Source organism: Lacrimispora sinapis (genome assembly GCF_043633585.1).
Classification (GTDB): domain Bacteria; phylum Bacillota; class Clostridia; order Lachnospirales; family Lachnospiraceae; genus Lacrimispora; species Lacrimispora sinapis.
Map to the genome: position 1 here is coordinate 921315 of NZ_CP141832.1, position 230686 is coordinate 1152000.

202 protein-coding genes and 2 pseudogenes (2 of these 204 only partly in view) are annotated in these 230686 nt (G+C 44.4%); 166 read left to right on the forward strand and 38 right to left on the reverse strand.

What is annotated here, in order from left to right:
- A protein-coding gene (ftsH, locus tag VIG27_RS04270) for an ATP-dependent zinc metalloprotease FtsH (protein WP_394525531.1) crosses the window boundary here: on the forward strand, window positions 1–247 show its 3' end. Its footprint begins 1616 nt before the window's first position; the window shows 247 of its 1863 coding nt (coding positions 1617–1863); its start codon lies beyond the left edge, outside the window; its stop codon occupies window positions 245–247.
- A gap of 106 nt (window positions 248–353) precedes the next feature.
- Here the strand turns inward: ftsH (VIG27_RS04270) and VIG27_RS04275 are convergent, their stop codons facing one another.
- Both VIG27_RS04275 and VIG27_RS04280 read right to left on the reverse strand, forming a co-directional pair.
- Window positions 354–1262 (reverse strand): radical SAM protein, encoded by a 909-nt coding sequence (locus VIG27_RS04275; protein WP_394525534.1) that lies wholly within the window; start codon window positions 1260–1262, stop codon window positions 354–356.
- A gap of 1 nt (window position 1263) precedes the next feature.
- Window positions 1264–2142, reverse strand: coding sequence for a helix-turn-helix domain-containing protein (locus tag VIG27_RS04280; protein WP_394525536.1), 879 nt, complete (start codon window positions 2140–2142; stop codon window positions 1264–1266).
- A gap of 154 nt (window positions 2143–2296) precedes the next feature.
- Here VIG27_RS04280 and uxuA point away from each other — a divergent pair, with 154 nt between their 5' ends.
- The 3 genes from uxuA (at window position 2297) to VIG27_RS04295 (ending at window position 6546) form a co-directional block, all read left to right on the forward strand.
- Complete coding sequence (gene uxuA, locus VIG27_RS04285) at window positions 2297–3352, forward strand: mannonate dehydratase (protein ID WP_394525538.1); 1056 nt, start codon at window positions 2297–2299, stop codon at window positions 3350–3352.
- A gap of 16 nt (window positions 3353–3368) precedes the next feature.
- Entirely contained in the window at window positions 3369–4217 is an 849-nt protein-coding gene (locus tag VIG27_RS04290) for an SDR family oxidoreductase (RefSeq protein ID WP_394525541.1), read from the forward strand.
- 271 nt (window positions 4218–4488) lie between these two features.
- Window positions 4489–6546 (forward strand): methyl-accepting chemotaxis protein, encoded by a 2058-nt coding sequence (locus VIG27_RS04295; RefSeq protein ID WP_394525543.1) that lies wholly within the window; start codon window positions 4489–4491, stop codon window positions 6544–6546.
- 85 nt (window positions 6547–6631) lie between these two features.
- Here the strand turns inward: VIG27_RS04295 and VIG27_RS04300 are convergent, their stop codons facing one another.
- A complete protein-coding gene (locus VIG27_RS04300; protein ID WP_394525546.1) occupies window positions 6632–6844 on the reverse strand; it encodes a hypothetical protein in 213 nt (70 codons plus the stop codon).
- 187 nt (window positions 6845–7031) lie between these two features.
- On the opposite strand from VIG27_RS04300, the gene VIG27_RS04305 reads away from it, so the two are divergent.
- From VIG27_RS04305 to VIG27_RS04340, 8 genes are all read left to right on the forward strand, one after another.
- Entirely contained in the window at window positions 7032–7589 is a 558-nt protein-coding gene (locus VIG27_RS04305) for a LytR/AlgR family response regulator transcription factor (protein ID WP_394525550.1), read from the forward strand.
- Window positions 7590–7952: 363 nt separating this feature from the next.
- On the forward strand, window positions 7953–8669 hold the full coding sequence (locus VIG27_RS04310; RefSeq protein WP_394525552.1) for a transglycosylase domain-containing protein: 717 nt from the start codon (window positions 7953–7955) through the stop codon (window positions 8667–8669).
- 106 nt (window positions 8670–8775) lie between these two features.
- Window positions 8776–8988: a hypothetical protein gene (locus tag VIG27_RS04315; RefSeq protein ID WP_394525554.1), complete on the forward strand. Its 213-nt coding sequence runs from the start codon at window positions 8776–8778 to the stop codon at window positions 8986–8988.
- Window positions 8989–9102: 114 nt separating this feature from the next.
- A complete protein-coding gene (gene larB, locus VIG27_RS04320) occupies window positions 9103–9855 on the forward strand; it encodes a nickel pincer cofactor biosynthesis protein LarB (protein WP_394525558.1) in 753 nt (250 codons plus the stop codon).
- A complete protein-coding gene (gene larC / locus VIG27_RS04325) occupies window positions 9848–11086 on the forward strand; it encodes a nickel pincer cofactor biosynthesis protein LarC (protein WP_394525562.1) in 1239 nt (412 codons plus the stop codon). Before larB ends, larC begins: the two co-directional genes overlap by 8 nt.
- Window positions 11083–11559 carry a hypothetical protein gene (locus tag VIG27_RS04330; protein WP_394525564.1) on the forward strand — a complete coding sequence of 159 codons (477 nt, stop codon included), beginning with the start codon at window positions 11083–11085 and terminating at the stop codon, window positions 11557–11559. Before larC ends, VIG27_RS04330 begins: the two co-directional genes overlap by 4 nt.
- Window positions 11560–12043: 484 nt before the next feature.
- The gene (locus VIG27_RS04335; RefSeq protein ID WP_394525566.1) at window positions 12044–14038 is read left to right on the forward strand and encodes a BglG family transcription antiterminator; all 1995 of its coding nucleotides are present in this window, start codon (window positions 12044–12046) and stop codon (window positions 14036–14038) included.
- Window positions 14039–14129: 91 nt separating this feature from the next.
- A complete protein-coding gene (locus VIG27_RS04340; protein ID WP_394525568.1) occupies window positions 14130–14333 on the forward strand; it encodes a hypothetical protein in 204 nt (67 codons plus the stop codon).
- A gap of 65 nt (window positions 14334–14398) precedes the next feature.
- On the opposite strand, the gene VIG27_RS04345 is transcribed toward VIG27_RS04340, so the two are convergent.
- Window positions 14399–15328, reverse strand: coding sequence for a LysR family transcriptional regulator (locus tag VIG27_RS04345; RefSeq protein ID WP_394525571.1), 930 nt, complete (start codon window positions 15326–15328; stop codon window positions 14399–14401).
- A 191-nt stretch (window positions 15329–15519) separates the two neighbouring features.
- On the opposite strand from VIG27_RS04345, the gene VIG27_RS04350 reads away from it, so the two are divergent.
- The 9 genes from VIG27_RS04350 to VIG27_RS04390 all read left to right on the forward strand — a co-directional run bounded on the left by VIG27_RS04350 (window position 15520) and on the right by VIG27_RS04390 (window position 27076).
- On the forward strand, window positions 15520–16353 hold the full coding sequence (locus VIG27_RS04350; RefSeq protein WP_394525574.1) for an ABC transporter permease: 834 nt from the start codon (window positions 15520–15522) through the stop codon (window positions 16351–16353).
- Window positions 16346–17128: an ABC transporter permease gene (locus VIG27_RS04355; protein WP_394525605.1), complete on the forward strand. Its 783-nt coding sequence runs from the start codon at window positions 16346–16348 to the stop codon at window positions 17126–17128. Before VIG27_RS04350 ends, VIG27_RS04355 begins: the two co-directional genes overlap by 8 nt.
- Window positions 17129–17138: 10 nt before the next feature.
- Entirely contained in the window at window positions 17139–18173 is a 1035-nt protein-coding gene (locus VIG27_RS04360; protein ID WP_394525612.1) for an ABC transporter ATP-binding protein, read from the forward strand.
- 48 nt (window positions 18174–18221) lie between these two features.
- On the forward strand, window positions 18222–19277 hold the full coding sequence (locus VIG27_RS04365) for an ABC transporter substrate-binding protein (RefSeq protein ID WP_394525626.1): 1056 nt from the start codon (window positions 18222–18224) through the stop codon (window positions 19275–19277).
- Between the two features lie 13 nt (window positions 19278–19290).
- A complete protein-coding gene (locus tag VIG27_RS04370; RefSeq protein WP_394525634.1) occupies window positions 19291–20991 on the forward strand; it encodes an adenine deaminase C-terminal domain-containing protein in 1701 nt (566 codons plus the stop codon).
- Between the two features lie 18 nt (window positions 20992–21009).
- Window positions 21010–22332, forward strand: coding sequence for an amidohydrolase (locus VIG27_RS04375; RefSeq protein ID WP_394525636.1), 1323 nt, complete (start codon window positions 21010–21012; stop codon window positions 22330–22332).
- A gap of 252 nt (window positions 22333–22584) precedes the next feature.
- Window positions 22585–22851 carry a 30S ribosomal protein S15 gene (gene rpsO, locus VIG27_RS04380; RefSeq protein ID WP_394525640.1) on the forward strand — a complete coding sequence of 89 codons (267 nt, stop codon included), beginning with the start codon at window positions 22585–22587 and terminating at the stop codon, window positions 22849–22851.
- Window positions 22852–23210: 359 nt separating this feature from the next.
- Window positions 23211–25340 carry a polyribonucleotide nucleotidyltransferase gene (locus tag VIG27_RS04385; RefSeq protein WP_394525642.1) on the forward strand — a complete coding sequence of 710 codons (2130 nt, stop codon included), beginning with the start codon at window positions 23211–23213 and terminating at the stop codon, window positions 25338–25340.
- 92 nt (window positions 25341–25432) lie between these two features.
- Window positions 25433–27076: an amidohydrolase gene (locus tag VIG27_RS04390; protein WP_394525644.1), complete on the forward strand. Its 1644-nt coding sequence runs from the start codon at window positions 25433–25435 to the stop codon at window positions 27074–27076.
- Here the strand turns inward: VIG27_RS04390 and VIG27_RS04395 are convergent.
- Both VIG27_RS04395 and VIG27_RS04400 read right to left on the reverse strand, forming a co-directional pair.
- Window positions 27046–27804 carry a hypothetical protein gene (locus tag VIG27_RS04395; RefSeq protein WP_394525652.1) on the reverse strand — a complete coding sequence of 253 codons (759 nt, stop codon included), beginning with the start codon at window positions 27802–27804 and terminating at the stop codon, window positions 27046–27048. The two genes, VIG27_RS04390 and VIG27_RS04395, sit on opposite strands and share 31 nt — an antisense overlap.
- Window positions 27725–29128: an AAA family ATPase gene (locus VIG27_RS04400; protein ID WP_394525659.1), complete on the reverse strand. Its 1404-nt coding sequence runs from the start codon at window positions 29126–29128 to the stop codon at window positions 27725–27727. The genes VIG27_RS04395 and VIG27_RS04400 overlap by 80 nt, the downstream gene beginning before the upstream one ends.
- Before the next feature lie 504 nt (window positions 29129–29632).
- Here VIG27_RS04400 and VIG27_RS04405 point away from each other — a divergent pair.
- Together VIG27_RS04405 and abc-f are read left to right on the forward strand one after the other, a co-directional pair.
- On the forward strand, window positions 29633–32233 hold the full coding sequence (locus VIG27_RS04405) for a cation-translocating P-type ATPase (protein WP_394527398.1): 2601 nt from the start codon (window positions 29633–29635) through the stop codon (window positions 32231–32233).
- 129 nt (window positions 32234–32362) lie between these two features.
- Entirely contained in the window at window positions 32363–34264 is a 1902-nt protein-coding gene (abc-f, locus tag VIG27_RS04410; protein WP_394525673.1) for a ribosomal protection-like ABC-F family protein, read from the forward strand.
- A 102-nt stretch (window positions 34265–34366) separates the two neighbouring features.
- Here abc-f and VIG27_RS04415 read toward each other — a convergent pair whose 3' ends face one another.
- From VIG27_RS04415 to VIG27_RS04425, 3 genes are all read right to left on the reverse strand, one after another.
- On the reverse strand, window positions 34367–36160 hold the full coding sequence (locus tag VIG27_RS04415; protein ID WP_394525675.1) for a methyl-accepting chemotaxis protein: 1794 nt from the start codon (window positions 36158–36160) through the stop codon (window positions 34367–34369).
- A 426-nt stretch (window positions 36161–36586) separates the two neighbouring features.
- A complete protein-coding gene (locus VIG27_RS04420) occupies window positions 36587–37165 on the reverse strand; it encodes a class I SAM-dependent methyltransferase (RefSeq protein ID WP_394525678.1) in 579 nt (192 codons plus the stop codon).
- A gap of 15 nt (window positions 37166–37180) precedes the next feature.
- Window positions 37181–38989, reverse strand: coding sequence for an aminotransferase class I/II-fold pyridoxal phosphate-dependent enzyme (locus VIG27_RS04425; RefSeq protein WP_394525679.1), 1809 nt, complete (start codon window positions 38987–38989; stop codon window positions 37181–37183).
- Window positions 38990–39150: 161 nt separating this feature from the next.
- Here VIG27_RS04425 and VIG27_RS04430 point away from each other — a divergent pair, with 161 nt between their 5' ends.
- The 10 genes from VIG27_RS04430 (at window position 39151) to VIG27_RS04475 (ending at window position 48340) form a co-directional block, all read left to right on the forward strand.
- The gene (locus tag VIG27_RS04430) at window positions 39151–39558 is read left to right on the forward strand and encodes a Fur family transcriptional regulator (RefSeq protein ID WP_394525680.1); all 408 of its coding nucleotides are present in this window, start codon (window positions 39151–39153) and stop codon (window positions 39556–39558) included.
- 26 nt (window positions 39559–39584) lie between these two features.
- Window positions 39585–39896: an AraC family transcriptional regulator gene (locus VIG27_RS04435; RefSeq protein WP_394525681.1), complete on the forward strand. Its 312-nt coding sequence runs from the start codon at window positions 39585–39587 to the stop codon at window positions 39894–39896.
- A gap of 82 nt (window positions 39897–39978) precedes the next feature.
- Window positions 39979–40926 carry a metal ABC transporter substrate-binding protein gene (locus VIG27_RS04440; protein ID WP_394525682.1) on the forward strand — a complete coding sequence of 316 codons (948 nt, stop codon included), beginning with the start codon at window positions 39979–39981 and terminating at the stop codon, window positions 40924–40926.
- A gap of 21 nt (window positions 40927–40947) precedes the next feature.
- Window positions 40948–41655 carry a metal ABC transporter ATP-binding protein gene (locus VIG27_RS04445; protein WP_394525683.1) on the forward strand — a complete coding sequence of 236 codons (708 nt, stop codon included), beginning with the start codon at window positions 40948–40950 and terminating at the stop codon, window positions 41653–41655.
- Window positions 41642–42448, forward strand: a complete 807-nt coding sequence (locus tag VIG27_RS04450) for a metal ABC transporter permease (RefSeq protein WP_394525684.1) — start codon at window positions 41642–41644, stop codon at window positions 42446–42448. Before VIG27_RS04445 ends, VIG27_RS04450 begins: the two co-directional genes overlap by 14 nt.
- Window positions 42449–42470: 22 nt before the next feature.
- The gene (locus tag VIG27_RS04455; protein ID WP_394525685.1) at window positions 42471–43415 is read left to right on the forward strand and encodes a CobW family GTP-binding protein; all 945 of its coding nucleotides are present in this window, start codon (window positions 42471–42473) and stop codon (window positions 43413–43415) included.
- 1 nt (window position 43416) lies between these two features.
- Window positions 43417–44982, forward strand: coding sequence for a permease (locus VIG27_RS04460; RefSeq protein ID WP_394525686.1), 1566 nt, complete (start codon window positions 43417–43419; stop codon window positions 44980–44982).
- Complete coding sequence (locus tag VIG27_RS04465) at window positions 44979–45833, forward strand: TIGR03943 family putative permease subunit (RefSeq protein WP_394525687.1); 855 nt, start codon at window positions 44979–44981, stop codon at window positions 45831–45833. Before VIG27_RS04460 ends, VIG27_RS04465 begins: the two co-directional genes overlap by 4 nt.
- Window positions 45834–45861: 28 nt before the next feature.
- Window positions 45862–46962, forward strand: coding sequence for a CobW family GTP-binding protein (locus tag VIG27_RS04470; RefSeq protein WP_394525688.1), 1101 nt, complete (start codon window positions 45862–45864; stop codon window positions 46960–46962).
- A gap of 166 nt (window positions 46963–47128) precedes the next feature.
- Complete coding sequence (locus VIG27_RS04475; protein ID WP_394525689.1) at window positions 47129–48340, forward strand: glycoside hydrolase family 18 protein; 1212 nt, start codon at window positions 47129–47131, stop codon at window positions 48338–48340.
- 63 nt (window positions 48341–48403) lie between these two features.
- Here the strand turns inward: VIG27_RS04475 and VIG27_RS04480 are convergent, their stop codons facing one another.
- On the reverse strand, window positions 48404–49351 hold the full coding sequence (locus VIG27_RS04480) for a helix-turn-helix domain-containing protein (RefSeq protein ID WP_394525690.1): 948 nt from the start codon (window positions 49349–49351) through the stop codon (window positions 48404–48406).
- A gap of 235 nt (window positions 49352–49586) precedes the next feature.
- Between VIG27_RS04480 and srtB the strand changes: the two genes are divergently transcribed.
- The 4 genes from srtB (at window position 49587) to VIG27_RS04500 (ending at window position 57543) form a co-directional block, all read left to right on the forward strand.
- Window positions 49587–50354 carry a class B sortase gene (srtB, locus tag VIG27_RS04485; RefSeq protein ID WP_394525691.1) on the forward strand — a complete coding sequence of 256 codons (768 nt, stop codon included), beginning with the start codon at window positions 49587–49589 and terminating at the stop codon, window positions 50352–50354.
- Between the two features lie 34 nt (window positions 50355–50388).
- Window positions 50389–55731, forward strand: coding sequence for a SpaA isopeptide-forming pilin-related protein (locus VIG27_RS04490; protein WP_394525692.1), 5343 nt, complete (start codon window positions 50389–50391; stop codon window positions 55729–55731).
- A 341-nt stretch (window positions 55732–56072) separates the two neighbouring features.
- Window positions 56073–56534, forward strand: a complete 462-nt coding sequence (locus tag VIG27_RS04495) for a MarR family winged helix-turn-helix transcriptional regulator (protein ID WP_394525693.1) — start codon at window positions 56073–56075, stop codon at window positions 56532–56534.
- The gene (locus VIG27_RS04500) at window positions 56527–57543 is read left to right on the forward strand and encodes a pirin family protein (RefSeq protein WP_394525694.1); all 1017 of its coding nucleotides are present in this window, start codon (window positions 56527–56529) and stop codon (window positions 57541–57543) included. The genes VIG27_RS04495 and VIG27_RS04500 overlap by 8 nt, the downstream gene beginning before the upstream one ends.
- A gap of 97 nt (window positions 57544–57640) precedes the next feature.
- Here VIG27_RS04500 and VIG27_RS04505 read toward each other — a convergent pair whose 3' ends face one another.
- Both VIG27_RS04505 and VIG27_RS04510 read right to left on the reverse strand, forming a co-directional pair.
- Window positions 57641–58438 (reverse strand): ABC transporter permease, encoded by a 798-nt coding sequence (locus tag VIG27_RS04505; RefSeq protein WP_394525695.1) that lies wholly within the window; start codon window positions 58436–58438, stop codon window positions 57641–57643.
- Complete coding sequence (locus VIG27_RS04510; protein WP_394525696.1) at window positions 58431–59198, reverse strand: ABC transporter ATP-binding protein; 768 nt, start codon at window positions 59196–59198, stop codon at window positions 58431–58433. Before VIG27_RS04510 ends, VIG27_RS04505 begins: the two co-directional genes overlap by 8 nt.
- Window positions 59199–59575: 377 nt before the next feature.
- On the opposite strand from VIG27_RS04510, the gene rimP reads away from it, so the two are divergent.
- The 10 genes and pseudogenes from rimP (at window position 59576) to VIG27_RS04560 (ending at window position 69373) form a co-directional block, all read left to right on the forward strand.
- Window positions 59576–60043: a ribosome maturation factor RimP gene (gene rimP, locus VIG27_RS04515; RefSeq protein WP_394525697.1), complete on the forward strand. Its 468-nt coding sequence runs from the start codon at window positions 59576–59578 to the stop codon at window positions 60041–60043.
- A gap of 29 nt (window positions 60044–60072) precedes the next feature.
- Window positions 60073–61266 (forward strand): transcription termination factor NusA, encoded by a 1194-nt coding sequence (nusA, locus tag VIG27_RS04520; RefSeq protein WP_394525698.1) that lies wholly within the window; start codon window positions 60073–60075, stop codon window positions 61264–61266.
- 23 nt (window positions 61267–61289) lie between these two features.
- Window positions 61290–61559, forward strand: coding sequence for an RNase P modulator RnpM (gene rnpM, locus VIG27_RS04525; RefSeq protein ID WP_394525699.1), 270 nt, complete (start codon window positions 61290–61292; stop codon window positions 61557–61559).
- Window positions 61552–61884: pseudogene (locus tag VIG27_RS04530) on the forward strand (L7Ae/L30e/S12e/Gadd45 family ribosomal protein); the annotation flags it as partial. The gene rnpM and the pseudogene VIG27_RS04530, both read left to right, overlap by 8 nt.
- Window positions 61885–61936: 52 nt before the next feature.
- Window positions 61937–64990 carry a translation initiation factor IF-2 gene (infB, locus tag VIG27_RS04535; protein WP_394525700.1) on the forward strand — a complete coding sequence of 1018 codons (3054 nt, stop codon included), beginning with the start codon at window positions 61937–61939 and terminating at the stop codon, window positions 64988–64990.
- Window positions 64991–65076: 86 nt separating this feature from the next.
- A complete protein-coding gene (gene rbfA, locus VIG27_RS04540) occupies window positions 65077–65439 on the forward strand; it encodes a 30S ribosome-binding factor RbfA (RefSeq protein WP_394527401.1) in 363 nt (120 codons plus the stop codon).
- 12 nt (window positions 65440–65451) lie between these two features.
- On the forward strand, window positions 65452–66402 hold the full coding sequence (locus VIG27_RS04545) for a DHH family phosphoesterase (protein ID WP_394525701.1): 951 nt from the start codon (window positions 65452–65454) through the stop codon (window positions 66400–66402).
- 12 nt (window positions 66403–66414) lie between these two features.
- The gene (gene truB / locus VIG27_RS04550; RefSeq protein ID WP_394525702.1) at window positions 66415–67332 is read left to right on the forward strand and encodes a tRNA pseudouridine(55) synthase TruB; all 918 of its coding nucleotides are present in this window, start codon (window positions 66415–66417) and stop codon (window positions 67330–67332) included.
- Window positions 67320–68258 (forward strand): bifunctional riboflavin kinase/FAD synthetase, encoded by a 939-nt coding sequence (locus VIG27_RS04555; protein WP_394525703.1) that lies wholly within the window; start codon window positions 67320–67322, stop codon window positions 68256–68258. Before truB ends, VIG27_RS04555 begins: the two co-directional genes overlap by 13 nt.
- Before the next feature lie 71 nt (window positions 68259–68329).
- Complete coding sequence (locus tag VIG27_RS04560) at window positions 68330–69373, forward strand: NlpC/P60 family protein (RefSeq protein WP_394525704.1); 1044 nt, start codon at window positions 68330–68332, stop codon at window positions 69371–69373.
- 127 nt (window positions 69374–69500) lie between these two features.
- Here the strand turns inward: VIG27_RS04560 and VIG27_RS04565 are convergent, their stop codons facing one another.
- The 7 genes from VIG27_RS04565 to VIG27_RS04595 all read right to left on the reverse strand — a co-directional run bounded on the left by VIG27_RS04565 (window position 69501) and on the right by VIG27_RS04595 (window position 78665).
- A complete protein-coding gene (locus tag VIG27_RS04565; RefSeq protein WP_394525705.1) occupies window positions 69501–71561 on the reverse strand; it encodes a M6 family metalloprotease domain-containing protein in 2061 nt (686 codons plus the stop codon).
- Window positions 71562–71995: 434 nt separating this feature from the next.
- Entirely contained in the window at window positions 71996–72706 is a 711-nt protein-coding gene (locus VIG27_RS04570) for an ABC transporter ATP-binding protein (protein WP_394525706.1), read from the reverse strand.
- On the reverse strand, window positions 72693–73559 hold the full coding sequence (locus VIG27_RS04575; protein ID WP_394525707.1) for an ABC transporter ATP-binding protein: 867 nt from the start codon (window positions 73557–73559) through the stop codon (window positions 72693–72695). Before VIG27_RS04575 ends, VIG27_RS04570 begins: the two co-directional genes overlap by 14 nt.
- Window positions 73559–74659: a branched-chain amino acid ABC transporter permease gene (locus tag VIG27_RS04580; RefSeq protein ID WP_394525708.1), complete on the reverse strand. Its 1101-nt coding sequence runs from the start codon at window positions 74657–74659 to the stop codon at window positions 73559–73561. The genes VIG27_RS04575 and VIG27_RS04580 overlap by 1 nt, the downstream gene beginning before the upstream one ends.
- Before the next feature lie 10 nt (window positions 74660–74669).
- Window positions 74670–75551 (reverse strand): branched-chain amino acid ABC transporter permease, encoded by an 882-nt coding sequence (locus VIG27_RS04585; protein ID WP_394525709.1) that lies wholly within the window; start codon window positions 75549–75551, stop codon window positions 74670–74672.
- Window positions 75552–75673: 122 nt separating this feature from the next.
- Window positions 75674–76855 carry an ABC transporter substrate-binding protein gene (locus tag VIG27_RS04590; protein ID WP_394525710.1) on the reverse strand — a complete coding sequence of 394 codons (1182 nt, stop codon included), beginning with the start codon at window positions 76853–76855 and terminating at the stop codon, window positions 75674–75676.
- A gap of 208 nt (window positions 76856–77063) precedes the next feature.
- Window positions 77064–78665, reverse strand: a complete 1602-nt coding sequence (locus tag VIG27_RS04595; protein WP_394525711.1) for a CTP synthase — start codon at window positions 78663–78665, stop codon at window positions 77064–77066.
- Between the two features lie 373 nt (window positions 78666–79038).
- On the opposite strand from VIG27_RS04595, the gene VIG27_RS04600 reads away from it, so the two are divergent.
- From VIG27_RS04600 to guaA, 13 genes are all read left to right on the forward strand, one after another.
- Window positions 79039–81525 carry a right-handed parallel beta-helix repeat-containing protein gene (locus VIG27_RS04600; RefSeq protein ID WP_394525712.1) on the forward strand — a complete coding sequence of 829 codons (2487 nt, stop codon included), beginning with the start codon at window positions 79039–79041 and terminating at the stop codon, window positions 81523–81525.
- Window positions 81455–82372: a hypothetical protein gene (locus tag VIG27_RS04605; protein WP_394525713.1), complete on the forward strand. Its 918-nt coding sequence runs from the start codon at window positions 81455–81457 to the stop codon at window positions 82370–82372. The genes VIG27_RS04600 and VIG27_RS04605 overlap by 71 nt, the downstream gene beginning before the upstream one ends.
- 359 nt (window positions 82373–82731) lie before the next feature.
- On the forward strand, window positions 82732–83991 hold the full coding sequence (locus VIG27_RS04610; RefSeq protein WP_394525714.1) for a BMP family ABC transporter substrate-binding protein: 1260 nt from the start codon (window positions 82732–82734) through the stop codon (window positions 83989–83991).
- Between the two features lie 87 nt (window positions 83992–84078).
- Entirely contained in the window at window positions 84079–85602 is a 1524-nt protein-coding gene (locus VIG27_RS04615) for an ABC transporter ATP-binding protein (RefSeq protein WP_394525715.1), read from the forward strand.
- A gap of 2 nt (window positions 85603–85604) precedes the next feature.
- Complete coding sequence (locus VIG27_RS04620; RefSeq protein ID WP_394525716.1) at window positions 85605–86705, forward strand: ABC transporter permease; 1101 nt, start codon at window positions 85605–85607, stop codon at window positions 86703–86705.
- 16 nt (window positions 86706–86721) lie between these two features.
- Complete coding sequence (locus VIG27_RS04625; protein WP_394525717.1) at window positions 86722–87702, forward strand: ABC transporter permease; 981 nt, start codon at window positions 86722–86724, stop codon at window positions 87700–87702.
- A 139-nt stretch (window positions 87703–87841) separates the two neighbouring features.
- Window positions 87842–89812: an ATP-dependent zinc metalloprotease FtsH gene (ftsH, locus tag VIG27_RS04630; RefSeq protein ID WP_394525718.1), complete on the forward strand. Its 1971-nt coding sequence runs from the start codon at window positions 87842–87844 to the stop codon at window positions 89810–89812.
- 201 nt (window positions 89813–90013) lie between these two features.
- Complete coding sequence (locus VIG27_RS04635) at window positions 90014–92137, forward strand: methyl-accepting chemotaxis protein (RefSeq protein ID WP_394525719.1); 2124 nt, start codon at window positions 90014–90016, stop codon at window positions 92135–92137.
- Window positions 92138–92358: 221 nt separating this feature from the next.
- A complete protein-coding gene (locus tag VIG27_RS04640; RefSeq protein ID WP_394525720.1) occupies window positions 92359–93720 on the forward strand; it encodes a Wadjet anti-phage system protein JetA family protein in 1362 nt (453 codons plus the stop codon).
- Complete coding sequence (locus tag VIG27_RS04645; protein ID WP_394525721.1) at window positions 93717–94367, forward strand: DUF4194 domain-containing protein; 651 nt, start codon at window positions 93717–93719, stop codon at window positions 94365–94367. Before VIG27_RS04640 ends, VIG27_RS04645 begins: the two co-directional genes overlap by 4 nt.
- Window positions 94348–97713, forward strand: coding sequence for an ATP-binding protein (locus tag VIG27_RS04650; protein WP_394525722.1), 3366 nt, complete (start codon window positions 94348–94350; stop codon window positions 97711–97713). Before VIG27_RS04645 ends, VIG27_RS04650 begins: the two co-directional genes overlap by 20 nt.
- A 309-nt stretch (window positions 97714–98022) precedes the next feature.
- Window positions 98023–100848 (forward strand): excinuclease ABC subunit UvrA, encoded by a 2826-nt coding sequence (gene uvrA, locus VIG27_RS04655; protein ID WP_394525723.1) that lies wholly within the window; start codon window positions 98023–98025, stop codon window positions 100846–100848.
- 486 nt (window positions 100849–101334) lie between these two features.
- A complete protein-coding gene (gene guaA, locus VIG27_RS04660) occupies window positions 101335–102876 on the forward strand; it encodes a glutamine-hydrolyzing GMP synthase (protein ID WP_394525724.1) in 1542 nt (513 codons plus the stop codon).
- A 76-nt stretch (window positions 102877–102952) separates the two neighbouring features.
- Here the strand turns inward: guaA and VIG27_RS04665 are convergent, their stop codons facing one another.
- Window positions 102953–104023 carry a tyrosine-type recombinase/integrase gene (locus VIG27_RS04665; protein WP_394525725.1) on the reverse strand — a complete coding sequence of 357 codons (1071 nt, stop codon included), beginning with the start codon at window positions 104021–104023 and terminating at the stop codon, window positions 102953–102955.
- Window positions 104024–104103: 80 nt separating this feature from the next.
- Entirely contained in the window at window positions 104104–104562 is a 459-nt protein-coding gene (locus tag VIG27_RS04670) for a helix-turn-helix domain-containing protein (protein ID WP_394525726.1), read from the reverse strand.
- 143 nt (window positions 104563–104705) lie between these two features.
- Between VIG27_RS04670 and VIG27_RS04675 the strand changes: the two genes are divergently transcribed.
- The 24 genes from VIG27_RS04675 (at window position 104706) to VIG27_RS04790 (ending at window position 122661) form a co-directional block, all read left to right on the forward strand.
- On the forward strand, window positions 104706–104897 hold the full coding sequence (locus tag VIG27_RS04675) for a helix-turn-helix domain-containing protein (protein WP_394525727.1): 192 nt from the start codon (window positions 104706–104708) through the stop codon (window positions 104895–104897).
- Window positions 104898–104918: 21 nt separating this feature from the next.
- Window positions 104919–105095 carry a hypothetical protein gene (locus VIG27_RS04680; RefSeq protein ID WP_394525728.1) on the forward strand — a complete coding sequence of 59 codons (177 nt, stop codon included), beginning with the start codon at window positions 104919–104921 and terminating at the stop codon, window positions 105093–105095.
- Entirely contained in the window at window positions 105092–105292 is a 201-nt protein-coding gene (locus VIG27_RS04685; RefSeq protein WP_394525729.1) for a LysR family transcriptional regulator, read from the forward strand. Before VIG27_RS04680 ends, VIG27_RS04685 begins: the two co-directional genes overlap by 4 nt.
- Complete coding sequence (locus VIG27_RS04690) at window positions 105279–105476, forward strand: hypothetical protein (RefSeq protein WP_394525730.1); 198 nt, start codon at window positions 105279–105281, stop codon at window positions 105474–105476. The genes VIG27_RS04685 and VIG27_RS04690 overlap by 14 nt, the downstream gene beginning before the upstream one ends.
- Complete coding sequence (locus VIG27_RS04695) at window positions 105473–106255, forward strand: helix-turn-helix domain-containing protein (protein WP_394525731.1); 783 nt, start codon at window positions 105473–105475, stop codon at window positions 106253–106255. Before VIG27_RS04690 ends, VIG27_RS04695 begins: the two co-directional genes overlap by 4 nt.
- Window positions 106218–106988: an ATP-binding protein gene (locus VIG27_RS04700; RefSeq protein WP_394525732.1), complete on the forward strand. Its 771-nt coding sequence runs from the start codon at window positions 106218–106220 to the stop codon at window positions 106986–106988. Before VIG27_RS04695 ends, VIG27_RS04700 begins: the two co-directional genes overlap by 38 nt.
- 116 nt (window positions 106989–107104) lie before the next feature.
- Window positions 107105–107452 carry a hypothetical protein gene (locus tag VIG27_RS04705; protein ID WP_394525733.1) on the forward strand — a complete coding sequence of 116 codons (348 nt, stop codon included), beginning with the start codon at window positions 107105–107107 and terminating at the stop codon, window positions 107450–107452.
- A gap of 191 nt (window positions 107453–107643) precedes the next feature.
- Window positions 107644–107787, forward strand: a complete 144-nt coding sequence (locus VIG27_RS04710; RefSeq protein WP_394525734.1) for a hypothetical protein — start codon at window positions 107644–107646, stop codon at window positions 107785–107787.
- An 85-nt stretch (window positions 107788–107872) separates the two neighbouring features.
- Window positions 107873–108751 (forward strand): hypothetical protein, encoded by an 879-nt coding sequence (locus VIG27_RS04715; RefSeq protein WP_394525735.1) that lies wholly within the window; start codon window positions 107873–107875, stop codon window positions 108749–108751.
- 279 nt (window positions 108752–109030) lie between these two features.
- Window positions 109031–110995 carry a tail fiber domain-containing protein gene (locus tag VIG27_RS04720; RefSeq protein WP_394525736.1) on the forward strand — a complete coding sequence of 655 codons (1965 nt, stop codon included), beginning with the start codon at window positions 109031–109033 and terminating at the stop codon, window positions 110993–110995.
- Between the two features lie 42 nt (window positions 110996–111037).
- Window positions 111038–111241, forward strand: a complete 204-nt coding sequence (locus VIG27_RS04725) for a hypothetical protein (RefSeq protein WP_394525737.1) — start codon at window positions 111038–111040, stop codon at window positions 111239–111241.
- Window positions 111238–111885 (forward strand): hypothetical protein, encoded by a 648-nt coding sequence (locus VIG27_RS04730; RefSeq protein ID WP_394525738.1) that lies wholly within the window; start codon window positions 111238–111240, stop codon window positions 111883–111885. The genes VIG27_RS04725 and VIG27_RS04730 overlap by 4 nt, the downstream gene beginning before the upstream one ends.
- 19 nt (window positions 111886–111904) lie before the next feature.
- A complete protein-coding gene (locus tag VIG27_RS04735; protein ID WP_394525739.1) occupies window positions 111905–112465 on the forward strand; it encodes a hypothetical protein in 561 nt (186 codons plus the stop codon).
- A 4-nt stretch (window positions 112466–112469) separates the two neighbouring features.
- On the forward strand, window positions 112470–112670 hold the full coding sequence (locus VIG27_RS04740; RefSeq protein WP_394525740.1) for a hypothetical protein: 201 nt from the start codon (window positions 112470–112472) through the stop codon (window positions 112668–112670).
- A 64-nt stretch (window positions 112671–112734) separates the two neighbouring features.
- Window positions 112735–112953, forward strand: a complete 219-nt coding sequence (locus VIG27_RS04745; RefSeq protein ID WP_394525741.1) for a hypothetical protein — start codon at window positions 112735–112737, stop codon at window positions 112951–112953.
- A gap of 11 nt (window positions 112954–112964) precedes the next feature.
- On the forward strand, window positions 112965–113174 hold the full coding sequence (locus VIG27_RS04750; protein WP_394525742.1) for a hypothetical protein: 210 nt from the start codon (window positions 112965–112967) through the stop codon (window positions 113172–113174).
- 102 nt (window positions 113175–113276) lie between these two features.
- Window positions 113277–114245, forward strand: a complete 969-nt coding sequence (locus VIG27_RS04755; protein WP_394525743.1) for a sigma-70 family RNA polymerase sigma factor — start codon at window positions 113277–113279, stop codon at window positions 114243–114245.
- Window positions 114246–114678: 433 nt separating this feature from the next.
- Window positions 114679–115377, forward strand: a complete 699-nt coding sequence (locus tag VIG27_RS04760; RefSeq protein ID WP_394525744.1) for a hypothetical protein — start codon at window positions 114679–114681, stop codon at window positions 115375–115377.
- A gap of 398 nt (window positions 115378–115775) precedes the next feature.
- Window positions 115776–115871 (forward strand): putative holin-like toxin, encoded by a 96-nt coding sequence (locus VIG27_RS04765; protein WP_394525745.1) that lies wholly within the window; start codon window positions 115776–115778, stop codon window positions 115869–115871.
- 219 nt (window positions 115872–116090) lie between these two features.
- Window positions 116091–116579 carry a UPF0236 family transposase-like protein gene (locus VIG27_RS04770; RefSeq protein WP_394525746.1) on the forward strand — a complete coding sequence of 163 codons (489 nt, stop codon included), beginning with the start codon at window positions 116091–116093 and terminating at the stop codon, window positions 116577–116579.
- A gap of 737 nt (window positions 116580–117316) precedes the next feature.
- A complete protein-coding gene (locus VIG27_RS04775; protein ID WP_394525747.1) occupies window positions 117317–118153 on the forward strand; it encodes a methyl-accepting chemotaxis protein in 837 nt (278 codons plus the stop codon).
- Window positions 118154–118338: 185 nt separating this feature from the next.
- A complete protein-coding gene (locus tag VIG27_RS04780) occupies window positions 118339–119286 on the forward strand; it encodes an L-lactate dehydrogenase (RefSeq protein WP_394525748.1) in 948 nt (315 codons plus the stop codon).
- A 274-nt stretch (window positions 119287–119560) separates the two neighbouring features.
- A complete protein-coding gene (locus VIG27_RS04785) occupies window positions 119561–120592 on the forward strand; it encodes a tocopherol cyclase family protein (protein ID WP_394525749.1) in 1032 nt (343 codons plus the stop codon).
- A 392-nt stretch (window positions 120593–120984) separates the two neighbouring features.
- Window positions 120985–122661 carry a methyl-accepting chemotaxis protein gene (locus tag VIG27_RS04790; protein ID WP_394525750.1) on the forward strand — a complete coding sequence of 559 codons (1677 nt, stop codon included), beginning with the start codon at window positions 120985–120987 and terminating at the stop codon, window positions 122659–122661.
- 363 nt (window positions 122662–123024) lie between these two features.
- Here VIG27_RS04790 and VIG27_RS04795 read toward each other — a convergent pair whose 3' ends face one another.
- On the reverse strand, window positions 123025–123942 hold the full coding sequence (locus VIG27_RS04795) for an AraC family transcriptional regulator (RefSeq protein ID WP_394525751.1): 918 nt from the start codon (window positions 123940–123942) through the stop codon (window positions 123025–123027).
- 113 nt (window positions 123943–124055) lie between these two features.
- Here VIG27_RS04795 and VIG27_RS04800 point away from each other — a divergent pair, with 113 nt between their 5' ends.
- A complete protein-coding gene (locus tag VIG27_RS04800) occupies window positions 124056–125243 on the forward strand; it encodes an MFS transporter (RefSeq protein ID WP_394525752.1) in 1188 nt (395 codons plus the stop codon).
- A gap of 41 nt (window positions 125244–125284) precedes the next feature.
- Here the strand turns inward: VIG27_RS04800 and VIG27_RS04805 are convergent, their stop codons facing one another.
- The gene (locus VIG27_RS04805) at window positions 125285–126295 is read right to left on the reverse strand and encodes a hypothetical protein (protein ID WP_394525753.1); all 1011 of its coding nucleotides are present in this window, start codon (window positions 126293–126295) and stop codon (window positions 125285–125287) included.
- Window positions 126296–126425: 130 nt separating this feature from the next.
- A complete protein-coding gene (locus tag VIG27_RS04810; RefSeq protein WP_394525754.1) occupies window positions 126426–126653 on the reverse strand; it encodes a hypothetical protein in 228 nt (75 codons plus the stop codon).
- A gap of 297 nt (window positions 126654–126950) precedes the next feature.
- Between VIG27_RS04810 and VIG27_RS04815 the strand changes: the two are divergent.
- From VIG27_RS04815 to VIG27_RS04845, 7 genes and pseudogenes are all read left to right on the forward strand, one after another.
- A pseudogene (locus tag VIG27_RS04815) lies at window positions 126951–128186 on the forward strand (endonuclease Q family protein); the annotation flags it as partial.
- Window positions 128187–128269: 83 nt separating this feature from the next.
- Window positions 128270–128896 (forward strand): endonuclease III, encoded by a 627-nt coding sequence (gene nth, locus VIG27_RS04820; protein WP_394525755.1) that lies wholly within the window; start codon window positions 128270–128272, stop codon window positions 128894–128896.
- Between the two features lie 58 nt (window positions 128897–128954).
- Window positions 128955–129428 carry an LURP-one-related/scramblase family protein gene (locus VIG27_RS04825; RefSeq protein WP_394525756.1) on the forward strand — a complete coding sequence of 158 codons (474 nt, stop codon included), beginning with the start codon at window positions 128955–128957 and terminating at the stop codon, window positions 129426–129428.
- Between the two features lie 260 nt (window positions 129429–129688).
- Complete coding sequence (gene sugE, locus VIG27_RS04830) at window positions 129689–130006, forward strand: quaternary ammonium compound efflux SMR transporter SugE (protein ID WP_394525757.1); 318 nt, start codon at window positions 129689–129691, stop codon at window positions 130004–130006.
- Between the two features lie 810 nt (window positions 130007–130816).
- Entirely contained in the window at window positions 130817–131218 is a 402-nt protein-coding gene (locus VIG27_RS04835; RefSeq protein WP_394525758.1) for a ty transcription activator TEC1, read from the forward strand.
- Between the two features lie 13 nt (window positions 131219–131231).
- A complete protein-coding gene (locus VIG27_RS04840; RefSeq protein WP_394525759.1) occupies window positions 131232–132263 on the forward strand; it encodes an NUDIX domain-containing protein in 1032 nt (343 codons plus the stop codon).
- A 313-nt stretch (window positions 132264–132576) separates the two neighbouring features.
- Window positions 132577–134520, forward strand: coding sequence for an endonuclease MutS2 (locus VIG27_RS04845; protein ID WP_394525760.1), 1944 nt, complete (start codon window positions 132577–132579; stop codon window positions 134518–134520).
- A gap of 35 nt (window positions 134521–134555) precedes the next feature.
- Here VIG27_RS04845 and VIG27_RS04850 read toward each other — a convergent pair whose 3' ends face one another.
- Window positions 134556–135197 carry a ferritin-like domain-containing protein gene (locus tag VIG27_RS04850; RefSeq protein ID WP_394525761.1) on the reverse strand — a complete coding sequence of 214 codons (642 nt, stop codon included), beginning with the start codon at window positions 135195–135197 and terminating at the stop codon, window positions 134556–134558.
- Window positions 135198–135250: 53 nt separating this feature from the next.
- Here VIG27_RS04850 and VIG27_RS04855 point away from each other — a divergent pair, with 53 nt between their 5' ends.
- From VIG27_RS04855 to VIG27_RS04890, 8 genes are all read left to right on the forward strand, one after another.
- Window positions 135251–135397, forward strand: coding sequence for a hypothetical protein (locus VIG27_RS04855; protein ID WP_394525762.1), 147 nt, complete (start codon window positions 135251–135253; stop codon window positions 135395–135397).
- Complete coding sequence (locus VIG27_RS04860; protein ID WP_394525763.1) at window positions 135376–135975, forward strand: NUDIX hydrolase; 600 nt, start codon at window positions 135376–135378, stop codon at window positions 135973–135975. The genes VIG27_RS04855 and VIG27_RS04860 overlap by 22 nt, the downstream gene beginning before the upstream one ends.
- Before the next feature lie 91 nt (window positions 135976–136066).
- Window positions 136067–136402 carry a cyclic-di-AMP receptor gene (locus tag VIG27_RS04865; RefSeq protein WP_394525764.1) on the forward strand — a complete coding sequence of 112 codons (336 nt, stop codon included), beginning with the start codon at window positions 136067–136069 and terminating at the stop codon, window positions 136400–136402.
- A 54-nt stretch (window positions 136403–136456) separates the two neighbouring features.
- A complete protein-coding gene (locus tag VIG27_RS04870) occupies window positions 136457–137632 on the forward strand; it encodes a phosphopentomutase (protein ID WP_394525765.1) in 1176 nt (391 codons plus the stop codon).
- A 14-nt stretch (window positions 137633–137646) separates the two neighbouring features.
- Window positions 137647–138075, forward strand: coding sequence for a cytidine deaminase (locus VIG27_RS04875; protein ID WP_394525766.1), 429 nt, complete (start codon window positions 137647–137649; stop codon window positions 138073–138075).
- A 23-nt stretch (window positions 138076–138098) separates the two neighbouring features.
- Window positions 138099–139424: a pyrimidine-nucleoside phosphorylase gene (locus tag VIG27_RS04880; RefSeq protein WP_394525767.1), complete on the forward strand. Its 1326-nt coding sequence runs from the start codon at window positions 138099–138101 to the stop codon at window positions 139422–139424.
- Between the two features lie 19 nt (window positions 139425–139443).
- Complete coding sequence (gene deoC / locus VIG27_RS04885; protein ID WP_394525768.1) at window positions 139444–140097, forward strand: deoxyribose-phosphate aldolase; 654 nt, start codon at window positions 139444–139446, stop codon at window positions 140095–140097.
- Window positions 140098–140332: 235 nt separating this feature from the next.
- A complete protein-coding gene (locus VIG27_RS04890; protein WP_394525769.1) occupies window positions 140333–140845 on the forward strand; it encodes a CarD family transcriptional regulator in 513 nt (170 codons plus the stop codon).
- A 51-nt stretch (window positions 140846–140896) separates the two neighbouring features.
- Here VIG27_RS04890 and VIG27_RS04895 read toward each other — a convergent pair whose 3' ends face one another.
- Window positions 140897–142375 carry a DUF1846 domain-containing protein gene (locus VIG27_RS04895; protein ID WP_394525770.1) on the reverse strand — a complete coding sequence of 493 codons (1479 nt, stop codon included), beginning with the start codon at window positions 142373–142375 and terminating at the stop codon, window positions 140897–140899.
- A gap of 181 nt (window positions 142376–142556) precedes the next feature.
- Here VIG27_RS04895 and VIG27_RS04900 point away from each other — a divergent pair, with 181 nt between their 5' ends.
- From VIG27_RS04900 to pfkA, 13 genes are all read left to right on the forward strand, one after another.
- Complete coding sequence (locus tag VIG27_RS04900) at window positions 142557–143429, forward strand: methionyl aminopeptidase (protein WP_394525771.1); 873 nt, start codon at window positions 142557–142559, stop codon at window positions 143427–143429.
- Entirely contained in the window at window positions 143429–143986 is a 558-nt protein-coding gene (locus VIG27_RS04905) for a DNA-3-methyladenine glycosylase I (RefSeq protein ID WP_394525772.1), read from the forward strand. The genes VIG27_RS04900 and VIG27_RS04905 overlap by 1 nt, the downstream gene beginning before the upstream one ends.
- 30 nt (window positions 143987–144016) lie before the next feature.
- Entirely contained in the window at window positions 144017–144778 is a 762-nt protein-coding gene (locus tag VIG27_RS04910) for a GNAT family N-acetyltransferase (protein WP_394527404.1), read from the forward strand.
- 119 nt (window positions 144779–144897) lie between these two features.
- A complete protein-coding gene (locus VIG27_RS04915; RefSeq protein ID WP_394525773.1) occupies window positions 144898–146334 on the forward strand; it encodes a putative glycoside hydrolase in 1437 nt (478 codons plus the stop codon).
- Window positions 146335–146349: 15 nt separating this feature from the next.
- Complete coding sequence (locus VIG27_RS04920; RefSeq protein WP_394525774.1) at window positions 146350–146862, forward strand: DUF1653 domain-containing protein; 513 nt, start codon at window positions 146350–146352, stop codon at window positions 146860–146862.
- A 54-nt stretch (window positions 146863–146916) separates the two neighbouring features.
- A complete protein-coding gene (uvrC, locus tag VIG27_RS04925) occupies window positions 146917–148785 on the forward strand; it encodes an excinuclease ABC subunit UvrC (protein WP_394525775.1) in 1869 nt (622 codons plus the stop codon).
- Between the two features lie 72 nt (window positions 148786–148857).
- Complete coding sequence (gene hprK / locus VIG27_RS04930) at window positions 148858–149790, forward strand: HPr(Ser) kinase/phosphatase (protein WP_394525776.1); 933 nt, start codon at window positions 148858–148860, stop codon at window positions 149788–149790.
- Between the two features lie 8 nt (window positions 149791–149798).
- Window positions 149799–150710 (forward strand): UDP-N-acetylmuramate dehydrogenase, encoded by a 912-nt coding sequence (gene murB, locus VIG27_RS04935; protein WP_394525777.1) that lies wholly within the window; start codon window positions 149799–149801, stop codon window positions 150708–150710.
- A 19-nt stretch (window positions 150711–150729) separates the two neighbouring features.
- Window positions 150730–151611, forward strand: coding sequence for an RNase adapter RapZ (rapZ, locus tag VIG27_RS04940; protein ID WP_394525778.1), 882 nt, complete (start codon window positions 150730–150732; stop codon window positions 151609–151611).
- Between the two features lie 2 nt (window positions 151612–151613).
- Window positions 151614–152582, forward strand: coding sequence for a DNA-binding protein WhiA (gene whiA / locus VIG27_RS04945; RefSeq protein WP_394525779.1), 969 nt, complete (start codon window positions 151614–151616; stop codon window positions 152580–152582).
- A gap of 29 nt (window positions 152583–152611) precedes the next feature.
- The gene (locus VIG27_RS04950) at window positions 152612–152869 is read left to right on the forward strand and encodes an HPr family phosphocarrier protein (RefSeq protein WP_394525780.1); all 258 of its coding nucleotides are present in this window, start codon (window positions 152612–152614) and stop codon (window positions 152867–152869) included.
- Window positions 152870–153026: 157 nt separating this feature from the next.
- A complete protein-coding gene (locus VIG27_RS04955; protein ID WP_394525781.1) occupies window positions 153027–156509 on the forward strand; it encodes a DNA polymerase III subunit alpha in 3483 nt (1160 codons plus the stop codon).
- A 63-nt stretch (window positions 156510–156572) separates the two neighbouring features.
- The gene (pfkA, locus tag VIG27_RS04960; RefSeq protein ID WP_394525782.1) at window positions 156573–157547 is read left to right on the forward strand and encodes a 6-phosphofructokinase; all 975 of its coding nucleotides are present in this window, start codon (window positions 156573–156575) and stop codon (window positions 157545–157547) included.
- A 37-nt stretch (window positions 157548–157584) separates the two neighbouring features.
- On the opposite strand, the gene VIG27_RS04965 is transcribed toward pfkA, so the two are convergent.
- Window positions 157585–158421: an alpha/beta hydrolase gene (locus VIG27_RS04965; protein WP_394525783.1), complete on the reverse strand. Its 837-nt coding sequence runs from the start codon at window positions 158419–158421 to the stop codon at window positions 157585–157587.
- Between the two features lie 637 nt (window positions 158422–159058).
- Here VIG27_RS04965 and VIG27_RS04970 point away from each other — a divergent pair.
- The gene (locus tag VIG27_RS04970) at window positions 159059–159187 is read left to right on the forward strand and encodes a hypothetical protein (RefSeq protein ID WP_394525784.1); all 129 of its coding nucleotides are present in this window, start codon (window positions 159059–159061) and stop codon (window positions 159185–159187) included.
- 24 nt (window positions 159188–159211) lie between these two features.
- Entirely contained in the window at window positions 159212–160348 is a 1137-nt protein-coding gene (locus tag VIG27_RS04975) for a glycoside hydrolase family 88/105 protein (protein WP_394525785.1), read from the forward strand.
- Between the two features lie 58 nt (window positions 160349–160406).
- Here the strand turns inward: VIG27_RS04975 and VIG27_RS04980 are convergent, their stop codons facing one another.
- A complete protein-coding gene (locus VIG27_RS04980; protein WP_394525786.1) occupies window positions 160407–161273 on the reverse strand; it encodes a helix-turn-helix domain-containing protein in 867 nt (288 codons plus the stop codon).
- Between the two features lie 229 nt (window positions 161274–161502).
- On the opposite strand from VIG27_RS04980, the gene VIG27_RS04985 reads away from it, so the two are divergent.
- From VIG27_RS04985 to VIG27_RS05010, 6 genes are all read left to right on the forward strand, one after another.
- Window positions 161503–162879, forward strand: coding sequence for an ABC transporter substrate-binding protein (locus VIG27_RS04985; protein WP_394525787.1), 1377 nt, complete (start codon window positions 161503–161505; stop codon window positions 162877–162879).
- Window positions 162880–162969: 90 nt separating this feature from the next.
- Window positions 162970–163638, forward strand: coding sequence for a hypothetical protein (locus tag VIG27_RS04990; RefSeq protein ID WP_394525788.1), 669 nt, complete (start codon window positions 162970–162972; stop codon window positions 163636–163638).
- 5 nt (window positions 163639–163643) lie between these two features.
- Window positions 163644–164543 carry a carbohydrate ABC transporter permease gene (locus VIG27_RS04995; protein WP_394525789.1) on the forward strand — a complete coding sequence of 300 codons (900 nt, stop codon included), beginning with the start codon at window positions 163644–163646 and terminating at the stop codon, window positions 164541–164543.
- A gap of 5 nt (window positions 164544–164548) precedes the next feature.
- On the forward strand, window positions 164549–165400 hold the full coding sequence (locus tag VIG27_RS05000; protein ID WP_394525790.1) for a carbohydrate ABC transporter permease: 852 nt from the start codon (window positions 164549–164551) through the stop codon (window positions 165398–165400).
- A gap of 75 nt (window positions 165401–165475) precedes the next feature.
- Complete coding sequence (locus VIG27_RS05005) at window positions 165476–167029, forward strand: glycoside hydrolase family 28 protein (protein WP_394525791.1); 1554 nt, start codon at window positions 165476–165478, stop codon at window positions 167027–167029.
- A 14-nt stretch (window positions 167030–167043) separates the two neighbouring features.
- Entirely contained in the window at window positions 167044–167874 is an 831-nt protein-coding gene (locus VIG27_RS05010) for a sugar phosphate isomerase/epimerase family protein (RefSeq protein WP_394527406.1), read from the forward strand.
- Window positions 167875–168049: 175 nt separating this feature from the next.
- Here VIG27_RS05010 and VIG27_RS05015 read toward each other — a convergent pair whose 3' ends face one another.
- Window positions 168050–169540, reverse strand: a complete 1491-nt coding sequence (locus tag VIG27_RS05015; protein WP_394525792.1) for a tagaturonate reductase — start codon at window positions 169538–169540, stop codon at window positions 168050–168052.
- 33 nt (window positions 169541–169573) lie between these two features.
- On the reverse strand, window positions 169574–171055 hold the full coding sequence (locus VIG27_RS05020) for a UxaA family hydrolase (protein WP_394525793.1): 1482 nt from the start codon (window positions 171053–171055) through the stop codon (window positions 169574–169576).
- A gap of 310 nt (window positions 171056–171365) precedes the next feature.
- Here VIG27_RS05020 and VIG27_RS05025 point away from each other — a divergent pair, with 310 nt between their 5' ends.
- The 6 genes from VIG27_RS05025 to VIG27_RS05050 all read left to right on the forward strand — a co-directional run bounded on the left by VIG27_RS05025 (window position 171366) and on the right by VIG27_RS05050 (window position 178392).
- Window positions 171366–172373 (forward strand): LacI family DNA-binding transcriptional regulator, encoded by a 1008-nt coding sequence (locus tag VIG27_RS05025; protein WP_394525794.1) that lies wholly within the window; start codon window positions 171366–171368, stop codon window positions 172371–172373.
- 98 nt (window positions 172374–172471) lie between these two features.
- Window positions 172472–172828 carry a DUF6145 family protein gene (locus tag VIG27_RS05030; RefSeq protein WP_394525795.1) on the forward strand — a complete coding sequence of 119 codons (357 nt, stop codon included), beginning with the start codon at window positions 172472–172474 and terminating at the stop codon, window positions 172826–172828.
- The gene (gene dusB, locus VIG27_RS05035) at window positions 172825–173793 is read left to right on the forward strand and encodes a tRNA dihydrouridine synthase DusB (protein ID WP_394525796.1); all 969 of its coding nucleotides are present in this window, start codon (window positions 172825–172827) and stop codon (window positions 173791–173793) included. Before VIG27_RS05030 ends, dusB begins: the two co-directional genes overlap by 4 nt.
- Window positions 173794–173892: 99 nt before the next feature.
- A complete protein-coding gene (greA, locus tag VIG27_RS05040; protein WP_394525797.1) occupies window positions 173893–174375 on the forward strand; it encodes a transcription elongation factor GreA in 483 nt (160 codons plus the stop codon).
- Window positions 174376–174491: 116 nt separating this feature from the next.
- The gene (gene lysS / locus VIG27_RS05045) at window positions 174492–175991 is read left to right on the forward strand and encodes a lysine--tRNA ligase (protein ID WP_394525798.1); all 1500 of its coding nucleotides are present in this window, start codon (window positions 174492–174494) and stop codon (window positions 175989–175991) included.
- A 631-nt stretch (window positions 175992–176622) separates the two neighbouring features.
- Entirely contained in the window at window positions 176623–178392 is a 1770-nt protein-coding gene (locus tag VIG27_RS05050) for a methyl-accepting chemotaxis protein (protein ID WP_394525799.1), read from the forward strand.
- Between the two features lie 624 nt (window positions 178393–179016).
- Here VIG27_RS05050 and VIG27_RS05055 read toward each other — a convergent pair.
- Complete coding sequence (locus VIG27_RS05055) at window positions 179017–179652, reverse strand: superoxide dismutase (protein ID WP_394525800.1); 636 nt, start codon at window positions 179650–179652, stop codon at window positions 179017–179019.
- Window positions 179653–180054: 402 nt separating this feature from the next.
- Here VIG27_RS05055 and VIG27_RS05060 point away from each other — a divergent pair, with 402 nt between their 5' ends.
- The 19 genes from VIG27_RS05060 (at window position 180055) to VIG27_RS05150 (ending at window position 200688) form a co-directional block, all read left to right on the forward strand.
- Window positions 180055–181083, forward strand: a complete 1029-nt coding sequence (locus VIG27_RS05060; RefSeq protein ID WP_394525801.1) for a sulfate ABC transporter substrate-binding protein — start codon at window positions 180055–180057, stop codon at window positions 181081–181083.
- A gap of 42 nt (window positions 181084–181125) precedes the next feature.
- Window positions 181126–181980: a sulfate ABC transporter permease subunit CysT gene (gene cysT, locus VIG27_RS05065; protein WP_394525802.1), complete on the forward strand. Its 855-nt coding sequence runs from the start codon at window positions 181126–181128 to the stop codon at window positions 181978–181980.
- A 9-nt stretch (window positions 181981–181989) separates the two neighbouring features.
- Window positions 181990–182847, forward strand: a complete 858-nt coding sequence (locus tag VIG27_RS05070) for a sulfate ABC transporter permease (protein ID WP_394525803.1) — start codon at window positions 181990–181992, stop codon at window positions 182845–182847.
- 23 nt (window positions 182848–182870) lie between these two features.
- Complete coding sequence (locus tag VIG27_RS05075) at window positions 182871–183935, forward strand: ABC transporter ATP-binding protein (RefSeq protein WP_394525804.1); 1065 nt, start codon at window positions 182871–182873, stop codon at window positions 183933–183935.
- A gap of 32 nt (window positions 183936–183967) precedes the next feature.
- Window positions 183968–185653, forward strand: a complete 1686-nt coding sequence (locus VIG27_RS05080; protein ID WP_394525805.1) for an adenylyl-sulfate reductase subunit alpha — start codon at window positions 183968–183970, stop codon at window positions 185651–185653.
- The gene (locus tag VIG27_RS05085; RefSeq protein WP_394525806.1) at window positions 185637–185948 is read left to right on the forward strand and encodes an indolepyruvate ferredoxin oxidoreductase subunit alpha; all 312 of its coding nucleotides are present in this window, start codon (window positions 185637–185639) and stop codon (window positions 185946–185948) included. Before VIG27_RS05080 ends, VIG27_RS05085 begins: the two co-directional genes overlap by 17 nt.
- Window positions 185949–185959: 11 nt before the next feature.
- Window positions 185960–186862 carry a sulfate adenylyltransferase subunit CysD gene (gene cysD / locus VIG27_RS05090; RefSeq protein ID WP_394527409.1) on the forward strand — a complete coding sequence of 301 codons (903 nt, stop codon included), beginning with the start codon at window positions 185960–185962 and terminating at the stop codon, window positions 186860–186862.
- Entirely contained in the window at window positions 186862–188553 is a 1692-nt protein-coding gene (locus VIG27_RS05095) for a sulfate adenylyltransferase subunit 1 (RefSeq protein ID WP_394525807.1), read from the forward strand. The genes cysD and VIG27_RS05095 overlap by 1 nt, the downstream gene beginning before the upstream one ends.
- A 294-nt stretch (window positions 188554–188847) precedes the next feature.
- A complete protein-coding gene (locus tag VIG27_RS05100; protein ID WP_394525808.1) occupies window positions 188848–190233 on the forward strand; it encodes an efflux RND transporter periplasmic adaptor subunit in 1386 nt (461 codons plus the stop codon).
- Window positions 190234–190246: 13 nt separating this feature from the next.
- A complete protein-coding gene (locus VIG27_RS05105) occupies window positions 190247–191041 on the forward strand; it encodes an ABC transporter ATP-binding protein (RefSeq protein ID WP_394525809.1) in 795 nt (264 codons plus the stop codon).
- Window positions 191031–192239 (forward strand): ABC transporter permease, encoded by a 1209-nt coding sequence (locus VIG27_RS05110; RefSeq protein WP_394525810.1) that lies wholly within the window; start codon window positions 191031–191033, stop codon window positions 192237–192239. The genes VIG27_RS05105 and VIG27_RS05110 overlap by 11 nt, the downstream gene beginning before the upstream one ends.
- A 14-nt stretch (window positions 192240–192253) precedes the next feature.
- A complete protein-coding gene (locus VIG27_RS05115; protein WP_394525811.1) occupies window positions 192254–193465 on the forward strand; it encodes an ABC transporter permease in 1212 nt (403 codons plus the stop codon).
- A 213-nt stretch (window positions 193466–193678) separates the two neighbouring features.
- On the forward strand, window positions 193679–194107 hold the full coding sequence (locus VIG27_RS05120; protein ID WP_394525812.1) for a hypothetical protein: 429 nt from the start codon (window positions 193679–193681) through the stop codon (window positions 194105–194107).
- Window positions 194104–195051, forward strand: a complete 948-nt coding sequence (locus tag VIG27_RS05125) for an ABC transporter permease (RefSeq protein ID WP_394525813.1) — start codon at window positions 194104–194106, stop codon at window positions 195049–195051. Before VIG27_RS05120 ends, VIG27_RS05125 begins: the two co-directional genes overlap by 4 nt.
- A gap of 27 nt (window positions 195052–195078) precedes the next feature.
- Complete coding sequence (cdaA, locus tag VIG27_RS05130) at window positions 195079–195951, forward strand: diadenylate cyclase CdaA (RefSeq protein ID WP_394525814.1); 873 nt, start codon at window positions 195079–195081, stop codon at window positions 195949–195951.
- Window positions 195929–197230, forward strand: coding sequence for a YbbR-like domain-containing protein (locus VIG27_RS05135; protein WP_394525815.1), 1302 nt, complete (start codon window positions 195929–195931; stop codon window positions 197228–197230). Before cdaA ends, VIG27_RS05135 begins: the two co-directional genes overlap by 23 nt.
- Window positions 197231–197286: 56 nt before the next feature.
- Complete coding sequence (locus VIG27_RS05140; protein ID WP_394527411.1) at window positions 197287–197550, forward strand: HPr family phosphocarrier protein; 264 nt, start codon at window positions 197287–197289, stop codon at window positions 197548–197550.
- 34 nt (window positions 197551–197584) lie between these two features.
- Window positions 197585–199300: a phosphoenolpyruvate--protein phosphotransferase gene (gene ptsP, locus VIG27_RS05145; protein ID WP_394525816.1), complete on the forward strand. Its 1716-nt coding sequence runs from the start codon at window positions 197585–197587 to the stop codon at window positions 199298–199300.
- Window positions 199301–199395: 95 nt separating this feature from the next.
- Window positions 199396–200688, forward strand: coding sequence for an O-antigen polymerase (locus VIG27_RS05150; RefSeq protein WP_394527413.1), 1293 nt, complete (start codon window positions 199396–199398; stop codon window positions 200686–200688).
- Between the two features lie 58 nt (window positions 200689–200746).
- Here the strand turns inward: VIG27_RS05150 and VIG27_RS05155 are convergent, their stop codons facing one another.
- A complete protein-coding gene (locus tag VIG27_RS05155; protein ID WP_394525817.1) occupies window positions 200747–201598 on the reverse strand; it encodes an AraC family transcriptional regulator in 852 nt (283 codons plus the stop codon).
- A 225-nt stretch (window positions 201599–201823) separates the two neighbouring features.
- On the opposite strand from VIG27_RS05155, the gene dapF (VIG27_RS05160) reads away from it, so the two are divergent.
- From dapF (VIG27_RS05160) to VIG27_RS05185, 6 genes are all read left to right on the forward strand, one after another.
- Entirely contained in the window at window positions 201824–202684 is an 861-nt protein-coding gene (gene dapF / locus VIG27_RS05160; RefSeq protein WP_394525818.1) for a diaminopimelate epimerase, read from the forward strand.
- Between the two features lie 253 nt (window positions 202685–202937).
- Entirely contained in the window at window positions 202938–206678 is a 3741-nt protein-coding gene (locus VIG27_RS05165) for an EAL domain-containing protein (protein ID WP_394525819.1), read from the forward strand.
- 92 nt (window positions 206679–206770) lie between these two features.
- Window positions 206771–207979 carry a pyridoxal phosphate-dependent aminotransferase gene (locus tag VIG27_RS05170; protein ID WP_394525820.1) on the forward strand — a complete coding sequence of 403 codons (1209 nt, stop codon included), beginning with the start codon at window positions 206771–206773 and terminating at the stop codon, window positions 207977–207979.
- Complete coding sequence (gene hisC / locus VIG27_RS05175; RefSeq protein WP_394525821.1) at window positions 207976–209034, forward strand: histidinol-phosphate transaminase; 1059 nt, start codon at window positions 207976–207978, stop codon at window positions 209032–209034. The genes VIG27_RS05170 and hisC overlap by 4 nt, the downstream gene beginning before the upstream one ends.
- Window positions 209035–209085: 51 nt before the next feature.
- Window positions 209086–210222 (forward strand): sporulation integral membrane protein YtvI, encoded by a 1137-nt coding sequence (gene ytvI / locus VIG27_RS05180; RefSeq protein WP_394525822.1) that lies wholly within the window; start codon window positions 209086–209088, stop codon window positions 210220–210222.
- A 28-nt stretch (window positions 210223–210250) separates the two neighbouring features.
- Window positions 210251–211195 carry a GH25 family lysozyme gene (locus tag VIG27_RS05185; RefSeq protein WP_394525823.1) on the forward strand — a complete coding sequence of 315 codons (945 nt, stop codon included), beginning with the start codon at window positions 210251–210253 and terminating at the stop codon, window positions 211193–211195.
- Window positions 211196–211382: 187 nt separating this feature from the next.
- On the opposite strand, the gene VIG27_RS05190 is transcribed toward VIG27_RS05185, so the two are convergent.
- From VIG27_RS05190 to VIG27_RS05200, 3 genes are read right to left on the reverse strand one after another with little or no spacing between them, the layout of a single operon-like run.
- Window positions 211383–212168, reverse strand: a complete 786-nt coding sequence (locus VIG27_RS05190) for an ABC transporter permease (RefSeq protein WP_394525824.1) — start codon at window positions 212166–212168, stop codon at window positions 211383–211385.
- A gap of 13 nt (window positions 212169–212181) precedes the next feature.
- On the reverse strand, window positions 212182–212985 hold the full coding sequence (locus VIG27_RS05195) for an ABC transporter permease (protein ID WP_394525825.1): 804 nt from the start codon (window positions 212983–212985) through the stop codon (window positions 212182–212184).
- Between the two features lie 10 nt (window positions 212986–212995).
- Window positions 212996–213796, reverse strand: coding sequence for an ABC transporter ATP-binding protein (locus VIG27_RS05200; protein ID WP_394525826.1), 801 nt, complete (start codon window positions 213794–213796; stop codon window positions 212996–212998).
- Between the two features lie 363 nt (window positions 213797–214159).
- On the opposite strand from VIG27_RS05200, the gene VIG27_RS05205 reads away from it, so the two are divergent.
- The 11 genes from VIG27_RS05205 (at window position 214160) to VIG27_RS05255 (ending at window position 224017) form a co-directional block, all read left to right on the forward strand.
- Window positions 214160–214543, forward strand: a complete 384-nt coding sequence (locus tag VIG27_RS05205) for an ArsR/SmtB family transcription factor (protein WP_394525827.1) — start codon at window positions 214160–214162, stop codon at window positions 214541–214543.
- 35 nt (window positions 214544–214578) lie between these two features.
- On the forward strand, window positions 214579–214803 hold the full coding sequence (locus VIG27_RS05210; RefSeq protein ID WP_394525828.1) for a cation transporter: 225 nt from the start codon (window positions 214579–214581) through the stop codon (window positions 214801–214803).
- 15 nt (window positions 214804–214818) lie between these two features.
- Window positions 214819–216699, forward strand: coding sequence for a heavy metal translocating P-type ATPase (locus VIG27_RS05215; RefSeq protein ID WP_394525829.1), 1881 nt, complete (start codon window positions 214819–214821; stop codon window positions 216697–216699).
- 143 nt (window positions 216700–216842) lie between these two features.
- The gene (glnA, locus tag VIG27_RS05220; protein WP_394525830.1) at window positions 216843–218180 is read left to right on the forward strand and encodes a type I glutamate--ammonia ligase; all 1338 of its coding nucleotides are present in this window, start codon (window positions 216843–216845) and stop codon (window positions 218178–218180) included.
- 41 nt (window positions 218181–218221) lie between these two features.
- Window positions 218222–218770, forward strand: coding sequence for an ANTAR domain-containing response regulator (locus VIG27_RS05225; protein ID WP_394525831.1), 549 nt, complete (start codon window positions 218222–218224; stop codon window positions 218768–218770).
- A gap of 17 nt (window positions 218771–218787) precedes the next feature.
- Window positions 218788–219636, forward strand: coding sequence for a diaminopimelate epimerase (gene dapF, locus VIG27_RS05230; RefSeq protein ID WP_394525832.1), 849 nt, complete (start codon window positions 218788–218790; stop codon window positions 219634–219636).
- Window positions 219620–220849, forward strand: a complete 1230-nt coding sequence (locus VIG27_RS05235; protein WP_394525833.1) for an LL-diaminopimelate aminotransferase — start codon at window positions 219620–219622, stop codon at window positions 220847–220849. Before dapF (VIG27_RS05230) ends, VIG27_RS05235 begins: the two co-directional genes overlap by 17 nt.
- Before the next feature lie 134 nt (window positions 220850–220983).
- Complete coding sequence (locus tag VIG27_RS05240) at window positions 220984–221439, forward strand: Lrp/AsnC family transcriptional regulator (RefSeq protein WP_394525834.1); 456 nt, start codon at window positions 220984–220986, stop codon at window positions 221437–221439.
- Window positions 221440–221518: 79 nt separating this feature from the next.
- Entirely contained in the window at window positions 221519–222301 is a 783-nt protein-coding gene (locus VIG27_RS05245) for an N-acetylmuramoyl-L-alanine amidase (protein ID WP_394525835.1), read from the forward strand.
- 134 nt (window positions 222302–222435) lie between these two features.
- On the forward strand, window positions 222436–223080 hold the full coding sequence (locus VIG27_RS05250) for an HAD family hydrolase (protein WP_394525836.1): 645 nt from the start codon (window positions 222436–222438) through the stop codon (window positions 223078–223080).
- 34 nt (window positions 223081–223114) lie between these two features.
- Window positions 223115–224017 carry a DUF368 domain-containing protein gene (locus VIG27_RS05255; RefSeq protein ID WP_394525837.1) on the forward strand — a complete coding sequence of 301 codons (903 nt, stop codon included), beginning with the start codon at window positions 223115–223117 and terminating at the stop codon, window positions 224015–224017.
- Window positions 224018–224139: 122 nt separating this feature from the next.
- On the opposite strand, the gene VIG27_RS05260 is transcribed toward VIG27_RS05255, so the two are convergent.
- Both VIG27_RS05260 and VIG27_RS05265 read right to left on the reverse strand, forming a co-directional pair.
- Window positions 224140–225405 (reverse strand): peptidoglycan-binding domain-containing protein, encoded by a 1266-nt coding sequence (locus VIG27_RS05260; RefSeq protein ID WP_394525838.1) that lies wholly within the window; start codon window positions 225403–225405, stop codon window positions 224140–224142.
- A gap of 104 nt (window positions 225406–225509) precedes the next feature.
- The gene (locus VIG27_RS05265; protein ID WP_394525839.1) at window positions 225510–225707 is read right to left on the reverse strand and encodes a hypothetical protein; all 198 of its coding nucleotides are present in this window, start codon (window positions 225705–225707) and stop codon (window positions 225510–225512) included.
- Window positions 225708–225966: 259 nt separating this feature from the next.
- Between VIG27_RS05265 and VIG27_RS05270 the strand changes: the two genes are divergently transcribed.
- From VIG27_RS05270 to VIG27_RS05280, 3 genes are read left to right on the forward strand one after another with little or no spacing between them, the layout of a single operon-like run.
- Window positions 225967–227046, forward strand: coding sequence for a carbamoyl phosphate synthase small subunit (locus VIG27_RS05270; protein WP_394525840.1), 1080 nt, complete (start codon window positions 225967–225969; stop codon window positions 227044–227046).
- Window positions 227039–230242: a carbamoyl-phosphate synthase large subunit gene (gene carB, locus VIG27_RS05275; RefSeq protein WP_394525841.1), complete on the forward strand. Its 3204-nt coding sequence runs from the start codon at window positions 227039–227041 to the stop codon at window positions 230240–230242. The genes VIG27_RS05270 and carB overlap by 8 nt, the downstream gene beginning before the upstream one ends.
- Before the next feature lie 14 nt (window positions 230243–230256).
- A complete protein-coding gene (locus VIG27_RS05280) occupies window positions 230257–230565 on the forward strand; it encodes a DUF3837 family protein (RefSeq protein WP_394525842.1) in 309 nt (102 codons plus the stop codon).
- Window positions 230566–230641: 76 nt separating this feature from the next.
- Here VIG27_RS05280 and VIG27_RS05285 read toward each other — a convergent pair whose 3' ends face one another.
- Window positions 230642–230686, reverse strand: the end of a protein-coding gene (locus VIG27_RS05285) for a manganese catalase family protein (RefSeq protein WP_394525843.1). It continues 576 nt past the right edge of the window; the window shows 45 of its 621 coding nt (coding positions 577–621); its start codon lies beyond the right edge, outside the window; the stop codon is at window positions 230642–230644.

A 230686-nucleotide genomic window follows, 5' to 3' on the forward strand; every position in this document is an offset into this window, starting at 1 on the left:
TATGGTGGCTTTGGAAACCGTGACCAACCAGTACCTGGGAGGTGACACATCTCTTGCCTGCGCTCCTGAGACGGCAAAGAGAATTGATGAAGAGGTCATAAGAATCGTAAGGGAACAGCACCAGAAGGCGACTCAGATTTTAAAGGACAATATGAATAAGCTCCATGAGATTGCCGAATATCTTCTGGAACGGGAAACCATTACGGGAGAAGAGTTCATGGAGATTTACAACAGAGAAGTGTTGTAAGGATCAGTAAGCTCAAACAAAGGCTGGATTTTATAATAATTATGGAATGAAAAAAAGGAATCGGAGACGAACGAATCGTCTTTGGTTCCTTTTTTCTTCAGTACCTCTATAAGATCCCTTCCAAATCAAAAGGAGGTGTATACTCCTCTTTTGCGCTGCTTTTCTCCTGCATAAATCCCTGGTCAAGTCCAAGTCTGATGGCTTCCTTTAGAACCTTTTGATACTCATAGGAAGTAATTCTCCGGTTGATTTCAGGATAATCCCTGCTGTGGAAGAAAGGGGTATACTGGCTCATAAGGCTGATATAATACATTCCTTCCGGGAGTTCCTTCTTCATCCAGTGAAGAAGATTTATGGAATCCTCCCTGGCTCCGGGAAGGACCATATGGCGTATGATAACTCCTTTTTTCATGATGGTGCCGGAAGCATCAAACTGTGGTCTGCCAGTCTGAGTCACCATTTGAAGAATGGCCTTTTTGGCAGCTTCAAAATAATTGGCTGCATTGCTGTAGCGCAGGGACAGCTCCAAACTCTGGTATTTTAAGTCCGGCAGCCAGATATCCACGTAGTCTTTTAAGGCTTTTACAAGCTCTGGGGTTTCATATCCGCCGCAGTTATAGACCACAGGAATAAAAAGCTTCCCTTTTATCAAATCCAGGGCATGCAGGATTGAAGGCAGGTACTGGGTGGCAGTCACCAGATTGAGGTTGTGTGCCCCAGATGCCTGAAGTCTCAAAAAAATTTGAGCCAGTTCCTCATCGGAGATTTCTTTTCCAAAGCCTTCCTGACTGATGGAATGGTTCTGGCAAAAACAGCATCTGAGGGTGCAGCCGGAAAAGAAGACAGTGCCGCTCCCCCGGGTGCCGCTGATGCAAGGCTCTTCCCAGTGATGAAGTGCGGCACGGGCTGCTTTTATCGTATGGGAACAGCCGCAGTACCCCACAGTCACATAACGGTTTACTCTGCAGTTTCTGGGACAGAGACTGCACGATTCATACATATGGTCAAAATTCATATCAATACCCCTCCGGCAGTTCCTTTTGTTCCCTGAATTCTCTGGGAGATAGTCCGAATTCCTTTTTAAATGCCCGGTAAAAGCTGGTATAATCCGAAAATCCATACTGGTGGTATAGCTCTGTAAATGGAATGCCGGACAGGATGCCGTTTTTGCTGGCATTCAGCCGTTTCTTTATAATATACTGGTGTATGGAGATCCCCATATTATCTTTGAACACATGGGAAAGATGATATTTACTGGAATAAAAAAAGGAAGCCAGGTGATCCAGGGACAAGTTTTCGTTTAAGTGATTGTTGATATAGTCGCATACATTTAAATAAAGCACATTTTCATAGGTCTGAGGGACCTGATGGAGCATCTCATAGGTAATGCGGTTGATGAGAAGAAGGAACGAGTGGACCAGCAGCTCGGCATTGAGCATATGAAACGGCCTCGTTCCGTGCAGCTCCTCCAAAAGCTCCAAAAGCCGTCCCTGGATGTTCTGAAACGTGATAAAGTCCGTACGGAACCGGTATTGCCTGTTTTCTTCCGCATATTGAAACGTATAAGAAAAATCTTTGGACCAGGAACACATGGATTCATAATATTCATTGCTGATCCAAAGAACGAAACGCTGATAATTTTTCCCGGAGGAATGAAAGATGGGATGGTGCTTTGCACCAGGGGGAATGAGCAAATAGTCCCCATACTGCAGAGGGTATCTGATGCCTTCCACTTCATAGGTCACATCTCCGCTTAAAAAGAAATACACTTCATAATAAGGATGGCTGTGATCCTGTATATGATCCAAATTCATATCTTTATAATAAAACACTTCAAATGCTCCGGAATTCATATACTGCCGTTCATTAAAACCGGTGGATAATTCTTTTTTCATAAAATTCCTCCTTCTGATTTTCATGCAGCAAATCCATTATAAAGCACTGCCGCAAGATTTGCAATGTGAACAACAAATTCATCCATGGTATTCCGGCGGAAAGCTGTTTATACTAAATTCATACGGAAGATTCCCACAATAAGGAGGTATTTTTATGAAACTATCATTCCGATGGTATGGAGACGACGACCAGGTAACGCTGCAGAACATCCGCCAGATCCCTGGAATGTATTCCATTGTAACCGCTGTTTATGACGTGCCGGCAGGAGAGGTGTGGAGTCGAGAGACCATCGCACATTTAAAGAAAGAGACAGAGGCAGCAGGACTTGCGTTTGAAGTCATTGAAAGCATTCCCGTCCATGAAGATATTAAATTAGGAAAGCCAGGCAGAGGCCAGCTGATCGAAAACTATTGTGAAAACATCAGGAGAGTGGCGGAAGCAGGAATCAAGTGTGTTTGCTACAACTTCATGCCTGTATTTGACTGGACAAGGACGCAGCTGGACCATGTGCTGGAGGATGGCTCCACCACCCTTGTTTACTATCAGGACCAGGTGGACCAGGTAAACCCTTTGGAGAGCGACGGAGATTTAAGCCTGCCGGGCTGGGACGCCAGCTACACAAGAGAAGAACTGAAGCAGGTGGTAAGAGAATACAATTCCATGACAGAGGAAGATCTTTGGGACAACTTACAGTATTTCCTGGAAAAGGTCATTCCTGTGGCAGCAGAATGTGATGTCAATATGGCCATCCATGCAGATGACCCATGCTGGAGCATCTTCGGTCTCCCAAGAATCATTACCTGTGAAGAAAATGTAGACCGTTTCTTAAAGCTGGTGGATGATCCCCATAACGGAATTACGCTCTGTACCGGTTCTTACGGCTGCTCCAATAAAAACGACGTGGTTCGGATGGCAGGCAAATATGCGGCCATGGGACGTATCCATTTCGTACATGCAAGAAATGTTGCGGTCCTTGACAATGACAGGGGCTTTGAAGAGCGGGCCCATTTATCAGAATCCGGTTCCCTGGATATGTTTGCGATCTTAAAGGCCCTTCATGACAATGGCTTTGACGGATATGTGCGGCCGGATCACGGACGTATGATCTGGGGAGAGACCGGCCGTGCAGGATACGGACTTTATGACCGTGCCCTTGGCGCCACCTATTTAAACGGACTTTGGGAAGCAATTGAAAAAACGAGCAAATGAGAAAGGAGACGGTCACATGGCATTGACATTTGGAACCGATTTAAGCGGCAAAGTAGCAGTGGTAACCGGAGCAGGCGGCGTTCTGTGCGGCATGTTTGCAAAAACACTAGCCCAGGCAGGTGCAAAGGTAGCAGTTCTTGATTTAAACGAGGCTGCAGCAAAGGAAGTGGCAGATTCCATTAAAACGGAAGGGTATACGGCAAAAGCCTATAAGGCTAACGTACTGGAACTGGAAAGTCTAAAGGAGGTCCACGCAAAAGTCCTGGCAGAGCTTGGCCCCTGCGATATTTTAATCAACGGAGCAGGCGGCAACAACCCTAGAGCCAATACGGACAAAGAATACTTTGAAATGGGAGATATGGAGGCAGATGTAAAATCCTTTTTCGATCTGGACCCATCCGGCGTAGAATTCGTATTTAACTTAAATTTTCTCGGAACCCTTCTGCCCAGTCAGATCTTTGCAAAAGATATGATCGGCAGGGAGGAATGCAGCATTATAAATATTTCGTCCATGAATGCTTTTACGCCGCTGACAAAGATTCCGGCTTACAGCGGAGCAAAGGCAGCCATCAGCAATTTCACCCAGTGGCTGGCAGTCCATTTTTCCAAGGTGGGTATCCGCGTCAATGCCATAGCCCCAGGTTTCTTTGTGACCCGGCAGAATGAGAAACTGCTGTTTCATGAAGACGGCACTCCGACAGAAAGAACAAAAAAGATTCTTTCTGCCACACCCATGGAACGATTCGGAAAAGCAGAGGAATTAAACGGAGCACTTTTATTCTTTTTGAATCCTCAGGCGGCAGGCTTTATTACAGGCGTAGTTCTCCCTGTCGACGGCGGATTTTCTGCTTACTCCGGAGTGTAACGGCAGATACTGGCCTTTTCGAGGAGCATTCTGTCTTTTGATATAGAATAAATAAATATATAAAAAAGATATCTTTTTCTAATTGTTTGTTGAAGAAGATATCTTTTTGTATTATTATGTCGAGTTTTGTCAATTGTGAGATGTACAAAAATAAAAATGCTAATATATGGATACATTGACAAAATATTACAAAATAGCGTATAATAATGGAAGCCATGAATATTTTGTAATGGTACAAATTTACCTAAGACAAGACAAGGAGCACAAAACTATGAAGACATCGGGGGAAAAGAAATGGATTCAAAGAATTGCTAAACAGGGGAAAGGAGAGAAAACCCCAAAAACGGGGAAAAAGGGAGCAGTATTTGGGGGAGGATTTTCATTGAAATCTTTAAAGATGAGAATGCTCGTGTTCATTATTTCCATTATTTTAACACTGGCTGTTACCAATATGATAATCAGCATTTCGGTCAGCTATAAGGGAATCACAGATGTTGTAAAAAGTGACTTAGAATCAACAGGAAAACTGGTGAACAGTCTGGTGGTACAGAATTTAAACCAGATGAAGACAAATATTGAGGCCAGTACCCAGGGCGGCAGTTTAAAATCCATTAACTCAAGGGTTGTTACGGAATATTTAAACAACCAGTGTCAGCTTTACGGTTACAAGGATCTGGAAGTGGTCAGCCAGAGCGGGGAGATTACCCGCAGTGCCAGCGGGAACCATATTGGAGACAGCTATGCGGACCGGGATTACTTCAATGAGGCAGTGAATGGAACTACAGCTGTTTCTACCACGGAATTGAATGCCGATAATGAACTGGTGATCCGAGTAGCCGCACCCTATGAACTGGGGATTTTGGTAGCCACCTATGACGGTTCCGTATTGAGTGATCTGATTAAGGATCTCCGCATCGGTGAAACAGGCAACGCATTTTTAATCGACAATACTGGTACTATGATTGCCGGCATTTATCCCGAATTGGTCAACGAACGCCAGAACTTTATTGAGATGGGGAAGACGGATAAGTCCTATCAGTCAGCGGCCCGTATGTACCAGACCATGCTTACAGGAAAAACAGGAATCGGAACCTATGATTACAAGGGAGTCAGCCGTTACTGCTATTACAGCCCGGTAACAGGCGCCGATGGCTGGGCCCTGGGAGTGGTTGCTCCCGTTGGTGAGACGACGACATCCATATACAGCGTCATAGCAGCCATGATTGTTCTGGCAATCGTATCCGTAGCAGCAGGATGCTTTCTGGCCTTCCGTTTTGCGGCACCCATCGCAGGTCCCGTTTCAGAAATTGCAAAACGAATGAAGCTATTATCGGAAGGAGATTTATCAACGGAAGTTCCTCTGATAAACAGGAAAGATGAGATCGGTATTTTGGCAGAAGAGGCTTCCAATTATGTGCAGAGCGTAAGAAATACCAATCATACCATCGTAAGAGTATTGGATAAGATCGCTTCCGGAGATTTCCGCCGTTCCGAGATTACGGATTTCAAAGGAGATTATGTGATGATCCAGCAGGCCATTTTAAGGACGGAAGAAATGCTTTCAAAAACCATGGAAACCGTAGAGACTTCTGCAGACGAAGTGGCAAAGAGCAGCGCCCAGGTATCCCAGGGAGCACAGAATCTAAGCCAGGGAGCCGTGGAGCAGGCAGCCGCCGTAGAACAGCTGTCTTCTTCCGTCAATGAGATCTCTGCCAGCCTGATGGACACGGCCAGATCCGTAGAAAGCCTGAACAAACAGGCCGGTCATGTAGGAAAAGCCATGGAAGAAGGCAATGAAAAGATGCATGAGATGATGGAATCCATGAACCAGATCAGCAGTAAATCCAAAGAGATCGAAAAGGTCAACAAGCTCATAGAGGACATTGCATTCCAGACAAACATTCTTGCCCTTAATGCGGCGGTTGAGGCAGCCCGTGCGGGAGAAGCAGGAAAAGGCTTTGCAGTGGTTGCGGACGAAGTCAGAAACCTTGCAGGAAAGAGTGCCAATGCAGCAAAGGATACTTCCAGTCTGGTGGCAGACACCATTTCGGCAGTCAGCAAAGGGACTGATATCGCAGCTTCCACAGGAGAATCCTTAAATGGGATTCTTACGGAGACAAAGAGTATGGTTGTTGCCATTCAGCAGTCTGCAGACGAACTGAAGGAGCAGAGCGAGAAGGTAAACGAAGTTACCGTAGGCATCGGACAGATCTCTTCCGTTGTACAGAGTAATTCCGCTACAGCAGAGGAAAGTGCGGCAGCGAGCGAAGAGCTTTCCGGCCAGGCAGAGAATTTAAGCAAACTGATGAGCCAGTTCCGGCTCCATTAAATACATTGATTATAAAAATCCGGGGCACCAGAATCGAATCACATTCTGGTGCCCCGGATTTTTTCAGCTCCGTTTATTTCACTCCTTATTTGGAATCGTCTTTATCGACTGTTTTTGCATTGGGGATATAAGGATAAATGTCCTGATATGCTTCCATTTCATCCTCCGTTTCCGGAGTTGCCGGAATAAGTCCGGTACAATCCATGGCAGAGCAGGATTGAATGTCAACATCGTAGTTATTGTTTGCAGTCAGTGATTCCTTATGCTCCCTGGTCTCATCTTCCTTTTTTGATTTCATATGCGATTCTCCTTTTGATGGTCATTTTTTTTCAACGGTTATTCATTTAGTGTGGGGAAAATCGCTGTAATTATTCATCTCAAAATCACATCCAAAATTTGCGTTATATGCTTTGGTTTCATTCGTTATATAAGATGCGGGGCGATAAAGTCCATGAAAAATAATGGAATGATGGAAGGAAAATGAGATGAAAATTGATTTTTTTTCAAATGAAAAACAGCTGCCTGGCTCAAAAAAAGAAAAAAACAAGAGGCTTCTTTTGGCGTTGGATTGCACCGCGTACGACATGATTGTGATTTATTCTAAGGGGGAAACCGTTTCCAGCGGGAAAGTGATCAGACAGGTAAAAAAGAGAGAAAAATGCAGTGTCATAACTCTGGTCAATGGGAAGATGAGTCACTTGAAACAAACAAAATACAGGGTGTTTTTTAACGGGCAGTCATTTATACTTGATATCCAGGATATTCATTTCCTGGAATCCTATTACCGGAAAACCAGCGTGGTGGTGGATAGTGGCAGAATAAGAATCAGGGCCAGGCTTGACGAAGAGGAGGAAAAGCTGCCTAAAGACCAGTTTGTCAGGATCAACCGTCACAATATTATAAATATGAATTATGTAAGAAATGTTAAAGGAGAGGCCATTGAGATGCAGAACGGGGAATACCTGTATGTAAATGACGGGAGAAAAAAGAAATTTGAGAAAAGATACCGGGAATTTTTGGAGTTAAATTATATGCTTTTGTAGCTTTATATCAAAAAAACGCAATAATATGGGCAATAACCGCAAAGCGGATTGCCAAATCTTAAAACTGGTGGTATTGTTGCCTTGTCAAAGGAAGTAACAAATTCATCTCTTGGTTCGGCGTTCCAATTCTGAAGTCATATCTTTTTACTCTAATCCAATTCGCACAGGCAGCGGGAATCAGCCGAATCCGCTGCCTGTATTTTATTGAGAATTCCCTATATTTGTAAGAAATGGTAAAAAAATTGTCAGAAATAATCCGAAAAATTTAGGGAAATATAAGGAATTATTCCTGATTTTAAAGAGAGTCTATGATACAATGAAGTTAGTAATATCAAACTCTAATAAAAAGGAGACAGTGAGCGGATGAAAATCAAAAGATTGTTGAGATATATATTGTTTTTATTTGTCACGGTTTGTCTTTTGACCGGATTCACTGTGGCGCATAAAGGCTATGAGCTTTACCGGCAGGCACTGCAGACGGAGAGCCTGACAAAACAGGTTAAAGCCATACGGGATAAGGAGGGCTTCACCTCTTTTGAGGATTTACCCGATGTGTATGTAAATGCAGTTATTTCTGTGGAAGACCATCGGTTTTTTAAGCATCATGGAATCGACCCGATAGCCATTGGACGTGCGGTCCTGCATGATATCCAGGCAGGCCGGTATGTGGAAGGCGGAAGCACCATAACCCAGCAGCTGGCAAAGAATCTGTATTTTGACCAGGAAAAAGAGCTTACCAGAAAAGCAGCGGAAGTTTTTATGGCGTTGGAGCTGGAGAAGCATTATACAAAAGATGAAATATTTGAATTGTATGTAAACTGTATATATTTTGGGGACGGGTATTACAGCGTCGGAGAAGCCAGTGAGGGTTATTTTAAAAAGGTACCAAGGGATATGAGTGTTTACGAAAGCACCCTCCTGGCAGGTGTTCCCAATGCACCGTCAAAATATTCACCGGCGAAAAATCTCAAGCTTGCCCAAAAGCGTCAGAAAAAGGTGATTGCAAGAATGGAAGCCTGCGGATATTTTTCGGCGGAGGAAGCAGAAACCATATCAGAACAGATTGTCGCTTCCAATTGATTTTACTTGAAGATTGATGGAATGGACGGTATAATAGAAGCAGAGCAGAGTACATTTGGGGAAGGCACTGTTTCACAGGATGTTACAGGGAAAGAGGGGAGACCGTATGGAGGATAAGAGATTATACAACAAGATCATGCTGATATCGTTTTGTTTGATTGTGGTATTGCTTTGTGCCGGTTCCTACAGCTACTTTAAAGGCAGCAAAATCACACCGGAAATAAATAGTCCGGTAAAGAATGCCAAGGTTCTTATATGGGAAGGCTTAGGGGAAAATCCGGTTGACGAAAATCCTGTTGTTACGAATCCTTTTTCATAGGAATAAGGGCAGGCAATGATTGATGAAATCAGATACCAGAAAGGTATGGGTGTTCCTACGGGATGCGTATGACTGCTTCTGGTATCTTTTTTGATATAGGAAAGGTTGGGGATTATGGACATAAGAAACATGCTGAACCTGGTTAAGAACGGAGAAATGGACATAGAGGCAGCATTAAAGCTGCTGAAAGATCTTCCTTACGAGGAACTTGGCTTTGCCAAGCTGGATCATCACAGGGGACTCCGTTCCGGTTTTGGAGAAACGGTATTCTGCCAGGGCAAGCCGGACCCCTATCTGATGGAGATCTATCAAAAGTTATATGAAAGAGATGGCGAAGTTTTTGGCACGAGGGCATCAAAGGAACAGTTTGAGCTGATTAAACCCATTGTACCGGGGGTGACCTATGATCCTATTTCCAAAATCTTAAAGGCGGAGCGTCCCGGAAAGAAAAAAAAGGGCTGGGTATCGGTTTGTACCGGCGGGACTGCTGATATTCCGGTTGCGGAAGAGGCAGCGCAGACCGCGGAGTATTTCGGCTGTTACGTGGACCGGATCTATGATGTGGGAGTCGCCGGAATTCACCGGCTTCTGGCTCAGAGGGAGCGGTTTGAAAAGGCCAACTGCATTGTTGCCGTGGCGGGAATGGAGGGGGCGCTTGGTACCGTGATCGCTGGTCTGGCAGACTGTCCGGTCATTGCGGTGCCTACCTCCGTAGGGTACGGCGCAAGCTTTCATGGGCTGTCGGCACTGCTTACTATGTTGAATTCCTGTGCCAATGGGATTACCGTGGTCAATATTGATAACGGCTACGGGGCAGGCTATTCGGCAACACAAATCAATCGACTGGCGGAGAGAGAATATGAATAAAATACTGTATTTGGAATGTAATTCAGGTATTAGCGGAGATATGACGGTAGGGGCACTTCTGGATCTGGGTGCGGACCGTGATGTGCTTTTAAAGGCTTTGGACAGCCTGGGCGTGGGCGGATATCATCTCCATTTTGGAAGAACGAAGAAATGCGGAATTGATGCTTATGATTTTCATGTCCATCTGGAAGAGGAGCATGAGGGAGCCCATGGTCATGAGCACACCCATGAGCACCTTCACCGAAATTTACATGACATCAATCAGATCATTGACCGTGTGGATTCCAATGATCGTGTAAAAACCATGGCGAAACGAATGTTTGAGATCGTTGCAGAAGCCGAGTCAAAGGCTCACGGAATTCCGGTTTCAGAAGTTCATTTTCATGAGGTAGGGGCCATTGATTCCATTGTGGATATTGTTGGAACAGCAGTCTGCATCGACAATCTGGGCCTGACGGATATTGTGGTATCTCCTTTATCGGAAGGCTTTGGAACCGTCCGCTGCCAGCATGGGATCATTCCGGTCCCCGTTCCTGCCACGGCAAACATTGCTTCAAAATATAGATTGAAGCTGCGGTTTACAGACAACCATGGGGAGATGGTAACGCCCACGGGAGCCGCCATTGCGGCAGCCCTGCGCACAAGGGAGGAATTGCCTTCCTCCTGCCGCATTTTAAACACAGGGCTGGGTGCGGGAAAGAAGAATTTTGACCATGCCAATATCCTTCGCGCCATGATTCTCGAAGAAGCGGGAACGGATGAAGAGATGTGGATTTTAGAGGCCAACATTGACGACTGCAGCGGAGAGATGCTTGGCTTTGCCATGGAATCCCTGCTGGAAGCCGGTGCGGCTGATGTATGGAATACTCCTGTTTACATGAAAAAAGGCCGTCCGGCTTACATGCTCTCTGTCCTGTGCAAAAAAGAAGAAATAAGCAGGATGGAGGACCTTTTGTTTCTTCAGACCACCACCATCGGAGTCCGCAGACATTCTGTGGAAAGAACCGTTCTCGACCGTGAGAAAAGAACCGTAAGTACAAAATGGGGAGAAGCGGAAGTGAAGGTTTGTACCTGGAAGGATCAGTTGTTTTGTTATCCGGAATACGAAAGTGTAAGGAATATCTGCAAAAAGAATGGGGCAGACTTTCAGACGGTATACGCAAAGATCAGGGAGAATGCTTTAAAATCAATGGATAAAATACCAAATCATCTTGTAGGAGAAACTGAATGAAGAATCAATGGAACGTTACGATTCAAGGAAAAGAACATGAAATATCCTTTAAACCCGGTTTCCTGCGGGGCAAAAGATACGTTGACGGTGTTGGAACCACCGTTAAAAATACCAACTGGTACATACGCCTGTTTGATGATGTTTTTGAAATAGACGGAGAGACCCTTCATCTTACGGCAGTCGGTGCCAAAATAGACTTAGTTGTGGATGGGATGTATGTAAATGCAAAAAAACCGTATACCCCATTTAAGACCGTACCGCCCTGGGTCAATATCGTATCCGCCCTTCTGCTTTTATCCGGAATGTATTTAAGCGGTCTGTTCGGTTTATTTATCGGTACGATTGCCGGGATTATAATGATTACTCAGTCCGTATCACCAAAAAGAGACAACCCTGCACCGGTATGTATTGCATGTGCGGTGTGCGGTGTGATTCTGCAAATTGCTCTTATGATCCTGTTTCTGCGCCTGTAAGTGTAACGGTTTTTGTAACCGGAAGAAATCCTATAAGCAGAGAAGATGAAATCCTGAAAGAACAACATGGGAATACATGTGAATCTTTCGGGATTTTTTTATCGTTACCAGTTTGTTTTTTGGACGTGTCCCAATATGCAAAAAACGAATCCGGCATTCCTGAAAATTGGACATCTATAGACATAATCTATGAAATAAAATCATAAATTGAGCAAACTATATAAAAAAGTAGAAAAATAATTTAATGAAATATAAAAAAATACATATTTTAAGTTGAAAGAACAAATTAATGGAATAATATTGACGGGCGAATGTTTTGAATATAACATTATTGTAGATGTAATGTACAAAAACATCCATGACCATGTTTTGGACTTGGACCTTGGAGAGGAAAACTATGCGTTTGAATTGTCAAATGGGGGTTGTTCTGGAGGCCTCAAAAAACAGTGATAGACCAATTGGTGTACACGAGGTAATGCAATATTTGGATATATCAAAAAGCGCAGCATATCTTCTTATACAAAACTGTCAGGTCTGGCTGAATGAAAAACAACTGGAAGAAAATCCTGCACAACAGCGGAGAGAAATATTTATAGGGAAAGGAGAGTTGAAGCAGAAGTTAAAAACGATTCTGTCAGAAGCAAGCTGTGAGGAGTTTGATTTTTCTCCAAGAGAAAGAAGAATCTATATCATTGTTTTGCTGATTCGGGAAAAGCATGTCCAGACTCATGAGATCATGGAACGGTTCCGTATCAGCAGAAATACCTGCATTTTGGATTTTGCCGGAGTGAATCGTATTTTAAACACCTTTCGTGTAGGGTATACGGCTGGAAATCACGGGTATGCTCTGATGGGAGAGGAATATGATATCTACCGGCTTAGTTTATGGGTGACTTCAAAGATTTTTTCTGAACTGTATCCTAAAAATTATGAGATGGCAATGTCTTTGTTTGAGTTTCCAAAAAAAGATATCGAAAAGATTTATCAGATGCTTGGCAATGCTGCCAGGCAATTTGAGCTTTTTGCAAGCAGAGAGGCCATGTATACCTTTTGCGCCTGCTGTACCCTTGTATCAGGGAGGCTCCGTTTGGGCCACTGGATATCGGAGGAAATGATCCCTGGTTATTACCAGATGAGTACCCATAACTACCGGGTCCGAAATATCCTGTTTCAGATAGGAGTGGTCGGGGCCGTTTTGGGAAAACAGGAAGCTGATGAAGGCAGGCAGGGGCTGGCCGAGTGCCTGGCCAGGATGTTTGTGTGTGTCTGTGAAGAAACAGGGGATGATCTTGCCTCCGTTCCTGTAAAGGAAGAGAATTTTGTCAATGATGCAGTTCAAATTGTGCAAAGGTTTGAAATGTACATAGGGATGCTCTTTGAGCATAAAGAGGAATTGAAAAAGAACGTGACCCTCAGCTTAAAGTGCATCCTGCTAAGAAAAAAATATGGTTTCCGGGTCTGCAATTCTTTAGCCCGGGAGGTAAAAAAACATTACATTCATATCATCAGGCTGACTCAGAAGTCAGTAGAGGGAATTCCCGGTCTTTTAGGATCATTGACAGAAGAGGATTGTGTTCTGTTAAGCATTAATTTTCTGGGGGGAATGTTAAAGACCAGACGTGTCACAGTCCACACCCCTCATATTCTTGTGGTTTATGGGGGAAATTCTGATATTAGCGTGCTGCTTCAGGGACAGATCCAAAACCTGTTACCGGGGGCGAGGGTACTTACTGCTTCGCTGTTTCAGGACCTGATCAGATTTTCGGAATATATGGATATAATCGTATCCACCATTCCCATCGAAATACAGGGAATTCCTGTGATCGTGGTAAACACCTTTTTGACCGACTATGACAAAGACCGGATAAAGAAAATGATCGAACATAAAATATCCGGGGATGAAGATCTTTTGCGGTTTTTTAAGGATTTCGCAAGGATGTCGGAAGAGTTTATCCGTTTGGAGGACAGAATCTATCTGCGTCACAAGATGGAAGAATATTTTAAAATAAACAGGGTTAAAATTAATTATGGAACAGAAAGACGTCAGGGGTTAAAGGATTTGCTGACAGAAAACAGGATCAGAATTGTGGATTCGGTCACTGACTGGCAGGAGGCCGTCCGTATGGCGGCAAAGCCTTTGGAGGAGGATCAGAGTATTGACCCGGCTTACACAGAGGCTATGATCTTATCGGTTGTAAATTTAGGGCCTTATATTGTCCTTTCTCCCGGAATTGCACTTCCTCAAGCCAGACCGGAAGCCGGGGTCCGGACCCTGTCCATGTCACTGCTGAAAGTGAAAAAAAGGGTTTATTTTACGAAAGAAAAATATGCCAATCTGTTTTTTGTACTGGCAAGTGCAGATGGCAGCAGCCATCTGGAGGCATTGAGGGAGCTGTCGGCCATTTTTTCAGGCGAAGCAGCTTATGATAGATTTATGAAAGCGGATACGGTAGAAAAACTGCACCAATTGATTTTATAACAGGCATTTGGGGAATATAAAACCTGGGAAAAAGGGGAAGATTCAGATACCGGTCTAAGGTAATAAGGAATATGAAAAATAAAGGGTAACGATGATGCAGAGGAAATTATGTAAAACAAGCCTGGAAGAGCAGATTAAGGAGATTGAACTGCGAATCAGCTTTCTCCAGGAACGCAAAAAGCAACTGATGGTTGCCAAGGAACGGGAAGACCTCCGGAGGTTTGTGGAGGCGGCAGAAAAAAATGGATTAACGCCGGCAGAACTGGCCAGGCAGCTCCTGGCCAGACAGGCGTAAGGAGAATCAGGAAACAGGCTGAGGGAAGTGGGGATCCCTCAGCTCTTTTATTTCCGGTCATAGCTTTAAAAATGGGTTTGTTTGTAGGAATCCACCAGAATATCCAGAAATGCTTTGGCATACTTAGGCAGATACCGGTTTTTTTGATAAGCCGCAATCAGCGTATTCTCAATCCGTTCCTTTCCAATGGACAGACACACGGATCCTTTTTGTTCCCGTTTCCTTAAATACTGATAATAGCTTTCCGGTGCAAATGCCGCCCCCAGTCCTTCTATGGCAAGACAGATGGACATCTGGCTGTTTCTGGTATGGAGCAGAATATTGGGGTCCATTCCATAATCCTTAAAAAGCTTCAGAGCCAATCCGCCCGTATTCTGGTCCGGATAGAGAAGGATAAAGGGCTCTTTGGAAAGCAGGCTTAAATCAATCCACGGATAGCGAAAGCCTTCCTTTTCTTCTGCAAAGGCGGCAAGAGGATTATCAGCGGATAAGACCAGTACCATCTCCTCTTTGCCGATGACCTGATATTCCAAATCCGTGGGGAACTCATGAACATTATAAATGGTAAGGTCCACGGTGTGGTCCGTCAGCGTATGCTCTGCCACAAAATTGACCTCCTCCATCATATTGACCGTGACGTGAGGATAGAGCTTATGAAATTTTAAAAGAGCAGGACCGATTAAGCTGTTTCCCAGCATGATGGGAATGGCGATGTTTAAGCGCCCATGGTTCTGGTGCATAATATCATCTAACTCAATATCCCATTCCATGCCGTACTCCACAATCTTTTCTGCATAGTGAATGTAACGTTCCCCAAGATAAGTAGGATAATAGCTGCTTCCGATCCGGTCAAACAAGCGGGTGCCAAGCTGCTGCTCCAAGTTTTTTAAATACTTGCTCAAAGACGGCTGGGAGATAAAAAGAGTCTCTGCGGCCTTGCTGATGTTCTTTTCTCTGGCAATGGCTATAATGTATCTGGCTTCTTTTAATTCCATAAGAATTGTCCCCTTTGCGATGAATGATAAATTCCAACTATAGCTTTAATGCATAGAAACTATAGATTATATGTATTTGACGTACAGTATATCATAATTTATAATAAAAGTACAGATATAAATTAATTTTACTTATAAATGATCATAAGAAAAAACAATGAATCACAGATAGAAAGCATGGAGAGGTAAAGATGAAGAAAAGTAGTGCATTTATCATGGTGGTGCCGGGACTTGTGATCCTGGCAGTTTGTCTGTTCCTTCCGCTTTTGAAGGTACTGGTGCCGTCCTTTAATACCGGTGATTATCCGTTCAGCGCTTATTTGGACTTTTTTAAGGACGGATATTATTTAAAAATCTTTTTAAGAACGGTAAAGGTAGCGGTAATTACGACGGCGGTGTGTATGGCTGCAGGGGTACCGACCTCCTATTTTATCAGCCGGTGCGGGAAAAAGTGGAGAGGAATCCTGCTTTCTGTTTCGATTTTCCCCATGATGACCAACTCCGTGATCCGGAGCTTTGCCTGGATCAATATTTTGGGCAGCAACGGAATCGTGAACAAATTTCTTATGACAGTGGGACTTGCGGATAAGCCTGTGAAGCTGTTATATACAGATTTTTCCATTATCATCGGTTCCGTATACTTATTTCTTCCGCTGATGATCGTTACGGTAGCCGGAATCATGGAAAATATCGGAGACGATATGATGGAGGCAGCCCTAAGCCTTGGTGCAGACCGCTTCAAAGCATTTATGAAGGTGGTCTTTCCCATGAGTCTGCCAGGCATTATTGTGGGCGGGATTCTGGTATTTACGGGAACTCTGACCGCTTACACCACTCCTCAGCTTTTGGGAGGAAATAAAAATATGGTCCTTGCCACCTTCATTTACCAGAGAGCCATGAGCGTGGGAGACTGGAACGGCGCCGCTGTGATTTCCTTAATCATGATCGTCGTGACTCTGGCGGTGATCAAAGGCTTTAATGCCCTGGCTGCAAGACTGGACCGAAGAGGAGGAAGCCATGCGTAAAAATAAACTGCTTACCGCGTTTGCTATACTGGTATTTGCATTTTTAATTGTACCGCTGATCATTATTACGGTAACGGCCTTTGGAGAGGGCACTGCCATCACATTCCCCATTGAATCCTTTTCTGTAAAATGGTTTGTGAATGTATTTACCTTAAAATCCTTCCGGATATCATTTTTCACCAGCCTTCAGATTGCCCTGCTCGCTACGGTGCTGGCACTTTTGGCAGGAATCCCGGCGGCTTATGCCCTGGCAAGATCGGGCATGAAAGGCAGAGGATTTTTAAAATCCGTATTTTTATCCCCCACCATTGTTCCCGGCATTGTAATTGGTTTTGTTCTTTATCAGTTTCTGGTGCTGACCTTACGGATTCCGGTATTTATAGGACTTCTGGCCGGACATTTTATGGTGACTCTGCCTTATGTGATCCGGGTGGTCGGTTCAAGTCTTGACCAGTTTGATTTTTCCGTGGAGGAAGCGGCATGGAGTCTTGGATGTACAAAATCCGGCGCATTTTTCCGGGTCGTGCTCCCAAACATCACATCGGGAATTTCTGCTGCGTTTATGCTGGCATTTATCAATTCCTTTAATAATATTCCGGTTTCCATGTTTCTTTCAGGTCCTGGGGTGTCCACATTCCCGGCGACGCTGATGAACTACATTGAATATAATTATGACCCTACCGTGTCGGCAGTTTCCGTTGTTTTGATGGCGGTAACGGTGCTTCTCATGGTAATCGTTGATAAAACACTGGGAATTGCAGCTTTGGCAAAATAGGAGGAAAACCATGGCATTTATGACATTGCAGGATATTGATGTCCGTTATGATAAAAAGAAGCAAATTTTAAAAGGTCTTGATCTGGAAGTAAACGAAGGAGAGCTGGTTTCTTTATTAGGACCAAGCGGCTGCGGAAAAACCACAACACTTCGTGTGGTTGCCGGGTTTATCGAACCGGAAAACGGAGTGTTTACCTTGGACGGAGAGGATTTAACCAAAGTACCGGTCCATAAAAGAAACTTTGGTATCGTATTTCAGAGCTACGCATTATTCCCTCATTTAAGCGTGTATGATAACGTGGCTTTCGGCCTCAAAATGAGAAAGCTTGATAAGGCAGAGATTGACAAAAAGGTGAAGAACATTCTGGAGGTATGCGGACTGACGGAATTTGCCAGCCGTTTTCCACAGCAGATGTCCGGCGGGCAGAGGCAGAGAGTGGCACTGGCCAGAGCGCTGGTCATTGAACCCAAGCTTCTTTTGCTTGATGAGCCTTTGAGCAACTTAGATGCAAAGCTGCGCATCAATATGCGTATGGAGATCAAGAGAATCCAAAAACAGCTTGGTATCACCACCTTGTTCGTCACTCATGACCAAGAGGAGTGTTTTTCCATCTCCGATAAGGTAGCGGTTATGAATCAGGGCGTGATCGAACAGTTTGATACTCCGGAAATTATTTATCACAGGCCAAAGACAGAGTTTGTTGCAAGATTCATCGGATTTGAAAACTTTCTGCCTTTAAAAAAGCAGGGAGATGTATATAAATCAGAAGCCGGAGCAGTATTTACGGTAGAGGATGCCCGTGGAGAAGAGACTGTCATGGGTACCATACGTCCGGAGGATATCCGGGTGGCAGAAACCGGACAGACAAATAATATTCTGGAAGGTACCATCGGAGTGAGAACGTTTCTTGGAAAAACCTATCAGTATGAAGTACAGACAGCAGCGGGAAAGTTCCTGGTAAACAGACCGGCAGAGGAAACCTATGAGGAAGGCTCCTCCATTTCCCTTTACCTGCCGGAGGCAAAACTGGTACTTGTTCAATAGGCAATTCGGCATACAGCCGGTCAATGATAAAAAGAGAGGAATCAAACCATGAAAAAAGTATTGGCATTATCTTTATGTGCGGCGATCGCATTAACAGGTTGCGGGAGCGCTGCTCCCAAGGGAGACAAGGAAACCACAGCAGCAGAAAAGAAACTGGTATTATCGACGTATGGTTTAAGCGAAGATGTTTCAGCAGAAGAAGTGTACAAGCCATTTGAAGACCAGTTTGGCTGCAAGATCGTGACAGAGACAGGAAGCACCAACGAACGTTATACCAAGCTTTCCGCCAACGCCGAAAGCACCATTGATGTCATTGAGCTGTCTCAGGCCATGACTGCCAAGGGGATCGAAGAAGGACTTTTTGAGCCTCTTGATTTAAGTAAAATTGAAAACAGCCAGCATTTAATCGGTGCGGCAAAGACCATGGCTGAAGCTGGCCAGGGAATCGCTTATACCATCAATAGCATTGGTATTATGTATGATGCAGAAGCAGTCGGGTTTGAGATCAAGAGCTTTGATGATCTATGGAAAGCAGAATTAGAAGGAAGCATTGCAATCCCTGATATCACAACCACCTTTGGCCCTGCTATGGTTTACATGGCAAGTGATTACAAGGGTGTTGACGTAACAAGCGACAATGGAAAAGCAGCCTTTGAGGCGCTGGAAGAATTAAAACCAAACCTGGTAAAAACCTATGCCAAATCTTCCGATTTGATCAATATGTTTACTTCCGGAGAGATCAAAGCAGCCATTGTAGGAGATTTCGGCGTTCCTACCATCAAGGAAGCAAATCCAAATCTGACCTACGTAACACCAGAAGTAACTTATGCGAACTTTAACACCATCAGCATCACCAAAAACTGCAAGGACAAAGAACTGGCTTATGCCTATATCAATTACCGCTTGAGCAAAGAACTGCAGACCAAGACCGCAAAAGCATTAAATGAAGCACCGACCAACAACCAGGTAGAGATAGAAGAATCAAATGCTGCCAGCATGACCTACGGTCCTGTGGCAGAGAATGCCAAAGTCCTGGATTATTCCTTTGTGAATCCGATTTTGAGCGACTGGATCGACCAGTGGAACCGTATCATCAACAGCTAAGGAAAGTGAAAATATGAAGGTTGACTTATTAATTCGTAATGGATGGGTCTACCGGACATACAGGCAATGTTTTGAACAGGCGGACATTGCAATCGTGGGGGAAAGGTTTTACGACATTTCCCCTGCTTCCTGTTATGAGTCCGGCTGTGTGGTGGATGCAAAAGGGAAATATATCATACCAGGACTTCTTGATATCCATATGCATATCGAAAGCTCCATGACGTATCCGTTGGAATTCTCATCAGCAGTTCTTCCCCACGGCGTGACCACTGTGGTGGCAGACCCTCATGAGATCGCAAATGTATTCGGGTTAGAAGGAATCAGACATTTTATGGAACAGGAAACGGAGCTGGATATTTTCTATGGAATCCCCTCCAGTGTTCCTTCCACAAGTCCTGAGCTTGAAACCTCCGGCGGCAGGATCGGAGAGGAAGAGATCCTGGAGCTTTTAAAGGATGACCGCATTCTTTGTCTTGGAGAAGTGATGAACGACACGGACCTGGTTTCCCCGGAGGATACTCTGATCAAGCGCATCGTAAAGCTCTGTAAAATGGAAGGCCGTAGGCTTCGGATCGAAGGCCATTGTCCGGCGCTTACCGGGGAAGAACTGGCTGCGTTTATCGGCAGCGGTGTGGATGCCGACCATACCCAGCAGACAAAAGAATCGGTTCTTGAAAAAACAGACATGGGAATGTTTTTGGAGCTTCAGAAGAAGTCTTTAACGAAAGAAGTGGTGGAAACTGTAGTTACCCATAATCTATATGAAAATGTTGCGCTTGTAACCGACGATACCATGCCGGATCATTTAACCAAGGGCCACTTAAACCAGATTCTCCGTCTCGCGGTGGAAAAGGGGATGCCGGCGGAAAAGGCAATTTACTGTGCCACGTTTACGCCTGCCCGGAGAATGGGCCTCCATGACCGGGGCATGATTGCGCCTGGCAAACTGGCAGATTTGGTCCTTTTTGATGATCTGACCGATTTTGTTCCCTATGAAGTTTATAAAAACGGAAGACTATATTCTCCTTCCCCAGAGGGAGAGAAGGCATCCTTCCCCGATCATTTTTACCAGTCAGTCAAATGCCGTCTGGCTCTGGCATCGGATTTTAACTTAAACCGGTGTGAGATAAAAGAAGGGACAGCCCTTGTAAATGTGATGCAGGTTCAGAACTTTGGAACCAGGATCTGCCATGTAAAACGGGAGATTCCGGTAAAGGGCGGTTCTCTGTGCTGGCAGGAGGCAGGGCTTTGTCTGGCTGCTGTCTTTGAACGTTACGGAAAGACGGGAGGTGTGGCTTACAGCCTTTTGGAACATGCGTTTCAACTTCCAGGTGCAGCCGCTACCACATGGAGCCATGACAGTCATAATCTGCTGGTCCTTGGAAATTCCGTAAAGGATATGGTGCTTGCCCAGAATCAGGTGGTCCATATGCAGGGAGGATATGTGACGGTCCGAAACGGAAAGGTGACTGCCGCCGCATCGCTTCCCGTGGGAGGCATTCTCTCAGATAAAAGCATTTCAGAGCTTTCCAAAGAGCTTGAAGCCGTCCGGCAGGAGATTGAAGCAATGGGATATGAAAACAGCAACGTGATCATGTCCATTTCCACCTTGACCCTTCTGGTGTCCCCGGAATTAAAGCTGAGTGATAAGGGATTGTTTGATGTGAAAACCAAAAAGAACGTCCCTCTTGTGGAAAAATATAATTGTTTGTAAGGGAAAAGGTTGATAAGTGTGAAAACTGTAATCATAAATGTAATTGTAGTAACCATGAATGAGGCCCGGGAAATCCACAATCCGGGGTTTGTAATGTTTGAAAAGGATACGATCCTGGCCACGGGGCCGATGAAGGACCTTCCGAAAGAAGAGAACGTTTCCGGGGCTCATTTCATTGATGGAAAGAACGGAATCTTAATGCCTGGAATGGTCAATCTTCATACTCATATGGGAATGATTCCATTCCGGGGCCTGGGAGATGACTGCAAGGACCGTCTCCGGGTATTCTTGCTTCCCATGGAAAATAAGGCCATGGACCAGGAAATGGTCTATTTGTCCACCCGTTACGCTGCAGGGGAAATGCTGCTCTCCGGTGTCACCTCCGTACTCGATATGTATTATTATGAAGAAGAGGCGGCAAAGGCCATGGATGAAATGGGAATGAGGGGAATTGCGGGCCAGACCGTTATGAATGAGGGAGCCTGTGATTTTTCAGATCCTTTTGACGCCATTGCATATGGGGAAAGGCTGATAAAAAAATACGCGGCCCATCCCCGTATCTCCGCCTGTGTGGCTCCCCACGGAACCAGTACCTGCTCCAAAGAAGTCCTTTTGGCGGCTTACCAGGCCGATGCCTCTTATCAGGTACCTTTTACCATCCATACAGCCGAAATGGATTATGAGATGGAATATTTCCGCAAAGATTACGGTATGACACCGGTTCAGTATCTGGATAGCATCGGAGTTTTGGGAGAAGTGACCGTGGCCGCCCACTGCATTCATATGACGGAAGAGGACTTGCTTCTATTAAAAAAGAGCGGGGCAAAAGTGGCTCACTGCATCGGCTCCAACACTAAAGCAGCCAAAGGAGTTGCCCCTGTCACAAATATGCTTGAAAAGGAAATTCCCGTAGGACTTGGAACCGATGGCCCTGCCAGCGGAAATACGTTAGATCTCCTGACCCAGATGAAGCTGTGTGCGGATTTTCATAAAAATGAAACAAAGGACAGAAGTGCATTTCCGGCTGAAATCATCGTTTCCCTTGCGACAATCCAGGGAGCAAAGGCATTGGGACTTGATGCTGTGACCGGTTCCATAGAGCCTGGAAAGCAGGCAGATATGGTGCTGGTGGAAACCGGCTCCGCCAATATGTTTCCGGTTTACGATCCCTATTCCGCCCTGGTCTACAGCGCGAATCCTTCCAACGTGGAAGCCGTGTATGTGGCAGGAGAATGTCTGGTAAAGGATAAGAGTCTGGTAAACGTGGAGCTGAATGAACTGAGAGATTCCCTGATACAGAAAATGAAAAAAACGGAATTCAGGAAATACATGGTTTTATAAACTGAAGGACGGAACGGATAAAAAAAGGGTATATTTTGGTTTATTTAAACGAAAATCTGGAAACCATTTAGAAAGCGGAAAAAAGTATCTTTTGTCACAGATTCGCCGTTTCTGCGGATAGAAATAATTGACAACCATATGTCCCTGTGGTAAACTGTACAAGTATTAATTTGCGCCAATGCCCGGTATCTCGGATACTCCAACCAGTACTTGGTATGTGGTGAGAATCATTCATAAAAGGAGGAAATCGACATGATTTCAAAGGAAAAGAAAGCAGCAATTATTGCTGAATATGGAAGAAAAGCTGGCGACACAGGTTCACCAGAAGTACAGATCGCTATTCTGACAGAAAGAATCACAGAATTAACCGATCATCTTCAGAAGAACCCAAAAGATCATCATTCCAGAAGAGGTCTTCTGATGATGGTTGGACAGAGAAGAGGTCTTCTTGACTACTTAAAGAAGACAGAGTTAGACAGCTACCGTTCTTTGATCGAGAAGTTAGGAATCAGAAAATAATAAACCATTTAGGGTGGAGAACTTCTCCACCCTATCTGTCTATTAAGAAAAGAATGTTAAAAGTAGAAGCATCCCCCGAGACCGCTGATGTGCGCGTAACAAGCAGAGCCATAAGTGAGTCATTCGGACAGGATATGCTCGCATATCCAATCCGAATGACTCACTTATGGCGAGCAACCGCGAACGAGGGACATTAGTCCCGAGTCTGCGGCTGCGCATTCTGCCAAAGGCAGAATCTGCTTGTCATCTAACGGGCCGCACCCTCACACTTTTGATCTTTCGTTACGCGTAGATCAGTAGTTTCGGCATCTTCTGCTATTTAATATAAATTTTAAGTAATATATAAAAGGAGATCCAGTATGTACAAGAGTTTTAGTATGGAACTGGCCGGCAGAACATTGACTGTTGATGTCGGCAGAGTAGCGAAGCAGGCAAACGGAGCAGCTTTCATGCACTATGGTGACACCGTAGTATTAGCGACCGCAACTGCTTCTGACAAGCCAAGGGATGGAATTGACTTCTTTCCTCTGAGTGTAGAATACGAAGAGAAACTTTACTCCGTAGGAAAGATTCCAGGCGGATTTAACAAAAGAGAGGGAAAAGCATCTGAGAATTCCATTCTGACTTCCCGTGTCATTGACCGTCCGATGAGGCCGTTGTTTCCAAAAGATTACCGTAACGACGTTACTTTAGACAATATTGTTATGTCCGTAGACCAGGACTGCAGCCCGGAGCTTACCGCTATGTTGGGGTCTGCCATTGCCACCTCAATTTCGGATATCCCATTTAACGGACCGTGTGCATCCACTCAGATCGGACTTGTTGACGGAGAATTTGTAGTCAATCCGACCCAGGCTCAGAAACAGGTTTCTGATATGGCCCTTACGGTTGCGTCCACAAGGGAAAAGGTGATCATGATCGAGGCCGGAGCCAATGAAGTACCGGAAGACAAGATGATCGAAGCCATTTTTAAAGCTCATGAAGTAAATCAGGAAATCATTAAATTCATTGATACCATCGTGGCAGAATGCGGAAAGCCAAAGCACACCTATACCAGCTGTGCAGTACCGGAAGAGTTATTTGCAGCCATTCGTGAAATCGTACCTCAGGAAGAGATGGAGGTTGCTGTATTCACCGATGAGAAGCAGGTCAGAGAAGAGAACATCCGTAAGATCACCGAGAAGCTGGAGGAAGCCTTTGCTGATAAAGAGGAATGGCTTGCCGTACTGGGAGAGGCAATTTACCAGTACCAGAAAAAGACGGTCCGCAAGATGATCTTAAAAGACCACAAGCGTCCTGACGGCCGTGCCATGAATGAGATCCGCCATCTGGCAGCAGAAATTGATCTCCTTCCAAGAGTACATGGTTCCGCCATGTTTACCCGCGGTCAGACACAGATTTTAAATATCTGTACCCTTGCGCCATTGTCTGAGAGACAGAGATTGGACGGCATTGATGATCAGGAAACTTCCAAGAGATATATGCACCACTACAATTTCCCGTCCTTCTCCGTAGGAGAGACAAGACCTTCCAGAGGTCCGGGACGCCGTGAGATCGGTCATGGAGCATTGGCAGAGAGAGCCCTGGTTCCGGTTCTTCCGTCAGAGGAAGAATTCCCATATGCGATCCGTACCGTGTCTGAGACCATGGAATCCAACGGTTCCACCTCCCAGGCCAGCATCTGTTCTTCCTCCATGTCCTTAATGGCAGCAGGTGTTCCGATAAAGGCACCGGTAGCCGGCATTTCCTGCGGTCTGATTACGGGAGATACGGATGAGGATTATATCGTTCTTACCGATATTCAGGGACTGGAAGACTTTTTCGGAGATATGGACTTTAAGGTAGGCGGTACTCATAAAGGTATTACAGCCATTCAGATGGATATTAAGATCCACGGTTTAACAAGACCGATCATTGAAGAAGCCATCCGTACCACCAGAGAAGCAAGACTTTACATTCTTGATGAGGTTATGGCAAAAGCAATCAGTGAACCTCGCAAGGAAGTTGGAAAATATGCTCCTAAGATCGACCAGATCAGCATTGATCCTCAGAAGATCGGTGATGTGGTTGGTAAGCAGGGCAAGGTCATCAACAAGATCATTGAAGAGACCGGTGTTAAAATTGATATTTCCGATGACGGCAGTGTATCTGTCTGCGGAACGGACCAGGCGATGATCGACCGCGCCATTGAGATCATTAAGAGCATCGTTACCGATCTTGAGGCTGGACAGATTATGACAGGTAAGGTTGTAAGAATCATGAATTTCGGAGCCTTCGTAGAACTGGCACCGAATAAAGATGGTATGATTCATATTTCCAAGCTGTCTGATAAGAGAGTAGCAAAAGTAGAAGATGTGGTAAACATCGGCGACGTCGTGACCGTAAAGATTATGGAAGTCGATAAGATGGGCAGAATCAATTTAAGCATGAAGCCAACCGATCTCAATCCAAAAGCAGAAGAAGCCAAAGAAGCAAAAGGAAACGAATAAATTAATCAGCTGAGACGTGTAACGGGCAGCAGACAGACCATACGGGCTCTGTCTGCTGCCCGTTTTCAATGGAACGGTTTAAGAGGAATCTTATGATGGATATTTATTATAATGCAGTGATTTATGCAAAAAAAGGCATGGAAGCCGATGCCATGGGAGTAGAAAATGGAAGAGTGGCATTCATTGGTACCTTTTCTCAAGCCAGACAGTGGGAAAGCGGCGATGGTGCTGTGTGGCATGATATGGATGGTGCATTTCTTGTTCCTGGTTTTATTGATTCCCATCTCCATCTTCTTTCATACGGCAGGGGACTAAGCTCCCCTAATTTGGCAAAGCATACCTCATCCATAAAAGCTTTGGTAGAAGCGCTTTCCGCTTATAAGAGCAGGACCCATAATTCGGAAGCCTGGATCGTGGGAAGCGGCTGGAATCAGGAATGTTTTGAGGGGGAAAAACGGCTTCCCAACCGGTACGATCTGGATCAGGTTTCAACATGTCAGCCGGTGATTGCCTACCGTTCCTGCAGACACATTGCCTGTGTCAATTCAGCAGCACTTGAGGCCGCAGGCATAACTGGGAATACGCTGAATCCCGAGGGCGGTTTTATTGATTTTGATGAGAATGGCGAACCAACCGGAATTCTGAGGGAATACGCGATCAATCTGGTCAGTGGGCTGATACCGGTTCCTGAAGCAGATGAAATAAAATATTATATGGTTCAGGCTATGAAAAAGCTGAATTCTTATGGGATCACCTCGGTTCAGACCGATGACTTTGGCGCCTTTCCAGGTGTTTCTTATGAAACGGTGATACGGGCATATGAGGAGCTGGAAGCAGAAGGTCTGCTGACGGTTAAAGTATACGAACAATGTTTATTAGAAGAAATGCAGGACTTAAAAGGGTTTATAGAAAAAGGATACCGGACGGGAAAAGGAAGTCCGTTTTTTGCCATCGGTCCGTTAAAGATCATTGCAGACGGTTCCATGGGAGCGAGAACGGCATTTTTAAGTGCCCCTTATGCCGATGATACCGTTAATCCCCATAACTGCGGGATTAATATTTACAGCCAGCAACAGCTTGATGAGAAGGTGGTGTATGCATCGGATCACGGAATGCAGGTAGCGGTCCATGCCATAGGCGATCGGGCCATGGAGATGGCAGCAGGTTCCATGGAAAAGGCACTTTGCGGAAATCGGAAAAATCCCCTTCGCCATGGGATCGTCCATTGTCAGCTGACAACCAAAGCCCTTTTGGAAACCTTTCGGAAATGGAATCTACATACTTATATCCAGTCGATTTTCCTGGATCATGACAATTATGTGGTGGAGAAGAGACTGGGAAAGGAACGGGCTGCCAGTACGTATGCCTTCAAGACCTTATTGGAACTGGGACTTGATGTTTCCAATGGTTCGGATGCCCCTGTAGAATCCCCTGATGTGCTTGGGGGAATCCAGTGTGCGGTTACAAGGACCACTCTGGACGGATCAAAGACATTTTTGCCGGAGCAGTCATTGTCTGTGGAAGAAGCCCTCCAAACCTTTACCGTGATGGGAGCCAGAGCCAGCTTTGAAGAGAATGAAAAGGGAATGCTTCTTCCCGGCATGGCGGCTGATTTCACGGTACTTTCCCAGGATATCCGGCGCTGTCCTCCCGAAACCATAAAAGATACGAAGGTATGCCAGACCTTTGTAAACGGTATCTGTGTTTACGATGGAGAGGACTCAAATAACAGATGAAAATTGCTGTGCCGGTGGAGGGAATTCACTCCCTGTGCAATAAATTTCCAGGTATCGTCATAATCGCCGGAAACTGTAAAATCACTGTCTGAAAGAAAGGCGAGGAATCCTTCCGGATCGGAGAGATAGCGGTCTGCAAAATCATCTGCAAAATCTATCTTTTCCGCATCGGTCAGATTTCCGGTCCGGTTATGGAAAACATGTTCCAGATTCCGGGAAAAATAGTACACCCGGTAGGGGAGAGTTCCTACTTTTCCTGTTTCAGAAAGCCTGCTTAAAATCTGGGATTTTCGTTGGTTGCGGTCCAGGACTCGTTGGGGAAAAGGGGCTTCTACCCGGTCGTCATAATACTGTATGTCCTTCCCTTTATGATAGATGATCCGGTCGTCAGGGATGAACACGCCATCCGTATCCACCAGATGTATGACTTTCTGTATATCACTTTTTTGAAATCCGTACCGTTTCCGCTCCATCTCAATGTGCTCATAAACGGTTTTTACCGCACTATTTACGGAGACAGACCAGTTGCTGGTCATATCGCCGTGAACGATATGAAAACGCACCTCATCATTCTGAAAGATTTTCTTTAAAATGGGGCTTAATGTGTCTTCGTCAGTGGGACCTTCTGCAATGAAAAGGATTACTTTCTTACTTTTGGAAGCCATGGAAAGCCCCCTTTCCGGCCCGGCGGAACGCCCGGCTGATCTCAACCGTATCTGTTTCTGCATAAATCTCTTCCTTTTGGCCCCCCAGGGTAATGCTTCGCAGGTATAAGTCCCTTAGATTGTTATTGCTTTTTACGTTCTGAAGACGCATGTAGCGGTTTGAAGGATTGGTGGTGGAAAAGACAATGCTTTTCTTGTGAAGCATTTCCAAGGCCCGCAGGTTATGAGAGGTAAAGATCAGCTGGCCCCTGGCCCCTTTTTCCATTACCGTAAGCAGTTCCCCAAGAAGGTATTCATAAATGCCGGAATCCAGTTCATCTATGATCAGACACATGGAGGCATGGTTATAGATACACATTAAGACATTTAGGACGGATATAAGTTTGATGATGCCTTCGGATTCGTATTTTAGTGGAATGATCACGTCGTCCCGCTTTGAAAACAGTTCGATTTTATATCCTTCGGTTCCATTTTCCCTGAGCTGCTCTCCGAAATTATGGATTCCGATGGATAGTCCGGGAATCATAGCGGTAAGGACCGCATTCATATCTATCATGATCTGGTTTACCAGCTCATATTGGTTCTTTGTAATGACAGAGGGGCCGTCCAGACGGATGGGCAGTTCCCCTTTCGCCACCTTTTCCCCTACTTCCAGCCGAAAGGCAAAGGGAAGCATGAAGTTCATGCTGATGGAGCCGGAATGAGCGTTGGTGATGACAAACAAGTTGAAGCTGGCGTATTGATGGAGTGCTTCTATAACATAGGCGTAATCCTCAGAAACATGTTCAGGGGTCGATAAAAAGATGCTTCTTCCCTCAGAACCGAACAGGAAGGAAACCAGATTTTTCTGGGCCAGTTTTTTTGCGACGTTTAAGTTGATCCGGTTTTCCTCATTGCAGCGCACCAGTTCGTCAAACCGGTATTTGGGAGTAAAGACAGGACCTTTGGAGGAAAGAGAATAATCAATCAGATTTTTTTTGCTTCCAAATTTTTCTCCGTTCCAGAGAGCTGCGGTAAGCGTTTCGTTTGAAATCTCCAGATCCCGGTCCGGTGTCTTTTGAAACTGGACCGTATAATCGGCCATGGCTGTTTTTTGGGGGGACTGGATTATGAATTTCACATGAATCCTACAGAAATCCCGGTCCTCCGTTATATAATGGCTGGTCTCCCGGGGCAGGGATTTTCCGGTTAAAAGAAACTGGATCACAGACATGGCCTCTACAACTGCCGTTTTACCCGATCCGTTCTGACCATAGATTCCAAGAATGTCGGCAGTGGAGGAACCGTAGTTTTTCTCGATGGCAGAGGGCATCTCAATGCGGCCGTATTGGGTGTTCTTAAACCCGAATAGTTCTATTTCACTGATTCGGACAGTGGTTTCGTTCATAAATTCGGTTTCCTTTCTTCTTTTAAATCTATAGTAGCATATTCCTCTTACATATCAAGAAATATTTTTGAATTTCGATACATTTTTTAACGAATGTTGATATTATAAACAGAAAAAACAAAAATATTCGGAATATATAAAAAATTTACAATCCATTTTTTCAGGAAATGCCTTAATCAAAAAGGTTCTATAACTCTTATTGACAAATGATAGTTTACCACGTATAATGTTTTTACTTAAAGAAGTACATTCAAATTAAAATTGCATAGAAGCTTCATTAAAAGGGAGTAGTTTTAATGCACTGTCAACAATCCTGGCTTTAATAGGCAGCCTGGTGGTGCATGCCAGACAATGGTTACCAGACTTTTAATGTGTTTATTCCTTATTGTTTTTAGAATAAATGCATTGGGAGTCTTTTTCTTTTCCCTTTTATGGCAATAATAATGAGAGACTTAAGTACATTTTGATGCGGCCGCCCTATGAGACGGCAGAATGGAGGAAAGTTTGAAAGACTGGTATCAAAAAAGTGGTGAAGAGGTATTGTCAGAGCTTCATACTACAAAAGAAGGATTAAGCTCAGAGCAGGCCAAAGAGCTGCTCGCCAGACTAGGAGAAAATGTTCTTTCTGAGGGCAGGAAAAAAAGTACTCTTCGGGTATTTGCCGAACAGTTTAAGGATCTCCTGGTCGTTATACTGATTGCAGCTGCTGTGATTTCCATGCTTTCCGGAAATGTAGAGAGTACGGTGGTTATTGTGGCAGTCATTCTGTTGAATGCCATTTTAGGAACGGTGCAGCATGAAAAAGCGCAGAAGTCTCTGGCAAGTTTAAAGTCCTTATCCTCTCCAACGGCAAAGGTCATCCGGGAGGGTCAGAAGCTGGAAATTGATTCCAGAAACGTGGTGCCCGGAGATATTCTTTTGCTGGAAGCCGGTGATATGGTGGTGGCAGATGGAAGGATTTTAAACAATTATTCCCTGCAGGTCAATGAAAGCTCTTTGACCGGAGAATCCACCAACGTGGACAAAGAAGACAATACATTAGAAGCGGAACTGCCTCTGGCAGACCGGACCAATATGGTCTATTCCGGCAGTCTGGTCACATACGGAAGAGCCGTTGTGGTGGTCACAGGCACCGGAATGAATACGGAGATTGGTAAAATTGCCAGCTTAATGAATGCAACAAAGGAGAAGAAGACGCCTTTGCAGGCCAGCATGGACCAGTTTTCCAGCCGTCTCGCTCTTATCATTATGATGATCTGTGCCCTTGTGTTTTTATTGAGTCTTTACCGGAGAATGCCTCTGCTGGATTCCCTCATGTTCGCGGTTGCCCTGGCAGTCGCTGCCATACCGGAAGCCCTTAGCTCCATTGTTACCATCGTTCAGGCCATGGGCACCCAGAGAATGGCAAAGGAAAATGCCATTATCAAGGAACTGAAGGCGGTAGAAAGTCTGGGCTGTGTCTCCGTTATCTGTTCCGATAAGACCGGTACATTGACCCAGAATAAGATGACCGTTCAAGACGTATACATTGACGGCAGGACAATGGCACCGGAGGAGCTTGACATCAGCAGCCAGCTTCACCGGTATTTAATCTACGATGCGGTCCTGACTAATGACTCTGCCATTGTGGAGGGAAAGGGGATCGGTGATCCTACGGAATATGCCCTTCTTGAAATGACGGGAAAAATCAACGTTAGCCATCATTATTTAAGAGATCTGATGCATCGCCTGGAGGAGCTTCCCTTTGATTCTGACCGTAAGCTGATGAGTACCAAGTATCATCTTCACGGAGTTCCCACTGTGCTCACCAAAGGTGCTGTGGATGTGCTCTTAGACCGTATGACCCATATCCGTACATCAGAAGGGATCAGGGAACTGACCGCCAAAGACCGGGAGGAGATCCTTTTACAGAACCAAAGATTTTCTGAAAACGGCCTTCGTGTTCTTGGATTTGCTTACAAGGAAGTGGATAAAAATCATGAGCTTTCCTTAAACTCTGAAAATGGATTTACCTTTCTCGGTCTGATCTCCATGGTGGACCCGCCGAGAGAAGAGTCAAAGGCTGCCGTAGCAGATGCAAAGCGTGCCGGAATCCGCACGGTCATGATTACCGGAGATCATAAGATCACAGCAACAGCCATTGCGAAGCAGATCGGTATTTTTGAAGAAGGAGACATGGCGGTTACAGGTGCGGAATTAGATGCCATGACAGATGAAGAACTGGATCAGAACATCACAAAGACCTCCGTGTATGCAAGAGTTTCACCGGAAAATAAGATTCGGATCGTAGACGCCTGGCAGAGGCGGGGCAATATTGTTTCCATGACCGGAGACGGTGTCAACGATGCTCCTGCCCTCAAGAAGGCGGACATTGGTGTGGCAATGGGAATCACCGGTACGGAAGTATCCAAGGATGCCGCCTCCATGATTCTGTCTGATGACAATTTTGCTACTATTATAAAAGCGGTGGCCAACGGCCGGAATGTTTACCGGAATATTAAGCATGCCATACAGTTTCTGTTGTCAGGCAATACCGCTGGAATTTTGTCGGTTCTCTATACTTCTTTGATGGCACTTCCGGTTCCGTTTGCACCGGTCCACTTGTTATTTATCAACCTCCTGACGGATTCTCTGCCGGCAATTGCCATCGGTATGGAACCAGCCAAACACGATCTTTTGGGAGAGAAGCCGAGAGATCCCAAAGAGGGAATCCTTACCAAAGATTTTCTTATCAAACTGCTTTTGCAGGGAGCTTTGATTGCGGCAGGTACCATGACTGCTTTCCATATCGGACTGAAAACCGGCAGTTCTGCGACGGCCAGCACCATGGCGTTTTGTACTTTGACCTTATCCCGTTTGTTCCATGGGTTTAACTGCAGAAGCAAATATTCGATTTTTAAAATCGGTTTTTCCAGCAACTGGTACAGTCTGGGAGCATTTCTTGCCGGAGTGGTCCTGCTGAGTCTGGTGATGTTTGTACCGTTCTTATCCAGACTTTTCTCTGTGACAGCATTAAACGGGAGTCAAATTGCGGTCATCTATGGTCTTGCAGTGATTCCTACCATCATAATCCAGATGGCAAAAGTGATAAAATATAAGAACTGATGAATCAATCCCAAAAGGGGCACAATGAAAATATATTGTGCCCCTTTTTCTGGATAGAGGGGAAAATAATAGCCAAAATCTGTCGGATTGTGCTACAATAAATAAATCAAGAAAACAGAGGAAGTAACTATGTTGTATCAGATAAAAGATGGGACAGTAAGCGCCGGCGGAACGTTGATTCTGTCTCATGTGGATTTTGAGATCCGCGGAAATGAAAAAATCGCAGTGGTGGGAAGCAATGGAGCAGGAAAAACCACGCTGTTAAGGCTGATAGCCGGAGAAATCGACTTAGACAGAGATGATAAGCGAAGCGGCCAGGGAATAGCCAGTGCAAGAAAATTGACGGTGGGTTATTTAAAACAGCAGGCATTTACGGAGAAAGAGCGGACGGTAGAGGAAGAACTGCTTAAATCCTGCTCCTGGGCAGAGGACGATTCCTTAGAGCGTTTTGTATATGAACGGGAATATGAGATTCTGTTTACAAGGTTCGGTTTTTCAAAGGGAGATAAGAAACGTAAGCTTTCCGAATTTTCCGGAGGGGAGCAGACAAAGATCGCTTTAATCGAACTTCTGCTGCAAAAACCGGATATCCTGCTATTGGATGAGCCGACCAATCATCTGGATGTTCACACCACTGAATGGCTGGAACAGTATTTGCAGCAATATGAAAATCCGGTGGTCATGGTGTCCCATGACCGTTTCTTTCTCGATCAGACTGTGTCTGTAGTCTATGAACTGTCTGGAAAAAAACTTACCCGGTATCCCGGCAATTACACGCATTACAGGGAAGAGAAGAAAAAAGCCATACGGCTTCAGACCAAAGCATATGAGCGCCAGCAGCAGGAAATCAACCGCTTGAATGACCTGGTGGAGCGGTTTAAGCATAAGCCAAATAAAGCGGCCTTTGCCAGAGCCAAGAAAAAAGCGGCGGAGCGGATTCAGCCGGTAGAAAAGCCTCAGCAGGATGAGGCCCATATTTTTACGGGTTCCATGGAACCGGCCATTTTGGGGAGCAAGTGGGTCTTTGAGGCAGAGCATTTAAAGATCGGTTATGACCGTCCCATTACAGAGCTATCCTTGAGAATCAAACGGGGGCAGAAGATCGGAATACTGGGTGCCAATGGAGCAGGCAAAAGTACATTTTTAAAAACCGTAGCTGGCCTGATCCCAAAGATTTCGGGAGATTATTCTTTGGGCAATCAGATTACCATAGGATATTTTGACCAGCATTCTTCGGAGCTATCGTCCGCCAAAACAGTGGCAGAGCATTTTCACGATTTATTTCCTTCCTTGACTGAAAAAGAAGTCCGCAGTATTTTAGGTTCCTATTTATTTGGAGGGAAAGAAGCCGGGAAGCGGGTCGATGTCCTGTCGGGAGGGGAAAAGGCCAGACTGGTTCTCATGGAACTTTTACAGAGCAAACCCAACTTTCTGATTCTTGACGAGCCGACCAATCATATGGATATCCGGGCCAAGGAGACTCTGGAATCCGCATTTACTGCCTATACGGGCACCATTCTCTTTGTATCCCATGACCGTTACTTTTTAAACCGGGTGGCAGAATCTATTTTGCTTTTTGAAGGAACGTCGGTGTTTTATTATCCGTTTGGCTATGAGCATTACCTGGAACGAAGCAGAAAAGCGGAGAACGGGGAGGGAATTGCAGCTCGTATCCGGGCGGAGGAACAGGCACTGATCGCAGGGATGAGAGCGGTTCCAAAAGCGGAAAGGCACCGGCTGAAGGAAATCTCCACAGAGGAGGCGTATCTGGATTGGAAGCTGGGGTTGGTTCTTGAGAAACTTCTTCCTGCAAAAAACAGAGTGGAACAGCTGACCGGTTTTATGGAGGAGCTAGAGAGGGAGTGGCTGGAATCCGAGGATTTCTGGCAGAACCGGCCGTGGACGGAAGCGGACCGCTATGAGCAGCTGCAAAAAGAACGGGACAAGGCCTGGGAAGAATGGAATCAGCGGTGCATGGAATGGTATGAGGCTGCGTATGGAGAAGAGATGAATGAAAAAAGCGTAGAATAAGGACAAATAAGCTGTCGTGATTCTACGCTTTTTATGTAATTGCTCGTTGCTTTTACCAGGTATCCTTAGTTTCTATCATACGATGGTTTTCTTGAATCCGGATTAATATTTGCCAAACGCGGAGCCTGGGTCAGAGGCATAGGCCGTACTGGAACTGGTAACAGCGTCGGAGGCGGCAGAAATGGAACCATAGCCGGAGTCAGGGATAGAGGAATTGGCTCCATCATTTCTTAATATGAACTTTTCTACCTCCTGCTTAAGGGTATGGGACTGAGCGGTAAGTTCTTCACTGGACGCAGAGCTTTCTTCTGCGGTGGCGGCATTGGTCTGGATGACTGCAGATACCTGAGACAGCCCCTGATTGATTTCTTCAATCGCTGCGACCTGACCGGAAGAAGCTTTTTCGATTTCCTGGATTGCCTGTTCAACCAGCTTGGATTTTTCAGTGACTTCTTTTAAAATCATTGCCGCTTCCGAAGCCATCTGTTCCCCATCTGAAACAGCTTCTACGGAATGACGGATCAGGCCGGCTGTTTCTTTTGCAGCTTCTGCGGATTTAATGGCAAGATTGCGGACTTCGTCAGCAACCACGGCAAAGCCTTTTCCGGCATTGCCGGCGCGGGCCGCTTCAATGGCAGCATTCAGTGCCAGAATATTTGTCTGGAATGCAATGTCTTCAATCACCTTTGTAATGTTGGAGATTTCTGAAGAAGTGGAGCTGATCTTATTCATGGAGTTGTTAAGCATTTGCACGTATTCATTGCTGGCAGAAATGCCGACGGTGCTTTCTTCTATATAGGAAGAAGCCTTACGGACGCTTTCCGCATTGTGTTCTGCCTGTTTGGCTACGACGTTGATGGAGGCATTCAGTTCTTCTACGGTTGCGGCCTGTTCGGTGGAGCCGGATGCCAGCGCCTGGGCAGCGGAGGAAACCTGTTCTGCACCGGTATTGACCTGTTCGGCGGACATGCGGATAAGAAGTAATGTGCGGTTTAAGTCACTTTCAATCTTACGGAGTGCAAGTCCAAGAACATCTGCTTCCGAACGAAGAGGAACTTCTTTTGTAAAATCACCGTTGCTGATCTCTTCTGCGATCAGCACCTGTTCCCGGATGCCCTGAAGCATTTCTGTGAAGGCTTTTGCAAGCTGCCCGGTTTCATCCTTGGAATCAATGTCCTGTAAGTCTACATTCACATGACCCAGAGCGATTTTTTTCGCTGCGGCTACTACCTGTTCAATCGGCCGGCTGATCATCTTTGAGATACGAGTGCCCAGAGAAAAGGCGCATACGATTCCTAATAAAATGATGAGGCAGAGAATTACGGTAAAGGTGGCTGCCGTTGAATCATTGCTTTGACTGGTTTTCTTAGCACTATTCATACGAAGTTCCATCAACTGATCCATATTTTCATATATTTTCTGTATTTTTTCCGGGTTTTCTTTCAGGGCGGCGACAGCTGCCTTATTATTTCCTGCTTTTGCAGCCTGGAGGGTTTTTTGCATCATTGGATCAAAATAGCCATCGAATAACTGGGTTGCTTCATCGAGCAAGACCTGGCCTCTGCCAGTTCTAAAGCTCTTGCTGTATTCCTTAGCACTTTGCAGAAATAAAGCTTTTTCTTTTTGATAATTTTCTTCCAGCTTTGATAATTCTGTTTGATTACCCGTGTTATTGGCCATTGCATTGATATCGTTTTCCAGCTTGTAAAGGCTTTTGATGGTATTGAAAAGCTGGTTGATGGGTACTGTCTGGTTTTCATATAAATAGGTATCCATTTGATTAATACGCATCATTCCGGTGATCCCCACACCGCCGATGAGCAACATAATTATCCCCATGCAAAGATATGCTATGAGAAGTTTTTTTGTAATACTGAAGTCCCTGAAATTCTTCATGCTGTCTACCTCCTGATATTGGCCTTTTTCTTATGTATAATTGCTTCGATCTAGTCTGCAAAAAAAATAATTTTGCGTGCATGTGGGATTCGCAGTTTCACTAAAACCACGCCGCAACTTTCAGACAAATTTCTACATTATGTATTATATAATATTGGTTTATTGTTTGTCAATCTAAATGAAAATAGTAATAATGATAGAATTCATATCGTTTTAAGCAGAAAAATCAAAGCATTTTTGGTGAAATTTTAACCATTTGCCGTCAAAAAAAAGGAGAATCATAACGATGCCACGCAGAGGTGAAAATATTGATAAACGAAAGGACGGGAGATGGGAGGGCTGCCAGCATAAAGCCGGCGGCCAGAGATTCTGATCGCCGGTTTTTTTCTGTGGTTTTATGAATAAAAATCTGTTTGGGAAAAATAGTTATTTAAATAAATATACCGCATTAAAACGGTCTTTCCGGTATGGATCATAAAAACCATCGCTGATTTCCCAGCCTTCAAATTCTTCCTTATTAAATAACAGGTGTTCCTCGCGATGGGAGCGCATGGGGATTTCCCCAATCAATACTCCCTTTTTGGCCACTCTTAAAAGTTCCTTTGTGGCTGCCTGCGCGTATTCTTTGTTATCAAAATATAAATAGACTCCATAGCAGATGACCTTGTCAAAGGATTGATCCTTAAAAGGCAAATTTGCAGCCTCTCCGGTAAGAACAGAATTGTGGAGGATTTCAATATGCTTTTTCACCAGAGTATGAGAGTAGTCGATTCCAACGTAGTCACAGTCCAGATATTGGGCCAGTGCTCCTGCGCCGCAGCCGACTTCTAATACTTTATCTTCCTTATGAATGTCCAGTCTTTTTATGATCTGGCGGGCCACCTCTTCCATATCCACATGGGTAGCCTCATATCCGTCATAGGCAAGTAAATCGGTGCCCTCTGCCTTGCCCTTCCGGGTCCAGATCTGTTTCCAGGTTTCCTTGGTTGTTTCCTGTGTGTTCATGTAATTGCCTCCTTATTAACGTAATATGTGTTTCAGCGCATCTGCAAGCCGTTGATTGTCTGATTCTGTGCGGACTGCAACGCGGATAAACTCTCTTCCTTCCATCCCTGGCTTATGGGATAAATCTTTTACCAGGATGTTATAACGGTTCAGCAGAAGCTCTGCGATCTGAGATGCAGAGCATCCGTCTGTGATCTCACAAAGAATAAAGTTGGCCTCTGAGGGATACAGCTTTAATTGTCTGATGGAGCACAGCTCCTCGAACATTTTTTTCCGGGTCACCTTGAATTTTTTCAATGCTTCCTTATAATCTGACTGGTATTTCTCAAAAATCTGGAGAAAGTATTCGGCCAGAGAATTGATGTTCCAGATCGGAAGCTCCTGTCTCACAAGACGGAGCACTGCCTGGTCGCTGCAGGCTAAGATGCCCAGACGCAGCCCGGGGACCCCGTAGGATTTGGAGATGCTTTTGATGAGGACCAGGTTGGGATATTCCTCAAGGGTTTCCTGGGTCATCAGGGACGGCGCTTCTTCGGCAGAAGAAAAATCAAGGAAGGATTCGTCCAGAATCAGGAATGCCTGTTTTTCCATACAGTACGAGGCAAGAGAGAGTACCTCTGACCGTTTCATATAACAGCCGGTTGGGTTTTCCGGGTTCACCAAAACCAGGGCATCCAGTTCCTGATCCTTATAAAATTCCATCAGATCCTTTGCGGTATAGGTGAAATCCGGAGTGGATACCATAAAGGGAACGGGGAATCTGGCACAGTTGCCATACTCTTCAAAGGACGGCTTTATCACTCCCACCGCATTGGAAAAGGAGCGGATGAGCGGTTTGATAAGCTCTGCGGCTCCGTTTCCGGTCAGGACATTGTCTTTGTTAAGTCCCAGGGATTTTGCCGCCAGTAAATTGTTGATGTCAAGGCCGGAGGGGTAGCTTGTGCACAGTGCTTCAAAGCTGGCTTTGATCTCCCCCATCAGCCGGCTGTTGGGAAAGTAGGGATTGACCAGATAGCAGAAATCAAGAAGACCGGGATAGCGCCAGTATCCTCCGTAACGGCTGGAAAGTCTGGTAAGCCTGCTTTGGGAATCTGTGAAAATGGATTCTGCAATATCCAAGTCCTGCTCGTCATCAATCTCATACCAAAACCAGTTTTCCAGTCTGCTGGCTTTTAAGTCATGGTCATCCAGCAGGGAAATGACTTTTAACACCTGCTCATAATATTCGTTATTCCCCAGTGCCTTGCTGTAGGCTTCCAGGAATGGCACGTAATGGGTTGCGGAAAAGTTTTGGCTGAATTTATAAATGTTCACAGTCTTATAATAGGAATGAATGTCCTCAAAGCGGAAATCTTTTCTTGTGAGAAACTTCATGATATTGTCCTGTTCATCCAAAAGGACCACGGTTCCATCCATCCAGCTTTCAAAATGAGCCACCAGTGCCAGATTGGGATAGGGATCACGGATAATCTGGGTCAGGACCTCCTGTTCAAAAATCAAGTCAGATTCCAGTAAAAGCGTATCATCCTGAAGAAGATAGTCTTTTGCCAGATAAAGAGAATAAATATTATTGGTCGTCTGGTAAACGGGATTGTCAATAAAGGTAACCGGAGTATGTAAGGACAGAGAACCGACAAAAGATTGAAGCTGTTCTCCTTCATGTCCTGTAACAAGAATGATTCTATTTAAATGATAGTGCTCCAGCTGTTTTAACATGCGCTCGATCATGGGAACTTCATTTACGGAAACCATACACTTCGGTTGATGTTCCGTTAATTTTTTCAAACGCCGTCCCATACCGGCGGCAAGGATTATCGCCTGCATAACACCCTCCTTTGTTCAAAAACAAGATTAATATTTAATTTATGAACATAATAGCAGGTTCTTCCAGGTCTGTCAATAGGAAGAGAGGAAAGAAACTTGACAATCTCAGATAGAGTGCTATAATATGAAAATGATTTTTGATTTCGAAACGAGGGAAACGCATGGGAGAAAGAGGCAGATACCGGACCAAACAGCAGGAAATCATCCTGAGCTGTTTAAAAAAACAAAAAGAAACGTTCTGTACGGTGGAACAGTTTATGCAATGGCTGCACCGTGACGGAATCCACGTTGGCCAGACTACGGTTTACCGGGCTTTGGAGCGTTTGACGGAAGATGGAGTGGTGGTAAAGATTCCATCGGTGGATGGGTCAAAGGCTCAGTTTCGGTATATTGGGGAAGAAATAAATTGGAATGTGGGAAAGCTGGTATGTTTAAAGTGCGGCAGCATGATTCCCCTGGAATGCTCCAGGCTGGATGCATTTTACGAGCACATTTATGAGGACCATGGATTTCAGCTGGACCAGCAGCATATGGTGCTTTACGGCTACTGCAGCCAGTGTCAGTCATGAAAAGAGAAGGAAAGGAGAGAAAGAGCATGAAGTATGGAAAGAATCACAGGCGTAGTTTGGCCCTGCTTCTGGCACTGTTTATAGCAGCGGCCCTTCTTTTTTCCTCCTTTTTTGTTTTTACCCATTTGAAGCACGATTGTACGGGAAAGGGATGCAGCGTCTGTACTGAAATCGGAACGTGTATCCGTACCATTCATTTGCTTTCTGATGCGATTGGGTGGGGAGCGGCGGGTATCCTTGTCTGTATTTGTGTGAAAAATCTAGGGAAACCTTATGCTGCCGGACTTTATTTATGCCCGGCTTCTTTGGTTCGTTTAAAGGTACGTTTGAATCATTGAAGACAAGGAAGAAGTGAAGACGATGGCTGCCAGGCAGGGCAGCGGATAGGACTGTAAGATAGAAAAATTCGGAGGATTTATTATGAGAAAAAATACAATAAGGACGAACCGCCTTGTGGCACTTTCTGTCCTTGTTTTCAGTGTTCTGCTTTCCGGCTGTGCAGGAAAAGAAAAAACAGCCGATAACGGAAAATTAAATGTAATGACTAGCTTTTATCCGGTCTATGATTTCACTTTAAAAATAGGCGGAGATAAAGTAAATGTTAAAAATATGGTTCCTGCAGGGACCGAGCCTCATGACTGGGAACCGGGGACCCGTGATATTTCGGCCCTGGAAGAAGCCGATGTGTTCGTATACAGCGGAGCAGGTATGGAGCATTGGACCGAGGATGTCCTCAAAAGCCTGAATAACAAAGACCTTATCTCGGTGGAAGCATCAAAGGGCATCTCCTTAAAGGAAGGTCACGGCGAAGAAGAGGAAGAAGGGGAAGAGGACCATGACCATGGCGAGTTTGATCCTCACGTATGGCTGGCCCCCCAGAATGCCAAAAAAGAGATGGAAAACATTAAGGACGCCCTGGTAAAAGCAGATCCCGGCCATCAGGATTACTATGAGTCCAATTATAAGACTTACAGCAAAAAACTGGATGAGCTGGACCAGTCCTTTCAAGAAACACTGGCTGCGGTCCCTAATAAATCCATTGTCGTTTCTCACGAAGCCTACGGATACTTATGCGCCGCTTACGGGCTTACCCAGATTGGAATCGAAGGACTGGCTCCGGACTCGGAACCGGATCCTGCAAGAATGGCGGAAGTCATTGATTTTGTCAGGGAAAACAACGTAAAGACCATATTTTTTGAGGAACTTGCAAGTCCCAAGGTGGCAGAAGCCATTGCAAAGGAAACCGGAGCCAAGACAGAGGTATTGAATCCCATTGAAGGATTGAGTGATGAAGAATTAAAAGCAGGAGAAGATTATATTTCCGTTATGGAGAAAAATCTCGCCGCATTAAAAGAAGCGCTAGAATAAACAGAGACAGGAGTAAGGATTGTGAATGCGATTGAAATAAAGGGCTTGACCTTTTCCTATGGAAATACACCGGTTTTAAAGGGAGTGGATTTTTCTGTTCCCCAGGGGCGGTTTGCCGCACTGATCGGAGCCAACGGAGCCGGAAAAAGCACATTGATCAAAATGCTTTTGGGAGAACTGCCTTTCACGGGAGAAACAGGGACCATCAAACTTATGGGCCAGGAGTTAAAGCAGTTTGGGGACTGGAGCCAGGTGGGGTATGTCCCTCAGAATGGAATGGCCAGTTATAAGGACTTTCCTGCATCGGTGGAGGAGATCGTTCAGGCCAATCTATATGCCCGGATCGGCAAATTCCGTTTTGGAGGAAAAAAGGAAAAAGAACTGGTGGACCATGCACTTTGCCAGGTAGGAATGGAGCCCTATAAGAAACGGCTCATCGGGAGGCTTTCCGGAGGGCAGCAGCAGCGGGTTCTTCTTGCCCGTGCACTGGTAAATTGTCCCAGGCTGTTGATTCTTGATGAGCCCACCTCCGGAGTGGATGAAACCAATACCCAGGAATTTTACCGCCTGATTAAGAAATTCAATCGCAGCGAAGGAATGACCGTACTCATGGTCACCCATGACAAAAGCTGTTTATCCGGACTTGCCGATGATGTATGGCAGGTGGAGGATGGCAGAATGGAACGGATATCAGAGGAAAGGGGAGAGAACTGCCATGGAAATATTTAGCTATGGATTTATGCAGCGGGCCTTTCTTGTAGGGATACTGCTTGCAATGGTGATTCCCTGCATCGGTGTCGTTATTGTACTAAAACGTCTTTCCATGATTGGAGATGCACTTTCCCATACTTCCCTGGCCGGAGTGGCCGCAGGGCTTATACTGGGAATCAATCCTGTGGCAGGTGCGGCGGTGGCCTGTGTCCTTGCAGCCTTTGGAATTGAGGCGATCCGCAGAAAACTGCCCCGTTATTCCGAGATGTCCATTGCCATTATGATGTCTGCAGGCATCGGTCTTGCCGGAGTGCTGTCCGGGTTTGTGAAAAATTCTGCAAACTTTAACAGCTTTCTTTTTGGCAGTATTGTAGCAATCAGTGATATGGAGATGTTCTTAGTCATAGGAGTTTCCTTAACGGTCCTTCTCCTGTTTCTCCTTCTATATAAAGAGCTTTTTTACATTGCATTGGATGAAAGAAGTGCAAGGCTTGCGGGAGTTCCGGTAAAAAGGGTGAACTTTATTTTCACCATTTTGACGGCTGCCACAGTATCCATTGCGGCAAGGACGGTGGGTGCCCTCATCGTGTCATCCATGATGGTGATTCCGGTGGCCTGTGCCATGCAGATCGGAAAGAATTATAAGCAGACCGTGATTTATGCGGTAAGCTTTGATGTGATATTTATGATTACAGGCTTAGTTTTGGCCTACTATTTTGGATTAAAGCCAGGCGGCACCATTGTCCTGGTGGGGGTCGTTTTCCTTCTTTTTATTTTCATGGGGAAAAAGCTGCTTGGAGTGAAGGGCTAAAAAGCAATAAGGAGTAAAGAAAATGACAGATCTTTATATTGTATCTGGTTTTCTGGGAGCAGGAAAGACCACGCTCATTCAGACAATGGCCAGGAATGTCTTTCAGAGCCAGAAAATCGTAGTCATTGAAAATGACTTCGGGGAAGCTGGAATTGACGCCAGCTGCCTGAGAAGTTGTGAGATTATGGTTACCAGCATCAATGCCGGCTGCATCTGCTGCAGTATGTCCGGTGATTTTTATAAGGCCATTGGACAGATCGTAAAGGAATATGCACCGGACGTGATTTTAGTGGAGCCTTCCGGCGTGGGAAAACTCTCAGATATTATAAAAGCCTGCTTAAGGAGAAAGGATCTTGTTTTGATCCGCCGCTGCATTACCGTGGTGGATGGCAATAGATTTGATAAATATAAGGAAAACTATGGGGATTTTTTTGTCAACCAGATCCGCTATGCTGATTTAATCCTGTTAAGCCACCAAACCGGTGATTGCGGAAAGATCGAAGAAACCATAGGGAAAATAAAGGAAATCAACCAGGAAGCAAGGATAGCGGCTGATTTTTGGGACAGCATCCCGTCTTCGGTATTTTTATTCGGAAAACGGGTAGAGGCGGTAAAGGAACTTGAAAAGGAACCGGTCCAAAGCCCTAAATTCCCCCGTATCTTAAAGGTATTTTCCTCACCGCTCGGTCTGGCCAAAGAAATATTTACTTCGGTTACCATAGAATGTCCGGAGGTTTTAACGGAAGAGCAGCTAAAAGAGAAGCTCAACAGGGTGCTTGACCATGGAGACGGGGTAATCCTTCGGGGAAAAGGGATTGTAAAGGGAATGGATGGCGGAATGATGTTTCATTACATACCGGGAATGCTTAACGTAAAATCTGTTTCCGCGGAAGGAACCCGTGTCTGCTTCATTGGAACAGGACTGAAGGAGCAGCAAATAAAATCGTTATTTCAAGGAGAACTATAATATGATTACCCCAGCATGGGTTATAACAGGTTTTCTGGATTCAGGGAAGACCACGCTGATCAACCGGCTGACGAAAGAAGAACTGAAGGAACAGGAGCTCCTGGTCATTCAGTTTGAAAACGGAGATGTGCCTTTAAAGGAATCGGAGCAGATCCGGCATTTAAGCTATACAAAAAGTCAGCTTGAAGAGACTCCGTATGAAATCAGTGAGATGATCTGCCAGGAACTTGAGGAAAATCCGGTAGATTTGGTTCTGATCGAATGGAATGGGATGGAGCATTTTCATACTCTGGAACAGATGTTTCTGCAATTTCGTGCAAAAGCGGCCATCAGCATTGAAAAGGTGATCTACACCGCAGCCGGAGAGGAACTGGACCGCAGGATCGCAGATTCCGGTGCCATATCCATGTCTCAGGTGGCGGCAAGTGACTGCGCCTATGTGCGCACAGATGGGAATGTAAAGATAAAAGGAGACAAAAGAGTGGGGCTCAGCGTAAGAGCAGATCTTCCGGTTTTTACAGACGGTCAATGGAATCGGTTTACCAGAAACCTGTTCCGCTATGACTTAAAAACGCAGTTGTGGCTTCTCTTAGTATCTGCGGCGGCGGTCCTGTTTCTGGTTGTAAAGCCCGCACTTGGGCCGCTTAGTTTTTCGCTTGATGTGTTTCTCACGGTGTTTTTGGGAGTTTTTTTGCAGGCAATCCCATTTCTGGCAATCGGCGTTCTTCTTTCTTCCGCTATACAGGTGTACATAAGTCCGGACTGGATTCAGCATAAATTTCCAAAGAAAGTGATTCCGGCGCAGCTGTTTGCTGTTTTTGTCGGATTTTGCCTGCCGGTCTGTGACTGTGCCTCCATTCCAGTGTTTAAAAGTCTGGTAAAAAAGGGGGTTCCCCTATCGGCGGCAGTTACGTTTATGCTGGTATCTCCGGTGATTAATCCGGTGGTGATTCTTTCCACCTGGTATGCCTTTAACGGCAATGTAACGATGATCGGTGCCAGATGCGGGCTTGGAATATTGTGTGCCGTGCTGACTGGAATCACCTATCTTTTGTTTCCTCCTAAGAAAGTATTTGCGGAGGGAATGCTTACCGGCAAGGCGGAGGACTGGGAGGACGATACCTTATTATCCGGGAATTCAAAACATACTTCCCGTTTTTTTCAGTTCATGCGCCATGCCCAGAATGAATTTTTCAGTGTTGGAAAATATTTGTTGACAGGTATTTTTGTATCCACCCTGTTCCAGCAGTTTCAGCCAGCCATGGTCCGGTCAGGAGCAGGAATCCCTCTCGCAGCCTCCATTTTGTTCCTGATGGCAATGGCTTTCGCCTTATCTCTGTGCTCATCCTCGGATGCAGTGGTGGCAAGAACAATGGCAGGAATCTTTCCCCAAGGTGCAATCATGGGATTTTTGGTGTTTGGTCCGATGATGGATATTAAAAATGTAGCCATGCTGCTTTACGGTTTCCGGAAAATATTTATTCTGCGGCTCATGGCAACGGTTTTTGTCATATGTTTTACTGCGGTATACCTGTTTGCAGCTTTAAACAGCGGAGGGATCAGATGATGAGATTAAGAGGGAAGGGATGGAATCTGGAGGCACTGGCGGAGTGTGTCTGCTATTTGATTTTCGGAATTTTGCTCTATCGGCTTACGGTCACAGGAACATATTTGAATTATGTAACACCCCGCATGAAGCCTTATTTGTACGGTCTGTCGGCTCTTATGTTCTTATGGGCGGCAGTCAATGGAAGGAATCTATTTTGCCCCAGGTACAAAAGCCGTCTGAAACGGTGCGTGGTTCTGGTGGTTCCCATACTGCTTCTGGCGGTTCCGCCCGCCCCGCCGGCCGCCGGTGCCATGGTAAAAAGCTTTGCCAGTGCCAATATTACCTCCCCGGGGAGTGGAGGGGATCAAAGCCAGACCGGAGAGACGAAACAGGCATCGGATGACTACGCATTTTATGGGCAGGATGAATTGGAAAAAGACCAATCCCCTTCCGTTCAGCAGCAGATATCAAGCCAGCCTCCCTCCTTTGATAGCAAAGGACTGAATGAAGAGACAAAGACAATTTCCATTGCGGATGAAGATTTCAGCACCTGGGTCAATGAACTGAACATGAACCCTGAGAAATACGAGGGGCATACAGTTACTATCAAAGGGTTTGTATTCTTAAACATGGAAGACCGCAAAGACAATGAGTTTGCCCTGGTCCGGTTGTCCATGTGGTGCTGTTCGGCTGATTTATCTCCTATGGGACTGATTACCGAATTCACAGGTAATCTGTCCTATAAGGAAAACGATTGGGTCACGGTCACCGGAAAACTGATGGTAAAAGACGGGTATCCTGTCATAGAGGCTGATAAGATAGAAGCGGCCGAAAAACCAGGGGAGGAATACGTTTACCCTTATTATTAGAGAATCTGTGGTCCGGAAAGGATAGAAGATGAAGAAAAAACCAGTTACGCTGTTGAGCGGATATTTGGGTGCAGGAAAAACCACTCTGCTCAATCACCTGTTGGAAAACCAGAAAGGCTGCCGGCTGGCTGTCATTGTCAACGATATGGGAGCAATCAATGTGGACGCCAGGCTGATCCGCAGCCAGACAGCGGCCGGTTTGGGAAGCCAGGTGCTGGAGCTGACCAACGGCTGTATCTGCTGTTCCCTTCGTGAGGATTTTATGGGTGAGATCCGGAAAATAGCGGAAAATGACCAGATCGACGGAATCGTTGTGGAGGCTTCCGGTGTCAGCAGCCCCATGAGCATTGCAGACGGATTTGAAGAGGAAGGCCATAGTTTCCCGGCATTTTTAGATGCCATTGTGGCGGTGGCCGATGCAAACCGTATATCTTCTGAATTCATGGAGGAACTGGAACAGTACCAGGAGGCCGGTGAGACAGAGGAAGAAGAGGATGTCATCAACCTTGTAATGGAACAGATCGAGTTTTGCAATATTATTATTTTAAATAAATGTGACCTTCTTACAGAGGCAGAATTAAACCGGGTGGAGCAGGTAGTTAAGACCCTCTCTCCGGAAGCGGAACTCATAAAAACCGCCAACGGCGTAGTGCCGCCGGAACGGATTTATAACCGGAGGCTTTATGATTATGACCGCCTGAGCCGTTCTTCCGCTTTATCAAGGGCATTGCTAGGCGAAAAAACGGAGGAAGAGGAAGGCGATTATGGAATCCGGTCCTTTGTGTATGAACGGAGACAGCCCTTTGACGAGACTTTGTTTCGTGATTGGATTAAACACCATTATCCCAAAGAGATCATACGGGCAAAAGGGTATCTCTGGTTTATCCAGGATAAGGATCAGGCAGTTTTATTTGAACAGGCTGGAAACAGCGTTGCCATAACTCCCATATCCCCCTGGGTGGCTTCCGGCACCAAAGAAGAGCAGGAGCAAGCCCTGGAGAGCTATCCTGAGCTTTTGGAAGACTGGGATGAAACGTGGGGAGACCGGATCAATCAGATCGTATTTATCGGAAAGTTGCTGGAGGAACAATTAATCATAGAAGCACTTGACAAATGTCTTATGAAATAGGAGATAGAAACAGCCGGAGATTTCTTTGTGATGGAGAAGTCCCCGGCTTTTTTCGGATTTCTGCAGAAACTTCCAGTGATAGGCATTTATTCCAGTTTTTGTTCGCTATTCAAGGAATACCCATCATGTTATACTTGAAAAAACCACAAAGGAGAAGGATAACAAAATGAAAAAGTATATCATGCGAACCGGGATTTTGGCTGTGTCCGCCTTTATGTTAATCATTTTCAGCTGGCAAAACAACAAAGATGCTTTTGCTGAAAATGAAGCAGGCCCTTCCTCACAGATTCCGAAAACAGAGGAAACCAGTGCGCTGAAGACTGGTAAATTAGTGGGATATTATGCCGCATGGTCGGCTTATTCCAATTTCTACCCCAGCCAGATTGATGTCTCCAAGCTGACTCATATCAATTACGCATTTGCAAATATTGACTCCGATTTGAAGCTGACCCTGGGGTATCCGGATGTAGATCCTGAAAATATCCGCAAATTAAATTCCTTAAAGGAAACCAACCCGGATTTAAAGACATTGATTTCCGTAGGCGGCTGGAACTGGTCAGGGAGGTTCTCCGATGTAGCTCTGACAGGGGAAAGCAGAAATAGATTTGCAGAGAGCTGCGTGGAGTTTATTGTGAAATACGGGTTTGATGGTGTGGATTTGGACTGGGAATATCCGGTCAGCGGCGGCTTGACGGCCAATGGAAGGCGGCCGGAGGATAAGCAGAACTTCACCTTGCTTCTTCAGAAGATCCGGGAAAAGCTGGATGCCAGAGGAATCTTGGACCAAAAACACTATCTTCTTACCATTGCCGGAGGTGCAGACCGTTCTTATGTGGACAAGGTGGAGCTGACAAAGATTGCCCCGTATCTGGATTATGCCAATCTCATGACCTATGATCTTCACGGAACCTGGGATACCCATACGGATTTACTGGCACCTCTTTATCCCAACAGTGATTCCTCTCCCCAGTATAAAACAAGTGTGGAGCAGGCAGTCAATACCTGGTTAGATGCGTCTTTCCCTGCGGAAAAACTGGTGATGGGCATTCCGTTTTACGGATACTTATATTCCTCGGTGAGTCCTTCCAACCGGGGAATGTATCAGAAATTCGGGGGTGCCAATTCCATCAGCTATGAGGATATTAAGACAAATTATTTAAATAAGTCAGGCTATACCAGATTCTTTCATTCCCAGTCCAAAGCTCCGTGGCTGTTTAACGGCACCATTTTCATCAGCTATGAGGATGGGCAATCCATTGGTTATAAATCAGAGTTTATCAAGTCTAAAAACCTTGGAGGAGCCATGGTATGGGAATTGAGCCAGGACCCGAAAGGCGAGCTGCTTTTCGCACTGTATCACGGATTGGGCAAGCAGTAGCAGAGCACTTTTGGTAAGAAGACCTGATTAAAATCAACGGGATTTGCAATTAAGATAGGAGTGCTATTCCTGCTCCTGACTGATGTAAGTCCCGTATTCTTCCAGAAATTCCTTTACCAGAGCAGCATTCATACGGCTGTCATGGAGCATTAAAAAAAACATGTCCTGAACGGAAACGTCATATACATCCAGTGGATTAAAGTTTGCCAGTGAAAAATGGATTCCTTTTGTAAAATAGAAAAAGGCATTTTCAAAATCAGATATGTGGTAATATGCAAAGGCTGTAAAAAAATATGGAATCAGGAGCCGGTCGTAAAATCCAAAATCACTCATATACCGGATCAGACTGGTGCCTTTCCGACAGGCATCTTCATAGTTTTTTATAAGATAGTAAGAGGTCAGCAGGTTAATATGGGCAGCGATATGAGTCTGATCCTGATAAATTACGGAACTTTCCGGCAGCAGGCTGGCAGCTTCCATGGTAGCCTCATGTGCTTTTGTACTGTTTCCAATCATGGTGTAGCAAATGGATAAAAGGATATACAATCTGGTTTTTGTCTTACTTTTTTCAGGGTATGAAGAGGTATTGGACAAGTACTTACTTATTTTTTCAATGCAATTCTCGTATTTTCTTTCCAGAAAAATCTGAATTGATATTTCATTCATGAATATTTGGATTTTCCAGGGATCTTTTTTAAAATCTGCCAGGTCCTTTGCCTTGGCATTAAATTCTTTCAATGTAATATAATCACCCTTTTGCCGGCATAAATTAAACTTGCTTATGAATTGACAGACAGAAATTGGATCTTTGCAGTCCAGATAACGATAATATATAAATAAATCCTCATGAAGCTTCTCCCCAAACAGATAAAGGATATGTGAGGAGGGGCTTCGTTTTCCTGTTTCAATCAGATAAAGGTATTTTTCGGAGCATATTTGTTGTGCAAGTTCGATTCTGCTTAATCCCATTTTTTCTCTGAAATTGCGTATTACGATACCGATATGTGTCATTTCTAATGCTCCTTTGAAAATTTTTCTCTCTCATTTCATTTTTCTTTGTAATATTTCCCCCTATTTATACAGGTGTTCACGTCATATGTCAAGATTCTTTCCGGTGATTTCCATAAAATGTAAAAAATACTTTCTAAATGGTAACAATTGTTCCATTGAATTACAGCAGTCCTTGTAACTATAATGAACGTGATTTATGTTTACCAGGATGGAAAATCAATCAGAGAGGACTGCCATGCGATTATCTGTTAAAATTGGCTGTTTGGTCTTGATTTGTTTAACTATTTCAATTGTTTGTACATTTGGATATATGAACGAAAAAAAAGAAGGCAAAGCAGCCGAAGAAGTTTACAATGAACTGCAGATGGAAAAACCGTCAAAATCGTTATTGATTGAAAGCAGGGAAAAAGCATTGATTGAGGACTCTTCAGAGTTGGGGATCGAAGAATGGTTTCAGGAGAAAAAAGCGGAATATCCTGATATGGCAGGTTGGTTGAGCTGTGAAGGGACACCAATTGATTATCCGGTGATGTCTGCAAGGGATAACGAATATTATTTAAATCATTTACCGAATGGAGTAGAAAACAGACTGGGTTCCCTGTTTCTGGACCGTAGTGCCAGCAAGGATTTTTCATCTCCTGTTTCTGTCATTTACGGACATATGGTAAAGAGCGGAGAGATGTTTGGTTCTCTAAGCGGATATCGAACACAGTCTTACTATGAAAAACATCCGGAATTTACCCTGATTACGGAAGACGGTGAAAAAAAGATTCAAATTCTTGCCGCCTATCTTGTAAATGGGGAAGCAGAGACGTATCCCACTGCATTTGCCAGTCGGGAGGATTGGGAGCGTTATATGAAAAAAGTATGGAATCATTCTTTTATAAAAAGTAATACAAAAGCCAATCCAGATGACAAACTGGTTATATTTTCCACATGTGCATATGATTTTGAAGATGCACGTTTGGCAGTGCTGGGGCGTTTTGTTTACAATAACAAATAGAAAGGTGTATGGTATAAAACCAATGGGAAAGAGTATGAAGCAGTATTTTAACAGAATCGTTTCCTTAGTGCTGGTGTTTTTGCTGGTATTTAATGGAAATGTTATTCCTGGTTACAGCGCATCTTTGGAAAGCGCGCTGTACAAAGACGGCGTTCCGTTGGCAGACGGGGATATGGTATCTGCTGCCGATGAGCTTTCGTGGCAGGTTGTCATTGATGAGAATGAGTTGGAAGAGGGTGTGAAGGTTACTCTTCCAAAAGGGCTGCTTCCTGCAATTAAAGGGGATGAGGTGGCTGGAACAAGTGCCAAGGTAAGGGGGCAGGTGGTTACATTACAGCAAACAGAAGATGGGATTTTATCAGAAAACAGCGAGAAAACAGATAATAATGTTCTTTCGATTCACACCAATGGCAATCTTGTAAATCTCAAAAATGAAAACCCGGTATTTTTAAAGGCAGAGGATGATAAGAATTATAAAGCTCATCAAGAACCGGAAAATGGAGAGGTTCAAAGTCTGGACGATCAGGAAAGTACAGAAGAGCCGGAGCGTGCAGAAGAATCTAAAAGTATAGAAGAACCGGAAAGCACAGAAAAATCTGACAGTAAAGAACTGAAAAGCGAAGAAGAACTGAAAAGCGAAGAAGGACTGAAAAGCGAAGAAGGGCTGGAACGTGAGGAAGAGCCGGGACGCACAGAAGAGTCCGAAAGCGAAAAAGAACAGGAACGGACAGAAGAGCCGAAAGGTACCGGAGAGTCCGAAAAAGAACAGGAACGAACAGATGGGTCGAAACGTTCAGAAGAATCCAAAAGTACAGAAGAGACTGAAAGTTTGAAAGAACCGGAGCATATAGAGCAATCAGAAAGTGCAGTTGTACCAGAGGATGAGCAGGAATCGAAAAAAGCAGCCTCTGCAAGCGAGGCAGAGAGCCAACTGGGCAGCAATATGAAACAGATAGACACTGGTTTTTCCCAAAAGAAGAATAAAGACTTGCAGACCCTTGATATTCCCTGTACCATTGATCCGGCAAAGGTGAAAAATGGAACCATTGTCATTAAAGGGATAACGTTGATGGTATCATCAATTCAGGCGGAAGGAACCATTTCTCAACCAGATAATATTGATTTGCGTCATACAGATGCCAGTGGCAAAGGGAAAGAACCTCCGGTAAAAGATGGGGACACGATCAGTTTAAAAGATGAGTTTGCCCTTCACTTATTCTGGAATAATTTAAACGATGTGACCCCTGGAGATTATTTTGAATATGAATTACCGGAAACGTTTGGAGTGCCGGGAACTGATGGAAATGTTGATATCTTTAGCGAGGTTAAAGATCCTAATTTTCCGCGCAATAAACCCTTTGCAAATTTATCCTGGGAAAAAGGCAGTAATAAAATAAAAGTGGTGTTCCTGAGCATGGGAGATTATATGGGAGAAGAAGCTCTTTCTTTTCTTGAAAATGTCTATGTGGAATATCAGTGTTCTTTGGATGAAAATGTACAGGGAGACGACCAGGGAAAGGTAGTAATTGCGCTGGGAAACAGTACGATTTCGGTCACTGTCTCAGAACTTATGCCAAGCCCGCCCAATCTTCAAAAAGAGGTGGGGCAGATGGATGCAAATGGAGAGGTGACTTGGAAAATCACCTATAAACACCCCTCAAATGCCTATTCCGGAGAGAAACCGGATGAAATCATTGATGAACTTCCAAAAGGCTTGGTTTATGTGGAAGGAAGTGCAACCGCTTTGCTGGACGATGGAACAGATAAAACCAGTGAGGTTGCCTTTGATGCGGAAAAGAACACCCTTACCTGCGGTCTCAATGAGATACAGCCGGGTCAGACCCTTATATTTTCCTTTAAGACACAGCTGACAGATGTTGAACTGCAAAACATCTGGCAAAGCCCAGATCAACAATTCCGGTATGAGAATCATGCATATGCCCAAAAAGAGGGAACAACAGTCAAAACAGAAGGCAAGGGAACTGCAGTTCTCACCGTAAGAGGAAAAGACTGGATCAATGGTACACTGATTCAAAAGGTGGGAACCTTGCTGTCCCAAGATTCCAATGACTGTCAAATTGGCTGGACAATTACGATTCGGACGGCCGGACGAAGCTTTCAGTCCCTTCAGCTGATTGATACAATGGGAAAGGGTCTTGAACTTGACGATGACAGCATATCAGCTGAGACAGAAGATGGGGCATTGGCGGTTCAGCCGCAGATCACTTCCGATGCAGATGGAAAGACTGTTATGAATATAAAACTAATTGATGCAGAAGACCAGCAAAAGGCATCAGAGACGTACCGGATCACTTATACAACAAAAGTAAAGCCCGGATATTTTTCGCAGACAGAAGATTTGACGGAAGAGGATATCAAAAATAATGCAAAGCTTTCATACGATTGGCCGGAGGGAACCGGCTTTGGATCTGATCTCCATTTTGAGATTCCCGCAATTACAAAAGCTCCAAATAATATCAATAATAGCATGATCCGTAAAAAAGCAGGCGCTTATGATAAAAAAGACCACTCTCTTACATGGACGGTTGAAGTGAATCCCAATCATGTGAACTTGACAGAGGCTTTGCTGGTGGATGATTTATCAGGAAATAATCCTCTCCATTGGTTTGCACCAGATGACTCTCGTGAGGACGAGGCTGAGAATGCCATAAAAGAAGCCGTAGAAGCGGCTCTTCCCAAGGATAACACCCAGGTTAGCACCCTGGAATCCCTGATTCTTAAAGATAATAAATTGACTTTACAGATAAAAGGAATTGGGAAACGTAATTTTTCATTTACCTATAAAACCTATGTCCGTGACCCTCAGTACTGGGCAGGAAATAAATCAGATAGATTTTCAAATCAGGTGATAATGTCAAAGGAAGGAACCTCTGTAGATGGAGTCCCGGTAATCAAGGACCTTTCAGCGACTGCCAGTATTTATGCAGAAAATGAAGTACTGAAAAAAGAATCAGTTTCATTTGATCCCAATACCAAAAAAATAACATGGCGGCTGACCGTAAATGCTAATGCCACGGATTTGGGAAATGTAACGATTACAGATAAGCTGGGTTCCTATTTAAGCTGTGAACCATCGGAAGCGAGGATTGATGGCAAGCCATTTGATCATTCAGATACTTTTACCGTAAACGGCAATATTATAAGCATTTATTTACCTGATGTAACCCAAAAGAAAATCATTACTTATACCACATCAGTGGACGTAAATGGTGAAGACTTTATTAAAAAATCTTTGGTGGAATTAACGAATTCGGCTGAAATGATAAGTACGAGTAACCAATCCCCTGTTGTAAATACGGTCAAAGTGAATTTGTCTAATAAAGTATTAACCAAAGGTACTCCAGTGAGGGAAGGGCTGGTTGCTCATTATTCTGTTGAATTGAATCCCTTGGGATTGGAACTTTTAGGGGGGCTGTCCGGTCATAAGCTCCAATTAGAAGACACTCTGCCTGATGGCCTTTACCTTGATCCGGATTCCGTCGCACTCTATGAAGCCTCTGCAGATGAGGTCACTCCATCCGGAAATGTGTATACTGTAAAGCTAAAGAAAAAAACCAAAATCTCTCCGATATCCACTTCATACGATTCTTCCCAGAGGAAGCTGACGGTAGATATTCCGAATTCGGCTGGAAGATATATTTTGTGCTACGATACTTACGTTGTGCGGCTTGGGGTGGAACTGAAGAATGATATTTCTCTGGTTGGAAGCATACTTCCGGAGAGTGGTGGGCTTAGTAAATCCTCTCGTGCCATGACAGTAGCCTCTGCCGGAGGTGCCAGGCTTGGGCTTCCCAAGGATAAATTTATTTCAGTACAGATCAAAAAAACAGATGATACGGGTTCCATATTAAAAGGAGCTGAATTTGGACTTTTTAAGAGTATGTCGGATGAGACCCCTCTTGTAAGGGGAACCAGCGATGACAATACAGGAATCTGCACATTGGGACTCAGCAAAAGTGCTGTATCGGATATGGAATATCTGTACTGGAAAGAGCTTAAGGCACCTTCCGGCTATGCACTTAGCAGTGAGTGGCATACCATAAAATTGTCCGGGTATGATTCGGACTCGGTTCTGACGGCGGTCAATGTGATGGAAACAGAAAAAGAAAGCGGCCAGATTCTAATAAGAAAACTGGACGGACAAAATAATCCGCTGCCACTTGCAGAATTCCAACTGTATCTGGATGAAGAGTGCAAGGAACCTGTTATGGCCGGTGGGCAAGCCCTGACTGGTATCAGTGATGCAGAAGGGCTGGTAACCTTTAAAGGTCTATATCCAAAGCAAACATATTTTATCAAAGAGATTAAATCCCCTTCGGGGTATGTAAAATCAGATCAGGTCATTGCTGCAACAGCAGAAAAAGTATGGAATGATCCGGATCTGATAAAAGTAAAAAATGAAAAAGCCAATGTCACATTAAAGCTTCAAAAGGTAGATAGTCAAAATCTGCAAAAAGGCTTGCCAAACGCCTCCTTTCAATTGTATGAGGACGCAGAATGCACCGTAAAAGCGGGCGGACCGCAGACAACCGATGCTGCTGGAAATGCAAGCTTCTCTGGCCTTTTGCCACATCATACCTATTATTTGAAAGAGGTGGCTGCACCCGAAAATTACAATCTGAAACCGGATCTCATTACGGTAATAACAGGAGAAAACAATCAGACAATGTCCACTCTGAAAATTGAGAATAACCCTGTTGGCTGGGATGAGAAAGCCTCCATTCAAATATTAAAAACCAGCGAAGACGGGTCAAAACACTTGGAGGGTGCAAAATTTGCCTTATATAGGAATGACCAAGTTACTTTCGTGGGAGAGCAGACTACAGGGGCAGACGGAATATGCAGTTTTACAGGTCTTAAAGAGGGAAACTATTATTTAAAGGAAATAGAAGCTCCTAAGGGGTATATGGTCTCCCCGGACTGGATTGCCGTAGCTGTTTCTGAAAATGCAATTCATACGATCACCGTCAAAAACAAGGAACAATTGCCGCCCTCAACTCCAAATGAAACAGACCGTCCATCGAATCCAGGCAGATCGGGATCAGGATCGGGAGGGGATTCTCATTCCAGTTCTCGGTCTGACACTCCAAAGGTGCCGGAGCAAGAGATAAAGGTGATCCCAGAGAAAGCAGAGCAAGTGCCGGATAGTCATACGGAAAATCTTGAGGTACCAGAATTGCAAAAGACACCAACGATACCAAAGCCATCCATGATACCAAAGACAGGGGTTATTGAATATTCCGGTTTATGGCTGGGTGGAGCAATCGTATCATTTTTGTCAGCAGTTATTTTATGCTTTTATTGGTACATGAGAAAAAGGAATGAAGATAGTGGATGCAAACAGAAAAAGAGGTGACGCTCCGCCGCACGGATTGGTGAAATAGAGCAAATACCATGAAGCCCATATAATAAACCAAACAAAACAGGAGTTTATGAGAGGAAAAAGGATCTCGTAAACTCCTGTTTTTCTGGATTTCTCAACAAATAGTTCTAAGACTTTCATTCACAGCATGAGCCATCGGCCTAAAGAATTTTTAGTAATCGTTTAATTATAAATAGCTGAAAACAACCTATATAAATTTTTTAGATAGCAATGATAATTTAGAATAAAAGAGCTTTTGCAACCCATTGCGATATGTTGCAAAAGCTCCCCAAACTGCATTTGACATTATCACTAATTAGTGATATATTAAATCTATGAAAAAAAACACAATATCTTACGGAAAAGAAAATGACCTCAATTTAAAAGCGTTGATTGGTCTTAGCAGAACAACTCAGGCACTTCATAGAAGAGCCGGTGCCATCTTTAATCAGGCAGGTCTGACATCAGCGCAATTTGCGGCATTGGAGGCTTTGTACCACAAAGGCGATTTAACCATTAACGAGATCATGGACAGTATTCTTTCTACCTCCGGAAATATGACGGTGGTAATCAATAACTTAGAAAAAGATGCCATGGTAGAAAGACATCCAAATCCAAATGATAAAAGGTCCTGTATTATTGCAATTACACCAAAAGGGAGAGAGAAAATAGAAGAGATTTTTCCCAGGCATTTGGAAGATTTGGCGGATAGTTTTATGGGACTTGAGGAAGAGGAAAAAGAAATGTTAGTGCATCTGCTGAAAAAAATTAAGACAAGGAGAAAATCAAATGAGTAAAAAGATAAAGGCAATTGAAAAAATAGGATTTCAATGGGGGATGGACAGTCCCTTTCTGGCATGTATGCATCACAAGGATCAATATCCGGCAGGAAATGAGGTACAAGGGCCTGCAGTTTCTTTAGCAGGAAGAAGAATGGGAAATGATTTTTCCGGGAAAGACGGCTTTAGTATGTATCATGGAGAAAAGGTTCCGGGATTTCCGGTTCATCCGCACCGGGGGTTTGAGACTGTTACCGTTGTGCTGGAAGGGATTGTGGACCATTTTGATTCCAAGGGAGCGGAAGGACGTTATGGAAATGGAGATGTCCAGTGGCTGACGACCGGAGCAGGCTGCCAGCATGTAGAGATGTTCCCGCTGGTTCATCAGAATAAGGAAAATCCCCTTGAATTATTTCAAATCTGGCTGAATTTACCGGCAAAGAGTAAATTCACAGACCCGGATTACAAGATGCTTTGGGCAGAAGAAATCCCAGTGATCAAGCATACCAATGAAAAAGGAAAGACAGCAACCATCCGATTAATTGCCGGGAAATATGAAGACAAGAAAAGCTTGGAGCCAACGAAAGATTCGTGGGCAGCAAGAGAAGAAAATCACGTAGGAATCCAGCTTGTGGAACTGGAGCCTGAGGCAGAATATCCTATCGCTGCAGGTTCTAAGAGCTTAAACCGTAACCTGTATTTTTATCAGGGAACCAGTTATATTATCATAGATGGTAAAAAAATTGAGTCCTCTTCTCGAATCAGGCTTTCAGGAGAAGAGGAAATTACGGTGGTAAATGGAGATAGACCCAGTTACATTTTGCTGTTAGAAGGGGAAACGATTCAGGAGCCTGTCGCACAATATGGACCATTTGTTATGAATTCCCAAGAAGAAATACGAGAGGCATATGAGGATTATCAGAATACCCAGTTTGGAGGCTGGCCATGGAATGATGATGAGCCGGTTCATGAAAGGGAAACGGGAAGATTTGCCCGTTATCCAGATGGAAGTGTGGTAAAAAGGTAATATTAAAGAAGCGAAACAAAATAGCCAGGTAGATAAAAGGAGCTTTTACAGTATGCAATGACTATACCGTAAAAGCTCCTTTTATCAAGTGAAAATATTAAAATTTAATTCTTTTTTCCAGCAAAGTAATTCCCTGATACAAGATTGCCGAAACAATACAAAGTATTACGATAGACATTACCACAAGATCCATCTGAAATACCTGGCTGCCATAAATAATCAAATATCCAAGCCCCTGATTCGCGGCTAAAAACTCCCCGATAATAACGCCCACCAGACAAAGTCCGATGTTGACCTTCATATTGCTGATAATCAAAGGCACAGAGCTGGGAAGCAGTACCTTTAACAGTACATCCTTTTTCTTTCCCCCAAGAGAATAGATCAGCTTGATCTTATCCGGGTCTGTCTGGGCAAAACCGGTGTGAAGGGTCATAATACAGCCAAAAACAGCAACAGAAATTGATGCCACAATAATGGTCTTAATATTGTTGCCCAGCCATACAATTAAAATAGGGGCGAGAGCGGACTTTGGCAGGCTGTTCAGCATAACCAGATAAGGCTCCAAAACCTCTGACACGCTCCGGCTGGACCAGAGCAGTATGGCGATCAGAAGACCAAAGCTGATAACAAGGGCAAAGCTGACCAGTGTTTCCATTACGGTGATACCGGTATGCAAAAAAATGGTTCTGTCCTTAACCATATTGAGAAAACATACGGTTACGCGGGAAGGAGAACTGAAGATGAAATCATTGATAATTCCAAGTCTTGCACAAAGCTCCCAAAGAGACAGAAGCAGGACCAGCAGCATTATGCGGATTACCCGTACATTGCGCCGGTGCAGTTTTTCTTTCAGAATAAATTCCTGTTGGGATAGTGAGGGATGAGTCTCAATCATGGTTCTGAAGCTCCTTCCATACCTGATTGAAGTAGACGGAAAATTCCGGCATATTCCGCCTCATCAATGGTCTTGTATTCTCTTCGCCAAAGGAAACCGGTATGATGGCTTTGATTCTTCCCGGCCTTTTTGTCAGTACGATGACCCTGTTAGCCACGCTGATGGCTTCGGAAAGGTCATGAGTGATTAAGATTGCGGTTTTGTGAGTGCTTTTTATAATAGAACTGATGTCATCACAGACAGAGAGTCTGGTCTGATAGTCCAGTGCGGAAAACGGTTCGTCTAATAAAAGAAGGTCCGGTTCCAGGGCGAGGGTTCGTACCAGTGCGGCACGCTGTCTCATACCTCCGGATAATTCGGACGGTTTTGCCTGCTCAAAGTTTCCCAAACCATAAGTATGAAGCATCTGATGCAGTTTTTCTCTGGAATTGCTGTTTCGTTTTTTCTGAATTTCAAGCCCAAGCTCGGCATTGCCCATTATGGTACGCCATTCAAAAAGATGATCCTTTTGCAGCATGTAGCCGATATTAGACTCGGATTCCGTTTGCGGAACACCGTCAATGAGTATTTCTCCCGTATCAGGAATTAATAACCCGCAGAGAAGAGATAAAAGTGTGGACTTCCCACAGCCGGATGGTCCGACAATTGCCAGGAATTCCCCGTTATCTGCCGTAAAAGATATATCAGAAAGGGCCAGTGTCTCACCTTCAAGGGAATGATAGGAGTAGCTGACCCCGCGAACTTCCAGTTTTGGCTTCATGGGTCCTCCTTTTAAATCATTTAATCTGATATAGTGTTATAATATGTACAAAAAAATGGAGTGTGAGGTAATGTCTAAAAATCCCTTCTTATTTGTCAATAAATGAAGAAAAATGTATGATTTTGAAATCCCGTTTCTTCCTTATATAATATAGACTGAAAAAAGAAAAAATCAAGGGAGTTCCGATTCCAAGGGATGATTCGGATGGAAATACGGGCTGGAACGTGGAAACAAATCGAAAAAACTGGAAAAATAAGAAAAAAACCTTGCATTCACAAAAAAATGGTGCTATACTACTAAAGATAACATGACAGTTTAACGGATAAAGAGTGGGCGGAAGTCCACTCTTTCCATTTGTTTGGAAAGGTGGGAGGAAGATGGCAAAAAGGGAAGAGTACGAAGCAAAGACAGAGAGCTTCTTGATGCCCCTTATGAAAGAGAACAATTTTGAACTGGTTGATGTGGAATATGTAAAAGAAGCAGGAAACTGGTATTTAAGGGCTTATATAGATAAAGAAGGCGGAATCACAGTGGACGACTGTGAGATTATCAGCCGCAGGCTGGGAGACTGGCTGGATGAAAAAGATTTTATTGCGGACAGCTACATTCTTGAGGTCAGTTCCCCTGGACTTGGCAGACCTCTTAAAAAGGATAAAGACTTTGAAAGAAGTATTGGAAAAGATGTGGAAATCCGTTTATATAAGGCTTTGAATAAACAAAAGGATTTTAATGGAACACTGAAATCTTACGATAAGGAAACTGTAACCATAATCCAGGAAGATGAAACCGAGCTCGTGTTTGGCCGTCCGGAAATTGCATTGATCCGTCTGGCATTTGATTTCTAAACAGTAAGAAATATTAGGAGGATAAAAAAATGAATAAGGAACTGTTAGAAGCACTGAATATTCTGGAAAAGGAGAATAACATCAGCAAGGAAACCCTGCTGGAAGCAATTGAAAATTCCCTCCTGACGGCGTGCAAGAATCATTTTGGAAAAGCAGATAATATCAAGGTAAGTATCAATCATGATACCTGTGATTTTAATGTTTTTGCGGAAAAAGAAGTGGTTGAAACAGTTGAAGATCCTCTGCTCCAGATCAGTCTTGCGGATGCAAAGATGACAGATCCTAAATATGAGTTGGGTGATGTGATTCATTGTCAGATAGATTCAAAAAAATTTGGAAGAATTGCTACACAGAATGCCAAGAATGTGATTTTGCAGAAGATCCGTGAAGAAGGAAGAAAATCGCTTTACAATGACTGGTACTGCCAGGAAAGGGAAGTGGTTACAGGAATTGTACAGAGATACTTGGGCAGAAATGTGAGCATTAATCTGGGAAAAGTGGACGCTATTTTAAACGAAGCAGAGATGGTAAAGAGCGAAGTATTTAAGCCAACCGAGCATATCAAGGTTCTTGTACTGGAAGTAAAGGATACTCCAAAAGGGCCAAGGATTTCTGTTTCAAGAACCCATCCGGATCTTGTAAAACGCCTCTTTGAATCCGAGGTTGCGGAAGTCAAGGATGGAACCGTAGAGATCAAGGCCATTGCCAGAGAAGCTGGTTCCAGAACGAAGATCGCAGTGAAATCCAATGAAGCCAATGTAGATCCTGTAGGCGCATGTGTTGGTTTAAACGGTGCCAGAGTCAATTCCATTGTCAACGAATTAAGAGGCGAGAAAATTGATATTATTAACTGGGATGATAATCCTGCCTATCTGATTGAGAATGCGTTAAGCCCTGCAAAGGTTATTTGTGTGGTTGCGGATGAGGATTCAAAGGAAGCACAGGTTATCGTACCGGATTACCAGTTATCCCTTGCCATTGGTAAGGAGGGTCAGAATGCAAGACTTGCAGCAAGACTTACTGGATATAAAATTGATATTAAGAGCGAGACACAGGCAAGAGAGCTTGGCCTTTTTGAAGAGCTGGGACTTCAATACCAGGAAGGAAATGAAGGGTTTGGCGGCGAATTTCTGGAAGACGGCGATCAGGAAACAACAGACTACCAGGAAGAGTATCCTTATGGCGGTCAGGAAGACAGCCTGGCTGGTGACAACCAGGAATAAAGAAAACGGGAAGTGATGGAAGCGTGAGTGCAAAAAAAATACCCCTCAGACAGTGTGTCGGCTGTGGTGAGATGAAAAATAAGAAAGAGATGATTCGTGTGCTGAAGACCTCGGAGGATGAGATTGTCCTCGATGCGACAGGGCGTAAAAATGGCCGTGGGGCTTATCTGTGCCCTTCTATGAAGTGTTTTAAGAAGGCAGTGAAAAGTAAAGGCCTGGAGCGTTCTTTCAAGATGGCGATCCCAAAAGAAGTATACGAAACATTGGAAAAGGAGATGGAAGAGTTTGGATAACAGACAGAAGATCCTGAATCTGATTGGTCTGGCCACCAAAGCAGGAAAAACTGCGAGCGGGGAATTTATGACAGAAAAATCTGTTAAGGCAGGAAAGGCATCATTAGTAATTGTTTCGGAGGAAGCCTCAGATAATACCAAAAAGATGTTTACCAACATGTGTACTTACTATAAGGTTCCTATCTACTTCTTTGCAAGTAAAAGTGAACTTGGCCACGCGATGGGGAAAGAGATGAGGGCGTCTCTTGTTATCGTGGATAACGGGTTTGCTAAGGCAGTCGTGAAACTAATGAATACAATGGCCGGTAGTGATTGTGAGAATCAGCCTTCACATCTACCAGCATGTGCTGTAGAATGTGCACAGAATGGAGGAAAGCATGAGAGTATATGATCTGGCAAAGGAACTCGGAAAAGATAGTAGTAAGGAGATACTGGATATCTTGGAAAAGCATAGTATAAATTTAAAAAGTTCATCAAATATTACAGAAGAGCAGGCAGCAATCGTGAAGAAAGAAGTGGGTGGTCATAGTAAGAGTAATTCTTCCGGACCTTCAGACACCACAGATGGAGATGACGATGCACCAAAGAAGAAAATAGCAGCGGTATTCCGCCCTCAAAACGCGCAGATGAAACCGCAGGGCCAGAGAGGAAGAGACGGCAGACCGTACCAGAACTCCAATCAAGGCTCCGGACAAAGAGATTATCCTGTTAGAAATCAGCAGGTAACAGAACAGCCTGTATCATCTGCAGCAGCAGAAGCAGGAGAACATAATTCAGCAGGAAGTGACGGCGCAAGACCTCAGAGCCAGGGCGGCTACCAGGGAAACCGTGATGGAAGACCGCAGGGCCAGGGAGGTTACCAGGGCAACCGTCCTCAGGGCGGCGGTTACCAGGGAAACCGTGACGGAAGACCGCAGGGCCAGGGAGGCTATCAGGGCAACCGTGATGGAAGACCGCAGGGCCAGGGCGGTTACCAGGGCAACCGTCCTCAGGGCGGCGGTTACCAGGGAAACCGTGACGGAAGACCGCAGGGTCAGGGAGGTTACCAGGGCAACCGTCCCCAGGGCAGCGGTTACCAGGGAAACCGTGACGGAAGACCGCAGGGCCAGGGAGGTTACCAGGGCAACCGTCCCCAGGGCGGAGGCTACCAGGGAAACCGTGACGGAAGACCGCAGGGCCAGGGAGGCTATCAGGGCAATCGTCCCCAGGGCGGAGGCTACCAGGGAAACCGTGACGGAAGACCGCAGGGCCAGGGAGGCTATCAGGGAAACCGTCCCCAGGGCGGAGGCTATCAGGGAAACCGTGACGGAAGACCGCAGGGCCAGGGAGGCTATCAGGGAAACCGTTCCCAGGGCGGAGGTTATCAGGGAAACCGTCCCCAGGGCGGAGGCTATCAGGGAAACCGTGATGGAAGACCGCAGGGTCAGGGCGGTTACCAGGGCAATCGTGACGGAAGATCCCAGGGAGCACGTACCGGAAGAGATGGTGCTCCGAAGAGTTTCGATACACCCATTCAGTCAAAGCCAACCAGCAACAGAGCGGTAAAGAACTCTTATAAAAATGACCGTTTTGATAAGAGAGACAAAGATGATGAGGCAAAGAAAGCTCTGGCAAAGGGCGGCAAAGGATTAAAAACTCCTATCCAGCCACCGGTGCATAAAGAGGCTAAGGTAGAGGAAATTAAAACCATTACCATTCCTGAGGTCTTAACCATCAAAGAACTGGCTGAGCACATGAAGCTTCAGCCGTCTGTGATTGTAAAGAAACTGTTCTTACAGGGCAAAATCGTTACACTCAATACAGAAATCAACTATGAGCAGGCAGAAGAGATCGCCATGGAATATGACGTACTTTGTGAGAAAGAAATCAAAGTAGATGTCATTGAAGAACTGCTGAAGGAAGAAGAAGAAGATGAGAAAGACATGGTTTCCAGACCGCCGGTTGTTTGTGTTATGGGCCACGTTGATCATGGTAAAACCTCTCTTCTTGATGCCATCCGTCAGACCAGCGTAACCTCCAGAGAAGCCGGAGGTATTACCCAGCACATCGGTGCTTATATGGTAGATGTAAACGGACAGAAGATCACATTTTTAGATACACCTGGACATGAGGCATTTACAGCGATGCGTATGAGAGGTGCCCAGTCCACAGACATTGCAATCTTAGTGGTTGCTGCAGATGACGGTGTTATGCCACAGACGGTGGAAGCCATCAATCATGCGAAAGCAGCAGGCGTGGAGATCATTGTTGCAATAAATAAAATTGATAAACCAAGTGCCAATATTGACCGTGTAAAACAGGAATTATCCGAATATGAACTGATTTCTGAGGATTGGGGCGGAAGCACTGTCTTTGTACCGGTTTCTGCACATACAAAAGAAGGAATCAAGGAACTTCTTGAAATGATTCTCCTTACTTCTGAAGTAAAGGAATTAAAAGCGAATCCGAACCGCCGCGCAAGAGGTCTCATCATTGAAGCCGAGCTTGATAAGGGAAAAGGTCCTGTTGCTACTGTACTGGTACAGAAGGGAACCCTGCATGTAGGTGATACGGTCGCTGCCGGTTCCTGCTATGGTAAGGTTCGTGCCATGATGGATGATAAGGGCCGCAGAGTCAAAGAGGCAGGTCCCTCAACACCCGTTGAGATCCTTGGTCTGAACGACGTTCCCAATGCAGGCGAAGTTTTAGTTGGAACTGACAATGAAAAAGAAGCAAGAAGCTTTGCGGAAACATTTATTTCCGAAGGAAAGAATAAATTACTGGAAGATACAAAAGCTAAGTTATCATTGGATGATTTGTTCAGCCAGATCAAGGCCGGCAATGTAAAAGAACTGCCGATCATTGTGAAGGCAGATGTACAGGGATCTGTAGAAGCGGTAAAACAGAGTCTTGTGAAGCTGTCCAATGAAGAAGTTGTGGTAAAAGTGATTCATGGCGGCGTAGGTGCCATCAATGAATCCGACGTTTCCCTTGCTTCCGCCTCCAATGCGATTATCATCGGGTTTAACGTAAGACCTGATGTAACAGCCAAATCCATTGCGGACAGGGAAAAAGTAGATATGAGACTTTACAAAGTAATCTATCAGGCGATTGCAGATGTTGAATCCGCCATGAAGGGAATGCTTGATCCGATCTTTGAAGAGCAGATCATCGGTCATGCCGTTGTGCGCCAGACCTTTAAGGCTTCCGGAGTTGGTACCATTGCCGGTTCCTATGTCCTGGATGGCAAATTCACCAGAGGCTGCAGTGTTCGTATCACAAGAGCCGGAGAAAAGATTTACGATGGTCCGCTTGTTTCCTTAAAGAGATTTAAAGATGATGTGAAGGAAGTAGCGACCGGTTATGAGTGTGGTCTTGTATTTGAAAAGTTTAATGATATCCAGGAAGACGATATGATTGAAGCATATGCCATGGTAGAGGTTCCCCGCTAGGAACTCTCCGCCTGGAATTTAGAAAGATGAGCCCGTATTTGCGGGCTGGTCTTTTTGAAAATGCGGATAAAAGCGAAAGGAATAACATGCGTAAAAACAGTATAAAGAATACAAGAATCAATATGGAGGTCCAGAGGGAATTAAGCCAGATTATCCGTTTGGAAATCAAAGATCCAAGAATTCACCCCATGACTACCGTTGTTGCCGTACAGGTAACTCCGGACTTGAAATTCTGTAAGGCTTATATCAGTATTCTGGGTGATGAGGAAGCAGGAAAAGCTACCATTGAAGGTTTAAAAAGCGCAGAAGGCTATATCCGCCGGGAGCTGGCAAGAAGAGTGAATCTGCGAAATACACCAGAAATCAAGTTCATTCTGGATCAATCCATAGAGTATGGTGTCAACATGTCCAGACTGATCGACGAGGTCACTAAAGACATCAAAGATTAAGGAGGTGGACCATTGAGTACCTTTGATACGATCCTTAAAGATGTAAAAAAAGCGGCCATTATGGGCCATGTCCGTCCGGACGGGGACTGTGTAGGTTCCTGTCTGGCGGTTTACAATTACTTAAATGAGAATTATCCGGAAGTGGAGGCTGTGATTTATTTGGAGACTCCGTCGGATAAATTTGGATACTTAAAAAATTTTAACACCATTGTCAGTGATTTTACGGAAGACAAAGAATATGATTTATGCATTTGCCTTGACAGCAGTGACACCCTTCGGTTCGGGGAAGCGGTCAAATATTTAAAGTCGGCGAAAAAAAGCATTTGTGTGGATCATCACATTACCAACGTAAGGTATGCGGATCAAAATATAGTGGAGGACCATGCCAGCTCTACCTGTGAAGTGCTCTTCGGTCTGTTTGAGGAAGATAAGATCAGCAAAGAGGTGGCAGAATGTATTTACACCGGAATCATTCATGATACGGGAGTGTTTAAATACGACTGTACCTCCAGAAGGACCATGGAAATTGCAGGAAAGATGATGGAAAAGGGAATTGATTTTTCCAGAATCATCGACGACAGCTTTTACCGGAAAACCTATCTCCAGAACCAGATTCTTGGAAGAGCGCTGCTGGAGAGCATAACCTTTCATGATAACCAGTGCATTTTCAGTGTGATCAGCAAAAAGGATATGGATTTTTATGGAGTCACAAGCGGTGACATGGATGGGATCATTGACCAGCTTCGGATTACAGAAGGTGTGGAATGTGCGATTTTCATGTATGAAACGGCCTGCAGAGAATATAAGGTGAGCCTGCGTTCCAATACCAGTCTTGATGTGAGTAAAATTGCCGTTTACTTTGGTGGCGGCGGTCATAAAAAAGCAGCTGGCTGTACCATGACAGGGAGTGTTCATGATGTGATCAACAATCTGTCGGATCAGATCGTAAAACAGCTGGATTAGGAGATAAGGGCAATGGCAGACGGCATCATCAATGTTTATAAGGAAAAAGGATTTACCTCTCATGACGTCGTAGCCAAAATGAGAGGTATTTTAAAGCAAAAAAAGATAGGACATACAGGAACTTTGGATCCCATGGCAGAAGGGGTGCTCCCGGTGTGCCTGGGAAAGGCCACAAAGCTTTGTGATATGCTGACCGATAAAACCAAAACGTATGAAGCAGTTATGCTGTTGGGCATGGAAACGGATACACAGGATGTCACCGGCAAGGTCCTGGCAGAATATCCGGTCGAAGTTGACGAGTCACAGGTAAAAGAAGCGGTACTTAGCTTTTTGGGGCCTTATGATCAGATTCCGCCCATGTACTCTGCTTTAAAGGTAGATGGCAAAAAGCTCTATGAGCTGGCCAGAGCAGGAAAAGAAGTGGAACGAAAAGCAAGACCGGTGGAAATATTGGAAATTCGGGTGGACCGGATAGAACTTCCCAGGGTTACGATGACAGTGACCTGTTCCAAGGGAACCTATATCCGGACACTTTGTTATGATATCGGAAGGAAGCTGGGATGCGGAGGCTGCATGGAATCCCTTGTGCGCACCCGGGTTTCCGAATTTTGTTTAGAAGAAAGCCTGACTCTTTCCCAAATTGAAGCACTTAGGGATCAAGGAGCACTGGCGGAGCATATCCTTGCCGTGGACAAGGTATTTGGTGATTATCCGGCTTTGGTCATGAAGCCGGATTTTGATAAGCTGGTGCATAACGGAAACCCTTTTTACCGGAATCAGGCTTTGGGGGAATACACCCATGAGGCTGGACCGGTCAGGGTATATGACAGCAGCAACCAGTTCATCGGGGTCTATGAGCCAGGCAGAGAAGAGGACTTACTGAAGCCCCAAAAGGTATTTCTGGGAGGAAAAGAAAGATGGAGTATATAACCGGAACCAGAGAATTTCAGATAGAAGAACCTGCAGTGGTGACCCTTGGAAAGTTTGACGGCCGCCACAGAGGTCATCAAAAGCTGCTCCAGACAATGGCGGAGGTTCAGAAAGAGAAAGGCTACAAGATGGCAGTCTTCACCTTTGACATGTCTCCCAATTCTCTGGAGAACGACGGGTCTCAACGGGTCATAACCACCAATCTGGAGAGAAAAAATAATCTGGAGAAAATGGGCATTGATTATCTGGTGGAATACCCCTTTACGAAAGAAACCGCCCGTATGGAGCCGGAGCAATTTGTAAAGAATATTCTGATGGGCCAGATGAATGCAAGGACCATCGTGGTAGGAACAGACTGCACCTTTGGCTACCGGGGCGCAGGGAATGCGGACAGCTTGAACCGGTGGAAGGAACGTTACGGGTATGAACTGATTGTCATTCAAAAAGAAAAGGACGATCACCGTGACATCAGCAGTACATATATCAGAGAACTGCTGGATGCGGGAAACATGGAAAAGGCCAATGAGCTTTTGGGAGAGCCTTATTCGATCCATGGAACCGTTGTTCACGGCAATCATATGGGAGGACCGATTCTGGGATTTCCCACAGCCAATATCGTCCCTGAACCGGAAAAGCACCTGCCCCTTTTCGGCGTCTATATATCCAGGGTTTATATAGACGGTAATGCTTATGGAGGAATCACCAACATCGGAAAGAAGCCCACCGTAGAAGGTGTATCCCCCGTAGGAGCAGAAACTTACATTTATGGTATAAATAAGGATATTTATGGAAAGAATATAGAAGTACAGCTATTGCACTTTGTCCGCCCGGAACGGAAATTCGACGGATTGGAGCAATTAAAAGTGCAGATAGAAAAAGACAGGGATTACGGAATGGAGTATTTAAAGAACCTGTCAAAGCAGTAACAACTTAATTGTAAAAGAGGGGCGGCAATCCCGCCTGGTTCACAATCAAAAACTTGCGAAGGAACGTGCATATGACTGACAAAGCATGGAAGGTGCTGGGCTTTGCCATCGCATGCGGCAGTGCCGTGTGGATGGCAGCAGCAGATGTGCAGGCCGCAGGTGCCGTGACGGCTGTGACTACCGGTTCCCCGGTAGCTGGTATGGAAGTCTATATGGACAAGTATCAACAATCCCAGAAACAGAAGTCAGAAGAAAGCCCGGCCGGTCTTACGCAGGATAAAATTAGATATGGAACCTTTAACACCATTTTCAAAAATATTGGAGTGGCCAAAGTGGAGGATTCCTTAAATATCAGAAAAGAACCAAAGAATGATGCGGAAATCGTAGGAAAATTAAGAAGCCATGCCGGAAGCAGTGTATTGTCCGAGGAAAATGGCTGGTATAAAATAAAATCAGGGCAGGTAACCGGCTATGTGTATGGAGAATACTTAGCCACCGGAAAGGAAGCCAGAGCTATCGCTTACTATGATATGAGGCTTTTGCTCCGTGTAGATACCCAGACCCTCCGGGTCCGCAGACAACCAAATACGGATTCAGAGATTTTAGGCAGAATCCATGAGGGAGAGACGTACCGTTTCCTATCCAGCAAGGACGGATGGGCCAAAATTGAATACAGAGGCCAGACCGCTTATGCTTATGCGCCGGATTATGCCACCATTGCATACACCATACCGGAAGCAGAGAAAAATGATGACATAAGAAACCAGGTCGTGAACTACGCGGTGAAATTCGTAGGAAATCCCTACCGGTGGGGCGGAACCAATCCCAACACCGGTGCAGACTGTTCCGGATTTGTCCAGTATGTCATGGAACATGCAGCCGGAGTCCGTTTAGACCGGACGTCCAGACAACAGGCCGCAGAAGGCGAAGCCATTCCTGCCTCCAGTATGGAGCCGGGGGATCTGCTGTTTTACTCCAGCGGCAGCCAGATTGATCATGTAGCCATGTACATCGGCAAAGGGCAGATCATTCATGCGGCCAACCGAAGGAGCGGAATCAAAATATCTTCCTGGGATTACCGGAAACCGGTGACCATTCGCCGTGTGATCCCATGATGTGGTCTGGCAGCGTATCAATTCCTATCCAAATATGCAAAACAAAAGGACCTGTAACCCATCGCTTTTATGGAAAAGCGTTGATGTTACAGGTCCCTTTGTTTAGATCTCTATCAAACCTTATGTATTATTCCCCATATACTTTCCATTCCAGAATCCCCGTAGATTTGGTGTCTTTTGAATTCATGACAATAGAGATTCCATTTGTGGTTACAGGAGTAAAGGTTGTTGTATTGTATTGATCGACTTCGGTACCCAGACCGTTCGGATTTTCCACATCCTGCCAGTCATTTCCATCCCAATACAAGATACTGTAGGAGGCCGGTACATCAATGCCCTGTCCGTCTTTGAACCAGTAAACATCAATGCCCGAAATGGTGTAGTCTTTTGGAAAAACGTACTGAACCCATTGAGCCCCTGTTTCCGGCCAGTTTCCGTATACAGCCCCGCTTCGGTCACTGGAATTTATAGGATCAATTCCATCATTTAACGCAAAGATTGATTCCCAGTCTGATACATAAGACGCTGAAGGGGTAGCTTGTCCGGCAATGTTTGTCAGCTCCGGCGTTGGATTAGGATTGGTGGAAGATTGAACAAAGGTCATTTCTCTGGCCAAATTGCTGATTTGTGAGATTTCCAGGCCAGAAGGTGATTGATTCCACCATTTGGAATCAGGAGTAGTATCATTGGTAAAGGAATCCTTATATCCGGCGTGGAACAAATCTCCGCTGTCCCCGCCGTTTCTGTTGTTCTCCATGTCGAATTTCCCGTCGGCCTGTTCAAGAGAGACCATGAAGTGATTGCTGGGTGTCATGCTGTTCTTGGAATTATCTCCATTTTCATCTACATGCCAGATGGCGAGTCCGGAATCCGGTACGTCTGCATACCTTCCTGTTTTTTGAATGTTTTCGATCAGAAAATATTCATTGGGTTTATTCCCTGACCATTTGTAGGAATAAGAATTCCCGTTATTGTCTGCAACTGCGGTAAAGGTGGTTCCGGCCTCGTAATCATTCATATTTATGGGAGTATTCCATCCGGAAATCACATTTCTGCAATAAGGGTCCGGCGGCACCGGATTTTTTTCGTTTGCAGCAGAGCTCATTAAGCTATATACTCCGGCACCATGAGAATCTCCGTCGTAATCGTATAAATCCGGATATCCATAAATCATATGTCCGCTTTCGTGGCATATGGTATAGATGGATATGTCGTTTCCAATGTCAGACATTTCATATTTCTGGATTCTGGCACCATTGATATAATCTGAATTTGGATACCAGGCTTGATGCGGCCACAATCCCTTTGCCCAGCCTGCGTCAGCGGTTCCTGCATAAAGAATATTGACGGCTTTTAAAAATCCGTTGGAGTCTTTTGTCAAAGTGGAGAGGTCAAAACCTGTGGATTTCACCCATTGGATGGCTTCTTCTACAAGTTCATCAGACCTGCCATAGGAACCTGTCTCTTCATAGATGTCATCGTAATAAGATTTGGGATGTTTGGCGGTGTAGAAGCCCAGCAAAGTATTTGTGTATGTGACTTTTCCGCCGGAGATGTCATAATAATAATCTTTGATGGAGCCGTTATTGTTAAAGCCGGTGTAGCCGGTTGCGTTAAAAAAGCTGTCTAACTGAGATTTGGAAATAGAACTTTTGGTATCAGGAAAATCAACTAAAATGGTCAATCCTTTTACATCACCGGATGATTTTAACTTTAAATCCAGTAATCCAGTGCTGTTTTGATTTTTTGAATCGGGAGTGTTTTTAAAATCCCATCCATGAAGCCTTTTTCTTACCTTATCAGACTTTTCTATAATCGCTTCCTTTTTTATCTTTAAATGTTTTTCCAGATTGTTTTTATCCTGACCGGACTGGTCAATGGAATTGATGCTTTTTGAATCCTCTGACTTATAAACAATACCGGTGGAAACATAATCCGTCTTGTCCTCGTTTAATTTTGCATAACAGATCCAGCCGTTTTCATCACGGCAGAGGGTATATCCGTCCAAACTTTCAATGTGCTGAAAATACTCATCACCTGTAATGTCAACCTGAACTTTCGTCCCGTCTGGCTGAACTAAATCCTGTTTTTTGTGATTATAAGGTGCCGCCAAAACGGTTGAGCTGGTAATTGTAAACATGGTTGCAACAGCAATTGCTGTTGCTAAGTGCTTTATCATTTTGCGCATAAGATAGCTCCTTTCTGTTTTGTCATATGCATATTATAAATCGTATCTTTTGCATGCATTTTAATAGGTTACAGACAGTTCATTTTTATAAATAGTCCAAGGGAATCACCTCATTTCATTTTACTGGATTTTATTTGTTTCTTGTTGATATTATCGTGTTCCTTTTTGTTTAATTAAGATTTGTACTTAAATATTAAGAAATATTAAGAGTTTGTATATATTTTACAAACAAAATGTTAAAAATACTAACAATGACTCGAAAAATGTCGAAATATGTCGAATAAGGTTAAATCTTTTGAAATCCAGTAATTATAATTCGGACAGGGATAAGCAGAGGGAAGAAAAATTGAAACGGTTTTTTTTTTCAGACAGAAAAAGGCAGCGGATGCAAAAGCATCTGCTGCCTTTTTCTAAATGTATGGAGAAGATAAAAATTAATTCTTTTTCTTTCCAAGGTAAGCGGCTTTCACTGATTCATCCGCCAGAAGCTCTTTTCCTGCTCCGGATAAGGTGATCCGTCCGGTTTCCAGCACATAGCCGATATCCGCCGTGTGCAGGGCCATATTGGCATTCTGCTCGATTAAAAGCACTGTCACGCCCTTTTTATTAATCTCCCTGATGATCGAGAATAAATCCTTTACAATAAGCGGTGCCAAGCCAAGAGACGGTTCGTCCATCATTAAGATTCTTGGCTTGCTCATTAAGGCTCTTGCCACTGCAAGCATCTGCTGTTCTCCGCCGGAAAGCGTTCCGGAAAGCTGCCAGCTGCGTTCCTTTAATCTTGGAAAAAGAGTATATACCCAGTTGATATCGTCTTCCAGGCTGTCTTTTCTCAAATAAGCTCCGATTTTTATATTTTCAATGACCGTCATATCCGGAAATACATGGCGCCCTTCCGGTACCAGTGCGATTCCCTTGGCTACGATCCCGGTCGTGTCAATACCGATCAGCTCTTGTCCGTCTAAGGTAATGCTGCTTCCTGCGGCAGGCTTGACAAGCCCTACAATGGACCGGAGGGTGGTGCTTTTTCCTGCTCCGTTGGCACCGATCAAGGTCACAATGCTTTTATCCGGTACTTCAAAAGAAATTCCCTTTACGGCCTCAATCCCCCCATAATTCACTCGTAAATTATCAATCTTCAGCATCGTCGCTCACCCCCAGATATGCTTCAATGACCCGTTCGTTGTTCTGGATTTCCTCCGGTGTTCCCTGAGCAATCAGTTTACCGAAATCCAGTACATAGATGCGGTCTGAGATCTGCATGACCAGATCCATATGGTGTTCAATCATAAATACCGTCAGGTGATAGGAATCGCGGATCTGTTTGATAAAATCCGTAAGTTCCTGGGTCTCCTGAGGGTTCATTCCTGCGGCCGGCTCATCAAGGAGCAGAAACTTAGGTTCTGTAGCAAGTGCCCTTGCAATTTCCAGACGCCGTTGTAAGCCGTAGGGAAGGGAAGAGGCGATCTCATCTTTTAAATGAAGAAGATTCTGTTCCTCTAAAAGGGCTGTGGTCTCCGCACGCATCCGTTCTTCCTCTTTATGATTCAGCCGGAGTGTGGCAGAGATCACATTCTGTTTGGCCCTCATGTGCTTTGCAATAAGGACGTTGTCAAAGACCGATAGCTGGCCGAAAAGCCGGATGTTCTGGAAGGTACGGGCAATTCCCTTCTGGGTGATCTTATCCGGTGTATTGCGGATCACCGGAAGAGGTCTTGGAACCACTTCGCCCAGATACATTTTCTGCATTTTCCCCTTTGGAGTATTGGATAATATGGTTTTCCCCATAAAATCCACCTGCCCGAAGGTTGGCTCATAGATTCCGGTCACACAGTTAAAGGCTGTTGTCTTTCCGGCACCGTTAGGACCGATTAAGGCAACGATTTCCCCTTCATTGACATCCAGGGTCAAACCGTTTACTGCCACAACGCCGCCGAACTGCATGGTTACATCCTGCATGTGAAGGACACTCACCGGAGTTTTTGCTTCTGCTGACATTATGCATTTTCTCCCTTCTGTGTTTTATTTTTCTTCTTCCATCTGCCTGGGATGCTGCGGATCAGCCGCCCCAGTCCGTCCCAGGAAAACTCATTATTTCCCATAATGCCCCGGCGGTAGAAGAGCACTACCATCATTAAAAGGATGGAAAAGATGACCATACGGAAACCGGAGCGGAACAATGGGATGTCAATACCTCCGATCGTCAGCGGATTATCAAAGAAACGCAGCCATTCTCTTCCTGCTGTTACCAAAAAGGCGCCGATTACGCTTCCGGTAATGCTTCCGATCCCTCCCAAAACCACAATAAGGAGAATATCATAGGTCATATTAATGGAGAATGTCTTGGAATCAATGGAACGCATGAACATGGCCAGAAGGCCTCCTCCGACACCTGTAAAAAAGGAGGAGATCACAAATGCCAGTTCCTTGTAACGGAACAGATTCAGTCCCATGGCCTGAGCTGCCACTTCATCTTCCCGGAGCGCTTTAAAGGCCCGGCCGTAAGAGGAATTGACCAAAAGGACCATCAAAAGGATACAAAGGGCACACAGTCCGAATGCCACATAAAGGTTTGGAAATCCAGGAATATTTTTAAGTCCGTAGGAACCGTTGGTCACCTTGTTTAGCTGGGGAGCGGAGATTACGGCCCGGATAATTTCGGAAAAACCAAGTGTGGCAATGGCAAGGTAATCACTTTTTAACCGCAGAACCGGAATTCCGATCAAGGCAGCGATGCCTGCGGAGATCAGCCCGGCAATGATGAGTGCCAGCCAGAAAGGACACTGAAGGTTGGCGATGGCAGGTGCAATCCCATTCACATAATATACACTGGCCCTGCTTTCGACCGGAATGGTAAGAATGGCAACGGTGTAGGCTCCTATGGCCATAAAGCCGGCCTGCCCCAAGGAAAACAGCCCCGTAAAGCCGGTAAGCAGGTTCATGGAAACGGCAACCACAGCGTAGATGGCACTTCTCTCCAAAATGGAGATCTGATAGCTGTACTTAGCACTGTTTGCCTGTAAAATACCAAGAATGCCAATGACGAACAAAAGTGCAATCAGGGTATAAAGTCTGTTTTTGGATATTGTTTTTTTCATAAAAAGCACCTCACACTTTATCGGTTGTTTTCTCGCCGAACAATCCCGTAGGTTTGATCAGGAGAATGGCAATGAGCAGAATAAAGGTAAATGCATCACTGAAGGTGGAATAGCCCATGGCAACCAGGGCGGTTTCACCCAGTCCAAGGATAAATCCCCCGATGACCGCACCCGGTATGCTGCCGATTCCGCCGAATACAGCTGCTACGAAGCATTTTAAGCCCGGCAGGGAGCCGGAGAAGGGAAATACGGTCATACGGTCTGTAAAATAAAGTACAGAGCCGACTGCCGCAAGCAGAGAGCCAACAGCAAAGGTAAAGGTGATGATGCGGTTGATCTTGATTCCCATCAAAGAGGCAGTATCGTAATCCTTAGCCACAGCGCGCATTGCCATACCGATTTTTGTCTTATTGATCAAAATCATGAGCACATAAACAATGAAAAGGGTAAGGACCGGCGTCAGGAAGGTAACAAAGGAGGCGGAGAGTCCGCCGATCTGATAGATCTTCTTTAGACCGGGAAGCTCCGGATATCCCTTTGGCAGGGCAGTGAACAGATATGTAGCCAGATTCTGCAAAAGATAGGATACACCGATGGCAGAGATCATGACAGACATTCTGGGGGCGGTACGAAGAGGGCGGTACGCGATCCGTTCAATGGACACGCCCAAAACCACCGTTACGAGTAACACCAGTGGAATGGAGATAAACCATGGAAAACTTGCCATAGCAAATATCATAAAATAGCCGGCCATCATGAAAATATCTCCGTGAGCGAAATTGATCAGGCGAAGGATTCCATAAACCAGCGTATAGCCAATGGCGATGAGGGCATAAGCACCGCCTAAGGAAATTCCGGTCAGACATTGCTGTAAAAAGGTTGAAAGACTCATGTGGCAAAAAGCCTCCTATCTGTAAAGTATATGGGATAAGTACCTGTTACAAATGGAACGAGTGGGGAAGAAAGTGCGTCCCCACTCATTCGGTGATGATTGCTTAATTGCGGTTTATTTGATTATTTTACCGTAGTAGTTGTCAGGAATTTAAAATTGCCGTCTTTCACGGTTTTGATAAATGCCATATCCTTTTTTGCATCTCCATTTTCATCAAAAGAGATGGTGCCGGTAACGCCGTCAATGGTAACTCCCTTTAATGCGTCTTTGATGGCGGTTCCGTCGGCAGAGCCAGCCGTTTCAATTGCTTTTAATGCGCATAAATAAGCGTCATAGCCAAGTGCGGATACTGCCGGAATGATCTCATCTTGTTTCTGCTCTTTTAAATAGGTTTTAAATCCGGAGACAAAGCTGGCGGCTTCATCACTGGCTGGTGCTGCTTCATCAAAGAAGGTGGAGAGAACAATTCCCTCAGCGGAAGCTCCGGCATTTTCAATGATGGTTGAATTCTCCCAGGTATCGCCGGCAGCGATGGTTGCGGTAATCCCAAGCTCACGGGCCTGCTTGATGATCAGGGGAGCCGTGGTAATGGAAGACGGTGCAAAGATGATATCAGGGTTCTGGGCCTTGATGTTGGTTAAGATGGCCTTAAAGTCTGTCTGGTTAGTCTGGAACTGTTCTTCACTGACGACAGATCCGCCTAAGCCGGTGAAGGCTGTCTTAAAGAAGGAACCAAGTCCGGAGGAGTAGTCATCGCCAAGCTGGGTGATGATGGCTGCTTTTTTTGCCCCGTTGTCATTTGCATAGTTTGCCATAACGGTTCCCTGGAACGGGTCCAGGAAGCATACGCGGAAATAGTAATCATTGCCCTGGGTTACCTGGGGATTGGTACAGGAAGCACCGATGGCAGGGATCTTTGCATCTGCAAAAATCTGTCCGGCAGCGATGGAAACACCGGAGCCGTAGCTTCCAAGAACAACGGATACCTTTTCGCTTACAAGCTTCTGTGCAGCGTTGACCGCTTCTGTTTTATCGGATTTATTATCTACTTCTACTAATTCCACTTTATACTCATCTTCTCCGATCTTAACCGTCGGGTGTGTTTGGTTGGCGTAACGTATTCCCAGCACTTCCTGCATGCCGCCGCCTCCGTTTTCGCCTGTGGTCGGTTCAAATACCCCAATTTTGATAACCTTTTCGCCGCTTTTTGAAGATGATGAAGAACCTGAGTTACTGCAGCCGGCAATGAGACTGGTGCTCATGCATGCCGCGAGAGTGAGTGCAAATACTTTTTTTAATTTCATAACATATCCTCCTTTATGTGTATCTCCTGTAAATACAACTGTCTTTCCTGTGGACACACGTTGCATTATATTATAGCAGAAGATGAAAAAAGTGCAAGAAAAAATGAAAAGAAAATAATAATTTAAAGTGAAATCCTCTTTTCCCATCAAAAAAGGAGCCAGGTTCTTTTGCAAGAACCCGAACTCCTTCGTTCTAAAAAATCTTATTTTATTTGTTTTCAACAGCCGCCTTGATGAAATCACGGAACAGGGGATGAGGTCTGTTTGGGCGTGATTTAAATTCCGGATGGGCCTGAGTTGCGATAAACCATGGATGAGACGGGATTTCCACCATTTCTACAATCCGTCCGTCGGGAGAGATTCCGGAAAGCTTCATACCGGCTTTCACCAAATCTTCCCGATAGTCATTGTTTACCTCATAACGGTGTCTGTGGCGTTCATGGATCAGCTCCTCCCCGTACACCTCATAGGATTTGGAGGACTTGTCCAGGACGCATGGATAGGAACCGAGACGGAGGGTTCCGCCGATGTCCTCCACATCGTTTTGATCCGGCATCAAATGAATGACAGGGTGCGTGGTCTGTTCATCCAGTTCGACGGTATGAGCATCGGAAAAGCCCACTACATGGCGGGCAAATTCCACAATGGCCATCTGCATGCCAAGGCATATGCCAAGGAACGGAATATGATGTTCACGGGCATATCGAATGGAAGAGATTTTTCCTTCAAATCCCCGGCTTCCAAAGCCTCCCGGAACCAGAATTCCATTTACATCATGGAAATATTCTTCTGCGTTTTCATCGGTAACCAGTTCAGAATCTACCCATTTGATAGTTACATCTGCCCGGTTATAAACACCGCCGTGTTTCAATGCTTCCACAACGGAAATGTATGCATCATGAAGCTGAATGTATTTTCCTACCAGAGCAATGGTCACTTCTTTTTCCGGATGCTTCCAGTTGTCGATCATGGCAGCCCATTCGGTCAAATCCGGTGCTGGACAGGGGAGTTTTAAACTTTCACAGGCAACCTGAGCTAAGTTTTCCTGTTCCATTACAAGCGGAAGTTCATATAGTACATCAACATCCAGGTTCTCAATTACATGGGTTTTGGGAACATTGCAGAATTGTGCGATCTTGCTTCGGATTCCGTCATCAAGGGGCAGTTCGGAACGGCATACGATGATGTCGGGCTGGATTCCCATTCCCTGTAAGTCTTTTACACTGGACTGGGTCGGTTTGGTTTTCAGTTCTCCTGAAACTTTCAGATATGGAACCAGGGTCACGTGAATGAGAATCGCATTTTCGTGGCCTACTTCATGTTGGAATTGTCGGATCGCCTCTAAGAAAGGCTGGCTTTCGATATCGCCTACCGTTCCGCCGACTTCGATAATGGCAATCTCTGTTTCAGAGGAATTGTGGTTGCGGTGAAAGCGGCTTTTTATTTCGTCGGTAATATGAGGGATAACCTGTACGGTGCCTCCCCCAAAGTCCCCGCGGCGTTCCCGGGTCAGTACGGTCCAATAGACCTTTCCGGTTGTGACATTGGAATTCTTTGTCAGGCTTTCATCAATAAAACGTTCGTAGTGACCAAGGTCAAGGTCTGTTTCCACTCCATCTTCCGTGACGAAAACTTCTCCATGCTGAACCGGATTCATGGTACCTGGATCGATATTGATATAAGGATCGAATTTTTGCATGGTGACTTTATAGCCTCTGGCTTTTAACAGTCGTCCAAGTGATGCTGCGGTAATACCTTTGCCAAGACCGGACACAACACCTCCGGTGACAAATACGTATTTCACTGACATAACAGTGTAACCTCCTTCTGTGGTGATGGTATGGGGATGTTTTCAAAAATAGAATTATACATCTAAATCAAAAAAAAATCCAGTCTTTTTAAAAAAAACTAAGATAGTAAAGTATAACCAAGTTTATAGTCATATTGCATAAATATAAATGGCGAAAATTGGAAAAAATATGCAAATGATATACTTGCAAGAGGGTAATTGGCTATGTTGTATTGAAAAAATAATTTACGTGTGATAATATAGTATATGTTGTACAGTGTAAGCGCTTACATTGGGTTTTATAGAAAATGCCTGGTATTTGTCCTGGCATATTAAGGTTATTCCATTTTACAAAATTGTATTTTGATATTATTTTTAGAATGAGGGGGATATCATGAAAAAAGGATATTTGACTAAAGTTTTGTCTTTTTGCTGTCTGTGCGGAATTTCGCTCGTTACGGCAGGAAGCGCGGCATGGGCTTCTGCTCCGAAGAATTCGGAGACGGATGGAGAAAGGGTGTGGAAATTTGCATATTTCGGAACGTCAACGAGTGGAAGTGTAAATACCATTAAGGAAGGCAGTTCCATTGATAGTACTGTAAGTCTTACCTCCTGTACCGTAAAGGCAGACGGGAGTATTGATAAGAAGGGAGGCAAGTTCGTATCTACCGACGGATATGACGGAATTTCCTATTATTATACAAGCATTGATCCGGAAAAGGAAAATTTCTCTTTAAAAGCAGACGTGACCGTTGATTATATTAATCCATCTCCGGACGGACAGGAAGGATTTGCTTTATTGGCCAGAGACAGCATCGGAGAGAATAAGGTCAGTGATAAGGCATTTTATACCAATTCCATGGCAGCCATCGGAACAAAGCTTAGTTATAAGACAGAAGATGGCGAGACAAAAAGCCTGAAAGACGGATTGGGATTCCGGTTCTTTTCCGGGATCAGTTCCACGGAAAAGGCTCCCGAGAAGAATAGTTTTACCGTTCAGGATGGGGTATTTGATTCCTCCATACTGATCAAGAAAAATGAAACCTATACCATGATATTAAAGCGCACCAATACAGGATATCATGCTTCCTATATTAATAAAAAGGGTGAGAAGATGGAGGAGGTCTACTATCTGGACGGTAAAGAAGACCCCCTTTGCAAAATTGATAAGGATAAGATTTATGTAGGTCTGGCCGCAGCCAGAGGATGCAATGTAACCTTTTCAAACATAGAATTTTCTGTAACTGACAGAAAAACTGATCCTCCTGCAATTCCTCGTCCAATCACCTATGTGGAGCCGGATTATGAGATCATATCTGCCTCCAGTTCTGCAACAGGCAGATATCAGGCGGTATTCAAGGCCAACGCAGATGGCTGGGTAACTCCAAAGTTAAATGGATTATCCATGCAGTCTATGAAGGTGAAGGCAGGACAGGAAGTGGTACAGCCCCTTTATCTTAACAAAGGAGAGAACCAGGTAACTATGGTTTTCACTCCGCAAGGATCGTTTCAGCCTGCCTCCTATACGAAATTAAGTTCTTACAGTACACAGTCTGTTACAAAAACAGTTATATACAAGTCCTATCCGGAATCCGTCATTTATGTTTCTCCGGAAGGAACGGCGGACGGAGACGGAAGCAAGGCTTCTCCGATTCCCCTTGAAGAAGCGGTGAAATATGCGATGCCTGGGCAAAGCATATATCTTGCACCTGGCACCTATTACCTTTCCGGCCTTAACATGGAACGGGGCATTGACGGTACGGCAGACCAGATGATTCGTATGGAAACTGACCCTTCGGAACATGGCCGTGCGGTTTTTGATTTCCAGAGAAAGGGTACCGGTGTTCAGCTTTGGGGAAGCTACTGGCATTTAAAAAATATTGATATTACCAATACAAAAGACTTAAAAGCAGGACTTCAGGTAGCAGGAAGCCATAATACCATTGATCAGGTAAATGCTTATAACAACGGAAACACAGGAATCCAGATCAGTGGAACATCGGAGGAACCGTTTGAAAAATGGCCTTCCAATAACCTGATCTTAAACTGCAGTTCCTATAACAATTCAGATGCTGCAATGGAAGATGCGGACGGGTTCGCAGCAAAGCTGACCTGCGGGGAAGGAAATGTATTCGATGGCTGTATCGCAAGCTATAATGCCGATGACGGCTGGGACTTCTTTGCAAAAGTAGGAACCGGTACCATTGGTTCCGTCACCATTCAGAATTGTGTTGCATACAAAAACGGCTATATCATCAGAGACGGCCAGATTATTGATGCAGGAAACGGAAATGGGTTCAAAATGGGAGGATCCGGCCTGCCCGGTCATCATGTGCTGAAAAACAGCATTTCCTATGAAAATAAAGCCAAGGGAATTGATTCCAACTCCTGCCCGGACATTGAAGTTTACCGTTCCATTTCCTACAATAATGAGGGACCGAATGTAGCTTTGTACAGCAATAAGGGAATCCCAACTGCATTTAAGGCGGACGGACTGATTTCTTACAGGGATAAATATCTTGATGTGGAAGAAAAAATTGATTTAAACGGTCAGGATGCCTCGGAGATTTACACCGATAACAATTATTTTTATCATGGGGGAAAATCGGTGAACAGCAAAGGAGAAGCAATCAGCGCCTCCATGTTTGAAAGTCTTGATACCAAAAGGATACCGGAGCGTCTGGAGGATGGCTCCATCGATATGAAAGGACTTCTTACACTGACCGCCCTTGCTCCTCAGTATGCAGGCGCAAGAAAAGGCGGAACACCGGAACGGCCTGTGGTATGGGTCGTGGGAGATTCAACAGTCAGTGCCTTCCAGGATGATTACTATTATCCCCGGCACCAGCTCCTTAAGCTTTGTTTCCACGGAACAATATAAAACGCTGTTAAACGGCATGAAATCCGGTGATTTTCTTATCATTGGATTTGGCCACAATGACGAAAAGACAGAAGCAGAGCGGTATACAAATCCAAACGGAGGAATCGGTGACGCAGGGTCTTTTAAGAATTCCCTTTACACAAGGTATATTAAGAAAGCCCAGGATGCCGGAGCCACTCCGATTCTGTGCACGCCCATAGTCAGAAGAAATAAAGATAATAAGTATGACGGTCCCAGCGGCCACATTACCTCTGATCAGGTAACGGATCAGGGAACATATCCCGGCGGTGATTACGCACAGTCTATCCGTGATCTGGGTGCTGAGACAGGAGTAACCGTGGTGGACTTAACGGCAAGAACCAGGGCAATCTATGAGCAGCTTGGTGCAGAAGGGGTAAAAGACCGCCATGCGTGGACTTCCTCCAAAGAAATCAGCATTGATGATACACACACCAATCTTTACGGAGCTGCCTGCAATGCCTGGCTGGTGGCGGATGAACTGATGAAGAGCGGCAATCCGTTAAAGAATTTTATCAGACCGGGTGCTGCTGCCCCCAAAAGCCAGATGCTTACGGTCAACCCTCAGTATAAGGAACGGGTCTATGTTAGACCTTCCGGTGTCAGTGCTCTCTGGCCGGTCATTGATCCGTGGAAGGGAACTGTGTTTGGCAACGCAGGAGGAGACGGAAGCATTAATAAAGATAATTTTGCACTGGAAGCCGGGGAAAACGGAAGCATCCGCATAAGGGCAGGTGTTTTCACTTCCAATAAAGCCGGAAAAGGAGTTGGTAAGATTTCTTCATTAAAGCAGACAGGAAGGAGAGCTTCCTGTCTGCTTTTTGCGTGAAGCCTGGTCTCAGCCCCCAAAAACTTTTTTTTTGACGGTCTGAGAGACATCGCGGGCTGCTTTGACAGAGACACACATCTGGCTTGTTAAAGGTGAAAATTCTGACAATAAAGAGAGCCATGACTCTGTAAAAAATTTGACATAATCTTCACTTATCAATAATAATTAAGTGTGCTTATGAGCAAAATAAATAGTACAGAAAATGACACAATTCGTATTGACAAGCCTTAAAAGAATGTTATACTGGGTAATGTAAATTTTACATTTCATAAGGGTTGACAAATGCGTCAGATATGCAGAGACAGTATCTGACGCTTTTTTAAAATCAACCCATGCACATGATCGAGGAGGATTAGGTTATGAAATCAAAGAAGTTGGTTGGTCTGGCTTTGGCAGGTATTATGGCTCTGTCATTAACAGCCTGCGGTAGCTCCGGTTCCCCATCCGCCACTGGTTCAAAGAACACAGAAAAGCAGGCAACAGAAGCTGGAAGCACAGAGTCTGCCGTTCCCAAAGGTCCGATTGCAAAAGAGGACATTAAGGTGGGCTTTATTTATATCGGTGATGAGAATGAAAGCTATACGGCCGCTCATTACAACGGTGCTCTGGAAATGAAGAAAGCCCTCGGCTTATCCGATGACCAGATCATTGTAAAGTGGAATGTGCCGGAAGATGAAACCGCAAAAGATGCAGCCATGGATTTAGCGGATCAGGGCTGTAACATTATCTTTGCCAACAGCTTTGGCTACGAATCCTATATTATAGAAGCAGCCAAGGAATATCCGGAGGTGCAGTTTTGCCATGCCACCGGCTATCAGGCGAAAACAAGCGGCTTAAGCAATATGCACAACTATTTTACCAATGTTTTTGAATCACGTTATGTATCCGGTGTGGTGGCAGGTCTGAAGTTAAATCAGATGATTGAAGAAGGCAAGGTTAAAGAGGATGCAGTTAAGATCGGTTATGTGGGTGCTTATCCATATGCAGAAGTGATCAGCGGCTATACCTCCTTCTTCCTGGGAGTGCGTTCCGTATGTCCACAGGCCACAATGGAAGTAAAATACACCAACAGCTGGGGAAGCTTTGATCTTGAAAAAGAAGCTGCCGATGCTCTGATTTCCGGCGGCTGTGTTCTGATCAGCCAGCATGCCGATACCACCGGTGCTCCTGTTGCCTGTGAAGCGGCTGGTGTTCCGGACGTAGGCTATAATATTTCCATGCTGGCAACTGCACCTAAGACAGCACTCACCTCCGCGTCTATCAACTGGGCTCCCTATGTCACTTATGCGGTACAGAGCGTCATTGACGGCAAGGCCATTGACACAGACTGGTGCCAGGGGTACAAAGACGGAGCAGTTTCTATCACAGAACTTAATAAGGATGTGGTGGCTCCGGGAACGGAGGAAAAGGTAAAAGAAGTGGAAGATGCGATCAAAGCTGGAACGCTTCACGTATTTGATACCTCTACTTTTACGGTAGGCGGCAAAAAGCTGGAAACCTACAAAAAAGATGGAAGTGATGTGGAATATATCTCTGACGGATATTTCCATGAGTCTGAATACGGTTCTGCACCGGCATTTGATATATTGATTGATGGAATTACAACCATTGATAATTAAATGCTCAGACGGAAATGAGTCAGACTTAAAAGCGGCGCCAGATACTTTGGCCCCGCTTTTTGCTATTAAAGAAACGGAGGTTCCCCGGTGAACGAAAATTATGCCATTGAACTGAAAAATATCACCAAACGGTTTGGCAAAGTAATTGCCAACGACAAAGTCTCCATGTCTGTAAAAAGAGGAGAAATCCTTTCCATTCTGGGTGAAAACGGAAGCGGAAAAACCACGCTCATGAATATGATATCAGGAATCTATTACCCGGATGAAGGACAGATTGCTGTGAACGGAAAAGAAGTGTCCATACGGTCCCCTAAGGATTCCTTTGATCTGGGGATTGGTATGATTCACCAGCACTTTAAGCTTGTGGACGTATTTACGGCTGCGGAAAACATCATTCTCGGTCTGCCGGGCAAGGAACTGCTTGACCGAAAGGCAGTGACCGAAAAGATAAACGGACTTACGGCAAAATATGGATTTGATTTAGACCCGGAACAGAAAATTTACACCATGTCTGTTTCCCAGAAACAGACGGTCGAAATCGTAAAGCTCTTATACCGCGGGGTGGACATCTTGATCTTGGACGAACCTACCGCTGTTTTGACTCCCCAGGAAGCGGACCGCTTGTTTGCAGTGCTCCGCAACATGAGAAAAGCAGGCCATTCCATTATAATAATCACACATAAGCTCCATGAGGTTCTCACCTTATCTGACCGGGTATCAGTCCTTCGGAAAGGCCGGTACATCGGAACCATAGAAACAAAGGAAGCGACGGAAGAAACCCTGACAGAGATGATGGTAGGGAAAAAGGTGGACTTGAATATCGAACGTCCTGATCCGGTTTCTCCTGAAAAACGTCTGGTGGTAAGCGGTCTTAGCTGTGTCAGCAAGGAGGGAGTAAAGACTCTTGAGAATGCTTCATTTACCGCAAACAGCGGGGAGATCTTAGGAATTGCCGGTGTGGCAGGAAGCGGACAGAGAGAGCTGTTAGAGGCCATTGCAGGGCTAATCCCTTCTTCCTCCGGTTCTGCCGTATACTATCCGCCGGAGGGAGGAGAGAAGGAACTGACCGAAATGAGTGCCGCCGAAATTGCAAAGGCGGGAGTCCGGCTTTCCTTTGTTCCGGAGGACCGTCTGGGCATGGGGCTTGTAGGAACCATGGATTTAACGGACAATGTCATGCTGAGAAGCTACAAAAAAGGACGCTCCTTTTTTGCAGACCGCAGATCACCGAAAGCTCTGGCGGAGCAGCTGATTCACGAGCTTGGAATCGCTGCCCCGGGAACCTCGATTCCTGTCAGAAAGCTATCCGGCGGCAATGTACAAAAGGTGTTAGTAGGACGTGAGATCGCTTCGGCGCCAGCGGTGCTTCTGGTGGCATATCCGGTCCGCGGTCTGGACATCCATTCCTCCCATACCATCTATCACCTGCTCAATGAACAGAAAAAAAAGGGAACCGCCGTTGTTTGCGTGGGAGAGGATCTGGATGTACTGATGGAGCTGTGTGACCGAATTCTCGTGATGTGCGGCGGCACGGTCAGCGGGATCGTAGACGGAAGAACAGCAACAAAAGAAGAAATCGGAAAGCTGATGATGAAAACAGGAGGAATTTAAAAATGATGAAGGGAAGAGAGCCGCTTTTCCAAATGACAAAGCGGGAATCCATGGAACCTTGGAGGGCATGGGCGATCCGTCTGATTGCAGTTTTTCTGTCTCTGGTCGTATGCGCACTGGTGATTGTGGCACTGACAGGACTTAATCCTCTGGAAGTATATAAAGGAATCGTGGAGGGTGCCATCGGTACCAAAAGGAGAATCTGGATGACCATCCGTGATACTCTGGTCCTCCTTTGTATTGCAGTGGGGATCACACCGGCATTTAAAATGAGATTCTGGAATATCGGGGCAGAAGGACAGGTGCTGATCGGTGGGGTTACCTCTGCGGCCATGATGATTTATTTTGGCAATACCCTTCCTCCTCTGGTTTTATTTCCTCTGATGTTTTTAGGAAGTGCTGTGGCAGCCATGATCTGGGCTTCCATTCCTGCATTTTTTAAAGCATACTGGGACACCAACGAAACCTTGTTTACCCTGATGATGAATTATGTAGCCATGCAGGTGATCACCTTTGGAATCATTTTCTGGGAGAATCCCAAAGGTTCCAATTCCGTGGGGACCATCAATTCTGCAACCAAGGGCGGCTGGCTCCCCAAGCTATTCGGCTTGGAATACGGCTGGAACCTGGTCATTGTTTTAGGACTGACCATTGCCATGTTCTTCTATTTAAAACACAGCAAACAGGGATATGAGATCTCCGTTGTGGGAGAGAGCGGAAATACCGCCCGTTACGCAGGAATAAATGTGAAAAAAGTCATTATGCGTACGGTGGCGATTTCCGGTGCTTTATGCGGCATTGCAGGTTTCATTATTGTAAGCGGTGCCAGCCATACCATCTCCACCAGTACCGCAGGCGGGCGTGGTTTTACAGCGATTATTGTTTCCTGGCTCAGTAAATTCAACACCTTTGCCATGATTTTGGTTTCATTTTTCCTTGTATTCATGCAAAAAGGGGCCGGTCAGATTGCTTCCCAGTTCAATTTAAATGAAAATGCCTCTGATGTTATTACAGGTATCATCCTGTTCTTTATTCTGGGCTGTGAATTCTTTATTGACTATCAAGTGAGATTCCGGGGCGGGAAACGTCCATCGGCAGAATAGGGAGGAGTGAACCATCATGGAATTTTTGGTAATATTTATTCAAAAAGTCATTGGTCAGGGAATTGGTATCCTGTACGGAGCACTGGGAGAGATCCTGACAGAAAAATCCGGTAATTTAAATTTGGGAATTCCGGGCATGATGTATATGGGAGGCATTGCCGGACTGATCGGTGCATTTTTATATGAAAATTCTGCTGCAGATCCAAATGGGCTCATCGGGATTCTTATTTCCTTTTTCTTTGCTTTTTTCTGCGCTGCCTTTGGAGGATTGATCTACAGCATTCTCACCATAACCTTAAAGGCCAATCAGAATGTGACCGGACTGGCACTGACGACCTTTGGCGTGGGCTTTGGTAATTTTTTCGGAGGTTCTTTATCAAAGCTTGCAGGCGGTGTGGGACAGATTTCCGTTGCTGTGACAGGAGAAGCATTTAAAACACCGATTCCCGGACTGTCAAAGCTGGGGTTTCTTGGGGAAGCCCTGTTTTCCTACGGTTTTCTGACTTATCTTGGAATTATCCTGGCAATTGCACTCAGCTTTTTCTTAAACAGGACCAGAAAAGGTCTGAACTTAAGAGCCGTTGGAGAAAGTCCTGCAACCGCAGACGCAGCCGGAATCCATGTAACCGCCTATAAATATCTGGCTACCTGTATCGGCGGAGGTTTGAGCGGGCTTGGCGGCCTGTATTTTGTCATGGAATACTCCGGCGGTACCTGGACGAACAATGGGTTTGGAGACAGAGGCTGGCTGGCCATTGCCCTGGTGATATTTGCGCTCTGGAAACCGGTAGGTGCCATCTGGGGTTCTCTGCTGTTTGGCGGCCTGTACATTCTTTATTTATATATCCCCGGCTTGAGCCGCGGAACCCAGGAAATATTCAAGGCCCTTCCTTATGTCGTAACTATTATTGTTTTAATTATTTCCAGTTTAAGGAAGAAAAGAGAACACCAGCCGCCGGAAAGTCTCGGTCAGGCTTATTTCCGGGAAGAACGGTAAATACATTTATGAGAAATAAAACCAGTCCGGCTGTTTATAAGGATTTTATAATTCTTTTCTTGATTTATGGGGAGACTGACACTATAATGATAGAGATATAGAATGGGTAGAAACTATCCGGATTGGAGACTTTACACAGATGGATAACAAGAATCAGAATAAGATGCCGAAAAACGCTCAGGCAATCGTCGTATGGGTCACTACGTTTCTGATTGCGGTGGCAGGGATCTCTTATCTGCACAATGCAATTACCACCAGGACCAATAAAGAACTGAGTTATGACACCTTTATGAATATGGTCGATGACAAGCAGGTTGAATCGGTTCATGTAGATGATACGAAGATTATCATCAATCCGAAGAAGACCTGGGAAGGATATAAACCAGGAGTTTCTTATTATACGGTGCGTATGGATAATGATTTAAACCTTGCGGAACGTCTTCGTGATGCAGGTGTGGAGACCGTCAGAACCCGCCGGGACAGTAATTTCTTTATACAGACCATTGTCAGCTATCTGCTTTTGTTCGCTGCCATGGGATTTTTGCTGAATTTCATGATGCGCCGGGTAGGCGGAGGCGGACTGATGGGGGTTGGAAAGACCAACGCCAAGGTCTATGTGCAAAAGGAGACTGGAATCACCTTTAAGGATGTGGCAGGTGAGGACGAGGCCAAGGAATCCCTAACTGAGATTGTTGACTTCCTTCACAATCCTGGTAAATATACAAAGATCGGAGCCAAGCTTCCCAAAGGAGCCCTGCTCGTAGGACCTCCAGGAACCGGAAAGACGCTTCTGGCCAAAGCAGTTGCCGGAGAAGCTCATGTTCCTTTTTATTCTCTGTCCGGTTCTGATTTTGTAGAGATGTTCGTAGGTGTAGGTGCATCACGTGTCCGTGATCTTTTTAAGCAGGCCCAGGAATCTGCGCCTTGTATTATATTTATTGATGAGGTGGATGCCATCGGAAAAAGCCGTGATTCCAGATTCGGAGGCGGCAACGATGAAAGAGAACAGACCTTAAACCAGCTGCTTTCTGAAATGGATGGATTTGATTCCTCCAAGGGACTTTTAGTTCTTGCGGCAACCAACCGTCCGGAGATTTTAGACCCGGCCCTGCTGCGTCCGGGACGTTTTGACCGCCGGATCATTGTGGATAAGCCTGATTTAAAGGGGCGTGTGGATATTTTAAAGGTTCATGCAAGAGATGTACTCCTTGATGACAGCGTTGATTTGGATGCCATTGCTCTTGCAACATCGGGAGCCGTTGGTTCTGATTTAGCCAATATGATCAACGAAGCTGCCATTTTAGCGGTAAAGAACGGCCGTCATGCCGTTTCCCAAAAGGATCTTTTTGAAGCAGTGGAAGTGGTTTTAGTCGGAAAAGAGAAGAAGGACCGGGTACTCAACAAAGAGGAGCGCCGGATCGTATCTTATCATGAGGTCGGCCATGCATTGGTCAGCGCCCTTCAAAAGGATGCGGAGCCGGTACAGAAGATCACCATTGTTCCAAGAACCATGGGAGCCTTGGGGTATGTGATGCAGGTGCCTGAGGAAGAGAAGTTCCTCAATTCCAAGAAAGAGCTGCACGCCATGTTAGTCGGTTATCTTGCCGGACGCGCAGCGGAGGAGATCGTATTTGATTCCATTACCACAGGTGCTGCCAATGACATTGAACAGGCCACCAAGGTAGCACGTGCCATGATCACCCAGTACGGCATGTCTGAGAAATTTGGTCTTATCGGTCTGGCCGCCAAGGAAGACCAGTACTTAAGCGGACGGACGGTCATGAACTGTGCGGAAGCCACTTCTTCCCAGGTAGACGAAGAAGTTATGAGAATGTTAAAGGAGGCTTATGAAGAAGCCAAGAGCCTGCTCATGGATAACCGTGATGTCATGGATAAGATTGCGGAATTCTTAATCGAAAGAGAAACCATTACCGGTAAGGAATTTATGAAGATCTTCCGGGAAGCAAAAGGAATTCCGGAGCCGGATAAAGAAATTGAGGAATCGGAGAACGAAGACAAATCGGAAGAGTCTGACGGCCTTACGGACTGGTCAGTGGAAAAAGAAGATACAAAAGAAGAAGATTCTTCAAATGGAACTATAAAAAATTAAAGAAAGAGACCGTTGTCAGCTTGTGCCGCAGCGGTCTTTTTTTTGATTTATTTTCAAAAACTAAGAGAATAAAAACAAAATTTCAACAAAATTTCAACAGTAATTTACAGTATTTGACAATTATCTAATAAGTGTTATATAATTCATTTAAACCAAATATGAATAATTTTTTGCTATGCAAAAAAAGGGAGGGATATGGCTATGGTGGAAAAGTTTCGGGTATTTCGTAAGGATTTAAGTAAGTCAGAGAAAGGCCAGGATTCAACAGGAAGGAAAAGGTCGATTAAAAAGACTTTATTAATAGGAATTATTAGTCTTTCCGTCTCGATTTCCGTTCTTTTTGGATCGGTCAATGGGTTTTTATTTTATCACAATACGTTAGATAATACCAATTTGAGGCTCATGGAGTCTGCGGAAAGCTACAGTCAGGTGGTTGAGAATGCCATAGGAATCTATAAGACAAAGATTGAGTCGGTTGCTCAGAATATTACATCTGCCGGACAGAATAAAGAGGTTCTGGATAAGATGGCAGAGCAATACGGATTTGTGGCTTTGAATCTCATCGACTCCAACGGGAAAGCCACCACTGGGACCGATGTGAGCAAACAGGATTATTTTGTCCATGCAATGAATGGAGAGACCTACATTTCATCTACCATCAAAAGTGAAAAACTGGGAAAGACCATTCTGGTGATTGCAGCCAAGGTCAATAACGGACGTTTTAACGGGGTTGTGGCTGGTGCTGTTGATGCGGATGCCTTCAGCCGTATGATCGACGGAGTATCCGTTGGGGAATCAGGCTATGGATTTATCGTGGATAAAGCCGGCAAGGTGATCGCGCATAAGAACAGAGAGACCGTGGAAAAGGAAACCAATTATATTGAGCTTGGGAAAAACGATAAGGCATATTCCGTACTTTCCGCCAATATTAAGGATATGATTGCAGGAAATACGGGAATCAGGGAATCCACCTTCAAGGGGAAGGTTTTGATTATGGGATATACGCCCATTAAAAACACGGATGGCTGGTCCATTGCAATTGTATCCGATAAATCGGAGATGATGTCAGCGTTCTACCGTTCCCTTGGAATCACCGCAGGATTGACGTTTCTGATGATCGCACTGTCGTTCCTGTTTGCATTCCGGATTGCCTCCCCTATCGTAACTCCAATCATTCATCTGGTAAAACGGATCGAGTCTTTGGCAGAGGGAGACTTACATACCGAAGTACCCCAGGTGAATTCCGGGGATGAGCTTGAGGTCCTTTCCCGGTCATTTACAGGTACGGTGGAGACACTTAATCATTATGTCAAAGAGATTTCCCAGGTTTTAAGCAGTTTGGAACATGGGGACTGCACCGTTACGACAACCCAGGATTATAAGGGGGATTTTGTACAGATCAAGGATTCCTTAAACCGGATCACTTTAAACTTAAATTCCGTATTTACTAAGATCAAAGAATCTGCGGAGCGGGTTGCGGATGGGTCAAGGCAGATATCAGATGCGTCCCAGGCACTTGCGGCAGGAGCTACCGAGCAGGCGGCTACCGTAGAGGAACTCAGTTCTTCCGTATCAAACGTATCCAACCGTGCCCAGGAGAATGCAGAGAATGTCAAGAAGGCCACAGACTATGTAAAAAAGGCAGGACAGGGAATGAACGAGGGCAATGTCCATATGGCAAAGCTTGATGAATCCATGAAGGAGATTGGGCACGCTTCCGAGAAAATTTCAAGCATTACCAAGGTGATTGAAGACATTGCGTTCCAGACAAATATCCTGGCTTTAAACGCGGCCGTAGAATCTGCCAGAGCCGGTGAAGCCGGTAAGGGATTCGCAGTGGTAGCGGATGAGGTGCGTAATCTGGCAGGTAAATCCGCAGAGGCAGCCAAGCAGACGGCAGAGCTGATCGGCCAGTCCGTACAAACCGTTTCAGAGGGCGGAAGGATTGCTAATGAAACGACCCGTATATTAAAAGAGGTGGGAGAACAGGCCGCGCTGGTGGAACAGGCCATTCAGGAGATCGCCATTGCTTCTTATGAACAGGTGGAGGCCATTGATGAGATTAACCAGGGCTTGAATCAGGTATCCACAGTGGTCCAGACCAATGCGGCTACGGCGGAAGAAAGCTCTGCTTCCAGCGAAGAGTTAGATGCTCAGGCTCAGTTATTAAAAGAGGAAGTGGAACGTTTCAGACTTCAGGATACCGGCACTTCAGCCGTAATGGAGTACGGTTCTTCTGAGACAGGAGATACTGCAGCCGGCGATTCTTCCAAGGATACATATCGGGAGGAAGAGACGGCGGAGCACCGCTTCTCAAAATATTAAGCCAACAGCTTTCTGCACGGATTTGTCCCTGCAGAAAGCTGTTTTTGCATAAGGACTGGAAAAAACACAAGGGTCATAATGTTATTGTAAGAAATGGAGATTTTTGCTATAATATAAAAAGAAGCCTTAATAAAGACATAACGGCTGTCATGAACCTGTGATAGCCGTTTCTTTTTGTCCGTTTTTTAAGAAAAACGGCTGGGAGAGGAAGCGAAAGAATTATGATACTGATGAATGAAATACCGGACCGTTTCTGGGGATTGTTCCGCTCCGTCAACCGGTCCACTTACATAGAAGCTTTGCTCAGGATCAATGAGGAATACGAATACAGCAACTACTTTCTAAGCAGAGAGGTCTGTCTTCAGGTGTTGGATGAATATTTTCTTCAAAAGCGTTTTGTAATCTGGCAGGATGAGCTGGAGGACGAGTCCGATGAGACAGAGCCGCCGGCATCCAGAGTGTTAAACTGGCTTTTAAGAGCCGGATGGCTTCGTAAAGTCGATGACTATGCCTCCATGACGGTCCATATTGTAATCCCTGATTATGCGGCTGTTATGATCGAGGCATTTTTTAAGCTTACCACAGACGAAGAAGATGAGACCCAGATTTATATCCAAAATATTTACGCCATATTATTTTCTCTGAAAAATGATAAAAGAGCCAATATCAGTCTTTTAAATACCGCCTGTGTCAATACCAGGCGGCTCAATAAGACGCTTCAGGACATGCTTCACAACATGGATAAGTTCTTTGCCAGTCTGCTGGAGAAAAAGGAATATGGGGAGCTTTTAAAAGACCATTTGGAAGGGTATGTGGAGGAGATCGTAAAAAAGAAATACCACATTTTAAAAACCTCAGATAATTTCTATTTGTATAAGAATGATATTAAACGGTGGATCAGTGCCATGCGGGAGGATGTCAAGTGGATGGAGGAAATGAGCATTCGCAGCCGGAATAAGGTGACTGCCGCGGAGGTTTCAGAGAAGCTGGATCAGATTGAGCGGGGCTTTGATGACATTGAGCACCGGATCGCCAATATGGACAAGGAGCATTCGAGGTATATCCGGGCAACCGTCACAAGACTGAATTATCTTCTAAACCAGGAGGATAACATGAAAGGTCTGGTCATCCGCCTTTTGAATCACCTTTCCGAAGCAGAGGATCAGGAGGCAGCGATAGGTGAGGCGGGCAGTCTGATGAACCTATCCCAGGTATCCATACTATCGGAGCATGCTCTCTATAAAAAGAGAAAGCCAAGGTCTGTCTTTCAAGAAACGCTGGTTCCGGATGAGGCGTCCGAAGAGCTGTCCGCAGAGGAGATTTTAAACTTAAACCGTTTAAAGAACCGTTACAGCAGGAAAGAGATCGAAGCCTACCTGGAAGAGCATATGGAAAATGGCCGCATGGAGGTGACGGAGCATACGGTAAAGACAGCGGAGGATTTTGAAATGCTGATACTGGCCTATGATTATTCTACCAGACAAAAAAGCATTTACCAGGTGAAAGACCCGGACCCGGAAATGATAGACAATGGAAGATACCGCTATCCCAGGCTGGTGTTTGTAAGGAGGAAAGAATCATGACATACGAAGAAACCACTGGCACCATGGGCCAGATTCCATATTATGATGCCTTGAGCCAGGAGGAGAAAAAAGAAGTCACTGACGGCTTAAAGATACTCCTGCGCCAGACCTTTGTGCTGGAGCATAAGTACGAGAAACGTACCGGACGCTTCGCCTATAATCCGGAATTTAGAATCTGCAACAAGCATCTGGAATTTATCCGCACCTACCTTGCGGTAATCGGTGTGACTGTATTGGAAAACAGCCAGCTTGGGATCATTTACCTTCAGGGAGAGACTACCATGGGAGACAAGCTCCCGAAGCTGGCCACCCTCTATCTTCTTGTGTTAAAGCTGATTTATGACGAGCAGATGGCTGAAGTGTCCACCAGCGTCAATGTGTATACCACGTTAAGTGAAATCCACGAAAAGCTGGGAGGCTACCGGCTCTTTAAAAAACAGCCTGCTGCTACGGAAATCAGGCGGACCATCGCATTGTTAAAGAAATATCAAATTTTGGAGCCCTTGGAGCTTTTGGAGGATTTAGAAGGAGACAGCCGGCTGATCATTTATCCCTGCATCAATGTAGTGCTTTTTGGGGATGATGTCCGGGGCCTGTTAGAATCATTTGAGGAAGGAGATGACAGCGATGACGAACCAGAAATTTGAGGCTCTTTCCAGAATACTGTTAAACAACTGGCATTATATTAACCGGAAAACCCTATCCTTTCATAAGGAGATCAATTTCTTTACGGGACATTCCGGCAGCGGAAAATCCACGGTAATTGATGCCATGCAGATTCTTCTCTATGCCAACACCGACGGACGCGGATTCTTTAATAAGGCAGCTGCCGATGATTCGGACCGGAATCTCATTGAGTATCTGCGAGGCATGGTCAACATTGGAGAGAACAATGAATTCGCCTATTTAAGGAATCAAAATTTTTCCACTACCATTGTACTTGAACTGGAACGGACGGATACCAAGACGTTTCAGTGCATTGGCGTAGTATTTGATGTGGATACCTCCACCAATGAAATATCCAGGAAATTCTTCTGGCACAAAGGCCCCTTATGGGACAATGGATACCGGACTTCTGACCGTGCCATGACCATGGAAGAAATTACAGCCGCCCTTCGGGCCAACTATTCCAAAGAGGAGTATTTTGCAACCTCCCATAATGAACGGTTCCGCAGACAGCTCTACGATGTGTATCTTGGTGGTCTGGATTCGGAGAAATTCCCTCTTCTGTTCAAACGGGCCATTCCCTTCCGGATGAACATTAAGCTGGAGGATTTTGTGAAAGAATACATCTGCATGGAACAAGACATTCATATCGAGGATATGCAGGAAAGTGTCATGCAGTACGGACGTATGCGCAAGAAGATCGAGGATACTTCCATTGAGATCGGCATTTTAAAGGATTTATCTGATAAATTTGAGACGGTACAGCGTCTGGAAAAGGAAATTCATAAAAATATGTATTTCTTCCGCAAAGCGGAGATCCTGGATTACCAGGTCAGGATACAGGCGCTGACGGATAAGATCCGGCTCGCCAAAGAGGATTACCTCCGTCAGGAGGAACAGAAAACGGGTCTGGAGGGCCAGATCCATAATTTGACGGTTCAGGGAGAGGAGCTGTTAAGGCAGATTTCCTCCACCGGATATGAAGATTTAAAGAATCAGTTAAGTTCTACGGAGGAACTGATAAATCATTTGAATAAAAGTGCTGTCAAGTGGTCTCAGGCATCAGAAAGGCTTGGGCAGTGGATAGAAGAAGAAACCACCTCAAACCAGACCATCTGGGACATTGAAGCATTCCAGGAAAATACTGTGGATGAGGAGACTCTGGTCCGTCTGAAACAGTCCATTTTAGAGCTGCAAAAGGAGACGGAAGAAACGAAGAGGGAAGCGGAGGCCGCCCTTCGCGATATCCGCAAAAAGGAACGTCAGACCACCGAGGAGCTGGCCCAGCTGAAAGCAGGAAATAAGGCATATCCCAAGTACCTGGAACGGGCAAGAGCCATCCTTCAAAAGCGACTTCTGGAGGAAACGGGCAAGGTGGTGGAAGTCCATGTGCTGGCGGATCTTTTAGACATCCGCGATGAGACCTGGAGAAATGCAGCAGAAGGCTATCTGGGCAACAATAAGCTGTCTCTGGTAGTGCCTCCGGCCTATGCCAAAGCAGCAATGGCTGTTTACGAGGAACTGGACCGGAACGAATATTATAATGTAGCGGTTCTGGACACGGAAAAAGCCTCTCAAACGGCCAGCGAAGTGGTAGCTGGTGCCTTATCGGAAGAAGTTATCGCCGGTGAAGCCTATCTGCAGCCATACATCGACCTTCTTTTGGGAAGGGTAGTAAAATGCCGGGACCTTGATGAACTGCGCCAATGCCGCATCGGAGTGACTCCGGATTGTATGCTTTACCATACCTTCCGGCTCCAGCGCATGAACCCGGACAATTACACCAAGTTTGCTTATATCGGCAAGGACAGTGTCCGCAGAAGAATCCGCCTTCTGGAAAAGAATCTGCAAGCCCTGGCTGAGGAGAAAAAGCCTCAGGAGGCCATTTTAAAGGAATGCCAGAGAATTCTTTCCATGGAGGGACTGGCAGAGGATACCGGAGTTTATTTAGAGTGGCAGCAGGATATGGCTGCTTTAAAGCAAAAAGAAAAAGAGAAAAAGAAGCTGGAACAAAAGCTAGAGAAATTAAAGGCCCGGAATGTCAGTGAATGGGAAAAGGAGCGGGAGGCCGTCCTGACCCTTTGCGAAGGAAAAAGGGCAGAGCAACGGGCTGTGGACCGTCTGATGTTTGAATGCAATGGCAGAATCGAAGGCTTTCAGAAGGAGATTTTGCAGCTGCAGGAGGAACTGGTTATAAAGACGAAGGCTCTGGAACCGGAGGAAGAACTGGAGGCAGAAGGCAGACAGTACTTTAAAACGGAGGAACTGCCAAGATATGACCGGATGAAGGATAAATTCTTTGCAACTGCGAAGAAAACGGAGGAAGCCAGGGACGAAGCATTCCGTGTGCTCGTGGCAGCCAGAGGAGAGTATGCCAGGAAGTACCCCAACCGGAACTGTTCTTTAACGGCAAAGGATAATCAGGAGTACGACCGTCTGCTGGAAATCATGGAATGCGGAAATTTAGAGGAATATAAGAAGATGGCAGCAGAGCAGGCCAAGTCAGCGGTGCTTCATTTCAAAGATGACTTCATGTTCAAGATTCGGAGTGCCATAAGAGATGCCCTGCAGCGCAGGGATGAGCTGAACCGCATCATCAGCCGTCTGGATTTCGGCAAGGATAAATACCAGTTTGTCATTGGAAAAAATAAAGGTCCTGACGGAAGATATTACGATATGTTCATGGATGATTCCCTGGAAGTCAATCCATCCCAGCTTACGGATTCCGTGGATGACCAGATGAATCTGTTTACCATGGAACATGAAAACCAATATGGGGAGATCATCAACGATCTGATCAATATTTTTATCCCCCCTGACAATGCCACGCCTGAACAAATGGAAGAAGCCAAACGGAATATGGACCGGTATGCGGATTACCGCACGTATTTGTCCTTTGACATGCAGCAGCTGATTCAGAATGAGGATGAGGTCATTAAAATCCGTTTAAGTAAAATGCTTAAGAAAAATTCCGGAGGAGAGGGGCAGAACCCCCTTTACGTAGCGCTTCTGGCAAGCTTTGCACAGGCGTACCGTATCAGTTTATCTCCGAAGATACAGAGAAATCCGACCATACGTCTGGTGGTGCTTGATGAGGCGTTTTCCAAGATGGATGCGGAAAAGGTGGCAAGCTGCATTGAACTGATCCGTGGACTTGGTTTTCAGGCAATTATCAGCGCCACCAACGATAAGATCCAGAATTACGTGGAAAATGTGGATAAGACCTTTGTGTTCGCCAATCCAAATAAGAAATCCATTTCCATTCAGGAATTTGAAAGAGAGAGTTTCCCGGATTTGATGCGGGAACTGGATGAAGAGGATTCTTAACATAGTTACACTTATGAATTTGACAGATTTATAACTGTTTTATTATGAATGGATGCGATTTCATAATTTCTTCTGCCTGGTTTCAGGTATATAATGAACAAGGTGTGTATTTTTTGATGTCGGAGCGTCTGAAGGTTTACTCTTATTGGGGTAAATAATAGGATTAACTGATATCGAACAAATGTTTGCAATCCGAAATAAAATGTGTTATAATTGGGAAAATCGGTTGTTATTAATGAGAAATGGGACCGGAAGGCCCCTATTCCCAAGCAGTGATATCAGGATATCAGTTTATTACAGGAGTACATTATGGCAAAACAGTATATTAAGATAAGAGGTGCCAACGAGCACAACTTAAAGAACGTTTCCGTGGATATTCCAAGGAATGAGCTGGTTGTTTTAACCGGCTTGAGCGGATCGGGAAAATCTTCCCTGGCTTTTGATACGATTTATGCAGAAGGGCAGAGGCGGTATATGGAATCTCTGTCCTCTTATGCCCGGCAGTTCTTAGGACAGATGGAAAAGCCGGATGTGGAGAACATTGAAGGGCTTTCCCCGGCTATTTCCATTGACCAGAAGTCCACCAACCGCAATCCCCGTTCTACCGTAGGAACGGTTACCGAGATTTATGACTATATGAGACTTCTCTATGCCAGAATCGGAATTCCCCACTGTCCCAAGTGCGGCAGGGAGATCCGCAGGCAGACCGTAGACCAGATGGTGGATCAGATTATGGAACTGCCGGAGAGAACCAAGATCCAGCTTCTTGCCCCTGTGGTAAGAGGAAGAAAAGGCGAGCATGCAAAGGTATTGGAAAGTTCCAGAAAAAGCGGTTATGTAAGAGTACGCATTGATGGAAATCTTTATGAGCTTTCCGAAGAAATCAAACTGGATAAGAATATCAAGCACAACATTGAAGTGGTCGTGGACCGTTTGTCCATACGGGAAGGAATAGAGAAACGTTTGACGGATTCTATTGAGACGGTGATGGAACTGGCGGACGGATTGATGGTGGTTGACGTAATTGACGGAACCCCCATTAATTTCAGCCAGAGCTTTTCCTGCCCGGACTGCGGCATCAGCATTGATGAGGTGGAGCCAAGAAGCTTCTCGTTCAACAATCCGTTTGGAGCCTGCCCGGATTGCTTCGGACTTGGCTACAAGATGGAATTTGATGAAGATCTGATGATCCCGGATAAGAGTCTGAGCATTGATGAAGGGGCCATTGTAGTAATGGGGTGGCAGTCCTGTACGGACAAAGGAAGCTATACCAGGGCCATCCTGGAAGCTCTTTCTAAGGAATATAATTTCCGTTTGGACACTCCTTTTGAAGACTATCCCAAGGAAGTCCATGATGTTCTCATCTATGGAACCAACGGAAAAGAAGTTAAGGTTTATTATAAGGGACAGCGTGGAGAGGGAATTTATGATGTGGCATTTGAAGGGCTGATCCAGAATGTGTCCAGAAGATACCGGGAGACGTATTCCGAGGCTTCCAAGGCGGAGTATGAAACCTTTATGCGCATCACTCCATGCCCTACCTGCGGCGGCATGAGACTGAAAAAGGAGTCTCTGGCAGTTACGGTTGGCGGTAAGAATATTTACGAGGCCACCAATATGTCCATTGTCCGTTCCCGTGAATTTATTGACGGACTGGAGCTTACCCCTATGCAACATGCCATTGGTGACCAGATCCTTAAAGAGATCCGGGCCAGGATTTCATTCCTGATTGATGTAGGACTTGACTATCTGACCTTGAGCCGTTCCACCAGTACTCTTTCCGGAGGAGAGGCCCAGAGAATCCGTCTGGCGACCCAGATCGGGTCCGGCCTTGTAGGGGTTGCTTATATTTTGGACGAGCCGAGTATCGGCCTTCACCAGAGAGACAATGATAAGCTGCTAAAGACCCTTTTGCATCTCCGTGACCTTGGCAACAGCGTACTTGTGGTAGAACATGATGAAGATACCATGATGGCCGCTGATTACATCGTGGATATCGGTCCTGGAGCCGGAGAACACGGCGGTACGGTAGTGGCAGTTGGGAATGCAAAGCAGATCATGAAGAATAAGAAATCCGTAACAGGAGCTTATTTAAGCGGACGCATTAAAATCCCGGTCCCCAGGGAGCGGAGACAGCCGACCGGCTTTTTAAAGGTCAAAGGAGCTTCGGAGAACAACTTAAAGAACATTGATGTAGAGTTCCCACTAGGCGTGATGACTTGTGTAACAGGTGTATCCGGTTCGGGAAAGAGTTCCCTGGTCAATGAGATTCTTTACAAATCTTTGGCCAAGAAGCTGAACCGGGCAAGAACCGTTCCCGGCAAGCATCAATCGCTGGAAGGCGTTGAACAGCTGGATAAGATCATAGCCATAGACCAGTCACCCATTGGGCGGACCCCAAGATCCAACCCGGCCACCTATACCGGTGTATTTGATCTGATCCGTGATCTGTTTGCCTCCACCCCGGATTCCAAAGCAAAGGGATATTCCAAGGGACGTTTCAGTTTTAATGTAAAAGGCGGACGATGTGAAGCGTGCAGCGGTGACGGTATCATCAAGATCGAGATGCATTTTCTTCCTGATGTCTACGTTCCCTGTGAAGTCTGCGGAGGAAAACGCTATAACCGCGAGACCCTTGATGTAAAGTACAAAGGCAAAAGTATCTATGATGTATTAAACATGACCGTGGAAGAAGCTGTGAAATTCTTTGAGAATGTACCTTCTATTGCAAGGAAGATTTCCACGCTTAACGAGGTAGGACTTTCCTATGTCAAGCTGGGTCAGCCCTCCACAGAACTATCGGGCGGAGAAGCCCAGAGAATCAAGCTGGCTACGGAATTAAGCAAACGTGGAACGGGTAAGACGATCTATATTCTGGACGAACCGACCACAGGGCTTCATTTTGCGGATGTCCACAAGCTGATTGAGATTCTGCGGAAGCTGTCTGACGGCGGCAATACGGTGGTAGTCATTGAACATAATCTGGAAGTAATAAAAACCGCCGATTACATCATTGATATTGGTCCTGAAGGCGGGGACAAAGGCGGTACCGTAATCGCACAGGGCACGCCGGAAGAGGTGGCTCAGTGTCCTGGTTCCTATACAGGACATTATATAAAAAAGTATTTGGAGTAAATCTTAAAAATCCATGTTTTAACGGAAGTTATTTAAAATACCGGAGATTCCGCATTTCAAAAAAGCTGCTGTTTTTTTAAGCAGTTTCTGGAAAGGCGGGATTTTCGTGTATTTCCTGGTATGGATGATATCATTATATCATGAATGGAAGATGATATCGGGATTGATGTTTTTGGGGGTTAGGACAGACAAAAGGAGATGCTGGCAGCAGGGGGATGTCTGCCAGCATAATGTTGAGAAAGTAATATGAGAAAATGGCATTTCTTCTTTACAAGTATGATGTTACCCTATCCCTGTGAGGAAATGTTGTAGAAAATGTGAAATAACCGTGAAAAATAAATCAGGAAAACAAACATTAGATTAACGTGATAAAGTCAATCATACTCTTTTTTGTCAAAATAAGAAAATACTTGTCAAGCCAATGGAAGTAGAATATAATGTAACCCAAAGCGCTATTTGTTAAACATGAAATTAGGAGGAATACCCGTGAAAAGAGAAATGATTATCGTTCTGGATTTCGGCGGTCAATATAACCAGCTGATTGCCAGAAGAGTCAGAGAATGCAACGTCTACTGTGAGGTCCATCCTTACACACTGTCCATGGACAAGATTAAGGAAATGAATCCCAAAGGAATTATTTTTACTGGTGGTCCAAACAGTGCATATAAGGAAGAATCTCCTCGCTGTGAGAAAGAAATCTTTGAAATGGGCATCCCGATCCTGGGGATTTGCTATGGTTCCCAGTTAATTGCACACATGCTTGGCGGTAAAGTATCCACAGCTCCGGTCAGCGAGTATGGTAAGACTGAGGTAGACGTAGAAGCCAACAGCAAAATTTTAGAAAATGTAAGTCCAAAGACCATCTGCTGGATGAGTCATACGGATTATATAGAAGAAGCACCGAAAGGGTTCCGTGTTACTGCCCATACCCCGGTTTGTCCGGTTGCAGCCATGGAATGTGAAGAACGAGGCATTTTTGCAGTACAGTTCCATCCCGAAGTTATGCATACTCAGGAAGGAACCAGGATGCTTTCTAATTTTGTTTTCAATGTCTGCAAATGCTCCGGTGACTGGAAGATGGATTCTTTCGTGGAAACCTCCATTCAGGCGATCCGGGACAAAGTCGGAAACGGCAAAGTGCTTTGCGCATTATCCGGCGGCGTAGATTCCTCCGTTGCTGCAGTTATGCTGGCAAAAGCGGTTGGAAAACAGCTTACCTGTGTATTTGTTGATCACGGCCTTCTCCGCAAGAACGAAGGAGATGAAGTAGAAGCCGTATTCGGACCCAAAGGCCAATATGATTTGAATTTTATCCGCGTCAACGCTCAGGACCGCTTTTATGACAAGCTGAAGGGTGTAGAAGATCCGGAGACAAAGCGAAAGATCATCGGCGAGGAATTTATCCGCGTTTTTGAAGATGAAGCAAAGAAGATCGGTACCGTGGATTATTTTGTACAGGGAACCATTTATCCAGATGTTATTGAATCCGGTCTTGGTAAATCAGCCGTGATTAAATCCCACCACAACGTGGGCGGACTTCCGGAGCATGTAGATTTCAAGGAAATCATTGAACCGTTAAGATTACTCTTTAAGGATGAAGTAAGAAAAGCAGGTCTGGAACTGGGCATTCCAGAATATCTGGTATACCGTCAGCCATTCCCTGGCCCAGGACTTGGTGTTCGTATCATCGGTGCAGTGACTCCTGAAAAAGTAAGAATTGTACAGGAAGCAGATGCGATTTATAGAGAAGAGATTGCAAAAGCAGGCGTAGACAAGGGACTTGGACAGTACTTTGCAGCGCTCACCAATATGCGTTCGGTCGGCTGCATGGGAGACGAGAGAACCTATGATTATGCCATTGCACTTCGTGCGGTGCTCACTTCTGATTTCATGACCGCAGAGTCTGCGGAACTGCCTTGGGAAGTTCTTGGGACTGTGACCAGAAGAATTGTAAATGAAGTTAAAGGCGTGAACCGAGTGCTGTATGATTGTACGGGGAAGCCGCCGGCTACTATTGAGTTTGAATAAAATATACAGAGCCAGAAAACCTTGTAAATTCAAGGGAATCTGGCTCTTTTCTTTTTGTAATGGAACTAAAATGGAACTAGAAACAATCCTGAAGCTTTTCGGCCACCTCGTCACGCTTGTGTGGAAACAGATGAGAATAGGTGTTCAAAGTGGTTTCTACTTTCTCATGGCCCAGACGGTCAGCTATGGCCAGGGGGGAGAATCCCAACTCTATCAATAGGCTTGCGTGGCTATGTCTGAGATCATGCAGGCGGATGCGCTTCACTTCTCCGTCTTTGGTTCCCCGGCGCATTTCATGTTCAAAGAAATGTTTTGTATAAGGGAATATACGGTCATGTTTATGGAGCTTGTACAGTCTGCTTGTGTAGGCTTTTAGTTCATCACAGAGAAATTCCGGAATAGATATTGTGCGAATGCTTTTGGGAGTTTTGGGCGGCGTTATAACGTCCCTGTCACCGATCCGCTGATATGACTTATTGATAGAGAGCTTGCGCTCTTCAAAGTTTATGTCTCCATATTCCAGGGCCAGAAGCTCTCCGATCCGTATCCCGGTATAGTAAAGCGTGAGGAATCCGGCTCTTGCCTGGGGCTTGTCTGTAATTCTTTCCAGGAACTTCTTAAATTCTCCCGTTGTCCAGAACTGCATTTCTTCTGCGTGGCCTTTGCCTATGCTCCCGGCTTTTCTGCAGGGATTTTCTTTTAGGTTGTAATACCGGACTGCATAATTCATGATTGCGGTTAGTTGGTTATTGATTGTTCTTAGATAGGTTTCAGAATATGCCTTGCCGTTATCGTCCCGGTAGGCCATAAGCTCATTCTGCCATTTGCGGACGTTGACAGGGGTAATCTGGGAGACGGGGAGTTTACCGAAGAATGGAAGCAGTTTCTTGTCAATGACATACTGCTTTTGAACGTAAGTATGTTCCCGTAGGCGGTGCTTCATGTCCTCATTATATATTCTAACAAAGTTCTCAAAGGTCATTGTAAGATCGGCTTGCTGTGTTTCAAGAAAATTACGTTCCCATTCCTTTGCTTCCCTTTGAAGCTTAAAACCTCGTTTCTTTCGTTGACGTTTGGTTCCTGTATAGTCGACATAATAGCATTTTACATACCATGTCTTTGTTTTTTCTTCATAGTGAACTGGCATTTATATCTTTCCTTTCATTCTGGCCGGGCCGGGGCATGGAATGAATAGAAATGGATATGTATGTTTATTAGTGTAAAATTTTATTCTTTTATGATTTTTTTAGAAGAAGCATATTTTTTCATAAGTTCGTTGAATCTTTCTTTTACATCCCATTTTACATCGTCAATAAACCTGAGCCAATCATCCGTTGGTATGTCGTAGCTGTATCCATAGTGAATTAGCAATTCATGGTAATCAGAGTCGGGATGCCTCTTAAACTCATATCCGAGTGCCTTACAATATTCAAATAAAGCACTATCTGTTTTTCCCCAATAATCAATAACATTTTGATCACTGTCTGCTTCAAGGAGCTCGATCACTTCAAGTCCTAAACAATCTGATATTTGCTCCAAAACGCTTAAAGGAGCTTCTATTTCACCGCTTTCATATTTTTGAATTGTACTTTCTGATTTTTCAATCATTTTCGCCAATTGTTTCTGCGTAATGTTGACGTGCTTGCGATATTTTTTTATTGCTTCTCCGATAGCTTTTTTATTCATTTTCTTCTCCTTTCACAGTCACAGAATAGCACAATACATAATTTAAATCAATATTTTTCTTGACATACGTAGTAAAAATATGTATTATAATGACACACGTAATTTAAATACGTTAAAACACGTAGTTTAAAGGAGGCAAGGAAATGAGACTTAACAGAACTAAAGTAAGCCTTTTAATGGCAAAGCTCGTTATTAATCAGGCAACACTGGCTATGGAGGCCGGTATCTCCCGTCAGACATTATCGGCGGTAATGAATGGCCGGAGTTGCCGCCCGGAGTTGTTGGGAAAGGTTTCTAAAGCTTTGGGGGTTGAACCAGAAGAAATTATCGAATAATGCACCGGGCCGGGGCATGGAATGAGTGGAAATGGCACTCATAGAAACATCACATCAACCAAGGGAATTCTCCCCTGGTTATTAATCGGGAAAACAAGGCCGTTCTGGCCGGAGCTGGAAAGTATTGATCAGGAGCTTGTTAAGCTACGAAAAGTAATTGATGCAGAGCATACCAGAAGAAAGGAGATAGCACATTGAGTAAATTATTGATCACCGCTGCAGAGGTAGCAGAAATTATGGATTGTTCAGAAAGGCATGGCTATAAGTTAATTCAAGAAATGAATGGAGAACTTAAGGCAAAAGGCTACATAACCAGAGCTGGGAGAGTTCCCAGGAAGTACTTTTTTGAAAGAACAGGACTTTCAGGACAGGAGGAAACTAATGGAGAGGTATGAAGCTGTATCTAAGATTTCAGAAATAAAAGCAATTTTGTCAAATGCAGCAAAAAATAAGAGTAAAGTTACCGGAAATTACGTCTCCATTCCGTTAGAAACAATTCGTGAGTTGGCAAGATACGCGCAGATGCTACAGGACTATGTGATTCAGAATGAAGTTGAAAAGGATAAAATATATGAATGAAAAAAGGAGGATACGGAATCGTGTTTCAGGAAGTATTGCGAAGTCCTAATCTTGAACCAGAAAGTAAGGCGATATATGCCTATTTAGCCAGTTTTGCCGGTTATGAAAATACTTGTTTTCCCTCCAGAAAAATGATGTTGAATGAGTTGAAAATGAGCGAAACAAGGTTTTCAAAGTATATGAATCCTTTGGTTGCACTAGGGGTTGTTTCCGTAGTAAGGGAGTGTAAGGGGAATATACTAGGAAAAAATGTATATACCTTAAATCACGAAATTCGATTTATAGAAAATAAAGATTCTCGACACTCGGAAAACGTAGAAAACATTGATTTCCGATACTCGGAAAATGCAGAAAACGACGATTTCGGGTGCTCGGAAAATGGAAGTGCCGATAACCTTAGCATTAATAATAACAGTAATAACAATATAAATAATATAAATACTATTAGCTCAGAGCCGGACAAGCCCGCTCTAATCGGGAGTGGCATTTTGCTCCCTCTGATTGATAAAACTACATACGATGTACCTCTGGATAAGATATCCACATGGAAACAGGCGTATCCTGCTGTCGATGTAGAGCAGGAGTTTAAAAAGATGGTAGCCTGGCTTGAAAGCAATCCAAAAAAGAAAAAGACACGTCGGGGTGTAGATCAGTTTATAAATGGCTGGTTAGAACGTGCTCAGAACCGGGGAGGGTATGCTCCATATACAAACCAGAGCAATGAGGGAAAGGAGGTCAAAATTGAGAATAAGCCACAATACGTTGACTCCTGGGTATAAGTGCAGTCTCTGTCATGATACGGGATACATCATTGAAAAGATTATTGTCCCGGAATATGATAGGTCTATTTCTGTGAATGTAGGGGAAGAGTGTCCGAACTGTAAAGGAAAGATATGGTCAGGGGATACCGGAATCCCTAAGATTTTTGCAGAAGCAGATATGAGCAAATTTAGTTTTGCAGAATACGGGCAGGACATTAAGAAAATTGAAGCCTTAGTAACGAGCTTTTGGAAAGAATTTGAAACCTGGGAAAAGCATAGTAAGGGATTATATTTGTGGAGCGATACAAAGGGGAGCGGTAAGAGTTTCCTTGCCTGCTGCCTGGCACGTTCCATAGAAGGAAAATATAGGAAAAGGGTTAAGTTTATTACAACGGTAGATTATTTGCAGATGGTAAAAGAGTCATACAAACAGGGGCATGATGTACCAGATAAATTGTATGGCTACCTTAATTGTGATTTGCTTATTGTTGACGATTTGGGAAGTGAAAAAAGTGGTGAATGGCAGAACCAGGAGTTATTTCACTTATTTGATTTCCGGATGTGCAATGGAAAAATAACCATTGTAACCTCTAATCTTCCTAAGAGCAGTTTAAAACACGATGGACGAATCATAGACCGATTAAACCGGATGTGTTTGTCTGTACAACTGCCAGAAGTCAGTATCAGGACAAAGAGGGCTCAAAAAGATGATGAACAGTTTGTCAAGGGAATACTAAGCGGAAACTATTAAAACAGCCCCATAGGAAGCACCACCTTCCCACAGGGCCATAGCAGCCGAAACCGCTAAGTATAAACACTTACATAATAGCACGGTTCCGGCGAGAAATCAAAGGAGGATTTTGTAAAATGACCAGAGAATCATATATTGATAGTAAAATGACGGATATTGAGATATTGGCAAAAAAAGCTAAAGTGATAATTGAGGACGTAGATCAGGGCTACTTCTGTGAAAAAGTTGAATCACCAAAAGATGCGTGGAAGATTATGGGCCCATATTATGACCATGCAGGTGTGAAGGTCAGTATAGTAAATGATTTAATTTATGAACTTATGAAAAATCTGTCAAACTTAAGTAACGTCTTGGCCGCCGATGATGATGTGGATCGGGAATTAAAGTTGTATGAACTTATGGACAAGCATAATTGTGATCGGGACGTTGCGGAGCTTCTTCTCCAGGATCAGCAAGAAGCATAAACCAGACACCTATTATTTGATCGTGAAGTTTTAACCCGGTGTGCTACCAATACTACCGGGAGCGGAAGTTGCGATATCGCAACAGAAAGAGAGGAACGCATGAATGTTTTCTTATACAGGCTTACTATTTGTTCCATGGTCATTAATTGCCTTCTGGCTGCGGCTTTCGGCTATCTGGTAAGGTAATAGCCATGATAAAGATTAAAGTATCCTATGAACGGCCTGAGGAGCTTAAGCGGATATTGGACAGGCTCCGGCCAGAGGTTAAAAGTCTGAAAGTTGCAAGGAATCAGGAAGGGCAATTTAAAAAGGCATACATTGAGGTGAAAGAATAAGAGGGAGCACCTGGGAAACTGGGTGCTTTTCTTTTGGAAAAATTTGGTGTATGATTATAGAAAAATGTTGGGGGGGGGGGTACAAATGAAAAAAATATTTGATTACATTAAAAAAAACCTGGTTTTTTCAATATTTGATTGCATTAAGAAGCACCTGGTTTTTTCAATAATTGTGATTTCCGTGCTAATACCAGTATTAATTTATTTTCTTTCGGTTATACCTATATTGCCATCAGGTGATAACGATTGGGCTGGATTTTGGGGAGGATATATTGGTGCTATAATAGGTGGGGTTTGTACTGTAATTGGGGTGTTCTGGACAATTCAATATTCACAAGAAAACTATAAAGAGGATGTGAGAAATAGATCTTTGCCATATATTTCTTTGTGTGCGTTGCAACAAGAAAAACCAGCAGGCTTGCAGCAATTGATATCATTGATGGGGTATACTGACACGAAAAATAATATACCGGACAATGAGTTGAAAAAATACCGAGAATATCGTTTGGAAAAATGTTATATAGTGATAGAAAATAATGAAATTGATTATAAAAAAGATTTGACTGAAAGACAAGAAACATTAGTTGCAAACGATGGCTGGGAAAGCGTTTGCACAGATGGAGTCACGAGAACTTGTAAAAGAAATGTTGTATCAGTACCTATAGAATTGGAGAACGTAGGAAATGGGGTTGCTTTGCATTTTGTAGTCGGATTATATAAAGTGAAAGATAAAAAACCGAAATATATATTGCCATTTGATCTAAAGGTTGGAGATAAGATGTATTTACATATTTTCTCGGAAGAGTACACTACTTGTTTTGGTGAGTATCTTTTGGAAGTGCATTATCAAGATATTCTAAATAATAAATATTGTCAAAGATTTGAATATAAGCTAGAAAAAGGTGAATCTCAAAATAGTGCTTCTTCATCATTAAGTTTGAGTGGAAAACAAATAAGAGAGTAATTGTTTTTTTGTTTACTAATTATTTATTGCAAGTAAGGTTTTTGATGCGTAAATAGCATGAAATATTAGAGGAATTCCTTGTAAAACAAGGCTTTTCGCTTGCATACCCCCTCCCCTTCTGGTATAATATCTATAAGCAAACAAAATATTGACAAGTACCCTAGGTGACAGCCTGGAAGCCATAATAAGGCGTGGGAATAGCGATTCATCAAATTGATGGTTCGTTGTTCCTACGTCTTTTTTGTTTGCAGAATTCAGTATAGAAAGGGGCGATAAGCCATGATTAATATTCCGGAAGAAATAAAAGCCTTATACCGAAGAAACAATATATCCAAACCAACGGTAAAGACAGCCAGACTTAGATTTTACGATAAAGAAATAGATCTGCTCTATCCCGGGGAAGACGTTTGGCCGTCTGACGATCTGTTTCCCGTGGACGACACGCCTATGCTTTTGGTTGATGGGGACCGGATATCATCAGAAACATTTGTCCTCGAGCAGGCCCTGTGTGATAGCAATGCCCTAAAATTTGGGCAATGCAGTTCAGCAATGATGGAAATTGTTGTTTCAGACGTCACCTTGGATGTGACGGGGAAAGAATTTGCCCTGTCCGTAGAAGTAGGGGACTATGAAATGATGCTTGGGATATACAAAGTGGACAGCTTTGTAAGGCAGGTGGACGGGAGCAAGAGAAAGATCACAGCATTTGACCGCATGAGGAAATTTGATATTGATGTGGCTGATTGGTATAACAGCCTGACATTCCCCCTGACCTTGAAACAATTTCGGGATTCCCTTTGTGAGTTTGTGGGAATCAAGCAAAAGGACATCACTCTTCCGCTGGACGATATGCCGGTAGCAAAGACCATAGACCCGTCTCAGATATCCGGTCGTGATGTGATGAAAGCAATTTGTGAGATAAACGGGTGCTTTGGCCAGATTGATGTAGCGGGAAAGTTTAAATATGTTTTCCTGGGAGCATCTGGTCTTTATCCGTCAGAGGAACTTCACCCTGCAGATGATTTGTTCCCCTCCGAACTGGAGGGAGAAACTCTTTCATATTACAACCCATCAGGGACCACCTATGAAGATTTCCTGGTGTACGGTATCGACCAGGTCCAGATCAGACAGGAAGAAGGGGATGTAGGAGCCGTATACGGTGGTGGAAAGAACGCTTATACCATACAGGGTAATTTCCTCGTCTACGGCAAAAGTGCAAAGGAATTGATGAATATAGCGGCCACAGCTTATGATCAAATATCGGGGAAGATTTACAGGCCGTGTAAGATCGTGACAGCCGCGCTTCCCTGGGTGGAACCGGGGGACGGTATTATCTGCTACACCTCTGATGATGTGATTGAGACTTATTGTCTGAAAAGAACCATAAAAGGCATTCAGGCCATGATGGACACCTTCGAAGCGCAGGGAACCAAGGAAAGAAAACAAAACTTTGGAATCCCCATGCAGATCGTACAACTGGAAGGAAAAACGGCAGTTATCAAGAAATCTGTGGAGGAAGTATCTGTCAGGGTATCTGATTTAAAAGCAGAAACGGAAGCACGATTTGCTATTACAACGGAGCAGATCCTTGCCGAAGTGACCAGAGCGCAGCAAGCAGAAGCATCGTTGAGTATTAAGGCCGATCAGATAGCTATGTCTGTAACCAGCCTTGCCAATGATACCAATTCCCGGTTTGAACAAACAGCAGAGCGGATATCATTGAAAGTAAGCAAGGGTGATGTTACCAATAATCTCAATTCCGAATTGAAAATTACCGGGAATGCGATAGAGCTTACGACTGGACATTTCATTGTAGACGCAAATAACCTTACCATAGATAAAGATGGAAATGCCACTTTCAGCGGTGATATTAGAGGCTCAAATATTTACGGAAGTAAATTGATAGGCGGAGAGATAGATATTAACAGCGGTTTCTTCTCTGCGGCAGATGATGAAATTTATATTGGTGAATTTTGCACCACATATACGGACCGCGCGCTCTTTATGTCTGCTGATCAGTACACTGGAATGTCTGCTAGAGCATCTGCACGCAGATTTGCTTTGTGGGCTGGTTATAGCGGCGGCGGTGCGTCTAATATCATCAACTATACGTTTGCCGTTGACGGCGATATGGTTTATGCAAGTGATATAAAAGTAACCGGGGATTCATGGTGGGCCGGATGGACGCTTACCCGAACCTTAAAAGATGTTTATGATCGCTTAGAAGCACTGGAAAGCAGATAAGGATTGCTTATGAACTCAAATTATATGAAAAAAGGAGAAGCTATGAAGAAATTAATTACATACACAGAGGAACAGGTTGTAATGCTTAAGATGATGTTGAACGCTATATCCACATCCGGGATGCAGAATGCCAGACAGATTGTGGCTATGGAACAAGTGTTGAATTCTGGCGTGCCGGCTCAGATCAAAGAGGAATTAAAAGGCTCCCATTCAAAGGCGGAGCATGAAACGGAGGATATGAAATGAGTAAGAAAACAGAATTAATCAACTTTTTTAAGGAATTCAAGAATCGGTATGAAACGGTGCAAGCCCAGGTAGAAGGAGTCCGTAACAATGTAGCCTATACAGAGATCGGCAGGGAACAAGCCATTAAGCAGCTTCTTGACGGATTCGCTCCTGCGGTTCAGCTTTACCATGATAAGGCTATAGCAGCCATAGATCAGGGACTTGAAGGACTGGCAGAGAGATGGAAGAAGAGCAGCACTGGGAAACTCTTTGATGCCGGATATCAGGCCGGGCTTTCCAATGTGGTGAAGATGTTGGAAATGGGAGCCGTAACCGAAAAAGAGGACGTACAGAACATCATTGATACATACCTGGAAGATTATAGCGCCTTGGCACTTATTAAGGCGGTCCTGGTTAAGAGTGAAAACATAGCCTTGAAGGATTGCGCGCTACTGATCCCGGCTGATAACCGGGAGTATAACAGACGGATCCTGGGGCAGCTCCGGGATAATGTGGATCAGAATATAAACATTGCCACCATGCAGACCATATCAAAGTCCTGGAATAGCTTTAACCAGGGAATGACTAGTGTTTCTATGTCAATGGATAGCTTTGTCCAGTTCGTAACGGACCGCCTGGGGGATAACCTGGAATTGATTGCGTAAGGAAGGGAAGGAAAATAATATGGTAAAGTTTGTAGAAGAGATTAGAAAGATTATAAGAGAATTTAATGCGCTGCGTGATTCCATGAAAGAAAAGACAGCTTCTATCATGCAGGATGAGAGGTATTCCGATGATTTTAAGCGTTCCTTAATTGCCCAGGAGAAACAGGCTTGTAAGGCCATTCAGGATGAGCTTATTTCAAAGGCTAAGAAGATCACAGAGGACGCTAAGAATGAGCAGTTAAAAGGTAAGACGGTAGGAGCCAGGGATCAGGCTTTTGATATCAAGTTAAGCAATGCCTTGCAGCTTCTTAAGACAATCGGGGATTCCATGACCCTTGAAGAGCTTACCGAGTTGGTAGAGCCGTTCCGACAGGACTACCATACCATGAACCTGCTGCGGAGAGTATTTGTTAAAGGGAATATCCAGGGAGTGACAGAGATATTCGGAATTGACAGGATTGACCACAACGTATCTGCCATGGACGAGGTGATGAAACACCTTTCCCAGGAGTTTAACCGGGACATTGATCAGGCCGATACCATGCGGTTGCTCATTACATTAGAGATCATGAAGGAGTGAAGTAATGGGAGATAAGGACAATACAAATTCTGGACCAGGGGAAGGATTTATAAACGGTGTATATGTAGGAATAAGACACGGCAGCCCATTGGGTGATGCCCTGGCTCCTAATGATGATGGATATGGTCATCTTAGAAATGTAAAACGGTTCGGGTCCATGCTGCAGGATGCCGCTGCGGATAAAAACGTTCCATCAGGTGAATAAGAAGGGTGCCCCGGACTTTCCTTTGTGATTGCCTGGGGCATTTTGATAAATAGGAGATATATTCATGGATAAGATAGATCGGTTACTTTTAAAGGCCCTTCCTAAGCTTAGTATTACGCAACGCTTGGAGGAAAATAACCCATACTTGGGTAAGCCCTGTATGGAGCTTTTGGAGCTTCTGGCCGGGGATAATTATCAGGCACCGGAAATGAAAACCCAGGAATGGGATCAGTTCATGTATGCAATTGTACACGCTTCCGGTGAGGGAGGATTAACAGAATGAGAGGTGATTAGATGGCACAGATAAGACTTAAGACCGGGACGGCCACAGAGGTACGCAGGACGCTTTCCAGAGTCATGAATATGGTTGTTAATGGTGAGTTGGATAATAAGACAGCCAACACCATTATATTAGGCTGCAATGCGGTACTGTCTGCGATCCGGACGGATGATCAGCAGAAAAAGATTGATGAATTGGAGCGGATTCTAAGCCAGACAAGATAGGCGTTTATGGTTTTGAAGCCCGGACGAAGCCCGGAGATTTTAACCAACAGAGAGCGAACAGAGGAATCGAAGCGAGAGCGAAGCAAGAGGGGAGACCAGGACATGACCAACGAGCAACTTGTAATCAGGATTAAAGCCGGGATTGATCCGGCAGAGAATATGCTTACCCTGTACAATCAGGTGAAAGCCTTTATTCATACAATAGCCTGGAAGCACCGGAGCTATGAAGATGTGGAGGACTTGGAGCAGGAGGGATATCTTGCCCTATATGATGCCATAGACGGCTATGATCCAGAAGCCGGCTGCAAGTTCCTTACTTATGCAGAATATTGGATCAGTCAGCGGATCATGCGATACATAGAGCGAAACTCATCTTGTCTACGCCTTTCCTTCCAGAGCCAGGCACGTTTAAGGCAATATAAGCGGTTCTATGATTCCTTTATGAAAGAGCATGGCCGGGAACCGTCAGAAGAGGAGACAGCCGCTCAAATGGGCTTAAGTATAGATCAGGTTAGGGATATCCATAGAAACGCCTGTATAGCAAACCTGGGAAGCCTGGACGCTCCTGTGAAGGGATATGAAGAGGAAGGGCTTACCTTGGGTGATGGTGTTCCTTCTGGTGAGGACATGGAAGGGGATTTGCTTGATCGGATGCAGCATGAGCAGCTTAAGGCGGTGTTATGGGAATGTGTGGACAGTTTACCGGGGCGGCAGCCGGAAGTGATACGCAAGCAGTACCAGGATAATATGACCATGACAGAGATAGGAAAAGAATATGGTGTTTCCTGTGAAGCTATCCGGCAGGATCAGGCTAAGGCACTCCGGGAGCTGCGGAAGCCTAAGAGGTCAGATCGGTTAAGACCATTCTTGCCAGAAGAGGACCGTATTTACAGTATGGGGCTTTCGGGGAATGGTGTGGGGCGGTTTAATAGGACATGGACCAGTTCTACAGAGAGGGCGGTCATAGCAAGGGAAGAACTGGCAGAGCGCATGGAAGAACATAAACGGTGGCTTGAAGAGTTGCGACGGTCGCAACAGGCCAGGAGAGCTGAAAAGTCGGCTATGATGTAGAGGTAAGGGGAAAATTACCCTTTCATACTACTACAGGTGCTCAGTCTATATCCCTGTTCGACACATTGGTCGAACGCCTTGAATAATGAGGATTCGGTTTGAGGGAGGGTTAGGGACGGATTGTCCCCCTCAGATTGTAGGGGTCAACATGATGTAGAGCCCCGGTATTCAAAATTAGTGTTGAATGGGATCACGGATTGATACCCGTTACGTTCGTCATAGAGACGAGCGCAAAAGTGCGCTGGTTAATGGCCGAAGGTTTTTCGTTATAGCAAGCTGACAACAATTTTGTGTTGAATGGAAGTATAAGAAGTTTTCGTATCTCATGACGAAAAGGACGTTTGTCCCTCACCAAGTCAATTTTGGATTGGTCATAGCAAATAAATAATACACCTGTCGAAAGATGGGGTTTTCTTTTAATGAAGTTTGGTGTATGATGAAAGAAAAAAATGGGGGATTTGGTATGAAAGAATATAATTTTGAAGAAGATAAAGAATATGGAGGTTACAAAGGTATAGGTTCATCAAAAGAGTATAAGAATTATTGCACTTGGGAAAATTCTATTATTGAAAAATATAAGGAAATTGATAACATTCAATTTTTAATTAATTTTAAAGCCTATTTGAATAAGATGTGTAGTCAGAATGAGAGAAGACGTGAAGCAATGGTATCTCTGTGGATTCCTTTCTTAACTCTAATAATATCTTTTTCATTAATCATTCCATCTATATTTCTCGGAGTTAGGCAATATCAAGATAGTTTTCAGAGTGACATAAACAATAAATACCTTGAGAATATGATTACGAACAAATCTGCTTATGAGAAAATTGTGCATCAACAAGTAGACTTTTTTACCGAAAGGCTAGATCAGTTTAAAGATACTATGAATTTCATTATGGTTTCTATGTGTGTAATATATATAATTATAGTAATGGGTGGAGTTATCTTAGGTTTTGCCCTATCTTTTAGAGTAAATAGAATTTTATTTTACAGAGATTACATAAATGTTATAAATAAGCTGATTGAGGAAAAATCAAAAATAAACAAGCGGTTTCCCAAGAAACGGGCAACCCCGTCTCTTATTGGTACTAAAATGGTAATACATAATTACTCAGGCGTTGCAAATAAATAATGTATATGAATAAAATAATAGGCGAGTCTCCGGCATTCCGGTCCTGCCTTTGTGGAACTAAAGTGGAACTACAAAATTGTTCAGCCATTGCAAATAGAACAAATGTGCGATAGAAAACGACATAAGTTGTCCATAAAACAGTGCTTTCATGACACATCAAAGTATCAAGACGTGAGTTTGAATGATTGGAAAAAACCTCGGAACCCGCATAAACACTGGGTTTTCGAGGTTTATTTTTGCCTTGTGACATTGCTGTGACATTAATATAATTTTACAGAGGTTTTTTGAAGCAGAAGAAAAGCATATTGTGAAATGGGCCGGTACATGTTATAATCTTCCATGAGCACCGTGTACAGGGTGGAAGCCTCCCAACTTGCAGAAGAGGGGAGGTGATGCATATGGATACATACCAGGCCATAAGTATATTATTTTTAGGCGGGTCATTCCTGATCGCATTACTGACCTACATAGATAGGAACAATAAGCGAAAGTAAAAATGCCTACCCTGTCAGCCAACAGGATAGGCGGTGTCCGTAAGGACGCTTAATCTCTAATTGGGCTTCCACCTTGTGGGCGGTTGCTCTTTTATATTGTTATTATAAATCATGTCTTTGGAAATTTCAAGGCCTACAGTTATTTTATGACTGCGTAAATTTATCTTCGGATTTAATGGTGCAGAGTTCACCCACGATGCTCTGATAACGTATCAGGCAATGACTTCAAAGAAGGAATTCACAAGGCTGGTGGATCGTTTGGAAGAATATCTGGAGGACGAAACAGGAGTAAAAAGAATCAGAGAAGCCAGGGAATACATTCTGTCTAACTGGGCAGCAGCGAAGCTGAGGATAAGTCATCCGGCTGGAGTAAAAGGAAGCAGTACAGAAGGGCATGTAAGCCATGTACTCTCAAGCCGTATGAGTTCAAGACCAATGGGCTGGAGCCGGAAGGGAGCGGGAAAGATGGCACAGCTCAGGGCGTATTATCTGAATGGAGGCGATATGCTGGAATTAGTGAGATACCAAAAGAGGGAGCAGCCTAGGGCAGTAGGAGCGGAATACGATGTCCTGAGTGGAGAAGTGATCCAAAGGTCAGAGAGAAACCGGCACGGAGAATTGGGGAAATATACCGACCGTATATCCCATAGTATCTCTCAGCAGAATAAGAAAATCGTATACTTTAATTCTCATATTTGGGGATTATGATACAAAGCCATGGGAAAATCAGTAAGTCACTCTGCTCGTCATGATTGCTCTGCAATCTAACTCGGAAGCCACAAGTCATTGCCTGATACGTTATCAGAGCATCGTGGGTGAACTCTAAACCATTAAATCCGAAGATAAATTTACGCAGTCATATGGTGGTTATATGAGTTGTCAGGGATAAAATAATATGGTAGAATATCATCATGGAATAATCGTGTTACAGGGTGTGTTGACCTCATTCTTTGATAGAATGGGGGTGATGCTTATGAAGTTTGACTTTAAGGATTTAATGAACTTTGGTCTTTTCCTTCTGGCATTACATTCGTTTTTACGTTTAGTAAGTAACAATACATAGCAAAAACCACCCTGATACTTTGGTCGGTTCGGGTGGCTTATGCTTCTCAATTTAACTGGTCAAACCACCTTGTGGGCGGTTGTTCCTTTTCTAAGATAAATATACCACGCATTGCGTGTGTTGTAAAGATGAAAATATGGAAAGGAAAGGTGACTTTAATGAATTTCGATGAGAAGTGAAACAGACTATGTATGCAGCTTATAGCATAAAACAAATCGACTTATGGAAAACATAAAACCTTTCCCCATTAAAGCCTTTCACCGTCATTGACATCCTCCTCCAAATGTAATAAAATAGAATTATCTGACAAAATTTGTCAATTCGGATCAGCAATTATTTACATAAGATTAAAATGCCGCATAAATTGAAGGGGGAAAGTATCATGAACAATCAAATCACAGGAAATGATTTACTGGATTCTTTTTATAGCGTAATCCCGTACCTATCAAATTTATTTGAAGAGGATGTGGCTTTCGCATTAACCGATAGGCAGAAATTCGTTTTGGTTACCAATGGAAGCCGGTTAAAATTTAGTATTACAGCAGGAGAGCAGATTCCGCCAGGCGGGGCGATCCGGGAAGCCCTGGATACTGGAAGAGTCACCATTAAAGATGTGCCGGAATCAGTTTACGGAATCCCATTTAAATCTTATGCGGTTCCTGTTTTTGACCAAAGCAGAAATGTGATTGGAGTTTTATCATTAGGAAAGAGTCTGGAAAAAAGAAATGAATTGTTCGGTTTAATCAGCAGCCTTTCCAATGGAATCCATCAAATCACAGAATCTACCAATAGTGTGAATTCTGGCATGATGCAATTAAAAAACATGAACACAGAGATATCCATGAAGGCGACTGAAGCCAACGAAAGTGCGAAAAATACAGATGGAATCCTGGAATTTGTGAAGGATATCTCCACACAAACCAACCTCTTGGGGTTAAATGCAGCCATTGAAGCAGCAAGAGCCGGGGAAGCAGGCAGGGGCTTTACCGTAGTTGCCGGCGAAATAAGAAAGATGTCCGCTTCAACCACAGACTTTATCGACCAGATTGATACTGTTTTGAAAAATATCAATGCATCTATATCTACCATAAATAACAGAATCACGGAATCCAACCAAATCTTTGATGAGGAAACAAGCGAATTTCGGAATATGGTGAATTCTATCAACAATTTAAATGCCACAGCAAAGAAGTTGGAAGACATGCTGCAGCATTTATAGAGTATCAATTCATTTAAGTTCAAATTTTAACAATTGAATCGTCAGCAATTTATCAATAGGGATAGAGCACAGCAACGGCACTGTCCTTATTTTAATGTTTCTTTTACTTAAAAAATCTTTGATAAATTGAGAGTTTTGAGTTATGATAAATACTGCTAAAATTTTAAAAAAGAAGGATAACAGATATGAAAATAAAAAAATCAAAAGTCGTTGTCGTTGGTTGTGGACTGGTTGGTTCATCTACCGCTTTCAGCCTGGTGACACAGGGGGTATGTGATGAGATCCTGATGATCGACATTAATAAAGAACGTGCTCTTGGGGAAGTAATGGATCTGCGGGATACCATTAAATATTTAGACCGGAATGTAAAGGTGCGTACCGGAACCTATGCGGAATGTGGAGATGCAGATATTATTGTGATAACGGCAGGAGCACCGCCCCAAAAAGGGCAAACCAGACTGGATACGCTGGAAGTCAGTGCAAAAATCGTAAAAACCATTGTAGATCCGATTATGGCCAGCGGGTTTGACGGTATCTTTCTCGTTGTATCCAATCCCGTTGATATCATGGCACATTACGTTTATAAATTATCCGGCCTTCCGAAAAACCAGGTCATTGGAACCGGAAGTGCGCTGGACACTTCAAGACTGCAGAATTTCATTGCAGAACTGGTAAACGTGGACCCAAGAAGTGTATATGCATATTCCATGGGGGAGCATGGGGATTCTCAGATGGTTCCCTGGTCAACCGTTACCGTAGCAGGAAAGTCCTTCCAGGACATTATTCAAGACAACAAAGAGATGCTTGGTGAAGTAGACTTAGATGAGATTGTGAAGAAAACAACAAAAGAAGGCTGGGAGATTTACAACAGAAAAGGAACTACCTATTATGGAATCGCCACCACCTGTGTAGGGATCATCAAGGCCATTCTTTACGACGAGAACCGGATCATTCCTGTTTCTACCTTATTAGAAGGAGAATACGGTCAGGAGGAGGTATTTGCCGGAGTACCGACTATATTGAACCGAACCGGAGCAGCGGATATTCTGGAAATCCATATGACAGAGGAAGAATTGGGGAAATTCATAGATTCTGTCAATGTCATACGGGAATATACCAATAAGATTCTATAAACGTTTTTATTGTTTGACGTCATATTCAAAGAATCACCCCAAACAAAAAATAAAATAAAAGCCTAAATCAAAAGCCTTTTTCATGGAAGTTATTTCCTTTTAAAAGGTTTTTTCTATTGAAAAAGCAATTTTAATTCAACACAGGAACTTTTCAATTTCTTCTTCCCATCCTCCTTTTATAATTTGGTTTAATATGCTGACTATAGAACCTGATATTTGGAAAAGCTATGGTTAAAGTGATACAACGAATGAATCGGATGGGAGAGTAGGGCAGATGATATATAATAAAAATTTGTGCACATGCCAAAAGCCTGGAAACATAACTGAGATAAAAAGGCTTCATAAGAAAGTAAAGACCAGAACGGTATTATTGAGAGACAGTTTAAGAGATTTATGCGTGACCTCTTTTAACCGGATTTTTCATTATGCAATTTTTGAAGGCTGGTATTATAAGCACCAAAACAAAGATACGGTACTTGCCTTGATCCCTGGTGCAAGTATTGATAAAAATGGTACAAAGCATCCCTTTTTACAAATCATCTGGAACGAAAGTTCCTATTCGGTTGATTTTCCGGAGGAAGATTATCTGGTTGACAAAAGACAGCAGCGGATCATGCTGGGGTGCAATGTATTTTCCATTCATGGGGTCAAGCTCAACATACAGACCCAGGATATTTCCATTCATGGGGTGATCCGCTACAGTTCGTTAAGTCCCATCAAATATTCCATTATGGGACCATTTGAGCTGGTGCCATTTATGGAATGCAGGCATGAAGTGATCAGCATGGCACACACTCTTTATGGAAGTGTAAAGATCAATGGCAGAGTTTTAAATTTCAATGGGGGGAAGGGTTATATAGAGGGGGACAGAGGAAGATCCTTTCCAAAGGACTACTTATGGATTCAGTGCAACCACTTTCGGGAGGAGGCTTCCATTGTTATATCGGTAGCCCACATTCCTTTTATGGGTTATAGCTTTCAGGGGTGCATCTGTGTGGTCCAGTATAAAGGCAGGGAATACCGTTTTGCCACCTACTTAGGTGTAAAGGTAGTATGTAAAAGGCGGACTTCGGTTGTGCTAAAGCAGGGCATATACAGTTTGAAGGTATATTTGTCCAATCAGAATATGGGCGGAAAGTCAGGATTTTCCCATAAACTGTTAGCTCCCAACCAGGGGAAAATGACACGTTTTATAAAAGAAGAACATTTGAAGCGGGGAAGGTTTTTGCTGTATAAGGGAGACGATCTGGTCTTTAACCTTGCAAGCAATTATGTGAGCTTTGAATATGAGCCAGGAAAGATATAGGATTTGACAGGTGCACCCTGCATGTATGCAACGTGTAACGTGCACCTGCTCCCATTTTATTGGCTGTACCCGGGAGCATCAATGAGTTCCTTCCGCTTCAAGGCCCGCTGTGACCTAAGGGAAATTCCTGTGTTTATGCAAAGTTTGCAATGGAAAATGGAAGTGTTATATTGTACAAATTTATAAAATTGACAAAAATTTTTCGATTTATTAATGTATATTAATAAATGTTAAGATAAAATCACTCCATAAGAAGAATCACTGTTTCATAAAGGGAATATCATCTTAAAGAATTGTAATGTTTGCGAAAGATGTTGATAAATGGCAGAAAATTGGTATAATTAATACATGAAAGTTATTCTGATAGCAAAAGATAAAAAGGGGGATCACCTATGAAGAAAAGCAGCAGATTAAAAATCTCCGGTCGTTTAAATCGTGTATTTGCTGTGTTAGTTTTTATTATTATTTTATCATCTGTTTTTTCACTCATCAGTTTTCGGATCATCGGCAATAATTTTACCACTTTTTTTCATGTACAATATGAAACCACACGGAAACAAATGGAGATCCGAAAAGATGTCCAGGCGATTAACAAGCGGATTCTTTTGTCAATATTAAGCAATGATCAGGCTGTTATTAAAAATGAAAAAGAAGATCTGGACAAGCGGTTTCATAAGATACAGGAATACATAAGCGTCATCAGCACCAATTTAAATGACGACCATACAGATCAGGTATTAACAGAAGCATTAAACAAGTTTAAAGAGGATAGCAGCCGTTTGCTGGATTATGTGGAGACAGGGGATATAAAAGCAGCAATGAGCTTTTATAACTCAAACTTCAATAATTCCTCCGAAGCCCTTGCTGACGTACTGGAAGATACAGGAAACCGGTCAGATCAAGAGGCTTCGCTGAAATATGAAACAAGCATTGCAGTAGAGAATTTTACCACCGTTTTAGTAGCTGTATTTTCTATTATTTCCTTAATTACGGCAATTTTTATGGGAAAACGTCTTATAAAGGGAATCGTCGTTCCATTGGGGGAGCTGGAATCAGCTTCGAAGGAGATTGCACAAGGGAACCTTCATACGAAGATCACCTACGAATCCGTTGATGAGATCGGACAAGTGGCGGACAGTCTGAGGACTTCCATTCAAAAGATCGCTTCCTATATTGAAGATATTGATTTCGTTATGGACAGCATGGCTTCCGGAAATTTCAATGTCAACTTTAAAAATGAATTTTTAGGAGATTTCAAAAACATTGAAAAATCTCTCAAGATATTTACCAATAAGATTTCCCGCAGCCTGGGTGATATCAGTCAGGTTTCAGAACAGGTATCCAGCGGTTCCGTACAGATTGCGGAATCCGCGCAGACGCTTGCAGGAAGCGCAGTCAATCAGGCTGAAATCGTAAAAGAGCTTTCCCATACGGTAGCGGACATGACTGCCCGTATTTCTGAAAATGCCCAGAATGCCGGAGACATCAGTGAAGAGGTCACCACAGTCACAAAGAATATCACCCAGGAAAATCAAAACATGAAGGAGATGGTCCTTGCAATGGAGGCCATCAGAAAAACTTCCCAGGCCATCAGTAAAATTATTAATACCATCAATGATATCGCGTCCCAGACCAATCTTTTGGCACTGAATGCTTCCATTGAAGCGGCAAGAGCCGGAGAAGCAGGAAGAGGCTTCTCTGTTGTGGCAAATCAGGTAAGCCATTTGGCCAGCCAGAGTACGGAGGCAGCCAAAATCTCCACCCAGTTGATTGGAGATTCCCTCCAGGCCGTGGAAAAGGGAACGGTCATTGCAGATGCAGTAGCCAAAGAGCTGAATGTGATCGTAGACAGAACCCAGGTGATTATGAAAAAAGTGGAAAGTATCGCTTCCGCATCCAAAGATCAGGCGTTATCCGCCACACAGATTGATGACGGAATCGGTCAGATATCCAAGGTAGTGGAAATCAACGCGGCCACAGCCGAAGAAAATTCTGCAGCAAGTGAAGAACTTACCGGTCAGGCACAGTCTTTGAGAGACTTAATTTGCCAGTTCCGTTTAAAACAGTAAGAATTCTGTGAAAACATTGCTTATAAGCCGGCCAAAAAGGGAGAAGATAAGAAGAAGACGGTTTTCAGGAGTAATGTGATGGAGCTTATTTTTCTTATAATGGCCTGGCTGCCAATTGTGGTTGGAACATTTGGAATTGCTTTGATTTCTTATTATTTTTATAAATGGTGCAAAGGAGAAAGGGTGATCAAGCTGCGCATGGCAGGAGAAATCTGTTTTCTTGTGGTGCTTATATACTTTTTTATTTTCTTTCTTCTCAGTTTATATATAAAGCCCAAGTTATTTTCATAACTTAGATAGGCGGTGAAAAATACCGTATGTGCAGAGCTGTCCATGAGAGAGCCGTCTGCACATACGGTATTTTTATTCCGGTTTCTTGTGGTGCTCCTTCTGGCTTTTTGAAATGCTCCGGTGTTTCCCGGGAGTTATATGAAACTCTCTTTTAAACAAACGGTCAAAATAGCTGGAGCTTTCAAATCCGGTGCGTTCCGCTATTTCCGTGATGGAGAGATCCGTATGAAGCAGAAGCTTCCAGGCCTTCTGGAGCCGGCATTTATTGACATATTCAATAGGGGAGAGAGGTACGGAGCACTGAAAGCAGCGGAGGGCTTCCCGCTTACTTACCCCAACAGAAGCTGCAATGTCCTCCAGCGTCAGCTTTTTTTGGTAGTTTTGCTCGATAAAATATGTCATTCGGCGGAAACGCACTTGAGATATCCGGTTGGTTCCTGTATTTTCCATGGTGACAAATTCATTCCGGTGTTCGTAAAGCCCGGACCAGATCTGACAGACCATGGCATGAGCCTCTAATTCCCATGTGGGGGTCGGGTCTTCGCATAAGCCGTAAAGCCTTAATAACGTAAGAAGTATGTTCTTCTGCCAGGGAATGCTGGTCTTTAATACCATATGGGAGATTCCAGAGTCGAGAAACGGGGCAAGAAAACGCTCCTGGATTAAACTGCTATCCGGAGCGATGAATTCTGGAGCAAATACCACATTTGGAATCACCCCTGTCCCGGCAGAGGCAAAACGGTGTATGGAACCTGAATTGATAAAAATGCCGTCTCCTTCTTCCAGAATATGGTTGATGTTGCCGATGGAGCACTGCACAATGCCTCTTTTGACCGTCACCAGTTCAAATTCTCTGTGCCAGTGCCAGTCAATGCACCGGTTTTCAAATTTTCCCAGATCTTCATGATAATATTGGAACGGAAAGGCTGCCGAGCCGTGGGTAACCAGCTCCATCATGGTCTCATCCGTCTTTGTCCTGGTGCTTTGCATAAATAGTCCTCCTTTGAATGGTCGGCTGGATTATATCACAAACTGGCCATAATTTGCAAGATTTTATAAAAGATATGCGGTATAATACAAAAAAGAATGATGGGAGACCGGAAATGAATCAAGATTATAACAAAACGATTCGTGCCTGTTTTATGAGTTACATTGTACAGGCCATTGTCAACAACTTTGTTCCTCTTTTATTTTTAACGTTTGAAAAAGAATACGGAATCTCTTTATCAAAAATCGCTTTGCTGGTAACAGTCAATTTTGGGATACAGTTGTTTGTGGATCTATTGTCTGCCGGAATCATTGACCGGGTGGGATACCGTATTTCCATAATCACTGCTCATGGACTGTGTGCATTGGGGCTGTTTTCTCTTACCATACTTCCTGATATCGTTTCAGATCCTTGGATCGGTTTTCTCTTAGCAGTTATGATCTATGGGGCAGGGGGCGGTCTTTTAGAGGTTTTGGTAAGTCCTATGGTAGAGGCATGTCCTACAGAAAATAAGGAAAAAGCCATGAGCATGCTCCATTCCTTTTACTGTTGGGGGCATGTTGGAGTCGTTTTGTTGTCCACTCTATTTTTCGTGCTCCTTGGTTTGGAAAACTGGCGGATTCTGGCGGTTTTATGGACGTTTGTTCCGGTGGTGAATCTGACCATGTTTTTCCAGGTGCCCATTGCTTCTCTTATTAAAGGAGGTGAGGGGATTTCCCTCCGGTCTCTGGCCGGTAAAAAGATTTTTTGGGTATTCCTGCTCCTGATGGTATGTGCCGGTGCAGGAGAACAGGCGGTCAGCCAGTGGGCTTCGGCATTTGCAGAGGAAGGGCTGGGGGTAAAGAAGACCGTAGGCGATCTTATGGGACCTATGTTTTTTGCGGTTATGATGGGGGTATCAAGAGCAATGTACGGAAAGTATGGAGAAAGGTTAGACTTAAAGAGGACAATGATGGGCAGCGGAATCCTGTGTGTTGCTTCTTATTTTCTGATTGCATTGTCCCCTTATGCGGCATTGGGACTTCTTGGCTGCGGTCTGTGTGGCTTGTCCGTAGGTATCATGTGGCCGGGAACCTTCAGCATGGCGTCAGCTTCTATCCGGGGAGGGGGAACGCCAATGTTTGCATTTCTTGCTCTTGCAGGAGATTTGGGCTGCACCAGCGGTCCGGCGTTAGTAGGTCAGGTATCGGTTCTTTTGGGAAACAGGTTACAAATGGGAATATTGGCAGCCGTATTATTCCCGGTTTTATTTGTCTTGATTTTAAAATTATGCTTTCGAGGTAAAACGTATGCTCAGAAATAAAAAACGGGAGGAGACCCTGGAAAAGGTTTCCTCCCTCATTGCTAATAAACCACGACTTCATATCCTTCTGTGGAGGGAAATGGAATTGTTACATTCTGTCCTGGGTTGTTATAATCCAGATTGATGTTCATGGTCAGCCCGGCGGTTTCATCATCATCGGCCATGGTTAAATGAATCACGATCTCTTCCTTTGAAAAATATCCATCTGGTGTGAGAACTGCTTTTCCGTCTATGGAATTGATCTTATAATCCACATCATTAAGAGATGGCCATATCTCATCGTTGATTTTTTCCAGATAAGCCTCCATTCCTTCCGCATGATTGGAGTATAAGAGGATTTTACTGCCTCCATCCCCGTCAGCGATCTGAACATGATCAAGGAATGCCCAGAACTGTCCGGTCAGTCCTCCCAAAGTGAGATTTTTTGACATATCCTCATGCCCGATCTTCATCTTATATTTTTGATTGGAGCCCATATCCGCATAATAGGTCCCATCGGTATAAAAAGAGGTCTGAGTATCTTTTATTCCTAACATATCCATCTGGGTTTCTGAAAGAAATTCCATGTTTGGTGTGTTAAGGTCGTGGTATTTCAAATGAAGCAGCATGGAAATAGGGATCTCCATTACAGAATAGGAAAGGTTCATATGTATGTTCCCATCCAGATCCAGACCGGGTAAAGCAGAGGTTTTCTTTATGGCATTAAGATATAATTCTCTTCCTTCCTTTTTAACAGACGCTGCGGCCATCGGATTGGCTGCCCTTTGACGAACAATTCCGTCAGCAACCCATGCTCCGTTCTCATTGACCGAAAAGCCATCCGGAGTGGTGGTATTCGTAAGTAAATATCCATTTTCATCGAAATAATAGCATTCTGCCATTCCGTCTTCATTAGAATCGATCCATTCCCAGGCGGCTGCGGGAAAAGGCTGATTTTTTTCCTGCCATCGCCAGCCTTGGGAATCCTCTATCCAGGTGCCGGCAAATGCAGCGGATGCCATGGAGAGGGATAAAAGCAATGTGACAGCAAATATCTTTATCAAATTTTTCATTCTGGTTATATTCCTCCTGTTGTGCATTCCCAGGATCAGTCAAAACATCCCGGAGAAGCGATTTACCATTATGATTGGTTCATTGTACCATAATCTGGTAAATACAACAATGTTTTTTGAAGAGGAGTTGTTATCGTAATGATGATTTAAATTGTTCTATAAATTCTAAATCCGATGCTTTCAGCTTTAAATTGGTGGTGAGACTTTTTCCTTCCGGAGAGGTGACATGGATCTCAACCACACTTCCTTCTTTCAGCGCACTGTTTGAAACCGCATTGATAAACAGAGGAAATTTTGGGTGATTATTTTTAAAAACGGTCCAGGCTTCTTTTAATTGCATGAGATTCATTAAATTCATTGAAAAAGTCCTTTCTTTTTAATTGATAGGCATATCCTAGCATAAAAGAAATGCGGAGTCAAACCCCTGTTAGAAGAAAGGCTTTCCAGTAAAATAGTGCCGTGTTATAATGGAAAAATAAAAACAACGCTCATGGCATTGGTCGCAGAGATTCGTTTTTTATCCAGCAAGCCAAGTAGAACAGGACCCTTTACTCTATATAAAACAAACAGGAAAAATTTTACCCATAAAAGGCCTGCTTTTGTAGTGTAGAATATTAACATAAGAAATGCAATAGAAAAAATAGCAGGTGAATAAATGTACATAGCAGATTTACATATCCATTCTCATTACTCCAGAGCCACCAGCAGGGATTGTACCCCGGAATCTCTTGATTTCTGGGCAAGACGCAAGGGAATTGACCTATTGGGAACCGGAGATTTCACCCATCCTGCCTGGCGGGAGGAACTAAAGGAAAAACTGATTCCGGCAGAAGCCGGACTCTATCGGTTAAAGGAAGAATATAAAAGAACACAGGGGCAGCTGTCAGAAACCCAATTTCCCAGGTTTGTAATATCCGGTGAAATTAGTACCATCTATAAGAAAAATGGAAAAGTGAGAAAAATTCACAGTGTGATTCTTCTGCCTGATATTGAGGCAGCAGAACTTATTTCCGGGAAACTGGAGGCCATCGGAAATCTTCATTCCGACGGAAGACCCATATTGGGACTGGATTGCAGGGATCTTTTGGAAATTGTCCTGGAGTCCTGCCCGGAAGCCATCTTTATTCCGGCTCATATCTGGACGCCTCATTTTTCTTTATTAGGAGCATTTTCCGGATTTGATTCCATAGAAGAATGTTTTGAAGATTTAACCCCTCATATCCATGCACTGGAAACCGGGCTTTCTTCCGATCCTCCTATGAACTGGAGACTGTCGGCCCTGGATCGTTTCCAGCTTATTTCAAACTCGGATGCCCACTCTCCGTCAAAGCTTGGGAGGGAAGCCAATCTTCTTGACATCGAACTGTCCTATGAGGGGCTAAGTAATGCCCTTTTAAAGGGGAAGGGGTTAAAGGGAACCATAGAATTTTTTCCGGAAGAGGGGAAATACCATTATGACGGACACCGGAAATGCAATCTCTGTCTGTCTCCGGCCCAAGCCCGTCAATATTCCGGCAAATGTCCGGTATGCGGACGAAAGCTGACCACAGGAGTATTTCACCGAATTGAACAGCTGGCCGACCGGAGGGAAGGCTTCGTTCTTCCCCAAGGAAAAATGTTTGAAAGTGTGGTGCCTTTACTGGAAGTCATTTCTGCATCTACCGGTTACACCACTGCCAGCAAAAGAGTACAGAGCCAGTATGAAACCATGGTGGAAACTCTGGGATCAGAATTTGACATCCTCAGGAACCTGCCTGTGGAAGACATCCGAACAGTCTCCGGTGAATGGATTGCCGAAGGAATTACCCGTCTGAGGGAAAAAAAGGTCATGTGCAGTCCTGGATACGATGGAGAATACGGGACCATTCAGTTGTTTGAACCAGGAGAGATAAAAAAGAAAACAGACAAGGCCGTTGAAAATCATTTGAAAATAATACAGAAGTAAATCAGATTTTCAGGAGGAATAAAATACATATGAAAAACGAACACGTAATTGGTGTACTGGATAAATTGGATGAAATCTATGGTGTTACAAAAAAAGGCTTCTATCATAAGCAGCCATGGCAGCTGCTGGCCGCCATTATGCTTAGTGCCCAGAGTACGGATAAGCAGGTGGAAGAGGTGCTGCCTCAGTTATTTGCACGATTTCAGAATGCAGAGGATATGGCAGAAGCACCCTTGGAAGAAATCGAAGATGCCATTCGCTCCATCGGACTTTATAAAAATAAGGCAAAGAATTTAAAGAAATGCTGTCAGCAGATCGTAGAAGAGCTGGGGGGAGAAGTGCCTGGGGATATCGACGGGCTTCTTTGTCTGGCAGGTGTGGGCAGAAAAACGGCCACGTTATTTCTGGCTGATCTCTATGGAATACCGGGAGTTACGGTAGATACCCATGTATTCCGCATATCAAAACGCTTGGGCTGGGCATGTGGGAAGAATCCGGCTGAAGTGGAGCTGGAACTGCAAAAGGTACTGCCGAAGGATCATTGGAACCGGATTAATTTTCAATTGATCTATCATGGCAGGACGGTGTGTACTGCAAGGAAGGCAAAATGCCAGGAGTGTGTTTTGGCGGAATGGTGTGAGAAGAAGTTAGATTGAGAGATATCTCGATAATAACGATATTAAAAACAATAACAAGAAAGGAACCGACAAACAAATGAAATTAATGTTCAAACAACGTTTTTTCTCCTGGTTCGACAGCTATGACATATACGAGGAAAGCGGGGCAACCGTATATACGGTCAGAGGAAAGCTGGCATGGGGGCATAAGCTGGAAATCAATGACCGCAACGAGAATCATGTGGCAACCTTAAAAGAGCAGGTAATCTCATTTCTGCCCCGTTTTTCCATACAGATGAACGGGCAAACCGTAGGAACCATTACCAAGGAATTTACATTTTTTAAGCCGTCTTTTACGGTTGACTGCAATGACTGGCGCGTGGAGGGCAGCTTTTGGGAGTGGGATTACCGAATTCTTACTTCAGACGGTCGTGTGGTCGCTACGATTGAAAAACAGCTTTTTAATTTTACAGATACCTATATCATTGATGTCTATGAGGAACAGGACAGTCTTCTCGCGCTGATGGTAGTATTGGCGATAGATGCGGTCAAATGCAGTGATAAAAATTAAAAAAACACTATGCTCCGGGGCATCAGGATAAATTCATTCAAACTCTTGGCTGATTTATCATTATCCCATATATTGTTTGCAGGTTTGAACTGAAATTAAACAAGTCAGTTTCATAGTAAAATTTTCGGCTCACACAGTTTTTTGGACAGTGACCGAGAAAAAGCTCATAGCATGATTGCTATGCTATAAAAGGACAAAAGCCTGGGAGTTATGAATCGGATATCCTCAAGTTTTATGTTGTTACAGAAGGAGGTGATATAATGGCATGGATATATTTGATTATTGCAGGAATTTTTGAAGTGGTTTGGGCGGTAGCGCTTAAATACTCTCAGGGTTTTACAAGATTAAAGCCATCATTGATAACCATCGGCGGTATGATGGTAAGCTTTTATCTGCTGGCACTTGCAACGAAAACCCTGCCGATTGGAACAGCCTATGCGATATGGACCGGAATCGGTGCGCTAGGTACCGCGATCTTAGGTATGCTGATTTTCCATGAGCCGGTTACTACGCTTAGAATCTTGTTTCTGTTTTTGATCTTTTCTGGTATTTGCGGCTTAAAACTTACATCCTCCTGATCGGGGAAGGATTTTAAAATACAAATCCGTTCCATTGTAAGATGATAAATTTTCTTATAGAAAGAATCTTGATTGTTTTAATTGATATTGTCATTAAATAGGGGAAAATGATACAATCAACCTACTCCTCTGTATTTATTTGAATAATTTAGTAATATCTTCTTTTAAATGCTTAATATTATCTGGATAGTTCCGAAATATTAGGTGATGGGTTCTTTCAATTCCTTCAAATGTTTTTGAATTTTGAGTTTCAACCGCATTTATTTCTATCCTATGTTATATTGTACTTCATAGCATACACGCCTTTAAACAATAAAAATCAATTACTCAATCACGAATCATAGATTTCCATAATTAGGTGTAAGCCGGAAACCTGTCCTTATACACTGGGATTGCAGACAAGACATATATTATAATTGGACAGTGTTTTCCAGGAAGAATGTGATCTACCTTCCGTGGCCAGGCAATGGGTCCATAACGATAGAAGGATCGTATAATTGCGGTTTGCAGATGTGAATTTGTACAACCTGTCATACCAGATAAAATAAACAACTTTAAATCAAATGAGACAATTATTTCCCAGGAGAAATTGAGTAAAATTCAGAGAAAATTAAGAAAGCTAGAAATGTTATCCTTAAAATTCTATGGTAAGATGAATACGAAAATTTTAACCGGGTTGATATCCAGGTATCCTGCCTGACTGCAGTCATCGTAGCGATAACCTGTAGTCAGGTTTTTTATTTTATGCTGTCATGCAACAAGCAGAACGTATCCAAATGAATGGAAAATGAAATGAGTATGGAGGAGTAAATGGAACAAAATAAAAGAAAAATGGGGATTCGTTTCGTTGTATTTGGAGTCTTTGCTCTGGCTGCGGTCTTTCTTCTGCTGTTACAAATATTTAAAAGCAGAACAAAGCCAATCTTTGATGAGAATGTCACAACCACCTTTTATGCAAAAACCAGTGTTGGAACAGCTCTGGACTTGAAAGCGGAAAATTATTTTTCCTCAGAACTCTATGATTATAACAAATTCCGGTTCGATTTGACCCGGTGTGACTGGAATACGCCAGGTTTATACCGAGTACCGGTCATCTATGAAGAGCAGGAGACCAATTGTGTGGTTCAGATAGAGGTAGGGGAAACCGCCGTAAGCGTAAAGCACGAGGAACCGGATTTAAACGACAATACAGTAATTACAGAAAAGAACTGAATGGAGATAGAAGATGGCTCATAAGGATCTTACCACGCTTTGCTATATGGAACAGAATGACTCCTATCTGATGCTGCACCGGATTAAAAAGAAGAACGACATAAATCAGGACAAGTGGCTTGGCGTTGGGGGGCATCTGGAAGAAGGAGAAAGCCCGGAGGAATGTCTTTTGCGTGAAGTCAGGGAAGAGACCGGCCTTCATCTGCTTTCCTATCGACAGCGAGGAATCGTTACCTTTGTGTCGGATCAATACCCTGATGAATATATGTTTCTCTATACGTCCGATGAGTTTGAGGGTACCATAAAAGAATGCGGGGAAGGCAGACTGGAATGGGTCCCAAAAGAAAAAATATCACAGCTTCCCCTTTGGGAAGGGGATTTGATATTTTTTGAACTTTTAAAAGACGAGCTGCCCTTCTTTTCTTTAAAACTTCAATACCAGGGAGAATCCCTGGCTGCCGCTTCTCTAAATGGAGTTCCCCTGGAACTTCTGGAGGAACGGGACCTTGAAGGCAATGGAACAGGAAAAATAAGAGCCAGGTTTATGGTTCACCGGGAAGGAACTCTTCACGGGACTTCCCATGTGTGGGTAATAAGACCCAATGAAAAAGGAAGGTTTGACCTGCTTTTGCAAAAACGCAGTTCAGACAAGGATTCATATCCTGGCTGTTACGATGTTTCGTCCGCAGGACATATTCCGGCGGGCTGCGATTATCTGGAATCCGCAGTCAGAGAACTGAAGGAAGAACTGGGAATCAAGGCAGAACCGGATGAGCTTATCTATGTAGGACTTCGGGAGGAGCTGGATAAAACTGAGTTTCATGAAAAGCCCTTTTTCAATCATGAGATCAGCAAAGTATATGCTTACCATAAGCCCGTTCAGGAACATGATCTGGTCCTTCAGGCGTCAGAAGTGGAATCCGTACTATGGCTGGATTATGAAGAATGTCTTAGTCAGATGAGAAAAGGAACGTTAATTCATTGCCTGAATGAGAAAGAAATTCTTATGCTTGCTGACTGGTGGAAAATGCAAGAAATTTATTGACCCTCTGGTCAATTCGTGTTATATTGATAAAAGATTAAGAATAGGAAGTGTGTGTATGTTAATTGTGTCTGAACATGGAGCATAAAGCAGTTTTATATTGAGAACAGGAATCACACAGGGAGAGCAGACTGGCTTGTCCTTTGTTTTGTGTACCTGTTTTGCCCATGAAGATACAAAACAGACGGATTAGGTTTAAGACCTGGGAGATGTCGATTTGTGATCTCACAGGTTTTTTTGTTGTATAAACGGCTAACTGCTGTCATGCTCCATGGATTTTATGAATCTTAAAGAGGAATAAAACAAGGAGAAAGACATGGATCAAACATTTCATACATTAGAATTTCATCGGATATTAGAAAAATTAGAGAACCTATCTCATACGGAAGCGGCAAAAGAACAAATCAGGAATTTAACACCCAGCTTAAAGGAAAGCCAGGTGCAAAAGGATCTCCGGGACACCACGGAAGCACGAACGATTCTGGACCAAATGGGGCTGCCTCCCGCAGTAGGAATGAAAGATCTTTCTGACATTATAACCACTGCAAAACAGGGCGGCTGCCTCACTGCAGAGGAACTGGAACAGACAGGGATTATGCTTACGGGAGTCAAACGCTATAAGGAGTTTTTGAACCGTTGCAAGCATCTGGAATTAAGTCTGCCTTATTATGAACTGGAGCTGGATCCCCTTGATGAGCTTTCCAGAGCCATTTATGAAAGTATCAGAAACGGAAGAGTAGAGGATTTTGCAAGCAGGGGTTTGAAGAATGTCCGTCAGGAAATAGGCAGATTGGAAGAAAAGCTTCGGACGAAAGCAGAGAATCTTTTAAGAGCAAATAAAAAGTATTTTTCAGATTCCTTTGTTACCATAAGAAACGGCAGAATCTGCCTTCCGGTAAAAAAAGATTATAAGTCATCTGTTCCGGGCAGCGTGATCGATCAGTCTTCGACTGGTTCCACCCTGTTTATCGAACCGGCCGTCATTGCAGCATTGAACGGAGAACTGGAGCTGTTACGGATCGAAGAGGAAAATGAAGTAAGAAGGATTCTTTATACCCTGACCGCAGAGGTGGAAGAGAATCTTCCGGTGTTGGAAAAGAATAAACACTTTTTAGAAAAGCTTGATTTTCTGTTTGCAAAGGGACGGCTGAGTGAAGAAATGAATGCCATAGAACCGTCAATTCATACGGATCGGATCATACAGATCACAAATGGACGCCATCCCTTTATGAATCCGGAAACAGTGGTGCCCCTCAACTTTGAAATGGGGAAAAAAGAACGTGGCATCGTGATCACAGGGCCGAACACAGGAGGTAAGACCGTTTCCATTAAGACCGTAGGATTATTTTCCCTTATGGCTCAATGCGGACTTCACGTGCCCTGTGAAAAAGCGGATCTGTGTATGAACAGTCAGGTGCTTTGTGATATAGGAGACGGTCAGAACATTACAGAAAATTTGTCCACTTTTTCTGCTCATATCACCAATGTGCTTAAGATTTTAGAAGAAGCCGGAAAAGAGAGCCTGGTCATCATGGATGAACTGGGTTCCGGTACGGACCCGGCGGAAGGTATGGGAATTGCCATTGCCATTTTAGATGAACTGCGGCACAAAGGGTGCTTATTCCTGGCTACTACCCATTATCCGGAAGTAAAGACCTATGCAAAAGAAACAGAAGGCATCACCAATGCACGGATGGCTTTTGATAAGGAAACCTTAAAACCTCTCTATCGTATGGAAATCGGGGAAGCGGGAGAAAGCTGTGCTCTTGCCATCGCAAGAAGGCTTGGAATGACTGAGGATATGATAGAAAAGGCCAGAAATTATGCCTATGGAGAATGGGAAAGCATGAACCACCCAATCCATGATTCCAAACCAGGAGAAAAACAATTCCAGTCATCAAAAGGCCCAAGGATAGAGAAAGAGAAAAAGACAGCAAAGAGTAATACTGCTATGAAAGAATTATTCGCCATAGGTGACAGTGTGATGATTTATCCGGACAACAAAAAAGGCATCGTTTGCAGACCGGTCAATGAACAGGGAGTTATGCAGGTCCAGATGCCGGATAAAAAAATATGGATCAACCATAAGCGGGTGAAACGGCTGGTTGCCGCTTCACAGATGTATCCGGAAAATTATGACTTTTCCATTATTTTTGATACTGTGGAAAACCGAAAGGCGAGACACAAGATGGAAAAAGGATATCAGGAAGGCCTGGAAATCAGAACAGAGGAAATACAGACCTTCCATAAAAAACAGTAATTCATTATGCAAGCTTGCTGCTATCTGCTGCGGCATCAATCATCAATAGATTCAGTATCATCAATAGCCTTAGCCTCAGCAGCAGCCTCAGCATTTTGAGCCGGCTCTGCATCTTCAGGCATTTTATCATTGCTTCTTAACTCGGCAGATTGAATAAAGGAATCCTGATGAAGCTCAGCCAGAATGAACCGGAGGATTTCCACATGGCACAGTTCGTCGGCAGTAACCCGGTTTAAGATGGCTTTGATGTTGCTGTCTTCGATCCACTGGACCTGGGACTGATATTTCTTAATGGCTTCCAGCTCCCCGTTTAAGGCATTGGTGACAATGGCTCCGATCCTGGTGGGGTAGCGGTTGCAGGCGGGTGACCAGTACTGCATACGCCCATTTTGATAGCTCCACAGTCTGGGGTCTGCTCCAAGCAGGATGGAAAGCTCACCAAAGACGTTTAAATGATGCATCTCCACAATACCGATTCTATGGAAGCATTCCGCTATATCGGAGAAGTAGCTTTTGGTAAGGAGGCTGTTGTAAACGTAAAGGCTGATTGCTGACATTTCAGAATTGCAAGCACCGATGTTAGACAGTATGGCTGCGGCATATCGTTGGTTTTTGGAATCGACCTCAATGGAGGGCCATGGAGAACTGTCCTCAAATACCAGAGTTGATAAGTCCATATAATACCTCAATTTCATTTACTCATTAAAATATATCCCAGAGATGATATAGTATGACTGAAAAAGGGAAGAACAAGAAAAGAACAGGGAAAGAACAAAAAAAGGACCAAAAAAGAACGAAAAGCAGAATGAAAAGAAGACAGAAAAGAAGTACAAAAGAAGAAGGAGACGAAATAACATGGACCAGAGGGATAATTTAATACAGGCTGTGGAAGATTTTTCCCCATTCAATGAGCAGGAAACAAAAGATAAGGAACTCATTCTCCGCTATCTGCATCAGGGAGACTCCTGTTTTTACCGGGATAATTACGAAGCACATTTTTCAGCATCGGCGTGGGTGGTTAATCCCTCCCGTGATAAAGTGCTGATGGCTTATCATAATATTTATGATTCCTGGGCATGGACCGGAGGGCATGCAGACGGTTGTATGGACTTGCTTCAAGTAGCGGTCAAAGAAGCTATGGAGGAAACCGGTATAAAACAAGTAACACCGGTCTGTAAGGATATTTTTTCCCTTGAAATCCTTACGGTGAATGGACACGAAAAAAAAGGTGTGTATGTTCCCTCCCATCTTCATCTGAATGTGACTTATTTGCTGGAGGCCGATGAGCACCAGCAGATCCGGAACAAGAAAGATGAAAACAGTGCCGTAGGATGGTTTTCCTTAGAACCGTGTCTGAAGGCAGTCAAGGAACCTTGGATGAGGGACCGTATATATGAAAAACTCCTTCAAAAGATGCAAAATATTGGTATTAACAGAAAACTTAAAAATAATTAAAGATTGGTTGTTTTATTTTTTCTCTTTATGCTTTATAATAGAATCATCTGATAAATGCAGTTTTGCCCAATAGAATAGTGAGGTGACAGATATGAAAATTATTTATGCAATCGTCAGTTCCGATGATGGAAACCGGGTGACTGACGCGCTAAATGAACACCAGTACAGCGTGACAAAACTTGCCACTACAGGCGGCTTTTTAAAAAAGGGAAATACAACGTTAATGATTGGTACTGAGGATGAACAGGTAGAGGAAATCATCACCCTTATTAAAGACACTTGTGGAAAACGCCAGAAAATAACAACGAACGTTCCGGCACCGAATCTGGCATCCGTATCATCAGGCTTTATGATGATGCCCATGACCGTTGAACTTGGCGGAGCTACTATATTTGTAACAGATGTAGAAAGATTTGAAAAAATTTGATGAACCGGGGAAGGGATTGCAGAGCAATCCCTTTTCGCAACAGGAGGAAAGAATATGTCAGAAACAAAACGGGTATTTTTAATTGTTCTGGACAGTTTTGGAATCGGGGAAGCGCCTGACGCTGCCAAATTCCATGATGAAGGGAGCAATACACTGGGAAGCATTGCAAAGGCAGAAGAGTTTTACACCCCCAACTTAAAAAAACTGGGAATGTTCAATATAGATGGAGTGACAGCCGGGGAAAAGGAATCTGCTCCTATTGGCTCCTACGGCCGTATGAGAGAAAGCTCTCAGGGAAAGGATACCACCATTGGCCATTGGGAGATCGCAGGAATTATATCGGAGGAACCTCTTCCCACATATCCGGATGGTTTTCCGGATGAAATTCTTGAAGAATTTAAAAAGCAGACCGGACGGGGTGTATTGTGCAATAAGCCTTATTCCGGAACCGATGTCATCCGGGATTTCGGTGAGGAACATGTTAAGACCGGAGATTTGATTGTATATACTTCTGCGGACAGTGTGTTCCAGATCGCAGCCCATGAAGAAGTGGTTCCCTTAGAAGAGCTTTACCGCTATTGTAAGATCGCAAGGGAGATATTAAAAGGAAAACACAGCGTAGGACGTGTCATTGCAAGACCTTTTGAAGGGACTTATCCGGAATATAAAAGAACGCCCCACCGCCATGATTTCTCTCTGCTTCCCCCTAAGACCACCATGCTGGACTGTTTAAAGGAGGCTGGCTATGATACCATTGGAATCGGTAAGATCTATGATATCTTCGCAGGAAAAAGTATTGATAAAACCACCTCTATTGTCAATAACACCGATGGTATGAGAAAGACTTTAGAGGCACAGAAGGATGATTTCCGTGGAATCTGTTTTGTGAATCTGGTGGATTTTGACATGGTATACGGGCACCGCAACGATGTCAGGGGATATGCTCAGGCAGCTACAGATTTTGATGTGCAGCTGGGAGAATTTTTAGGAGCCATGCGTCCGGAGGATGTGCTCATCATCACCGCAGACCACGGCTGTGATCCCGGAACGCCCAGCACAGACCATTCCAGAGAGTATACGCCAATGCTCATTTACGGGGAAGGCATTAAGGCAGGTGTTTCTGTGGGAACCAAGGATACGTTTGCAGATATCGCAGCCACTGTGCTGGATTTATTTGGAGTTAAAGGCGATATCGCAGGAAAAAGTTTTTTAAGTGAAGTAGCAAAATAACAGGAGGTACGTTTTTGAAACTGGATGAAACAACAAAAAATATGCTGGTTGCGGAAGCTTATGAAGCCCAGAAGGCCGCATATGTCCCCTATTCCAATTTTTCTGTGGGAGCAGCCCTTCTTGCAAAAAACGGAACGGTCTATCGGGGCTGCAACATTGAGAATGCGTCTTATTCTCCGACGAACTGTGCGGAACGGACGGCATTTTTTAAAGCAGTGTCAGAAGGCGTTACGGAGTTTGAAGCCATTGCGGTTGTAGGGAATAAAAAAGGGGAAAAAGGCGGATTTTGTGCTCCCTGCGGAGTCTGCAGGCAGGTAATGGCTGAATTTTGTGATCCGGATGAGTTTTTGATCATACTGGGAGCCGGAGACAAGACTTCGGTATATGCCTTAAAGGATATGCTCCCGTTGGGCTTCACAAATGAGAATTTAAAATCCAGCTGAAAGAATGAGAGGCTTTGGAAACCATGAGGATGTATGATATTATTGCAAAAAAACGGAATGGAGAAACTCTGAGTGAGGAGGAGATCCGTTTTATGGTGTCTGGCTATGTGAAGGGAGAGATTCCTGATTACCAGATGTCAGCCATGCTGATGGCCATTTACTTTAAGGGGATGGATGACAGGGAAACAGCCATACTCACCAATGAAGTGGCGCACTCCGGGGATATGGTGGATCTATCCCCTATTGAAGGCGTCAAAGTGGATAAACACTCCACCGGAGGCGTTGGTGACAAGACCACGCTGGTGGTGGCACCCGTGGTGGCTGCCTGTGGTGTCAAGGTGGCAAAGATGTCCGGCAGGGGCTTAGGCCATACGGGAGGGACGGTGGATAAAATGGAGTCCATTCCAGGCATGAAGACCACACTGACGGAAAAAGAATTTTTTCATGTGGTAAATACGGCAGGACTTTCTGTGATCGGTCAATCCGGCAATCTGGCTCCGGCAGATAAAAAGCTTTATGCCCTTAGGGATGTGACGGCAACTGTGGATAGTATTCCCTTAATAGCCGCCTCCATTATGAGCAAGAAGCTGGCAGCAGGAAGCGACTGTATCCTGCTGGATGTGAAGACCGGAAGCGGAGCATTTATGAAGACTCTGGAGGACTCCGTTACCTTAGCGGAGAAGATGGTAGCCATTGGTGAGCATGCCGGCAGGAAGACCATGGCACTGATCACCAACATGGATATTCCGCTGGGAAACCGGATCGGCAACAGCTTAGAGGTCATAGAAGCGGTGGAGACGCTGAATGGAAACGGGCCAGAGGATTTGACGGAGATCTGCCTGCAGCTTGCGGCCGGAATGCTTTATCTGGCAGGAAAGGGCAGCCTTGAGGCTTGCAGAACCATGGCGGAAAAAGCCATAGAGGATGGCAGTGCACGGAATCGTCTGATTGCAATGGTAGAGGCTCAGGGAGGAGATTCCTCTGTCATAAAGGACCCGTCACTCTTTAAAACGGCGCCGTTTTATAAAGAGGTAAAAGCCGAAAAGAACGGGTATATCACCCGTATGAACACCGAACAGTGCGGAATCGCTTCCTCCCTTTTGGGGGCTGGAAGGCTTACCAAGGATAGCGTCATTGACCATACTGCCGGAATTGAACTGAAAAAAAAGGTGGGGGATCGGGTCTGCCAGGGAGATGTGATTGCTGTTCTTTATGCATCAGAGGAGGAGCTGTTTGCTGTTTCCGAAAAAGAGATGTTAAGAGCCGTAACCATCAGCGCAGACCAGCCCCATGAAATTCCCCTTATCTATGCCAGAGTTACAAAAAATGGCGTTGAACGCCTGATATAGCAGAAAGGAATTAAAACCAATGACAGATTTAGAAATGTTAAGTTACGTCGATCATACCGTGTTAAAAGCAACTGCTTCCTGGAAGGAGATCAAAACGCTTTGTGAGGAAGCCGTAGAATATAAGACGGCCTCTGTCTGTATCCCTCCCAGTTACATCAGCAGAGTACATAAAGAATTTCCAACCCTTAATATCTGTACGGTAGTTGGTTTCCCGCTTGGTTACAGCGTAACGGAAGCAAAGGTCCTGGAAACCAGGAAAGCGGTTTCAGACGGAGCTTCGGAAGTGGATATGGTAATTAATATAGGCGATGTGAAAAACGGGGATTACGGCAAAGTGGAGGATGAGATCAGGGAACTGAAACAGGCAGTTGGTGATAAAATATTAAAAGTCATCATTGAAACCTGTTACTTGACCGAGGAAGAGAAGATCGCCATGTGTCACGCAGTGACTGCTGCAAAAGCAGATTATATTAAGACCTCCACCGGTTTTGGTACCGCGGGGGCAGCCCTTTCCGATATTGCACTTTTCAAAAAGCACATCGGTCCGGAGGTAAAGATCAAGGCAGCCGGCGGCGTGCGGACCCTGGAAGACTTGAGGGCATATATTGAGGCAGGCTGCAGCCGGGTAGGAGCCAGTGCAGCAGTGAAGCTGGTGGCTGGGAAAGAAGCATAACATAAGGCACCCCAAATATCTGACATTTTAAATGTGTCTGAGTATTTGGGGTGTTTTTGTGGGAATTTTAATGAATTTGCACAAATAATATAGGGGGTAATCCTAGTGATATTTCACGAAAATAGTAAAAAACCAAAATAGTACTGACAAAACAGGGTTCAAAGTGTTACACTTAATGGTAGAGTAGTTGTAACTTTGGTATTATTGTGTGTCATTCAGTCAGGAGGAATGTGTTATGTTTCAGGTAAATGATCTGGTTATGTACGGTACCCATGGGATCTGTAAAGTGAAGGATATTGGATGCCTTACCATGTCGGCAGCGGATGAGGATCGGCTCTATTATACTCTAAAGCCGCTTTATGAGGAGCAGCAGAGTGCGGTTTATACACCCGTAGACAATAAGAAGGCCCAGATGAGAGCGGCCTTTACCAGAGAGGAAGCCTTAAAACTCATTGACCGGATTCCGGAAATGGAGACCATATGGGTGCTCGATGACAGGCAGAGAGAAGGAAAATACAAAGAGATTATGCAGAAAAATGAATGTTCCGGCTGGATGCAGATCATAAAAACCCTCTATTTGAAGAAACAGAAACGGCTGGCTGAAGGAAAGAAAAGTACGGCAAAGGATGATTTTTACTTTAACATGGCTCAGGAACTTCTCTACGGGGAGCTTGCAGCGGCTCTTCTGGTAGACCGGACCGGAGTGAAGAGCATGGTGGAAAAACAAGTGAATAGCTTAGAAAATTAAGCAGGTGTGCTGCAAAAGGAATTTTTTTTCTTTTGCAGCACACCTGCTTATTTAATGGTAAATATTTTTTTCTTCATATAATGGTTCGCAGGTCAGATTGACTCCCAGTTTTTTAAAGATCTTCATATCCACATCGGAGAGGATGACGGAGGTGTGTGCTTCGCAGCCCTTTAATTTGGGAAGCTGTTCCAGCGCGGTCTGAGCCTTTGGATCAGTGGCGGCACAGGTAGACAATGCGATCAAGACTTCATCGGTATGAAGCCTTGGGTTTTTACTTCCAAGATACCTGGTTTTTAATTTCTGAATGGGTTCAATGGCAGACGGAGCGATCAGATGGACATCATGGGGGATTTGCCCCAGGACCTTGACTGCATTGAGCAGAAGTGCGGCGGAAGCTCCCAGTAAATTGGTGGTCTTTCCCGTAATGACAGTGCCATCCTCCAGTTCCAGGGCGGCGCAGGGAGAGCCTTTTGCCTCAGCCAGCGCATTGGCAGCCTTTACCACCTGCCGCTTGTCTGTGGTGATTTTTGCCTGTTTTAAAAGCAGCTCGATTTTATATACCTCATCCTTGGAACCCATATCTTTTGCAAGCCTTAACAGTGCCTGATAGTAACGCCTTAAAATTTCCTGTCTGGAAGCTTCTTTGCAGACCTCATCATCAATGATACAAAAACCGGCCATATTCACTCCCATATCGGTAGGAGATTTGTAAGGACATTCTCCGTAAATCTCTTCAAAGATCGCACTGAGCACAGGAAAAACTTCCACGTCCCGGTTGTAATTGACCGCAGTGTTTCCGTAGGCTTCCAGGTGGAAGGGGTCGATCATATTTACATCGTTTAAGTCAGCAGTTGCGGCTTCATAAGCCAGGTTTACCGGATGCTTTAAGGGAATGTTCCAGACCGGGAAGGTTTCAAACTTTGCATAACCGGCTTTGGTGCCCCGCTTGTTCTCGTGATAGAGCTGGGAAAGACAGGTGGCCATCTTTCCGCTGCCCGGACCGGGAGCAGTAATGATAACAAGCGGTTTCGTTGTTTCTATATAATCGTTTCTGCCGTATCCCTCATCGCTGACAATAAAAGGAATATTGCCTGGATAACCATCAATGATGTAGTGACGGTACACGCGGATTCCTGCTTTTTCCAGCTTTTTTTTAAACACATCGGCAGATTTCTGACCGGAATATTGGGTAATTACAACACTTCCCACATAAAGTCCTTTATCCGTAAAGGACTGAATAAGACGGAATACATCTACATCATAAGTGATGCCCAGGTCATGACGGATCTTGTTCTTTTCGATATCGGCAGCGTTAATGGCAATCACAATTTCTGCCTGGTCAGAAAGCTGCATCAGCATACGGAGTTTGCTGTCAGGCTCAAATCCCGGAAGCACTCGGGAAGCGTGGTAATCATCAAACAGTTTGCCTCCAAATTCCAGATAAAGCTTGTCTCCAAATTGGCCGATCCGCTTCTTGATATGCTCTGACTGCATGTTTAAATATTTGTTGTTATCAAATCCAAATTTCATTTGTCCCTCCATTGCGTGTGCTTTTTTGAGCCTTCTTGAACTCTTTGACCCTAATACCCATAAATTGTATCATAGAAAATATGGAATTGCCATGGGATTTTTCCTCATTGTTTATTTGAATGAAAGACTTTACATTCGGGCATAAAAATGATAAAACGAAGTAGTAAGAAGGAGGTAACGAATGCTTAAAACAGGTAGAAACGATGCATGCTGGTGTGGCAGTGGTAAAAAATATAAGAATTGCCATCTGGCATTTGACCAAAGAATTGAGAATTATGAAATCATGGGAGAGGAAGTCCCTGACCACAAAATGATAAAAACACCAGCGCAGATCCAGGGAATCCGTGAGGCCGGTATTGTCAACAACCAGATCCTTGATATCGTAGGAGAACATATAAAGGCAGGAATCAGTACACAGGAAATCAATAACCTGGTTCATGAGAATACCATCCGTCTGGGAGGAATCCCGGCACCCCTTAATTTTGAAGGTTTTCCAAAGAGCGTATGCACCTCCATCAATGATGTCGTATGCCACGGGATTCCCACCCCTGAGCGGATTTTAAAAGACGGTGATATCATCAATGTGGATGTAACGACTATTTTGAATGGCTATTATGCAGATGCATCCAGAATGTACTGTATCGGAAAGGTTTCTGAAGAAGCGGAAAAGCTGGTACGTGTGACCAAGGAAAGCGTGGACTTAGGTCTTAAAGAAGCACGGGCCTGGGGACATCTTGGGGATATTGGTGCAGTCATATCCGAATATATATATGCCAATGGATTTACCGTTGTCCGGGAGATCGGCGGACATGGAGTGGGTTTGGAGTTTCATGAGGAACCATGGGTGAGCCATATTGGCACAAGAGGAACAGATATGCTTTTAGTGCCTGGCATGGTCTTTACCATTGAGCCGATGGTAAATGCAGGAAAGGCGGATGTGGTACAGGACAGCAAAGACGGCTGGACGATTTATACAAAAGACGGCAGTCTGTCCGCCCAGTGGGAGTACACCATTTTAATCACAGAAGATGGACCGGAGGTACTGGCAAGGTAATGGAGAAAAAACGCTGTTTCTGGGTTGATGAAAAATCCACGGTCTACGTAAAATACCATGATGAAGAATGGGGCGTGCCGGTCCATGATGATAAGAAACTATATGAAATGCTTCTTCTGGAGACATTTCAGGCTGGCCTTTCCTGGATTACCGTATTGAGAAAAAGAGAGGAATTCCGGGAAGCCTTTGACGGTTTCAGTGCAGAAAAAACAGCTTCCTACGGGGAAGACAAAATCGAAGAGCTGATGCAAAATCCAGGACTGATAAGAAACCGGAAGAAAATGGAGGCCGCGGTAAAGAATGCCAAAGTCTTCTTGCAGATTCAAGAGGAATTCGGATCTTTTTCAGCTTATTTATGGGGATTTACAAATGGAGAAATCATCTTGAATCAGGATGATGACTTTCCGGTTAAAACCGAACTTTCGGACCGCCTTTCAAAGGACTTAAAAAAGAGAGGTATGGCGTTTGTAGGTTCTGTCACCATGTATTCTTATCTTCAGGCAGTAGGTGTTATAAACGATCATGAACTTTCCTGCTTTTGCCGCAGGCGTGAATAACAGGAAGGAGAAATGTAAACATTGAGCATTGTGGAAATAAGTGATCAATCGATTTTAGAGCCTTTGTTTTCCGGTTGGGAAGAAACCATGATCTGGTCCTGTCTTCAGGGGATCATGGGAAGGGCCTATGCGGATGACGGGGCTGATCCACAGTCCGCTCAGGTGGTCTTAGGAGATTTTTGCTTTTTTTCTGGAAAGCCGGACAAAGAGCTGATCCGTAACAAACCGTCGGGACGGGAATCCGACTTCATCATTATGGTACCCAGAGATGATAAATGGGCATCTGCAATCGAAGAGGTCTGGCAGTCCCAGGCAAAAAAGATGACCCGCTATGCCATTAAGAAAAATCCCAATGGATTTGACCGGGAGCATCTGGAAAAAATTGTTGAGCAGCTTCCGGCACCCTTTTCTCTGCGCATGATTGACCGGGAGCTTTATAACCAGATCATGGCAGAGTCATGGTCCAGAGATTTATGCTCCCAATTTGATGGATATGAGGACTATAAAAGGCGGGGGCTTGGCGTTGCCGCCCTGGTGGAAGGCCAGGTGGTTTCTGGCGCGTCCTCGTATACTGTATACAACGGCGGAATCGAGATTGAGATTGATACGAGAGCAGATTACAGACGCCGGGGAGCGGCTCTTGCCTGTGGGGCAAAGCTGATCCTGGAGTGTCTGAACAGAGGGCTGTATCCAAGCTGGGATGCCCAGAATCTAGGTTCTGTGGCACTTTCTGAAAAGCTTGGCTATACCTTTGATTATGAGTACATTGTTTATGAAATAAGAGGCTATTAAAAGAAGGCTGCATCCGGTACATAAAATTTTTATTTGGAAAATTTTACAAATTATGGTAAAATGTTAAATAATTATTACAATACAACACCTAAAACCATAAAGAAAGTGAACAAAGTATTATGAAAAAATGGCTTTTGGCAGTAATTGTGTGCTCGTTGGTGGCAACCGGATGCAGCAGATATAAAAAGATTTCCGATTTAGAGGAGGCTGACCATTCATCGGAGGAAACAAAAGAAAGCACTGTGGCAGTTTCCGCCCAACCGAAGAAACCAGTAAAGGTAAAAGGAATCTATATTTCCGGTTATATGGCAGGCTCCCAGGGATTTCAGTCAATTCTTGATAAGATCGAGGGAACAGAGATCAATACGGTTGTCATTGATGTGAAAAATGATGATGGCCGCATTACCTTTGCCATGGAGGGTGCCCCTACGGTCAAAGAGATCGGTGCAGAAGAACGGTATATAAAGGATATGGATGCCCTCATGGCAGAACTAAAAGCCAGAGGGCTTTATACCATTGCCCGGGTGGTGGCCTTCCGTGACCCATATCTGGCAGAAAAAAAGCCGGAATGGAGCTTAAAGAACAAAGACGGTAGTCTTCATCGGGACAACAAAGGACTGGCTTGGGTAAATCCCTACCGTCAGGAGGTGTGGGATTATCTGGTGGAAGTGGGAACCGAGGCTTCCAAAGCAGGCTTTGATGAAGTCCAGTTTGACTACATCCGCTTTGCTACGGACCGTTCCATGAAACAGGTGGTGTTTGATGAAGCGGATACCAAAGGAAGGTCCAAAACAGAGGTCATTACGGAATTTATCCAGTATGCTTATGAGAAGCTTTCTGACCGGGATATTTTCGTATCAGCCGATGTATTCGGCACCATCATTGGCAGCAGGGTCGATGCGGAGGCAGTGGGACAGGTCTATCATGATATGGCACAGCACCTGGATTATATATGCCCCATGATCTATCCCTCTCATTACGGAGACGGAAACTTCGGCATTGACCATCCGGATACAGAACCGTATCGTACCATTTTAGCCGCACTTGAATTGTCTAAGAAGGATTTGGCTGAGGGCAGAAAAAGCGGAGAAAAGCAGGCCATTGTCCGTCCCTGGCTTCAGGATTTTACCGCTTCTTATTTAAAAGACCATATTTCATACGGTCCGAAAGAGGTCCGTGCGCAGATACAGGCTGTTTACGATGCAGGATATGATGAATGGATTCTTTGGAGTGCTTCAAACCGTTATACATGGGATGGTCTTTTGAGCAAAGAAGAAGGAAAAAAGGAAGAAAAAGAGATCGCACGCGTAAGACAGTCCAGGGAAGCGTTGACCAGTCCGGATGAAACCAGTGCCGCAAATTCAAATGCAGAGGCAGAGGAGCAAGAACGGAGTAAGGAAGCAGAAAAGAGCCTGGAGGGAAAGATCGCGGTAGAAGAAACCATACGCCAGGAAGAATCCATGGAATTAAAAGAAACCGTAACAAAAGAAAAAAACAAAAAAACCAGGAAAAAACCCGATGTGGTAATTATTACCACAGGAGGTACCGGTCATTAGGAAGTGAGGGAAGCGATGGACAGAACGCCCAAACCAGGAGAATTTTACAGACATTTTAAAAATAAGATGTATCAGGTGCTGGCGGTTGCCGTTCACTCGGAGACAAGAGAAAAGATGGTGGTCTATCAGGCACTTTATGGAGCCTTCGGAGTCTACGTGCGCCCCCTTGAGATGTTTGTCAGTGAAGTGGACCATGAAAAGTATCCGGATGTGAAGCAGAAGTACCGGTTTGAAAAGGTGGATTTGGACGACCGTGCTGGAAAAGAGATAGAACAGGAGGTACCTGTTTTAGAAGCAGAACATACTGGAACCAATAAAAATCTTCTTGCATTTCTTGACGCAAGGACGTATCATGAGAAGTTGGAGATCCTTCGTCAGAATAAAGATGAATTTACGCCGGAGGAGCTTTCAGCCATTTGCGAGATTCTGGAGATTGGAAGAGAAGATTCCGAACCGGAAGAGAAATATTACGCAGTGGAACGATATCTGGAACTGCAGAATAAATACGATGGAGCAAGATTAAGGTGAATTTGACCGTAGGGAAAAGAGAGAACCCCCTAAAGGGGGAGGTGATTCGTATAAATGGACCACATCGAATTTAATATAGAAGAAGAATTAAAAAAACTGCCGTCCCAGCCTGGCGTGTATCTTATGCACGACAAGCGGGACGAAATTATCTATGTAGGGAAAGCCATCAGCTTGAAAAACAGGGTCAGGCAGTATTTTCAGAGCAGCAGAAACAAGACGGCAAAAATCGAACAGATGGTATCGAGAATCGCCCGGTTTGAATACATTATAACAGACTCAGAATTGGAAGCCCTTGTGCTGGAATGCAATCTGATCAAGGAACACCGGCCGCGCTATAACACCATGTTAAAGGATGACAAGACCTATCCCTATATCAAAGTGACGGTATATGAGGATTATCCAAGAATCCTGTTTTCCAGAGACATGAAAAAAGACAAAAGCAAATATTTTGGGCCTTATACGAGTGCAGGCGCAGTAAAAGACACCATAGAACTGCTTCATAAGCTTTATCAGATCCGGACCTGCAACCGGAATCTGCCCAGAGACATCGGCAAGGAGCGTCCCTGTTTATATTACCATATCAAACAGTGCTCGGCACCGTGTCAGGGATATATCAGCAAAGAAGAATATTTAAATTCCATAAACCAGGCCCTTGAATTTCTCGGTGGGAAATATGCTCCTGTTATCCGCCATCTGGAAGAAAAGATGCAGGCGGCTTCGGAAGAGATGGATTATGAAAAGGCCATAGAATACCGGGATTTATTAAACAGTGTGAAGCAGATCACCCAGAAGCAGAAGATTACGGACAGCGGAATGGAAGACCGGGATATCGTAGCCATGGCAAAGGATGAAAAGGATGCCGTGGTTCAGGTATTCTTTGTCCGGGAGGGCAGGCTCATCGGGCGGGAACATTTTCACGTGAGCATCGGAGCGGCTGAGGATGAGAAGCAGATACTGACCGGATTTGTCAAACAGTTCTATGCAGGAACTCCCTTTATTCCCAAAGAGCTGTGGACACAGCTGGAGCTTGAGGATGAAGCGGTAATCGGAGAATGGCTTTCCGCCAAACGGGGCCAGAAAGTGAAGCTCATGGTTCCCCAGAAAGGCCAGAAAGAACGTCTGGTGGAACTGGCGGAAAAGAACGCTGCCCTGGTTTTATCTCAGGATAAGGAAAAGCTGAAGCGGGAAGAACTCCGTACCATCGGTGCCATGAATGAGGTGGGGGGCTGGCTTGGCCTTACAGAAGTAAAACGGATCGAAGCCTTTGATATATCCAACATAAGCGGTTTTGAGTCAGTAGGTTCCATGATTGTCTATGAAAATGGAAAACCAAAACGGAACGATTACCGGAAATTCAAGATCAAGTGGGTCAAGGGAGCCAATGATTATGCTTCCATGAAGGAAGTCCTGACCCGCAGATTTTCCCATGGATTAAAAGAAGTGGAAGAGTTAAGGGAAAAAGGGGTGGATGAAGAATTGGGAAGCTTCACCCGGTTTCCCGATTTGATCATGATGGATGGCGGACGGGGCCAGGTAAACATTGCTCTTTCTGTGATGCAGGAGATGGGTCTTTCCATTCCGGTCTGCGGCATGGTCAAAGATGATAACCACCGGACCAGAGGACTTTATTTTAACAATGTGGAGATTCCTATCGACAGGCATTCCGAAGGCTTTAAGCTGATTACCAGAATCCAGGATGAAGCCCACCGGTTTGCCATTGAATATCATAGAAGTCTGAGAAGCAAAGGCCAGGTAAAATCCATTCTTGATGATATTCCGGGAATCGGACCCAACCGGAGAAAGGCTCTCATGCGTGAATTTAAAGGCATAGAAGCAATAAAAGAAGCTTCGGTGGAAGAGTTGGAAAAGATACCGGGGATGAATGCCAGGTCTGCAAAGAGCGTCTATGAGTTCTTTCATTGACCATTATAGCTTTTCAAAATACAGAATCTGTGTTAGTATGAAAAAAACAGATGGAAAAAGGAGCGTATCGCCATGCATGGAGTAGCGATTACAGATTTGATTGAAAAGATGAGTCTCCGGAATATGACTCCGGAGATCGATGCAGAGAAAATTGTGTTAAGCCATCCGGATGTCAATCGTCCGGCGCTGCAGTTAGCCGGATTTTTTGATCATTTTGATAATGAGCGTGTGCAGATCATCGGTTACGTGGAGCAGGAATATATCAACCAGATGAGTCAGGAAAGAAAGCTTGAGATGTACAACAAACTCCTGGCTTGCAAGATTCCCTGCCTGGTATACAGCCGCAGCCAGACTCCGGACTTGGATCTGCTGAAGCTTTGCAACCATTACGGTGTTCCCTGCCTGGTGTCGGATAAAACTACTTCGGATTTGATGGCGGAGGTAATCCGCTGGCTGAAGGTAAAGCTTGCTCCCTGCATCAGCATCCATGGTGTTTTGGTGGATGTATTTGGAGAAGGTGTGCTGATCATGGGAGAGAGCGGGATCGGAAAAAGTGAAGCGGCTCTTGAACTGATTAAGAGAGGCCATCGTCTGGTGACAGATGACGTTGTGGAGATCCGCAAGGTCAGCGATGCCACCCTGATTGGAAGCGCTCCCCAGATTACCAAGCATTTTATCGAACTTCGGGGAATCGGCATCATTGATGTGAAGACTCTGTTCGGTGTGGAAAGTGTAAAGGACACCCAGGCCATTGATATGGTAATTAAATTAGAGGACTGGGATAAGGATAAAGAATATGACAGACTGGGGATCGAGGACCAGTATACAGAATTTTTAGGCAACCGGGTGGTGTGTCATTCCATTCCGGTACGTCCAGGACGTAATCTGGCCATTATCGTTGAATCCGCGGCTGTCAATTACAGACAAAAGAAGATGGGGTACAACGCGGCTCAGGAATTATACAACCGCGTCCAGGCAAACCTGTCAAAAAAACAGGATGATTGAGGTGTTTGATGACTGAATTATATAAAAAACTTCTTGGTGCAGCCGATGAAAACCATATAAAGGTGGGGGAAGAGATGCGCAAGCATACCTCATTCAAGGTAGGCGGACCTGCCGCCTGCTTTGTCACTCCGGCAGATGAAAAGGAACTTGCAGCCGTGCTGCTTCTTTGCCGGAAGGAGGAGGTGCCTTATTTCATACTCGGAAACGGAAGCAATCTTCTGGTTGGGGATGAAGGTTTTGACGGAGTTGTAATATCCATGAACGGCTTTAACGGCTGTGAAGTGGACCGGGAGCAGGGAATCGTTAAGGCTGGAGCCGGATTATCCTTAGCCCGGATCGCACAGGAAGCGTATAAGGCTTCACTCACCGGCTTTGAATTTGCAGCCGGAATACCAGGCACTCTTGGCGGTGCGGTAGTGATGAATGCCGGTGCATATGGTTCTGAAATGAAGGAAGTCTTACGCTCTGTCCGGGTTTTGACTCCGGAGGGAGACGTAAAAGAAATTCCCGTAAAAGAACTTTCTTTGGGATACCGGACCAGTTGTATTATTCCAAACAAATATGTGGTGCTGGAAGCATTGATCCGTTTAAAAGAAGGAGATAAAGCAGCCATAAAAAGCCGGATGGATGAACTTGCAGGCAGAAGGAAAGAAAAACAGCCTCTGGAATACCCAAGTGCCGGCAGTACATTTAAAAGACCGGAAGGATATTTTGCCGGAAAACTGATTGAGGATGCCGGCTTGAGAGGGTTTTCCGTAGGCGGTGCCCAGGTATCAGAAAAGCACTGCGGGTTCGTGATCAATAAAGATCATGCCACTGCGGCAGAGATTATGGCGTTAGTGGAAGAGGTAAAGACACGGGTACGGAATAATTCGGGAGTAGAACTTGAGATGGAAGTAAAGACACTGGGTAAATTCTAACAGTGCAAAGGAGACTAAAGTGAGGCTTGTAATTGTAACGGGCATGTCAGGCGCAGGAAAGACACAGGCGTTAAAGATGTTGGAAGATATGGGGTTTTACTGTGTGGATAATCTCCCCATTCCTCTGATAGAAAAATTTGCAGAACTGACTCTTAATAATCCGGAAGGTACACCCAATGCCGCCATGGGAATTGATATCCGAAGCGGAGAAGACTTATCCGTACTAAACCGGATCTTTGATGAGTGGTCAAGAAACCGGGTGCCCTTTGAGATCCTATTCCTTGATGCAGGAGATGAGATCCTGATCAAACGGTATAAGGAAACCAGAAGGGCACATCCCCTTGCTGCGGGAGGGCGGATCGACAGCGGAATCGCAAAAGAGCGGGGAAAGCTTGCGTTTTTAAAGGAAGAGGCCGATTATATTATTGACACCAGCAAGCTTCTCACCAAAGAACTCAGACAGGAACTGGAAAAGATTTTTGTAAATCATGAATCTTACCGCAACTTATACATTACCTTACTTTCCTTTGGGTTTAAATATGGAATTCCATCGGATGCAGATCTGGTATTCGATGTCCGTTTTCTCCCAAATCCCTACTATGTAGAAGATCTGCGGTATAAAACCGGAGAAGAGAAAGCGGTGCGGGACTATGTAATGCAGAATGGCATTGCTGCCTTATTTCTGGACAAACTTTATGATATGCTGGATTTTCTCATCCCCAATTATGTGCTGGAAGGGAAAAACCAGCTGGTTATAGCCATTGGATGTACCGGCGGCAAGCATCGTTCGGTAACCATCTCGAAGGCGGTTTACGAAAGGTTAAAATCCCGCGAAGAGTTCGGGATTAAGATAGAACACAGAGACATTGACAAGGACAATATACGGAAAAGGATCGGATAGAGATGTCATTTTCTTCCAAATTAAAAGAAGAGCTTTCCAGGCAGATCAGCCCGGCAAGGCATTGCCAGATTGCAGAGATGGCTGCAATTATCAGCTTGTGCGGAAAAATAATCATATCCGAGGATGACCGCTATACCATTAAAATTCATACGGAAAATGTGGCAGTTGCAAGAAAGTACTTTACATTATTGAAAAAAACATTTAATATTAGTACTGATGTTTCTATTAGAAGAAACGCTTACTTAAATAAGAACCGTACTTATACGGTCACGATCCGGGAGCATGAGGATGCCCTTAGGGTTTTGTATGCGACAAAGCTTCTTGATGAGAACGGAGAAGTGGGGGAAAACTTAAATGTAGTCCGGAACGTGGTCATTCAACAGTCCTGCTGCAGAAGAGCGTTTATCCGGGGAGCTTTTTTATCTTCGGGTTCCTTGAGCGATCCTGAGAAATTCTATCACTTTGAAATCGTTTGCGCCACAGAAGAAAAAGCGGAACAGTTAAAATCCATAATTGCAACCTTTGACCTTGAAGCAAAGATTGTAAAGAGAAAACGGTATTTTGTTGTTTACATCAAAGAAGGAAGCCAGATCGTGGACATACTGAATGTGATGGAAGCTCCGGTCACCTTGATGGAACTGGAAAATATCAGGATTTTAAAGGACATGCGTAACAGTGTGAACCGTCAGGTCAACTGTGAAACGGCCAATATTAATAAAACGGTATCAGCTGCGGTCAAGCAGATAGAAGATATAGAATATATCAGAGATACGATCGGACTCGATCATCTTCCGGAAAACTTAAGTGAGATTGCCAGGGAGAGACTTGAAAGACCGGAAGCAACGTTAAAAGAGCTTGGAGAAGCTTTGGACCCGCCTGTAGGAAAATCAGGAGTGAACCACCGGCTTAGAAAGCTTTGCGATCTGGCAGGACGGCTGCGCACCACAGGCATGGGCAGCGGAATGGAGTAGATTCGTTCATTGGAATGAGGAGGATAATTATGGTAAGAAAAACAGTCACCGTGGAACTTGCAACAGGCTTAGAGGCCAGACCGGTTGCTATGCTGGTTCAGGTTGCGAGCCAATATGAAAGCAACATTTATGTTGAAATCGAATCCAAAAGAGTCAACGCCAAAAGTATTATGGGTATGATGACTTTGGGTCTTGCGGCTGGAGAACAGATAACCGTCACTGCGGATGGCAGCGATGAAGAACAGGCTGTTGCCGAAATTGAAAAATATTTAAGTAACAATGATTAAATCGAATAAAATATGAAGTTTATAAGGCGGAGCTTTCCATTGTCACAGATGGAGCTCCGCCTCTTATGTATTATGGGGAAAGTTGTCAGAAGATGTTTCAGGGCAACTTTGTTTATGTTATAATAGAAGAAATCAGGAAAGAAGGAGATACGAACAGATGGCATTTACACATTTACACGTCCATACTGAATACAGTCTGTTAGATGGGTCGAGTAAGATCAGGGAGCTGGTGCACCGGGTCAAGGAACTGGGCATGGACAGCGTGGCTATTACGGACCATGGGGTAATGTATGGAGTGATTGATTTTTATAGAGCAGCCAGAGAAGCGGGAGTAAAGCCCATTATCGGGTGTGAAGTGTACGTGACCTCCGGCTCCAGATTTGACAGAGAGATCATAAACGGCGAAGACCGGTACTACCATCTGGTTCTTTTGGCGGAGAACGATCAGGGCTATCAGAACCTGATGAAGATCGTTTCCAAAGGATTTGTGGAAGGATTTTATTATAAACCCCGCGTGGATTATGAAGTTTTGGAAAAATACCATGAAGGGATCATTGCGCTGAGTGCCTGTCTGGCAGGAGAAGTGCAGCGTTTCATCAGCCGTGGCATGTATGAGCAGGGAAAGGCAGCAGCACTTCATTATCAGGAGATATTCGGCAAGGAGAACTTTTTCCTGGAGCTTCAGGATCATGGGATTCCGGCACAGAAGACGGTGAACCAGGGCCTTCTGCGCATGAGCGAGGAAACGGGGATTGAACTGGTTGCCACCAATGATATCCATTATACCTATGCAGAGGATGAGGCTCCCCATGATATTCTGCTTTGCATACAGACAGGGAAAAAAGTGGCGGATGAAAACCGGTTGCGCTATGAGGGAGGACAGTACTACTGCAAGTCGGAAGAAGACATGAGAAAACTCTTTCCTTACGCAGAACAGGCCATTGAGAATACCCATAAGATCGCCATGCGGTGCAATGTGGAGATTGAGTTTGGTGTGACGAAGCTTCCAAAGTATGACGTGCCGGAAGGCTTTGATTCCTGGACTTACTTAAATAAGCTTTGTGCGGAAGGCTTTGAAAGTCATTACCCGGATGACGACGGGACCTTAAAGGAAAGGCTTAATTATGAACTGGATGTGATTCATTCCATGGGGTATGTGGATTATTTCCTGATCGTTTGGGATTTCATTCATTATGCAAGATCCAGGGATATTATGGTGGGACCCGGACGAGGCTCGGCAGCAGGAAGTATCGTCTCCTATTGTCTGGGAATTACAAACATTGATCCCATTCGATATAACCTCCTTTTTGAACGTTTCTTAAATCCCGAACGTGTATCCATGCCTGATATTGATATAGACTTTTGCTTTGAACGGCGCCAGGAGGTCATTGAGTACGTGATGCAGAAGTATGGGAAGGACCAGGTGGTACAGATCGTCACCTTTGGTACCCTTGCGGCCAAGGGTGTGGTCCGCGATGTGGGAAGGGTTCTTGATATGCCTTATGCGCGCTGTGATGCCATTGCAAAGATGATCCCGGGGGATCTTGGCATGACCCTTGAAAAGGCCTTAAAACAAAGCCCTGATCTGCGCAAGGCATACAATGAAGATCCTGAGGTAAAATATTTGATCGACATGTCCATGAGACTGGAGGGGCTTCCAAGGCATACCTCTATGCATGCGGCGGGCGTAGTCATCAGCCGGACCTCTGTGGATGAATACGTTCCTCTCTCAAGAGCTGCGGACGGTACCATCACCACCCAGTTTACGATGACGACTCTGGAAGAACTGGGGCTTTTAAAGATGGACTTTCTTGGGCTGCGTACACTGACCGTCATTCAGAATGCGGTGAAGGGCGTGGAAAAAAACAGGAATTTAACCATTGATATGGACAAGATTGATTATAACGATAAGGCAGTTCTGGATTCCATTGGAACCGGTAAGGACGAAGGGGTGTTCCAGCTGGAAAGTTCTGGCATGAAAAGCTTTATGAAGGAATTAAAGCCTGAGAGCCTGGAGGATATTATTGCCGGAATCTCCCTTTACCGTCCAGGCCCTATGGATTTTATTCCCAAATATCTGAAAGGGAAAAACGACCGCGGCTCCATTACCTATGACTGTCCCCAGCTAGAGCCAATTTTAGGTCCTACCCACGGATGTATTGTGTATCAGGAACAGGTGATGCAGATTGTAAGGGACTTAGCCGGATATACCATGGGGAGAAGCGATCTGGTCCGCAGAGCCATGTCAAAAAAGAAGAGTTCCGTCATGGAAAAGGAGCGGCAGAATTTTGTCTATGGAAACATAGAAGAAGGGGTTGCCGGATGTATTTCCAACGGAATTGATGAAAAAGTTGCCAACCGCATTTATGATGAGATGATCGACTTTGCCAAATATGCATTTAACAAGTCCCATGCGGCTGCCTATGCGGTGGTCTCATATCAGACTGCCTATTTAAAATATTATTATCCCCAGGAGTTTATGGCAGCCTTATTAACGTCTGTTATGGATAATGTATCAAAGGTCTCGGAATACATCTTAAACTGCAAGCAGATGGGCATTTCCATTCTTCCACCGGATATCAACGAAGGAGAAAGCGGATTTTCCGTGTCAGGCAAATCCATCCGTTACGGTTTATCAGCCATTAAAAGCGTTGGAAAGTCGGTGGTGGAGCTAATCGTTTCAGAACGGCAAAAGAATGGCATCTTTCATGATTTGGAGGATTTCATTGAACGGATGAGCAATAAGGAGGTCAATAAAAGAACCCTGGAGAATTTTATAAAATCAGGAGCGCTTGACACCCTTCCCGGCACAAGAAAGCAAAAGCTGCTCATAGCGCCGGAACTGCTGGACCAAAGGAGCAAGGAACGGAAAAATACCATGGAGGGTCAGATGACCCTGTTTGATATCGCAGGAGACGAGGAAAAAAGCCGCTATCAGGTCACGTTCCCGGATGTGGGAGAGTTCTCAAAGGAGGATCTGCTGGCATTTGAAAAAGAGACACTTGGCATCTATTTAAGCGGTCATCCGATGGAAGCCTATGAATCCACCTGGAGGAATAATATTACCGCATTTACCATTGATTTTCTTGTGGATGAGGAAACCGAAGCCGCCAAGGTTACGGATGGTGCCTATGTGACGATCGGAGGTATGATTACAGCCAAAACCGTAAAAACTACAAGAAATAACAAAATGATGGCATTTATTACATTAGAAGATCTTCTGGGTTCCGTCGAGGTTATCGTTTTTCCAAAAGACTATGAGAGCAAGCGGGAGCTGTTTGTGGAGGAATCCAAGGTCTTTATTCAGGGGAGGGTCTCCATCGGTGATGATCCGGTAGGAAAGCTGATTTGTGAACGTGTGATACCTTTTTCCGATCTGCCCAAGGAGCTTTGGCTGAAATTCCCGGATAAGGAAGAGTATTCGGCAATGGAACGGGACCTTCTCGAGGACTTAAAAGAATCCGAGGGAAATGATTCTGTCATCATTTATCTGGAGAAGGAACGGGCCAAGAAAGTACTGCCTTCCAACCGGAATGTGAATGCCGGTGGAGCGCTGTTAGACCACCTGGTAAAAAAACTTGGTGAAAAAAATGTCAAAGTTGTGGAAAAAAAACTTGAAAAGATTGGGAAAATGAATTAGAATACAACATGTACGAAATGAAAAACAAAAAAATAGATATCCGTAAATCAGGAGGAAGTTACTATGGCAAATCAAGTGAAAACCATTGGCGTATTAACCAGCGGCGGCGATGCACCGGGGATGAATGCTGCGATCCGTGCCGTTGTCAGGACTGCAATCCATAAAGGGTTGAAGGTAAAGGGAATTATGAGGGGATACGCGGGCCTTCTGCAGGAAGAGATTGTGGATATGGACAGTACCAGTGTGTCTGATATCATTCACCGCGGCGGAACTATTCTTTATACAGCCAGATGTCAGGAGTTTATCACTGCCGAAGGGCAGAAGAAGGGTGCTGAGATCTGCCGGAAGCACAACATTGACGGTATTGTTGTAATTGGCGGAGACGGTTCCTTCCGCGGAGCTGGTAAGCTGTCTGCTCTTGGAATCAATACCATCGGACTTCCGGGAACCATAGATTTGGATATTGCATGTACGGACTACACCATTGGCTTTGATACGGCTGTAAATACAGCTATGGAAGCCATTGATAAGGTTCGTGATACATCAACCTCCCACGAACGCTGCAGCATCATTGAGGTTATGGGCCGCAATGCAGGTTACATTGCTCTCTGGTGCGGATTTGCCAACGGTGCGGAGGACATTCTCCTTCCGGAGCGGTATGACGGCGACGAGCAGTCTTTGATCAACCGCATCATTGACAACAGAAAGCGTGGAAAGAAGCATCATATCATTATCAATGCGGAAGGAATCGGTCATTCCGCCTCCATGGCAAGAAGGATCGAGGCAGCTACCGGCATTGAGACAAGAGCCACCATATTGGGACACATGCAGAGAGGCGGAGCACCGACCTGTAAAGACCGTGTCTATGCTTCCATAATGGGTGCAAGAGCCGTGGAACTTCTTTGTGAAGGCAAGAGCAACCGGGTCGTAGGCTATAAGCACGGAGAATATGTTGATATCGATATCCAGGAAGCTTTGGCCATGACAAAAGACATTCCGGAAGACCAGTATCAGATCAGTAAAATGCTGGTCAGATAAAACGGACACAGGACTGCTGTAAGGAACCTCTGTTTCATTACAGATGTTCCATCCAGGTGCGGACCAGAGGGACCCAGCTTTGACACTGGGGAACGATATACGTTCCGTCTTCTCCGGAGACCTCCTGATTAGCAAGAGACAGTCCGTGGCAGCCTGCCGGATAGATATGCATTTCCACATTTACCCCGTGTTCGGTAAGAGCGTCTGCCAGCAGATAGCTGTTCTTTACGGGAACGGCATGATCGGTGGAGGTATGCCAGAGGAAGGTCTTTGGCGTATGGGAGCCGACCTGGTGTTCCAGGGAGACAAGACGGCGGAGGGTTTGATCCTCTGCCCTGGCTCCTAACAGATTGGTAAAAGAACCGGGATGGCAGCAGGGACCGGAGGAAATGACCGGATAACCAAGAATCAAACCGTTTGGCCGGATATCCTCGGGATTCAGCTTCAGAGGACCGAAAAGAAATTCCTGGTTCCAGAAAGCTCCCAGGCTGCAGGCCAGATGGCCCCCGGCAGAAAAACCTGCCACAATGATTTTTTCCGTGTCGATTTGCCATTCCGATGCATGGGAGCGGACCAATGATACGGCCGCAGCCAGCTCCATCTGGGGATAAGGAAATTCCACCGGCGCTACACTGTAATGCAGTACAAAGGCATGGTATCCCATAGACAAAAACTGCATGGCTACCGGTTCCCCTTCCCGGTCCGATAAGTGTTCGTAACCGCCTCCCGGGCAGATAATCACTGCCGGACGTTTGCGTTCACGGAAGATGGAAATCGGATCAAGGATATAAGCGTTCAGACTGGCAGGAACCGTTGAGTTTCCATGACCTGCCTGCTCCTCTGTAATGTAAATTTTCTCTGTGAAATTCTTCATAATCTAATTAAGATCCTTTCTTTCGCAATTGCTTCTTTGGCCGTTGCATTTCCAGTTCCTTTTTTCAAAGTACCTCTCCCCAGACTGTTAGGGATAATCCAATAACAGCTGATTATGCCGGCTCCATAAGAATGACCGGTATTATAATAATTTCTATTTGCCGTATGTTATCGTAAGCAGTAACGGCGTTCTTATAAATTCGTATGTATCGTGTAAGTACTTACACACACTTCAACTATATTACCATAAGTTTTAAAAGATAAAAGGTGAAAAGTGAATAAAAATTAAATGATTTATTAGGAATATTATCTAAAATAAAGCTGCTTTTTGTTTGTCAAAAAATTAACATTTTGAATATTGATAAAATTAAACTATAAAAATCATATAGTTCATAATAAAATGTGCAAAACAAACAAAATGCTTAACGATAAACCTCTGCAACAAGGTCATTTGGCGGAGGTTTATAAAAAAAGAATGTTAGGACAGGACATAAAAGGGATCTCCCAACTGTTCTTACAAAGGAACAGAGCGGAAAAAAGCGAGGTCTTGATCCCGGATAAATTTTCCTGAAGGGGTTTGACAACTTGGGAATTTCCGGTTATTCTGATAGAAGGCTGACCACAGTGGAGGGGCGGTTATGGTCCTTACCTCCATGGAAAATGGATTCCGGCAGGGGGAGATGTGGCCGGGAATACCGCTTGGTGGACAGGGGCACAGCAGAAACGGAAACTGCATGAAAAGCCGCAGGGGAAGTAAATTCGGATAAGAACGCAGAGAGAGGAAGACGAGCATGGATGCAATTGAAATGTATATCAGTGAGCTGATGGAGAAGAGCACACCGGACCGTCCGGTCTGGAACATTGAAAAGCTCCTTCAGGGGAAAAAGTCAGGCTGGAATTATATAGACGGCTGTATGATCAAAGCAATCTTAGAGATGTATGCCATTACAAAAAATCCAAAGTATCTGGAATTTGCCGATGGATTTATTGATCACCGGGTGAGAGAAGACGGCACCATCGACGGTTATGACGTGGAGGAGAAAAACATTGATAATGTAAATGCAGGAAAAACTCTGTTTGAGCTTTATGATCTGACCGGTAAGGAAAAATACAGAAAAGCCATTGATCTGGTTTACAGCCAGATCGAAAGGATGCCAAGAACCAAAGAAGGAAATTTCTGGCATAAAAATATATATCCCAATCAGGTATGGCTTGACGGCCTTTATATGTGCCAGCCATTTTATATGGAATATGAAACACGGTTCAACAACAAAAAGAACTGCGGCGATATCTACCGCCAGTTTTTGAATGTGAAAACGCATATGAAGGATACGGAGACCGGTCTTTATTATCATGCCTATGATTCCGAACGTAAGATGTTCTGGTGCGATAAGGTGACCGGTTTGTCCCAGAATTTCTGGCTGAGAGCACTTGGCTGGTATTCCATGGCGCTTTTGGATACGATGGATAAGGCCGATCCCTCCGATGCAGAAGAATTAAAACAGATGAAAGAAGAATTTCTGGATCTCATTGACGCTATGTTAAAGTATCAGGATGAAAGCGGTATGTGGTATCAGATCGTCAATTTAGGCGGAATGGACGGAAATTATCTGGAAACCAGCGGCAGTGCCATTTTCTCCTATGCGATTTTAAAAGGAGTGCGTCTGGGATATCTTCCGGAATCCTATGCTCAGTTCGGAAAGAAGGCATTTGAGGGAATCTGCAACAAGTATCTTGATTTGGAAAAGGGGAATATGAGCCTTGGCGGAATTTGCCTTGTGGCAGGACTTGGCGGAAAGGACAGAAGAAACGGCACCTATGACTATTATATGTCAGAGCCGGTGGTAAAAGATGATGCAAAGGGCGTGGGACCGTTCCTCCTGGCTTATACGGAGATGAAACGGACCGGATGGGAATTTTATTCGTGATCATAAATATAAAAAGAGGAGTGGAGCCACATCACATTGGCTCCACTCCTCTTTTTGTCTATCTTAAGCTGTTCTGTGCATATTTTTTCGGTGAAATCCCGGTTTTTTTGGTAAAGGCTTTAAAAAAGTTGCTGTAATCATTAAAGCCGCACATGCTGTAAACCTCATTGGCGCTGTAACCGCCAGCCAAAAGCGTCTGAGCCAGTTCAATGCGCCGGGTGTTAATATAGGAATTAATGGTAGTTCCGGTGCCTTTTTTAAAGAGTCTGCAAAGGTAAGAGGAGCTTAAATAAAAATGTGCGGCTATTTCCCCGATGCTCAATTGGGAATCAATGTTGTGATGGATATAGGTGAGAATATCGGCGACCTTGCTGTTAAAATACTGTCTTTGGTCCTCCGTTTTATCTCCAAGAGACGCATCAATGGTTAGCTTTGTCATAAAAACCATAAATTCTGCGAATGTGGAACGCTCTTCCACATCTTGTCCAAATCCTTCTTCTGTGGATAATTTATTAAAATAATAAGTAAACCGTCTCTGCTGGCTCGGATTTAACGCAAGGCGGTGGGAAAACTTTTCCGGCCGGTGGGAAAAGCAGTAGGTCAAATCCGTCTTTGGTGTTGAAATGGTTTTTAAATAACCGGGATCAATAAAAACCGCAAACCGCTCATGAGGCCCCGAAGCATTGAGCTGAAGTACCTGATGCTTTTCGTGCTGGTTGATCATGAACAAATTACCAGGTTCGATCCGGTAATTTCTTTCATCAATTAAAAACGTGCGTCCCCCGCTGAGAGAGAAATAAAATTCATAGCATTGATGTCTGTGCATACTTAATATGCCTGAGTCCTTATTAAGATGTGCAATGGAGAAGTATTTGGAAGCCATACAGTAGTCGATTCCGTCTGAATATGAGGTAAGTACTTTCATATATCCTAATCTCCTTAGCTAAAATTACTAAAATCATACCATAGGATGTCAATATATGCAATGTTTTGTGCAGTATTTGAAATGAATTAAACTATAATAGATGTTATAATATAGAAAAAGCACAGTGTAAGCGCTTACGCAACAAGGTGGAAAAATGTCGAAATGTGTAGATGCTGCACCGGGCTTTTTAAAAACTCATTGAAAAGAGTAAGAAAAAGGAGAGAGAAAGATGAGAAAAATCAAACAGTGGACAGCGATGGGGTTAGCGACTGTTATGGCTATGTCTTTATCTGCCTGTGGAAGCAGTAAAAGCAGTACTACGGATTCTAGCAGTGCGGCTGAAACCACAAAGGCAGCAGAGGCAACTTCGGCAGCTTCAGGAACAACGTCCGGAGAGCCGGTGGAACTCAAGTTTTCCTGGTGGGGTGGGGATTCCAGACATGCAGCAACAGAAGAGGCAATCAAAGCATTTGAGGCAAAATATCCGAATATAAAAGTAACTCCCGAGTACGGTGCATGGACAGGCTGGGAAGAAAAGCAGTCCTTAAATATCCTGGGGGGCAACGCCTCTGATGTGATGCAGATTAACTGGAACTGGATTGAATCCTATAGTCAGGGCGGAAAATCATTTGCTAATCTGGAAGATTACTCCGACGTTCTTGATTTGACACAGTTCTCACCGGAGAGTCTTGATTTATGCAAAGTGGATAATAAATTAATGGCTGTTCCGATTTCCTTAACAGGACGTTTATTCTACTGGAACAAGACCGCTTTTGATGAGGTTGGAGTACCAATTCCTACCGATCTTGATTCTCTGTATGCAGCTGGGGAAGCATTTAAGGCAAAGGATCCTGATATGTATCCGCTGGCACTGGGACAGTATGACCGTATGATCTTAATGGTATATTATCTGGAATCTAAATATGGCAAGAACTGGGTAGAGGGAGGACAGATCAACTATACCGAAGAGGAAGTAAAAGACGGTATGGATTTCATCAACGAGCTTGAAGCAAAGCATGTCATTCCGAAACAGGCAACCATTGATGGAGATATGGCCGACTCTCTTGACAAGAATGCAAAATGGATTGACGGAAAGTATGCAGGTATCTTTGAGTGGGACTCCTCTGCTTCTAAATTCAAAAAAGCTCTTGAAGGCAGTGTCAATAAGCCGGGTCAGGAATTTGTTGTTGGTGACTTTGTTAAAATGGGAGACAACGACGGAGGCTTTACAAAGATCTCCATGGCATTTGCTGTATCAGCAAACTCACAGCATCCAAAGGAAGCTGCTATGTTAATCAATTTCCTTTTAAATGAAGAGGAAGGTGTGAAGATCTGTTCAACAGAAAGAGGAATTCCTTGCTCTAAAGCAGGCTTAAAGATTCTTGAAGATAATAAACTTGGCGATGCCCTGACCATTGAAGCAAACACAAAGGTTATGAACTACAGCAAGTTTACTTTGGACAGCAAGTTTGAGCACAATGATTTAAAGGCAAACCCGGACGGCGTTTACTACAAGGTATTTGGTAAATTAAGCTCAGGAGAACTTGATTCCCAGGCGGCTGCAAAAGAGCTGATTAAGGGCATTACTGATACACTGGAAAGCTAATCGAATAAAATCGTTGGAAAACAATACATATTTCATACGAGCCGCCATATGATTATGGCGGCTCCCATAGAGAAAAGGGCAGACAAAGTCATGGAGTGCAGAAACGAGACATTGAAACCATACCAGCTAATGGGAGCAGTACAGATGTATGAGGCTACTGGAGATGAAGCCTTCAAAGAGTTTGTGATGACTCATTTAAGCAGGGACAAAGCCACGGAAGGGACGGCAGAAAGTCTGCCGGTGCAGGATTATTTAGCATATATTTTTGCTTACGGGCAAACGGGCGATGAGGAATACAGACGGAAGATGGAATCTGCAATTCATTCAAAGGAATGGACCTTGGATTTTATGCCATTTGTTACGGCGTATGAGACAAAGTATAAAAGAAAAGAACACTATAATGAAATTGCGGCGATGTTTCGGGGCAAGGAATCATTCACGGGAAATGAGCTGATTGCTTTGATCGAAACCATCAGTCAGATGTCAGAAGAGATCTATGAATATTATAGGGAATTAAGAGATTTGTTTAAGGATATAGTCAAGAAGAAGATGAAAAAACTTCCGGATTCTTCTGAAATTTTGGAAATCGGTTATTCCATCCTGAAGGCTTGTAATACCGGTGTGCTTCAAAAAGAGAAATACAGCAATTTCGGAGAACTTGCATGGCAAACGATCGCGGGTGACGGGAAACAAACCTGGTCAGGATTGGAAAACATGATCCGCGCACAATATACAATACTTAAAAAACAGGAGGTATAAGCAGTATGAAGTCGAAAGGTATTCATAAGTTTCTGGCAGATAATGCAGGATTCTTCTTCGTGTTACCGTGGCTGATTGGATTTATACTTTTTAAGATTTATCCGTTCGCTTCTTCACTGTACTACAGCTTTACAAATTATGATCTGTTTAACGGCATATCAAAAACAGGTTTGATGAACTATGATAAGATTTTTACAGACTCTGATATCAGAAGAGCTTTTTATGTAACCTTCAAATATGCAATTTTTGATGTTCCGTTAAAGCTGATTTTTGCATTGTTCATTGCATATATTCTGAATTTTAAATTAAAAGGTGTAAACTTTTTCAGAACTGCATATTATATTCCCTCCATTCTGGGCGGCTCCATTGCCATTGCCATTTTATGGAGAGCGGTATTTAATACCGATGGTTTGATTAATACGGTTTTGGGAATTTTCGGTGCAGAAAAGATCAACTGGATGTCTTCGGCAAACGGTGCTTTGGCTGTTATCGTACTTCTGAGAGTCTGGCAGTTTGGATCAGCCATGGTTATCTTTCTTGCAGCCTTAAAAGGCGTATCCGAGGATTTATACGAGGCGGCTTCCATTGACGGAGCAGGAAAATGGACGCAGTTTTTCAAGATCACAGTTCCCCTGATCACACCGGTTATTTTCTACAATTTAATCACCCAGTTATGCCAGGCGTTCCAGGAGTTCAACGGGCCGTTCCTTGTAACAAAGGGAGGACCTAACGGAGCGACTACATTAATTTCCATTTTGATTTATAACAATGCATTCTTACGTCATAAGATGGGTATGGCCAGTGCGCAGGCATGGATTCTGTTCCTGATCGTCATGACATTTACGGCAGTCGCGTTTGTAAGCCAGAAGAAGTGGGTTTACTATTCAGATGAAGACGGGAGGTAGATGACATGACGAAAGAAGCAAAAAGACAAATCAGCGCAGTGATCCGTTATACGCTGCTTGTGGCAGTTGGATTTATTATGGTGTATCCTCTGATCTGGATGGTGGGTGCTACCTTTAAGACAAACTCAGAAATTTTTACCAGCGCCTGGTTCTGGCCGAAGAATCCGGTAATGGATGGCTATGAAAATGCATTTGTGGATTACGGCGGCAAGATCAATTTGATCAAATCCATGCTCAATACATATAAGATCGTGGTACCAAAGGTCATCTTTACCTTATTATCGGCTACAATTACTGCTTATGGGTTCGGACGTTTTGAATTCAAAGGAAAAGCAATCCTTTTCTCCTTGATGATTTCCACGCTGTTCTTACCTCAGGTAGTTTTGAATGCACCGCAGTATATCATGTTTAACCAGTGGGGCTGGACCAATTCTTACCTTCCTCTGGTCATACCTTCTCTGTTTGCAGGTGATACCTATTTCTTATTTATGCTGGTACAGTTCTTAAGGGGCGTACCCAGGGAACTTGAGGAAGCCGCAAAGATTGACGGTTGTAATTCTATTAAGACATTATGGTATGTAATTGTTCCTATGCTGAAGCCATCCCTGGTTTCCGTAGCCCTCTTCCAGTTTATGTGGACCAGCAATGACTTTATGGGGCCCCTGATTTACATTTCCGATATGCCCAAATATACAAACTCCATATACTTACGTATGTCCATGGATGGTGATGTCGGATTCCAGTGGAATAGAATTTTGGCAATGTCCTTAATTTCCATCATTCCATCTCTGATCGTGTTCTTCTGTGCACAGGATGCATTTATTGATGGCATCGCTGCCGGAGGCGTAAAAGGCTGATTTTAGTAAAATGGGTGTAGTATTCAATTGCTGCGCCCTTTTTGACTATACGAAAAAAGGTGAGGTTAAGTCAGAATGAAACTTAGAGTTGCTTTAAAGACTGCACGTTCTGTAACCATAGAAACGATGACAGAACAGATCTACGAATATGAAACTCCCGGAACGATTTTTGTGAATGGGAAACCCCATGGAGAGACTGCAAAGGTGGTATTTACTTTGTTTGACTTAAAGCCGGAAACGGATTACAAGGTGTGCTTGGAACGAGATGGGAAAAAAGCAGAAATAAACTTCCGCACGGAGTATGAGTTCGTGACCATCAATGTGCGGGAAGTCGGTGCAAAGGGAGATGGAATCCAGGATGATACTCCCTTCATTCAGGCAGCCATCATGGCTTGCCCAAAGGCTGGAAGAGTCCTCATTCCAAAAGGGACCTACCGCATCACCAGCCTGTTTTTAAAGAGCCATATTAAGATCGAGCTTTCAGAAGGTGCTGAACTTCGGGCAGATACGGACCGTAACAGATTTCCAAGATTTCCGGGGGTCATCGAAAGCTATGACGAAAAGGAAGAGTATCATCTGGGAACATGGGAAGGCAACCCTCTTCCCATGTTTGCCGGAATCATTACCGGTATTGATGTAGAGGATGTGGTGATTTACGGCAAAGGCCTGATTAATGGGCAGGCGGACTTTGACAACTGGTGGAACAATGTCCGCCAGATGAAGATTGCCTTCCGCCCCCGAATGGTATTTTTGGAAAGGTGTAAAAATGTCCGTTTACAGGGATTTTCTTTAAAGGATAGTCCGGCCTGGGTGCTTCACCCCTATTTCAGCCAGGATTTGAAATTTATTGATTTGACCATCCATAACCCTGCCAATTCCCATAATACGGATGGATTAGATCCGGAATCCTGCAAAGATGTTGAGATCCTTGGACTTCATTTCTCGTTAGGGGATGACTGTATTGCCATTAAGTCCGGAAAAATCTACATGGGAAGAACATTTAAGACGCCTTCCGAAAATATCAGGATTCGTCAGTGTTTCATGGAAAACGGACATGGGGCAGTTACCGTAGGAAGTGAAGTTGGGGCAGGCGTAAAGAACATTCACGTCGAGAGCTGTCTGTTCCGCCACACGGACCGGGGCCTTAGAATTAAAACCAGAAGAGGACGGGGCAGGGACTCTGTGCTTTCCGAAATTTATTTTGATCATATCCATATGGATCATGTGATGACGCCATTTGTTGTAAACTCCTTTTATTTCTGCGATCCGGATGGGAAATCTGAATACGTGCAGTCCAGGGAGGCACTTCCGGTGGATGAACGGACGCCTGAGATCAAAAAACTCTACTTTACCGATATTAAAGCAGAAAACTGCCATGTGGCAGCCTCCTTCTTTTACGGACTCCCGGAACAGAAAATCGAACGTATTGAATTAAAGAATGTTGAAGTATCCTTTGCGGATGAGGCAAAAAAAGGAGTTCCAGCCATGTTGAGCGGCATGGATGAGTGTTCAAAAAAAGGGTTCTTAATCAATAACGTAAAAACTTTTGTTTGTGAGAATGTAAAGGTTTCCGGACAGGAAGGGGAAGCTTTTGAAGTGTCCAATGTGGATCAGTATGAAGTAAAATAAAGGAGGATGTTATGATGCAGATCGGAATCCGGTTACATGACGTTGCACCAGGAACCATTGAGGAGAGAGTAAAAATTGCCCGTGAACAGGGATTTACCTGTGTTCATTTGGCTTTAACAAAAACAGTCAAAGATCATTCGGTAGAGAATTCTGCTTTGACCCCTGGCTATGCCACTTATCTGCGCAAGCTGTTTGAGAAGTATGATATGGATATTGCAGTTTTGGGCTGCTACTTAAATCTGGCTCACCCAGACCCGGCAGAGCTTAAAAAAATCCAGGAGCGTTATTTTGCACATCTTCGTTTTGCTTCTATATTAGGATGCAGCGTTGTAGGAACGGAGACGGGAGCGCCTAATGCAGAATACCGTTTTGTGCCAGCCAGCCATACAGAAGAGTCTCTTCAGATTTTTATTAAGAATCTGCGCCCGGTCGTGGAGTGTGCGGAAAAGTTTGGTGTTATTATGGCAATTGAGCCGGTATGGAGCCACATTGTTTATGATTCCAAACAGGCTTTAAAGGTGTTGCAGGAAATCAATTCCCCCAACTTAAGAATCATCCTGGATCCGGTAAACCTTCTCTCTGTGGAAAACAGCGAACATTATGAGGAAGTGATTGCAGAAGCCATCAAAGACCTGGGGGAATATACCGATGTGGTTCACATGAAAGACTTTGTGATTGAAGGCGACAAAGTAGTTTCCAGCGCGCCGGGAACCGGTACCATGAAGTATGATACAATTCTGGAATTCGTGAAAAAAGACAAGCCATTTGTTCAGATGACAATTGAAGACAGCAAACCAGATAATGCAGAATGGTCACGGAAGTTTCTTGAAGATTATTCTTTCTGATATTATTGGTAGAAAGCTGCTTCAAAATGAATCTGGGAGTGCAATTGATAGAAAAGAATAATAGGAATGACAAAAATGCGCCTTGAAATCAAGACGCATTTTTATGCTATTAATAGGATTTTTTTGTTATAATTTGTTATCGCAGATTCTTTTTGCTACAGCCTTTACCGGTCGGTTAGTTTAAGCAGTCTTTCATTACTTCGTAGGCACCTTTTTCTTCAATGGCTTTTAAATATCCGGTCACCGCTTCTTCAAAACCAGAAATCTTGCTTAAATCCTCATCCCAAAAGTCAACGTTACTGCAGACCGCATGAGCAAGAGTTTTTGCATCGTCATCCTTGTGGTCATAGAAGAACTGAAGGATGGGCTTATCATCCTTTACGGTATATTCATTGCCGGCAGGACGGGCTGCAATCAGACCATCATTGGTCAAGTTCATGCCATGATAGAAAGCGATATAGAATGCAAAGGATGCAGTGATGCATGTCGGAAGCGTTCCCGTCTTATCTACATAGCCCTTTAAAGATGGCAGAACACGAGCTTTCCACTTGGACGTGGAGTTAAGAGAGATCGAAAGGAGTGCATGGTCAATGAATGGATTTTTGAAGCGCTCGGTAACAGAGGCGGCAAAGCTCATTAATTCCTCTTTGGGTAGTGTCAATGTAGGAATGATCTCATCGTAAATGGTCTTGTTCATGAATCCGCAGATCACTTCGTCATCCATGCAGTTACGAACAATATCCTGTCCGGCGAGGTAAGCGCCTAATACGAAGGAAGTGTGGGCACCGTTTAAGATGCGGACTTTTCTCTGCTTGTAGGGCTTATGGTCGTTGCAGATGAGAACCGGAAGGCCGGCCTGTTCAAATGGAAGTTCTTTCTTTAAATGTTCAGGACCTTCAATGACCCAGAAGCCAAAGATCTCACCGGTATCAATGATGTTATCCTGATAGCCCAATTCTTCACAGATAGCAGCAGCTTCATTTCTTGGATATCCGGTTACAATCCGGTCTACCAGGGTGGAGCAGAAAATGTTTTCCGTTTTGATCCAGTTTGTGAATGCTTCGCCCAGGTTCCATTGCTGTGCATAGTTCAAAACACATTTTTCCAGTTCTTTCCCATTGTTGTCGATTAGCTCACAGGAAAGGATAACAAATCCTTTTCCAGCTTCCTTCCCGAATTTCTCAAATCTTCTATATAAAAACTGCGTCAGCTTTCCGGGATAGCTCTCAGCCGGAACATCAGTAAACTGACAGGAAGGGTCATAAGCGATTCCTGCTTCGGTTGTGTTGCAGGCAATGTAGCGCAGTTCAGGATTATCGGCACAGGCAAGTACTGCCTCATAATCCTCATAAGGATTTAAACATCTGCTTACACAGGAGATCACACGTTTTTCATTTACCTTTTTCCCATTTTCAAATCCACGGAGGAAGAGGGTATAAAGGCCCTCCTGTTCATTGATCATATCTGCAAGACCTGCGGCAATGGGCTGGCATAAAACAACTTTGGAGTTGAAGCCGGTTTTCTCATTCAGCATATCAATAAAATAATCAACAAACGCTCTTAAAAAATTTCCTTCTCCGAACTGGAGAACCCGCTCCGGTGCCTCTTTTAAAAGATAACCGTCATACCCCTGTTTTTCCAGTGTTGCATAACATAACTTTTCCATTTGAATTAATCTCCTTTTTCTCAAATAAATGTATTATAATGTCACGCCCTGCTTAAAGATAGCCATGTCGTGGAAGCCTGCTTCTTCCGATTTGACTTTTTTCCCGGAAGCCACTTCAATTACAAAATCAAAAAACTGATTCTTTAGAGTGTCCATGTCTGTGCCTTCCACCAGTACACCGCAGTTAAAATCAATCCAGTTGTTCTTTTTCGTTGCTAGTGCAGTGTTGGTGGCGATCTTCATGGTTGGAACCGGACAAGCAAACGGAGTTCCCCGGCCGGTGGTAAAGAGAACGATATGCGCTCCGGAAGCAGCCAGTGCGGTGGAAGCGACCAGATCGTTTCCAGGAGCACTTAATAAGTTCAAGCCCTTGGTTGTTACCGGTTCGCCGTATTTTAATACATCAACGATTTCTGCACTTCCTGATTTCTGGATGCATCCTAAAGATTTGTCTTCCAGAGTGGAGATCCCTCCTTTTTTGTTGCCAGGAGATGGATTTTCGTAAATCGTCTGATTATGGCTGGTGAAATAGTTTTTAAAGTCATTGATCAGATCCACGGTCTTTTCAAAGGTATCTTCATCGTGGCAGCGGTTCATAAGAAGTGTTTCCGCACCGAACATCTCAGGAACCTCCGTAAGAATTGTAGTACCGCCTTTGGAAACCAGCATATCCGAGAAGGCGCCAACGGTTGGGTTGGCGGTGATGCCGGATAACCCGTCGGAACCGCCGCATTTCATACCGATGATAAGTTCGCTGCAGCTGACCGGTTCTCTGTGGAATGTGCCTGCGTATTCGGCTAATGCTTCCATCATTGCCATGGAGTCTTCCATCTCATCCTCTGATTCCTGAGCGACAACAAATTTGATCCTGCGCTCATCGTATTCGCCGATGTAGCGTTTTAATTCCTGAACGTTGCTGTTTTCACATCCAAGTCCCAGTACCAGGACCCCGCCGGCGTTTGGATGATTGATTAAATCGGCTAAAATAGTTCTTGTATACTCCTGATCATCGCCCATCTGGGAACAGCCGTATGGATGAGGAAAAGCCGCTACCGCATCAATGGAACCGGTAACCAATTTCTGTGAGGCCCGTTCAATGGCGGAAGCGATCTTATTCACGCAGCCCACGGTTGGAATGATCCAGAGCTCATTGCGCACGCCTACTTTTCCGTTGGGTCTGCGGTATCCCAAAAAGGTTCGTTCTTCTGTGGGAGCAAGTTTGATTTCCTGTTTGTTATAAGTATAAGTAAGTAAGTCCCCCAACCCTGTTTTTAAATTGTGTGTGTGAATCCAGGCCCCTGCCGCAATATTCTCCTTTGCTATGCCAATGGCACAGCCGTATTTGATGACGGATGAGCCGGCAGGTATATCGGTAAGTGCAAATTTGTGTCCCTGAGGGATGTCTTCCAAAAGAGTTACCGCTGCCTGGTCCACAACCATGAAAGAGTCGGACTTTAAGGGCTTTAGAGCCACAGCTACATTATCCTCGGGATGAATTTTGATAAAATCCTGCATAAGCTTCCTTTCCTTTCTTCGTACCATTTTTTATACAATCACATACAATGTAAGTACTTACATAAAACATACACTATTTTAATCTCTTAGTCAATAGGGAAAGGAAAAAGAACGGTTTTTCTTTCTATATAAGCCGATTGGAGGACAAAAAAATGGCGTTTTTTCCCTATATAGATAAGGAAAACCAGTTGATTTCTTTATTTATATCCTGTATAATTGACCGGGAAAAGTGTAAGCGCTTACGCTCTCTTTCAAAAATAGCGGAAGGCTGCACAACCAACGTTGAAATTTATGATGTAAGAGGACTACGATGAACATTTATGATATTGCGCAGCTTGCAGGTGTTTCGATCGCTACGGTTTCCAGGGTGGTCAATGACAGCCCGCGAGTCAGCGAGAAGACGAAACAAAGAGTCAGGGATATTATGGAAGAAAATGGCTATACACCCAATGTATTTGCCAGGGGACTGGGACTGGATTCCATGAAAACCATTGGAATCATGTGTCCCGATGTTTCGGATGCCTATATGGCTGCTGCAGTGGCACATTTAGAGAGCCGCATGCATGAGCACGGTTACGACTGCATTTTATGCTGCAGCGGGTTTGAACAATCTGTCAAGGAAAAGTACGTGAGGCTTCTTCTTGCCAAAAGAGTCGACGCGCTAATTATGGTGGGTTCTGTTTATGCCGGATCGGGAGAGGACGACAGTACGGTTCAGTATGTCCGTGAAGCGGCAAAGCAAGTCCCTGTATTTTTAATAAACGGATTTCTGGATCATGAAAATGTTTACTGCGCTTACGGGGATGATTATCAGGCGACCTATGAAGTGACCAGCCAGATGATCGAGGGGGGAAGAAAAAGAATCCTTTTTCTCTGTGATTCCCATTCCTACAGTGCGACCCAGAAGCTGGAGGGGTATGAATCCGCTTTAAAAAGTCATGGACTTCCTGTGCTTGGGGATTTAAAGCTGTATGTGAAAAACCGGATCCATACGGTTCGTGATATTCTTTTGGAACGCCGTGATTTAAGGTTTGACAGTGTGGTTGCCACCGACGACGGACTTGCAGTAGGAGCGATTAAGTATGCAAACGCAAAGCTTTTAAAGATACCGGAGGACCTATGTATCACCGGTTTTAACAATTCCACCCTTTCTATCTGCAGTGATCCGGAGCTTTCTTCCGTGGATAATAAGGTAGAAGAGATATGCAACCTGACTGTCAGCAATATGATGAAGATTCTTCACGGAGACGCCAGTGAAGTGGCCCGGGACAACAAAATCCCATGCAGGCTGATGAAGCGTTGCACCACGGATTTTTAAACTTGTCTTTTCCTGTTGGTTATGCTACAATATAAAGCCAGTAAAACATATGAAAACACCTTTATAGGATATAAGAAAGAGCGGTGACAGGAATAAAGATGGAACATGATGGAGACAATGTGGTGCTGTGTGGTGCCAATTCCTATGAACAAAAATATTATTTTAACCAGCAGTTTTCAAGTCTCCCGGAACACATCAAACAGGAACTGCAGATCATGTGTGTGCTGTATACGGAAGATGTGGGCGGAATTCTGACCCTTGAGTATGAGCAGGACGGCACCCTGGAATTTAAAGTGACAGCGGCGGAAAGTGATTATCTGTTTGATGAGATCGGAAGCGTATTAAAAATCAAACAGTACCGGAAGGAAAAGAGGGAACTTTTGGAATCTTTGGAAGTGTATTACCGGGTGTTTTATCTTGGAGAACAATTGGAAGACGGAGAAATAGATACGTGAAGCTGAAAATTGGTAATGTGACGCTTGACAATAACCTGATACTGGCGCCGATGGCAGGAGTTACAGACCTGCCATTTCGTTTTCTCTGCAGAGAGCAGGGCTGCGGTATGGCAGTCACTGAGATGGTCAGTGCCAAAGCGATCTTATATAAAAACCGAAATACAAAAGAACTGCTTGAAGTGGCAGACGGAGAAGGCCCTGTAAGTGTCCAGCTTTTTGGGTCGGATCCTTCCATTATGGCAGCGATGGCAGCCCAGATTGAATCCGGGCCTTTTGCATTCTTAGATGTAAATATGGGCTGTCCTGTGCCAAAGATTGTGAATAACGGCGAAGGTTCCGCCCTTATGAAGGATATAAAGCTGGCGGAACGTATTTTGTCTTCTATGATAAAAGCGGTGAAAAAGCCTGTGACGGTAAAATTCAGAAAAGGTTTTAACGAGGACAGCATCAATGCGGTGGAGTTTGCCAAAATGGCTGAAAGCTGCGGAGTTGCAGCCGTGGCAGTTCATGGCAGGACCAGAGAACAATACTATTCCGGTACTGCAGACTGGGATATTATCAGGAAAGTAAAGGAAGCGGTTTCCATTCCAGTCATAGGCAATGGTGATGTGTTCAAACCGGAGGATGCCAAGGCACTTCTTGAGGAGACTGGCTGTGACGGCGTGATGATCGCCAGAGGAGCCAAGGGAAATCCCTGGATCTTTTCAAGGACCCTTCATTATCTGGAGACAGGAACCCTGCTTCCGGAGCCGGATGCAAAGGAAATCAGCAAGATGATCCTCCGGCATGGCAGTATGCAGATGGAATTAAAAGGAGAGGTGGTTGCTATGCGGGAGATGCGCAAACACATGGCATGGTATACCGCCGGACTTCCTCATTCTGCCAAACTGAGAAACGACATCAATCAGGTAGAAACCATGGACGAATTAAGGCGGTTCGTGGAAGAAAGAATCGGAGCTTTGTAACCAGTAAAACCAAGCAGAATTCTTGACATTTACAGATGTTTACGCTATAATATCTGGAATGCGGATGAGAGAGTAAGAAACCAGGAGGAATCGAAAACCATGGTAGATAAGAAAAATATATTAACCTACGAAGGTCTAAAAAGATACGAAGATGAGCTTCAGAACTTAAAAGTAGTTAAGAGAAAAGAAGTTGCCCAGAAAATCAAGGAAGCCAGAGAACAAGGCGACTTATCCGAGAATGCTGAGTATGATGCCGCCAAAGATGAACAGAGAGACATCGAATTACGTATTGAAGAACTGGAAAAACTGCTCAAGAACGCAGAAGTCGTTGTTGAGGACGAAATTGATTTAGACAAGATTAACATCGGCTGTAAAGTAAAGGTCTATGACGTGGATGAAGATGAAGAGATGGAATTCAAGATCGTAGGCTCAACAGAAGCGAACAGCCTTCAGAATAAGATTTCCAACGAATCTCCGGTAGGCAAGGCACTGATCGGAAAGAAAGTTGGAGACGTGGTTGATGTAGAGACACAGTCAGGTGTGATCCAGTATAAGGTGTTGGAGATCCAGAGAGTGTCATAGGCAAGTTATTTAGCGAGGTCAGGTACAGTGCAGACTGAGCTTCGTTTATTTGCCGTTAGAAGAGCCGTCAGGCGAATCGGACTTTTTTATTACAGTTCACAAAGGAGTGCAGACAGGTGGCAGAACAACAGAACCAGAATCAGGTTGCAGAAGAAGATTTAAACCATTTGCTGAAGGTTCGCCGCGAGAAGCTGGCAGAACTTCAGGAATCGGGAAAGGATCCATTTAAAGTTACAAAGTACGATGTAAACGTACACAGCAGGGATATTAAAGAGCATTATGAGGAATGGGAAGGCAAGGAAGTATCCATTGCAGGACGTTTGATGTCCAAGCGTGTCATGGGAAAAGCCTCATTTTGTAATGTTCAGGATTTAAAAGGCAATATCCAATCTTATGTTGCCAGAGACAGTATTGGAGAAGAAGAATACAAAGAGTTTAAAAAGCTGGATATCGGTGATATCATTGGCTTAAAGGGAACCGCATTCACTACAAAGACAGGTGAGATCTCCATCCATGCAGAGAGCGTACAATTACTTGCCAAGAGTCTGCAGATTCTTCCGGAAAAGTTTCATGGACTGACCAATACAGATCTTCGTTACAGACAGAGATATGTGGATTTAATTATGAATCCTGAGGTAAAGGATACATTTATTAAAAGATCCCATATTATCAAATCCATCCGTAACCACCTGGATGCCCAGGGCTTTATGGAGGTGGAGACACCGATGCTGGTTGCCAATGCAGGCGGTGCGGCAGCAAGACCATTTGAAACTCATTACAATGCCCTTGATGAGGATGTCAAGTTACGTATTTCCCTGGAGCTTTATTTAAAGCGTCTGATCGTAGGCGGTTTAGAGCGGGTTTATGAAATTGGACGTGTTTTCCGTAATGAGGGCGTTGATACCCGTCATAATCCGGAATTCACTTTATTGGAATTATATCAGGCGTATACCGATTACCACGGTATGATGGATCTGGTTGAGAATCTGTTCCGTTCAGTTGCGTTAGAAGTTCTTGGAACTGCTACCGTTCAGTATGATGGGGTGGAGATTGATTTATCCAAGCCTTTTGAGAGAATCTCTATGGTTGATGCATTGAAAAAATACAAAGGCATTGATTTTACCCAGATTCATTCCGATGAGGAAGCGAAAGCACTGGCAGATGAATATCATGTGGCTTATGAAGCCCGTCATAAGAAAGGGGATATCTTAAGTCTTCTTTTTGAAGAGTTTGTAGAAGAACATTTGATACAGCCTACTTTCATTATCGACCATCCGGTAGAGATTTCTCCTCTTACCAAGAAGAAACCGGAGAACCCGGAATACACTGAGCGTTTTGAACTGTTTATCACAAAGCGTGAGATGGCGAATGCTTATTCGGAGTTAAACGATCCGCTGGATCAGATCGAACGTTTCAAAGCTCAGGAAGCACTTCTTGCAGCAGGAGATGACGAGGCCAATTCCATGGATGAAGACTTTGTCAATGCGTTGATGATCGGTATGCCTCCGACAGGCGGTATTGGTATCGGCATTGACCGGCTGGTAATGCTGCTTACCGATTCTTATGCGATCAGAGATGTTTTGTTGTTCCCGACGATGAAGTCGTTGGAGAAGTAAAACCTAATAAAATCAATGGTCTACACAGGTTTAGCTTTGATTATAAGCTGAATTGACATCAAAAGCTAATCTGATATAAGCCGGGATAAAGCTCTATACATCTAAGTATGAAATATCAGTAATTGGTTCACACAATATAATATAGCAAAATTGCTTTCATTATTTGGACATTTCTTTAACAAGAAGTGTCCTTTTTTGTTTTCAAAATTAAAAAACAGGGAAGGTGATGAAAATGGATAAACTTGAAATAGAAAAAAAGCCCCTGCCAGATGAAGGACGTACTAAATGTCGTACTGGAAAATTACAAAAAAATTGAGAGACAAATGAGCACGGATAAAAAGAAAAATTGAAACTGATGGCTATATTAATAAAATATAAGCTGGCGGTGTTTTGGGATGAATAATTTGTAATATAAATTATATACGGATCTTTGTAAATTACAACAATTTAGTTGTGACAATTCGCATTTGTATTTTATAAACACATACAATTATCATAGGTTTTAGGAATATGGCGTGAATTGTAGATATATGTAGAAAATAGTATGAACTAAATTGACAGAATATAAGATTGAGAGTATGATAGAGACAAGCAATAGAAGTTAAATACATATTAATAGAGGTGGCGGAGTATGAAAAATTTATCTGTATCAAAAAAACTTGCTGTATCTTTTTCAACTATTTTGGCTCTTTTCATTATTACTGTAGTTATTTCGGTTTTTGTAGGGTTACATACGGTAACGGGTTCCTTTAAACAGTTTGTTACAAGTCCATTTACGGTCACTAATACGGTAAATAATATGAGAAGGCAGCTTCAGGGAATTCAAAAGGATATGTCCTATATCATAATTGATGATGTCTCCAATCGCCAGACATGGATAGATGATTTAAATAGCAGGGTAGTAGACTTTGAAAATTCACTTACCAAGATTGAGCCGCTCCTGATGACGGATGGGGGGAAACAATTAGTTCAGGAAGTAAAATCTGAATGGGACAAGCTGCAGCCGATGAAAGAGAAGTTTATGTCCTCTTTGGATGGCAAAGACATTGAGACTTCAAAGAAAATATTATTAGATGAATATTATCCTGCTTCCCTAACACTGGTGGATCTTACAAAAAAACTTATAGATGATTCTAACGATGTAGCCACCTATTTTTATAATGAAGCCCAAACGCTGGCACAGTCTGTACTTATTATATCAATTATATTATTTGTGGTATCTTTAATTTTTGGAGTTATGTTATGTCTTTATATAATACGGTCTATCACTAAACCTTTAAAAGAAATTGAAGCTGCCTCTTGTTTGCTGGCAGATGGTAATCTTAATGCCAATATTACATATGAATCAAAGGATGAATTTGGAACCGTAGCCAATAGTTTTCGGACAGTTTTTGAAAATTTGAGGATTTATATCTTCGACATTTCTGAAAAATTAGGAGAGATTTCAAAAGGAAATTTGGATTTATCCATTGAAACAAATTATAAAAATGACTTCTTGCCTATAAAAGAATCTCTTGAACATATCATTGCGTCACAAAGTTCAACATTTTCACAAATTGCTATTTCGGCAGACCAGGTTAATTCAGGGGCAGAACAGATGTCATCCTCATCCCAGATCCTGGCTTCAGGAGCAACGGAACAAGCTGCTACCGTAGAAGAATTAAATGCTTCGATTGCGAGTGTGACAGAACAGGCAGAACAGAATGTAAAATTTGTTGAAGTAGCTAGTAATTATGTACTTGATGCAGAAAGTGGCATAAATAACAGCAACAAATATATGCAAAAGCTTAATACTGCAATGAAGGGGATCGGAGAATCTTCTGCTAAAATATCAAACATTACAAAAGTCATAGAGGATATTGCATTTCAGACCAACATTCTTGCCCTAAATGCAGCGGTAGAATCTGCAAGAGCCGGAGAAGCAGGAAAAGGGTTTGCCGTTGTAGCTGACGAAGTGCGTAACTTGGCTGCAAAATCAGCGGAAGCAGCGAAGCAAACCTCTGATTTAATCCAAAATTCAGTTTCAACCGTTTTAGAAGGAGAAAAGCTTGCCGATGAAACAGGCAGAGTGTTACAGGAGGTTGCAGATAAGGCCCTTCGGGCAGTCGATGCAATTAAAAAGATTGAGGAATTTTCTAACGCTCAGGCTTTAACGATTGAAGAAATAAATCATGGATTATCACAAGTTTCTGCCGTGGTACAATCAAATGCTGCAACTGCGGAAGAAAGCTCCGCTTCCAGTGAGGAACTTTCTGCCCAGGCACATACGCTTAAACAGGAAGTGAATAAATTTAAAATCAAAAAAAATACTTTGGGAGGAGAATTTAACCCAAAACTGGAATCAAAGGAACGCAATGATGGATTTAACTCAGATAATATGGACCAACATGGCAAATATTGATTAGATTAATTATGGGGTGTATTGGATAGTGATATCTGATATACCCTAAAAAATATTGCTTTGACACGAACTGGAATAATTTGTGAAAGGAATGTTATGCTACCCTCACAGATAAAAATCCCCAATACAGTGCTTTGAGAAAGCAGCCGGTAAGATCAAGCCCTGTCTATGCCTCATAATCAATGGTGTACATGGAAATTTACAATGAGGTTGTAAGTTATGACGAGCTGGTTTAGCTTGATAGAGGGGAGTGGGAATTCTAATATGTACGTTTGAGGTTGGAGAATAATTACGGTGTTAGTTCGTAAAGCTATTATTTCCGTAACGCAATTAATGGGATTTAGGGTTATGATAACACACATTACTCTGCTGATTTTTTATCTCTGTATTCAAAAGGGGCCAATCCGTAAACCTTTTTAAAAACACGGAAAAAAATACACTTTTTGGCTCAGCTCCCTGATACCGGGCGGATTGCAAAACTCCGCACACAAGATATCATGAGCTTAATTCGGTGTTCACATTTTAAAATACAAAATTAAATATATTAAATGCTGGCAGAGAGGGATTTAAAAAATAAAGCACTGCATATTTGTTATCACGTTATACAGTGCTTTAAAATAACGATCAGTTACGTCCGGAGATATAACCCTGATACAGTTCGTTGGCACGGCACCAGTCTACGACATTGAACCAGTCGTCGATATAGGCAGCTCTCTCGTTGTAATGTTTCAGATAATATGCGTGTTCCCACACATCAATTGTTACAATGGGACAGAGATTTTTTACAATCGGAGTATCCTGATTTGCAGAAGTGACAAATTTAAGTTTCCAGTTATTATCCATGACCAGCCAGGCATACCCGGACCCGAATACAGATAATGCTGCTTCTTTAAATTCCTCGTAGAAGTTTTCAATGGAACCGAAATCATTTATTATGGCAGGGTAGAGCATACCTGCATTGCGCCGCGACTCTAAATCAGACATTCCGTTAAAATAAAAGATATGGTTGTAGACGCCGCCTGCATTGTTTATGATGGATTGGCAGATGCATTCCGGCAGACAGTTTGCTTTGCAGATCAGTTTCTCCAATGACCAGTCCTGCAGATCGGGCCAGTCTTTTAAGATAGCATTTAAATTATTGACATACGTCTGTAAGTGCCTGTCATGATGCAGACACATGGTCAAAGCATCGATACATGGCTCTAATGCATCGTATGCGTAGGGGAGAGGTGGGTTTACGAAGGGGTAATGCTCATTCATAGAAAAGACCTGTTTTTACTTTTGGTATATATTATTCCTGGAAATTAGATGTGTGTAGACAAAAGAGAAATATATATTAAAAAATCAGCCCCATCAATGAGCGGCCGGCTGATTGGTAAAATGGTAAAGTGCGGTCACCTGGAAGAAAGGTGGCGGTGCTTATTTTTTTGTTTTAAATCCGTTAAGATTTTGATTATAAGTGTTGACATTCTGGACAAATCCTATTAACATATTTAATTAATATGTATATATGCATTTCAAATGTATATGTGTTAGGGGGGGTGAATATATATAGTAGATGTCAGCAGATTTTTCGTTAAAATTGCTGATTTCAAAGTGGAAATAGGCAGTGTTTTCACGTTTTTTTTGTATATTTATACAAACACACGCAAAAAGGAGGAAATGATGAGAAAATTTAAAAGAGGGTTTTCCTTATTCCTGGCAGTTATGGTGGTGTTTGGTTTGGCGGGCTGTGCGAAGTCAACCGGAAAAGAAGCTTCCCAAACTATCACCATTACAAATGTTTCCTACGATCCGACCAGGGAGTTTTATGTTGCCTACAATGCACTGTTTGAAAAGTATTATTCGGAAAAGACAGGAAAGCAGGTGGAGGTTGTTCAATCCCATGGAGGCTCCGGTGGCCAGGCGAGATCCGTTATTGAAGGAGCTAATGCAGATGTAGTGACCCTTGCCCTTGCCCACGATATCACTCTGATTGAAAAAGCAGGGCTTTTAAAACCAGGCTGGATCAAGGAATTTAAAGGGAATTCTTCCCCTTATACCTCAAGCATCGTTTTTCTGGTCAGGAAGGGAAATGAAAAGGGGATTAAGGATTGGGACGATTTGATTAAGGAGGGCGTAGCGGTGATTACTCCTGACCCCAAAAGCAGCGGAGGTGCCTGCTGGAACTTTTTAGCCGCATGGAATTATGCCGCACAGCAGTTTCATGGTAATGAAGATGAAATGAAGGCTTTTATGGCAAAGCTTTATAACAACGTGACAGTCATGGACTCCGGCGCCCGGGGAGCAACTACTACATTTGTGGAAAATGGGCAGGGAGATGTTTTAATTGCCTGGGAAAATGAAGCTATAATGACCGTTGAGGAATATCCCGATGATTATGAGATTATTTCTCCGAGCATCAGCATATTGGCGGAGCCAAGTGTAGCCATTGTAGATGAAAATGCAGATAAAAATAACACGCAGGAGATCGCAAAAGAATATCTGGATCATTTGTACACGGATGAGGCCCAAAAAATGATTGGGGAATACGGATACAGACCATCCAATCAGACTGTATTAAAGGAATTCTCCAATAAATTTGATTTGAATATGAAATTGTGTACCATCAACGATTTCGGCGGCTGGGATGCGGTGTATGACAAATTTTTTGTAGACGGCGGAATCTTTGATGAGATTTATGGGAATTAAAACGAAACTCTATAAACTGACGGAACATGAATGGAGATGGGTATGACAAAACGAATCATAAAGAAATACCATAGAAAAAACAGAGTAATACCAGGCTTTGGGCTCTCAATGGGGATCACATTGATGATGCTTTCCCTGATTATTTTACTTCCGCTGTTATCTGTCCTCGTTTTTTCCCTGAATCTTTCGCCACAGGAATTCTTCCGGCTGATTACAAAGGAGAATGTGCTCCATGCCTTTCAGACCAGTATTACCAGCGCCTTGATTGCAGCGGCCGTTAATTGTATATTCGGGATCATTCTTGCATGGGTGCTGGTGAGGTATGAATTTCCGGGAAAACGGATTATGGATGGGCTGATTGAACTGCCCTTTGCCCTTCCTACCGCAGTAGCGGGGATTACACTGTCAAAGCTCTATTCGGATACAGGCATACTTGGAAAGCCGTTGGATCAGCTTGGATTAAAAGTGTCTTATACAAAGACCGGGCTTGTGATTGCCCTGATTTTCATCGGAATACCTTTCGTGGTCAGAGCCATTCAGCCGGTGTTGGAGAAACTGGACAGTCAATACGAAGAAGCGGCTTACATATTAGGAGCAGGGAAAATACGAACGTTTTTTAAAGTCATATTTCCGGAATTAAAGCCAGCCTTATTGACCGGCTTTGGATTGGCGTTTGCCAGGGGAATCGGTGAGTATGGAAGTGTGATTTATATATCGGGAAACAGCGCCAAGGAGCATACTCAGGTGATTTCTTATGTGATCATGCAGAAACTCAATTACGTGGACTATGCAAGTGCCACTGCCATTGCATTGGTGATGCTGATAATATCCTTCGCCATATTGCTTTTTATAAATATGATACAGATCAGCCAATCCAGGCGTACCAATTTCATATAGGAGGTTTTCATGGAAACGAGCAGAAAAAAAGAAAACAGGACAGTCCAGATCATTTTAATCGCCATAAGTGTACTATTCCTTGGACTGATGCTGGTATTGCCCTTAATATCCGTAATCATCAATTCCCTGAGTGAAGGCATTCGTTTCTACTTCGCTTCCCTGGGGACGGAATATACCATAGCTGCGTTAAAAGTAACGTTACTGGCAACGGTCATTGCAGTTTTGGCCAACACCTTCTTTGGCATTATGGCAGCCTGGCTGATCACTAAATTTTCATTTAAGGGAAAGCAGGTGCTTTCTGCACTCATCGACATTCCCTTTTCCATCTCTCCGGTCATCGCAGGTCTTGCTTTTCTTATGACGTTTGGCCGGTTGGGCTGGGCCAGCCCCTATATCAATCGGTTGAATGATCTTCTTGGGACCGACATACAGATCGTTTTTGCTATACCGGGAGTGGTGCTGGCTACCATATTTGTGACCTTTCCCTTTGTTTCCAGAGAACTCATCCCGGTCCTTCATGCGGAGGGAAAGGATGAAGAGGAAGCGGCGGCTCTGATGGGAGCGGGAGGATTTACCATTTTTAGGAAAATCACATTTCCGCATATCAAATGGGCGCTGCTCTATGGCATCATTTTATGTACGGCAAGAGCCCTGGGAGAGTTTGGAGCAGTCAATGCGCTGTCAAAAACAAGAGGTGAGACCTTTACCTTACCTCTGGAAATAGATGCACTTTATCTGGATGGCTCCAGTGATTCCATTACAGCGGCATTTGCAGTCTCTTCAATTCTTGTGATCATAGCGGTGATTGTCATTGTCGCCAGAAATATCGTGGAATACCAGGCCAGGAAGAAGTTGAAAAATATCTGAAGGTATAAGAAAAGGAGGGAGTTATGTACGTTGAATTGAAACACATTGATAAAACCTACGGCGGATATCAGGCTTCGGAAAATATCAACATCGGAATTGAAAAAGGGAAGCTGGTGGCCCTTCTGGGGCCCAGCGGCAGCGGAAAAACCACGATACTTCGGATGATCGCAGGACTTGAGACGCCGGATTCCGGAGACATTATCATCGACGGAAAAAGAGTCAATGACATCTCACCTGCGGAAAGGGGGATCGGGTTTGTATTTCAAAATTATGCATTGTTCCGTTACATGACGGTCTATGAAAATCTGGCCTTTGGGCTTGAAATCAAAAAAGTACCCAAGAAGCAGATTCGGGAAAAAATTTCTGAACTGATGAAATTGACCGGATTGACCGGACTGGAAAAAAGATATCCCAATCAATTATCCGGAGGCCAGAGACAAAGGGTGGCATTTGCCAGAGCGCTGGCTCCCGGTCCCAGCCTGCTTTTGCTTGATGAGCCTTTTGCCGCCATTGATGCCAAGGTGCGGGCAGAACTTCGGTGCTGGCTTCGTGAAATGATTCACAAAGTAGGCATAACCAGCATATTTGTGACCCATGACCAGGATGAGGCGGTGGAGGTGGCGGATGAGATTATCATCACCAATAAGGGGCGCATCGAACAGACTGCCTCTCCCATTGAGATCTATAAAAATCCTGCTACACCTTTTGTTGCAGAGTTTATTGGCCAGTCCTCAAAGGTAGAGGAGTACTATAAGCTGAAAGGATTTAAAAAAGGCAATTATAAAGGGGCGATTATTCGGCCGGAGTTTGTGGAGAGCTTTAAAAGCGATAATATAAAGTTTAAGGATGTCATTGATTATTCGGAAGAAGGAGTCGTTGAAGATATCTCCTTCCGTGGAAACTGCCTTGAAGTCAAGCTAAGAGTGGGAGATATGGTCCTGACCACCCAAAGGTCTCTGGAACGGAGACCAATTGAAATAGGAGAACGGATGCATGTAATCGTGTATCGGCTGTATGCATTCGATGATAAAAAAGCGTATTTGTTAAAAAATTCGGAGCTGGAGGGAAAGGAACTGGTGACCTTTTAACAGACAGCGCTCAGGAAGGTTTGGTAGATAAAATGGATAGAAAATTGGGTCATACCGTCATTACAACGGATGTTCTTATTATAGGCGGAGGAACAGCCGGATGTTTTGCGGCTCTTACCTTGAGCCGGAATTCGGAGCTTTCCGTTGTCATAGCAGAAAAGGCAAATATAAAAAGAAGCGGCTGTCTTGCAGCAGGGGTCAATGCCATTAACGCCTATATCGTAAAAGGAAAAACTCCCCAGGATTATGTGGATTATGCAACAAAAGATGCAGGCGGAATCGTAAGGAAGGATCTGCTTTTAACGGCAGCGGAACGGTTTAATTCCGTGACGGAAAAAATGGAACAGCTTGGCCTTGTGATTTTAAAGGATGAGCAGGGAAATTATGCGGCAAGAGGAAACCGAAACATTAAAATCAATGGAGAAAACTTTAAGCCTCTCTTGGCAGATGCCGTCGAGAAAGCATCGGATGTAACCATCTTGAATAAAGTAAATATCACCGATCTGTTGGTGGAGGAAAATAAAGTCAAGGGTGCCATTGGGTTCAGCATCAAAGAGGAACGGGCCTATGAGATCAGAGCCCAGGCGGTGATCGTGGCAACGGGAGGTGCCGCCGGGCTTTATAAGCCCAATAATCCCGGATTTTCCCGCCATAAAATGTGGTATCCTCCATTCAATACAGGAGCCGGATATGCCATGGGGATTTTGGCAGGTGCGGAAATGACCACCTTTGAGATGCGTTTTATTGCATTGAGATGTAAGGACACCATCGCACCTACCGGCACCATTGCCCAGGGCGTGGGAGCAAAGCAGATCAATTCCCATGGCCAGGTCTATGAAGAGAAGTACGGCATTACCACCAGCGAACGGGTATACGGTACGGTCAGGGAAAACCAGATCGGAAACGGTCCCTGTTACTTGCAGACCAGTGTTATGGGAAAGGAAAAAGACGAGGAATTATTAAAAGCTTATCTCAATATGGCACCCAGCCAGACCTTAAAATGGCTGGAGAGCGGAAAAAATCCAAGTGAACAGGATGTGGAAATCTCAGGGACCGAACCGTATATTGTGGGAGGTCATACGGCAAGCGGTTACTGGGTGAATACAAAAAGAGAGACAACCATTGAGGGTCTGTATGCAGCAGGTGATGTGTCCGGCGGCTGTCCCCAGAAGTATGTGACCGGTGCACTGGCAGAAGGGGAGATCGCTGCTCTGGACATCATAAGCAAAGTACATAAAAACGTAGAGATTTCCGTAAATCCCGGATCTGTTGAGTCCAAAATCCTTGCGTACGAGGAGATCTTAAACCGGGAACATTCTGTATTTTCCGCGGAAGAGCTTGAAGAGGCCATGCAGAAGGTAATGGATGAGTACGCAGGAGGAATCTCCGCTCTTTACCAGTTTAATGAGAAGCAGCTTTCCCTGGCGGATGAAAAAATCACCCGGATCATGGACCTTGCAGAGAATTTAAAGGCAGAGGATATGCATGAGCTTTTGTTTGTTTATGAGCTTAAGGAACGGTTGATCGTCTGCCGGTCTGTGATCGCCCATTTGCTTCACCGCAAGGAAACAAGGTGGCATTCCTTTAACGAGAACCTGGATTATCCAGAAACCGACGATCATTACTATAAGTATGTAAATTCCAGGTTGGTAGACGGAACATTAAAGATGATCGACAGAGACATTGTTAAGGAGACAGAATATGAGCATAAGGATTGATTCAAAAAAATGTGTAGGCTGTCTGAAATGCCTCCAAGTCTGTCCAGGCAGTCTGATTGAAGAAAAAGACAAAAAGGCATACATCAAATACCCCAAGGACTGCTGGGGCTGTGTTTCCTGTGTAAAGGAATGCAGATTTTCTGCCATTGATTTTTATCTGGGAGCGGACATCGGCGGCAATGGGAGCACCATGAATGTGGTATATGAAGGAAGCATTCTTCACTGGAACATAAAAAGAAGTGACGGGACCGTAACAACCATTGATGTAGACAGCAAGGATTCAAACAAATATTAGGAGAGATGATGATGAGTGGATTATCCCATTTGGATGAGTTAGAAGCAGAAGCAATATATATTATCAGGGAGGTAGCAGCAGAGTGTGAGAATCCGGTCATGCTTTATTCCATTGGCAAGGACAGCTCGGTGATGCTGCATCTGGCAATGAAGGCATTTTATCCGGAGAAGCCTCCCTTTCCTTTTCTTCATGTCAATACTACATGGAAGTTTAAGGAAATGATTGAATTTCGGGACAGAACGGCTAAAGAGCTTGGAATCGAAATGCTCGAATACATCAATGAAGAGGGTGTGGCAAAGGGAATCAATCCCTTTGATCATGGCTCCTCGTATACAGATATCATGAAAACGCAGGCCTTAAAGCAGGCACTTAATAAATATGGGTTTACGGCAGCTTTTGGCGGCGGAAGGCGTGACGAAGAAAAAAGCCGCGCAAAGGAACGGATTTTTTCGTTCCGGAACGAGTCTCATGCCTGGGACCCGAAAAACCAACGGCCGGAAATGTGGAAATTATACAATACGGTGATAAACAAAGGGGAGAGCATCCGCGTCTTTCCTATCTCCAACTGGACAGAAAAAGATATCTGGCAGTACATAAAGCAGGAAAACATTCCCATCGTTCCCCTTTATTTTGCAGCCGAAAGGCCGGTCGTATATCGGGATGGCAATATCATTATGGTAGATGATGACCGGATGAAGCTGAAACCGGGTGAAGTCCCGGAGATGAAAAAAGTCCGTTTCCGGACTCTGGGCTGTTATCCTCTGTCCGGGGGAGTTTTATCCGAAGCGTCTACTTTGGATGAGATCATAGAAGAAACCTTAAGTTCTGTAGAATCAGAGAGAACCAGCCGCGTCATTGACAAAGACGGTGGAGCGGCCAGTATGGAAAAAAGAAAGAGAGAAGGGTATTTTTAATGAATGGATTGCTTAAATTTATCACCTGCGGCAGTGTAGACGATGGAAAGTCAACGCTGATCGGACATATTCTTTATGATTCCAAGCTATTATATGCAGATCAGGAAAAAGCGCTGCTTCTTGACAGCAAGGTAGGTTCCCGGGGCGGAGAGATTGACTATTCCCTTCTTTTGGACGGTCTGATGGCAGAAAGAGAACAGGGGATCACCATTGATGTGGCTTACCGTTATTTTACAACGGACAAGAGAAGCTTTATCGTGGCCGATACGCCTGGACATGAAGAATATACAAGGAATATGGCTGTCGGAGCCTCTTTTGCACAGCTGGCAGTTATATTGGTGGATGCCACTCAGGGGGTTCTGGTTCAGACAAGACGCCACGCAAGGATCTGCTCTTTAATGGGGATCAATCATTTTGTATTTGCAGTCAATAAAATGGACTTGGTGGATTACAGGGAAGACCGGTTCCTTGAAATAAAGAAGGATATTCTGGATTTGGCAGAGGAGCTGTCCTTAAAGAATGTCAAAATCATTCCGGTCAGTGCCACAGAAGGGGATAACGTAACGAAAAAGTCGGAACGTATGGATTGGTATCAGGAAGACATCTTAATGACACATTTGGAAACCGTAGATGTGTCAGAAAGCGACGAAGGTACGGATTTTTATATGCCGGTACAAAGAGTTTGCCGTCCCAGCCATGACTTCCGGGGGTTTCAGGGGCAGATTGAGTCTGGAAGCGTAAACATTGGCCAGAAATTAATCTCCCTGCCAAGCAATGAGAGCGCTTTGGTGGTACGAATCCTGGTTGGTGACAAAGACCAGACCCAGGCATTTGCGGGGCAGGCGGTCACCCTCCAGCTTGACCGGGAAATGGATGTCAGCCGGGGCTGTGTTTTGACAGACAAGGAAGAACTTCCGGTTGCAAAGAATGTTCAGGCCACCATACTATGGATGGATGATGAGCCATTAAGTGCAGGAAAGGATTATCTTGTAAAATTGGGAACCAAGATGATTCCTGGCATAATTAAGAACATTGTATACAAAATTGATGTGAATTCAGGGGATCATCTGCAGGTGGATCAGGTTTCTAAAAATGAAATCATTCTCTGTGAAATTGAATTTTCAGAAAAAATAGTGACCGATGAATTTAAGAAGCATAAGACCCTTGGAGAACTTATTATGATTGACCGGGTCAGCCATATGACTTCTGCCTGTGGAGTAGTAGAGCAGGTGGAGACCCTAAGTGAGAAACCCTATTTTGAAAAAGATTCCATTCGGGCAGGGGGATATATTTTTGAAGAGTTCTATTTTAACCTGGAAAATGCGTTTTTATCAAAAACAAAAACAAAAGACAGAACATTTCATGTGGGCGATCCCGTTCCTATCAGAGGTGACAGCTTCCATTATCCGGAGTTTTTTGATATCGTTGATGTGGAAGACAATGCCGCAATCCTGATCCGGAATGGAACGATTGCGGATATGATCGAATTAAAGGATTTTGAATATGCCGGACTCCCCATACTGGATGAAAGAGGGTTTGCCCTGGAAATAAAATCCAAGTCTGACTTTGATACATTTTTATGTGAATATAACCACATGGATAAGGATAGCAGAGGTTCCTTTGTCAATAAGTGGTCCAGATTTGAAACCTACCGGAGCATTGTGTGTAATGATAACTTCTGGATGATATAATTCAGAAGTGTATAATATTTTAAGTAAAAGCTTCCTGAATCTGTTTTCAGACAAGAAAATGGATTGGGAGGCTTTTCTTGTTCCTTCTCTGCAAAACAACAATCAGGCGAAGAATGGAAAGCTCTTGATGAGACCGGAACAAAAAAAGGTGGTTCTGCAAGAAAAGTGGAAAATTTTTCTGTTTAATGTAAGAAGTATAAATATTTAGAAAATTATAAGAAATTTATACTTAAAAATCTTGTGAACACCCGTTATAATGAAAAAAAGAATGTATGAACCAGGAGGGACAAAGGAATGAATCTATTTAAGCGAAAAGGCAAAGAAAATGGCGGAACATTGGAAGCGGAATCGCTGGCGGAGCCAATGCCCGATGAAGAATTTGACAAAGAACTGCAGAATCTGATGAAAGAGGAAAGCGGAGGAAGTAAGAAAAAAAAAGGAAGAAAAAAATGGAGCAAAAAAAGAAAGATAATCACCATAGGCGTGGTGGCTTTCTTTGGTCTCTTCCTTGTTTTTCAAGCAGCAGGAGGAGGAAGCAGTGCTATGATGGTTACGGTATCTCCTTTGGAGAAGGGAAACGTGGTCGAAGAACTTTCGGTCAGCGGACCTGTTCAGGGAACGGACAGTGTGGAGGTGGTTTCCAACCTTCACGCAGAGATCCTGGAACTGCCCATGAAGGAAGGGGACCGGGTGGAAAAGGGCCAGGTACTGGCTGTCTTAGATGATAAGGATGCGAAAAAAGAACTGGATATCGCTCAAAATGCCTATGACACAGCAGTCAGCACATATCAGGACAAACAGCGGGAGGCTGAAAACGGATATTCCAAGGCAAAGCAGGATTATGAGACTGCAAAAGCGAATTATAACCGGACCCTGACGCTGTTTCAGGCGGGAAGTGCTACCCAGGTGGAATTAGAAACCGCCTCCAATGCCATGGAGGATGCCAGAAGGCAGATGAATACATACACATTAAAAGACGGAAGACCGGTAGCCAACGAATCCTATGCTCTTCAGATTGAAAAAGAAGCCTTTGAAGTAGAACAGAAAAAAGAAGCACTTGCCAATACAAAGGTTACAAGCCCCATTGCCGGAACGGTTGTCCGTGTAAACTGTAAAGTGGGACGTTTTGCCGATAAAACCGACGATGATAAACCCATGTTCATCATCAACAATCTGGATGTCCTGGAAATGAAGATCAACGTCAGTGAATATTCCATCGGAAAGGTGGCTATCGGCCAGCCGGTAGAAATCACTGCCGACATCTTAAACGGAGAAGTGGTAAAGGGCGAGGTTACTTCGATCTCCCCCACCGGTGAAGAAAAAGGCAACGGCTCCACAGAACGTGTCATTCCTACCACCATACGGATCATTGATCAGAACAGCAGGCTGATTGCAGGTATCACGGCAAAAGCAAGGATCGAGCTGAACCGGGCGGAAAACGTATGGGTCGTTCCTTTTTCTAACGTGATCCAGAAGCCTGACGGAACCATGGCGATCGCTGTGGCAGAAGAGAATAAGGTGAAGATGATTCCTGTAAAGACCGGAGTGGAAAGTGACATTGAAACAGAAATCATCCCGGTCGAAGAAGGTGCCCTAAAGGAGGGGATGCAGGTGATAAATACTCCTTCTGATTTATTAAAGGATGGGATGGCGGTGGTGATTGCTCCGTCTGCTCAGTAAAGGGGGAGGCAGCATGTGGAAAAAGAAAGAAAAGCTTCCGTCCTATATAACGGAAAATGTCAATGATGATTTGATAAAACTGGTGGATATGGTAAAGGTTTATGACACCGGGTCCATTAAGGTGCTGGGTTTAAAGCGGATCAATCTAACGATCAAGCGGGGAGAGTTTGTTGCAATCATGGGACAATCCGGTTCCGGAAAATCAACACTTATGAACATCTTAGGCTGTCTGGACCGTCCCACCATGGGCCATTATTATCTGGATGGCATTGATACGGCCAACCTTCCGCCGGATGATCTGTCAGCCATCCGAAACCGGAAAATCGGGTTTGTATTCCAGTCCTTTAACTTGATATCCCGTACATCGGCGCTTAAAAATGTGGAGCTTCCGATGACCTATGCCCATATTTCAAAAAAAGCAAGGGAAAAGCGGGCGCTGGAGCTGCTTGACCGGGTAGGTCTTGGAACCCGGTATGAGCACATGCCCAATGAGCTTTCCGGAGGACAGCGTCAGAGAGTGGCCATTGCCAGGGCACTGGCCAATGAACCGCCCCTCATACTGGCCGATGAGCCTACGGGGAACCTGGATACGGCTTCCTCTGTGGAAATCATGGAATTGTTTTCCCAGCTTCATAAGGAAGGGGCGACGGTGGTTCTTGTAACTCATGAAGAAGATATCGCAGCATTTACAGAGCGGATCATTCGGTTTCGGGATGGGAAATTGGTAAGCGACACTCCCAATATTCCTCAAAACTTAACGCCGGAGGAAGCCGCCGCAATGCAGAAAGAGGGGCGTCATGCTGATTGAAAACATGAGTATGGCTTTTCAGGCGATAAAAGCCAATAAAATGCGGTCCTTTTTGACCATGCTTGGCATTATCATCGGGATCGGTGCTGTGATCGCCATTGCGGCGGTGGGGGACAGCATGAGAAACTTATTTGCGGATGCCTATAAAGATATCGGCTTTAACCGGGGCATCATCATGGTGTACTGGGGAGTGGATGATTTTCGTCTGTCTGACAATTTTACGAGAGATGAGATGGAACGGGTCAAGGAAATCTATAAGGACCGGATCGAGTACATCGACAGCAGTTCAGGAGAACAAACAGAGGCAGTCAATGGACGCAGAAAGGTCAAGTACCAGTTTCAGGGAGTGGATTATAACTATGGAGACGTGCAGCCTGTGAATATCATTTACGGACGGTTTTTCAATGAATCGGATGTAAAAGGTGCTCTCAATCATGTGGTTCTGGAAGACAAAGGGGCCATTCAGCTTTTTGGAACTGCAGACTGTGTGGGACGAACGTTTCGGATGACAGTGAAAAAAGTGACCCAGGAATATAAGGTGGTGGGAGTTTACCACAAAGACCTTTCTCCCATGGTAGCCATGATGCTGGGAACCGGGCAGACCCAGTCTGGATTTATTCCGGACACGGTACTGGTCAAACCCAATGATACCTTTCAGAATTTAAATTTTTACGCCCGGGACGGAGTGAATATGAAACAGCTGATGGCTGATATGACCCAATACGTTGCCAAGCTGAAAAACAGGCCGGAATCCGAAATCAGGGCGGAGTCGGTTGTGGAAGAAATGGGAAGTGCGGATGCTCAGCTGAGCGCCATGTCGGCGGCCGTGGGCGGGATCGCTGCCATTTCCCTTCTGGTAGGCGGAATCGGCATCATGAATATCATGATGGTTTCTGTCACAGAGCGGACCCGGGAGATCGGGATACGAAAGGCCCTGGGAGCGAGAACAAGAGACATTATGATCCAGTTTTTGACTGAATCGGCATTCTTATCAGCCAGCGGCGGCATCATCGGAATCATTCTGGGCATTTCTCTTGTAAAGATCGGCGGCGTTTTATTGAAAATGACGGTGGTGGTCAATCCGGCCGTGGTGGTGCTGGCGGTTGGCTTTTCCGCTCTGGTAGGTATTTTCTTTGGTCTCTATCCGGCCTCCAGGGCCGCCAAAGCAGATCCCATCGAGGCATTGCGTTATGAGTAAAAGGAGGAGGCATCATGCTATTTGAAAATATGAGTATGGCGGTACAGGCAATCAAGGCCAACAAGATGCGGTCCTTTTTAACAATGCTTGGGATCATCATCGGTATCGGTGCTGTCATTGCCATTGTATCCATTGGCGATACCATGCGTTTTATGGTGTCCGACCTTTATAAGAATGTGGGAATGACTCTTGCCTATGTGTATGTCTCGCCCCAGGATGGGGAAGATATGAGATCAGGGGATTATTTCAAGCTTGATGAAATCGACCGGATCAAGGAGGTATTTAAGGATGAGATCGCTTATATTGACAGCAGTCCCAGTTATAGTGCAGAAGCCATTAATGGCCGCACCAAGGTAAAATATAATTTTGAAGGGATAGATGCCAACTATCCCGATGTCAATGAAATCCATCTTATTTCCGGGCGCAATTTGAATGAAAGCGACATAAAGGCGAGGAAAAATAACGTGGTCCTGGAAGCAGAGGGAGCTAAGGAGCTGTTTGGTACGGAATATGCGGTAGGAAAAACGTTCCGCACCACCATTTATGGAGAAATCAGTTATTTCAATGTGGTAGGCGTGTACCGGCTGGATCAGACACCGATTGAAGCCATGATGATGGGAACCAGCAAAACAAAGGCAGGTTATCTTCCCTACACACTGCTGACCTGGCCCAATGACAGCATTTATAACATACGCGTGTACGCAAAAGAAGGAACCGATATGGACGCCTTTGCGACAAAATTCTCGGCTTATGTGGCCAAAACAAAGAACCGGAACAAAGAGGAAATAACCTTTTACTCAGCGGCTTCCGAGATGAAAAGTGTGGATACGGTGATGGTCGGATTGTCGGCAGCCGTAGGAGGGATTGCAGCCATTTCTCTGCTGGTAGGTGGAATCGGCATTATGAATATTATGCTGGTATCGGTTACTGAGCGGACCAGGGAAATTGGAATCCGTAAGGCCCTTGGAGCAAAAACAACGGATGTGCTGGTGCAGTTTTTAACGGAATCAGCCATTCTTTCTGCATTTGGAGGGATTCTGGGAATTGCAGCAGGAGCAGGTATTGTATTGCTGGGAGGAACCTTGCTTGGTATGCATGTGGTCATTAAGCCGCTTGTTATCATGGTGGCAGTTGGCTTTTCCGCTCTGGTAGGCATATTTTTCGGGATATATCCCGCTTCAAAAGCTGCCAAAGCAGACCCCATTGATGCTTTAAGATATGAGTAATCAGGCGCAGCGTGACCGCTGCGCTATTCTTTTATTTTCCGGAATCAGATGTGTATTATGATTGAGGGGAAGCCCAATGTCTGGTGAATGGCGCGGATAAGTTAAGCCGGCCCGGTTCATTACAAAATAATAAAAATTCCTTATTTGACTCGCAAAGTCTTAAGTTCTATGCTATAATAAATTGATATCTTATGGTATAGTGAGGAAAACCATATGCTTAGTGAAGAGAAAATAAAAATAATGACCAGTCTTGCCAGGTTTGAAAAGCATGAGGGAAAAAGGATCTTTTCCATTAACCGATATTTCAAAGGCGATTATATCGGCAATAAACTGTTTCAGTCCTTTTTCAGTTACACTCTGAGCTTTGTTTTATGCCTTGTGTTATGGGGACTGTATTATATGGAACGATGGCTTACTACGATGGATGTTAAGGTATTGACTGCCACCGGAATACGGGTCGGTATCATTTATCTTACAGGACTGGTGATTTACCTGGGAATCAGCTTTCTGGTATATAGAAAGCGGTATGAATATGCTGCCCGTGCGGGAAAAGTATACTTATCCAGACTGAAAAGACTGGACAAGCGGTACGAAGGGAATACCAGACCTTTAAAAAGAACAAAAGGAGGGCGGACATTATGATGGGCCTTCTTGTACTAAAAGAGCGGTTGAAAGAGTTTTACGCCAGATTTGATATTTATGTGACGCCTGTGATCAAGTTTATATTCAGCTGTATGGCATTTTTCCTGATGAACGGCAATATTGGATTTAACGCAAAACTGACAGAACCTTTTGTTCCGCTGGTTCTGGCTTTGGTGTGCTCTTTTTTGCCTTATGGAGCCATTTCATTTCTCTCAGCCGGATTCATGCTGCTCCATTTGTCTGGGATTTCCATTGAGATCACTCTGGTGATGGCCATTTTTTTCCTGGTCGTGGGACTTCTTTATTACGGATTTCAGCCTGGTGACAGCTATCTTCTGGTGCTGACTCCGATTTTTTTCCTTTTGAGAATCCCATATGCGATCCCGCTGATCGTGGGGCTTTCCGGAAGCGTTATTTCTGTTATTCCTGTAAGCTGCGGTGTTTTTATTTATTATACATTGCTGTATGTGAAGCAGAACGCAGGGGTTCTGACCAATGATATGTCTGTTGACGCGGTGCAGAAGTTTATGCAGCTGATGAACAGCCTGCTGGCTAATAAACAGATGCTGCTTATGGTTGCGGCATTCGCCCTGTCCCTGATTGTTGTAGTGATCATACGGAATTTATCCATGGATTACTCTTGGATCATAGCTATTATCGGGGGAACCATTACGCAGCTTGGTGTTATATTTATCGGTGATATTGTTTTGGATGTATCTGTTTCCGTCATCCGGCTTCTGCTGGGAATGCTGGTTTCCATCCTGATTGCTGCGATTTATACATTTTTTGTGTTTGCAGTGGATTATTCCCGGACAGAATACGTACAATTTGAAGATGACGACTATTATTATTACGTCAAGGCAGTTCCCAAGCTGACGGTCAGCACGCCTGATGTAAAGGTTCAGAAAATTAATGCCACAAAACTCCAAAAGCCGCAAAGGTAGCGAAGAAATCAAAGGGAGGTGGATTGGATGGCGAATTTTTTAGATGGAATGTATTCCTGGGTATCCTTTCTTCCCAGGATTTCAAAAACAAACCTGGTTGAGATCATAATTATAGCGTTTTTGCTGTACGAGCTGCTGACCTGGATCATGAATACTAGGGCATGGACCCTTCTTAAGGGGATCGTAGTAATCCTTCTTTTTTACGTCTTTGCTTATGTGTTCCGACTGGATAACCTTCTCTGGATACTGAATAAGATTGCGACTCCGGCAGTAACCATGGTGATAGTGATTTTTCAGCCCGAGTTAAGAAAGGCACTGGAACAGCTGGGAAGCAAGAATCCCTTTACCGGAATCCTGACCTTTGACGATGGAAAAGATAATTCGGGCTTTACCGATAAGACCCTCAATGAAGTGGTAAAGGCCACCTTTGAAATGGCCAAGGTGAAGACCGGTGCCCTTATGGTTATTGAACGGGGAGATTCTTTAAAAGAAATTGAACGGACAGGAATCGAAGTTGGTGCCATTGTCAGCAGTCAGCTTCTTATCAATATTTTTGAGCATAACACCCCTCTTCATGACGGTGCCATCGTGATCCGGGGCAATCGTGTGACTGCTGCGACCTGTTATCTTCCGCTGTCTGATAATATGACCATCAGTAAGGATCTTGGAACCAGGCACAGGGCGGCCGTCGGCGTAAGTGAAGTCAGTGACAGCATCACCATCGTTGTATCGGAAGAAACCGGGAAGGTGACGGTGGCGCTTGAAGGCGGTTTGAAACGAATCACAGATGCTGATATGCTGCGGTCTGTGCTTTCAGAGGTGAAGCAGACGGCAGAGGAAGGAAGCAGATTCAGGATTTTGAAGGGAAGGCGGAAGAATGAAGGAAAAGATACTAAATAATCTTGGTCTGAAGGTTGCGTCCCTGGTGCTTGCTTTTGCCGTTTGGATGGCAATTGTCAATATCTCCAATCCGATTGTTGATGACTCACAGGTGGTTACTGTTGAGGTCCGCAATGCCAATGTGCTGAAAGCCAATAATCTGACTTATGAGATTGTGGGCAAAGATGTGGTGACTGTCAGCTATCAGGTAAGAACAAGGGACCGTTCTCTTGTGAAAGCTTCGGACTTTCATGCGTATGTTGATTTAAAGGATTATAATGTGACCGGAGCCGTTCCGGTTACGGTTGAGATTAATAAAGATAAGGAAAATCTTGTCAAGAGTGATGCCATTACCGCAAAGCCGATGGTGCTGCGGGTGGATACGGAAGCTCTGCAGCGTAAGAAATTTGACTTACAGGTCAAAACAGAAGGCAATCCTGAGGAGGGATATGCCTGGGGCCCCATTCTTCCTTCTTCGGACAGTGTGACGGTAGAAGGCCCGGAATCCATTGTAGGCCAGATCAACCATGTGGGCGTGGAGGTCGATGTAGAGAATAAGAATGCAGATTTTGATGTGACTGCGGCACCGGTCCTTTATGATGCCAACGGCAACAAACTGGATTTTGGAGATAAGATAACCGTCAGCCCTCATGAGATAGAATGCCATGTATCTATTTTGAAGGCGAAAAATCTGTCTTTGAATTTTGAAGTGACTGGGGAAGTGGCAAAAGGATATCGGTATACAGGAGTGGAAAGCAGTGTGAAGTCTGTGCCGGTAGTCGGAACCAAATCCGTTCTTGCCTCCTTGTCCACGTTATCGGTTGCATCAGATAAGCTAAACATCAGCGGTGCGACTGGGGATAAAATCGTCCATCTCGATCTAAGCCAATATCTGCCTCCCAACACATCCGTTGTAGGCAATGAATATAAAAATGTTACGGTGAAACTCAAAGTAGAACCGCTGACGACCAGAACATTTACACTGGACTTGGAAAGTCTGGACAAATTGGGGATGGAAGCTGATTATGGTTACAGCTTCGACAAAAAAAACTCAGATGTCACCATCAGGGGATTGAAAGAGGATCTTGATTCTCTGGATATAAATAAACTGAATGCGATTCTTGATGTTACAAATTTTCATACCGGACAAAATCCGGGAGTCTTGAAATTTGAGATTTCTGGAGGCTTTGAAGTGGTTAGCTATACACCGTTCAATGTGACGCTGGCTCTTAAAGAGCCGGCAGCCGCAACGGTTGAAAGTTCCACAGCATCAACAACAGAAGCGACGGAGTCGCAATAGAAGGACTGTTCTTTCTTTTCAAGGAGAGAATGAGGAAGAAAGGGAGGGAATTCAGTATGGTCAGCGCTAAAGTTGCTATAAAGAACCCAACTGGTCTTCATTTAAGACCGGCAGGGATTCTTTGTAAGGAAGCCATGAACTTTAAATCCACAGTGAGTTTTCGTTTTAAGAATACCACTGCCAATGCAAAAAGCGTGCTTAGCGTATTGGGCGCCTGCGTAAAAAGCGGCGATGAGATAACCTTTATCTGTGAGGGGGCGGATGAAGAGGAAGCTCTGGCGGCCATGGTCAAGGCTGTTGAGGAAGGCCTTGGCGAATAGATGCCATTACAATAATTAATAAGGAGGAAATGCAATGTTTAAAGGAACAAATGCATCTGCGGGAATCGGCATTGGGAAAGCCGTAATCGTAGAAGAAACAGAACTGGTTATTAATAAAGGAAATGTAGAAGATACGGAAGCAGAAAAAGTCCGTTTTCAGGCAGCGGTAAAGCAGGCCATGGAGCAAACAGAGGCCCTGTCTAAGGATCTGGCAACAAGAGTTGGGGAAAAGGAAGCGGAGATTTTAAACGGACATATCCTTCTCCTTTCTGATCCTATGCTGATTGGTGAGATTGAGACTACGATTTCGGGGGAAAAAGTCAGCAGTGAATATGCGGTTGAAACCGTATGCAACACGTATGCAGATATGTTCGCTTCTATGGGCGATGAGCTTATGCAGCAGAGAGCTACCGATATGCGTGATATTAAGACACGAATCCAGAAGATCCTTCTGGGCGTAAGCTCTGTGGATATTGCCGCCCTTCCGGAGGGAAGTGTGCTCGTGGCCAGAGATTTAACGCCATCCATGACAGCAGGAATCAATCCGGCCAATGTGACCGGAATTGTGACAGAGCTGGGTGGAAAGACTTCTCACAGTGCAATTCTTGCAAGAGCTTTGGAAATTCCTGCGGTTGTTGCATTGGAGGGATTTTTGGGCAAGGTCAAGGACGGAGATGATGTTGTGTTAGATGGTTCCGACGGAACCGTTTTTGTCAATCCGGAAGAATCCGTCAGGGCAGACTATGCTGCAAAAAGAGAGAAATTCTTAAAAGAGAAAAAAGAGCTTGAGCAGTATATCGGAAAGCCAACCATTACCAAAGATGGTGTTACGGTTGAACTGGTAGCCAATATCGGAAAACCGGAAGATGTGGAAAAAGTTCTGCAGTACGACGGGGAAGGCGTTGGCTTGTTCCGTACTGAATTTTTATTTATGGACCGTTCAGCCATGCCCACCGAGGAAGAGCAGTTTGAGGCTTACAAAAAGGTTGCAGTTGCCATGAACGGCAAACCGGTCATTATCCGTACGTTAGATATTGGCGGAGACAAAGAGATTCCATATATGGGGCTTGTCAAGGATGAAAATCCATTCCTGGGCTATCGGGCCATTCGTTTTTGCTTAGACCGCAAAGAAGATGTATATAAGCCTCAGCTTCGTGCTCTTTTAAGGGCCAGTGCCTTTGGAAATATTAAAATCATGGTGCCTTTGGTGACCTGTATTGAGGAGATCAGAGAAGCAAAAGCACTTGTGGAAGAGATGAAAAAGGAACTGGATGAAAAAGGGATTGCTTATAAGAAAGACATCCAGATCGGTATTATGGTGGAGACAGCAGCCGCTTCTCTGATGGCAGATGTATTTGCAAAAGAAGTTGATTTCTTCAGCATAGGAACCAATGACTTAACACAGTACACCATGTCCGTAGACCGTGGAAACGATAAAGTCTCTTATTTGTATTCTCCGTTAAACCCTGCAGTGTTAAGAAGCATCCGTCATGTCATCGAATGCGGCCGAAAAGAAGGCATTATGGTGGGGATGTGTGGGGAAGCGGCCAGTGACCCGCTCATGATTCCTTTGCTTCTGGCATTTGGCTTGAATGAGTTCAGCATGAGTGCTTCCGCCATTTTGAATGCAAGAAAGCTGATTACCGGATACAGCACCAAGGAGTTACAGGAAATAGCAGATAAGGCCATGTCCTTTGCAACCACAAAGGAAATTGAAGATTATTTGAAAGAGTTCATCAGCCGTTCTTAATGAATTAAAGTGAAAAGGCAGCTGCCGCCTGGCGTTGGCTGCCTTTTTCCATAGAAAGGATGCGCTGTGATTTTTTACCAAAGGGGATTTGAATGATGAGTGTTTATCTGATCAGTTATGCAGCGTCTTTTTTGTTTGCAAGAGCAGGAGTTTATTGGCTGTCGGGCCTTGTTTTGATGCTGACAGCTCTTTTTCTGTACTGGTACGATTATCGGAGAACGGAAAATATTATTCATTTAAGGGGATTGTTTTCCTTATTCTGGGTAGGCGGGGAAGGCGTTGCCTGCCTAAAGCTGTCAGAACTGTCCAGCGACTGGAATATTATTACATGGCTCTGCTTTTTGGTGGCATTTCTCGGCTTTTGGGTTGCGTTTGAATTTATGGCGGGAATGCAGGGGGAAGCAGGCGGACGCCGATCCAGCTGGTTCAGCTTTAAAGGCTATGAAAAGCCGCTGTTTCTTTCCATGCTCCTGGTTACGTTTCTCTCCGTGGCAGCGTTTATCATTGAGGCGGTGGTGCTGGGATTTATCCCGTTTTTTGTAAAGGGAGTTCCCCATGCTTACTCCTCCTTTCATATTACCGGACTACATTATTTTACGGTATCAAGCGTATTGGTACCTGCAATATCAGTCCTGTATTTCAGCATAGAGCAGGGGAGGAACAGCTTTCGGTTTGTAGTGGCAATCCTGATGAACATCATTGCCTGTGCCATCCCTGTGCTGTGCGTATCCCGTTTTCAGCTGATTCTGGCGGTGGGCCTGGCGGTCCTCACCTACATTGCCATGGAGCACAGACTTAGAATCCTCTATGCGGTGGGACTGGCGCTTGGAATGATTCCGATTTATGTGCTCCTTACCATAGCAAGAGGCCATGATGTGACGTATTTAAACGGCATCTTTCAGATGAAGAACAGTCATATGCCAATCTTCATCACTCAGCCGTATATGTATATAGCTAATAATTACGATAATTTCAACTGCATGGTGGAGTGGCTTCCTTCCCATACCTTTGGTCTTCGCATGCTGTTTCCTTTATGGGCGCTGACCGGACTGAAATTCCTTGTTCCGGCCCTTGTTGACTTTCCGATTTATGTGACAAAGGAAGAACTGACAACGGTTACACTGTTTTATGATTCCTTTTATGATTTTGGCATTGTTGGAGTTCTGCTTCTTGGGTGTATTCTGGGAATCGCCGCATTTTTCCTGATGCGTATGGTCAAGCGGGTCCGTAACCCCATTGGCTATCTGTTCTACGCCCAGTTTGCCATGTATATGATCCTGTCATTTTTTACCACCTGGTTCAGCAATCCGGCCACCTGGTTTTATCTTGGAATGACCGGTGTCTTGTATGTGTTCTGCTCCTGGCGAAACGATGGAAGACACGGTTGAATGGAGATATTGCTGCAAAAAAAAGATGCGTTTTAATTCGGCGCATCTTTTTTGCTGTCTAAAAAAGCTGAGATTCTTTTATTGTTTCAGAAGGTGAAATGTGAAAATGCTTTTTGTACGCCCTGGAAAAGGTGGAGTAATTTTTAAAACCGCTTTGAAAGCAGACTTCGGTGACAGAAAGTCCTCTCCGCAAAAGGTCTCTGGCCAGCAGCAGCCGTTTTTCTGTGATATAGTCAAAAAGCGTGTAACCGGTTTCCTCTTTGAACAGATGCATCAGATGGTATCTGCTGATATAACAGGATTCTGCGATAGCGTCTACGGACATATCTTCTATTAGATGGCTGTTGATATAATCCATAATGGCCAATATCCTTCGGTCTCCGGTGGCCGGGGATAAATATTTTACAAGATTTGTCAGAGAAGCCCGGTTTAGCTGGATTATGAATTCCAGAAAAAGCACCTGACAGTATAAGTCTCTGGCATACCCGTCATGAGTGCACGCATATTCCAGATCCGTCAGTGTGCGGTACAAACTGCTTTTTTCCATGGAATGAAGCCGGAGTACATGAGAATGAAGTTCTTTGGATTTTTTAAAGCAGGCACTGAGATCATAAGTGTCTGACTGATATGCCTGTAAAAAGCCGGGAGACAAATATACAATGATTCTCTCATAGGGAACAGAGGGATCAATATCCGGCTTATGGATATCATTGTGATTTACCAGCAGGATGTCATAGGGTTCCAATTGATAGGCACAGCCTTCGATCCGATAGGTTACGTTTCCTTGAATGAAAATGATGATTTTATCAAAATCATGGTAATGGTATTCAAAATCCTGTTTCTTTGTGTCAATAAGATGAAACAGCTTAAAATCACTGTTTAAATATCCCCGTTTTTCATAGTTATCCATTGGTGGCGGCTCCCTCCTTTTCTTTCTTTTATAATACAACACTATTTGCAATATAAAAAGCATTATATTGGTAGAAATGATAAAATGTGCTGTATATAATAAAATTATATCGCTTTTGTTTCAAACAGGTAAAAGGAAAATCAACATGAAAAACGTTGTGCAGGCGGGGATTTCATAGAAAGACCTAAGTAACGGTAATGCCAAACGCAGGAAAGGAGTTTTATAATGAATATAACTTTGGAAAAATACCATGGACTGGGAAATGATTATCTCATCTTTGATCCCAATAAAAATGATTTGAAACTGACGAAAGAAAATATCCGTCTGATCTGTAACCGTAATTTTGGTGTGGGGTCTGACGGGCTTTTGGTGGGACCGATTCTTGGCCAGGATAAGCTGGAAGTAAAGATTTTAAATCCGGACGGAAGTGAAGCAGAAATCAGCGGCAATGGAGTCCGTATTTTTGGCAAGTACTTAAAGGATGCGGGATATGTGCAGAAGAACCGCTTTATCATCAATACATTAAGCGGACAGCAGACGCTGCAGTACTTAAATGAAGAGGGAACCAAAATCAAAGTTTCTATGGGGAAATTAAGCTTTTACAGCGATGAAATTCCTGTAACGGGACCGAGAAGAGAAGTGTTAAATGAGACCATGATGTTTGGCAGTATTCCTTACCGGGTTACCTGTGTAAACATAGGAAATCCTCATTGCGTGATCTGGTTAAACGATATTTCAAAAGAGCTGGTATGCCGGATCGGGAAATATTCGGAATCCGCGGAGTATTTTCCGGAAAAGATCAATACCCAGCTTTTAAAGGTGGTAGACCGTACTAATATTGAGATAGAAATCTATGAACGGGGCGCCGGATATACCCTTGCTTCCGGAACCAGCGGCTGTGCAGCTGCAGGTGCCGCCTATCGGATGGGCCTGACTGATCCAAAGATGTATGTGCATATGCCCGGCGGAGTCTTGGAGGTTGAGATTGAAGAAGACGGCAATGTGCTGATGACGGGAGAAGTAGGATATGTAGGCAGATTTTCACTTTCTCATGAACTGACAGAGCAGCTGAAAGCACTTCAGTAGGGGCAAGAAATAAATACTTCGTTAAAATCTGGTATATGCAGATTATTTTTCCTTCCTATCTTATAATTTTATTATATATTTGTACATTTTTTTCTTATAAAACCAGACTTTATGAATATTATTAAAAGATTATGCATAAAAATACTGATTTATTCAACTGCGAATCTGTTGACGGAAACCGCATTTTCATACTATAATATTACAATAGTTTAGTAGGTGCGTAGTTAATGAGATGCAGGAGAGGCGGAAATGTATGAACCAAATGTCGGCTGATAATGGAGAGGCCGGTATCTGTATCATAGACCAGGATTACAGAATCATTTACATGAATGATAGGGCGAAAGCCTATTATCCCAATCTAAAAACAGGAATGTACTGCCTGGATGAGTTGGGGAGTGATTCTGCATTCTGTAAGGTCTGGCCGGAGCTTCATAAGGATTCCGGACATATGATATTTTACGATGCTGCCTCCAGGCTGTGGCTGAATCTATCCTCGGGACTGATTGACTGGCCGGGGTATGAGGGGAGCAGGCTGATCATGTTCCGGCCTGTAGTGGAACAGAATCGAAATTTATTTTATAATTTAACAGATAATACCGTATACGATGAATTATTTGAACTTCATATATGGTCCAATACCTATAAGATTCTGTTCTGTGAAAAAGACAAATTCAAAATTCCTGCTTCGGAGGGAGTGCTGGACCAGATGTATGCAGAGGTGGCAGAAACGATGCTCCACCCTGATGACAGAAAAGCGTTTCGTGAATTTTGGGAATGTACAAGTCTTTTGGATCGTTTGAACTCCAATGGAAGGATCATGAAAGGAGAATTTCGTAAGCAGCTCTTAGACGAAAGCTATCGCTGGGTCCGTTTAAGCGCGGTTTTGTTTCGGGACGAAAGCTGTGAAGGTCCCATCATCATGTGCTACGTCCAGGATATAGATAACTTAAAAAAGAAGGAAGAGGAACAGAAACTACAGCAGGAAAAGAGAGATGAGACAGACTCTTTAACGGGGCTTCTCCGGTACGGTCCTTTTTTTGAGAAAGCAAGACGTTTTCTCGAGCGGAAGCCGGAAGCCCCCTATTTTATGGTTGCCATTGATATCGAGCATTTTAAACTCTACAATGAATGGTACGGGGAGAAAGAAGGAGACCGCTTCCTGATTAAGATCAGCGGATATTTAAAGGAGATGGAGGGGACTTTTGAATCCATAGCAGGTTATATGGGAGGGGATGATTTTGTTATCATTCTGCCTCAGGACCTGTCCCTGTTAAATCAGCTGGAGCATCAGATCAACTGCTATGCAAGGCAGTATGGCGGCTATGGAGGATTTCTTCCGGCCTTTGGTGTGTATTCTATCAAAAACCGGTATCTTTCGGTCAGTACGATGTACGACCGTGCGATCATTGCATTGAATTCCATAAAAGGCAACTATGCCAAGCGGATTGGCTGGTATGATCCTGGAATGAAACAGAAGATGGAGGATGACCAGGTGCTTTTGTCTGAGATCCAGAGAGCTCTTGAGAATCAGGAATTTATCTTTTATGTTCAGCCTCAGTGCAATATGCTGACAGGAAAGATCATCGGCATGGAATCTTTGGTCCGCTGGCAGCATCCGGTCCGGGGAATCATTTCTCCTGGTGAATTTATCCCTCATCTGGAGCGGAACGGCTTTATCATCCATTTGGATCTTTATATATGGGAGATGGTTTGCCGTCAGTTCAGTTCCTGGATCAAGGCAGGATGTCATCCGATTCCGATTTCCGTCAATATGTCCCGCATGGATATCTATGGCATCAATGTAGTCGAAAAATTCAAGCAGCTGGTAAAACAGTATGAGATTGATCCCAAGTATCTTGAGATTGAGATTACAGAAAGTGCTTATGCAGAAGATTATGAACTGATCCGGAAGGTTGTTGAAGATCTCCGGAAAGCCGGATTTCCGGTATTTATGGATGATTTTGGAAGCGGCTATTCTTCCCTTAACATGCTCAGGGATGTGAATGTGGATGTCATAAAGATCGACACCAAATTTCTGGATATGAACGAAAACAGCAAGAGACGGGGAATGGGGATTTTGGAGACCATTGTAAGAATGGCCAGGGTCATGCAGTTTAAGGTCATTGCAGAAGGGATTGAAGAGAAGGAGCAGGCGGATTTTCTCATCAATATCGGGTGCATATACGGCCAGGGATATTATTATTACAAACCCATGTCTGTGACAGAAATGGAAGAACTATTAAAAAATGACAGCAATCTGGACTATAGGGGGATTCAGGCCCGTCAGATGAGGGAACTGAAACTGGAAGATCTGTTTAATGAAAACATCACCAGTGAAGCCATGATGAACAACGTGCTGGGAGCTATTGCTCTTTATGAGGTATACGAAGACAACTGCGGGCTTCTTCGGGTGAATGAAGAATATTACCGTATTACCGGGGATAATCCTGTGGATTTGGGGGAGAGCAGAGAGTTCCTGCAGCAAAAGGTCTATCAAGATGACCGGGACCGGGTACTTCGTATTTTTGAGAATGCATATAAGAGTCCGGTTCACGGGGCGGAAGGAATCTTCAGGCGTTTGCGGTTAAGCGGAGAGTTTATGTGGATTCACCTGCGTGTATTCTTTTTACGGGAGCAGGATGGGCGGTGCCTTTATTACGGAACAGTCCGGGATGCCACCGAGCAGATGGAGCAAAGAAAAAAACTGGAGGACTCCCAGAAGATTCTGAGTGAAGTGATGAAGCTTGCAGGGCTTATGGGTATATACTGCGAAGAGGACCTTCCCCTGTACTTTGCCAATAATGAGATGCTGCATTTAATGGGATATGATACTTACGAGATGTTCATAAGGGATATTGGAGGAAGAATCATTGACATCATTCACCCAGAGGACAGAGAGACCCTTCGGGAAAAAGTCTTGCGCTGCAGTGTTCCCGGCATGGAATATCGGTTTCGCTACCGGATCAGGAAACGGGATAGAAGTTTTATGTGGATTATGACCAAAGGCCGCTTCATACAGGCGGAAGATGGAAGAATGGCGGTCATAAGTGCGTGTATGGACATTACAGATGCGGTTCTTGCCGAGCAGAGTCTGAAACATACGGTAGAGATTTTGGAAAATAAGGAGGATGAACTGGATTTTTTAAGCTCCTGTATACCGGGAGGATATGTTCGCTTGGGCAAAACCAGGGACATGGAGTTTCATTATACCAGTTTGGGGTTTCAAGAAATCACCGGATATACAAAAGAGGATCTGTCTGTTCAGTTTCATGGAAATTTTGCAGATATGGTCCACCCGGATGAACGGGAAAGGATTTTTCATATGATGCAGCAGTTAAAACCGGGAAAAACCTTGTGGGATATAAAGTGCCGGGTGCTGACCACCCATGGCTATATTCAGGCATTGTTTCATTTCAGGCTGTCTGAAAAGAACCGGGAGTCTCTGTATGGGGTGATGCTGAATACAGAGGATTGGAAAAGAGTTTCATTGAAGGAAGCATTCCTTGAAGATATGACGAGCCGCAGGGAGACCGGGGACTTTCCAATCTCCTCACCGGTAAGGGGACTGCCGGACCGGGCGCTTGCTGTTGCCATGATGAATGAATACCTGGGTTGCCGCAGATTCCAGACCTCTGCGCTGGTTCTTTTTGAACTGAGCCGGCCGGAAAAACAGAGAATAGAAGACGGCAGAGATTCAAAAGCACTGTTTAGCAGGCAGGCGGACCGGCTGAAACGCTTCTTCCGGCAGGAGGATATCATCTGTCTGAATGGCGGCTATGAAGTGATGGTGCTTTGTAAAAATATTCGGGAAGAGGATGCGGAGAATAAAAAGGAGCGGATTACGCAGATGCTGAACCAAGAGATGTCTGCCAAAGAGAGAAAGTTTTTTTTGCCGGTGCGTGCGGGATATACCATGATTTCCATGGAGGATTCTGATTTTGAACGCTGCTATGAAGCGGTCAGAAGTGTTTTTGAAAAGGATTTTTTGCTTTAAAGTGAAAAAGTAAAAAAATAGAATAGACCCTTTCCTGCACTTGTGATATAATTCCCATAAAATCATTTCAGGATAAAGGAAGGAATAAGATTATGATAGCAGACAAGATGAGACCCCTTGTAGAAAATAATTCCGCAATCCGTGCCATGTTTGAAGAAGGAAAGAAGATGGCTCTGCTTTATGGCCGGGAAAATGTGTATGACTTCAGTCTGGGAAATCCCAATGTACCCGCTCCAAAAGCGGTCAATCAGGCGATTCTGGACATCATCAAAGAGGAAGAGACCACGTTCGTTCATGGCTATATGAGCAATGCGGGATATGAGGATGTAAGAGCTGCGGTAGCCGGTTCCTTAAACCGGAGGTTTGGGACTCATTTTCATCTGGAAAATATTCTTATGACGGTTGGAGCTGCCAGCGGTATGAATGTGATTTTAAAAACCATACTGGATCCGGGAGATGAGGTGGTGGTTTTCGCCCCTTATTTTATGGAATATGGCTCTTATGTGAGAAACTATGACGGTGTGCTTGTGGTGGTACCTCCGGATACCAAAACCTTTTATCCGGATCTTGAGGAATTTGAGCGGAGGATCACAAAAAAGACAAAGGCCGTAATCATCAATACGCCTAACAATCCCACCGGAGTCATTTATTCTTCAGGGACTCTGGAGAAAATCGCAGGGATCATGGAAAAGAAGGAAAAAGAGTATGGCAAGTCCATCGTGCTCATTTCCGACGAACCATACAGAGAACTGGCATATGACGGAGCAGAAGTCCCTTATGTGACTCCGTTTTATCACAATACCTTTGTCTGCTACTCCTACAGCAAATCCTTATCCCTTCCGGGAGAGCGGATTGGTTACCTTGTGATTCCCGATGAAGTCGATGACTCCCAGAAGGTGATTGCTGCGGCAACCATCTCAAACCGGGTGCTTGGGTGTGTCAATGCCCCATCCCTGATGCAGAGGGTGATCATGCGCTGCTTGGAGGAGCAGGTGAATCTGGAAGCCTACAACAGAAACAGGGAACTTCTTTACAATAGTTTGAAGGAGTATGGGTTTGAATGCATAAAACCGGAGGGGGCGTTCTATTTGTTTGTGAAGGCTCCGGTGGATGATAAGGAATTCTGCGGGTATTGTAAGGAACACCGGGTGCTTTTGGTTCCCGGAAGCTCCTTTGCATGCCCGGGCTACGTGCGGATCGCATACTGCGTTTCTTATGACCAGATCGTCCGTTCTCTTCCGGCATTTAAAAAAATAGCAGAAGCTTATGGACTGATGGAACGTAAGGAGGGAGCAGAATGAGAGCATGGGAGAAAAACATACGAAGGGTCGCTCCTTATGTGCCCGGAGAACAGCCAAAGAGTGAAAAGCCGATCAAGCTGAATACCAATGAAAATCCATACCCCCCGGCTCCGGGGGTGAAACAGGCGTTCAAAGAGATGGACGCCGGCCAGTTCCGCAAATATCCGGATTCCACTTCTTCAGAGCTTATAAAGGCTCTTTCTGAATATTATCAGGTGGAAGAGAATGAGGTTTTTGTGGGGGTGGGGTCTGATGATGTGATCGCCATGGCTTTTATGACCTTTTTTAATTCCGAGCTGCCCATATTGTTTCCGGATGTAAGCTATTCCTTTTACAAGGTTTGGGCGGATTTGCTTCATATTTCTTATGAAACACCGGCTCTTGATGAAAATTTTTGTATTCATAAGGAAGATTATTATAAGGCAAATGGGGGCATCATATTTCCGAATCCCAATGCTCCCACCGGTTTGCTTCTTCCTTTGGAAGAGGTGGAGGATATCATTGCCCATAATCAGGATTCCGTAATCATCGTCGATGAAGCCTACATTGATTTTGGCGGTGAAAGCGCCGTGAGACTCACCCGGAAATACGAGAATCTTCTGGTGGTGCAGACCTTTAGCAAATCCCGTTCCTTAGCGGGGCTGAGAATCGGATATGCCATCGGGCATCCGGATTTAATCCGGGCGGTCAATGATGTGAAAAATTCCTATAATTCCTATACCCTGAACATGCCTTCTATAAAATTAGGCGCAGAGGCGGTAAAGGATGAAACGTATTTTAAAGAGAGCCTTGAACGAATTGTAAAAACAAGGGAAGAGTCCAAGTTAAGGCTTAAAAAACTTGGGTTTTCCTTCCCGGATTCCATGGCGAATTTTATTTTTGCAACCCACAAAGACCGGAGTGCAAAAGACATATATAAGGCTCTGCGTGAGAACCACATATATGTCCGTTACTTCGATCAGCCAAGACTTGACAACCATCTGCGCATTTCCATCGGTACGGATGAGGAAATGAAGAAATTTTTTGAGTTTTTAGAGGTTTTTCTTTCGGATTAATTCGTTTGTCAAAAAGCCGTTGGGATCGTACAATAAACACAGGTGATGGAAATGGAAGATATGAAAAAGTATTTAAAGCTAATGCTTAATATTGTGATACCCATTTTGTTCTTATACCTGATCTGCGTATGGGGACCTAAATTATTGAAATTTTTTCTGCCGTTTGTCATTGGATGGGTCATTTCAGTCATAGCCAATCCTTTGGTGCGTTTTTTTGAAAAACGTCTGAAGATCGTCCGGAAACACAGTTCTGTGCTGATTGTGGTAACAGTGCTCTTTCTGATCATAACGGCCCTTTATTTCCTCGTATCAAAGCTGGTTTATGAATCCATAGAATTTGTGGACCATATTCCCCAGTATTACGAAGCGGCCTGGGTGGAGATTCAAAAGATGCTTTTAAACATACAGGGAATTATGCAGTTTCTACCCATGGGTATTCAGAATTCGGTAAATCAGTTTTTCTCCCATATGGAGCAATATTTGAATGTGGCAGTACAGAAGATCGCCTCTCCTACGGTTATGGCAGCAGGAAATATGGTGAAAAGCATACCGGCGGCCTTGGTCTACACCATCGTTACGATTTTTTCTTCCTATCTGTTCATTGTGGACAGAGATAAGTTCATGGCAGTCATTCATCGTTATATTCCAGAGGGGGGAACCAGATATTACCGCTATTTGAAAAAAGATGTGCGGCATCTGGTCGGGGGATATTTTATTGCCCAATTTAAGATCATGTTTATTATAGCGGCGGTTCTGGCCATTGGATTTCTGGTTCTGGGAGTGGATTATGCACTTCTGCTTGCGGTGCTTATAGCAATCCTTGATTTTCTGCCGATCTTGGGGACTGGTACAATTTTGATTCCCTGGGCATTGGTCCGCATGGTCTCCGGGGAGTTTGCCTTTGGTTTTGGACTGATCGCCATTTACGTACTGACCCTGGTACTGAGGCAGATCATACAGCCAAAGATCGTAGGGGACACCATGGGACTTGATCCTTTTATGACGTTGTTGTTTTTGTATCTTGGATTTAAAATAAGCGGTATCGCGGGAATGATTTTGGCGGTGCCCGTTGGTATGCTGATTCTTAATTTATATGAATTCGGAGCTTTTGATTTGTTTTTTGACAGCGTAAAGACATTGATCCACGATATCAATGTATTCCGTAAGGAGCCGGGGGAAAGACCATGAAAAAGCTGCGTTTGGAGGAAATTATATCATGAACATAAGAGTGAGGATTGCTGCAGGTATGGTTGTGGGTCTTGTTGCCTCTGTAATGATGGCGACCCCTATGAATGTCTTTTCCGGGGAAGCGTGGAACCTGGAAAATGGACAATATGTGGATGCATCCGGACAACCCATTGCCGGTGCATTGGAAAAAGGAATTACCGTTTCAAAATATCAGAACCGGCAGAATGAAGCCGGGGGAGGCATCGACTGGGAGAGGGTAAAGAAATCCGGAGTCTCCTTTGCCATGGTCCGCATCGGTTATTTAAATGATAAAGACCCGTATTATTCCGTCAATATGAATAATGCGGCAAAAAGCGGTATAAAGACAGGTGTATTTTTCTATACACAGGCGCTGGATACCCAGACGGCAGTACAGGAAGCGGAGTACGTGCTTCGGGAAGTAAAGGATTACCCCATATCTTATCCGATCGCATATGACGTGGAGTCTAAATATCTTTTGGACAATCATCTGACCAGACAGCAGATTACGGATAATATCAATGCTTTCTGCAAAGTCATTGCAGATGCGGGATACCGGCCTATGGTGTATGCCAATAACAAATGGCTTACGAATTACATTGATATGGATCAGGTCCCATACGATGTCTGGTATGCCAGATATGGTAGCATTAATGACTGTAAGAACCGGACCATCTGGCAGTGTACGGATCAGGGAAGAGTGGAGGGAATTGAAGGAGATGTGACCATCGAATTTTCCTTCCGGGATTACAGCAGTATAATACCGTCCGAAGGATGGAAGACCATTGGCGGGGAACGGTATTATATGAAAAATTACTTCAAGCAGACCGGCTGGATTGAAGTGGAAGATAAGTGGTATTATCTGGATAACGATGGAACCATGGTTCATGATACGTCTTTGGTAATAGATGGGAACTCTTATGCTTTTGGTACCGACGGAGCGATGATCCGTTAAATGGAAACAGAAGAATGTCCAACATAAAGACAACGGAATATACTTTAGCATACAAAAAGACCGCCCTTATGGACGGTTTTTTGTATGCATAGATTCCCAGCCGGTTATTCCTTATATACATAACAGAAGGAAAAGCTTTTTATCCAAGGAAAGCAGATGCTTATGCTACGCTTTTGCTTTTTTATTGTCAGGAACCGGTGGACTGATATCTGGAAAGCCCGAACCTCCATAACAGAACGGCAGGCAGGAGAAAAAGACAGCCTGCAATTGGAAGAAGACCATACCATGGGTTTTCTGCTTTTCCGGTCAGGTATAGGAACGGGTAGTACTGAAACAGGGAAAAGGGGACCAGGTAGGTACAGATGGTAAGCAAAGTCTTACCGTAAATGCCGATGGGATATTTGCCGTATTCCCTTGCTCCGTCCGTAAATACATTCATAAATTCCAATCCTTCCAGAGTAAAGAAGCATATGGAGGCAAAGATCAGATATATGGCGGCAAATACCACCACGCCTCCTGCAATCATAAGAACTGTGACTGCCACGCGGGCCAGGTTCCACTCAATGGAACTGGCAGATACTCCATAGGCAAACATAACGGCAGCCTGCAGCAGACGGCCGAGCCTGGTCAAGTCGATCTTGCTGCACAAAACGGTAAACAGGCAGTTTCTGGGACGCAGCAGGATCCGGTCAAATTCTCCGTTTCCGATAATGGTTTCAAAGGTGTCAAGGCTCCGGAAAATGGTTTCCGCTATGGTAAATGCCATCAATGTGATGGAAAAACAGAGCAGAACTTCCTCATAGGAAAATCCTTTCACCTGTTTAAACCGGTCCATCATGAAGTAGACACCAAGGAATATGTTAAAAGAAATCAGAAACTGTCCCACAGTGGTCAATAAAAATGAAATCTTATGCTGCATCATACTTTTTAAATGAATGAAAAAATATTTTTGGTATAAACGTATGGAATTCATATCCTGTCTCCTTTCAGCCCCCCTGAATCACGATTCGTTTTAATGCATGTTGCTCCAAAGCCCGCCCGATCAGCAGGAAGGCCGTCAGCCAGAATACCTGCAAGGCAAGGCTTGCATACATATCCTGACCGGTTAAGTCTCCGCCGAAAATCCGAAAGGGGACATTTTGGGCGGAGGCAAAGGGCAGCAGGCTTACAAACTCACGAATTCCGTCGGGAAGGAAAGGCAGAGGGATCACTGAACCGCTTAAAAATTCCGACAGAGAGGTCACAAGTAATTTGATCCCCTGGGAGGAAATGGTATAAAATACGGACATATAAACGATCATGCCGAAAGCCACCACAAAGAGCAGTCCCAGAACCATGGATACCAGAGTAAAAAACCAGGTTTTTAAGTGGTCTGGCAGGGAAAGCCCGTATGGTTCCGGAAGAAACCATGCGAACACCAGAATGGGCATACACCGAAGGACTGCTTTGGACAGGCGTACGGCAAGTCCCCGGACAAACCACATGTTATAAAGGCGGACCGGGCGGCAGAGCTCGTAAGCCACATTCCCGGTGGTAATGGATTCAAAAAGCTGGGATTCCCAGAACCACGTCATAAATAGAGCCAGAAAAGCCTGCTGAAGCCATATGTAGGTGGTAAGAGCGTGAACGTCCATGGGAAAGCTTTCCGGAGATGCTTCGTAAAACGCACGGAATAAAAGAATTTCCATCATGCCCCACACAAACTGGGTGACCATACCGGAAAGGGCGGCTGCCCGGTATTGAAGCCCGTGGATAAATCGGATGCGGAAAAGCGACCAGTATTTTTTCATATTCCGCCTCCTAAATCTCAAAATCCCGGTAAAGGGCCGCAATGATCTCGTCTAAGGCTGCATCTTTTTTGGGCCGGTGGGATTTTAACTCGTCGAGGGTTCCGTCAAGAAGGAGCCGGCCTTTGCCGATCAAAAGGACCCGGTCCGCCAAGGCTTCCATGTCCTGCATATCGTGAGTCGTAAGAAGAACGGTGGTATTGTGCCTTTGGTTCTGCCTGCGGATAAAATCCCTTACCGCCAGCTTGGAAACCGCATCTAGGCCGATGGTGGGTTCGTCCAGAAACAGAATTTTCGGATTGTGGAGCAAAGAGGCGGCGATTTCGCAGCGCATCCGCTGCCCAAGGGACAATTGCCTGGCCGGGGTGCGCAATAGTTCTTCCAGAGATAAAAGTTCCGTCAGTTCGCTTAGGGTTTCGTGGTAATATGTCTTGGGAATGTCGTAGATGTCGCGGAGAAGTTCATAAGAGTCTATGATCGGAACGTCCCACCAGAGCTGGGTGCGCTGTCCGAATACAACGCCTATGTTCTTGACATGTTCTTTCCGTTCCCTCCATGGAACGCGGCCGTCTATGATGCAGGTGCCGTCATCGGGGGTAAGGATACCGCTTAGAATTTTGATGGTAGAGCTTTTACCCGCCCCGTTGGGACCGATATAACCTACCATTTCTCCGTCTCCGATAGAAAAGGAGATGTCTGAAAGAGCATGGATTACTTCCTGCTCTTTGTGAAAAAGTGCCTTCATGGCTTCCAAAAAGCCGGCGCTTCTTCTGGCGACCTTAAAAATCTTATTGATGTGTTCCACTTGAATCATGTTGGTTCCTCCTGGTAGTAATATTTTTGAACGTGATCCTTCCGGCAGCGGACAGTGAGACCTGTCATAACCGGTGAGAGCGTTCTAATATCTTGCCAAGCGGTGAGCGCAGACGATAAATGGTTGCTGGCGCTGCTCTCCGGGAGCTAAAAAAAATGACCCGGGGACTCTACCGTGGTATTAATATTCTCTTTTCCTGAATGTAAGAATTGAAGATAGAATGGAAAAGGAATTTCAGTTTACCACCGCCTAAATTTACTGTCAAGTGTATGAAAAAATAATCTTGACATTTCCGGGAAAAATGTTAATATAAACATATGAACAGATATTCATATATTAATAGTAACACAAAGGAGGTGTGGAATGGAACCGGACGGTAAAAAAATGATAACGGAACCTGAAATCGACCAATGTGATTTCATTTGTGTCCATGAAGGGGTTGTAAATAAGGTGCTGAAGGCAATGCCAAAGGAACAGGAGCTATTTGACCTGGCGGAATTTTATAAGGTTTTTGGAGATCCTACCAGAGTGAAAATCCTTTATGTTCTCAGTCAGTCGGAGATGTGTGTGTGCGACATCGCCAATCTGCTTGGAATGGGGCAGTCAGCCATCTCTCATCAGCTTCGTGTTTTAAAGCAGATGCGCCTTGTGAAATTTAGAAGAGAAGGAAAGACGGTTTTTTATTCTCTGGCAGACGGCCATATCGAGACGATTCTGGCTCAGGGAATGGAGCATATCAATGAATAATTAAATCATTTTAATAAAGGAATGAGGAGAATAATATGAAAAAGATTGTAAAATTAGAAGGTTTATGCTGTGCCAACTGTGCGGCAAAGATTGAAGAGGGCGTTAAAAAATTATCAGGTGTGGAAAGTGCTTCTTTAAGCTTTATGACACAAAGGCTGACGGTAGAAGTCGAGGAGACGAAAACAGACGAAGTGATGGAAGCTGCAAGAAAAATTGCAAATAAGATCGAACCGGAAGCCGAATTTAAAATACTTCGGTAGATCAAAGGAGCCGCTATGACAAAGAAACAAAAAAAGATGGTAATCAGGCTGGCAGCCAGTGCTGTATTTTTTGCAATCGGATTGGTTTTTGAAGGAAAAAATTCCTGGTATCTGGTTCCCTTTATTATTTCCTATCTTGCAGCAGGATACGATGTTCCTCTGCGGGCTCTGCACAGCATGAGAACCGGTCAGTTTTTTGATGAGAATTTTTTAATGTCTCTGGCCACGTTCGGGGCCATCGGAATTGGAGCCATGGAGGAAGCCGTGGGAGTTATGCTGTTTTATCAGATCGGCGAACTCTTCAATGATTATGCGGTCAATAAATCAAGGAAATCCATTACCCAACTGATGGATATTAACCCCGAATATGCCAATCTCCTGACAGACGGAAAAGAGGAGCGTGTCGATCCCTATGAGGTCCAGGTAGGAGATATCATCGTTGTAAAGCCTGGAGAGAAGGTACCCTTAGACGGAATCGTGACCAAAGGAGCCGCCGGTCTTGATACAAAGGCTTTAACCGGAGAATCCATGCCCGTAGAAGTAAAGGAAGGCGATGAGGTAATCAGCGGTTCCATCAACTTAAACAGCGTGTTAGAGATCCGGGTAACCAAACTGTTTGATGATTCCACCGTGGCAAAGATTCTGGAACTTGTGGAAAATGCCAGCTCCAGAAAGGCAAAGGCCGAAAATTTTATTACCAGGTTTGCAAGAGTCTATACTCCTGCCGTTGTAATCCTTGCAGTAATTCTGGCCGTTGTTCCGCCGCTTGTTTCCGGCGGTGACTGGGGCACCTGGATCTATCGTGCCTGCAGCTTTTTGGTTGTTTCCTGTCCCTGTGCGCTGGTGATCTCTGTGCCTTTGAGCTTTTTCGGCGGACTTGGTGCGGCATCCAAACAGGGAATCCTTTTAAAAGGAAGCAATTATCTGGAAGCTATGGCTTCCTTGGATACGGTAGTATTTGATAAAACAGGTACGCTTACAACCGGCAAGTTTAAAGTCACAGAAATTGAAGCGGTGTCAGTTACCAAAGAAGAACTTCTAAAACTGGCAGCCTACGGGGAGTTTCACTCCAATCATCCCATTGCCCTGTCCGTAAAAGAGGCTTATGGGAAACCTGTGGATCAGACAAAGCTGGGAAGTGTGGAAGAGCTTGCCGGTTACGGTGTCCGGGCGGAGCTTTTATTGGAAGAGGGAAAACGCAGTCTATCGGTTGGAAATAAAAGGCTTATGGAACAGCTTGGGATTTTAATTCCGGGAGAAGAACCCATCATAGGAACCACACTCTATGTAGCAGAAGATGCTTCTTATCTTGGTTCCATCACCATTTCCGATGCCATCCGGGAAGATGTGCCGGTGGCGTTAAAGGGACTGAAATCAGCGGGAGTGAAAAAGCTTATCATGCTTACCGGGGATAAACAGGAGGTTGGCCGTGCAGTCGGTGAAAAGCTGGGACTTGATGAGGTTCACGGCGGACTGCTTCCCGGAGATAAAGTAGGGAAAGTGGAAGAACTTTTGAGAAAGAAGGAAGCAGGCACCACGCTGGCATTTGTCGGCGACGGCATCAACGATGCACCGGTTCTTGCCCGTGCGGATGTGGGAATTGCAATGGGCGGCATCGGCTCTGACGCCGCAGTGGAAGCAGCCGATGTGGTCATTATGACAGATGAACCTTCAAAGCTTACGGATATTATTCTGATTGCAAGAAAGACCATGGTCATCGTAAAGCAGAACATTGTGTTTGCCATTGGTGTAAAAGTGCTCATCCTTTTGCTGTCTGCTATGGGAATTGCAACCATGTGGGCCGCCGTATTTGGGGACGTAGGTGTATCAGTACTGGCCATTTTAAACGCCATTCGAGCATTGAAGTATGGAGATAAAGATAAAAAAACACATTGACAAATTTTTTTCCAGCTGATATATTTTACACATATTGCGGGTGGTGCGAAGACGGTCCATTGTTGTAAGACTGTGTTTGCCCACCCCTTTTTTGGGAAATACTTCTGATTGGAAATCTAGGATTAAGAAAGGGAGATTGTATTATGAGCAAGTATAGCAAAGAAGACATATTCCGTATCGTGGAGGAAGAGGATGTAGAATTTATCCGCCTCCAGTTTACGGATATTTTCGGTATGATGAAAAACGTCGCTATCACCAAAAGCATGCTTTCCAAGGCATTAGAAAACCGCTGCATGTTTGATGGTTCCTCCATTGAAGGTTTTATAAGGAGTGAAGAGTCTGATATGTATCTTTATCCGGATCTGGATACCTTTGAGATTTTTCCATGGCGCCCCCAGCAGGGAAAAGTAGCAAGACTCATGTGTGATGTATACTCTCCCGATAAGACTCCTTTTGAAGGCGATCCAAGATACGTGCTTAAAAAAGTAATAAAGAAAGCCAGGGACATGGGCTTTGTATTTCATGCAGGTCCGGAATGTGAATTTTTTCTGTTTCATACCGATGAGGAGGGCTGTCCCACCACTCATACCCATGAGACAGCAAGTTATTTTGATGTGGCACCAATTGATCAGGCTGAAAATGTCCGCAGGGATATGGTATTATCCCTGGAAGAGATGGGCTTTATGATTGAAGCCTCCCATCATGAGATTTCCCCGGGACAGCATGAGATTGATTTTCAATATGCGGAAGGCATTGTAACCGCAGATAACATTATGACCTTTAAAATGGCGGTGAAAGCCATTGCAAAACGGCATGGCCTCCATGCGACCTTTATGCCCAAGCCCAAGGCAGGGGTCAATGGTTCCGGTATGCATATCAACATGTCCCTGACTGATTTAAACGGACGGAATATGTTTGAGGATTCCAGGGATGAGCTGGGGTTAAGTAAGAATGCTTACCAGTTTATTGCCGGCATTCTTCACCATATGAAGGGCATGACGATTTTGACCAATCCTCTGGTCAATTCCTATAAGCGTCTCGTTCCGGGATACGATGCTCCCATTTATATCGCATGGTCCGCTAAAGCAAACCGGAGTCCGTTGATCCGTATTCCATCCTCCAGGGGAGAAGGCACCAGGATCGAACTTCGCTGCCCGGATTCTGCCGTAAATCCATATCTGGCTCTGGCCGCATGTCTGGCCGCAGGTCTTGATGGGATTGAAAAGGGAATGAGACCGCCGGAAAGTGTGGACAGCAATGTATTTGCCATGTCTCAGGAGGAGATATCACGCAGAGGAATCGAACAGCTTCCGGAAACACTTGGGGAGGCCATTGAAGCATTCCGTAAGGATGAATTTATGAAAGACGTTTTGGGAGAGCATATCTTCACCAAATATTTAGAAGCCAAGGAAGCCGAGTGGCGTATGTTCCGGGCCCATGTAACGGACTGGGAAGTGGATGAATACCTGAATAAGTATTAATCTTTTGTATCCCCGATACGGTTATCTGGAGGTGAGAGTGTTTGACCAATGTAATAGTGGCATTTTCTAAGGCGGAAGATGCGAAAAATATAAAAAATATTCTTATGAAAAATGGCTTTTCGGTCTCCGCGGTCTGCACCTCCGGCTCTCAGGCGCTCAATAGTGCCGATGAACTGGGCAGCGGGATCGTGGTGTGCGGATGCAGGTTTGCTGATATGGTATATCAGGAAATCTACGAATGTCTTCCTCCGGGAATGCAGATGCTTCTTGTGGCCTCTCCCAGCCAGTGGAACGGAAGAGCGCCGGAAGACGTGGTCTGTTTGGGGCTTCCGTTAAAAGTCCAGGACTTGGTAAGCACTCTGGAAATGATGATGGAAACCATGGCCAGAAGACGGAAAAAATTAAAGAACCAGCCAAGGGAGCGGAGTAAGGAAGAGGTGGATCTGATTAAGCAGGCAAAAGAACTGCTGATGGAGCGAAATCACATGTCCGAATCAGATGCCCACCGGTATATCCAGAAATGCAGCATGGACAGCGGAACCAATATGGTGGAAACTGCCCAGATGATTATGAGTTTAATCAATCGATAGAAGTTGAGGAAATAGTGATGAAATTTACTAAAATGCAGGGAATCGGCAACGATTATGTTTATATCAACTGTTTTGAAGAAACGGTGGAAAATCCGGCGGAGCTTTCCAAAAAGGTCAGCGACCGCCACTTTGGAATCGGGTCAGACGGCCTGATTCTTATCTGCCCTTCCAAAACAGCAGACTGTCGTATGCGCATGTTTAATGCAGATGGATCGGAAAGTGCCATGTGCGGCAACGGAATCCGCTGTGTGGGAAAATACGTATTCGACCACCGTCTGGTGGAAAAGACGGAATTTGATGTGGAAACAGAGGCAGGGATCAAGCACTTAAAGGTGACGGAAGAAGGCGGCAGGACCGTGAAGATAACCGTTGATATGGGCATACCGGAAGTCACCAGCAAGGTGCCGGAGCCCATCTGCATTTCCGGTACGGATTACGAGTTTATCGGGATCTCGGTGGGAAACCCTCATGCGGTCTACTATATGGATGGCATTGATGCGCTGGATTTAGAATCCATTGGTCCGGCATTTGAACATCATGAGCGGTTTCCGGAAAGAACCAATTCTGAGTTCATTGAAGTTATAAATAAAAACTACATCCGGATGAGAGTCTGGGAGCGGGGCAGCGGGGAAACCTGGGCCTGCGGCACCGGAGCAACGGCCAGTGCAGTGGCCTGTGCCCTGAGCGGACGTACCGGGGATACGGTAGAGGTGGAGTTAAAAGGCGGAAATTTGACCATACACTGGGACCGGGAAGGAAGCGGTCATGTGTTCATGACCGGTCCGGCAGTGGAAGTGTTTCAGGGAGAATTCGACATAAAAAATCTTTCATACAATACAGGAGGAACCAATGGTAAAGATCAATGAAAATTATTTAAAGCTTCCGGGAAGCTATCTGTTTTCTACAATTGCAAAAAAGGTGAATGCTTACATAGAAGCAAATCCAGACAAGAAGGTCATAAGACTTGGTATCGGTGACGTTACCCAGCCTTTGGCACCTGCTATTATTGAAGCACTTCATGGAGCGGTTGATGAGATGGGGAGTGCAGAGTCCTTTCATGGCTATGCACCGGACCTTGGCTATGCCTTTTTAAGAGAGACCATTGCAAATGAGGATTATATCTCCAGAGGCTGCCAGATCGGGGCAGATGAGATTTTTGTTTCGGATGGTGCAAAGAGTGACTGCGGAAACATTCAGGAGATTTTTGACGAAAACTGTACCATCGCTGTTTGTGATCCGGTGTATCCTGTATACGTGGATTCCAATGTCATGGCAGGAAGAACCGGAGTATACGATGAAGTTACCGGTAAATGGAGCAATGTCATTTATATGCCTTGTACGGCAGAGAATCAGTTTGTGCCTGAGCTTCCGGAAAGAACTCCGGACTTAATTTATCTTTGTGTTCCAAACAATCCCACCGGTACGACCCTGACCAGGGATCAGTTAAAAGTTTGGGTGGATTATGCCAATAAGAACGGTGCGGTCATTCTTTATGATGCCGCTTACGAGGCTTATATTGCAGAAGAGGATGTTCCTCATACCATTTATGAGATTGAGGGTGCGAAGACCTGTGCCATTGAATTCCGTTCCTTCTCAAAGAATGCCGGCTTTACCGGAGTCCGTCTTGGCTTTACCGTAATACCAAAGGAACTGGTCAGAGGCGGTACGTCTTTACATGCTTTGTGGGCAAGACGTCACGGAACCAAATTTAACGGAGCCCCATACATCATCCAGAAAGCCGGAATGGCGGTTTATTCTGAGGAAGGCAAAGCACAGCTGAAAGAGCAGGTGGCTTATTACATGAGGAATGCAAACGTTATCTATAACGGGTTAAAAGAGGCAGGCTGTGAGGTTTACGGCGGTGTAAATGCTCCATATATCTGGTTAAAGGTACCGGGCGGCATGACTTCCTGGGAGTTTTTTGACCTGCTCCTGGAAGAAGCAAGTGTAGTGGGAACTCCTGGAAGCGGATTCGGCCCAAGCGGAGAAGGATACTTCCGTCTGACCGCATTCGGAACCTACGAAAATACGGTAGAGGCCATTGAAAGACTTAAAAAAATGCCTTCCCTAAGAAAATAAAGGTTGACAAGTATTTGATAATTCGATATTATTAAATATAAGAAAGATTTATAAGTTTACAGTTTCATTTGTAAGAACAAAAGCGTTCAGTACTTGGGAAGTACTGGCGCTTTTTTTATTTCAAGGAGGAAGATATGGACGATATTGATAAGAAAATAGTGCAGACCCTGCAGAAGAATGCCCGGGCATCCTTAAAGAATATAGCAGAAAAAACCTTTTTGTCCTCACCTGCAGTTTCCTCCAGAATCGAGAAGCTGGAGCGGGAGAAAATCATCACCGGATACCATGCGCAGGTAGACCCTATGAAGCTTGGATATCACATTACGGCATTTGTAAATTTAGACGTTTCTCCAGTGGATAAAATCCAGTTTTATTCCAGTATGGAGTCCATACCAAACGTGCTGGAGTGCAACTGTGTGACCGGAGATTATTCCATGCTGCTAAAAGTGGCGTTTCAAAGCACCATGGAACTTGATGTTTTCATCGGACAGCTTCAAAAATACGGAAAAACCAATACACAGATCGTATTTTCTACTCCCGTAGGCCCAAGAGGTGTGGATGTTATGGCGGAATTGGGAGAAAAAGAATAAATTTTATGCAAAAACTGGTACCGGGGAATCTTCTTTCACATACGTTATAGAATAGAGGTATGTGAAAGGAGTTTTTCTTTTGGCTGAGAGACAGATCGTAGTAATAGATGCCGGCCACGGCGGTGCAGATCCGGGTGCGACCTACAACGGACGGCAGGAAAAAGATGATAACTTAAAGCTTGCGCTGGCAGTAGGGCGGGTTCTTGCAGACCGGGGAGTCGATGTCAGGTATACGAGAACTGACGATACCTACAATACACCTCTTGAGAAAGCCATGATGGGAAATGATGCAGAAGCAGACTTTTTTGTTTCCATACACCGCAATGCAATGCCAGTACCTGGCACCGGTTCAGGAGCAGAAGTCCTTGTGTTTGAAGATAAAGGAATCCAGTCTATGCTGGCTAAAAATATGATGGAAGCCTTGGCTGAGACCGGATTTGCCGATTTGGGAGTCATTGAACGTCCGGGTCTGGTAGTTCTTAGAAGGACAAAGGTGCCGTCGGTTTTGGTGGAAGCAGGGTTTATAGATAACGAGGCAGATAATTACCTGTTTGACCAGAATTTTGAAGCGATTGCAAAGTCCATTGCTGACAGTATCATGAAAACCATTGAGGAGCAGGAAGAGACTTATACGGAATATTATCAGGTCCAGACCGGAGCTTACCGGGTCCGTTCCCTGGCAGAGGCCCAGCTCAATGAATTAAAGGCCCAGTCATTTCCTGCTTTTATTGTTCAGGAAGACGGACTTTATAAGGTTCGGGTAGGTGCATTCCGTAACATTGATAATGCAGTGCGTATGGAACAGGCACTCAGAAGGTATGGGTATAATACATTTATGGTAAAAAGACCGGCTGTATATTGAAATTTATGGGTCGCCGGGACGCAGGCTTTGAAGAAAGTCCACGCCCCTGCGGCTTTTTTCCGTTTTCATGCTTGACAAAAGCCCTGCCGTCCCTTAATGTCTGAATCAGAAGACGGAAGAAGGAGAGAGAGAACATGATAAAAGCGGTTATATTTGATATGGATGGTGTTTTGATCGACAGCGAAGGCGTTTATCTGGAATATCAATTGGAATTTGCAAGAACTAAAAATCCGAATGTAAGGCTGGAACAGCTTTATCCTATGGCAGGAGCCACCAAAAAGGATTCCTGGGAGGTTATGGAGCGGGCGGTGAACAACGGACAAACCTGGGAAGAATTAAGAGACGAATTCCGGAAAAAGGACATTTATCGGGAAATTGATTATAGAAAGCTGTACCGCCCCGCTGCGACGGCGGTCCTCTCACAGTTAAAAGCAGACGGATACCGGCTTGCTCTTGCCTCCTCCACTCATTTAGAACTGGTGGAACGAATCCTGGAGGAAAACGGAATCCGGTCTTATTTTGAAGAGGTCATCAGCGGCAGCCAGTTTAAAAGAAGCAAGCCTGATCCAGAGATTTATCTGCATACCGCCGCGTGTCTTGGGCTTGCTCCCCGGGAATGTCTTGCAGTAGAGGATTCCACTCTTGGGATTCAGGCAGCTTACCGGGCGGGAATGAAGATTGCCGCCATCATAGATACGCGGTACGGATTCGACCAGAGTCTGGCCGATTACAGGCTCAGTCAGGTAAAAGATGTATTAGAAGCCGTTAAAAAGGCATAGGATATGATATACCATTGAATTCAGGAGGAATTGCTTGAAGTATATCAGCGAGCTTTTAAAAGGTGTCATCATAGGAGTGGCCAACATCCTTCCCGGCATTAGCGGAGGAATGCTCGCCATTACAATGGGCGTGTACGATAAGATCATTCATGCGGTGAACCGAATTTTTAAGGAACCGGTGAAAAGCCTTCGGATTCTCCTTCCATATGGGATCGGAGCCGTTGCAGGTATTATTTTCCTTTCTCTGGTTTTTGAATATCTTTTTCATACATATCCCCTTCAGACCAAACTGTCATTTTTAGGATTGATCGCCGGAGGGCTTCCCGCCTTATTCCGGAAATCCTTTTCAAAGGAGCAGACCGACCGGAAAAAAGGTATTTTAACGACGGTGACCACCTGCGTTTTGGTGGTTCTCATTACTTTCGTGGCGGAGACCGCGATCGCTTCCGGAAAGAGCGGAGGGACAATGGATCTGGCAACCGGAGCCGCTTATCTTTCTTCCGGAAAGTTCTGGTTCATCACCTTGTTTTTCATCGGTCTGGTGGCGGCAGCAACTATGATCGTGCCAGGAGTCAGCGGTTCCATGATCATGATGATGCTGGGATTTTACGAACCCATTCTTCAGGCCAATAATGCATGCATTAGGGCTTTATCGGTTATGGATTTTTCCACACTTCTTTTTAATGTTGTGGTGCTGGCTCCGTATTTTGCCGGAATGGCGGTCGGGGTGTTTTTATTTGCCAGAGCCGTGGAGCAGCTCCTGACCCGTCATGAATGTCAGATGTACCGGATCGTGATCGGTCTGGTTCTTTCTTCCCCCATTGTAATCCTGTGGGACGTTCCATGGAAAAGCGTGGCGCTGTATGAACTTATGGGAGGGATTGCACTGGCCCTTCTTGGATATGTAGCTGCGGACCTGCTGGGAGGAAAAGGGTGATGCTTTAAACAGTAGCCAATGCGGATTTTTCTAAAAGAAGGAAAGGCTTCTCAAATGCAGATATGAGGTCAATAACTGCATTTGAGAGGTCTTTCCTTCTTTCTGTTAAAACCGTATGTTCTTTAAGAATATTCCGCAATACGGGTAATTCCCACATAGATGTGGGAGATCCGGTACCAGGTGGCAAAATCAATAATACCTGTTACAGGAAGTTTAAAAATACTCTGGAACTGGCGGACTGCTTCTGCCGTATCCGGTCCATAGATACCGTCGGCAGTGATTCGCGGAATGGCAGTATAAACGCCTGCAATGGTATCCAACTGCTCCTGAACCTGCCGGACCTTATCTCCGCTTGCCCCAATGGTCAGGTTATAACCTGGGAACGAAGACGGAACGCCGGAAACCTGTTCTGCGGTGTTGATGTACATATCGCTTCCGTAATAGTTCCGGATGATCTGGATGGCGGTGTAGCCCTGTTCTCCTAAGTCACAGCTTCCCCATTGTGACATCCAGTTTGGGCACCGGACCCGCTGCCCGTCGCAGTACTGGGTAAGAATGGGCTGGCGGACTCCCGGACGGGACAAATAGCTGTTGAAGATTTCATCGACTACCTGGGAAATGCTTTCATAAATGTTGCGCCCATAGATCCATTTGTGGTCAAAAGCAGTGGAGGAGGTGATGGTAAAATCATATCCCTGATTCCGGTACCATTCGGTATAGACCCGGTTCAAGGTGAAGCTCATAATGGCAAGAACATTGGCGATGATGGTTTCTCTGGGCCATGTGGCATAAATCTCACTGGATGCGACGTTTTTGATGTATTCTCCGTAAGGAACGTAATAATTAGGTGCTGTCGGGTCGGTAGGAACACCGTCGTGAACGATGATGGTTTCAGGAATTACCACCTGGCTGAGGACGATTTCTCCTGTTTCTGCAACCGGCTTTACTTCTGCTTCGGCAATTTTGGGAGGATATTCCCCATACAGTGTGTGGTCCGGGATAACTATGGGCACATCAGGAGATACTTCATCTACGATGGGAACCATCCGTACGGGCTGAAGTGCCAAGGTGTCTGCGAGGATTTCCGTACCGTTGATGGAAACTGGTTCAAAGCCCTGGGCGCGGACGAAAAGTGAGTATTGGGAATAAGGCTGGACAAGGCTGGGAGATAAACTTAAATCTACGGGAGGTGCGGAAAGGCTTACCTGCTCCGTCTGCCCGGAAGAATCAGTAACAAGCTGTTCCAATGTACTTTCCGGATCTCCGGTATAGGAAACGGAAATTTCTGCATTCTGTATGGGAAAGTTGTTTTCATTTGAAACAACATTTACCAGAAGAGAACCGGTCGCAGTGGTTTCCTGTGCTCTTGCTGTCATGTATGGATTCATAGGATTCCCCTTAATGGAATGATTGTTATAAATATATTGCCGGATGACAGAAATCATTACAAAAGTCCCCGCAGAGTCATAAAAAACATTCTGCGGGGGACTTTTCAGAAAAAGGATGATTTGGGTTCGTGAAACATGGATTCCACGTAATTGCGCATTTCCTGACGGCTGTCAATGTTTCTTGCACCTTCTACGATGGCATTTCTCTCAGGTTCGGAAAGGCCTGCAAATCGGTTAAGAATGTCGGAGTGCTGTGCCAATTCCATGGTGAATCCGATTGGAAGATCACTGTTATCAATCATATTTATCACCTCGGTCCTATTTTCCCCGAATTGGGCCGAAAGTATACTTTTGAATATAATACCAGAGGAAGATTGCATAATTATACAACATTATATGGATATTATTTAGAATATTAAAAAAACATGAATAAAAAATGGAAAAAGAATTGCGAAGAAAACGGTTGAAAAATGTCACAGGATAATGTATAATCTATTCAATTTGGGCAGATATCAGTCGGCCTAATAACCATAGCATTGAGAAAGGATTGGGACTTTGCGTATGAAAGCTTTTTTAATACTGGAAGACGGCACTGTGTTTACAGGGACAAGCATTGGTTCAACACGGGAAGTGATAAGCGAGATTGTATTCAATACTTCCATGACGGGATATTTAGAAGTCCTCACCGACCCCTCTTATGCGGGGCAGGCAGTTGTAATGACTTATCCGTTAATTGGCAATTACGGCATTTGCCGGGAAGATATGGAATCATTAAAACCGTGGCCCGATGGCTACATTGTCAGAGAATTATCTAGAATCCCCAGCAACTTTAGATGTGGGGATACCATTCAGCATTTCTTAGAAGAAAACGACATTCCAGGTATCAGTGGTATCGATACGAGAGCCCTAACAAAAATTTTAAGAGAAAAAGGTACGATGAACGGCATGATTACAACCAATGAAGGTTTTGATCTTGATGACGTCATTTCACGTATGAAAAAATATTCTGTTACCGGTGTGGTAAAGGCTACTACCTGTAAGGAAAAGCATGTCCTTCCGGGCGATGGAAAGAGAGTTGCACTCCTTGATTTGGGGGCAAAGAAGAATATCGCCCGCTCTTTAAATGAGAGAGGCTGCGAAGTGACGGTATATCCTGCCGGTACAAAAGCAGAAGAGATCCTGTCCGGGGATTTTGACGGCATCATGCTGTCCAACGGACCTGGTGACCCAAAGGAGTGTACGGAAATCATTGCTGAGATAAAGAAACTGTACGATTCCAATGTTCCCATTTTCGCCATCTGCCTGGGGCATCAGCTTATGGCACTTGCAACCGGAGCGGATACTCATAAATTAAAGTATGGACACCGGGGCGGAAACCACCCGGTCAGGGATTTAGAAACCGGACGCGTTTATATTTCCTCCCAGAACCACGGTTATGTGGTTGATGAAGATACCGTGGACCCGGCTGTTGCGGTTCCTGCATTCGTAAACGTCAATGACGGAACCAATGAGGGGTTAAAGTATACCAATAAGAACATATTCACCGTACAGTACCATCCGGAAGCCTGTCCGGGACCACAGGATTCCAGCTACTTATTTGACCGGTTTATAAACATGATGGAGGAGGAAAATAATGCCTAAGATTCAGGATATTAAGAAAGTGCTCGTTCTTGGCTCCGGCCCGATCATCATCGGCCAGGCTGCAGAATTCGATTATGCCGGGACCCAGGCATGCCGTTCCTTAAAAGAGGAAGGCGTAGAGGTTGTTTTATTAAATTCCAATCCTGCCACCATCATGACGGATAAGGATATTGCAGATAAAGTATACATCGAGCCTTTGACGGTCGAGGTGGTGGAGCAGCTTATTTTAAAAGAAAAACCGGACAGCGTGCTTCCGACCCTGGGCGGCCAGGCAGGATTAAATCTTGCCATGGAGCTTGCTGACAACGGCTTTTTGGAAAAGCACAACGTCCGCCTCATCGGAACCACGGCTCTCACCATTAAAAAGGCAGAAGACCGTGAGATGTTTAAGGAAACCATGGAAAAGATCGGGGAACCGGTAGCTCCTTCCGATATTGTGGAGAATGTGGAAGACGGACTTCGGATCGCGGAAGAAATCGGATATCCCATCGTTCTTCGTCCTGCTTATACCCTGGGAGGTTCGGGCGGCGGGATTGCTGAGAATCCGGCCCAGTGCCGTGAGATTCTTGAAAACGGACTTCGCTTATCCCGTGTGGGACAGGTTCTGGTAGAACGCTGTATCGCCGGATGGAAGGAAATTGAATATGAAGTTATGCGGGACGGTGCAGGAAATGTGATCACCGTATGTAATATGGAAAACATCGACCCCGTAGGCGTTCATACCGGAGACAGCATCGTAGTGGCACCGTCCCAGACCCTTGGAGACAAAGAGTACCAGATGCTGCGTACCTCCGCATTAAAGATCATCAGCGAGCTGGGGATCACAGGCGGCTGTAACGTACAGTACGCCCTTCACCCGGAAAGCTTTGAGTACTGCGTGATCGAGGTAAACCCACGTGTAAGCCGTTCCTCTGCGCTAGCATCAAAGGCTACCGGATATCCCATTGCAAAGGTGGCGGCAAAGATTGCCTTAGGATATACCCTGGATGAGATCAAGAATGCGGTAACGAAAAAAACCTATGCAAGTTTTGAACCCATGCTTGATTACTGTGTGGTTAAGATGCCCCGCCTTCCGTTTGATAAGTTTTTAAGTGCCAAGAGAACTCTGGGGACCCAAATGAAGGCAACGGGTGAGGTCATGAGCATCTGCACCAGCTTTGAAGGCGGCCTTATGAAAGCCATCCGCTCTCTGGAGCAGCATGTGGACAGCCTGCTGTCTTATGACTTTACGGAACTTACGGATGAAGAACTGACAGAAACCCTTCATCTGGTGGATGACAGAAGAATCTGGGTCATTGCAGAGGCGATCAGAAGAGGCTTTTCCTATGAGACCATTCATGAGATCACAAAGGTCGATGTGTGGTTTATTGATAAGCTGGCCATTCTTGTGGAGATGGAAGAAGCACTGAAAAAAGGTCCTCTGACCACCGAATTATTAAAGGAAGCCAAACGTCTGGAATTCCCGGATACTGTGATTTCCAGGCTGACTGGAATCTCTGTGGAAGACATTCATCAGACAAGAAAAGACAACGGCATTACAGCGGCATTTAAGATGGTAGATACCTGTGCGGCTGAATTTGCCGCCGAAACACCTTATTATTACTCCTGCTTTGGAAGTGAGAATGAAGCCATTCAGACTTCCGGAAGAAAGAAAGTATTGGTTCTGGGTTCCGGTCCTATCCGCATCGGCCAGGGAATCGAGTTTGACTTCTGCTCCGTTCACAGCACCTGGAGCTTCAGCAGAGAAGGCTATGAGACGATTATTGTCAATAACAACCCTGAGACCGTAAGTACAGACTTTGATATTGCCGATAAACTGTATTTTGAACCTCTTACTCCGGAGGATGTGGAGAGCATTGTGGACATCGAAAAGCCGGACGGAGCAGTGGTACAGTTCGGCGGACAGACTGCCATCAAACTGACCGAAGCGCTGATGAAGATGGGAGTCCCCATTCTTGGAACCGCAGCAGAAGATGTAGATGCAGCGGAAGACCGGGAGCTTTTTGATAAGATCCTGGAAGAATGCCAGATCCCAAGACCAGCCGGACAGACTGTATTTACAGCCGAAGAAGCGAAGACGGTGGCAAACCAGCTTGGTTATCCGGTGTTAGTAAGACCTTCCTATGTACTTGGCGGACAGGGAATGCAGATTGCGATTTCCGATCAGGATGTGGACGAATTCATCGGAATCATCAATCAGATTGCCCAGGAACACCCGATTCTGGTGGATAAATATATTATGGGAAAAGAGATCGAAGTCGATGCAGTCTGCGACGGCCAGGAGATCTTAATCCCTGGCATTATGGAGCATATCGAACGTGCCGGTGTCCATTCCGGTGACAGTATTTCCGTATATCCGGCTCAGAGCATTGACGAGGAAGTCAAGGGAAAGCTGGTGGAATACACCAGAAGACTGGCGAGGGCTCTTCATGTAAAGGGTATGATCAATATTCAGTTCATTGTGAGCGGAAAAGACGTATATGTTATCGAGGTAAATCCTCGTTCTTCCCGTACGGTGCCATATATCAGTAAAGTGACCGGAATTCCTATTGTTCCTCTGGCGACCCAGGTGATCTGCGGCCATACCATTAAGGAGCTGGGGTATGAGCCGGGGCTGCAGCCGGAGGCAGATTACATTGCCGTAAAGATGCCGGTATTCTCCTTTGAGAAGATCCGCGGCGCAGACATCAATCTGGGACCGGAGATGAAATCCACGGGAGAGTGTCTTGGAATTGCCAAGACCTTTAACGAGGCACTTTATAAGGCGTTTGCAGGAGCAGGCATTAAGCTGCCCAGGCATAAGAATATGATTATCACCGTAAAAGATTCCGACAAGGAAGAGATCATTGAAATTGCAAGAAGGTTCCAGGCACAGGGCTATAAGATATTCTCCACCTCCGGAACTGCGAAGGTATTAAATGAAAACGGTGTAAAAGCCCTTATGGTGCGGAAGCTGGAACAGGAATCGCCCAATCTGCTGGACTTGATTCTGGGGCATGAAATTGATCTGGTCATTGATACCCCGCCTCAGGGGGCCGACAGAAGCAAAGACGGGTTTACGATCCGCAGAAATGCCATTGAAACCGGCGTGACTGTTCTTACTTCCCTGGATACGGCAGCAGCCCTGGTGACCAGTATGGAAAACCGGGCCAAAGAATTGACCCTCATCGACATTGCACAGGTTAAAAATATATAAGGAATTGAGATGATATGATATTTTACATCAACAAACAGGCGGTAGAAATTAAAACCAGATTTGATAATGCACCACTGACTTCCCCCAATGAGGCTTGTGCGGCCATGGGAATGCTCTATAAAATCTATGGCCTGCCTGTTCCTGAAAAAAAGGACATGGTAAGCCAGATGAAAGAGGATTTTCATGCAGCAGTAAAAGATCTTCCGGTTCCGTCGGAGTTTGCTGCAAAAATCATAAGTCTACTTGATGCGTATTATAAAGATGATCCGGTGACGGAGGAGATCTATGAATTGTTAAAATACAGTTATGAAGAGCAGAAATAGCTTTTCAATATAGAAGAAAGGCCGGAATTACAGGTAATCCTGTTCCGGCCTTTCTTCTATATTAATGTCAGATTCATTACTGTGCTGGTTTTTTGACAAATTGTTTGTCAAATTCAGGGTT

Excerpts from the sequence above, each read along its gene's own strand:
- VIG27_RS04275 (WP_394525534.1), bottom strand. The coding sequence starts at position 1,262 with ATGAATTTTGACCATATGTATGAATCGTGCAGTCTCTGTCCCAGAAAC.
- VIG27_RS04280 (WP_394525536.1), bottom strand. The coding sequence starts at position 2,142 with ATGAAAAAAGAATTATCCACCGGTTTTAATGAACGGCAGTATATGAAT.
- uxuA (WP_394525538.1), top strand. The coding sequence starts at position 2,297 with ATGAAACTATCATTCCGATGGTATGGAGACGACGACCAGGTAACGCTG.
- VIG27_RS04290 (WP_394525541.1), top strand. The coding sequence starts at position 3,369 with ATGGCATTGACATTTGGAACCGATTTAAGCGGCAAAGTAGCAGTGGTA.
- VIG27_RS04295 (WP_394525543.1), top strand. The coding sequence starts at position 4,489 with ATGAAGACATCGGGGGAAAAGAAATGGATTCAAAGAATTGCTAAACAG.
- VIG27_RS04300 (WP_394525546.1), bottom strand. The coding sequence starts at position 6,844 with ATGAAATCAAAAAAGGAAGATGAGACCAGGGAGCATAAGGAATCACTG.
- VIG27_RS04305 (WP_394525550.1), top strand. The coding sequence starts at position 7,032 with ATGAAAATTGATTTTTTTTCAAATGAAAAACAGCTGCCTGGCTCAAAA.
- VIG27_RS04310 (WP_394525552.1), top strand. The coding sequence starts at position 7,953 with ATGAAAATCAAAAGATTGTTGAGATATATATTGTTTTTATTTGTCACG.
- VIG27_RS04315 (WP_394525554.1), top strand. The coding sequence starts at position 8,776 with ATGGAGGATAAGAGATTATACAACAAGATCATGCTGATATCGTTTTGT.
- larB (WP_394525558.1), top strand. The coding sequence starts at position 9,103 with ATGGACATAAGAAACATGCTGAACCTGGTTAAGAACGGAGAAATGGAC.
- larC (WP_394525562.1), top strand. The coding sequence starts at position 9,848 with ATGAATAAAATACTGTATTTGGAATGTAATTCAGGTATTAGCGGAGAT.
- VIG27_RS04330 (WP_394525564.1), top strand. The coding sequence starts at position 11,083 with ATGAAGAATCAATGGAACGTTACGATTCAAGGAAAAGAACATGAAATA.
- VIG27_RS04340 (WP_394525568.1), top strand. The coding sequence starts at position 14,130 with ATGATGCAGAGGAAATTATGTAAAACAAGCCTGGAAGAGCAGATTAAG.
- VIG27_RS04345 (WP_394525571.1), bottom strand. The coding sequence starts at position 15,328 with ATGGAATTAAAAGAAGCCAGATACATTATAGCCATTGCCAGAGAAAAG.
- VIG27_RS04350 (WP_394525574.1), top strand. The coding sequence starts at position 15,520 with ATGAAGAAAAGTAGTGCATTTATCATGGTGGTGCCGGGACTTGTGATC.
- VIG27_RS04355 (WP_394525605.1), top strand. The coding sequence starts at position 16,346 with ATGCGTAAAAATAAACTGCTTACCGCGTTTGCTATACTGGTATTTGCA.
- VIG27_RS04360 (WP_394525612.1), top strand. The coding sequence starts at position 17,139 with ATGGCATTTATGACATTGCAGGATATTGATGTCCGTTATGATAAAAAG.
- VIG27_RS04365 (WP_394525626.1), top strand. The coding sequence starts at position 18,222 with ATGAAAAAAGTATTGGCATTATCTTTATGTGCGGCGATCGCATTAACA.
- VIG27_RS04370 (WP_394525634.1), top strand. The coding sequence starts at position 19,291 with ATGAAGGTTGACTTATTAATTCGTAATGGATGGGTCTACCGGACATAC.
- rpsO (WP_394525640.1), top strand. The coding sequence starts at position 22,585 with ATGATTTCAAAGGAAAAGAAAGCAGCAATTATTGCTGAATATGGAAGA.
- VIG27_RS04385 (WP_394525642.1), top strand. The coding sequence starts at position 23,211 with ATGTACAAGAGTTTTAGTATGGAACTGGCCGGCAGAACATTGACTGTT.
- VIG27_RS04390 (WP_394525644.1), top strand. The coding sequence starts at position 25,433 with ATGATGGATATTTATTATAATGCAGTGATTTATGCAAAAAAAGGCATG.
- VIG27_RS04395 (WP_394525652.1), bottom strand. The coding sequence starts at position 27,804 with ATGCAGAAACAGATACGGTTGAGATCAGCCGGGCGTTCCGCCGGGCCG.
- VIG27_RS04400 (WP_394525659.1), bottom strand. The coding sequence starts at position 29,128 with ATGAACGAAACCACTGTCCGAATCAGTGAAATAGAACTATTCGGGTTT.
- abc-f (WP_394525673.1), top strand. The coding sequence starts at position 32,363 with ATGTTGTATCAGATAAAAGATGGGACAGTAAGCGCCGGCGGAACGTTG.
- VIG27_RS04415 (WP_394525675.1), bottom strand. The coding sequence starts at position 36,160 with ATGAAGAATTTCAGGGACTTCAGTATTACAAAAAAACTTCTCATAGCA.
- VIG27_RS04420 (WP_394525678.1), bottom strand. The coding sequence starts at position 37,165 with ATGAACACACAGGAAACAACCAAGGAAACCTGGAAACAGATCTGGACC.
- VIG27_RS04425 (WP_394525679.1), bottom strand. The coding sequence starts at position 38,989 with ATGCAGGCGATAATCCTTGCCGCCGGTATGGGACGGCGTTTGAAAAAA.
- VIG27_RS04430 (WP_394525680.1), top strand. The coding sequence starts at position 39,151 with ATGGGAGAAAGAGGCAGATACCGGACCAAACAGCAGGAAATCATCCTG.
- VIG27_RS04435 (WP_394525681.1), top strand. The coding sequence starts at position 39,585 with ATGAAGTATGGAAAGAATCACAGGCGTAGTTTGGCCCTGCTTCTGGCA.
- VIG27_RS04440 (WP_394525682.1), top strand. The coding sequence starts at position 39,979 with ATGAGAAAAAATACAATAAGGACGAACCGCCTTGTGGCACTTTCTGTC.
- VIG27_RS04450 (WP_394525684.1), top strand. The coding sequence starts at position 41,642 with ATGGAAATATTTAGCTATGGATTTATGCAGCGGGCCTTTCTTGTAGGG.
- VIG27_RS04455 (WP_394525685.1), top strand. The coding sequence starts at position 42,471 with ATGACAGATCTTTATATTGTATCTGGTTTTCTGGGAGCAGGAAAGACC.
- VIG27_RS04460 (WP_394525686.1), top strand. The coding sequence starts at position 43,417 with ATGATTACCCCAGCATGGGTTATAACAGGTTTTCTGGATTCAGGGAAG.
- VIG27_RS04465 (WP_394525687.1), top strand. The coding sequence starts at position 44,979 with ATGATGAGATTAAGAGGGAAGGGATGGAATCTGGAGGCACTGGCGGAG.
- VIG27_RS04470 (WP_394525688.1), top strand. The coding sequence starts at position 45,862 with ATGAAGAAAAAACCAGTTACGCTGTTGAGCGGATATTTGGGTGCAGGA.
- VIG27_RS04475 (WP_394525689.1), top strand. The coding sequence starts at position 47,129 with ATGAAAAAGTATATCATGCGAACCGGGATTTTGGCTGTGTCCGCCTTT.
- VIG27_RS04480 (WP_394525690.1), bottom strand. The coding sequence starts at position 49,351 with ATGACACATATCGGTATCGTAATACGCAATTTCAGAGAAAAAATGGGA.
- srtB (WP_394525691.1), top strand. The coding sequence starts at position 49,587 with ATGCGATTATCTGTTAAAATTGGCTGTTTGGTCTTGATTTGTTTAACT.
- VIG27_RS04490 (WP_394525692.1), top strand. The coding sequence starts at position 50,389 with ATGAAGCAGTATTTTAACAGAATCGTTTCCTTAGTGCTGGTGTTTTTG.
- VIG27_RS04495 (WP_394525693.1), top strand. The coding sequence starts at position 56,073 with ATGAAAAAAAACACAATATCTTACGGAAAAGAAAATGACCTCAATTTA.
- VIG27_RS04500 (WP_394525694.1), top strand. The coding sequence starts at position 56,527 with ATGAGTAAAAAGATAAAGGCAATTGAAAAAATAGGATTTCAATGGGGG.
- VIG27_RS04505 (WP_394525695.1), bottom strand. The coding sequence starts at position 58,438 with ATGATTGAGACTCATCCCTCACTATCCCAACAGGAATTTATTCTGAAA.
- VIG27_RS04510 (WP_394525696.1), bottom strand. The coding sequence starts at position 59,198 with ATGAAGCCAAAACTGGAAGTTCGCGGGGTCAGCTACTCCTATCATTCC.
- rimP (WP_394525697.1), top strand. The coding sequence starts at position 59,576 with ATGGCAAAAAGGGAAGAGTACGAAGCAAAGACAGAGAGCTTCTTGATG.
- nusA (WP_394525698.1), top strand. The coding sequence starts at position 60,073 with ATGAATAAGGAACTGTTAGAAGCACTGAATATTCTGGAAAAGGAGAAT.
- infB (WP_394525700.1), top strand. The coding sequence starts at position 61,937 with ATGAGAGTATATGATCTGGCAAAGGAACTCGGAAAAGATAGTAGTAAG.
- rbfA (WP_394527401.1), top strand. The coding sequence starts at position 65,077 with ATGCGTAAAAACAGTATAAAGAATACAAGAATCAATATGGAGGTCCAG.
- truB (WP_394525702.1), top strand. The coding sequence starts at position 66,415 with ATGGCAGACGGCATCATCAATGTTTATAAGGAAAAAGGATTTACCTCT.
- VIG27_RS04555 (WP_394525703.1), top strand. The coding sequence starts at position 67,320 with ATGGAGTATATAACCGGAACCAGAGAATTTCAGATAGAAGAACCTGCA.
- VIG27_RS04560 (WP_394525704.1), top strand. The coding sequence starts at position 68,330 with ATGACTGACAAAGCATGGAAGGTGCTGGGCTTTGCCATCGCATGCGGC.
- VIG27_RS04565 (WP_394525705.1), bottom strand. The coding sequence starts at position 71,561 with ATGCGCAAAATGATAAAGCACTTAGCAACAGCAATTGCTGTTGCAACC.
- VIG27_RS04570 (WP_394525706.1), bottom strand. The coding sequence starts at position 72,706 with ATGCTGAAGATTGATAATTTACGAGTGAATTATGGGGGGATTGAGGCC.
- VIG27_RS04575 (WP_394525707.1), bottom strand. The coding sequence starts at position 73,559 with ATGTCAGCAGAAGCAAAAACTCCGGTGAGTGTCCTTCACATGCAGGAT.
- VIG27_RS04580 (WP_394525708.1), bottom strand. The coding sequence starts at position 74,659 with ATGAAAAAAACAATATCCAAAAACAGACTTTATACCCTGATTGCACTT.
- VIG27_RS04585 (WP_394525709.1), bottom strand. The coding sequence starts at position 75,551 with ATGAGTCTTTCAACCTTTTTACAGCAATGTCTGACCGGAATTTCCTTA.
- VIG27_RS04590 (WP_394525710.1), bottom strand. The coding sequence starts at position 76,855 with ATGAAATTAAAAAAAGTATTTGCACTCACTCTCGCGGCATGCATGAGC.
- VIG27_RS04595 (WP_394525711.1), bottom strand. The coding sequence starts at position 78,665 with ATGTCAGTGAAATACGTATTTGTCACCGGAGGTGTTGTGTCCGGTCTT.
- VIG27_RS04600 (WP_394525712.1), top strand. The coding sequence starts at position 79,039 with ATGAAAAAAGGATATTTGACTAAAGTTTTGTCTTTTTGCTGTCTGTGC.
- VIG27_RS04610 (WP_394525714.1), top strand. The coding sequence starts at position 82,732 with ATGAAATCAAAGAAGTTGGTTGGTCTGGCTTTGGCAGGTATTATGGCT.
- VIG27_RS04620 (WP_394525716.1), top strand. The coding sequence starts at position 85,605 with ATGATGAAGGGAAGAGAGCCGCTTTTCCAAATGACAAAGCGGGAATCC.
- VIG27_RS04625 (WP_394525717.1), top strand. The coding sequence starts at position 86,722 with ATGGAATTTTTGGTAATATTTATTCAAAAAGTCATTGGTCAGGGAATT.
- ftsH (WP_394525718.1), top strand. The coding sequence starts at position 87,842 with ATGGATAACAAGAATCAGAATAAGATGCCGAAAAACGCTCAGGCAATC.
- VIG27_RS04635 (WP_394525719.1), top strand. The coding sequence starts at position 90,014 with ATGGTGGAAAAGTTTCGGGTATTTCGTAAGGATTTAAGTAAGTCAGAG.
- VIG27_RS04640 (WP_394525720.1), top strand. The coding sequence starts at position 92,359 with ATGATACTGATGAATGAAATACCGGACCGTTTCTGGGGATTGTTCCGC.
- VIG27_RS04645 (WP_394525721.1), top strand. The coding sequence starts at position 93,717 with ATGACATACGAAGAAACCACTGGCACCATGGGCCAGATTCCATATTAT.
- VIG27_RS04650 (WP_394525722.1), top strand. The coding sequence starts at position 94,348 with ATGACGAACCAGAAATTTGAGGCTCTTTCCAGAATACTGTTAAACAAC.
- uvrA (WP_394525723.1), top strand. The coding sequence starts at position 98,023 with ATGGCAAAACAGTATATTAAGATAAGAGGTGCCAACGAGCACAACTTA.
- VIG27_RS04665 (WP_394525725.1), bottom strand. The coding sequence starts at position 104,023 with ATGCCAGTTCACTATGAAGAAAAAACAAAGACATGGTATGTAAAATGC.
- VIG27_RS04670 (WP_394525726.1), bottom strand. The coding sequence starts at position 104,562 with ATGAATAAAAAAGCTATCGGAGAAGCAATAAAAAAATATCGCAAGCAC.
- VIG27_RS04675 (WP_394525727.1), top strand. The coding sequence starts at position 104,706 with ATGAGACTTAACAGAACTAAAGTAAGCCTTTTAATGGCAAAGCTCGTT.
- VIG27_RS04680 (WP_394525728.1), top strand. The coding sequence starts at position 104,919 with ATGAGTGGAAATGGCACTCATAGAAACATCACATCAACCAAGGGAATT.
- VIG27_RS04690 (WP_394525730.1), top strand. The coding sequence starts at position 105,279 with ATGGAGAGGTATGAAGCTGTATCTAAGATTTCAGAAATAAAAGCAATT.
- VIG27_RS04695 (WP_394525731.1), top strand. The coding sequence starts at position 105,473 with ATGAAAAAAGGAGGATACGGAATCGTGTTTCAGGAAGTATTGCGAAGT.
- VIG27_RS04705 (WP_394525733.1), top strand. The coding sequence starts at position 107,105 with ATGACCAGAGAATCATATATTGATAGTAAAATGACGGATATTGAGATA.
- VIG27_RS04710 (WP_394525734.1), top strand. The coding sequence starts at position 107,644 with ATGATAAAGATTAAAGTATCCTATGAACGGCCTGAGGAGCTTAAGCGG.
- VIG27_RS04715 (WP_394525735.1), top strand. The coding sequence starts at position 107,873 with ATGAAAAAAATATTTGATTACATTAAAAAAAACCTGGTTTTTTCAATA.
- VIG27_RS04720 (WP_394525736.1), top strand. The coding sequence starts at position 109,031 with ATGATTAATATTCCGGAAGAAATAAAAGCCTTATACCGAAGAAACAAT.
- VIG27_RS04725 (WP_394525737.1), top strand. The coding sequence starts at position 111,038 with ATGAAGAAATTAATTACATACACAGAGGAACAGGTTGTAATGCTTAAG.
- VIG27_RS04730 (WP_394525738.1), top strand. The coding sequence starts at position 111,238 with ATGAGTAAGAAAACAGAATTAATCAACTTTTTTAAGGAATTCAAGAAT.
- VIG27_RS04735 (WP_394525739.1), top strand. The coding sequence starts at position 111,905 with ATGGTAAAGTTTGTAGAAGAGATTAGAAAGATTATAAGAGAATTTAAT.
- VIG27_RS04740 (WP_394525740.1), top strand. The coding sequence starts at position 112,470 with ATGGGAGATAAGGACAATACAAATTCTGGACCAGGGGAAGGATTTATA.
- VIG27_RS04745 (WP_394525741.1), top strand. The coding sequence starts at position 112,735 with ATGGATAAGATAGATCGGTTACTTTTAAAGGCCCTTCCTAAGCTTAGT.
- VIG27_RS04750 (WP_394525742.1), top strand. The coding sequence starts at position 112,965 with ATGGCACAGATAAGACTTAAGACCGGGACGGCCACAGAGGTACGCAGG.
- VIG27_RS04755 (WP_394525743.1), top strand. The coding sequence starts at position 113,277 with ATGACCAACGAGCAACTTGTAATCAGGATTAAAGCCGGGATTGATCCG.
- VIG27_RS04760 (WP_394525744.1), top strand. The coding sequence starts at position 114,679 with ATGATGAAAGAAAAAAATGGGGGATTTGGTATGAAAGAATATAATTTT.
- VIG27_RS04765 (WP_394525745.1), top strand. The coding sequence starts at position 115,776 with ATGGATACATACCAGGCCATAAGTATATTATTTTTAGGCGGGTCATTC.
- VIG27_RS04770 (WP_394525746.1), top strand. The coding sequence starts at position 116,091 with ATGACTTCAAAGAAGGAATTCACAAGGCTGGTGGATCGTTTGGAAGAA.
- VIG27_RS04775 (WP_394525747.1), top strand. The coding sequence starts at position 117,317 with ATGAACAATCAAATCACAGGAAATGATTTACTGGATTCTTTTTATAGC.
- VIG27_RS04780 (WP_394525748.1), top strand. The coding sequence starts at position 118,339 with ATGAAAATAAAAAAATCAAAAGTCGTTGTCGTTGGTTGTGGACTGGTT.
- VIG27_RS04785 (WP_394525749.1), top strand. The coding sequence starts at position 119,561 with ATGATATATAATAAAAATTTGTGCACATGCCAAAAGCCTGGAAACATA.
- VIG27_RS04790 (WP_394525750.1), top strand. The coding sequence starts at position 120,985 with ATGAAGAAAAGCAGCAGATTAAAAATCTCCGGTCGTTTAAATCGTGTA.
- VIG27_RS04795 (WP_394525751.1), bottom strand. The coding sequence starts at position 123,942 with ATGCAAAGCACCAGGACAAAGACGGATGAGACCATGATGGAGCTGGTT.
- VIG27_RS04800 (WP_394525752.1), top strand. The coding sequence starts at position 124,056 with ATGAATCAAGATTATAACAAAACGATTCGTGCCTGTTTTATGAGTTAC.
- VIG27_RS04805 (WP_394525753.1), bottom strand. The coding sequence starts at position 126,295 with ATGAAAAATTTGATAAAGATATTTGCTGTCACATTGCTTTTATCCCTC.
- VIG27_RS04810 (WP_394525754.1), bottom strand. The coding sequence starts at position 126,653 with ATGAATTTAATGAATCTCATGCAATTAAAAGAAGCCTGGACCGTTTTT.
- nth (WP_394525755.1), top strand. The coding sequence starts at position 128,270 with ATGAAAAACGAACACGTAATTGGTGTACTGGATAAATTGGATGAAATC.
- VIG27_RS04825 (WP_394525756.1), top strand. The coding sequence starts at position 128,955 with ATGAAATTAATGTTCAAACAACGTTTTTTCTCCTGGTTCGACAGCTAT.
- sugE (WP_394525757.1), top strand. The coding sequence starts at position 129,689 with ATGGCATGGATATATTTGATTATTGCAGGAATTTTTGAAGTGGTTTGG.
- VIG27_RS04835 (WP_394525758.1), top strand. The coding sequence starts at position 130,817 with ATGGAACAAAATAAAAGAAAAATGGGGATTCGTTTCGTTGTATTTGGA.
- VIG27_RS04840 (WP_394525759.1), top strand. The coding sequence starts at position 131,232 with ATGGCTCATAAGGATCTTACCACGCTTTGCTATATGGAACAGAATGAC.
- VIG27_RS04845 (WP_394525760.1), top strand. The coding sequence starts at position 132,577 with ATGGATCAAACATTTCATACATTAGAATTTCATCGGATATTAGAAAAA.
- VIG27_RS04850 (WP_394525761.1), bottom strand. The coding sequence starts at position 135,197 with ATGGACTTATCAACTCTGGTATTTGAGGACAGTTCTCCATGGCCCTCC.
- VIG27_RS04855 (WP_394525762.1), top strand. The coding sequence starts at position 135,251 with ATGACTGAAAAAGGGAAGAACAAGAAAAGAACAGGGAAAGAACAAAAA.
- VIG27_RS04860 (WP_394525763.1), top strand. The coding sequence starts at position 135,376 with ATGGACCAGAGGGATAATTTAATACAGGCTGTGGAAGATTTTTCCCCA.
- VIG27_RS04865 (WP_394525764.1), top strand. The coding sequence starts at position 136,067 with ATGAAAATTATTTATGCAATCGTCAGTTCCGATGATGGAAACCGGGTG.
- VIG27_RS04870 (WP_394525765.1), top strand. The coding sequence starts at position 136,457 with ATGTCAGAAACAAAACGGGTATTTTTAATTGTTCTGGACAGTTTTGGA.
- VIG27_RS04880 (WP_394525767.1), top strand. The coding sequence starts at position 138,099 with ATGAGGATGTATGATATTATTGCAAAAAAACGGAATGGAGAAACTCTG.
- deoC (WP_394525768.1), top strand. The coding sequence starts at position 139,444 with ATGACAGATTTAGAAATGTTAAGTTACGTCGATCATACCGTGTTAAAA.
- VIG27_RS04890 (WP_394525769.1), top strand. The coding sequence starts at position 140,333 with ATGTTTCAGGTAAATGATCTGGTTATGTACGGTACCCATGGGATCTGT.
- VIG27_RS04895 (WP_394525770.1), bottom strand. The coding sequence starts at position 142,375 with ATGAAATTTGGATTTGATAACAACAAATATTTAAACATGCAGTCAGAG.
- VIG27_RS04900 (WP_394525771.1), top strand. The coding sequence starts at position 142,557 with ATGCTTAAAACAGGTAGAAACGATGCATGCTGGTGTGGCAGTGGTAAA.
- VIG27_RS04905 (WP_394525772.1), top strand. The coding sequence starts at position 143,429 with ATGGAGAAAAAACGCTGTTTCTGGGTTGATGAAAAATCCACGGTCTAC.
- VIG27_RS04915 (WP_394525773.1), top strand. The coding sequence starts at position 144,898 with ATGAAAAAATGGCTTTTGGCAGTAATTGTGTGCTCGTTGGTGGCAACC.
- VIG27_RS04920 (WP_394525774.1), top strand. The coding sequence starts at position 146,350 with ATGGACAGAACGCCCAAACCAGGAGAATTTTACAGACATTTTAAAAAT.
- uvrC (WP_394525775.1), top strand. The coding sequence starts at position 146,917 with ATGGACCACATCGAATTTAATATAGAAGAAGAATTAAAAAAACTGCCG.
- hprK (WP_394525776.1), top strand. The coding sequence starts at position 148,858 with ATGCATGGAGTAGCGATTACAGATTTGATTGAAAAGATGAGTCTCCGG.
- murB (WP_394525777.1), top strand. The coding sequence starts at position 149,799 with ATGACTGAATTATATAAAAAACTTCTTGGTGCAGCCGATGAAAACCAT.
- whiA (WP_394525779.1), top strand. The coding sequence starts at position 151,614 with ATGTCATTTTCTTCCAAATTAAAAGAAGAGCTTTCCAGGCAGATCAGC.
- VIG27_RS04950 (WP_394525780.1), top strand. The coding sequence starts at position 152,612 with ATGGTAAGAAAAACAGTCACCGTGGAACTTGCAACAGGCTTAGAGGCC.
- VIG27_RS04955 (WP_394525781.1), top strand. The coding sequence starts at position 153,027 with ATGGCATTTACACATTTACACGTCCATACTGAATACAGTCTGTTAGAT.
- pfkA (WP_394525782.1), top strand. The coding sequence starts at position 156,573 with ATGGCAAATCAAGTGAAAACCATTGGCGTATTAACCAGCGGCGGCGAT.
- VIG27_RS04965 (WP_394525783.1), bottom strand. The coding sequence starts at position 158,421 with ATGAAGAATTTCACAGAGAAAATTTACATTACAGAGGAGCAGGCAGGT.
- VIG27_RS04970 (WP_394525784.1), top strand. The coding sequence starts at position 159,059 with ATGGTCCTTACCTCCATGGAAAATGGATTCCGGCAGGGGGAGATGTGG.
- VIG27_RS04975 (WP_394525785.1), top strand. The coding sequence starts at position 159,212 with ATGGATGCAATTGAAATGTATATCAGTGAGCTGATGGAGAAGAGCACA.
- VIG27_RS04980 (WP_394525786.1), bottom strand. The coding sequence starts at position 161,273 with ATGAAAGTACTTACCTCATATTCAGACGGAATCGACTACTGTATGGCT.
- VIG27_RS04985 (WP_394525787.1), top strand. The coding sequence starts at position 161,503 with ATGAGAAAAATCAAACAGTGGACAGCGATGGGGTTAGCGACTGTTATG.
- VIG27_RS04990 (WP_394525788.1), top strand. The coding sequence starts at position 162,970 with ATGGAGTGCAGAAACGAGACATTGAAACCATACCAGCTAATGGGAGCA.
- VIG27_RS04995 (WP_394525789.1), top strand. The coding sequence starts at position 163,644 with ATGAAGTCGAAAGGTATTCATAAGTTTCTGGCAGATAATGCAGGATTC.
- VIG27_RS05000 (WP_394525790.1), top strand. The coding sequence starts at position 164,549 with ATGACGAAAGAAGCAAAAAGACAAATCAGCGCAGTGATCCGTTATACG.
- VIG27_RS05005 (WP_394525791.1), top strand. The coding sequence starts at position 165,476 with ATGAAACTTAGAGTTGCTTTAAAGACTGCACGTTCTGTAACCATAGAA.
- VIG27_RS05010 (WP_394527406.1), top strand. The coding sequence starts at position 167,044 with ATGCAGATCGGAATCCGGTTACATGACGTTGCACCAGGAACCATTGAG.
- VIG27_RS05015 (WP_394525792.1), bottom strand. The coding sequence starts at position 169,540 with ATGGAAAAGTTATGTTATGCAACACTGGAAAAACAGGGGTATGACGGT.
- VIG27_RS05020 (WP_394525793.1), bottom strand. The coding sequence starts at position 171,055 with ATGCAGGATTTTATCAAAATTCATCCCGAGGATAATGTAGCTGTGGCT.
- VIG27_RS05025 (WP_394525794.1), top strand. The coding sequence starts at position 171,366 with ATGAACATTTATGATATTGCGCAGCTTGCAGGTGTTTCGATCGCTACG.
- VIG27_RS05030 (WP_394525795.1), top strand. The coding sequence starts at position 172,472 with ATGGAACATGATGGAGACAATGTGGTGCTGTGTGGTGCCAATTCCTAT.
- greA (WP_394525797.1), top strand. The coding sequence starts at position 173,893 with ATGGTAGATAAGAAAAATATATTAACCTACGAAGGTCTAAAAAGATAC.
- VIG27_RS05050 (WP_394525799.1), top strand. The coding sequence starts at position 176,623 with ATGAAAAATTTATCTGTATCAAAAAAACTTGCTGTATCTTTTTCAACT.
- VIG27_RS05055 (WP_394525800.1), bottom strand. The coding sequence starts at position 179,652 with ATGAATGAGCATTACCCCTTCGTAAACCCACCTCTCCCCTACGCATAC.
- VIG27_RS05060 (WP_394525801.1), top strand. The coding sequence starts at position 180,055 with ATGATGAGAAAATTTAAAAGAGGGTTTTCCTTATTCCTGGCAGTTATG.
- cysT (WP_394525802.1), top strand. The coding sequence starts at position 181,126 with ATGACAAAACGAATCATAAAGAAATACCATAGAAAAAACAGAGTAATA.
- VIG27_RS05070 (WP_394525803.1), top strand. The coding sequence starts at position 181,990 with ATGGAAACGAGCAGAAAAAAAGAAAACAGGACAGTCCAGATCATTTTA.
- VIG27_RS05075 (WP_394525804.1), top strand. The coding sequence starts at position 182,871 with ATGTACGTTGAATTGAAACACATTGATAAAACCTACGGCGGATATCAG.
- VIG27_RS05080 (WP_394525805.1), top strand. The coding sequence starts at position 183,968 with ATGGATAGAAAATTGGGTCATACCGTCATTACAACGGATGTTCTTATT.
- VIG27_RS05085 (WP_394525806.1), top strand. The coding sequence starts at position 185,637 with ATGAGCATAAGGATTGATTCAAAAAAATGTGTAGGCTGTCTGAAATGC.
- cysD (WP_394527409.1), top strand. The coding sequence starts at position 185,960 with ATGAGTGGATTATCCCATTTGGATGAGTTAGAAGCAGAAGCAATATAT.
- VIG27_RS05095 (WP_394525807.1), top strand. The coding sequence starts at position 186,862 with ATGAATGGATTGCTTAAATTTATCACCTGCGGCAGTGTAGACGATGGA.
- VIG27_RS05100 (WP_394525808.1), top strand. The coding sequence starts at position 188,848 with ATGAATCTATTTAAGCGAAAAGGCAAAGAAAATGGCGGAACATTGGAA.
- VIG27_RS05105 (WP_394525809.1), top strand. The coding sequence starts at position 190,247 with ATGTGGAAAAAGAAAGAAAAGCTTCCGTCCTATATAACGGAAAATGTC.
- VIG27_RS05110 (WP_394525810.1), top strand. The coding sequence starts at position 191,031 with ATGCTGATTGAAAACATGAGTATGGCTTTTCAGGCGATAAAAGCCAAT.
- VIG27_RS05115 (WP_394525811.1), top strand. The coding sequence starts at position 192,254 with ATGCTATTTGAAAATATGAGTATGGCGGTACAGGCAATCAAGGCCAAC.
- VIG27_RS05120 (WP_394525812.1), top strand. The coding sequence starts at position 193,679 with ATGCTTAGTGAAGAGAAAATAAAAATAATGACCAGTCTTGCCAGGTTT.
- VIG27_RS05125 (WP_394525813.1), top strand. The coding sequence starts at position 194,104 with ATGATGGGCCTTCTTGTACTAAAAGAGCGGTTGAAAGAGTTTTACGCC.
- cdaA (WP_394525814.1), top strand. The coding sequence starts at position 195,079 with ATGGCGAATTTTTTAGATGGAATGTATTCCTGGGTATCCTTTCTTCCC.
- VIG27_RS05135 (WP_394525815.1), top strand. The coding sequence starts at position 195,929 with ATGAAGGAAAAGATACTAAATAATCTTGGTCTGAAGGTTGCGTCCCTG.
- VIG27_RS05140 (WP_394527411.1), top strand. The coding sequence starts at position 197,287 with ATGGTCAGCGCTAAAGTTGCTATAAAGAACCCAACTGGTCTTCATTTA.
- ptsP (WP_394525816.1), top strand. The coding sequence starts at position 197,585 with ATGTTTAAAGGAACAAATGCATCTGCGGGAATCGGCATTGGGAAAGCC.
- VIG27_RS05150 (WP_394527413.1), top strand. The coding sequence starts at position 199,396 with ATGAGTGTTTATCTGATCAGTTATGCAGCGTCTTTTTTGTTTGCAAGA.
- VIG27_RS05155 (WP_394525817.1), bottom strand. The coding sequence starts at position 201,598 with ATGGATAACTATGAAAAACGGGGATATTTAAACAGTGATTTTAAGCTG.
- dapF (WP_394525818.1), top strand. The coding sequence starts at position 201,824 with ATGAATATAACTTTGGAAAAATACCATGGACTGGGAAATGATTATCTC.
- VIG27_RS05165 (WP_394525819.1), top strand. The coding sequence starts at position 202,938 with ATGAACCAAATGTCGGCTGATAATGGAGAGGCCGGTATCTGTATCATA.
- VIG27_RS05170 (WP_394525820.1), top strand. The coding sequence starts at position 206,771 with ATGATAGCAGACAAGATGAGACCCCTTGTAGAAAATAATTCCGCAATC.
- hisC (WP_394525821.1), top strand. The coding sequence starts at position 207,976 with ATGAGAGCATGGGAGAAAAACATACGAAGGGTCGCTCCTTATGTGCCC.
- ytvI (WP_394525822.1), top strand. The coding sequence starts at position 209,086 with ATGGAAGATATGAAAAAGTATTTAAAGCTAATGCTTAATATTGTGATA.
- VIG27_RS05185 (WP_394525823.1), top strand. The coding sequence starts at position 210,251 with ATGAACATAAGAGTGAGGATTGCTGCAGGTATGGTTGTGGGTCTTGTT.
- VIG27_RS05190 (WP_394525824.1), bottom strand. The coding sequence starts at position 212,168 with ATGAATTCCATACGTTTATACCAAAAATATTTTTTCATTCATTTAAAA.
- VIG27_RS05195 (WP_394525825.1), bottom strand. The coding sequence starts at position 212,985 with ATGAAAAAATACTGGTCGCTTTTCCGCATCCGATTTATCCACGGGCTT.
- VIG27_RS05200 (WP_394525826.1), bottom strand. The coding sequence starts at position 213,796 with ATGATTCAAGTGGAACACATCAATAAGATTTTTAAGGTCGCCAGAAGA.
- VIG27_RS05205 (WP_394525827.1), top strand. The coding sequence starts at position 214,160 with ATGGAACCGGACGGTAAAAAAATGATAACGGAACCTGAAATCGACCAA.
- VIG27_RS05210 (WP_394525828.1), top strand. The coding sequence starts at position 214,579 with ATGAAAAAGATTGTAAAATTAGAAGGTTTATGCTGTGCCAACTGTGCG.
- VIG27_RS05215 (WP_394525829.1), top strand. The coding sequence starts at position 214,819 with ATGACAAAGAAACAAAAAAAGATGGTAATCAGGCTGGCAGCCAGTGCT.
- glnA (WP_394525830.1), top strand. The coding sequence starts at position 216,843 with ATGAGCAAGTATAGCAAAGAAGACATATTCCGTATCGTGGAGGAAGAG.
- dapF (WP_394525832.1), top strand. The coding sequence starts at position 218,788 with ATGAAATTTACTAAAATGCAGGGAATCGGCAACGATTATGTTTATATC.
- VIG27_RS05235 (WP_394525833.1), top strand. The coding sequence starts at position 219,620 with ATGGTAAAGATCAATGAAAATTATTTAAAGCTTCCGGGAAGCTATCTG.
- VIG27_RS05240 (WP_394525834.1), top strand. The coding sequence starts at position 220,984 with ATGGACGATATTGATAAGAAAATAGTGCAGACCCTGCAGAAGAATGCC.
- VIG27_RS05250 (WP_394525836.1), top strand. The coding sequence starts at position 222,436 with ATGATAAAAGCGGTTATATTTGATATGGATGGTGTTTTGATCGACAGC.
- VIG27_RS05260 (WP_394525838.1), bottom strand. The coding sequence starts at position 225,405 with ATGAATCCATACATGACAGCAAGAGCACAGGAAACCACTGCGACCGGT.
- VIG27_RS05265 (WP_394525839.1), bottom strand. The coding sequence starts at position 225,707 with ATGATTGATAACAGTGATCTTCCAATCGGATTCACCATGGAATTGGCA.
- VIG27_RS05270 (WP_394525840.1), top strand. The coding sequence starts at position 225,967 with ATGAAAGCTTTTTTAATACTGGAAGACGGCACTGTGTTTACAGGGACA.
- carB (WP_394525841.1), top strand. The coding sequence starts at position 227,039 with ATGCCTAAGATTCAGGATATTAAGAAAGTGCTCGTTCTTGGCTCCGGC.
- VIG27_RS05280 (WP_394525842.1), top strand. The coding sequence starts at position 230,257 with ATGATATTTTACATCAACAAACAGGCGGTAGAAATTAAAACCAGATTT.